General features: G+C 72.0%; 173 protein-coding genes, 3 tRNA genes and 5 riboswitches (1 of these 181 only partly in view). Of the genes, 68 read left to right on the forward strand and 108 right to left on the reverse strand.

Annotated elements, in window-relative coordinates; genetic code table 11:
- Positions 1-596 carry the 3' portion of a TetR/AcrR family transcriptional regulator gene (locus OHL10_RS11230; RefSeq protein WP_265522306.1) on the forward strand. The gene continues 31 nt to the left of window position 1, outside the view, so the window shows 596 of its 627 coding nt (coding positions 32-627); its start codon lies off the left edge, out of view; it ends in the stop codon at positions 594-596.
- 1 nt (position 597) lies between these two features.
- Here the strand turns inward: OHL10_RS11230 and OHL10_RS11235 are convergent, their stop codons facing one another.
- Positions 598-1,458 (reverse strand): hypothetical protein, encoded by an 861-nt coding sequence (locus OHL10_RS11235; protein WP_265522307.1) that lies wholly within the window; start codon positions 1,456-1,458, stop codon positions 598-600.
- 277 nt (positions 1,459-1,735) lie between these two features.
- On the opposite strand from OHL10_RS11235, the gene OHL10_RS11240 reads away from it, so the two are divergent.
- Positions 1,736-3,868, forward strand: a complete 2,133-nt coding sequence (locus tag OHL10_RS11240) for a YhgE/Pip domain-containing protein (RefSeq protein WP_265522308.1) — start codon at positions 1,736-1,738, stop codon at positions 3,866-3,868.
- A 135-nt stretch (positions 3,869-4,003) separates the two neighbouring features.
- Here the strand turns inward: OHL10_RS11240 and OHL10_RS11245 are convergent, their stop codons facing one another.
- Both OHL10_RS11245 and OHL10_RS11250 read right to left on the reverse strand, forming a co-directional pair.
- Positions 4,004-4,858, reverse strand: coding sequence for an ABC transporter permease (locus OHL10_RS11245; RefSeq protein ID WP_265522309.1), 855 nt, complete (start codon positions 4,856-4,858; stop codon positions 4,004-4,006).
- On the reverse strand, positions 4,855-5,892 hold the full coding sequence (locus OHL10_RS11250) for an ATP-binding cassette domain-containing protein (protein ID WP_265522310.1): 1,038 nt from the start codon (positions 5,890-5,892) through the stop codon (positions 4,855-4,857). Before OHL10_RS11250 ends, OHL10_RS11245 begins: the two co-directional genes overlap by 4 nt.
- A 106-nt stretch (positions 5,893-5,998) precedes the next feature.
- Between OHL10_RS11250 and OHL10_RS11255 the strand changes: the two genes are divergently transcribed.
- On the forward strand, positions 5,999-6,874 hold the full coding sequence (locus OHL10_RS11255) for a TetR/AcrR family transcriptional regulator (RefSeq protein WP_265522311.1): 876 nt from the start codon (positions 5,999-6,001) through the stop codon (positions 6,872-6,874).
- Here the strand turns inward: OHL10_RS11255 and OHL10_RS11260 are convergent.
- Together OHL10_RS11260 and OHL10_RS11265 are read right to left on the reverse strand one after the other, a co-directional pair.
- Positions 6,871-8,607: a tetratricopeptide repeat protein gene (locus OHL10_RS11260; RefSeq protein ID WP_265522312.1), complete on the reverse strand. Its 1,737-nt coding sequence runs from the start codon at positions 8,605-8,607 to the stop codon at positions 6,871-6,873. The two genes, OHL10_RS11255 and OHL10_RS11260, sit on opposite strands and share 4 nt — an antisense overlap.
- On the reverse strand, positions 8,604-9,962 hold the full coding sequence (locus tag OHL10_RS11265) for an ATP-binding protein (protein ID WP_265522313.1): 1,359 nt from the start codon (positions 9,960-9,962) through the stop codon (positions 8,604-8,606). The genes OHL10_RS11260 and OHL10_RS11265 overlap by 4 nt, the downstream gene beginning before the upstream one ends.
- A gap of 164 nt (positions 9,963-10,126) precedes the next feature.
- Between OHL10_RS11265 and OHL10_RS11270 the strand changes: the two genes are divergently transcribed.
- From OHL10_RS11270 to OHL10_RS11295, 6 genes are all read left to right on the forward strand, one after another.
- Entirely contained in the window at positions 10,127-10,744 is a 618-nt protein-coding gene (locus tag OHL10_RS11270) for a DNA-3-methyladenine glycosylase I (RefSeq protein ID WP_322645549.1), read from the forward strand.
- A gap of 82 nt (positions 10,745-10,826) precedes the next feature.
- Positions 10,827-11,276, forward strand: a complete 450-nt coding sequence (locus tag OHL10_RS11275) for an SRPBCC family protein (protein ID WP_265522314.1) — start codon at positions 10,827-10,829, stop codon at positions 11,274-11,276.
- Positions 11,277-11,345: 69 nt separating this feature from the next.
- Positions 11,346-12,785 carry an L-serine ammonia-lyase gene (locus OHL10_RS11280; protein ID WP_265522315.1) on the forward strand — a complete coding sequence of 480 codons (1,440 nt, stop codon included), beginning with the start codon at positions 11,346-11,348 and terminating at the stop codon, positions 12,783-12,785.
- Between the two features lie 133 nt (positions 12,786-12,918).
- Positions 12,919-13,518, forward strand: a complete 600-nt coding sequence (locus OHL10_RS11285) for a sulfite oxidase-like oxidoreductase (RefSeq protein ID WP_265522316.1) — start codon at positions 12,919-12,921, stop codon at positions 13,516-13,518.
- A 21-nt stretch (positions 13,519-13,539) separates the two neighbouring features.
- The gene (locus tag OHL10_RS11290; protein WP_265522317.1) at positions 13,540-14,376 is read left to right on the forward strand and encodes a ferredoxin reductase; all 837 of its coding nucleotides are present in this window, start codon (positions 13,540-13,542) and stop codon (positions 14,374-14,376) included.
- A 32-nt stretch (positions 14,377-14,408) separates the two neighbouring features.
- A complete protein-coding gene (locus OHL10_RS11295; RefSeq protein ID WP_265522318.1) occupies positions 14,409-14,684 on the forward strand; it encodes a DUF6510 family protein in 276 nt (91 codons plus the stop codon).
- Positions 14,685-14,723: 39 nt separating this feature from the next.
- Here OHL10_RS11295 and OHL10_RS11300 read toward each other — a convergent pair whose 3' ends face one another.
- Together OHL10_RS11300 and OHL10_RS11305 are read right to left on the reverse strand one after the other, a co-directional pair.
- Complete coding sequence (locus tag OHL10_RS11300; RefSeq protein WP_265522319.1) at positions 14,724-15,161, reverse strand: hypothetical protein; 438 nt, start codon at positions 15,159-15,161, stop codon at positions 14,724-14,726.
- Positions 15,162-15,200: 39 nt separating this feature from the next.
- Positions 15,201-15,743, reverse strand: a complete 543-nt coding sequence (locus OHL10_RS11305) for a pyridoxamine 5'-phosphate oxidase family protein (protein ID WP_265522320.1) — start codon at positions 15,741-15,743, stop codon at positions 15,201-15,203.
- 141 nt (positions 15,744-15,884) lie between these two features.
- Here OHL10_RS11305 and OHL10_RS11310 point away from each other — a divergent pair, with 141 nt between their 5' ends.
- Positions 15,885-16,988 carry an App1 family protein phosphatidate phosphatase gene (locus OHL10_RS11310; protein ID WP_265522321.1) on the forward strand — a complete coding sequence of 368 codons (1,104 nt, stop codon included), beginning with the start codon at positions 15,885-15,887 and terminating at the stop codon, positions 16,986-16,988.
- Here OHL10_RS11310 and OHL10_RS11315 read toward each other — a convergent pair.
- The 4 genes from OHL10_RS11315 to OHL10_RS11330 form a co-directional block, all read right to left on the reverse strand.
- Positions 16,970-18,469: a ThuA domain-containing protein gene (locus OHL10_RS11315; RefSeq protein WP_265522322.1), complete on the reverse strand. Its 1,500-nt coding sequence runs from the start codon at positions 18,467-18,469 to the stop codon at positions 16,970-16,972. The two genes, OHL10_RS11310 and OHL10_RS11315, sit on opposite strands and share 19 nt — an antisense overlap.
- Positions 18,470-18,674: 205 nt before the next feature.
- On the reverse strand, positions 18,675-19,319 hold the full coding sequence (locus OHL10_RS11320; protein ID WP_265522323.1) for a lysophospholipid acyltransferase family protein: 645 nt from the start codon (positions 19,317-19,319) through the stop codon (positions 18,675-18,677).
- 70 nt (positions 19,320-19,389) lie between these two features.
- Positions 19,390-20,745, reverse strand: coding sequence for an 8-oxoguanine deaminase (locus tag OHL10_RS11325; protein WP_265522324.1), 1,356 nt, complete (start codon positions 20,743-20,745; stop codon positions 19,390-19,392).
- A gap of 7 nt (positions 20,746-20,752) precedes the next feature.
- A complete protein-coding gene (locus tag OHL10_RS11330; protein ID WP_265522325.1) occupies positions 20,753-21,319 on the reverse strand; it encodes a TetR/AcrR family transcriptional regulator in 567 nt (188 codons plus the stop codon).
- Positions 21,320-21,431: 112 nt separating this feature from the next.
- Between OHL10_RS11330 and OHL10_RS11335 the strand changes: the two genes are divergently transcribed.
- Positions 21,432-22,274 carry an alpha/beta fold hydrolase gene (locus tag OHL10_RS11335; RefSeq protein ID WP_265522326.1) on the forward strand — a complete coding sequence of 281 codons (843 nt, stop codon included), beginning with the start codon at positions 21,432-21,434 and terminating at the stop codon, positions 22,272-22,274.
- 53 nt (positions 22,275-22,327) lie between these two features.
- Here OHL10_RS11335 and OHL10_RS11340 read toward each other — a convergent pair whose 3' ends face one another.
- Positions 22,328-22,966 (reverse strand): hypothetical protein, encoded by a 639-nt coding sequence (locus OHL10_RS11340; RefSeq protein ID WP_265522327.1) that lies wholly within the window; start codon positions 22,964-22,966, stop codon positions 22,328-22,330.
- Positions 22,967-23,051: 85 nt separating this feature from the next.
- The gene (locus OHL10_RS11345) at positions 23,052-24,221 is read right to left on the reverse strand and encodes an NYN domain-containing protein (protein WP_265522328.1); all 1,170 of its coding nucleotides are present in this window, start codon (positions 24,219-24,221) and stop codon (positions 23,052-23,054) included.
- 199 nt (positions 24,222-24,420) lie between these two features.
- Between OHL10_RS11345 and OHL10_RS11350 the strand changes: the two genes are divergently transcribed.
- From OHL10_RS11350 to OHL10_RS11385, 8 genes are all read left to right on the forward strand, one after another.
- Positions 24,421-25,473, forward strand: coding sequence for a LacI family DNA-binding transcriptional regulator (locus OHL10_RS11350; RefSeq protein WP_265522329.1), 1,053 nt, complete (start codon positions 24,421-24,423; stop codon positions 25,471-25,473).
- A gap of 80 nt (positions 25,474-25,553) precedes the next feature.
- A complete protein-coding gene (locus tag OHL10_RS11355; protein ID WP_265522330.1) occupies positions 25,554-26,849 on the forward strand; it encodes a sugar ABC transporter substrate-binding protein in 1,296 nt (431 codons plus the stop codon).
- A gap of 61 nt (positions 26,850-26,910) precedes the next feature.
- Positions 26,911-27,891 (forward strand): carbohydrate ABC transporter permease, encoded by a 981-nt coding sequence (locus OHL10_RS11360; RefSeq protein ID WP_265522331.1) that lies wholly within the window; start codon positions 26,911-26,913, stop codon positions 27,889-27,891.
- A 138-nt stretch (positions 27,892-28,029) separates the two neighbouring features.
- On the forward strand, positions 28,030-28,863 hold the full coding sequence (locus OHL10_RS11365) for a carbohydrate ABC transporter permease (RefSeq protein WP_265522467.1): 834 nt from the start codon (positions 28,030-28,032) through the stop codon (positions 28,861-28,863).
- Positions 28,864-28,921: 58 nt separating this feature from the next.
- Positions 28,922-29,863, forward strand: coding sequence for a family 43 glycosylhydrolase (locus OHL10_RS11370; protein WP_265522332.1), 942 nt, complete (start codon positions 28,922-28,924; stop codon positions 29,861-29,863).
- Positions 29,864-30,020: 157 nt separating this feature from the next.
- The gene (locus OHL10_RS11375) at positions 30,021-31,307 is read left to right on the forward strand and encodes an MFS transporter (RefSeq protein WP_265522333.1); all 1,287 of its coding nucleotides are present in this window, start codon (positions 30,021-30,023) and stop codon (positions 31,305-31,307) included.
- On the forward strand, positions 31,304-31,885 hold the full coding sequence (locus OHL10_RS11380; RefSeq protein WP_265522334.1) for a sugar O-acetyltransferase: 582 nt from the start codon (positions 31,304-31,306) through the stop codon (positions 31,883-31,885). The genes OHL10_RS11375 and OHL10_RS11380 overlap by 4 nt, the downstream gene beginning before the upstream one ends.
- 3 nt (positions 31,886-31,888) lie before the next feature.
- Positions 31,889-32,482: a TetR/AcrR family transcriptional regulator gene (locus OHL10_RS11385; RefSeq protein ID WP_265522335.1), complete on the forward strand. Its 594-nt coding sequence runs from the start codon at positions 31,889-31,891 to the stop codon at positions 32,480-32,482.
- Here the strand turns inward: OHL10_RS11385 and OHL10_RS11390 are convergent.
- Both OHL10_RS11390 and OHL10_RS11395 read right to left on the reverse strand, forming a co-directional pair.
- Positions 32,460-33,392, reverse strand: a complete 933-nt coding sequence (locus tag OHL10_RS11390) for an SRPBCC domain-containing protein (RefSeq protein ID WP_265522336.1) — start codon at positions 33,390-33,392, stop codon at positions 32,460-32,462. The genes OHL10_RS11385 and OHL10_RS11390 overlap by 23 nt on opposite strands.
- Before the next feature lie 57 nt (positions 33,393-33,449).
- Positions 33,450-33,920, reverse strand: a complete 471-nt coding sequence (locus OHL10_RS11395) for a hypothetical protein (RefSeq protein WP_265522337.1) — start codon at positions 33,918-33,920, stop codon at positions 33,450-33,452.
- Between the two features lie 115 nt (positions 33,921-34,035).
- Between OHL10_RS11395 and OHL10_RS11400 the strand changes: the two genes are divergently transcribed.
- The 4 genes from OHL10_RS11400 to metE all read left to right on the forward strand — a co-directional run bounded on the left by OHL10_RS11400 (position 34,036) and on the right by metE (position 38,948).
- Positions 34,036-34,617 carry a hypothetical protein gene (locus OHL10_RS11400; RefSeq protein ID WP_265522338.1) on the forward strand — a complete coding sequence of 194 codons (582 nt, stop codon included), beginning with the start codon at positions 34,036-34,038 and terminating at the stop codon, positions 34,615-34,617.
- Positions 34,614-35,192: an OmpA family protein gene (locus OHL10_RS11405; RefSeq protein WP_265522339.1), complete on the forward strand. Its 579-nt coding sequence runs from the start codon at positions 34,614-34,616 to the stop codon at positions 35,190-35,192. The genes OHL10_RS11400 and OHL10_RS11405 overlap by 4 nt, the downstream gene beginning before the upstream one ends.
- 68 nt (positions 35,193-35,260) lie before the next feature.
- A riboswitch (SAM riboswitch) is annotated at positions 35,261-35,363 on the forward strand.
- A gap of 94 nt (positions 35,364-35,457) precedes the next feature.
- Entirely contained in the window at positions 35,458-36,540 is a 1,083-nt protein-coding gene (locus OHL10_RS11410; RefSeq protein WP_265522340.1) for a methylenetetrahydrofolate reductase, read from the forward strand.
- A gap of 32 nt (positions 36,541-36,572) precedes the next feature.
- A complete protein-coding gene (gene metE, locus OHL10_RS11415; protein WP_265522341.1) occupies positions 36,573-38,948 on the forward strand; it encodes a 5-methyltetrahydropteroyltriglutamate--homocysteine S-methyltransferase in 2,376 nt (791 codons plus the stop codon).
- Between the two features lie 100 nt (positions 38,949-39,048).
- Here metE and OHL10_RS11420 read toward each other — a convergent pair whose 3' ends face one another.
- The 3 genes from OHL10_RS11420 to OHL10_RS11430 all read right to left on the reverse strand — a co-directional run bounded on the left by OHL10_RS11420 (position 39,049) and on the right by OHL10_RS11430 (position 41,552).
- Positions 39,049-40,308 carry an MFS transporter gene (locus OHL10_RS11420; protein WP_265522342.1) on the reverse strand — a complete coding sequence of 420 codons (1,260 nt, stop codon included), beginning with the start codon at positions 40,306-40,308 and terminating at the stop codon, positions 39,049-39,051.
- Between the two features lie 25 nt (positions 40,309-40,333).
- A complete protein-coding gene (locus tag OHL10_RS11425) occupies positions 40,334-40,960 on the reverse strand; it encodes a hypothetical protein (RefSeq protein WP_265522343.1) in 627 nt (208 codons plus the stop codon).
- 364 nt (positions 40,961-41,324) lie between these two features.
- Complete coding sequence (locus tag OHL10_RS11430; protein ID WP_265522344.1) at positions 41,325-41,552, reverse strand: hypothetical protein; 228 nt, start codon at positions 41,550-41,552, stop codon at positions 41,325-41,327.
- 143 nt (positions 41,553-41,695) lie between these two features.
- On the opposite strand from OHL10_RS11430, the gene OHL10_RS11435 reads away from it, so the two are divergent.
- Together OHL10_RS11435 and OHL10_RS11440 are read left to right on the forward strand one after the other, a co-directional pair.
- Positions 41,696-42,121 carry a VOC family protein gene (locus OHL10_RS11435; protein WP_265522345.1) on the forward strand — a complete coding sequence of 142 codons (426 nt, stop codon included), beginning with the start codon at positions 41,696-41,698 and terminating at the stop codon, positions 42,119-42,121.
- Positions 42,122-42,449: 328 nt separating this feature from the next.
- Positions 42,450-42,956 carry an FBP domain-containing protein gene (locus tag OHL10_RS11440; RefSeq protein WP_265522346.1) on the forward strand — a complete coding sequence of 169 codons (507 nt, stop codon included), beginning with the start codon at positions 42,450-42,452 and terminating at the stop codon, positions 42,954-42,956.
- Here the strand turns inward: OHL10_RS11440 and OHL10_RS11445 are convergent.
- Entirely contained in the window at positions 42,881-45,049 is a 2,169-nt protein-coding gene (locus tag OHL10_RS11445) for an MMPL family transporter (protein ID WP_265522347.1), read from the reverse strand. The two genes, OHL10_RS11440 and OHL10_RS11445, sit on opposite strands and share 76 nt — an antisense overlap.
- 78 nt (positions 45,050-45,127) lie before the next feature.
- On the reverse strand, positions 45,128-48,451 hold the full coding sequence (locus OHL10_RS11450) for a 3-keto-alpha-glucoside-1,2-lyase-like domain-containing protein (RefSeq protein WP_265522348.1): 3,324 nt from the start codon (positions 48,449-48,451) through the stop codon (positions 45,128-45,130).
- Positions 48,452-48,654: 203 nt separating this feature from the next.
- On the opposite strand from OHL10_RS11450, the gene OHL10_RS11455 reads away from it, so the two are divergent.
- The 3 genes from OHL10_RS11455 to OHL10_RS11465 all read left to right on the forward strand — a co-directional run bounded on the left by OHL10_RS11455 (position 48,655) and on the right by OHL10_RS11465 (position 52,011).
- Entirely contained in the window at positions 48,655-49,578 is a 924-nt protein-coding gene (locus tag OHL10_RS11455; RefSeq protein ID WP_265522349.1) for a PhzF family phenazine biosynthesis protein, read from the forward strand.
- Between the two features lie 240 nt (positions 49,579-49,818).
- The gene (locus OHL10_RS11460; RefSeq protein ID WP_265522350.1) at positions 49,819-50,673 is read left to right on the forward strand and encodes a hypothetical protein; all 855 of its coding nucleotides are present in this window, start codon (positions 49,819-49,821) and stop codon (positions 50,671-50,673) included.
- Positions 50,674-50,760: 87 nt separating this feature from the next.
- A complete protein-coding gene (locus tag OHL10_RS11465) occupies positions 50,761-52,011 on the forward strand; it encodes an MFS transporter (protein WP_265522351.1) in 1,251 nt (416 codons plus the stop codon).
- Here OHL10_RS11465 and OHL10_RS11470 read toward each other — a convergent pair.
- From OHL10_RS11470 to OHL10_RS11510, 9 genes are all read right to left on the reverse strand, one after another.
- Positions 52,008-52,721, reverse strand: coding sequence for a DUF2510 domain-containing protein (locus OHL10_RS11470; protein WP_265522352.1), 714 nt, complete (start codon positions 52,719-52,721; stop codon positions 52,008-52,010). The genes OHL10_RS11465 and OHL10_RS11470 overlap by 4 nt on opposite strands.
- Positions 52,722-52,804: 83 nt before the next feature.
- Positions 52,805-55,723, reverse strand: a complete 2,919-nt coding sequence (locus OHL10_RS11475) for an FAD-binding and (Fe-S)-binding domain-containing protein (protein ID WP_265522353.1) — start codon at positions 55,721-55,723, stop codon at positions 52,805-52,807.
- Entirely contained in the window at positions 55,720-56,607 is an 888-nt protein-coding gene (locus tag OHL10_RS11480) for a MurR/RpiR family transcriptional regulator (protein ID WP_265522354.1), read from the reverse strand. Before OHL10_RS11480 ends, OHL10_RS11475 begins: the two co-directional genes overlap by 4 nt.
- Complete coding sequence (locus OHL10_RS11485) at positions 56,597-57,646, reverse strand: N-acetylglucosamine kinase (protein ID WP_265522355.1); 1,050 nt, start codon at positions 57,644-57,646, stop codon at positions 56,597-56,599. The genes OHL10_RS11480 and OHL10_RS11485 overlap by 11 nt, the downstream gene beginning before the upstream one ends.
- Before the next feature lie 66 nt (positions 57,647-57,712).
- Complete coding sequence (locus OHL10_RS11490) at positions 57,713-58,135, reverse strand: (deoxy)nucleoside triphosphate pyrophosphohydrolase (protein WP_265522356.1); 423 nt, start codon at positions 58,133-58,135, stop codon at positions 57,713-57,715.
- A gap of 74 nt (positions 58,136-58,209) precedes the next feature.
- A complete protein-coding gene (locus tag OHL10_RS11495) occupies positions 58,210-58,461 on the reverse strand; it encodes a LuxR C-terminal-related transcriptional regulator (protein ID WP_265522357.1) in 252 nt (83 codons plus the stop codon).
- Positions 58,462-58,619: 158 nt separating this feature from the next.
- Positions 58,620-58,868, reverse strand: a complete 249-nt coding sequence (locus OHL10_RS11500) for a hypothetical protein (protein ID WP_265522358.1) — start codon at positions 58,866-58,868, stop codon at positions 58,620-58,622.
- Between the two features lie 299 nt (positions 58,869-59,167).
- Positions 59,168-59,500 carry an Hpt domain-containing protein gene (locus OHL10_RS11505; protein ID WP_265522359.1) on the reverse strand — a complete coding sequence of 111 codons (333 nt, stop codon included), beginning with the start codon at positions 59,498-59,500 and terminating at the stop codon, positions 59,168-59,170.
- Positions 59,497-59,886: a response regulator gene (locus OHL10_RS11510; RefSeq protein WP_265522360.1), complete on the reverse strand. Its 390-nt coding sequence runs from the start codon at positions 59,884-59,886 to the stop codon at positions 59,497-59,499. The genes OHL10_RS11505 and OHL10_RS11510 overlap by 4 nt, the downstream gene beginning before the upstream one ends.
- 128 nt (positions 59,887-60,014) lie before the next feature.
- On the opposite strand from OHL10_RS11510, the gene OHL10_RS11515 reads away from it, so the two are divergent.
- The 5 genes from OHL10_RS11515 to OHL10_RS11535 all read left to right on the forward strand — a co-directional run bounded on the left by OHL10_RS11515 (position 60,015) and on the right by OHL10_RS11535 (position 65,681).
- On the forward strand, positions 60,015-63,119 hold the full coding sequence (locus tag OHL10_RS11515; protein ID WP_265522361.1) for a response regulator: 3,105 nt from the start codon (positions 60,015-60,017) through the stop codon (positions 63,117-63,119).
- Positions 63,116-63,640, forward strand: coding sequence for a pyruvoyl-dependent arginine decarboxylase (locus OHL10_RS11520; RefSeq protein ID WP_265522362.1), 525 nt, complete (start codon positions 63,116-63,118; stop codon positions 63,638-63,640). Before OHL10_RS11515 ends, OHL10_RS11520 begins: the two co-directional genes overlap by 4 nt.
- A complete protein-coding gene (locus OHL10_RS11525; RefSeq protein WP_265522363.1) occupies positions 63,630-64,211 on the forward strand; it encodes a hypothetical protein in 582 nt (193 codons plus the stop codon). Before OHL10_RS11520 ends, OHL10_RS11525 begins: the two co-directional genes overlap by 11 nt.
- Positions 64,212-64,379: 168 nt before the next feature.
- A riboswitch (SAM riboswitch) is annotated at positions 64,380-64,504 on the forward strand.
- 23 nt (positions 64,505-64,527) lie between these two features.
- Positions 64,528-65,124, forward strand: coding sequence for an NADPH-dependent FMN reductase (locus tag OHL10_RS11530; protein ID WP_265522364.1), 597 nt, complete (start codon positions 64,528-64,530; stop codon positions 65,122-65,124).
- Positions 65,121-65,681 (forward strand): flavin reductase family protein, encoded by a 561-nt coding sequence (locus OHL10_RS11535; RefSeq protein WP_265522365.1) that lies wholly within the window; start codon positions 65,121-65,123, stop codon positions 65,679-65,681. The genes OHL10_RS11530 and OHL10_RS11535 overlap by 4 nt, the downstream gene beginning before the upstream one ends.
- Before the next feature lie 66 nt (positions 65,682-65,747).
- On the opposite strand, the gene OHL10_RS11540 is transcribed toward OHL10_RS11535, so the two are convergent.
- From OHL10_RS11540 to OHL10_RS11655, 24 genes are all read right to left on the reverse strand, one after another.
- Positions 65,748-66,965 (reverse strand): LLM class flavin-dependent oxidoreductase, encoded by a 1,218-nt coding sequence (locus OHL10_RS11540; RefSeq protein WP_265522366.1) that lies wholly within the window; start codon positions 66,963-66,965, stop codon positions 65,748-65,750.
- A gap of 16 nt (positions 66,966-66,981) precedes the next feature.
- Positions 66,982-68,640 carry a dipeptide ABC transporter ATP-binding protein gene (locus OHL10_RS11545; protein ID WP_265522367.1) on the reverse strand — a complete coding sequence of 553 codons (1,659 nt, stop codon included), beginning with the start codon at positions 68,638-68,640 and terminating at the stop codon, positions 66,982-66,984.
- Complete coding sequence (locus OHL10_RS11550; RefSeq protein WP_265522368.1) at positions 68,637-69,599, reverse strand: ABC transporter permease; 963 nt, start codon at positions 69,597-69,599, stop codon at positions 68,637-68,639. Before OHL10_RS11550 ends, OHL10_RS11545 begins: the two co-directional genes overlap by 4 nt.
- A gap of 28 nt (positions 69,600-69,627) precedes the next feature.
- Positions 69,628-70,581: an ABC transporter permease gene (locus OHL10_RS11555; RefSeq protein WP_265522369.1), complete on the reverse strand. Its 954-nt coding sequence runs from the start codon at positions 70,579-70,581 to the stop codon at positions 69,628-69,630.
- A gap of 85 nt (positions 70,582-70,666) precedes the next feature.
- Positions 70,667-72,313 (reverse strand): ABC transporter substrate-binding protein, encoded by a 1,647-nt coding sequence (locus OHL10_RS11560; RefSeq protein ID WP_265522370.1) that lies wholly within the window; start codon positions 72,311-72,313, stop codon positions 70,667-70,669.
- A 59-nt stretch (positions 72,314-72,372) separates the two neighbouring features.
- Positions 72,373-72,486, reverse strand: a riboswitch (SAM riboswitch).
- An 84-nt stretch (positions 72,487-72,570) separates the two neighbouring features.
- Positions 72,571-73,674 carry an LLM class flavin-dependent oxidoreductase gene (locus OHL10_RS11565; protein WP_265522371.1) on the reverse strand — a complete coding sequence of 368 codons (1,104 nt, stop codon included), beginning with the start codon at positions 73,672-73,674 and terminating at the stop codon, positions 72,571-72,573.
- A 67-nt stretch (positions 73,675-73,741) separates the two neighbouring features.
- The gene (locus OHL10_RS11570) at positions 73,742-74,857 is read right to left on the reverse strand and encodes an LLM class flavin-dependent oxidoreductase (protein ID WP_265522372.1); all 1,116 of its coding nucleotides are present in this window, start codon (positions 74,855-74,857) and stop codon (positions 73,742-73,744) included.
- A gap of 85 nt (positions 74,858-74,942) precedes the next feature.
- Positions 74,943-75,536: a GNAT family N-acetyltransferase gene (locus OHL10_RS11575; RefSeq protein ID WP_265522373.1), complete on the reverse strand. Its 594-nt coding sequence runs from the start codon at positions 75,534-75,536 to the stop codon at positions 74,943-74,945.
- On the reverse strand, positions 75,533-75,931 hold the full coding sequence (locus tag OHL10_RS11580; protein WP_265522374.1) for a rhodanese-like domain-containing protein: 399 nt from the start codon (positions 75,929-75,931) through the stop codon (positions 75,533-75,535). The genes OHL10_RS11575 and OHL10_RS11580 overlap by 4 nt, the downstream gene beginning before the upstream one ends.
- A 25-nt stretch (positions 75,932-75,956) precedes the next feature.
- Positions 75,957-77,210 (reverse strand): LLM class flavin-dependent oxidoreductase, encoded by a 1,254-nt coding sequence (locus OHL10_RS11585; RefSeq protein ID WP_265522375.1) that lies wholly within the window; start codon positions 77,208-77,210, stop codon positions 75,957-75,959.
- Between the two features lie 19 nt (positions 77,211-77,229).
- Positions 77,230-78,084 carry a nitroreductase family protein gene (locus OHL10_RS11590; protein WP_265522376.1) on the reverse strand — a complete coding sequence of 285 codons (855 nt, stop codon included), beginning with the start codon at positions 78,082-78,084 and terminating at the stop codon, positions 77,230-77,232.
- Positions 78,081-79,277 carry an FAD-dependent oxidoreductase gene (locus OHL10_RS11595; protein ID WP_265522377.1) on the reverse strand — a complete coding sequence of 399 codons (1,197 nt, stop codon included), beginning with the start codon at positions 79,275-79,277 and terminating at the stop codon, positions 78,081-78,083. The genes OHL10_RS11590 and OHL10_RS11595 overlap by 4 nt, the downstream gene beginning before the upstream one ends.
- Positions 79,278-79,329: 52 nt before the next feature.
- Entirely contained in the window at positions 79,330-80,334 is a 1,005-nt protein-coding gene (locus OHL10_RS11600) for an ABC transporter substrate-binding protein (RefSeq protein WP_265522378.1), read from the reverse strand.
- Between the two features lie 77 nt (positions 80,335-80,411).
- A complete protein-coding gene (locus OHL10_RS11605) occupies positions 80,412-81,227 on the reverse strand; it encodes an amino acid ABC transporter ATP-binding protein (RefSeq protein ID WP_265522379.1) in 816 nt (271 codons plus the stop codon).
- Positions 81,224-82,366 carry an amino acid ABC transporter permease gene (locus OHL10_RS11610; protein WP_265522380.1) on the reverse strand — a complete coding sequence of 381 codons (1,143 nt, stop codon included), beginning with the start codon at positions 82,364-82,366 and terminating at the stop codon, positions 81,224-81,226. The genes OHL10_RS11605 and OHL10_RS11610 overlap by 4 nt, the downstream gene beginning before the upstream one ends.
- Positions 82,367-82,369: 3 nt before the next feature.
- Positions 82,370-83,050, reverse strand: coding sequence for a GNAT family N-acetyltransferase (locus OHL10_RS11615; protein ID WP_265522381.1), 681 nt, complete (start codon positions 83,048-83,050; stop codon positions 82,370-82,372).
- Positions 83,047-83,907, reverse strand: coding sequence for a DUF1684 domain-containing protein (locus OHL10_RS11620; RefSeq protein ID WP_265522382.1), 861 nt, complete (start codon positions 83,905-83,907; stop codon positions 83,047-83,049). The genes OHL10_RS11615 and OHL10_RS11620 overlap by 4 nt, the downstream gene beginning before the upstream one ends.
- 27 nt (positions 83,908-83,934) lie before the next feature.
- Positions 83,935-85,356, reverse strand: coding sequence for an NtaA/DmoA family FMN-dependent monooxygenase (locus OHL10_RS11625; RefSeq protein ID WP_322645550.1), 1,422 nt, complete (start codon positions 85,354-85,356; stop codon positions 83,935-83,937).
- On the reverse strand, positions 85,353-86,540 hold the full coding sequence (locus OHL10_RS11630; RefSeq protein ID WP_265522383.1) for an LLM class flavin-dependent oxidoreductase: 1,188 nt from the start codon (positions 86,538-86,540) through the stop codon (positions 85,353-85,355). Before OHL10_RS11630 ends, OHL10_RS11625 begins: the two co-directional genes overlap by 4 nt.
- 326 nt (positions 86,541-86,866) lie before the next feature.
- A riboswitch (SAM riboswitch) is annotated at positions 86,867-86,963 on the reverse strand.
- Positions 86,964-87,089: 126 nt separating this feature from the next.
- Positions 87,090-87,599 (reverse strand): RrF2 family transcriptional regulator, encoded by a 510-nt coding sequence (locus OHL10_RS11635; protein WP_265522384.1) that lies wholly within the window; start codon positions 87,597-87,599, stop codon positions 87,090-87,092.
- A 68-nt stretch (positions 87,600-87,667) separates the two neighbouring features.
- Positions 87,668-88,048, reverse strand: coding sequence for a glycine cleavage system protein GcvH (gene gcvH / locus OHL10_RS11640; protein WP_265522385.1), 381 nt, complete (start codon positions 88,046-88,048; stop codon positions 87,668-87,670).
- A gap of 48 nt (positions 88,049-88,096) precedes the next feature.
- Positions 88,097-89,308, reverse strand: a complete 1,212-nt coding sequence (gcvT, locus tag OHL10_RS11645; RefSeq protein ID WP_265522386.1) for a glycine cleavage system aminomethyltransferase GcvT — start codon at positions 89,306-89,308, stop codon at positions 88,097-88,099.
- A 68-nt stretch (positions 89,309-89,376) separates the two neighbouring features.
- Positions 89,377-92,322 carry an aminomethyl-transferring glycine dehydrogenase gene (gene gcvP / locus OHL10_RS11650; protein WP_265522387.1) on the reverse strand — a complete coding sequence of 982 codons (2,946 nt, stop codon included), beginning with the start codon at positions 92,320-92,322 and terminating at the stop codon, positions 89,377-89,379.
- Positions 92,323-92,526: 204 nt separating this feature from the next.
- A riboswitch (glycine riboswitch) is annotated at positions 92,527-92,623 on the reverse strand.
- 122 nt (positions 92,624-92,745) lie between these two features.
- The gene (locus OHL10_RS11655; protein WP_265522388.1) at positions 92,746-93,654 is read right to left on the reverse strand and encodes a LysR family transcriptional regulator; all 909 of its coding nucleotides are present in this window, start codon (positions 93,652-93,654) and stop codon (positions 92,746-92,748) included.
- Between the two features lie 200 nt (positions 93,655-93,854).
- Here OHL10_RS11655 and OHL10_RS11660 point away from each other — a divergent pair, with 200 nt between their 5' ends.
- On the forward strand, positions 93,855-94,154 hold the full coding sequence (locus OHL10_RS11660; protein WP_265522389.1) for a CBU_0592 family membrane protein: 300 nt from the start codon (positions 93,855-93,857) through the stop codon (positions 94,152-94,154).
- A gap of 27 nt (positions 94,155-94,181) precedes the next feature.
- Here the strand turns inward: OHL10_RS11660 and OHL10_RS11665 are convergent, their stop codons facing one another.
- Positions 94,182-94,916, reverse strand: coding sequence for a GAF and ANTAR domain-containing protein (locus tag OHL10_RS11665; protein ID WP_265522390.1), 735 nt, complete (start codon positions 94,914-94,916; stop codon positions 94,182-94,184).
- Positions 94,917-95,124: 208 nt separating this feature from the next.
- Here OHL10_RS11665 and OHL10_RS11670 point away from each other — a divergent pair, with 208 nt between their 5' ends.
- On the forward strand, positions 95,125-96,372 hold the full coding sequence (locus tag OHL10_RS11670) for a zinc-dependent alcohol dehydrogenase (protein WP_265522391.1): 1,248 nt from the start codon (positions 95,125-95,127) through the stop codon (positions 96,370-96,372).
- Entirely contained in the window at positions 96,369-96,902 is a 534-nt protein-coding gene (locus OHL10_RS11675) for a hypothetical protein (protein WP_265522392.1), read from the forward strand. The genes OHL10_RS11670 and OHL10_RS11675 overlap by 4 nt, the downstream gene beginning before the upstream one ends.
- A 93-nt stretch (positions 96,903-96,995) precedes the next feature.
- Here the strand turns inward: OHL10_RS11675 and OHL10_RS11680 are convergent, their stop codons facing one another.
- The 6 genes from OHL10_RS11680 to OHL10_RS11705 all read right to left on the reverse strand — a co-directional run bounded on the left by OHL10_RS11680 (position 96,996) and on the right by OHL10_RS11705 (position 103,588).
- Positions 96,996-97,733, reverse strand: a complete 738-nt coding sequence (locus OHL10_RS11680; protein ID WP_265522393.1) for a PAS and ANTAR domain-containing protein — start codon at positions 97,731-97,733, stop codon at positions 96,996-96,998.
- 109 nt (positions 97,734-97,842) lie between these two features.
- Positions 97,843-98,580, reverse strand: coding sequence for an ANTAR domain-containing protein (locus OHL10_RS11685; protein WP_265522394.1), 738 nt, complete (start codon positions 98,578-98,580; stop codon positions 97,843-97,845).
- Positions 98,577-99,632, reverse strand: a complete 1,056-nt coding sequence (locus OHL10_RS11690) for a YihY/virulence factor BrkB family protein (protein ID WP_265522395.1) — start codon at positions 99,630-99,632, stop codon at positions 98,577-98,579. Before OHL10_RS11690 ends, OHL10_RS11685 begins: the two co-directional genes overlap by 4 nt.
- A gap of 68 nt (positions 99,633-99,700) precedes the next feature.
- Complete coding sequence (locus OHL10_RS11695) at positions 99,701-100,432, reverse strand: ANTAR domain-containing protein (protein WP_265522396.1); 732 nt, start codon at positions 100,430-100,432, stop codon at positions 99,701-99,703.
- 98 nt (positions 100,433-100,530) lie between these two features.
- Positions 100,531-101,868: a cytochrome P450 gene (locus OHL10_RS11700; protein ID WP_265522397.1), complete on the reverse strand. Its 1,338-nt coding sequence runs from the start codon at positions 101,866-101,868 to the stop codon at positions 100,531-100,533.
- A gap of 73 nt (positions 101,869-101,941) precedes the next feature.
- Positions 101,942-103,588, reverse strand: coding sequence for an alpha-amylase family protein (locus tag OHL10_RS11705; RefSeq protein ID WP_265522398.1), 1,647 nt, complete (start codon positions 103,586-103,588; stop codon positions 101,942-101,944).
- A gap of 126 nt (positions 103,589-103,714) precedes the next feature.
- Here OHL10_RS11705 and OHL10_RS11710 point away from each other — a divergent pair, with 126 nt between their 5' ends.
- Positions 103,715-104,605 (forward strand): SDR family oxidoreductase, encoded by an 891-nt coding sequence (locus OHL10_RS11710; RefSeq protein ID WP_265522399.1) that lies wholly within the window; start codon positions 103,715-103,717, stop codon positions 104,603-104,605.
- A 102-nt stretch (positions 104,606-104,707) separates the two neighbouring features.
- Positions 104,708-105,379, forward strand: a complete 672-nt coding sequence (locus OHL10_RS11715) for a TetR/AcrR family transcriptional regulator (protein WP_265522400.1) — start codon at positions 104,708-104,710, stop codon at positions 105,377-105,379.
- Here the strand turns inward: OHL10_RS11715 and OHL10_RS11720 are convergent.
- The 4 genes from OHL10_RS11720 to OHL10_RS11735 all read right to left on the reverse strand — a co-directional run bounded on the left by OHL10_RS11720 (position 105,369) and on the right by OHL10_RS11735 (position 110,384).
- Entirely contained in the window at positions 105,369-107,522 is a 2,154-nt protein-coding gene (locus OHL10_RS11720) for an MSCRAMM family protein (RefSeq protein WP_265522401.1), read from the reverse strand. The two genes, OHL10_RS11715 and OHL10_RS11720, sit on opposite strands and share 11 nt — an antisense overlap.
- Positions 107,523-107,642: 120 nt before the next feature.
- Entirely contained in the window at positions 107,643-108,065 is a 423-nt protein-coding gene (locus OHL10_RS11725) for a hypothetical protein (protein ID WP_265522402.1), read from the reverse strand.
- Positions 108,066-108,307: 242 nt separating this feature from the next.
- Positions 108,308-109,171, reverse strand: coding sequence for an endonuclease/exonuclease/phosphatase family protein (locus OHL10_RS11730; RefSeq protein ID WP_265522403.1), 864 nt, complete (start codon positions 109,169-109,171; stop codon positions 108,308-108,310).
- Between the two features lie 4 nt (positions 109,172-109,175).
- Complete coding sequence (locus tag OHL10_RS11735; RefSeq protein ID WP_265522404.1) at positions 109,176-110,384, reverse strand: pyridoxal phosphate-dependent aminotransferase; 1,209 nt, start codon at positions 110,382-110,384, stop codon at positions 109,176-109,178.
- Between the two features lie 73 nt (positions 110,385-110,457).
- Between OHL10_RS11735 and OHL10_RS11740 the strand changes: the two genes are divergently transcribed.
- Positions 110,458-111,009, forward strand: coding sequence for a hypothetical protein (locus tag OHL10_RS11740; protein WP_265522405.1), 552 nt, complete (start codon positions 110,458-110,460; stop codon positions 111,007-111,009).
- A gap of 22 nt (positions 111,010-111,031) precedes the next feature.
- On the opposite strand, the gene OHL10_RS11745 is transcribed toward OHL10_RS11740, so the two are convergent.
- On the reverse strand, positions 111,032-111,565 hold the full coding sequence (locus OHL10_RS11745) for a low molecular weight protein-tyrosine-phosphatase (protein ID WP_265522406.1): 534 nt from the start codon (positions 111,563-111,565) through the stop codon (positions 111,032-111,034).
- 56 nt (positions 111,566-111,621) lie between these two features.
- Positions 111,622-111,882 carry a metal-sensitive transcriptional regulator gene (locus OHL10_RS11750; protein WP_265522407.1) on the reverse strand — a complete coding sequence of 87 codons (261 nt, stop codon included), beginning with the start codon at positions 111,880-111,882 and terminating at the stop codon, positions 111,622-111,624.
- A 358-nt stretch (positions 111,883-112,240) separates the two neighbouring features.
- Between OHL10_RS11750 and OHL10_RS11755 the strand changes: the two genes are divergently transcribed.
- Entirely contained in the window at positions 112,241-113,149 is a 909-nt protein-coding gene (locus OHL10_RS11755) for an SDR family oxidoreductase (RefSeq protein WP_265522408.1), read from the forward strand.
- Between the two features lie 350 nt (positions 113,150-113,499).
- Here OHL10_RS11755 and OHL10_RS11760 read toward each other — a convergent pair whose 3' ends face one another.
- Positions 113,500-114,894, reverse strand: a complete 1,395-nt coding sequence (locus tag OHL10_RS11760; RefSeq protein ID WP_265522409.1) for an MFS transporter — start codon at positions 114,892-114,894, stop codon at positions 113,500-113,502.
- A gap of 78 nt (positions 114,895-114,972) precedes the next feature.
- On the opposite strand from OHL10_RS11760, the gene OHL10_RS11765 reads away from it, so the two are divergent.
- Positions 114,973-115,455, forward strand: a complete 483-nt coding sequence (locus OHL10_RS11765; RefSeq protein ID WP_265522410.1) for a winged helix-turn-helix transcriptional regulator — start codon at positions 114,973-114,975, stop codon at positions 115,453-115,455.
- A 12-nt stretch (positions 115,456-115,467) separates the two neighbouring features.
- On the opposite strand, the gene OHL10_RS11770 is transcribed toward OHL10_RS11765, so the two are convergent.
- From OHL10_RS11770 to OHL10_RS11795, 6 genes are all read right to left on the reverse strand, one after another.
- A complete protein-coding gene (locus OHL10_RS11770; protein ID WP_265522411.1) occupies positions 115,468-116,337 on the reverse strand; it encodes a class I SAM-dependent methyltransferase in 870 nt (289 codons plus the stop codon).
- A gap of 50 nt (positions 116,338-116,387) precedes the next feature.
- Positions 116,388-116,897, reverse strand: coding sequence for a nitroreductase/quinone reductase family protein (locus OHL10_RS11775; protein WP_265522412.1), 510 nt, complete (start codon positions 116,895-116,897; stop codon positions 116,388-116,390).
- Positions 116,898-116,990: 93 nt separating this feature from the next.
- Positions 116,991-117,902 (reverse strand): energy-coupling factor transporter transmembrane component T family protein, encoded by a 912-nt coding sequence (locus tag OHL10_RS11780; RefSeq protein WP_265522413.1) that lies wholly within the window; start codon positions 117,900-117,902, stop codon positions 116,991-116,993.
- Positions 117,899-119,734, reverse strand: a complete 1,836-nt coding sequence (locus OHL10_RS11785) for an ABC transporter ATP-binding protein (protein WP_265522414.1) — start codon at positions 119,732-119,734, stop codon at positions 117,899-117,901. Before OHL10_RS11785 ends, OHL10_RS11780 begins: the two co-directional genes overlap by 4 nt.
- Complete coding sequence (locus tag OHL10_RS11790) at positions 119,731-120,735, reverse strand: DUF8171 family membrane protein (RefSeq protein ID WP_265522415.1); 1,005 nt, start codon at positions 120,733-120,735, stop codon at positions 119,731-119,733. Before OHL10_RS11790 ends, OHL10_RS11785 begins: the two co-directional genes overlap by 4 nt.
- Positions 120,732-122,492, reverse strand: coding sequence for an HAD family hydrolase (locus tag OHL10_RS11795; protein ID WP_265522416.1), 1,761 nt, complete (start codon positions 122,490-122,492; stop codon positions 120,732-120,734). The genes OHL10_RS11790 and OHL10_RS11795 overlap by 4 nt, the downstream gene beginning before the upstream one ends.
- A gap of 156 nt (positions 122,493-122,648) precedes the next feature.
- On the opposite strand from OHL10_RS11795, the gene OHL10_RS11800 reads away from it, so the two are divergent.
- On the forward strand, positions 122,649-123,638 hold the full coding sequence (locus tag OHL10_RS11800; RefSeq protein WP_265522417.1) for a LacI family DNA-binding transcriptional regulator: 990 nt from the start codon (positions 122,649-122,651) through the stop codon (positions 123,636-123,638).
- A 58-nt stretch (positions 123,639-123,696) separates the two neighbouring features.
- Here OHL10_RS11800 and OHL10_RS11805 read toward each other — a convergent pair whose 3' ends face one another.
- A complete protein-coding gene (locus tag OHL10_RS11805) occupies positions 123,697-124,653 on the reverse strand; it encodes a methyltransferase family protein (protein WP_265522418.1) in 957 nt (318 codons plus the stop codon).
- Between the two features lie 158 nt (positions 124,654-124,811).
- Between OHL10_RS11805 and OHL10_RS11810 the strand changes: the two genes are divergently transcribed.
- The 3 genes from OHL10_RS11810 (at position 124,812) to OHL10_RS11820 (ending at position 126,769) form a co-directional block, all read left to right on the forward strand.
- Positions 124,812-125,294, forward strand: a complete 483-nt coding sequence (locus OHL10_RS11810; RefSeq protein ID WP_265522419.1) for a glutathione peroxidase — start codon at positions 124,812-124,814, stop codon at positions 125,292-125,294.
- Positions 125,295-125,377: 83 nt separating this feature from the next.
- Positions 125,378-125,662 carry a hypothetical protein gene (locus OHL10_RS11815; protein ID WP_265522420.1) on the forward strand — a complete coding sequence of 95 codons (285 nt, stop codon included), beginning with the start codon at positions 125,378-125,380 and terminating at the stop codon, positions 125,660-125,662.
- 93 nt (positions 125,663-125,755) lie between these two features.
- Positions 125,756-126,769: an ATP-grasp fold amidoligase family protein gene (locus tag OHL10_RS11820; protein ID WP_265522421.1), complete on the forward strand. Its 1,014-nt coding sequence runs from the start codon at positions 125,756-125,758 to the stop codon at positions 126,767-126,769.
- A gap of 78 nt (positions 126,770-126,847) precedes the next feature.
- Here the strand turns inward: OHL10_RS11820 and idi are convergent, their stop codons facing one another.
- From idi to OHL10_RS11840, 4 genes are all read right to left on the reverse strand, one after another.
- Positions 126,848-127,423: an isopentenyl-diphosphate Delta-isomerase gene (gene idi, locus OHL10_RS11825; protein WP_265522422.1), complete on the reverse strand. Its 576-nt coding sequence runs from the start codon at positions 127,421-127,423 to the stop codon at positions 126,848-126,850.
- A 166-nt stretch (positions 127,424-127,589) separates the two neighbouring features.
- Positions 127,590-128,852 carry a hypothetical protein gene (locus tag OHL10_RS11830; protein WP_265522423.1) on the reverse strand — a complete coding sequence of 421 codons (1,263 nt, stop codon included), beginning with the start codon at positions 128,850-128,852 and terminating at the stop codon, positions 127,590-127,592.
- Positions 128,853-128,910: 58 nt separating this feature from the next.
- Positions 128,911-129,903: a squalene cyclase gene (locus tag OHL10_RS11835; RefSeq protein WP_265522424.1), complete on the reverse strand. Its 993-nt coding sequence runs from the start codon at positions 129,901-129,903 to the stop codon at positions 128,911-128,913.
- A gap of 109 nt (positions 129,904-130,012) precedes the next feature.
- Positions 130,013-131,572 carry a pectate lyase family protein gene (locus OHL10_RS11840; RefSeq protein WP_265522425.1) on the reverse strand — a complete coding sequence of 520 codons (1,560 nt, stop codon included), beginning with the start codon at positions 131,570-131,572 and terminating at the stop codon, positions 130,013-130,015.
- 365 nt (positions 131,573-131,937) lie between these two features.
- On the opposite strand from OHL10_RS11840, the gene OHL10_RS11845 reads away from it, so the two are divergent.
- Both OHL10_RS11845 and OHL10_RS11850 read left to right on the forward strand, forming a co-directional pair.
- The gene (locus tag OHL10_RS11845; protein ID WP_265522426.1) at positions 131,938-132,864 is read left to right on the forward strand and encodes an AraC family transcriptional regulator; all 927 of its coding nucleotides are present in this window, start codon (positions 131,938-131,940) and stop codon (positions 132,862-132,864) included.
- The gene (locus OHL10_RS11850; protein ID WP_265522427.1) at positions 132,861-133,295 is read left to right on the forward strand and encodes a VOC family protein; all 435 of its coding nucleotides are present in this window, start codon (positions 132,861-132,863) and stop codon (positions 133,293-133,295) included. Before OHL10_RS11845 ends, OHL10_RS11850 begins: the two co-directional genes overlap by 4 nt.
- 294 nt (positions 133,296-133,589) lie before the next feature.
- On the opposite strand, the gene OHL10_RS11855 is transcribed toward OHL10_RS11850, so the two are convergent.
- Positions 133,590-133,672 (reverse strand) — tRNA-Leu (locus tag OHL10_RS11855).
- A 272-nt stretch (positions 133,673-133,944) separates the two neighbouring features.
- Between OHL10_RS11855 and OHL10_RS11860 the strand changes: the two genes are divergently transcribed.
- The 7 genes from OHL10_RS11860 to pknB are packed head-to-tail and all read left to right on the forward strand — an operon-like array spanning position 133,945 to position 143,442.
- On the forward strand, positions 133,945-134,652 hold the full coding sequence (locus tag OHL10_RS11860) for an FHA domain-containing protein (protein ID WP_265522428.1): 708 nt from the start codon (positions 133,945-133,947) through the stop codon (positions 134,650-134,652).
- A gap of 10 nt (positions 134,653-134,662) precedes the next feature.
- The gene (locus OHL10_RS11865) at positions 134,663-135,205 is read left to right on the forward strand and encodes an FHA domain-containing protein FhaB/FipA (protein ID WP_265522429.1); all 543 of its coding nucleotides are present in this window, start codon (positions 134,663-134,665) and stop codon (positions 135,203-135,205) included.
- 5 nt (positions 135,206-135,210) lie between these two features.
- Positions 135,211-136,620, forward strand: coding sequence for a PP2C family protein-serine/threonine phosphatase (locus OHL10_RS11870; protein WP_265522430.1), 1,410 nt, complete (start codon positions 135,211-135,213; stop codon positions 136,618-136,620).
- The gene (locus tag OHL10_RS11875) at positions 136,620-138,236 is read left to right on the forward strand and encodes an FtsW/RodA/SpoVE family cell cycle protein (RefSeq protein WP_265522431.1); all 1,617 of its coding nucleotides are present in this window, start codon (positions 136,620-136,622) and stop codon (positions 138,234-138,236) included. The genes OHL10_RS11870 and OHL10_RS11875 overlap by 1 nt, the downstream gene beginning before the upstream one ends.
- A complete protein-coding gene (locus OHL10_RS11880) occupies positions 138,233-139,699 on the forward strand; it encodes a peptidoglycan D,D-transpeptidase FtsI family protein (RefSeq protein ID WP_265522432.1) in 1,467 nt (488 codons plus the stop codon). The genes OHL10_RS11875 and OHL10_RS11880 overlap by 4 nt, the downstream gene beginning before the upstream one ends.
- A complete protein-coding gene (locus tag OHL10_RS11885) occupies positions 139,696-141,351 on the forward strand; it encodes a serine/threonine-protein kinase (protein WP_265522433.1) in 1,656 nt (551 codons plus the stop codon). The genes OHL10_RS11880 and OHL10_RS11885 overlap by 4 nt, the downstream gene beginning before the upstream one ends.
- Complete coding sequence (pknB, locus tag OHL10_RS11890; RefSeq protein WP_265522434.1) at positions 141,352-143,442, forward strand: Stk1 family PASTA domain-containing Ser/Thr kinase; 2,091 nt, start codon at positions 141,352-141,354, stop codon at positions 143,440-143,442.
- Between the two features lie 122 nt (positions 143,443-143,564).
- On the opposite strand, the gene OHL10_RS11895 is transcribed toward pknB, so the two are convergent.
- The 4 genes from OHL10_RS11895 to OHL10_RS11910 are packed head-to-tail and all read right to left on the reverse strand — an operon-like array spanning position 143,565 to position 146,039.
- The gene (locus OHL10_RS11895; RefSeq protein ID WP_265522435.1) at positions 143,565-144,212 is read right to left on the reverse strand and encodes an aminodeoxychorismate/anthranilate synthase component II; all 648 of its coding nucleotides are present in this window, start codon (positions 144,210-144,212) and stop codon (positions 143,565-143,567) included.
- A 2-nt stretch (positions 144,213-144,214) separates the two neighbouring features.
- A complete protein-coding gene (locus OHL10_RS11900) occupies positions 144,215-144,385 on the reverse strand; it encodes a hypothetical protein (protein WP_265522478.1) in 171 nt (56 codons plus the stop codon).
- Positions 144,382-145,251 (reverse strand): class E sortase, encoded by an 870-nt coding sequence (locus OHL10_RS11905; protein WP_265522436.1) that lies wholly within the window; start codon positions 145,249-145,251, stop codon positions 144,382-144,384. The genes OHL10_RS11900 and OHL10_RS11905 overlap by 4 nt, the downstream gene beginning before the upstream one ends.
- Positions 145,248-146,039: a DUF881 domain-containing protein gene (locus tag OHL10_RS11910; RefSeq protein WP_265522437.1), complete on the reverse strand. Its 792-nt coding sequence runs from the start codon at positions 146,037-146,039 to the stop codon at positions 145,248-145,250. Before OHL10_RS11910 ends, OHL10_RS11905 begins: the two co-directional genes overlap by 4 nt.
- Before the next feature lie 212 nt (positions 146,040-146,251).
- On the opposite strand from OHL10_RS11910, the gene OHL10_RS11915 reads away from it, so the two are divergent.
- Positions 146,252-146,509 carry a cell division protein CrgA gene (locus tag OHL10_RS11915; protein WP_265522438.1) on the forward strand — a complete coding sequence of 86 codons (258 nt, stop codon included), beginning with the start codon at positions 146,252-146,254 and terminating at the stop codon, positions 146,507-146,509.
- Positions 146,510-146,559: 50 nt separating this feature from the next.
- Here OHL10_RS11915 and OHL10_RS11920 read toward each other — a convergent pair whose 3' ends face one another.
- Positions 146,560-147,294, reverse strand: a complete 735-nt coding sequence (locus OHL10_RS11920; protein ID WP_322645551.1) for a rhomboid family intramembrane serine protease — start codon at positions 147,292-147,294, stop codon at positions 146,560-146,562.
- Positions 147,295-147,446: 152 nt separating this feature from the next.
- Entirely contained in the window at positions 147,447-147,986 is a 540-nt protein-coding gene (locus tag OHL10_RS11925) for a peptidylprolyl isomerase (RefSeq protein WP_265522439.1), read from the reverse strand.
- A gap of 187 nt (positions 147,987-148,173) precedes the next feature.
- On the opposite strand from OHL10_RS11925, the gene OHL10_RS11930 reads away from it, so the two are divergent.
- Complete coding sequence (locus OHL10_RS11930) at positions 148,174-149,292, forward strand: hypothetical protein (RefSeq protein WP_265522440.1); 1,119 nt, start codon at positions 148,174-148,176, stop codon at positions 149,290-149,292.
- A 98-nt stretch (positions 149,293-149,390) separates the two neighbouring features.
- Here the strand turns inward: OHL10_RS11930 and OHL10_RS11935 are convergent, their stop codons facing one another.
- The 5 genes from OHL10_RS11935 to OHL10_RS11955 all read right to left on the reverse strand — a co-directional run bounded on the left by OHL10_RS11935 (position 149,391) and on the right by OHL10_RS11955 (position 158,125).
- Positions 149,391-152,003 carry a glycosyl hydrolase 53 family protein gene (locus tag OHL10_RS11935; RefSeq protein ID WP_265522441.1) on the reverse strand — a complete coding sequence of 871 codons (2,613 nt, stop codon included), beginning with the start codon at positions 152,001-152,003 and terminating at the stop codon, positions 149,391-149,393.
- A 138-nt stretch (positions 152,004-152,141) separates the two neighbouring features.
- Entirely contained in the window at positions 152,142-153,044 is a 903-nt protein-coding gene (locus tag OHL10_RS11940) for a sugar ABC transporter permease (protein WP_265522442.1), read from the reverse strand.
- 3 nt (positions 153,045-153,047) lie between these two features.
- Complete coding sequence (locus OHL10_RS11945) at positions 153,048-154,664, reverse strand: ABC transporter permease subunit (RefSeq protein WP_265522443.1); 1,617 nt, start codon at positions 154,662-154,664, stop codon at positions 153,048-153,050.
- A gap of 67 nt (positions 154,665-154,731) precedes the next feature.
- Positions 154,732-155,982 (reverse strand): sugar ABC transporter substrate-binding protein, encoded by a 1,251-nt coding sequence (locus OHL10_RS11950; protein WP_265522444.1) that lies wholly within the window; start codon positions 155,980-155,982, stop codon positions 154,732-154,734.
- A gap of 124 nt (positions 155,983-156,106) precedes the next feature.
- Positions 156,107-158,125, reverse strand: coding sequence for a beta-galactosidase (locus tag OHL10_RS11955; RefSeq protein WP_265522445.1), 2,019 nt, complete (start codon positions 158,123-158,125; stop codon positions 156,107-156,109).
- A gap of 229 nt (positions 158,126-158,354) precedes the next feature.
- Here OHL10_RS11955 and OHL10_RS11960 point away from each other — a divergent pair, with 229 nt between their 5' ends.
- Complete coding sequence (locus tag OHL10_RS11960) at positions 158,355-159,401, forward strand: LacI family DNA-binding transcriptional regulator (protein WP_265522446.1); 1,047 nt, start codon at positions 158,355-158,357, stop codon at positions 159,399-159,401.
- Positions 159,402-159,411: 10 nt separating this feature from the next.
- Here OHL10_RS11960 and OHL10_RS11965 read toward each other — a convergent pair whose 3' ends face one another.
- Positions 159,412-160,320, reverse strand: a complete 909-nt coding sequence (locus OHL10_RS11965) for an alpha/beta fold hydrolase (protein ID WP_265522447.1) — start codon at positions 160,318-160,320, stop codon at positions 159,412-159,414.
- Between the two features lie 63 nt (positions 160,321-160,383).
- On the opposite strand from OHL10_RS11965, the gene OHL10_RS11970 reads away from it, so the two are divergent.
- Entirely contained in the window at positions 160,384-160,938 is a 555-nt protein-coding gene (locus OHL10_RS11970; protein ID WP_265522448.1) for a TetR/AcrR family transcriptional regulator, read from the forward strand.
- A 95-nt stretch (positions 160,939-161,033) separates the two neighbouring features.
- On the opposite strand, the gene OHL10_RS11975 is transcribed toward OHL10_RS11970, so the two are convergent.
- The 4 genes from OHL10_RS11975 to OHL10_RS11990 all read right to left on the reverse strand — a co-directional run bounded on the left by OHL10_RS11975 (position 161,034) and on the right by OHL10_RS11990 (position 162,101).
- Positions 161,034-161,106: transfer RNA gene (locus OHL10_RS11975), tRNA-Ala, on the reverse strand.
- Between the two features lie 31 nt (positions 161,107-161,137).
- Positions 161,138-161,257: a DLW-39 family protein gene (locus OHL10_RS11980; protein WP_265522449.1), complete on the reverse strand. Its 120-nt coding sequence runs from the start codon at positions 161,255-161,257 to the stop codon at positions 161,138-161,140.
- A 28-nt stretch (positions 161,258-161,285) separates the two neighbouring features.
- A tRNA-Ile gene (locus OHL10_RS11985) sits at positions 161,286-161,359 on the reverse strand.
- Positions 161,360-161,453: 94 nt separating this feature from the next.
- Positions 161,454-162,101, reverse strand: a complete 648-nt coding sequence (locus OHL10_RS11990; protein WP_265522450.1) for a DUF3566 domain-containing protein — start codon at positions 162,099-162,101, stop codon at positions 161,454-161,456.
- Positions 162,102-162,189: 88 nt separating this feature from the next.
- Between OHL10_RS11990 and OHL10_RS11995 the strand changes: the two genes are divergently transcribed.
- The gene (locus OHL10_RS11995; RefSeq protein WP_265522451.1) at positions 162,190-162,381 is read left to right on the forward strand and encodes a hypothetical protein; all 192 of its coding nucleotides are present in this window, start codon (positions 162,190-162,192) and stop codon (positions 162,379-162,381) included.
- Here the strand turns inward: OHL10_RS11995 and gyrA are convergent.
- Positions 162,374-165,046 (reverse strand): DNA gyrase subunit A, encoded by a 2,673-nt coding sequence (gene gyrA / locus OHL10_RS12000; protein WP_425498999.1) that lies wholly within the window; start codon positions 165,044-165,046, stop codon positions 162,374-162,376. The two genes, OHL10_RS11995 and gyrA, sit on opposite strands and share 8 nt — an antisense overlap.
- A gap of 119 nt (positions 165,047-165,165) precedes the next feature.
- On the reverse strand, positions 165,166-167,253 hold the full coding sequence (gyrB, locus tag OHL10_RS12005; protein ID WP_265522452.1) for a DNA topoisomerase (ATP-hydrolyzing) subunit B: 2,088 nt from the start codon (positions 167,251-167,253) through the stop codon (positions 165,166-165,168).
- Positions 167,254-167,757: 504 nt separating this feature from the next.
- Here gyrB and OHL10_RS12010 point away from each other — a divergent pair.
- Complete coding sequence (locus tag OHL10_RS12010; protein ID WP_265522453.1) at positions 167,758-169,437, forward strand: hypothetical protein; 1,680 nt, start codon at positions 167,758-167,760, stop codon at positions 169,435-169,437.
- Positions 169,438-169,494: 57 nt separating this feature from the next.
- Here the strand turns inward: OHL10_RS12010 and OHL10_RS12015 are convergent, their stop codons facing one another.
- The 7 genes from OHL10_RS12015 to dnaA form a co-directional block, all read right to left on the reverse strand.
- Positions 169,495-170,745, reverse strand: a complete 1,251-nt coding sequence (locus OHL10_RS12015; protein ID WP_265522454.1) for an MFS transporter — start codon at positions 170,743-170,745, stop codon at positions 169,495-169,497.
- A 43-nt stretch (positions 170,746-170,788) separates the two neighbouring features.
- On the reverse strand, positions 170,789-172,321 hold the full coding sequence (locus OHL10_RS12020) for an HD domain-containing phosphohydrolase (RefSeq protein WP_265522455.1): 1,533 nt from the start codon (positions 172,319-172,321) through the stop codon (positions 170,789-170,791).
- 27 nt (positions 172,322-172,348) lie between these two features.
- Positions 172,349-172,867, reverse strand: coding sequence for a DciA family protein (locus OHL10_RS12025; RefSeq protein ID WP_265522471.1), 519 nt, complete (start codon positions 172,865-172,867; stop codon positions 172,349-172,351).
- Positions 172,868-172,928: 61 nt separating this feature from the next.
- On the reverse strand, positions 172,929-174,134 hold the full coding sequence (recF, locus tag OHL10_RS12030) for a DNA replication/repair protein RecF (RefSeq protein WP_265522456.1): 1,206 nt from the start codon (positions 174,132-174,134) through the stop codon (positions 172,929-172,931).
- 24 nt (positions 174,135-174,158) lie between these two features.
- Entirely contained in the window at positions 174,159-175,058 is a 900-nt protein-coding gene (gene gnd / locus OHL10_RS12035; RefSeq protein WP_265522457.1) for a phosphogluconate dehydrogenase (NAD(+)-dependent, decarboxylating), read from the reverse strand.
- 57 nt (positions 175,059-175,115) lie between these two features.
- Positions 175,116-176,246, reverse strand: coding sequence for a DNA polymerase III subunit beta (gene dnaN, locus OHL10_RS12040; protein ID WP_265522458.1), 1,131 nt, complete (start codon positions 176,244-176,246; stop codon positions 175,116-175,118).
- Between the two features lie 713 nt (positions 176,247-176,959).
- Positions 176,960-178,408 carry a chromosomal replication initiator protein DnaA gene (dnaA, locus tag OHL10_RS12045; protein ID WP_322645553.1) on the reverse strand — a complete coding sequence of 483 codons (1,449 nt, stop codon included), beginning with the start codon at positions 178,406-178,408 and terminating at the stop codon, positions 176,960-176,962.
- 552 nt (positions 178,409-178,960) lie between these two features.
- On the opposite strand from dnaA, the gene rpmH reads away from it, so the two are divergent.
- From rpmH to OHL10_RS12085, 8 genes are all read left to right on the forward strand, one after another.
- Positions 178,961-179,098, forward strand: a complete 138-nt coding sequence (rpmH, locus tag OHL10_RS12050) for a 50S ribosomal protein L34 (protein ID WP_034225701.1) — start codon at positions 178,961-178,963, stop codon at positions 179,096-179,098.
- A gap of 6 nt (positions 179,099-179,104) precedes the next feature.
- Positions 179,105-179,470 (forward strand): ribonuclease P protein component, encoded by a 366-nt coding sequence (gene rnpA, locus OHL10_RS12055; RefSeq protein WP_265522459.1) that lies wholly within the window; start codon positions 179,105-179,107, stop codon positions 179,468-179,470.
- A complete protein-coding gene (gene yidD, locus OHL10_RS12060) occupies positions 179,467-179,805 on the forward strand; it encodes a membrane protein insertion efficiency factor YidD (RefSeq protein ID WP_322645554.1) in 339 nt (112 codons plus the stop codon). The genes rnpA and yidD overlap by 4 nt, the downstream gene beginning before the upstream one ends.
- Before the next feature lie 56 nt (positions 179,806-179,861).
- The gene (gene yidC / locus OHL10_RS12065; protein ID WP_265522460.1) at positions 179,862-180,956 is read left to right on the forward strand and encodes a membrane protein insertase YidC; all 1,095 of its coding nucleotides are present in this window, start codon (positions 179,862-179,864) and stop codon (positions 180,954-180,956) included.
- Positions 180,957-181,026: 70 nt separating this feature from the next.
- Entirely contained in the window at positions 181,027-181,551 is a 525-nt protein-coding gene (locus OHL10_RS12070) for a Jag family protein (RefSeq protein WP_425499000.1), read from the forward strand.
- 185 nt (positions 181,552-181,736) lie between these two features.
- Positions 181,737-182,405 carry a 16S rRNA (guanine(527)-N(7))-methyltransferase RsmG gene (gene rsmG / locus OHL10_RS12075; protein ID WP_265522461.1) on the forward strand — a complete coding sequence of 223 codons (669 nt, stop codon included), beginning with the start codon at positions 181,737-181,739 and terminating at the stop codon, positions 182,403-182,405.
- A 157-nt stretch (positions 182,406-182,562) separates the two neighbouring features.
- A complete protein-coding gene (locus OHL10_RS12080; protein ID WP_425499001.1) occupies positions 182,563-183,678 on the forward strand; it encodes a ParA family protein in 1,116 nt (371 codons plus the stop codon).
- Positions 183,675-184,883 carry a ParB/RepB/Spo0J family partition protein gene (locus tag OHL10_RS12085; RefSeq protein WP_265522462.1) on the forward strand — a complete coding sequence of 403 codons (1,209 nt, stop codon included), beginning with the start codon at positions 183,675-183,677 and terminating at the stop codon, positions 184,881-184,883. The genes OHL10_RS12080 and OHL10_RS12085 overlap by 4 nt, the downstream gene beginning before the upstream one ends.
- A gap of 1,398 nt (positions 184,884-186,281) precedes the next feature.
- Here the strand turns inward: OHL10_RS12085 and OHL10_RS12090 are convergent.
- The 4 genes from OHL10_RS12090 to OHL10_RS12105 all read right to left on the reverse strand — a co-directional run.
- Positions 186,282-187,241: a D-alanine--D-alanine ligase family protein gene (locus OHL10_RS12090; protein WP_265522476.1), complete on the reverse strand. Its 960-nt coding sequence runs from the start codon at positions 187,239-187,241 to the stop codon at positions 186,282-186,284.
- 196 nt (positions 187,242-187,437) lie between these two features.
- Entirely contained in the window at positions 187,438-188,673 is a 1,236-nt protein-coding gene (locus OHL10_RS12095) for an aminotransferase-like domain-containing protein (RefSeq protein ID WP_265522477.1), read from the reverse strand.
- A 158-nt stretch (positions 188,674-188,831) separates the two neighbouring features.
- On the reverse strand, positions 188,832-189,200 hold the full coding sequence (gene trxA / locus OHL10_RS12100) for a thioredoxin (protein ID WP_265522463.1): 369 nt from the start codon (positions 189,198-189,200) through the stop codon (positions 188,832-188,834).
- A partial coding sequence (locus OHL10_RS12105; protein ID WP_265522464.1) for an NAD(P)/FAD-dependent oxidoreductase occupies positions 189,197-189,917 on the reverse strand: 721 nt, incomplete at its 5' end. The genes trxA and OHL10_RS12105, both read right to left, overlap by 4 nt.

Consider the following 189,917-nt stretch of genomic DNA (forward strand, 5'->3'; position numbering starts at 1 on the left):
CGTCCACCACGGGAGACGCAGAGCGAGGCACCAAGGCGCGCACGCGCCGCGCGATCCTCGAGGCGGCGGCGACCGTCCTCGCGGCCGACGGCTCCGCCTCGCTCGCCGCCGTCGCCGACGCCGCCGGGGTGGGCCGCACCACCCTGCACCGCTACTTCCCCGAGCGCGTGGACCTGGTGCGCGCCCTCGCGCAGCACACCGTCGCGGAGTCCGACCGTCGCTACCTCGAGGCCCGGCCCGACGACGGCGACCCCGTGGCGGCCCTGCGACGGATCGCCGAGGCCCTGCTCGATCTCGGACCCGTGCTCATGTACCTCTACTCGGAGCCGCTGGTCACCCAGGACGCCGAGTGCCGGTCCGTGCTCGAGAGCGGCGAGGATCCCCTGGATCGCCTGCTCGAACGCGCGCGGCCGGTACTTCGCCCCGACCTGCCCGTCGCCTGGGTGCGTCGCGCGTTCTGGTCGATGCTCTACACCTCGTGGGAGGCCGTGCGCGAGGACGGCATGGCCCGTCACGAGGTCCTGGAGGCGCTCATGACGACCTTCACCGAGGGAGTCCTCGCGCCGGAGACCGCCGCCGAGCGCGACGAGGGCTGAGCTAGACCAGGCGGGCGCTGACGCGGAGGTCGTCCCCGACGTCGAGCCGGACGTCGGCGATCCGCACGCCGTCGGGCAGTTGGGCCGCGAGGTCGATCCGCTGGTTCGCGACCTCGTCGATGCGGTTGCGCACGGCCAGCAGCAGTCCCGCGACGAGCGGGTTGGCGCTCGTGAGCCGGACGTCGCCGACGCTGAGGACGAGCGCGTCGTCGAGCGAGGCCGAGGCCGTCGCCGTGGCGCTCGCCGAGAGAAGCCCCTTGCGCAGGCGCGCGAACGCGCGCACCGACGCCGCCCTCGGGCCGTCGCTCGTGAGGGTGACGTCGAGCGCGGTGAGCCGCAGCCCCGCCTCGGCGAGCCCGTCGGCGAGCTGCTGCCGCAGTGCCGCGACGACCGGCTCCTGCGGTGCGGCGACCTGGAGGAACCCCGTCACGGGCCGCTCCCCCGTCGGCCCGGCGGCCTCGAGACCGAGACGGCCGTCCGTGCCCTCCACCCACCAGAAGCCGAGGTCCTCGAGCAGCACCGTGACGTCGACCGGGACGTCCATGACGACGACGGGGTGCGCCTCGACCCGCAGCCGCCGCAGCCGTGCGGGCTCCCGGTGCCGGACGGCTGGCGGGTCCCACTCCTCGACGTCGTGCAGGTCGTCGTCGCTGCGCACCTCCACCCCGGTGAGGTCGACGTCGAGCGTGTCCACGTCGGCGCTGCCGGTCCCGTCGAGCGTCGCGACGACGCGCGGGCGCTCGATCCCGATCTCCCGGAGGAGGTCGAGGACGCGGTCCGCGACGTCAGGGCCGGTCGTCGGTCGCGGAGCGGCGCCGAAAGGGACGAGCTCCAGGCGGTCGGTGACGATGTCCTCGGTCATGCGGGCGAGCCTAGAGGGTTCGGCATGCGGACCGGGACCTTGTCGAGGATGCCGCCGAGGACGCCGCTCGATCCCGTGATCGAACTGTGACCGACGAGTTACCTGATACTCGCTATCCCTGGATCGGCCCGGGTTGCTAGCGTCGACGGTGATGTACCTAGTACTCCAGGTATCACCAACATCGGTGTGCCCGGAGTCGGCCCACGGGAGCAACGACGCCCCGGGCCCGTGCCATCCTGCCGCCCGCAACGACGCGAGGCGCGAGAGAGGACGACCCATGACGCAGCACGCCTCGCCACGCCCATCCCGCACGCACACCGTCCTGACCACCGTCGCGCTCGTCGCACTCACCCTCGCGGTCGTCGGGCTCGTCGCCTTCCTGCTGGTCTTCCACGGCAGGGTGGCCGACGGCGCCGCTCGCCTCGACGACGGCGCGGGCCGGTTGGACACCGGTGCCGTCGAGCTCGCCGCCGGTGCGGACCGGGCACAGGAAGGGGCGGGCACGCTCGCCGACGGCGCGGACGACCTCTCGTCCGGTGCCGCCGAGCTGGCCGCCGGTGCCGAGCGCGCGTCCGACGGTGCCGCGAGGCTGGCCGAGGGCAGCACGACCGCGCTCGACGGCGCGACCGAGCTCGCTGACGGCGCGGGCACGCTGAACGCCGGGGCGAGCCGCCTCGCACCGGGTGCCGCCGACGCTGCCGCAGGCGCGGGCCGGCTCGCGGCCGGGACGGGCGAGCTGGACGACGGGGCGGCGCGCCTCGCCACCGGGACTCATGACCTCGACGACGGGGCGGCGCGCCTGGCGAGCGGGAGCGCGCGGGCGGCCGACGGAGCGGGCAAGATCGCCGACGGCGCCGGGACGCTGCGTGACGGCGCCCAGTCCTTGCGCGACGGTGTCACCACTGCCGCGGGCGGCGCGGGGCGGGTCGCCGCCGGGGCGGACGGTCTCGCGGCAGGGTCCGCGTCGCTCGCCGGCGGGGCCGAGGCCGCGGCGGCCGGGGCGTCCAGCGTCGCGACCGGGTCCGAGGGCTTGCGGCAGGGAGCCGCGCGGCTCGCCGCGGGCGCCGAGGACGCCGCGACCGGCGCCGGTTCGCTCGCCGCGGGCACCACGCAGCTCCAGGCCGCAGGCGGAGAGCTGTCCGCAGGGACGCGGTCCGTCGCGGGGGGCACCGCGCAGCTCCACGAGGCGTCCGGGCGGCTCGCCGCCGGGGTCGCCCAGGCGCGCGACGGTGCGCAGGGGTTGCACGAGGGCGCCCGCACGCTCGCCGGCGGCACGGCGCAGGTGCGGGCGGGCTCGGCACAGCTCGCCGCCCAGCTCGCAGGCCTCGCCGGGTCCGTCGATGACCCGGAGCTCGCGGGGCAGCTCCAGGCGCTCGCACAGGCCGCGGGCCACGTGTCGGCCGGCGCCGCGTCCGCCGACGACGGCGCGGCGGGCGTCGTGGCCGGCGCCGACCGGCTCGCGGCCGGTCTCGCCGGGGCCGAGGGCGCTGCCGCCGGAGCGGCGGCGATCCGGGACGGCCTGGGAGACCTGGCGGTCGGCGCGGGTGCGGCCGCGGACGGCGCGGCGCGCCTCCGCGCGGGCGTCACGACCCTCGCCGGCGGGGCGACGGAGCTGGCCTCCGGCACGTCGGACCTGGCCGCAGGGGCGCGGGCGCTCAGCGCGGGCGCCGGTGACCTGTCCGCGGGGGCCGGCGCTCTCGCCGCCGGGACGCAGGAGGTCGCGGACGGCGCCACCCGCGTCGCCGACGGCAGCTCCGCCCTGCGCACGGGCGCCGAGAGCCTCGCGGACGGCACCCTGCTGCTCGCCGACGGCGCGGAGCTGGTCGCCGGGGGCAGCGGCACGCTCGCCGACCGGACGGCCGAGCTCGCGGACGGCACCCTCGACCTCGCCGACGGCGCCACCGACCTGGCCGCCGGTGCGACCCGCGCCGCGACCGGTGCGGCCGACCTGTCCGCCGGGACCTCTCGTGCGGCCACCGGGGCGCGCGACCTCGCCGACGGCGGGGTGCGCCTGGCCGCCGGCGCCCGTGACCTCGCCGACGGCACGGTCCGGCTGGCGGACGGGACGGTGTCGCTGCGGGACGGCCTCGACACCCTGAGCGCGGGCACCGCGGATCTCGCCGAGGGCACCGCGACCCTCGCCGACGGCAGCGCGCGGCTGCACGACGGCTCCCGCACCCTCGCGGAGGGAAGCGCCGCGCTGCACGACGGCGCGGGCACGCTCGCCGACGGAGCCTCCACCCTCGCGGGGGGCACCACCGAGCTGTCCGCCGGGACGACGACCCTGCGGACCGACGTCGCGGACAGCCCCGTGGGGCGCCTGTCGGTCGGGGCGTCGGCCGTCGTGGGCGGGAGCGTCCTGGCCGGCGCGGCCGGCATCGGCCTCGGGCTGCGTCGCCGCCTGGCCTGACCCACGGCCGCGGGGCGCACGCCCCGCGGCCCGACGACTCGGGGACGTCCACAGTCGACGGTGTCGCCCCCGCGGGGCGGCGGTCCGGGTGCATCAGGGCACCGGGGCCGCCGCCCTTTTCCTGCACGACCGCGCCTACTGCCGCCGGCGCCGCGCGAACGCCACCGCGGCCGCCACGAGGAAGACCGCGGTGATCCCGGCCGTCCATGCCACGGCGAGCCACGCCGTCGGGCCCAGGTCCGTCACGGGCGACCCGTCGGACCCGGTCCCGACCAGCAGGCCGCGCGTCGTCTCGATGACGGACGTGATGGGCTGGTTCTCCGCGAAGCCACGCATCCAGGACGGCATGGTCTCCGGCGGGACGAACGCGCTCGACACGTACGGCAGGAACAGCATGAAGAACCCGAACCCGCCGGCAGCCGCGGGCGTGTGCGCCAGCACGCCGACGAACGTCGCCACCCACGTGATCGCGAGGACGTAGAGCACGATCATGGCGATCGCGCCGCACCACTCGAGCGCGGTGGCGTCGGCGCGGAAGCCGATGAGGAACGCGACGCCGAAGACGATCACCGTGGACACGAGGTTCTTCACGACGCTCGCCACGACGTGGCCGGTGAGCATCGTCGAGCTCGCGATCGGCAGGGAGCGGAACCGGTCGACGATCCCGCCCGCCATGTCCTGCTGGACCGCGAGCGCCGTGTTCGACGCCCCGTACCCCGCGCAGAGCAGGATCACGCCGGGCGTCGCGTAGGTGATGTAGTCGGTGCCGACCTGCATCGCCCCGCCGAAGACGTAGACGAACAGCAGCATCATCATCACGGGCAGCAGCACGGCGAGGAGCAGCTCGTCGGGGTCGCGGCGCACGAGGCGCAGCGACCGTCCGATCATCGTGCCGGTGTCGGCCACGAGGTGGCGCACGCGGTGCCGGGCGGGGCCGGGTGCGCGGTGGGTGGAGGTGCCCGACGGCGGGGCGAGGGTCTGGGCGGTCATGCTGCGGTCTCCTGTTCGGTCCGGGCGCGATCGGCCCGGTCTGTCCCGTCGGTCGCGGTGGCGCGGGCCGTGCGGGCGGTGTGTCCGGTGAGGGTGAGGAAGACGTCGTCGAGCGTGGGGGCGCGGACCTCCCAGGAGGTGGGCACGACCGCGGTGGCCTCGACGGCTGCCAGGACGGAGCGCACGTGGGGCACGGACCCGTCGGTCGGCACGCGCAGGCGGGTGCCGTCCCGCGTGAGGTCGAGCGCGGCGGCGACCAGCGCGGCGTCGGCCACGGTGGCGAACGTCAGCTCGACGCCCGCGTCCCCGACCTGGCGCTTGAGCTCGGAGGAGGTGCCCTCGGCGACGACGCTGCCGTCGTCGATGAGGGCGATGCGGTCGGCGAGCTGGTCGGCCTCCTCGAGGTACTGCGTGGTGAGGAACAGGCTCGTGCCGCGCGCGACGACGTCGCGGATGACGTCCCACATCGTCTGGCGGCTGCGGGGGTCGAGCCCGGTGGTGGGTTCGTCGAGGAACATCACCTGCGGGTGCGCGAGCAGGCCCGCGGCGAGGTCGAGGCGGCGGCGCATGCCGCCCGAGTACGTCCCGACCCGGCGCCCGGCGGCGTCCGTGAGGTCGAACGCCGTGAGGAGCTCCTCGACGCGGGGGGCCACGGCGCGCCGCGGCAGGTGGGCGAGGCGCGCCATCATCGTGAGGTTCTCGGCGCCGGTCTGCTTGTCGTCCACGGCCGCGTACTGGCCGGTGAGGCTGATGACCTCGCGCACCCGGGCGGCGTCGTGCACGACGTCGAGGCCGGCCACGGTCGCCCGGCCCGCGTCGGGCGCGAGGAGCGTGGAGAGGATCCGCACGGAGGTGGTCTTGCCGGCCCCGTTGGGGCCGAGGAGGGCGAGGACCTCGCCGCGGTGGAGCGTGAGGTCGAGGCCGGTGAGGACGGTGGTGCGCCGTCTCGCCGGGCCGAAGCTCTTGTGCAGGCCCTCGGCGCGGACGGCGACGTCCGCGCCGGCGGAGCGGCTGGTCGACGAGCGGGTGGTCATGGCGTCTCCAGGGTTCGACACTGCGTGGGGCGCAAACTGTTTATGGTCCACGCTATGAGGTTTAGGGTATACACAGTTGGACGGCGAGAGTCAAGGAGTTCGACGCATGACGCAGCACGAGAGCCCGGACGAGCAGGGGACGGCCGTCGACGCCGACATGGCTCGTGTGCTCGACCTGCTGTGGAAGGAGCAGCCACGTCCTCGCCGCGGCCCCAAGCCGGCGCTCAGCCTGCCGAGGATCGTCGACGCCGCCGTCGGTATCGCCGACGCAGAAGGGCTGGCCGCCGTCTCCATGGCGCGGATCGCCGAGGAGCTCGGCTGCTCACCGATGGCCCTCTACCGGTACGTGGACTCGAAGGACGACCTGCTCGTCCTCATGACCGACACGGTCGCCCGCGACCTGCCCGACATGCCGACCGACCAGGGATGGCGCGTCGGGCTCGAGGCGTGGACCCGCGCGCAGATCCGCCTGGCCGTCGAGCGCCCCTGGTACCTGGACCTGCCGCTGACGGCGGCGCCGACCGGCCCGACCCGGCTGCGCTGGCTGGACCGCGGGTTCGCCATGCTGGCGGGCACCGGCCTGGGGTTCGGCGACAAGGTCCAGATCCTGGGCCTCGTCGCCCAGCACGTGCTCGGCGAGGCCCGCGTGCAGGTCGAGGCGCACCGGGCCGCCGTCCGCGCGGCACGCCTGCGCTCGGGCGTCGGCGACGACGTCCCGGAGTCCGAGATCGACCCCGCCCTCGTCGCCCAGCTGAACCCGTACGCCGACTTCGAGGAGCTGCTCGCCCGCCTCGCGGACCCCCAGGACTTCCCCGCGCTCTTCAGCGCGGCCGCCGAAGCGGCGCCCGACCTTTCACCCGGCGGCGCGGGCGAGCCGGTCGGCGACGCACCCGTGGACGACGACGCCGGTGTCGGCATCGAGATCCTGCTCGACGGCGTCGCGGCCTACATCGCCAAGCGCCAGGCGCAGCAGGGGACCTAGGAGCCCTCCTCCGGGACGTCGAGATCCGACAGGTCGGGCACGTCGATGTCCGGGATGTCCAGGTCGAAGGTGGGTGCGTCGAAGGTCGGGACGTCGAAGGTCGGGATATCGATGGGGTCGCGGTCCTCCCACTCCTCCATCCGCTCCTGGTTCTCCCGCAGGACGCAGGAGATCCGGGTGTAGCGCGAGCCGGCGCACGAGGTCGACCCGCCGGACCCCGGCGTCGCGACGTACCGCCCGTCGGCGTCGTGCTCGTTCGGCAGGACGGGAACGTGCGCGACGGCGAGCAGGCCCCCCGCACCGAGCACCATGGTCGTCAGGGCGAGGACCACCAGACCGACGGCGCTGCGCGCACGACGCCCGGCCCCCGCGGTGGCGGACTCGGCGCCCTCCCGCCGCAGGGCGGCGGCGAGCTCGTGCAGCTGCCAGATGCACAGGAGCAGCGGGAGCACCCACGCGACCGCGCCGAGAGCGGCGACGGGCAGCGCGTCCGGACGCGCTGCGCCCAGCACGGACGCCGCGCTGATGAGGGCGAGGAGTGCGACCAGCAGGCCCCGGAACACCGACGCCGTCCGGTACCCCCCGCGCAGCGCGGCGACGCGCGCGAGCCCGACCTCCGAGGTCCCGACGTACCCGGACTCACGGCCGTGCCGCAGCATGGTGCGGCGGAGCATGACCGACCCGGTCCCCGCCACGAGCAGGGCGAGCGCGAGGAGGACGAGGAGCCACCGGACGGCGACGGCGTCGCGCACCACGAGGAGGGCGACCAGCGCGAGGACCGCGGCGGCCCACCCCACGACCAGCCCGGTCGTGCCGAGACGACCGGGCCAGGTGCCGTCGAGCAGGCTGCGGCGCACCAGGGCACGGGGCACGTGCCGCAGCACCGACCACGACCGCAGCGCGGAGACGCCGAGCACCACCGCCAGGACCCCGGCCCAGATCACCAGGAAGCCGAGCATCGTGTCCCGCATGGTCCACGCCACCAGGAACGCGACGGCGGTGAGGACGGCGACCGCCGTGTCCATCGGGGCGAGCAGCCGCTGCCAGACGCGCAGGAACAGCACGTACCCGGCCTCGGCGTGCTCGGGGTTCTGCGAGAGGACCCCGACGAGCGCCCGGGAGTGCTGCCCGTCGTCGGTCGAGAGCTGGGCGTTCGCGTAGAGCAGGCCCTCGTGCTCCGGGGACGTCGCCAGGCCCTGCCGCACGAGCCCGCGGGCGCGGTCGCGCTCCCCGAGCCGGGCGTGGATCGACGCCGCGCCCAGCAGGCGGCTCGGGTTCTCCGGCTCGAGCTCGAGCGCCCGGCCGATCCGGTCCATCGCCAGCGCGCGGTCCGTGCGCCGCACCCGACCGCTCGTGAGCACGTCGGCGTGCTGCACGAGGGTCGCGGCGTCGTCGGGCTGGAGCTCGATCGCGCGTTCGACGGCGGCGCGCGCCTCGGTCAGCCGGCCGCGGTTCTGCAGCGCGACGGACAGCAGCACGTGGCCCTGCCCGTAGTCCGGGGAGCCCGCCACGACCTGCTCGAGGATCCGCTGCGCGTCCGCGGAGCGCTGCAGCCGCAGGTGCAGCCACCCCGACGTCAGGTGGAGGCGGAGGTCGTCCGGGTGCTCGGCCAGCGCGGCCTCGATCCCCTCGAGCGCCTGCTCGGGCCGACCGGCGTCGACCAGCATCTCGGCGCGGGTGACGTACCCGCCGACCGGGTCCTGCACGGGCCGGGGCGTGGAACCGGTCGTCACAGCATCCGGCGCGACCGCAGGTACGCCCCCAGCTCGTCGTAGCGCCCGTCGTTGTTGGCGAACGACACGACGTTGCGCGCGGAGTGGAGCCACGCCGTCGTCGACGGGCGCACCTCGGACAGGGCCGCCCGCACGTCGTCCATGGTGATCGGCCGGATCTCGCCGGAGGCGATCGAGTCCATCATCGCCTTCTCGGCGGCCGAGGCGCACAGGTGCTCCAGGTCGGCGCCGGAGAACCCGTCGGTCTGGTCCACGATCGTCGACAGCGAGATGCCCGCGATCGGTCGACCCTCGAGGTAGTGGCGCAGGATCGACTCGCGCGCCGGCGCGTCCGGCGGGAGCACGAGGACCATGCGGTCGAACCGGCCGGGGCGCAGCAGGGCGCTGTCGACGTCCCACGGGTGGTTCGTCGCGCCGAGCACGAACAGACCGTCGTTGTCGGACCCCATGCCGTCCATCTCCTGCAGGAGCTGGTTGACGACCGTCCGCATGCCCGACGACCCCGTGTACTGGGTCCGCTTGCCCCCGATCGCGTCGACCTCGTCGAGGAAGAGGACCGCAGGCGCCAGCTCCCGCGCGCGCTGGAAGAGGTTGTGCAGGTTCTGCTCGCTCTCCCCGATGTACTTGTCGAGGATGTCCGCGAGCGTCACCGTGAGGAACCGCGCGCCGAGCTCGCCGGCGACCGCGCGCGCCATGAACGTCTTGCCCGTCCCGGGGGGCCCGTAGAGCAGCAGCCCGCCACGCAAGGACTTGCCGAACGCCCGGGCGATCGACTGGTTGCGCATCGGCTCGAGGAACGCCTCGCGGATGCGCTTCTTCACGGACTCCAGGCCGCCGACGTCGTCCAGCGTGATCGTCTCGCGGGAGACCTCGAGCAGCCCGTCGGCCGAGGGAGCGTCGTCGCGGGCGGGGACGAGGAACGGCTCGTCGCGCGGTTCCGCGGGCGCGGCGTCCTCCACGAACGGTCGCGGCACATCGATGCCCATCTCCGCCTCCACCCGCTCCCAGTCGAAGCCCGGAGCGTCCGACGACGGCGCCTCCTCGGCGGGGACCGCGTCGTCCGCGGACGGGGTCGGGTCCTGGTGCGGTGACGAGGGCGGCGCCGGGGACGAGGCGGGGGGCGTCGTCGCCTCCGCGGTCGCGGGGGCCTGCGTCGTCAGCGCGGTCGCGGCCTCGGTGACGAGGGCGAGGGCGGCGCCGTTGGTGGGGTCCAGGCGCAGAGCGGTGCTGGCGTTCTCGAGCGCCTCGGCGGGGCGCTCGTGCAGGAGCAGGAGGCGGGCGTACTGGACGCGCAGGGGCGCGTCGTCGGGGGCTGCCTGCACGGCGACGGCCATGTGCTCCAGGACGTTCGACACGGAAGGGCTCCTCGGCTGGGCTGGACGTCGGGTGGCGTACCGGACAAGTCTGCACCGTCCGGGGCGCGACCCTGGCCGTGCACAGCCCGACCGGACATCGTGTCCGTCCACAGCGCAGCACGCGGGTGGTGCACCCTGTGGGTGATCTCCGCGAGAGTTGACCCGTGACGAACCCAGCAGAGCCCGTAGCCGCCGGCCCGCCTGACGCCAATCCGCCCGGCGCGCGCTGCTTCGGCGACGGGGACCCGCTGTACGCGGACTACCACGACACCGAGTGGGGAGTCCCGGTGCACGGCGAGGCCGCGCTGCTGGAACGCCTCGCGCTCGAGGGCTTCCAGTCGGGTCTGAGCTGGATCACGGTCCTGCGCAAGCGGCCCGCCTTCCGCGAGGTCTTCCGTGAGTTCGATCCCGTGCAGGTCGCGGCGTTCGAGGCGGACGACGTCGCGCGCCTCCTCGCTGACGCCCGCATCATCCGCAACCGGGCCAAGATCGAGGCGACGATCACCAACGCGCAGGCGGTCGTGCGGCTCCACGAGCAGGGCCGCACCCTCGACGAGCTGTTCTGGTCGTTCGCCCCCTCCCCCGACGAGCGCCCGCAGCGCCCGGCCACCTGGACGGACGTGCCTGGGTTCACATCCGCGTCCACCACGATGTCGAAGACGCTCAAGAAGGAAGGCTTCCGCTTCGTGGGCCCCACCACCGCGTACGCCGCGATGCAGGCGTGCGGGCTCGTCGACGACCACCTCACGACGTGCCCCGTCGTCCTCGCGCGGGAGACCTGAGCCGCTCCCGACGCGCGAGCCGTCGCCATCGTTGCGAGGGTGGACGGACCCGAACGACAACCCGGAACGAGGAGGACAGCAGATGACCACCGTCATCAAGACCGTCGACGTCCAGGTGCCCGTCCGCACTGCCTACGACCAGTGGACGCAGTTCGAGGAGTTCCCGCACTTCATGGAGGGCGTCGAGAAGGTCGTCCAGATCGACGACCGGCGCACGCACTGGTCCACGAAGATCGGGGGTGCAGAGCGCGCGTTCGACGCCGAGATCACGGAGCAGCACCCGGACGAGCGCGTGGCGTGGAAGAGCACGTCCGGACCGACGCACGCAGGGGTCGTCACGTTCCACCGCCTGAGCGACGCCGAGACGCGCGTGACCGTGCAGATGGACTGGGAGCCCGACGGGCTCGTGGAGAAGATCGGCAGCGCGCTCGACGTCGACGACCGCCGCGTCCAGGGCGACCTGGACCGCTTCAAGAAGTTCATCGAGTCGCGAGGCACCGAGACCGGTGCGTGGCGTGGCGACGTGAACTAGCGCGTGGACGCGGGGCGCACTCCCCGGCGCCTCGCGTCCCTCCCACCGGGCGGGTGCGATCATGGCGGCATGAGCGCCTACGTCTCCGCCCTCGATCTGTTCTCGATCGGCGTGGGGCCGTCCAGCTCGCACACGGTCGGCCCGATGCGCGCGGCGACCGCGTTCGTCACGGGGCTCGCCGAGCGTGGGGAGCTCTCGCGCGTCGCGGCCCTCCGGGTGGTGCTGTGCGGATCGCTCGGCGCGACGGGCATCGGGCACGGCACGCCCGACGCGGTCGTCGCCGGTCTGGTCGGGCTCGACCCCCGGACGTGCGATCCCGGCCGGCTGCCCGGCGGGTGGGAAAAGCTGGGCGACGGCACCCCGGTGGACCTGCTCGGCGAGCACCGCATCACGCTGACCAGCTCCGACGTGCGCCTCGCCCCGCTCACGCACCTCCCGGGGCACCCCAACGGCATGCGCTTCACCGCTCTCGACGCCGCCGGCACGACGATCTCCGAAGTCGTCTCCTACTCCGTCGGCGGCGGCTTCGTCCTCACCGCCGACGAGCTCGCGGCCGCCGCGGCCGACGAGGCCGCACAGGTCGCCGCCGAGCTCGCGGGCGAGGCGATCGACCCCGCTACCGAGCCGACGGGCGTCCCGTACCCGTTCGCGAACGCGGCCGAACTGCTCGCGACCTGCGAGCGCCACGGCCTGACGATCGCCGAGGCGGCGTGGGCGAACGAGACGGCGCTGCGTCCGGCGGTCGAGGTCGGTGCCGGGCTCGACACGATCTGGCAGGCGATGAGCGCGTGCGTGGATGCCGGGCTCCAGCGCGAGGGGGTGCTGCCCGGACGGCTGAAGGTCCGGCGTCGTGCACGCGCCCAGCGGGAACGGCTGGAGGCCGCGCAGGCGCAGGGGGTGGACACGACCATCGAGTGGCTGCAGGCCTTCGCGATGGCCGTCAACGAGGAGAACGCCGACGGTCGCCGCGTGGTGACGGCGCCAACGAACGGGGCGGCCGGGATCATCCCGGCGGTCGGGCGCCACGTGCTGCGCACGCGCCCGGAGCTTGCCGATGCGGGCCGGGCGGAGACCGCGATGCGCACGTACCTGCTGACGGCGGCGGCGATCGGCGCCCTCTACAAGCGCAACGCGTCGATCTCGGGCGCGGAGGCGGGCTGCCAGGGCGAGGTGGGCTCGGCGTGCTCGATGGCGGCGGCAGGAGTCTGCGCGGTGCTCGGCGGGACGCCCGCGCAGGTGGAGAACGCGGCCGAGATCGCGATGGAGCACAACCTGGGGCTGACGTGCGACCCCGTCGGCGGGCTCGTGCAGGTGCCGTGCATCGAGCGCAACGCCATCGCGGCGTGCACGGCGGTGTCCGCGGCGCGCCTGGCCCTGCAGGGCGACGGGTCGCACGTCGTGTCCCTGGACACCGTCATCGAGACGATGCGCCAGACGGGCGTCGACATGTCGACCAAGTACAAGGAGACCTCGACGGGCGGCCTGGCGGTCAACGTCGTCGAGTGCTGAGGCGGAGCGCCCGCGAAGTAGAACCCCTGTCGCCCAGGTAGTACCGAGGTAACGCACTGGGGTTCTCTCTCGGCGACAGGGGTTCTATGTCGGGTGGTCTGGCGCGGCGGGGGTGGGAGTCCTACCGTGAACCATGGGCTCACTCACCCCAGGCTTCCACGGCCGGCCTCGCCCGCAGGGCGTCGCCCTCCCGCCGGGTCAGTACGTCACCGAGGACTTCCCGGTGCTGTCCGCGGGCCCCACCCCGCGCGTCGACACCGCGACCTGGCAGCTCGACGTCGTCACCGAGACCGGCGCGACGCACTCCTGGTCGTGGGCCGACCTCATGCGGCTCGACCAGGAGGAGCCGACGGTCGACCTGCACTGCGTCACCCGGTGGTCGAAGTTCGGCACCTCGTGGCGCGGGGTGTCCCTCGACACGCTGCTGGCCGACGTCGCGTCGGCGGCGGACTTCGCGCTCGTCGGGGCGTACGGCGGGTACACGACGAACCTCCCGCTGGCCGACCTGCTCGGCGGCAAGGCGTGGATCGTGCACACGTACGACGGCGCGCCGCTCCATCCCGTGCACGGCGGCCCCGCGCGGCTCCTCGTCCCGCACCTGTACCTGTGGAAGTCCGCGAAGTGGGTGCGCTCGATCCGTCTGATGGTGCAGGACTCCCCCGGGTTCTGGGAGCAGCTCGGCTACCACGACTACGGCGACCCGTGGCGCGAGCAGCGCTACCAGGGCGACTGAGGGCGACCGGAAGGTGGCCACATGACGAGCACCTCCGCCCGCCTGGGCGGCCGCGTCGGGGTGCGCCCGGGCTGGCAGGTCGCGACCCTCGTCGACGCGTGGGCGGAGAGCCCGAGCGCCCGCACCCTCGTCCTGGACGTCCCCGGCTGGCCGGGCCACGCACCGGGCCAGCACGTGGACCTGCGCCTGACGGCGCCGGACGGCTACACCGCCGAGCGCAGCTACTCGATCGCGTCCGCCGCGTCGCCCGGCACCGCTTCCTCCGTCGGGCCCGAGACCGTGCCCGACGCCGGACCCACCCGTGTCGAGCTCACCGTCCAGCGCGTGCCGGGCGGGGAGGTCTCGACGTACCTCGCGGACGCGTTCGCCGTCGGCGACACGATCGAGGTCCGCGGCCCGGTGGGCGGCTGGTTCGTCTGGCACCCGACCGGCACGACCGGGCCCCTCGACCCGGCGCCCGTGCTGCTCCTGGCGGGGGGATCCGGCGTCGTGCCCCTGACCGCGATGATCCGGGCCCGCCGCGCCGCGGGCAGCCGGGTGCCGTTCCGGCTCCTGTACTCGGTGCGGCGGCCGGAGGACCGGCTGTACACGCGGGAGCTGGGCGTCCCGCACCCCGGGGACGACGGCGTCGACGTGACCGTCCTGTACACGCGGTCCGCACCGCTCGACGCGCGTCGTGAACCGGGCCGGATGACGCCCGCCGACCTCGCGGCGTGGGGGTGGCCGGCCGAGCTGGGCCCGGCCTGCTTCGTGTGCGGGCCGACGGGCTTCGTCGAGGCGGCGGCGACGATGCTGCTGGCGCTCGGGCACGAGCCCGCACGGATCAAGACCGAGCGGTTCGGCCCGGCCGGGGACTGAGCCGACCACCGGGCCGGAGACTGGAGGGCATCATGCAGGACACGACGGGTGCGCAGACGCACGAGGACGGCAACGCCCTCGCGGGACCGCTGAGCGCGGTGTTCGCCCACGACATGACGACCGCCGTCGGACGCTGCCTGAGCTGTGCCGCCGAGCGCCCGTTGGCGGAGGTGAGCGTGTGGTCGCACGGCCCCGGGCTCGTCGCGCGCTGCCCCGGGTGCGACGCGGTGCTGCTGCGCCTCGTGCGCACACCGCGCGGCTCGTGGCTCGACATGACCGGACTCAGCCGCGTCCTGCTGCCCGTCTGACGCCCGCGCAGGCCCGGCGGATCAGCTCGTCCCGCCGGCTCACTCGTCGGGCACCGCCTCGTGGCCCGGGCGCCCGGCGGTCCGCCGCTCCTGCTTCATCCGCGCCTCGAACAGGTGCCGGACGCCGCCCGCGAGCTCGTCGCGGACGGCCCGCTCGTGCTCGCGGAAGACCGACCAGTACCCGTCGTCGTACTCCTCGACCACCTGGAACGTCCACCGGCCGGCGAGCACGTTGCGGCCGACGAGGTCCGTCTCGAGCCGGTCGGCGAGCTCCGCGTGCCCGGCTGCTCGTAGCTGGTCGACGGCGTCCCCGAGCTCCAGGTCCGCCTTGCCGGTGAGCTGGTGGAACGCGTAGAGGTGCCCGCGAGCGCGCTCGACGGACTCGAGAGCCGCGCTGAGCGCGCCCAGGGCGTCGACGGTCGCGGTCGAGACGTCGTCAGGTGTGCGGTGCGCGGGGTCCGGGAGGTCTCCGTCCATTCCCCGACCGTAGGCGCCGACGCGCCGCCTCGCAGGGGCTCAGTGCTCGAACCGCCAGCGCATGGCGACGTACTGGTCCCCGCGACCGAACCCGAAGACCGTGACCGGCCGCACGCCGAACACCAGCGCCCGGCCGCCCGCCTCGTTCCAGAACGCGCCGTCGCGCACGTCGAAGTGCCAGCCGTACTTGCAGCGCCACCGCTCGGCCAGCCGGCGCAGCGCGACGTCGTCGGTCACCGTCCGCGCGGTGCCCTCCACGACGACGTCGAGCCCCTCGTCCAGGAGGTTCGTCCCGGTGGTGAGCACCACCTGCGGGTTGGCCTCGAGGTTGCGGGCCTTGCGCTCGGCGTCGCCCGTGCAGAAGTAGAGCGTGCCGTCCGCCGCGACCGTCATCAACGGGGTCACGTGCGGTCGACCGTCCGGCCGCACGGTCGACAGCCAGGAGATCTCCGCGGTCTCCAGCACCCGGCGGGCCTGCTCCCAGCCGAGGGGCGCCGCCCCGGGCGAGCTGAACTCCGTGAGCACGGTGTCGACGGGCTCGTCCCCGGCGGCGCCCGCCCTCTCGTCCGTGGTCGTCGTCATGTCGGCCTCTCCCTCGTCGTCCGTCCGTCTCATCCGTCTCGTCGTCCGGCAGACCGGTCCCGGACCATGAACTCATCGCCCGCGTGCGAGCCGTTCCTCGCGTGCGAGAGTGAGAGGACCCTCGACGACCGGACGGAGCCCATGCCCCCCTCTCCCGCTGACGCCCCCGAGAACGCGGCCCCCGAGCGATCGCAGTCCCAGCGCCCGCACCGGGCGGCGAGGATCGAGGACCGGGTGCGCGCCGTCGTCTCCCGCGTGCTGCGCGCTCGCGGGTGGACACCGCGCGTCGACCCGTTCACGGGCTACGGCACGACCCGGCACGTACGGGTGCTCGCCCGGGTGCTGCTGACCAGCCCGGACCACGACCCCGCGCGGGCCCTCGACCGCCGCGGCTGGCGCACCTTCCTGTCGGCACCCGCGCCGGGCGAGACGGTGCGTGTGCAAGTCGGGGAGACGGTGGTGGACGCCGTGAGCGACCGCGGCGGCTACCTCGACACGACGGTCGAGACGGACCTCGAGGCCGGGTGGCACGAGGCGACGCTGCGGCCGTCGACGGGCACCACGGTCGCGGCGCCGATCCTCGTCGTCGGCGAGGGCCGACGGCTCGGGGTCGTCTCGGACATCGACGACACGGTCATGGTCACGACGGTGCCCCGGCTGTTCCTCGCGGCGTGGAACACGTTCGTGCGCCACACGAGCGCACGGGTCGCGGTGCCGGGCATGGCGGTGCTCTACCGCGCGATCGCTGACGCCCACCCAGGCACGCCGTTCGTCTACCTGTCGACGGGCGCGTGGAACACGTCGGCGAACCTGCAGAGGTTCCTCGAGCGCACCGGCCTCCCGCCGGGGCCGCTCCTGCTCACCGACTGGGGCCCGAGCAACAGCGGCTGGTTCCGTAGCGGTCCCGAGCACAAGCGCACCTCCCTGGACCGGCTGTTCCGCGAGCTGCCCGAGGTCGACTGGCTCCTCATCGGCGACGACGGGCAACGGGACCCGGAGATCTACGCCCGGTCGGCTCGCCGGGACACGGACCGCGTGGTCGCGGTCGCGATCCGCGAGCTGACCCCCGCACAGCAGGTGCTCGCGCACGGGACGCCGACGCCCGGCGTGCCCGGCGCGGAGCTCGGAGGTGAACCCCTGCCCGTCCCCGTGGCCGCCGGGCCCGACGGCGTCGCCCTCGCGCGCTCCCTGCGGGACGTGCTGCGCGAGGGCGACACCCGCACCGGTCAGCCGGCGCCCGGGTAGGCCACCGTGGCCGCGCTGACGACCTCCTCACCGTCCCGCTCACCGGTCACGGTCACGGTCACCTCGCCCGCAGGCACCGGCGACGTGCGCGTCGAGAACGACTGGTAGGCGTTCGCGCCCGGCCGGACGTCCGTGAACGTCCGCGCGCCGTACGGCGTCGCGACGGTCACGTCGACCGGCGACGCCTCCTCGTTGACGACGCGCACCGCGAGGTATGAGCGCCCGGCGATCGACCGCACGTGCGCCTCCGCGGAGAACGCGAGGTCGACGGTGCCGCCGTCGTCGACGAGCGCGCCCTGCCAGTCCGTGAGGTCGTCGAGCTTCGCCCCGAGCAGCGCGCGGTCGCCCACCGCTGAGGACAGGTAGTCCACGAGGGCGCGGGCGCCACCGAGGATCTGGACCGCCGTCGCGGGGTCGCCCGCGTCCGCGGCGGCCTGTGCGCTGTCGAGCAGGGACGAGATCGCGCCGGCGATCGCTGCGTCACCCATGGCGGACGTGTCGAGATCGGCCAGCACGCCGTCCACCTCGGAGAACGTCACGCAGTTTCCGCCGCCCTCGACCACGCCGGCGGTCCACTCGATGCCGGCGAGGACGTGCTGACGGAACAGCGGGTCGGCCCACGAGGCGTCCGTGTGGCCCGCGCCCTCGTACCAGGAGCGCCCGCCCTCGAAGTTGTGGCACCACGCGATGGGGTGGTCCTCCCCCATCGCATTGTTCCCCGGGTTGTAGGTCGACTCGTCGAGCGTGAGCAGCACGTGCACGTCGGCGCGGGGGTTGGTCGTGTAGTTGTACCACTCGTCGAAGCGTTCCCAGGCGGTCGGGAGGAACTCGGTCGACGGGTGCGCGGGGCTCTCGACGCGCATCGTGGCCGTCTGCTGCTGCGGGTGGCTCACGAACCGTGCACCGCCGCCGGTCAGCTGGCTGTACCAGGGCACGGTGTGCATCGTGTCGGTCGCCGCGTGGATCCCGACGAAGCCGCCACCGCCACGGATGTAGCCCTGGAAAGCGGCCAGCTCGTCGTCGTCGAGCAGGCGCGGCGTCGCCGGGTTGAGCGAGTTCGTGTTGTCCACCGGCGACACGAAGAGGATCGCGGCGTACTGCGACAGGTCCTCCGCGCTCGTGAACGGGGTGGTGTCCATCGTCAGGTCCGGCTGGCCGGGAGACCCCGGGCCCCACCACCCCGCCGAGCTGTTCGGCGGGTCCCACACGTCGACGGTGAAGCCGTTCTCCGCGCCCATCTCGATGACGGCCAACGTCGTGTCGTCGATGTGGGAGTGCCGGAACCCGAGCGTCTTGCCCACGACGAGGACGCGGTAGTCCTCGGCCGCGGCGGTGACGGTCGTCGGCAGGGCGGTCACGGACGCCGGTACGGCAGGTTCTGCGCTCGCCGCCGGCCCGACGAGGGCGACGGAGGCGGCGACGAACGGGACGGCCGCGACAGCAGCTGTCCGCCGAATGATCTTTCCGCTGAACAAATCCATGTGCATCTCTTCCTGGTCGACTCGTCCTCGAGAACCGGAGCCGGGAGACGTCCCGGCGGCAGGCACCGCCCACGCGCGCACGACCCCGTGCAGGCGCGAAGCAGTCGCCTCCGAGTTTTCGCGACACCCAGGTCAAAGTCAAGGAACTGTCGGCGAAAGCCGCGCCCGGCGCGCCTTTCGCGAGAGGTCTCGCGGACGGGCTACGTCAGACCGCGAGCTCCTGGCCGCTGAGCCGGTGGATCGAGGCCATGACCTCGTCCGTGAGCTCCCGGCGCGCCTGGGCGGGCCTGGCGCCGGAGGTGATCTGGCGTGCGGGGTCGATCGGCGTCCCGAAGTGGACGGTCACCCGGTGGATGCGCGGCAGGCGCGCCCCGACCGGCTGCACCTTGTCGGTGCCGCAGACCGCGACCGGCACCACCGGTGCGTGGCCGGCGAGCGCGAGCCAGGCGACGCCCGTGCGGCCCTTGTGCAGCCGGCCGTCGCGCGAGCGCGTCCCCTCGGGGTAGATGCCGAAGGCCCCGCCCCGCTGCAGCACGTCGAGCGCGTCCTCCAGGGACCGCTGCCCCGCGCGCGGGTCGTCGCGCTCGACCGGGATGTGGCCGAGGGTCGTGAAGAACCACCGCGAGACGCGACCGCGCAGCCCCGTACCGGTGAAGTACTCGGCCTTGGCGAGGAACGTCACGTGCCGCGGGGAGACGATCGGGATGAGCAGCGAGTCGATGAACGACAGGTGGTTGCTCGCCAGGATGACGGGTCCGCGCCGCGGGATGTTGTTCAGCCCGGTCACCCGTGGCCGCAGCAGTGCGAACGCCAGGAGCGACAGGATGAGCTTCAGCACCCGGTAGGTCATCCGTCCATTGTGCACGCTGCGCCCTGCACGTCCGTGCAGCGGGAGGCCCCCGCGACGCTCCGCGGACCCGTCAGCCGGCCACCAGCCGCCGCGCCGCCGCCGAGTGCTCCGCGACGAGGGCACCGAGGTCGAGGCCCGGGACCTGCCCGTCCACCACACGCCACCGGCCGCCGACCATCACCCGGTCTGCGCGGTCCGCACCGCACAGCAGCAGCGCCGCGACGGGGTCGTGCGCCCCGGAGAACCGCAGCTCGTCCAGGCGGAACATCGCCAGGTCCGCCTGCGCGCCGACCGCGATCCGGCCGATGTCGTCGCGCCCGAGCGCCCGCGCCCCACCACGCGTCGCCCAACCGAGCGCACGCCGCACACCGAGACCCGCCCCGTACTTCAGCCGCTGCAGGTAGAGCGCCTGCCGGGCCTCGAGGATCATCGTCGAGGCGTCGTTCGACGCCGATCCGTCCACACCCAGCCCGACGGGCGCGCCCGCGTCCTCGAGCTCCACCGCCCGCGCGATCCCGGACGCGAGCCGCATGTTCGACGTCGGGCAGTGCGCGACGCCGGTCCCCGCCGCCCCGAGGCGGCGCACCTCGTCGTCGTCCAGGTGGATGGCGTGGCCCAGCCACGTGCGGTCGGTCAGCCACCCCACGGACTCGAGGTAGTCGACCGTCCGCATCCCGAAGCGCTCACGGCAGAAGTCCTCCTCGTCGATCGTCTCGGCGAGGTGGGTGTGCAGGCGCACGTCGAGCTCGGCCGCGAGCGCCGCGCTCTCGCGCATCGCGTCGGTCGTCACGGAGAACGGTGAGCACGGGGCGAGCGCGACCTGCACCTGGGCGCCCGCACCGCGCTCGTGGTGCGCATCGACGAGCCGCCGGCTGTCCTCGAGGATCACGTCGAGGCTCTGCACGACGGACTGGGGCGGCAGGCCGCCGTCGTCCTGGCCCAGGGTCATCGACCCACGGGTGAGCATCGCGCGCATCCCCAGGCGCCGCACGACGTCGACCTGGATGTCGATCGCGTCGTCGAGCCCTGCGGGGAAGACGTAGTGGTGGTCGGCGGCGGTCGTGCAGCCCGAGAGCAGGAGCTCGGCGAGCGCGACCGTCGTGGCGAGCTCGTGGTCGCGCGGCGTCAGGCGGGCCCAGACCGGGTAGAGGTTCTGCAGCCAGGGGAAGAGCTCGGCGTCGGCGACCGGCCCCCAGGCGCGCGTGAGGGTCTGGTAGAAGTGGTGGTGCGTGTTGACCAGGCCGGGCGTCACGACGTGCTGGGACGCGTCGAACGTCTCGTCGACCGGGGTCGCGGGGGCGCCGCCAGCGGGGACGAGCTCGGCGATGGCACCGTCGGCGACGACGATCCCGCGGCGCGCGTCGGCGGCGGGGACGTCGTCGGCGGTGAAGAGGTCGAGCGGGTCGCGGATCCAGAGGCGGGTCATGGCCGCCTCAGCCGGCGGCCGGCTCGGCGGCGAGCAGGACCTCTGCGGCACGGCGCGCCTGGCGGGCGGCATCGGCGTCGCGCATGATCGCGGCGGTGGTCTGCGCCCCCTCGGCCAGCAGCACGACCTGCAGCGCGACGGCGTCGGGCAGGCCCGCCTCCCGGACCAGCCGGAGCACGTGGCGCCGGAAGGCGTCCTTGTGCTCGAACACGGCGTCCGCGATGCGGGGGGACGTCGCGCCGAGCTCACCGAACGAGTTGATGAAGGCGCACCCGCGGAAGCCGTCCTCGCGGAACCACGCGTCGAGGAAGTCGAAGACGGCGAGGATCCGGTCCCGCGGGTCCGACGCCGCGGCGGCGGCACGCTCGACCCCGTCCGTCCACTCCCGCGTGCGGCCCGCGAGGACCGCGACGACGAGGTCCTCCTTGGACGGGAAGAGCGCGTAGATGCGCTTGAGCGAGATCCCGGCCTCGGCCCGTACCGCGTCCATGCCGACCGCCTGGATCCCTCGGGCGTAGAAGAGTCGGTCCGCGGCGGTTACCACGGCCTCACGTGCGCCCGCGTCGTCGAGCATCGTTCACCTCTCGTCCATCGCTTCCACTTGCCAAGAGAACCAACGTTCTCTACTGTAGCAACCACGAGAGAGAACGACCGTTCTCTCCGCTCGATCCCGAAGGAGCACGACCATGGGCTACATCACCGTCGGCCAGGAGAACAGCACCGACATCGAGCTGTACTACGAGGACCACGGCTCCGGTCAGCCGGTCGTCCTCATCCACGGGTACCCGCTCGACGGGAACAGCTGGGAGCTCCAGGCACGCGAGCTGCTCGCCGCGGGCTACCGCGTCGTGACCTACGACCGCCGCGGCTTCGGCGCGTCGAGCAAGGTCGGCACGGGCTACGACTACGACACGTTCGCGCAGGACCTCGACACCGTGCTCGAGACCCTCGACCTGCGCGACGTCATCCTGGTGGGCTTCTCCATGGGCACCGGCGAGCTCGCGCGGTACGTGAAGAACCACGGCCACGAGCGCGTCGCGAAGCTCGCGTTCCTCGCGTCGCTCGAGCCGTTCCTCGTCCAGCGCGACGACAACCCCGAGGGCGTGCCGCAGTCGGTGTTCGACGGGATCGCCGACGCCGCCCGCTCGGACCGGTACGCCTGGTTCACACAGTTCTACGCGAACTTCTACAACCTCGACGAGAACCTGGGCTCACGCATCAGCGACGAGGTCGTGCGGGCGAACTGGAACACCGCGGTGGGCTCGGCGCCCGTCGCCGCGTACGCGGTCGTCCCCTCATGGATCGAGGACTTCCGGGACGACGTCGAGGCCGTCCGCGCCGCGGGCAAGCCGACGTTCATCCTCCACGGCACGAAGGACAACATCCTGCCGATCGACGCCACGGGCCGCCGCTTCCACGCCGCCGTCCCCGACGCCGAGTACGTCGAGGTCGAGGGCGCGCCTCACGGTCTGCTGTGGACGCACGCCGACGAGGTCAACGCCGCGCTGCTCGCGTTCGTCGGCCGCTGAGCCCCTCCGTGCCAGGGTGACGAGGGGTGGTCGGCGCGGGCGCTCCGCGGGCGTCAGACGATCTTCGGGAACGTCAGGAGGAGCCCGATGCCTGCGACCAGGAGCGCGGTACCCGCGCCGACCATCCCCCACGACGCCCGCTCCGAGCGGAACCGCCCGGCGAACGCACCGAAGAACAGCACGAGCGCGAAGAGCACGGTGACGAGCGTGTAGTCGTCGCCGCGCTGGTTGTTCACCAGGGCCTGCGCGAAGTAGGCGTCGGCCCGCGCGTCCGCCTCGGCCGCCTCGACCTCCCCTGGCGGGACGTAGGAGTCGAGAGCGAACGGGCTCGGTGCGGCGTCGGGGTTCTGCAGCGGGCGCGACGCGAGCCACTCGTCGAACGCGGGCTCGAAGTGCGGCGTGAACCTGTCCCGCGCGAAGTCCTCGAGCTCGGCGTTCCCGTCGGCGACTCCCTCGAGGTACAGGCTGAACACCTGGAGGTCGATCGCGCGGGCGGCGAGGGCCTTGGTCGACTCGGTCGACGCCTCGATGCGCTGGGTCGACGCGCGCGAGAAGGCGATGGACATCTCGCCGCCCCACTTGCTGGACTCGAACCCGCTCCACGCCGTCAGCACCGCTGTCACGGACAGCAGCACCACCGTGACGGTCTCGCGCAACGACCGTCTGCCCCGCCCCGCGCTCTCGTCGGCCACGGCAGCACGCTAGCCCCCTCGGCAGGATGCCGCGCGGCGAGCCGATCCGACGCCTGCGCAGGGCGGGCGACGACCCGCCGGTCGCTCAGCGGCCGGACGTCGTGACCATGTAGTCGTCAGCCTCCGGGTCCCAGCGCAGCCGCGCCACGCCGTCGGCCTGCGCGGCCTTGCAGAACTGCAGGAACCCGCCGAAACCGAGCGCCTTCTCGCTGAACGCCGGCTGCTGCTGGCGGAGCTGGTTCTTCAGGCCCGAGAGCGCGACCGCGCCGCCCGCGTCCTCGATGACGGTGCGCAGGAGCGAGAACGCCTGCGCGAGGTCGCCCTGCTCGGGCAGCGAGACCTCGGGGTCGCCTGCGGCAGGGCCGTCCGCGAGCTCGACGACGCCCTGCTCCGCGAGGTGCCGCAGCGCCTGGCCGAACCCGCGGAAGCCGTACGCGGCCTCGCTGAACGTGGGGTCCTTGCGCAGGAGCGTGCGCTTGAGCAACGAGGCCGTGACGGCGCCGTTGGTCGACGACTGCAGGTCGGAGAGCGTCTGGGCGACCCGTACCTCGAGCGTGGGCTTCTCGACCTCGCGCTCCTCGGGCGCCTCCTGGGGCTCGGGAGCCGGCTCGGGTACGGGCGCCGGGTCGGCAGGGCGGTCCTTGTCCTGCCCGACGGCGGGCGCGGGCTCGGGCGCCGCAGCCGGCTCCGGCGCGGGGGCAGCAGGGGCGCCGCCGCGGGACCGGCCACGGCGGGGGTTGGCGGCGCGCGCGCGGTGCTCGACCGGCTCGTCGGGGACGTCGACGCCCTCGAGCCGCTCGTAGAAGAGGAACTCGTCGCACGCGGGCGGCAGGAGCCGGGACGTCGAGTTCTCGACGCCGACCCCGATCACGCGCTTGTTGAGCTCGCGCAGCTTGTGGACGAGCGGGGTGAAGTCGCTGTCCCCCGTGCACATGACGAACGTCGAGATGTAGTCGCGCTCGAACGCCATCTCGATCGCGTCGACGACCATCTTGATGTCCGCGGCGTTCTTGCGCGAGGCGCCCATGCGCTGCGGCATCTCGATGAGCTCGACCTGGTGACGGGTCAGTGCGCGGCGGTCCTCGTCGAAGTAGGACCAGTCCGCGTAGGCGCGGCGGACGACGACCCGGCCGCGGACGGCGAGGGCGTCAGCGATGGGACCGAAGTCGAACGCCATCCCCCCGAGGTGCTCCCGCGCACCGAGCGCGAGGTTGTCGTAGTCGAGGAAGACGGCCAGGCGCTCTTCGGGATCCATACCGCCAGCCTAGGTCCCACCACCCCCCGGCGCCCCACCCCCGCCGAACAGGCGGTTTCTCGGCAGGATCGCGCGATCGTGCCGAGAAACCGCCTGTTCGGCACCGGGGGCTCTTGACGGGGCCGGTAGGGAGGTGCACACTCAAGGTGTTCAATCGATTTAGCAGACCTACCGATCTCACGAGGAAGTGGGTGATCACATGGGGCGGGTCCGGATCTCCGACGTCGCCGCCGCCGCCGGCGTCTCGACCAGCACGGTGTCCCTCGTGCTCAACGACCGGGACGTCCGCATCCCGCACGAGACCCGCGAGCGCGTCCGCCGTGCCGCCGCCGAGGTCGGGTACTCCCCCAACACCGTCGCCCGCGGGCTGCGCATGCAGCGCACCCGGACCATCGGGCTCATCTCCGACACCATCGCCACGACGCCGTTCGCCGGCCGCATGCTCGCCGGCGCCCAGGACGCCGCGCGGGAGCACGGCTACCTCGTCTTCCTCGTCGACACCGAGAGCGACCCGCAGGTCGAGCAGGACGCCATCCGCGCGCTCACGGGCCAGCAGGTCGACGCCATGATCTACGCCGCGATGTGGCACCGGGTCGTGGACGTGCCGAAGGGCCTGCCCGCCGGGACCGTCTTCCTGGACTGCCGGCCGGCGACGGGCGACTTCTCCGCCGTCGTGCCCGACGACCGCGAGGGCGGGGTGTCGGCGGTGCGCGAGCTCGTCGCGGCCGGCCACCGCCGCATCGCCTACCTCGACGTCGACGAGCCGGAACCGCCCGTCGCGTCCGCGCTGCGTCACGAGGGCTACCTGGCGGTGCTCGCCGAGGCGGGCATCGAGCCCGACCCCGCGCTGCACGTGCGGGGCGAGACGTCGGCCGCCGGCGGACGGCAGACGACCGAGCGCCTCCTCGACCTGCCCGCGGACCGCAGGCCGACGGCGATCTTCTGCTTCAACGACCGGATGGCCGCGGGCGTCTACGTCGCCGCGCACCGCCGGGGACTGGAGATCCCGCGCGACCTGTCCGTCGTCGGCTACGACGACCAGCAGCTGGTCGCGGGCGAGCTCGACCCGCCCCTGACGACCATCGCGCTCCCCCACTACGAGATGGGTCGCTGGGCGACAGAGGTCGCCCTCGGGGTCCGCGCGCACGAGGCGCCCCGCAGCACCCGGCTCATGCCGTGCCCGATCGTGCGTCGGGACTCCGTGAGCTCGCCGCCGGCAGCAGCTACCAACTCCAGCCGGCGACGAGCCTGACACAACCCTGTGCCCGCCGACGGCGGACACCGAGCGGTGACCCGACGTGGAGGTCGGGTCACCAAGAGAGGAAACCCCAGATGAACCGCAGATCCCTCCTGACGATCGTATCCGCGACCGCGGTCTCGGCCCTCGCACTCACCGCGTGCGGGCAGGCCGGGCAGGGCGGCGCCACCCCCGGCGACGGCGACGGACCCGTCGAGCTGAGCATGTGGACCCACTCGGCGGGCAACCCGGCCGAGCTCGAGGTCTACCAGCAGATCATCGAGGACTTCAACGCGTCCCAGGACGAGTACGTGGTCGTCGAGGAGTCGTTCCCCCAGGGCGCGTACAACGACGCGATCGTCGCGGCCGCCGCGGCGGGCGACCTCCCGTGCCTGCTCGACATGGACGGCCCCATCGTGCCGAACTGGGCCTGGGCCGGGTACATCCAGCCGCTCGGGCTCCCGACGGAGATCACCGACGCCCTGCTGCCCACCGCGGTGGGCACCTACCAGGACGAGATCTACTCGGCCGGGTACTGGGACGCCGCGCTCTCGGTCTTCGCACGCCAGTCGGTGCTCGAGGAGAACGACATCCGCATCCCCACGACGGACGAGCCGTGGACGATCGACGAGTTCGACGCCGCGCTCGCCACGCTCCAGGACGCCGGCTACGACACACCGCTCGACATCGGCGCCGAGGACACCGGCGAGTGGTGGTCCTACGCCTACTCGCCCATGCTCCAGAGCGCGGGCGGCGACCTCGTCGACCGCAGCACGATGCTCACGGCCGACGGCGCCCTCAACGGCCCCGAGGCCGTCGAGTTCTTCACCTGGTTCCAGGACGCTTTCACCGCCGGCTACACGAGCAGCTCGGGGACCATCGGCAACGAGGAGTTCAACAACGACGAGGCAGCGCTCAGCTACACGGGCGTCTGGAACGCGATGGACTCGCTCGACGCCGTCGGTGACGACCTGCTGATCCTTCCCCCGCCGGACTTCGGGCAGGGCGTGACGATCGGCGGCGGGTCGTGGCAGTGGGGCATCTCGGCCTCCTGCGACGCGACGGACGGCGCCCGCGCATACCTGGAGTTCAGCTTCGCCGACGAGTACCTCACCGAGTTCAGCGACAAGCAGGTCGTCATCCCGGCGACAGCGAGCGCGGTCGAGGCGTCCGAGCACTTCTCCGAGGACGGCGCCCTGCGACCGTTCGTCGAGCTCTCCGAGCGCTTCGCCCTCGCCCGGCCGGAGACCCCGGCCTACCCCGTGATCTCCTCGACGTTCGAGAAGGCCGGCAAGGACATCATGAACGGCGCCGACGTGCAGTCGACGCTCGACACGGCGGTCCGCGAGATCGACGCCAACATCGAGTCGAACGACGGGTACGGCTTCTGAGCCGACCGTCCCCGATCGGCGGGGGCGGTGAGAGCCGCCCCCGCCGGAACGGACGTGCACCATGACGACGTCAACCGCACCCTCGACCCCCTCTCTCCCGCCCACCCCACCGATCACCGACGGTGAGCCGCCCGTCGCGCCACCGGGCCGCCGTCGGGCCTCCGCGTCGCAGCGCGGCGAGCGCCGCGCCGGGCTCGCGATGGCCGCCCCCGCGGCGATCCTGCTCCTGCTGTTCCTCGTCGTGCCGGTGCTCCTCGCGTTCGGGCTCTCCGTCACGAACGCCCGGCTCATCTCGCCGAACCCGCCGCGGTTCGTCGGCCTCGACAACTTTGTGCGTGCGTTCGCCGCGGACCCCGTGTTCGTGCGCTCGCTCATCAACACGTTCCTGTTCGCCGTGGTCGTCGTACCCGTGCAGGCGGGACTCGGCCTGTTCCTCGCGGTCCTGGTGAACCAGAAGATCAGGGGCGTCACGGCGTTCCGCGTGATCTTCTTCATCCCGGTGGTCACGTCGATCGTCGTCGTGTCGATCCTCTGGCGGTTCATGTACCGCGAGGACGGGCTCGTGAACTCGTTCATCGACACGATCACGTTCGGCGCCTGGCAGGGAACCGCCTGGCTCGAGAACCCCAGCACGGCGCTGGGGGCGATCATCGTGCTGTCGATCTGGCAGGCCGTGGGCTTCCACATGCTCATCTGGTTGTCGGGCCTGCAGACCATCCCCGAGGAGCTCTACGAGGCGGCGCGGATGGACGGCGCGAGCCCGTGGCAGCTGTTCGCCAACGTCACCTGGCCGGGGCTGCGTTCCACGATGGTCTTCGTCCTCGTGACGATCACCATCGCGGCGCTGGGCCTGTTCGTCCAGATCGACGTGATGACCCAGGGCGGCCCCGTGAACTCGACGACGACGCTGGTCTACCACGCGGTGCGCAAGGGATACCGCGAGCAGGAGACGGGCTACGGGGCGGCGATCTCGCTGATCTTCTTCGTCCTCGTCCTCATCATCGCGCTCGTGCAGCGGTACCTGACCCGAGACAAGGACTGAGCCATGACCACCGTCTCCCCGCACCTGCGGGACACCGGCAAGAAGTCCGGCAAGAAGTCCGGCAAGGACGCCGACAAGGACGGGGGCGCCGGCGCGCACGGCGTCCGCACCCGTCGCAGGATCGCGTCCTACCTCACGATGACGCTCCTGGCCGTCGTCTTCCTCTTCCCGCTCGTCTTCATGTTCGTCTCGAGCCTCAAGCCGGACGCGCAGATCTTGTCGGACTCGAACTCGCTGCGGGCGTTCGTCCCCACCGGGGACATCAGCCTCGACAACTACTTCGGGGTGTTCGACCGGGTGCCCGTCGCCCGGTTCCTCTTCAACTCCGTCCTCGTCACGGTCCTCGTCGTGGGGATCGGGCTGGTCGTCAACAGCATGGCCGGCTTCGCGCTCTCCCGGCTGCAGTGGAAGGGCCGCGCCCTCGTCCTCAGCGTCGTCATCGCGACCCTCATCGTGCCCTTCGAGACGATCGCCGTCCCGATGGTCTACTGGGTCTCGAAGCTGCCGACCCTCGTCATGGAGGGCGGGGTGCTCAAGTACGACTTCGGCTGGCTGAACTCGTACCACGTGCAGATCGTGCCGTTCATCGCGAACGCGTTCTCGATCTTCCTGTTCACCCAGTACTTCTCGACGATCCCGAAGTCGCTCGACGAGGCCGCCCGTATCGACGGCGCCGGCTGGTTCACGATCTACCGCAAGATCGTCGCCCCGCTCGCGGGACCGGCGTTCGCGACGGTCGCGATCCTCACCTTCCTGCCGGCGTGGAACCAGTACCTGTGGCCGCTCATGGTCGTGCAGACCGAGGAGCTCCGACCCGTGATGGTCGGCATGCAGTACTTCTTCCAGCTCAACACGGCCTGGGGCGAGGTCATGGCGTACACGTCGCTCATCACACTGCCGGTCCTGCTCGTCTTCCTGTCCTTCCAGCGCGCGTTCGTCAGCAGCGTCGCCGCCAGCGGGGTCAAGGGCTGACCCGGCTGCGCCGCCGCGCAGCCGGGCACCACCCCGCCACCAGCTCGAAAGGGTCCACATGTTCACGCTTCCCGACTCCTGGGTGTGGGACTTCTGGCTCGCCGACGACGGCGAGCAGCACCACCTCTTCTTCCTCTACGCCTCACGCGCCCTGCACGACCCCGAGGCCCGCCACTACCGAGCGTCGATCGGGCACGCGGTCTCCGACGACCTCGTCACGTGGACGCGGGTCACCGACGCCCTGGTCCGCAGCGACGCACCGGCGTGGGACGACCTCGCGACCTGGACCGGGTCCGTCGTCCGGCACGACGACGGCACCTGGTTCCTCTTCTACACCGGCTCCACCCGCGCGCTCGACAGCAACGTCCAGCGCATCGGCTACGCGACGTCGTCGGACCTCCTCACCTGGCACAAGGCACCGGAGAACCCGGTCCTGGAGGCCGACGGCCACTGGTACGAGACCCTCGCCGACGGGCAGTGGCACGACGAGGCGTTCCGTGACCCGTGGGTGCTCGCCGACCCGGGCGGGGACGGCTGGCACATGCTCCTCACCGCGCGCGGCCGGACCGGACCTGCCCACGACCGGGGCGTCGTCGGGCACGCGTGGTCCCCGGACCTGCGCACCTGGGAGCTGCGACCGCCGCTCAGCGTGCCGGGGCAGGGATTCGGCCAGCTTGAGGTCATGCAGGTCGAGGTGGTCGACGGCGTCCCCGTCCTCCTGTTCTCGTGCGTCGCCTCCGACATGTCCGAGTCCCGACGCGTCGGGACGACGGGCGGGGTGTGGGCGGCGCGCGCCGACTCGCTCCTCGGCCCGTACGACGTCGCGGGCGCATGGCAGCTCACCGACTCACGCTGGTACAGCGGCCGGCTCGCGCAGCAGCGCGACGGCACGTGGGTCCTGCTGGCGTTCCGGCACGACGGCCCGGACGGCCGGTTCGTCGGCGGTGTCGGCGACCCCGTGCCGGTCCACTGGCAGGACGGCCGCCTCCTCCCCTCCTGACCCCCTCCCACCCCCCAGCCCGCCGAACAGGCGGCTTCTCGGCAGGATCGCGCGTGCGTGCCGAGAAACCGCCTGTTCGGCGGGGTGGGGTGGGGTGGGGTGGGGGCCGGGGAGGTCGTTGTGTACGAGCGTACGCTTGGGGTGTACGATCGTACGCATGTCTGTGACCACCGTTGCGCGGCCTTCGACCGTCGACCGGCGCGCGCGGGGGGCGGTCGCCGCCCTGTTCCTCACGAACGGCGCGCTGCTCGCCAACCTCGTGCCGCGCTATCCCGAGGTCAAGGACGCGCTCGACCTCACCAACACCGCCTACGGACTCGCGGTCGCCGCCTTCCCTGCCGGCGCGATCGCGGCAGGGTTGGCGGCCGCGACGCTCGTGCGCCGGTTCGGCTCGGCGCGGGTCGCCGTCGCAGGCACGGTCCTGACGGGCGTCGGGATCCTGCTCGCCGGGCTGGCGCCGGCCCTGCCCCTGCTCGTCGTCGCGCTCTTCGCCGCGGGCGCGATGGACGCGTTCACCGACGTCGCGCAGAACGCCCACGGTCTGCGGGTCCAGCGCCGCTACGGACGCTCGATCATCAACGGCTTCCACGCGCTCTGGTCGATCGGCGCCGTGCTGGGCGGCGCGACGGCCGCCGCCGCGATCGCCCTCGACATCCCCCTCGGCGCGCACCTCGCGGGCACCGCCGTGCTCTTCTCCGTCGTCGCCCTCGTCGCGCTGCGGTCGTGCCTCCCGGGTCTCGACGACGCCCCGGAGGGGGCGGCGCACCTCCCGGCGGGCGCGGGCGCGCCAGCCGCCCCCGACGTGTCCACGGGTTCGACCTCACGGACGTCGCGGTCCGGCGTCCCCGGACGCACCGTCCTCGTCCTCGTCGCCCTCGTGCTCGTCGCGGTCGCCGGGACGCTCGTCGAGGACGCGGGCATCACGTGGAGCGCGGTCTACCTCTCGGGTTCGCTCGGGGCACCGGCGACGCTCGCCGCAGCCGGGTTCGTCGCACTCGTGGGTGCGCAGTTCGTCGGGCGCCTCGTCGGCGACCGTATGGTCGACCGCTTCGGTCAGCGCTCCGTCGCCCGCGGCGGCGGGCTGCTCGTCGCCCTCGGCACGGGCCTCGCGCTCGCCGTCCCGACCGTGCCGGGCACCATCGCCGGCTTCGCGGCCGCCGGGTTCGGCGTCGCCACGCTCGTGCCGGCAGCCATGCAGCAGGCCGACGAGCTGCCCGGCCTCCGCACCGGGACGGGTCTCACGCTCGTCTCGTGGCTCATGCGGCTCGGCTTCCTGCTGTCCCCGCCGGTCGTGGGCCTCGTCGCGGACGCGACCAGCCTGCGGGCAGGCCTGCTCGTCCTGCCCCTGGCCGGCGCGCTCGTCGTGCTGCTGGCCGGCGTCCTGCCCGCACGCCGCACCGCCGCCACCCCACGCCCCCGCACGACCGAGGAGGTCCCCGCATGACCGTCGACCACTTCGCCGGTGACGACCGCACGAACCGCGAGCGCATGCTCGCGGGTGACCTGTACGTCGCCGACGACCCGGAGAACGAGCGCCTCGCGAAGCGCGGGATGCGCCTCGTCGACGAGTACCACCGCGCCGTCGTCGCCGACGACCCCTCGTCGCGCGCGATCCTCACCGACCTGCTCGGCACCCTCGGCGAGGGCGCCTGGATCAAGCCCCCGCTCACCGTCGACTACGGCGAGAACCTGCACGTCGGCGCACGCACGTTCGTCAACTCGAACCTCACAGCGCTCGACGTCGCGACGATCACCGTCGGCGAGGACTGCCAGATCGGCCCGAACGTCCAGCTCCTCACGCCCACCCACCCGGTCGAGCCGGGACCTCGCCGCGACAAGCTCGAGGCGGCGAAGCCCATCACGATCGGCGACAACGTCTGGCTCGGCGGTGGCGTGATCGTGTGCCCGGGCGTGAGCATCGGGGAGAACACGGTCGTGGGTGCGGGCGCCGTGGTCACGCGGGACCTGCCCGCGGACGTCGTCGCCGTCGGCAACCCGGCGCGCGTGATCCGGGAGCTCTGAGCCGTGGAACCCGACGTCACGACCCCCGCCCCACCGCAGCGCGCCCGCCGTCACGACCCGGGGCGACGGGACCGGATCGTCGACGCGTGCCTGGACGTCATCGCCGAGCACGGGGTCGCGGGGACGTCCCACCGCCGCGTGGCCACGGCGGCCGACGTGCCGCTCGGGTCGATGACCTATCACTTCGCCGGGATGGACGAACTCCTGCACGAGGCGTTCGGGCGCTTCGCGCGCGACGCCGCCGCCCAGTTCGAGCGCCGCATGGTCGAGGCCCGCACCCCGGAGGACGCGGTCCAGGCGGTCACCACGCTCATCACGCACGACGTCTTCGCCACCCAGCGCGACCTCGTGCTCTCCCACGAGCTGTACACGCTCGCCGCGCGCGACCCTGCCTACCGCACCCTCACCAACGACTGGATGCGGCGCAGCCGGGACGCTCTCGGGCGACACTTCTCTGCGGCCACGTGCCGCGTGCTCGACGCGTTCATCGAGGGGATGACCATCCACCGCGCGCTCGACACCGAGCCGCACGACGACGTCGACGTGCTCGGCGCCGTCCGCCGGCTCACCGGGGTCACGCCTCCCGGGGTGCCGTGACCGCGCCGGGTGCCTGCCCGGCGTAGTGCTCGCGCAACGTCTCGAGGTACACCTCGAACGGCTTGGCGGGCGGGCCACCCCGGGACGCCACGAAGCGGTCGAGGTAGAACTCCCAGCCCGGGCCGATGTCGCCCGGGTCGTCGTCACGGCCGAGGTGGTGGCGCAGCTCGACGCCGGTCGTGCGCACCCGCTGGCGCGTCACGGTGACGTCGAGGCGCCAGCCGCCCTGGTCGATCGAGAACGACCGCGGCGGGTCGCACGCGAGGACGTTGATCTCCTCGAGCGGCTCGCCCTCCTCCGCGATGAGCCGGACCTGGACGGTCGCGCCCGGGCGGAGGTCGCCGTCGAGCACCCCGAACCACCCCGCGAGGCGCTCGGGGTCGGTGAGGCTCGACCAGACGTCGTCGGCGGGGGCGTGGAACGTGCGCTCGAGCACGAGGTCGCGCCCGACGTCGGTCACCTCCACCCGGCCTGTGGGCGGCGGTGCGGGATCCACCTGGGCGGCCGCACGGGCGGCGAGGTCGAGCAGGACGTCGAGGTCGACGTCGTCGAGCGACCGGAAGCTGATCACGGACTTGCCGACCTTCGCGCCGCCGAGCTCGTGGGCGTGCCGCTCGGCGAGGTACTGCCCGTCCTCGACCGCGTTGACGTAGACGCTCACGGAGTCCTGCTGCGCCGCGAGCCCGACGACGAACCACTCGACCGGGTCGCGCCGCGGCCGGACGTCGACCATGTCGCCGTACCCGATGATGCGCTGCTCGCTCCCACCCCAGAACACGCCCTCCCACGCCACGCGCGAGTGCCCCGCGAAGACGCGGGAGAGCTCGGCGTCGAGGCGTGCGACGTCGGCGCGGAAGCGGTCCGGGAGACTCTCGACGAGCTCGTCCGGGTCCGTCGTGGTGCGCTGCATCGCGGGTCCTCCGTCAGGTCGGGTCACCGGTCCGTCCCCCCACGCTAGCCGCCCGTGTCAGGGGCGAGTCACGTCGTCGATCTGCGGATCGTCGGTCACGCCGCTGCGGACCGGCTTGCCGCCCACCTCGACGCCGACCGCGTCGGTCACGGGGTGACCCGGTGGGACCTCGACGACCTGGCTCACCGCCGCGAGGTCGGCCGTGCATTCCCGAGCCGGGTGCGGCTCCACGGAGAGCTGCAGCGTCGACGCGTCCGCCCAGGCGATCGCGACCGGGACGACCGGACAGCTCGAGCTACCCCACGTCGTGACGATCAGTCGGGCCGGGTCGGTCGAGATGTCGACCACCGCACTGGTGACCCCCTCGGAGAGCGCCGGCAGCGGCGGATGCCAGTCCGTGAAGCGGTCGATGGCGATCGACGCCGAGCCGTCGGAACCCGCAGGTGGCGTCGTGCCGTCGGAGGACGCCGCGCACGCACCTAGCAGCACCAGTACCGACGGCACCGCGAGCAGAGCTGTCGTCCGCAAGCGTCCTCGCACGTCGCAACCCTTCGGAGCCGAACCGTCGTACCCGCCTAGTATGGCGCAGGCCTGCTCGGCGCCGGATCGGTGACCGGGCGCACGCGGAGCGAAGGACGGACACATGCGCAGGACGACGGTCACGGCTCTCGCGGTGGCAGCGCTGCTCACCGGCTGCACGGGAGGCACGTCGTCCGAGCCGGCGACGACGCCTGCGGGCGCCACCAGCGACGCCACCGACATGGCCGAGGAGACAGAGGCGACGCAGACGTCCGACCCGCGCGAGGGCGAGCCGGTCGTCGCGCAGCAGGTCGTGCCCGACGTCGAGCGTCCGGACGACACCGCGACCGTGGGCGTGCAGTCGTTGACCGTCGAGGGCGAGACGATGGTGCTCCGCCTGGTCGTGACGCCGGACTTCGCGAGCGTCGGCGACTCGGAGGCGGTCCCGCTCGGTGAGGTCTTCAACCCCTCGCTCTTCTTCGGCGTCTCGTTGCGGCTCATCGACCGCGAGAACCTCAAGGAGTACTCGGTGATCAGCGAGGGCAACCGGTGGTGGGCGACCGGCCAGCGTGACGTCGAGGCGCTGCGCGGCGAACCGATGTACGCCTACGCGGTGTTCGCCGCGCCCGAGGACGACATCGAGGTCGTGGACGTCGTGCTGCGCGAGGACTACCCCGTGCTCCCCGACGTCCCGATCACCCGATGAGCGCGCGCCCACAGCGTCGGACGGGTCGGGCACCCGGCCTTGCGGTCGGTGTGCTGGTCGGGCTGGGGTTGCTCGTCGTGACGCCGACGGCGGGTGCCGGCGTCCCGGGCGGTTCGCCGGACGACGTGGTGCCGGCCGAGTTCACCGCGCCGTCGCCGGAGCTCGTCGCGGCCAGCATCCACCGCTGGGACCCCGCGGGCCACGTGAGGCCTCTCGAGACGGAGACGTCCGACGGCGCCGAGACCGTCGTGAGCCTGGACAGCGACATCCTCTTCGCGATCGACAGCGCCGAGATGTCCACCTCCGCGACCGTGCGGATCGGTGAGCTCGTGGCGGACGTGCCCGACGGCGCGGAGGTGTCCGTCACGAGCCACACCGACGACGTCGGGACGGACGAGGACAACCGGCTGCTCTCGGAGGAGCGGGCGCAGACCGTCGCGGACGCCGTCACGGAGGCACGCCCGGACCTCGACCTCATGGTGGCCGGGCGCGGCGAGAGCGAGCCCGTCGAGAACAACTCGACCCCGGAGGGTCGGGAGGCCAACCGCCGCGTCGAGATCCGCTACGGAGGCTGACCCCTCCCGTACGTCTCACTCTACGAGCACTTTCTGGACCGGATCCTGGATGGCACCTACGATCGTGTCAACCATCCAGAGCGGTCGAGAGTCCTGGCTCGACGACACCGCAGCAACCCGCCGACGGAAGCCTCCCGAGGACAAAGGTGCTACAGCCAGGTTCGATGGAGTGACGCATGGAAGAGGCAACCCGTCCGACCGTCCCGACGGCGACCGCACCGCGGCGCCACGTCGGCGGTCCGCTGCGTGCCCGTGGAGGGGCACGATGAGCGTCGCGGACGCCATCGGTCAGGCGCACACCGGAGCGGGACCCACGGTCTCGTTCGAGCTCATGCCACCCCGCCGGCCCGACGCCGCCCCGAAGTTCTGGGAGACCGCGCGGCGCCTGGTCGCCACCCACCCGGACTTCGTCTCCGTCACCTACGGTGCGGCGGGCAACGACCGGGAGACGTCGCGACGCGTCATCGGGCGTCTTCTGCAGGGCACACCGGTCCTGCCGATCGCGCACCTGACCTGCGTCGGGGCGTCGCGCGAGGACGTCGAGGAGGTCATCACCGACTTCCTCGACGCCGGCGTGCGCAGCTTCCTCGCCCTGCGCGGCGACCCGCCCAAGGACCAGCCGGACTGGAACCCCCCGTCCGACGGCGTACGGTCCAGCACCGAGCTCGTCGCCCTGCTGCGCGAGGTCGAGGCCTCGCGCTGCGCCGCCAACCCGAGCCTCGCCCTGCGGGGCGCGGCCCGACCGCTGACGATCGCCGTCGCGACGTTCCCCGACGGGAACGTCGCCGCGGGCACCACCCGTGAGCAGGAGGTGCGCCGCCTGTGGCAGAAGCAGCAGGCGGGCGCCGACTTCGCGATCACGCAGCTGTTCTACGAGGCGTCGTCGTACGTCGACTTCGTCGCCGCGGCCCGCGCCGCCGGGGTCACGATCCCGATCCTCGCGGGCCTGATCCCCACGACCGACCCGGCGCGCCTCGTGCGCGTCGAGACGCTCACGGGGGTGCGTGCACCCGCGCACCTGCTCGCGGCGCTCGAGGCCGAGACCGACCCCGAGCGGCAGCACGCCCTCGGCATCGCGTACTCGGTCGACCTCGCCCGCAAGGTGCTCGACGCCGGGGCTCCCGGCCTGCACATCTACACGTTCAACAAGCATCGCGCCGCACTCGACCTGCTCGAGGGAGTCCACCTCGGCGGCGGGGTGAGGGCGGTCACCGACGGCAGCGATGTCGGCGGCGACCCCCTCTCCCCGGACCTGGCCAGCGGGCCGTGGGTCACCGGCACCTCCCTGCCCGACCTTCCAGCCGCCCGGCCGGTCAGCGACGTCGCCCGCAACGGCACCGCTGTCTGACCGACCCGGCTGCACCACCGACAGGACATCTCATGACCACCTCTTCCGTCACCACGCCCGTTTTCCCGACCGGTTCCGTCCTCGGGTACCCGCGCATCGGCCGCCGCCGCGAGCTGAAGAAGGCCGTCGAGGCCTTCTGGGCCGGCACGACCACCGCCGACGAGCTCGAGGCCACGGCCGCCGACCTGCGCATCTCCACCGTGCAGCGGCTGGTCGAGCTCGGCCTCGACGCGTCCGACGGCGCCGTGCCCGGCTCGTTCTCCTACTACGACCAGGTGCTCGACGCCGCGGCCCTCCTCGGTGCCGTGCCGTCCCGGTTCGCGTCCCTCACCGACGCGGACGGTCGCCTCGACCTCGCCGGGTACTTCACGGTCGCCCGTGGCGCGGGCGACGACGCCCCGCTCGAGATGACGAAGTGGTTCGACACGAACTACCACTACCTCGTCCCCGAGATCAGCGGTTCCACGCCGTTCCGGTTCGCCGACGACCGTGTCGTGCGCCAGTTCGTCGAGGCGAAGGAGGCCGGGGTCGTGACCCGGCCGACCGTCGTCGGGCCGGTGACGTTCCTCGCGCTGTCCAAGGCGGCCGACGACGCCGCACCGGGCTTCCACCCCCTGTCCCGCCTGGGTGACGTCGTCGCCGTGTACGCCGAGCTGCTGCGTGCGCTCGCCGCCGCCGGGGCTCCCTGGGTGCAGCTCGACGAGCCGATCCTCGTGTCCGACTCGATCGACGTCCCCGTCGCCGACCTGCACGAGGCGATCGAGGCGACGTACCAGGCGCTGGCGAGCGAGCTCGCCGTCGGCACCGACCGCCCCGCGATCCTCGTGGCCGCACCGTTCGGCGGGCTGCAGGGCGAGGACGGCGACGGCCTCGCGCTGCTCGCCGGCACCGACGTCGAGGCGATCGCGATCGACCTCGTCAAGGGGTCCGTCCCGGCCGGCCCCGTCGCCGGGCTGGAGACCAAGACGCTCGTCGCGGGCGTGATCGACGGGCACAACGTGTGGCGCGCCGACCTCGACGCGAAGCTCACCGTGCTCGAGCAGCTCGGCGCCCTCGGCGCCGGTGCCGTGACCGTCGGCACCTCGACCTCGCTCCTGCACGTGCCGCACGACGTGGACGAGGACGTCTGGGACGGCACGGACGGGCGCGACCCGCGCCTGAAGGCCTGGCTCGCGTTCGCCGACCAGAAGGTCGCCGAGGTCGCGACCCTCGCCGCGGGCCTCACCGACGGCCGCGACGCGGTCCGCGCGCAGCTCGACGAGGCGAGCGCCGCCGTCGCCTCCCGCGCCACGGCGGCAGGCGTCGTCGTCCCGGCGGTGCGCGAGCGCGCCGCCGCCCTCACCGACGCGGACTTCGCCCGCGGCGACTACGCCGAGCGTGCGGCCGCGCAGGCCGCCGAGCTCGATCTCCCCCTCCTGCCGACGACGACCATCGGGTCGTTCCCGCAGACGCCGGAGATCCGCCGGGCGCGGGCGCTCAACGCCAAGGGCCAGCTGTCCGACGCCGACTACACGGCCGCGATGCAGGACGAGATCCGCCGCGTCGTCGCGCTCCAGGAGGAGATCGGCCTCGACGTCCTCGTGCACGGCGAGCCCGAGCGCAACGACATGGTGCAGTACTTCGCGGAGAACCTCGACGGGTTCGCCGTGACCGCGAACGGCTGGGTGCAGTCGTACGGCTCGCGCGGCGTCCGCCCGCCGATCCTGTGGGGCGACGTGCAGCGCCCGGCCCCGATCACGGTCGGCTGGTCGACGTTCACCGCCTCGCTCACCGCCAAGCCGGTCAAGGGCATGCTTACCGGGCCGGTGACGATCCTCGCGTGGTCGTTCGTGCGCGACGACCAGCCGCTCGGCGACACCGCCAACCAGGTGGGCCTCGCGCTGCGCGACGAGATCGCCGACCTCGAGGCGGCCGGGATCGGGATCGTGCAGGTCGACGAGCCCGCCCTGCGCGAGCTCCTGCCGCTGCGGCGCGCCGACCAGGGCGCGTACCTCGACTGGTCGGTGCGCTCGTTCCGCCTCGCGACGTCGGGCGTGCGCGCGGCGACGCAGATCCACACGCACCTGTGCTACTCGGAGTTCGGCGAGGTCATCGGCGCGATCGACGGGCTCGACGCCGACGTGACGTCCGTCGAGGCGGCGCGCTCGCGCATGGAGATCGTGCCCGAGCTCGCCGAGGCCGGCTACCACCGCGGCATCGGGCCGGGCGTCTACGACATCCACTCCCCGCGCGTGCCGTCGGCGGAGGAGGTCACCGAGCTCCTCGAGCTCGCGGTGAAGTCCATCGACGCGAAGGTCGTGTGGGTCAACCCCGACTGCGGCCTCAAGACCCGCCGCTACGAAGAGACCGTGCCCTCGCTCGAGCACCTCATCGCGGCGACCAAGGCCGTGCGCGCGACCCTCGTCTGACAGACGTGACCGGTGACGGTGCGGGTGTCAGCCCGCACCGTCACCGGGTTCGGTCAGCCTGCGGCCAGGATCAGCGCCGACGTCCGGGAGACCGTTCGTCTCAGGTGGGTCCACGCTGTCCGGCGTGGTCTGCTGCCACGGGTGAGGTGTCGACCGTGAGGTCACGCGGCCTGGGTCGCGCTCGGCGCGCACGGACCGTGATCACGGACCCGGCGCACACCGCGAGGAGGGCGACGGCCGCGCCGAAGCACAACAACGTCGTGAGCAGTCCGAGGTGCTGCCAGGCGATCCCGACGAGCCCGTTCGTGACGGCGATCGTCACGCCCGTCACCGTCCCGAGGATCGACATCCCCGTCGCTCGCACACCATCGGGGAGGTGCTGCTGCGCCCAGACGGCGAGGGTCGCCAGCGACCAGCCGACGAAGACCTCGGCCGCGACGTAGGCCGCCGCGCCGACCCAGCTCCCGAGGGCCACGGCCGCGAGGCTCAGACCCAGCGCCGGGACGAGGACCGTGAGGACCACCGCCGGATCGAGGCGCTGCGTGCAGCGGGACAGCGCCGCGCCCCCTGCGGCCCCGACGGACATGACGAAGAGCGCGAGGCCGAGCCAGCGCTTCTCGATCTCGAGGACGTCCGTGAGGAAGGGCTGCCAGGTGAGGATGAGCGTCCCGAGCAGCACGCTCGTCAGGACGCTGAGCACCACGAGACCGCGACCCCCGGGGCCGAGGACCACGCGGGCGCCGAGCAGGAGACTCGCACGGACCGGCACCTCCGACCGGACCGATGACTCGGGCCAGCCCACGACGACCCACAACCCGGCGAGCAGGAGCAGGACGCCGGAGGCCGCGACGAGGACCGAGGTGCCGGTGAGCGGGACCCCGAGGACGACGAGGAGCGCTGCGAGCGCCGCCGCGCTCCACCGCGTGACCTCGCTCCCCCGGACCGCACCCGCGATGAGCCCGCCCTGCCCGGTCGCGTTGAGGGTCGTCGCGACGAGCGCCACGACCGTCCCCGAGTACAGAGCGAGTCCGACTGCCCACACCAGGATCGCCACCGCGAACACCGCCGGGCCAGTGGCGAGCGCGAACGTCATGAGGCCCGCCGCCCAGGCGAGATGCCCACCGACGGCGAGCCTGCGGTGCCCGTACGTGTCCCCGAGCGCCCCGCTCGGAGCCTCGATGCCGATCGAGGTCACCGCCGGGAGCACCAGGAGAAGCCCGATGACTGCAGGACTCAGCCCACGGTCAAGCATGTGCGTGATGAACACGGCACCGAAGACGGAGTCGGCGACTGCGACGGAACCCGTGAGGACCCACATCCGCATGACGAGGCCGTTCCTGCCGGCAGAGGCGTGGCGCACGCGGTTCACGCTCGTGGCCGCCCCGTCAGGTGTGAGGCGAGTCGTGCGGCGAGCGCGATCCTGGCGAGGAAGGGATGCCACGGTTCCGGGTGAGCGCCCGCTCGCCCGCGACGTGGCGAAGGCCGTGCTGCACCCCGGCGTGCACGACGGGGCGCAGGAGCTCGGAGATCTCGTCGAGGCGGTGGGTCGGCAGGATGCGGCGCAGCGCACCCTGCGGGAGCGTGGCGAGGGCGGCCTCGGCCGAGTCGTTGGCCGCGAGATCTGTCACCGTCCCGTCGGTGCGGGCGACCGCACCGACGAGGAAGGACGCGAGGTAGATCTCGTCGACGAGGATCCGGCTCACGGTGTCGAGCAGACGACCAGCGTCCGGCAGTACGACCATCAGGTCCTCGACCTCGGGCGCGAGACGCGCAGGCGTCGTACCGAAGCGTTCGAGCGAGGGACCGCCCCGGAGCCTCGCCCAGCCGTCCTCCGCCGAAGGGTCCGGGACGAACGATGCGGCCTGCTGGTCCCACCAGTCGTAGTACGGCACCTGGTCGAGCGCCGGGAGGCAGGCCTCCGACGGCGACGACGGTCGGCTTCCCGCGAAGCTCACCGATCGCCGGAGCCCCATCACCGAGTTGCCCACCAGGCGGCCCGCGCCGTCCGCCACGCGGTGGGGGCACCGTCGGGGTCGGGATCGACGACGACCCGGAGGTCCAGGTCGGGGTGCGCGCGGCGGAGGCGTCGCGCGGCCTCGGCTCGCGACGGGTGGGTCATCACAGCGGCTGAGAGCACGACATCCGACGGACGCACCTCGGTGTCCTTCCACTCGGAGCGCGACGGCACCCGTCGCTGGGTCCGGGGAACATAGCAGAAATAAGCAGCAGTCCGTACAAACAATCCGGAGAGCGACCCTCGCCTGACGGCCGCCCCCCTCTGAGCGCGACGCAGAACGCCGGTCCGCGAGGTAGAACCCCAGTGCGTGACTGGGGTTCTACCTCGCGGACCGGCGTTCTATCTCGGCGCGGGGGTGGTCAGCGCTCGTGCGCGCTCATCGGGAGGAAGAACCCGAGGGTCACGAGGAGCATGCCGCCGCCGAAGATGTACGGCTGCGCGGAGTCCACGGTGAACGCCCAGCCCATGACGACGACCCCGCCGATGAACAGGATCATGGCGACGAGGAACCGTGCGATGGCTCCCGCGCTCTCGGTGGCCCCGCCCGCGGTCGGGATGTCGTCGTGCGGCGTCGGCTGGCTGCTCATGCGTGTCTCCGAGGGTGCGTGGTCGTGCGGTCGGCGCTGGCGCCGGCCCGGGACTCCGGGCGCGCGCTCCAGGTAGGGCTCCACCGTACCGGCAACGGTCCCGTGCAGCCCTGCGCGCCCACGCCGCCGGTAGCATCCCCCGCATGACGACTCGGATCGGACGCACCGTCCTGCTCTCGCGCGACCTCGCGGCGACGGCGGCGTTCTACGCGGACGGCTTCGGGTTCGCCACGCTGCACGACGAGACGGCCGACGGCGTCCGGCTCCTGCACGTCGGCCCCGAGGGACCGCACGGGCCGGGCCTGTGGCTCCTGCCCGTGGCCGACGGCGTCCCCACCACCCGCCCGGGCAACGCACCCGACCTCGTGCTCTACGTCGACGACCTCGACACGACGCTCCGCCACCTCGCCGCGGCGGGCGTCGAGCCGCACGTCCCCGCCCAGACCGACGACGCCTCCGGAGACCGGTACGCGCACGTGCGCGACCCGGACGGCAACCTCGTCATCGCCGTGCAGCTCGCCGCGCAGCCCGCCGTGCAGCTCGCCGCCGAGGACGCGGCCGGCGGCTGACGGAGCAATGCGCTGGACCTCTCCCCGAGGACCGCGCATCATGGGTCGGGCAGCCGGACGTCCGCGTCCGGGAGAAGCGATCACGGAGGGCGGGGAGACGATGCTGCGCAACGAGCGCGTCGCCGCGGGATGCGGGGTGGCCGCACGGGCCTGCTCGGCCGGCGGGCCCCTCCCCGCGCACGCCTGACCGCTCACCCCCTGCCGACGGCCTCTCGCCGTCGGCTCGTCCTGCCGTCGGCGTGCGCCGGGGACATCTGTTCCCCGCCGCCGCCCGTCCCTGCGCCTCGCGCGCCTCGCGGCGGCTCCGCCGACCCTGGAAGAGCCCACCATGCATCCCCTCACCGAGTCCCAGATCCGCGCGTCCTTCGTCAACGCCTCCCGTCGCGAGGCGGCGCAGGCGACCCTCCCCGACCTGTCCACGATCGACTGGGACCGCCACGACTACCTCGGGTGGCGCGACCGCCGGGCGCCGCTCGCGGCGTACGCCGTCGTCCCGCTCGACGACGTCCCGACCGGCATCCTCCTGCGCTCGTCCGACGCGAAGACGGGCGGCCCTCGTCGCCGTGCCGTGTGCGCGTGGTGCGAGGACATCGTCGTCACGGACGACGTGAGCCTGTACGTCGCGCGCCGGGCGGGCGCGGCAGGTCGCCGCGGCAACACCATCGGGACGCTCGTCTGCACGGACTTCCGCTGCTCGGCGAACGTCCGTCGTGCGCCGACCCGCACCGAGACGGGTGACGACCCGGCGATGCGCGAGCTCTACACCGAGATGCGGGTCGAGGGCTTGCGCGAGCGGTCGGCGCGGTTCGTCACCGAGGTGCTGCGCGACGTCTGACCCCGCCCTCCCGGCCACCAGTTCCACCGGCCGAGGAGTGTCATCGTCGCGGGCAGCAGCAGCCCACGGACCACGGTCACGTCGAGCAGCACCGCGACCGCGAGCCCGATGCCGACCTCCTTCATCGCGACCAGCTCTCCGGCCGCGAACCCGAGGAAGACGATCCCGATCGCCACGGCCGCCGTCGTGACGACGGGTCCGGACGCGGTGATGCCGTGCAGGACGGCGCGGTCGTTGGCGATCCGTGGGTCCTCGCCGGGGTCCCGGCGGCGCCACTCCTCGGTCATGCGCGACAGCAGGAACACCTCGTAGTCCATCGAGAGTCCGAAGACGAGCATGCCCAGCAGGAGCGGGGTGGTGACGTCGAGCGCTCCCCACGGCTCGAAGCCGAGGAGCCCGGCGCCCACCCCGTGCTGGAACACCACGACCAGCACACCGAGCGTCGCGGCGAGCGTCAGCAGGTTCATCAGGAGGGCCTTGACGGGCACCACCACGGAGCCGGTGAGCAGGAGCAGGAGCACGAACGTCGCCAGGACGACGGCGCCCAGCGCGAGCGGGGCGCGCTCGGTCAGGTGGTCCTGGGTGTCGACCAGCTCCGCCGCGGGGCCGCCCACCAGCACGGACAGGTCGGTCTCGACGGCGCGTACGTCGCGCACGAGCTGCTGCGCGTCGCCGTCGGTCGCGTCCCCGGGCGGGGTGAGCTCGACGGCCGTCACCTCGGTCGGCAGGTCGAGGTCCTGCCGCGTGTCCGTGGCCCCCGGCAGCGCGGCGACCTCCTCGAGGTAGTCCAGCACGGCCTGGTCCTGCACCGGGGCGTCGACGAGCACGACGACGGGCTCCACCCCGAGGTCCGCGAACCGCGACGTGACGGCCTCGCTCGCCTGCCGCGCCTCCGCCGTCGGCGGCAGCGACCGCACCTCGGAGTCCCCGAGCGTGAGCGAGCCGAGCGGTGCGGCGAGCGCGACGAGCACCGCGGTCGCGCCGAGCGTGGCGAGCACCGCGTGCCGCTGCGCGACGCGCGCGAGCCGGCCGAGCAGCCCCGGACCCTGGCGCGGCGCCCATCGCCGGATCCAGGTGCGCGCGCCCGGCGCGGGCACGTGCCGGTGCCAGCCGGCGACCAGCGCGGGGACGAGCGTCAGCCCGGCGAGCGTCGCGACCAGCACGACGACGACACCACCGACGGCCATGCCCGACAGCAGCGGGTCACCGAACAGCAGGAGACCGCCGAGGGAGATCCCCACCGCGACGCCGGAGGTCAGCACCGCGCGCCCCGCGCCGTCGAGGGTGCGGCCCATGACCTCCTCGACCGATCCCCCCGGTGCGCGCTCGCGCTCCTCCCGGAACCGAGCGATCACGAGGAGGCTGTAGTCGACGCCCAGGCCGAGCCCGAGGATCGTCACGACGTTCACCGCGAACTCGTTGATCGGCATCGCCGCGACCAGGCCGCTGAGGACGAGCAGCGCCGCCGCGATCGTCGCGAGCGCGGACAGCACCGGCAGCACCCCGACCCGTACCCCGCCGAGCACGACGACCAGCAGCACGAGGAGCACGGCCAGCGCCACGCTCTCGCCCCTCGCGGCGTCCGTCACGGCCTGGGAGACGAACGCCTCCTGCGCGAGGAGCGCACCCCCGACGAGCACCTCGGGGGTGTCGATCGTGTGCAGGGCTGCCGACACCTGCTCGGCCGCCGCGAGCGCCGCGTCGTCGTCGAGCGTCCGGTCGAGCTCGACCACGACGAGCGAGCCCTGGGCGTCGTCGGCGATGAGCCCGCCGCTCGTGTAGGCGTCGCTCACCTCGACGACGCCGGGGATCTCGCGGATCTCGGCCATGACGGCACCGGCGCTCTCGAGCAGCCCGGGTGTGTAGAAGTCGCGGCCGGAGAGGACGGCGACGACGGTCTCGCCCTCCGGGTCGAGGTCGTCGATCCGCTCGGCGGCGAGGGCGGACTCGGTGCCGGCAGGTGCGCCGTCGACGTCCTGGGTCTTGTCGAACACGGCTCCGCCGAGGACGGCGCCGAGCACGACGAGGGCCGCCCAGGCGGCCAGGACGAGGCGGCGCCGTCGGGCGATGGTGCGGCCGAGCCGTTCGAGCATGGTGCTCCTTCTCGTGCGAACGGGTCAGGGCCCGCGTCCGGCAGCATGCTGCCGGACGCGGGCCCCTGGGTCGAACCGTCAGCCGCAGCTCAGGGCGTCGTACGCGACGTCGGACTCGAAGGTCCGCCCGTCACCCGTCGCCGACACCTGCGCGACGCCCGCCTCGACGGAGGTCGCCCTCGTGGTGAACGACTGGTAGGCGGACTTCCCGGGCTGGACGCCGGTGACCGTCTTCTCGCCGAACGGCGTCGAGAGGGTGATGTCCGCCGGGACCGTGTCGTCGTTCGTGGCACGGACGGCGACGTGCGTCCTGCCCGCGAGGCAGCGCACCTGCGCCTCCGTGCTCACGGCCAGCTCGTCCGCGGCCTCCTCGAGCTCCTGGATCCGGATGTTGCGGAACGAGACCGTCTCGCCACCGCCGTGGTTCTGGATCCCGAAGAAGCCGCTCGACAGGTCGCGAGCGGGGTCGGTGCTCGTGAAGTCGTTGACGAGCGTGTCGTTGAGGTAGACGCGGATGCGGTCCCCCTCGACCCGGATGTCGTACGCGTTCCACTGCCCGACCGGCTTGAGGGACGCTTCGACGGCCTCCGGGTCGGCGCCCTGGAACGTGTAGATCGCCCCTGTGGTGCGGTCTGCCGCGTCCGTCGCGTCGATCTGGACCTCGTAGCCCTGGTTGACCGCGACCCACGGGTCGTTGCCGGGGTTCGGGAACCCGACGAAGATCCCGCTGTTGTCGTCCTTCACGAGCTTCCAGTCCAGCTTGAGGTTGTACCGCTCGAACTCCTGCTCGGTGTACCAGAGCAGGCCCATGCCGCCCTCGGTACGGATGGAGCAGTCGTCCTGGCGTCCGAACCCACCGGGCCCGGCCATCCGCCACCCGTCGTTCAGGCTCGCGAGCGTGCCGTCGAAGAGCGCCGTGTAGCCGTCCTCGACGTCACCCGGGGTGCAGATGTCGACGTTCTCGCCGACCGACAGGACGTCGAGGTTGACGTGGCCCTCGCCCACCTCGTCGACCTGGATGGCGATGGAGTTCGCACCGGCGTCGAGCTCGACGTCGCGCGACTCGACGGCCCACGTCTTCCAGTCACCGGTCGTCGGAAGGGTCCACGGGCCGATCTTCTCGCCGTTGACGTAGAGCGACACGTTCTTGGAGCGCAGCTCGGTGTACGGGTGGATCCCGTTGGCGTACCGCAGGTGCAGCGGGTAGGTGCCCGCCTCGTCGACCGTGACCGCGAACTGGCGACCCGAGCCGACGTTCTGGATGCCGGCCGCGAAGCCCGTGCCCGAGTAGTTGCTGTGGTCCTTGGCGATGCCGGAGGCGCCGAGCGGCTGGGCCAGCTCTGCCTCGTACCAGCCGCGGTCCGCCGGGGCGACGTAGCCGGGCAACGAGTTCAGCGTGTACCAGGCCTCGGTGCTCAGCAGCTCGGTGCCCTCCGCCGACGCGAACGGGCGCGGCGAGCGCACGTGCACGACGTGACCGGGCTTGAGGTCGTCGATCTGCAGCGTGACCGTGGTGCGGTCCTCGGACACCTGGGCGTCGGCGACGAACAGGGGCTGCTCGTCGACCTTCGGGCCGCCGTACTGCTGGGTCGGCACGTAGCGCCACTGCGTGACGTCGTAGGCGTCGTCCAGGTTCGCCACGACCTCGTCGGAGACGGGGTCGGTGTACTCGAGCTCGAACCCGCCCTCGACGACCCGCATCTCCTTGATGTCGAACGCGTCCTCGCTGACGGTGGTGAGCTTCTGGAGGCCGAACCGCAGCTTGCCGGACTCGCCCCAGTTGCCGCCCTCGCCGGTACCGCCGACGTACAGCGCACCGTCGGGGCCGGTGAGGATCCGGTTGACCCCGACCTCGAAGCCGGCGGAGTGGCGGAAGACCGCGCCCTGGTACTCGCCGTCGACCTTCTCGAGGAACGTGCGCTGGATGCCGCCGTAGGTCACGTCACCGACGAACATCTGCCCGGCGAACTCCCCGTCCTCGACGAGGATCGGGTTGCCCGGAGAGTTGCCGATCTCGTTCTGCGGGAACCACACCGCGGGCGGGGTGACCGGGTTGGAGTCGAAGGGCCCGGCGGGGTTGGTGAAGTGGTTGAAGAACCGGTCCTGCTCGATGTGCACGAGCTTGTTCGAGGGCAGCCACGCGCCCTGGTTGTCCGTCGCGAACAGGTCGCCCTCCGGGCCGAACCCGATGCCGTTCGGGGTGCGCAGGCCGCCCGCGACGTAGGAGATCTCGCCCGTCTCGCGGTCGATCTTGATGGCCGTGCCGCGGTTGGCCGCGGGCTGCGGGTTCGTCGTCGCACCGCCGTTGTTGATGGCCACGGAGAGGTTCACGTAGAAGTGGTCCTCGTCATGGACGAGGCCGAACGCGAACTCGTGGAAGTTGCCGCCGTCGGGCCACTCCGCGATGGTCGTGTGCGTGTCGTAGAACCCGTCGCCGTCGGGGTCGGTGAGCTGCGTCAGCTGGTGGCGCTCGGAGACGAAGATCGAGTCCTCGATCACCTCGATGCCCATGGGGTTGAGCAGGTCGGTCGCAACCTTCGTCACCTCGACGTCGTCGGGGCCGGTCGCCTCGACGACACCGTCGAGGAGGAAGACCTCACCGGGCTGGGCGTTCGGGACCCAGCCGCCGGAGCTGACCGAGCCGGTGGTCACGACGGCGAGCTGCTCGTCGTCGGTGAACGCCAGGCCCGAGACCTTGGGTTCGAAGCCCTGGGGACGCAGGTCGATCAGCTCGTAGTTGGGGTTGACGGCGTCGAGCCGCAGGCCGTCACCGGCCGTGTCGGTCGCACCCTCGCAGTACTTGTAGCCGGGCGCGGTCACGCGCACCACGTCGGCCTCGGTGCTCAGCGCGCTGGTGGGGACGACCTCGAAGGTCGTGCTGCCCGGCGTCTTCCACGCGAGGGTGAGGCGCTCGTCGAACGAGCCCTCGTAGTACTCGATCCGCAGGTCGTGCGTACCCTCGGTCAGCGTGATGGTGCCCTCGACGGACGTCGAGTCGTTGGGGCCGTCGTTCTCCAGGAGCAGCGTGTCGTTCAGGTAGACGAGGGCGCCGTCGTCGTTCGTCACGCGGAACGTGTACTCGCCGTCCGCGGGTGCGTGCAGGTTCGCGTGCACGTGCGAGATGAAGTTGTCCGAGGCTCCGAAGTGCTCGGGGGAGTTCCAGTCGATGGTCGGCATGACCTTGTCGACGTTCGGAGTCTGCCCCGACCTGAGCGTGCAGACGCTGCCAGGGTTCTGGGCGAGCTGGAACGTCCGGAGCGTGACGCCCGGCTCCTGCGCGGGCAGGTCGTCGTCGGCGGCGGCGGTCGGAACGGCCCAGCCGGCGGCGAGAACTGCGCCGAGGGCAAGGGACGCGACGCCGCGGCGGCGTCTGGAGGGTGGGGCTGTGGTGCGTGCGAGCATCGTCGCTCCTTCGCGGGTGATCGAGCACTGGGTCGACGGCGCGCCCCCTCGCACGCTGTCGGTGACAACGCTGTCCACCGTAACCCTCTTCTAACGCGACGTCTACAACTTCTGCAAAGCAATCGGCAGAAGGGGAGGTTTCGGTGCAACCTGGACGCGGTCGGGACTGTTCGTGCAGGTCACAGGGCCCTAGGCTCTGGCTCATGAGCAGCGCACGCCATGGTGACGTCACGCCGTCCCGACCCTTCGCCCAGGTCGACGTCTTCTCGACCGAGGCATTCCGTGGCAACCCCGTCGCCGTGGTCCTCGACGGCGAGGACCTGGACGACGAGCAGATGGCCCGGTTCGCCCGGTGGACCAACCTCTCCGAGACGACTTTCGCGCTGCCGCCGACCACCGACGCCGCCGACTACCGGCTGCGGATCTTCACCCCGGGCGGCGAGCTGCCGTTCGCCGGGCACCCCACGCTCGGCTCGTGCCACGCCTGGCTCGAGGCCGGCGGGAAGCCCCGCACGAGCGGCACCGTCGTGCAGGAGTGCGGCGCGGGCCTCGTCACCATCCGCCGGTCCGAGCCCGATGACGTGCCCGACGACGCGTCCTCCGCAAGCGGTCGGCTCGCCTTCCGCGCACCCGACCTGGTCACCGACGCACCGGTCGACCCCGACGAGCTCGCCGCGCTGACGGCTGCGCTCGGGCTCACCGACGACGCGGTCGTCGACCACCGATTCCTCGACAACGGGCCCGGGTGGCGCGTCGTGCTGCTCGACTCCGCCGAGCGGGTGGCCGCGCTCGGCCCCGACTTCACCGCCCTGCGCGCGCAGCACCCGGACCTCTCGGTCGGGGTCGTGGGGCCCTACGCCGACGGCCCCGGACCGGACGGGGCCGCGTTCGAGGTGCGCGGGTTCGCGCTCTCGATGGGGATCCCGGAGGACCCGGTGACAGGCAGCCTGAACGCCGTGATCGGCCAGTGGCTGATCGGGTCGGGGCGCGCACCGCAGGCGTACGTCGCGAGCCAGGGCGGTGCGCTCGGCCGCGCCGGGAGGGTGCACGTCGAGCGCGACGACGAGGGCTCCGTCTGGATCGGCGGGGCGAGCGTCACCGCCGTGGCCGGAACCGTCCGGTTCTGACGCTTCGCACCCGGTTCGAACGGGGTGAAACCTCGGGTGAACCGGGAGTGACGCCCGCCACTCGAGCGGCTCCGCACCCCGTCTGACCTGCACGGACATCTCCGGAACGGCCTCGGGCGCGAACTTGGACGAGCGACCAGTTCCATGGTGGTATCGAAGAACACCCCCCGCTACGCCCGCGCCGCACCCTCTGTCGGTGGAAGCGCGACCACGGAACGTCTCGAAAGGACACATCCCCCCATGCGCGTTGCCTCCGCGGCCACCCTCGCAGCCCTCCTCGTCGTCGCCGGACCCGCCGGCGCGGCGCTCGCCGGCGGGTCGGACTCCCCGACGCCGTACACGGTCACTGCAGGGGGGGTGCGGCTGCCGGCCGGCGTGACCTTCGAGTCCAGCGGGCACGTCAACTACAAGGCGACGGACCTCACCGGCGCCGACAAGAAGGGCTTCGGCACGCACTTCGACCCGAACAACGGTCAGCCGGGCGGCATCTACATCGGTGCCGAGTTCTACGACTTTGCCGGAGCCGCCGCGGCGTTCCCCGAGGGCTACTGCATCACCTGGGTCCAGGTGAGCAAGTACAACGAGCACTTCGGCGAGGGCGGGCAGGAGCCGGTCTGCACCGACACCCCCGGAACGACGCCTCCCGTGACGCCCCCCGGCGAGGAGACCGAGGTCCCGGTCGAGGAGCCCGAGCTTCCGGTCGAGGAGCCCGAGGTCCCCGGTGAGGACACCGAGGAGCCGGGCGAGGAGACCGAGGTCCCCGGTGAGGACACGCGTCCGCAGGAGCCCGGTACCGAGCTGCCCGGCACCACCGGGCCCGAGGACGGCGAGGACAGCACGACCGACGAGACCGGGACCGGCGACGAGGACGACGACCGGACCGGCCACCTGACCGACGGCCGGTCCGAGGACGAGACCGGGACCGACCTCGGGACCACCGTGCCGGTCTCGGCGCCCGCCGCCGAGCAGGCCGTGACGGACGAGCTCGCCACCACGGGGACCTCGACGGCCCTGATGGCCGGGATCGCTGCGGCGCTCGTCGGCGGCGGAACGCTGCTGACCGTGCTGCGCCTGCGCAACCGCTCGGCCGCCTGACCCGTCGCCGACAGACCTGATCGACCCGATCGACACGACCGAGCCCCGCGGCACCTGCCGCGGGGCTCGGTCCGTAGGATGACGCGGATGCCCACCGATCTCGCCGTCCGGCGTGCCCGCCGGTCCCTGCTCGGCCTGTTCGGCGTCATCGGGCTGACGTTCACCTCGTGGTTGAGCCGCCTGCCGTCGATCCGCGCGGACCTCGGCCTCGGCTCCGCCGAGCTCGGCGCGCTGCTCGTCGTCGGTGCGGTGGGCGCGCTGTGCTCGGTGCTCGTCGCGGGTGCGCTCGTGGTGCGCTTCGGCAACCGGCGCCTGCTCGTCGCGGCGACGGCGGCCAACGTCGCCGGGTTCGCGCTCGTCGCCGTCGCCACGGCGACCGGCAACCCCGCGCTCTTCGCGGCGGGCGCCTTCCTCAACGGGGTGAGCGGCGCGGCGGCGAACGTCCCGATCAACCTCAACGCGGCCTTCGTCGAGCAGCGCGTCGGCCGCGCGATCCTGCCGCACTTCCACGCCGCGTTCTCGATCGGCGCTGCCCTGGGCACGCTCGTCGGCGCGGGGTTCTCCTGGGCGCAGGTCCCCGTGAGCGTGCACGTCCTGGCGGTCGCGGTGGTCGGCGCCGCGGTGCGGCTCGTGCTCATCCGCCCCGCGACCGCCTTCGCCCCCGAGGTCCTCGCCGCCGCGCACGAGGGCGAGGTCGGGAGCGGGGCCGGGACGCGTGCGTCCGACGGCTCGTCCGCCCCGACGCCCCGACGTGGCGGGATGCGTACCGCGCTGGGGGCGTGGCGCGAGCGCCGCACGGTGCTCCTCGGGCTCGTCCTGCTGGCCGCGTCGCTGTCCGAGGGCTCGGCGAGCACCTGGATGGCGATCGCCGTCGTGGACGGTTTCGCCGAGCGGGAGGCCGTCGGGGCGCTGGCCTACGGCACCTTCATCACGTCGATGACGGTGTTCCGCCTGCTCGGCACCCGCCTCATCGACCGGTTCGGCCGGGTCGCGGTGCTACGCGCCTCCGCCGGTGCGACGCTCGGCGGTCTGCTGCTCTTCGGCCTCGCCCCGGTGCTGCCGGTCGCGTGGCTGGGCATCGTCGCCTGGGGCTGCGGCGCGGCGCTCGGCAACCCCATCGCGGTGGCGGCAGCCTCCGACGACCCGCTGCACGCACCGGGCCGCGTCTCGGTCGTCACGTCGTTCGCGTCGGTGGCACAGCTCAGCGCCCCACCCCTGCTCGGGCTGCTCGCCGACTCCGTCGGTGCGCGCGAGGCCCTGCTGACGATCTGCGTCGCGGCCGTGCTGGGCTTCGCCCTCGCCGGCCAGGTGCGACCTCTGCGGAGCCCGTCCGACTAACCGTGCGGTGGCCCGTGCGGCGGTCCGGGAGGCAGCAGCAGCACCCGACGGTACGTGCTCGACATCCCCAGCAGCACGGCCGCCACCACCGCGAGCAGCACTCCCCCGAGCAGAAGGAAGACGCCGATCACCGTGAGCGGGCTGCTCGACGGTGCGTCCGCGCCGACGACGAGACACACCACGCCCGCGACGGCCGTGCCTGCGCCGAGGGCGAGGATGCTCCACGAGAGGACCCGGTACCGGCGGAAGGAACGCGGGCCGTGGAACGTCGGACGGATGCCGTAGCGGCTGTACGTGTACTGCGACCAGCGCGCACCGGTCCACCACCGCGACGTCTGCGGGGCGATGACGTACCAGCCCGCGAACGGACCCTCCTGCTCGCCAGGTAGCGGACGCACGACCTCGACCACCTCCGGCGGGCTCGACGGCGCGGGGACGCGCCGCACGCGGCCGGTCTGGGCGGCGATCGCCAACCACAGTGCTCCCAGCGCGTACGTCGTGATTGCACCCCACGAGCCGATCGCCGTCTGCACGGCACCCAGCAGCAGGAAGACGAACCCCAGGACCCAGGTGAGCGTCGGTTGCTCCGTCGTGGCCCAGTCCACCGTCGGGACCCCGCGCTTGACCGTGAATCCGGTCCACCGCTGCCCGTCCCACCATCGCAGGTTCCCCGGCTCTCCGGCCTGACGCCAACCCGGTGCTGTCTCCACGTACGCCCTCCGTCGCTCGCGCCGCACTGTCGCGGTGCACGCCCCAGACCCTAGTGCCACCGGTGGTCTCGGCGCGTCGAGGGTCAGCGCGTCGCCGATTCCAGCAGTTCGAGGACGTGCACGTACTCCTCGCCGGTCGCGCGCGACATGCCGATCTCGCAGGTGCGGTTGCTCGAGACGTAGGCGACCGGGCCCGCGGCGCCCCCTGCTGCCGTCTCCCCCACCACCCGCGCGACCTCCGCCGCCTCGGCGGCCGTCGCGGCCGCGGTCAGCTCGGGGTGGAGGAACCCGCGGTCGCCGGCGAACCCGCAGCAGCCCCACGCGTCGGGCACGACGACCCGCGCACCGGTCGCGGCGGCGACGGCCCGCAGGTCGTCGACCGCACCGAGGTGGACGGTCGAGCACGTGGGGTGCACGACGACGGTCCCCGCCTCTCCCGTCGGGCCGCCCGACCCGCCCTCGGACCCGAGCACCCCGCGCTCGGCGAGCGCGGGCAGGACGTCGGTGCGCACGAACGTCACCGCGTCGACCACCCGCAGCCGGTCGAAGCGCGCCCGCTCGGCGCCGTCGAGGTGCGCGCCGATGCCCGTGAGGCCATGCGTGCAGCTCGATGCGTCGCAGACGACGGGCAGCTCCCCGCCGCGCGTGGCGGCCCACAGCGCGGCGGCGGTGCGACGGGCCATGGCCGCGGCGCCGTCGGGCAGCCCCTTGGAGGTCCAGGGTGTGCCGCAGCACAGGCCCCCGATCCCCTCGGGGACGACGAGGCCGACGCCCGCGCGCTCGCACAGCGCGGTGAACGCCGCCGCCGCTCCCCCGGCACCCGCACCGTCGCCGACGTCGATATCCGTGCCGGCCGCCTCGAAGAGCGACCCGGTGCACGAGGGGAACAGGACGGCGTCCGCGGCCAGGCCCGACGTCGCCTCCCCGGCGACGCGCCGCGGACCGGCGCCCGGGAGGTCGGCCCCGGCGAGGGGCACGGTGTCCGCGCCGAGCACGGTGCGGCCCGCACGGGACGCGGCGGCCAGGACGGGCGTCGGGAGCACGTCGGCGACGGCGAGCGCGCCGCGCAGCCCGGTGACGGCTCCCGCCCAGTGGTCGGCCGCCACGACGCCGGCGCGACGCACCACCGGGCCGTGCCGCTGGGCACGGTGCCCCTTCATGACCGAGCCGGTGTCGATCGCGACGGGGCACGCGACGACGCACAGCGAGTCGACCGCGCACGTGTCGACGCCCGCGTGGTCGAACGCCCGCTCCAGCTCACGCCGCTCGGGCGCGGGCGCGACCGCGATCTCCCGAAGCAGGGCGATGCGCTGCCGGGGTGTGGTCGTGACGGTGCGCGACGGGCACGACGGCTCGCAGTAGCCGCACTCGACGCAGCGGTCGACCGTCTCGGTGAGCGCGCCGCCGCCCGCCCCGACCGAGGGCACGAGCTTGAGGTGCCGCAGGTGCGCGGTGGGGTCCTCGTCGAGGAGCACACCGGGGTTGAGCAGGCCGTCCGGGTCGCACAGCTCCTTGACGCGGCGCATCACGGCGTAGAGCTCGTCACCGAACTGACGGCGCACGAACGGTGCCATGATGCGGCCCGTGCCGTGCTCGGCCTTGAGCGTTCCACCGTGCCCGAGCACCAGGTCGACGAGGTCGTCCGTGAAGGCCGTGTACCGCTGCAGCTCGCGCGGGTCGTCGAGGCGCGGGTTGATCATGAAGTGCAGGTTGCCGTCCTTGGCGTGCCCGAACGTCACGGCGTCGGTGTACCCGTGGGTCACGAAGAGGCCGTTGAGGTCGCGGACCGTGGCCGTGAGGTCGGCGACCGGGACGGCCACGTCCTCCAGCAGCGCGGTGCTGCCGGGCGGTCGCGCGCCCGCGACCGCGGTGTACAGCCCCTTGCGCACGCGCCACAGGCGGGCCCGGGCGGCGGCGGCCCGCGTCAGCGCGGCCGGCGCGGCCAGCTCCAGGCGCCCGACGACGTCCCGCGCCCGGTCCTCGAACCCCGCCAGCGCGTCGTCCCCCTCGGCCTGGTACTCCACGAGCAGCGCCGTGAGCCCCGTGGCGGGGCTGTCCGCGAGCGCGCCGGCGAGCGAGCGCATCGACGCGTCGGCCTGCGGGTCGGCCGCGGCCACGCGCAGCGACGCGGTGTCGAGCAGCTCGATCGCCCGTGCGCCGGTGCCGGTGAGCGGTCCGAGGGCGTCGGTGGCGCGCTCGAGCGAGTCGAGGACGAGGAGCGTCGTCGCGGCGGCGGGCAGCGCGGGGACCGTGCGCAGGGTGACGTCGGCGACGAACGCGAGCGTGCCCTCCGAGCCCACGACGAGGTGCTCGAGGATCCGCACGGGGTCGTCGTGGTCGACGAACGCGTTCACCCCGTAGCCCATGGTGTTCTTCATGGCGTACTGGCGAGCGATCTCGGCGCACGCGGCCGGGCTGGCACGCACCCGGTCGCGGAGCTCGGCGAGGCCGCGGTACAGCTCGGGTTCCAGAGCGCGCAGACGCTCGTCGGCGTCGGCCGCGCCCGTGTCGAGGACCGTCCCGCCCGGCAGGACGAGCGTCATGGACTCGAGCGTCCGGTAGGCGGTGTCGACGGTGCCGCAGGACATCCCCGAGGAGTTGTTCGCGACCACTCCCCCGATCGTGCACGCGATCTCGCTCGCCGGGTCGGGGCCGAGGCGGCGCCCGTACCGGGCGAGGCGCGCGTTGACGAGCCGCAGGGTCACGCCCGGCTCGCACCGGACCCGGGCGCCGTCGTCGAGCACCTCGACCCCGGTGAAGGCCGTGCGGGTGTCGACGAGCAGACCGGCGCCCGACGCCTGGCCGGAGAGGCTCGTCCCGCCCGAGCGGAAGGTGACCGGCAGCCCGCGGCGGCGCGCCTCGCCGAGCGCGGCGACGACGTCAGCCACGGAACGGGCACGCACCACGGCGGCGGGGCGCAGCAGGTAGTGCGACGCGTCGTGGGCCGTCGCGACGCGGGTCAGCAGGTCGGTGTGGACGTCGAGCGCGACGGCCTCCCTCACGCCCGGCCCCGCTTGTCGTACCCGAGGCGGTGGGGCTGCACCGCCTCGTACGTCGCGCGCAGGGTCTCGCTCGTGCGCTCGTAGCGGCGCTGGGCGACCCGCACGAAGAGGAAGTCGACGAGCGCGAGCTGCGCGATTCGGCTGGAGAGCGCGCCGGAGCGGAACTGCGTCTCGCGGGCGGTCGTGGTGAGCACGAGGTCGGCGTGCTCGACGAGCGGGGACTCGGGGAAGTTGGTGACGGCCACCGTCCTCGCCCCGGCGCGGTGCGCGATGGCGAGCGCGTGGTTGGTCTCGATCGTCAGGCCGCTGTGCGAGACGCCCACCGCGACCGCGTCCGGGCCGAGCAGCGACGCCGACTGCATCTGCACGTGCGGGTCCGGCGACGCGAAGCACACCAGTCCGATGCGCTGGAGCTTCTGCGCGAGGTCCTGCGCGGTCAGACCGCTCGACCCGACCCCGAAGACGTCCACCCGCGACGCGCCCGCGACCGCCTCGGCGACCGCCTCGAGCGCGTCGAGGTCGAGCATGCGCGCGGTCTCCTCGATGGTCCGTGCCTCGTGGTAGGCGATCTTGGACACGACGTCCTGCACCGTGTCGTCCGGGTCGATCTCGCCGTGCGCGACGTTCGCGCGCTCCTCCTCGACCGCGCGCCGGCTCGTCGCCTGGGCGAGGTCGATCCGGAACTCCGGGTAGCCCGCGTAGCCCACGGCGCGGCAGAACCGCACGACCGTCGCCTGCGACGTGCCGACCTGCGCGGCGAGCTCGGTGATGGTGCGGCCGACGACGACCACCGGGTCGTCGAGCACCGCCTGGGCGACACGCGCCTCGGCCGGGCGCAGCGTGGGCAGCGCCTGTCGGATGCGGACGAGTCCGTCACCTGCCATGGGGTTCCTCCGGTTCGGGGTGGGGTCCGGTGCTCAGCCACGGGGAGTGCCCGACGACGGAGCCCGGGTCGAGCGCGAGGCGTTCGGCCAGGTGCAGCGCGCCGTCCAGCGGGGTGCCGGCGGCGGGGACCAGCTCGGCCTGCGGCTGCAGGACGGCGAACCGGGCGCGCAGCGGGCCGGTGAGCAGCTCCCCCGCGGCGAGGACGCCGCCGGTCGCGGCGGCCAGCCGCGGAAGGTCGGGGTGCAGCGCGGCGGCGAGCGTCGTCGCGAGGTGGACGCCCGCACCGGCGAGCACCTGGCGGGCGGCCGGGTCGTCGTCGTGCGCGGCCGCCACGACCGCGGGGGTGAAGGACGCGAGCACCTGCGCGCGGTCGGGCCGGGTGTAGAGCCGACCGGGCCAGTCCTCGACGGGCCCGAACCGGGCGGTCGCGGCCGCGAGGAGCGCGGGCGACCCGCCGCTCGCGCGACCGTCGTGGGCGGCGACCGCGGCCCGCAGGCCGCTCGTCCCGATCCAGGAGCCCGCGCCGAGGTCGCCGATCAGGTGCCCCCAGCCGTCGACCCGCTGCCACGTGCCTCGCAGGTCCGTCCCGAGGGCGATCGCGCCGGTGCCGACCGCGACCACCGCGCCCGCCCGGCCACCGAGCGCGCCGAGGTGGGCGGTGAGGGCGTCGGCGGCGACCGCGGTGCGGGGGACCGGGACGTGGCGGCGCAGGACGTCGTGGATCTGGTCGGGGTCGCGGACCAGGGTCGCGAGGCCGGTGACGCCGACGGCGGCGGCGGCCACGCCGTCGTGCACGACCGCCGGGGCGTCCCGGCGCAGCGCGGAAAGGAGCTCGTCGACCACGTCGGCCGCGTCGCTACCGTGCGCGTGCACCGCGACGGGCCGTCCGGTCAGGGTGACGTCGTTCTCGCCCGGGAGTCCTTCACCTGAGCGGCGAGCAGGGCCGGCAGGACGCAGGCGACGGGCGACGAGGCGGCTCCCCGAGCCGCCGACGTCGAGCGCGAGGAGCCACGCGTCGGGCTCACGGCTGCTGGGCACGCCCCATTGTGGCACAAACTTTCACAGGATTGAAGAAGTGTGGAGAATCGTGACAGGGCGAGCCTGTCACACCGGCGCCGTCAGGCGGTCCAGGTGGCGCACGATCGGGACGTCCGCGTCGAGCCACGGGACGGTGAACCACTCCCCCGGACCGAGCCAGGCCAGCTCGTCGTGCTCGACCAGCGGGGCGGGCTCACCGCCGGTCACCCGCGCGAACCACAACCGCATGACGTGCCGGTCGGTGATCACCCATCCGCCGGCCTCGGGCCCGACGATCTCCTCGCCGAGCTCCACCTGCACGCCGAGCTCCTCGGCGATCTCACGATGCAGCGCCTCGACCGGCGTCTCACCCGGGTCGACCTTGCCCCCGGGGAACTCCCATCGTCCAGCCAGCTCGGCCGGTCGTGTGCGCCGCGCGGCGAGCAGGCGTTGCGGGGCGGCGAGATCGTCTACCAGAGCCGCCGCTACCACGAGCCTGCGCACCGTCATGGGCGAAGTCTTTCACGCCCACCTCGCTGCGGTGCGATGCACCGCGATGTCGTGCACGTGCGACTCTGCGAGCCTCAGCTGATGCCGGCCCGACGCGCCCACGCCACGGCCTCGGCACGCGTCGAGACACCGAGCTTGCGGTACAGGCTCCGGACCTGGGACTTCACCGTGTTGCGGGTCACGAACAGCTTCGTCGCGATCTGCTCCAGGGTCACGTCCTCGGACAGGTTGGACAGCACGACGCGCTCGCGCCGGGTCAGCGGCTCTGCTGGTCGCGGTGCTGGTGCGGGGTCCGCGACTGGGCGGACCAGCTCGATGATGCTCATGACTTCCTCCGTCTGTTCGCCGGTCACGTCATCCCCTCGTGGCGGGTCCCGGTGTGGTGGTGCTGTCAGGTGAAACTGGCCTGTGCTACCAGAAGAGATGGAGGAGGCGCCGTTTTATGACGCGGTTCTCCGAAGTTTGTTCTGGCGACCCGTCGGACTCAGTCGGCTGGGGGGCCGGCCGGGTCCCGTCGGTAGCTGATGAGGACCAGTGCGACCGCTGTGTGGCGCAGGACGACCGAACTGTCCTCGCTCTGGACGTCCAGGCTCATGTGCTCGACCGTCGGGAGCATCCCGCAGGCGCGGTCCTCCTCGAGCGCGAGCTCCAACGCGTCGCTCAGTGCGGCCATGGCCTGCTCGACCGTGGCGTGCGGCCCCGACGAGAAGTAGGTAGGTGTGGGGTGGTGCATCGGGGCCTCCGTCGTGGTGCGACGCACCGCGGCCGTCCGTGGTCGGGTGATCGCTCGGCGCTCGACGTCCGCGTCCGTGAGGGCGCGGTCCCGGCGCAGCTGCACAGGACGAGAGGCACCGCCACCCCAACGAGGGCTGAGCGGTTCGACTGTCGCATCGGTGGTCATCGTGTCCCCTCCGTCCTGCAGGGGACTGTCCCCCGATGACAAAGGTGGTGCCTTGACCTCAAGCCAAGGCCGTTGATACCGAAGGATCACCTCAAGATCGACTCAAGAATGGTGGGACCACCCACCGGGACTCAGCCCTCCAGCGCGCGACGCAGCTCCTCGATCAGGCGGCGCAGGTGATCCGGGTCGCCCTCGCCGGTCGGACGGGCCGGGCTCCCGTCCCGCAGCGCGGCCTCGAGCTCGCGGGCGATCCGGCCGGCGTCCCGAGCGCCGAACGTCCCGGCCGAGCCCGCGACCTGGTGCGCCAGCTCGACCGCGAGCTCCCGCAACGAGGGGTCCTCCCCCGGTGAGCCGAGCGACGGGACGAGGTCGGCGAGGCGCCCGGTCCGGGCCCGGTTCCGCTCCCGCGCACGGGCTGCGATCTGCTGCAGCACCACGTCGAGCTCGTCGTCCGCGCCGCTCACGACTCCCAACCCAGGAGGTCGGCGACCTCGGTGGCCAGCGTCATGGGGTCGAACGGTTTGGCGATCACCCCGGCGAGACCAAGCCCGTCCCACGCCGACTGGTCGCTGTGGTGGAGCTTCGCCGTGAGGAAGATGACGGGGACGTCCCGCGTGCTGTCGTCGGCACGCATCTGGGCGAGGATGCTCGGGCCGTCGACGATCGGCATCATCACGTCGAGCAGGAGGGCGTCCGTCGGACCGCACCGGACCAGGTCGAGCCCGTCGGCGCCGTCTGCGGCAGCGGCGACGTCGTGGCCGCCGACGAGGGACAGCGCGAGGACAGCCACCTCCCGGATCGAGGGGTCGTCATCGACAACGACGATCCGGCGCACCGACCCCGTACGCATCCCGCCTCCCTCGTCCCTGTGTGCGACGACGCTATCCCGGGAGGGGCCGCGCCGCTCCCGGAACCGCTGGCCGAGACGGTACGGCGCCTCGGAGGGTGCGCGAGAGCCTGTGCTCATAGGCTGCGTGCATGATCGTCACCGACCGGCACGCCCTCGGCTCCGAGCAGGCGTCGCACCGCTTCGTCGCCTGGGCGTGGGCGTTCGGTCTCGTGGTCTTCGCCGTGCTTGCCGTGCTCGCGAGCGACCTGGACCCTGCGGTCCGCGAGACCGTCTCCCGCAGCGGGCTCGCGTTCGCCGGCATCGCCGCCGCGATCAGCTGCGGCGCGCGTGCGGTGCGGTCCACGGGCCGCCGCCGGCGCGCGTGGGGGCTGCTCTCCGCCGGCGGCACGGTCGGGCTCGTCGGCAACCTGTACTCGGCACTCCTGGGCGACCCCACGGCGGGCGACGCGGCCTACATCCTCGCGCTCCTGCTCGGCATCGTCGGCGTCGCGTCGTTCCCGGTCGTCCGGCCCCGCGGCGCCGAGCTCGTCCGGATGCTGCTGGACGGCGTCGTCGTCGGCGGGTCGCTGCTCTACGTCGCCCTGTTCGCGGTCTTCCCCGGTGTCCTGACCGACGGCGGCACGGGCTTCGAGCGCTTCACGGCCCTGGCGCTCCCCGTCGTCGACTCCGTCCTGGCCACGCTCGCCGTCCTGCTCATCACGCGCTCGAGCAGGGCGGAACGGGTACCGCTCGTCCTTGTGGGCGCCGGGTTCGTGCTCTACGCCCTCGCCGACCTCGCGTTCGCCATCCTCAACGCCGAGGGCAGCTTCGCGTTCGGCAGCCCCGTCGACATCGCCTGGGTCGGCGGCTACCTCGCGATCGCTCTGGCGGCACGGCACCCGGCCGCCTCCGGCAGCCCGCTGCGCGAGCAGCGCGACGCCGCTTCACCCGTCGCCGGGACCATCGTCACCTTCGCGCTCTTCCTCGCCGCCGCGCTCGTGCGCGTCAGCCAGGTCCAGGACAACGCGCTGAGCCTCGCCTCCACCATCCTGTGGCTCCTCGTGCTCGCCACCGTCGCCGCGCGCCAGATCCTGCTCGTCGTCGACAACGAGGCGCTGCGCCAAGGCCTCGAACGCCGGGTCCAGGAACGCACCAGCCAGCTCCACGCGCTCGCGCGCGAGCGCGAGCGGACCCTCGAGTCCGTGGCCGACGGCATCTACGGCGTCGACGCCGACGGTCGTATCACCTTCATGAACGACGCCGGCGCCCGCACCCTCGGCTATGCGCCCACCGACCTCGTCGGTGTCGTCGCGCACGAGGTCGTGCACGCGAAGCGGGCGGACGGCACGTCGTACCCGATCGCCGAGTGCTACATCACCGAAGCCGTCCACGAGGGCATCACCGCGACGGCCGAGGAGGACACCTACCTGCGGGCCGACGGCAAGGAGGTGCCGGTCGAGGTCACCGCCAGCCCCCTGCGGGGCGACGGGGTGATCCACGGTGCCGTCGTCGTCTTCCGAGACGTGACCCAGCGTCGGGAGGTCGACCGCCTCAAGGACGAGTTCGTCTCCGTCGTCAGCCACGAGCTGCGCACCCCCCTGACGTCGATCCGCGGCGCCCTCGGCCTCCTGCACGGCGGCGCGCTCGGCACCCTCCCGGACCAGGCCACGCGGATGGTCGACATCGCGCTCGACAGCAGCGAGCGCCTGGGGCGGCTCATCGACGACATCCTCGACATCGAACGGATGGACGCCGGGACGTCCCCGCTCGACGTGACCGACCAGGACGTGGCCGCCCTCGTCGAGTCAGCCCTGACGCAGGTGCGGGTCGTGGCCGAGGAGGCCGACGTCGAGGTGCGGGTGATCCCGACCGACGCCCGGGTTCGGGCGGACGCCGACCGCATCGTCCAGACCCTCATCAACCTGCTCGCCAATGCGGTGAAGTTCTCCGACGCGGGCAGCGTCGTGCACGTCTCGTGCCGCAGCACCGGTGAGCTCGTCGAGGTCCGCGTGGACGACGAGGGGCGCGGGATCCCGCCCGAGATGCTGGAACCCGTGTTCGGCCGCTTCGAGCAGGTCGACGCCTCCGACGCGAGGGAACGGGGCGGCACCGGGCTCGGCCTGGCGATCTCGCGGAGCATCGTCGAACGTCACGGCGGACGCATCTGGGCGCACAGCGACGGCGTCGGCACCGGCTCGTCCTTCTTCTTCACCCTCCCGCGCGCCACCTCGCCGGCCCCCGCCTCGGGAGCCTCGCGTCCGGGCGACGACGAGGAATCCGTGCCCGGCGCGGAGACGACGTCGGGCACCTTCGTGAGCGCACCGACCCGGCCCGTCGCGCAGGCCGGGCCCGTCGCGCACGACCACACCGACGCCGAACCGGTCGACGGCGCCACCGTCCTGGTGTGCGACGACGACCCGTTCGTCGTCGCCGTGCTCGGCGCGGTGCTCGAGGAGCGCGGGTACACCGTCATCGGGGTCACCGACGGCGATGACGCCCTGCGCGCGGTCGGCGAGCTCCACCCCGACGCCGTCGTCCTCGACCTCATCATGCCGGGCAGCAGCGGGGCCGAGGTCCTCGCGGCGCTGCGCGGCCACCCCGCGACCGCGGACGTGCCGGTCATCGTCGTCTCCGGCCTGCGGCCCTCCGACGACGGCGCGAGCGCGGCGCTCGCGAACGGCTGGCTCGTCAAGCCCGTCGAGCCCGCCGACCTCACCGCCGCTGTCCGCTCCGTCATCCACGACCACGAGCACCACGACGTGGTGCTCGTCGTCGAGGACGACCTGAGCCTCGCGCAGGTCATGACCGCCACCCTCGAGAACAGCGGGCTCGAGGTCATCCACGCGGACTCCATCACCTCGGCACGCCGGGTCGTCGCCGACCACACGCCCGGCGTGCTCGTGCTCGATCTCAACCTCCCCGACGGCCGCGGTGACGAGCTCGTCGCCGAGCTCCGCCACGACGGCCGGCTGCAGGCCCTCCCCCTGGTCGTCTACAGCGCCCTCGAGGTGGACGACGACGCCCGGGACGAGCTGCGCCTCGGCGAGACCGTGTTCCTCACCAAGGGACGGGCATCGCCCGACCTCCTCCTCGAGCGCGTCCTCACGCTGCTCGATCAGGCCTCCGGGCACCGCGCAGGTGCCCGGTCGGTCCCGGACCACCCGCGCACGGGTGAGATCCTTACCGGGTCGAAACCTCCGACGACGGTCCGACCGCCCGACGTCGACGAGAACTCCACGGAGAGGACACCATGACGACGGCATCAGCAGGACTCACCATCAGGGTCAGCAGGGGGACGGGTGCCGGTCGCACCACCCTCGCGGCCTTCGACGCAGCGCTCGCGGACGCGGGCGTCGCCAACTTCAACCTCATCCGGCTGAGCTCCGTCGTGCCACCGGGCAGCACGGTCCTCGAGGTCGACAAGGTCGACCAGCTGGTGGGCGAGCACGGCGACGCCCTGTACTGCGTGTACGCCGACGCCTACGCGGTGCTCCCCGGCCACGAGGCGTGGGCGGGGGTCGCGTGGTCGTTGCGGGACGACGACAGCGGCGCCGGGCTGTTCGTGGAGCACGAGGGGCCGTCGCACGAGCAGGTCGACCTGGACCTCTCGCTGAGCCTCCAGGACCTCTCGGTGACCCGCGGTGGCGGTTTCCACGAAGCCGGCCGCGCGCTGTCCCACATCACGTGCGACTCGCTGCCTGTCTGCGCGGTCGTCGTCGCGACGTACCGTCGCGAGGGCTGGGGCGCGCAGGAGGTGTCCTCCGATGGGCGCTGACCGGCCCGGGGCGGGCACCGTGACACGGGGCCGCGCCGAGGTCACCTTCCACGAGCAGGTCACGGGCCACGTGGCCGACGACTTCTGGGAGCTCTACCTCGAGGCGTTCGGCCCGCTGCGGGAGCGCGCGGCCGCACGGCACGTGCTGCACCGCGAGGAGTTCGACGAGGAGATGTCCGACCCCCGCGTGCTCAAGCTCCTCGCGCACGACGAGCAGGGCGAGCCCGTCGGCCTGACGACGCTCGCCACCGACCTCGCCGCCGTGCCGTGGGTCAGCCCTGAGTTCTTCGCCGCCCGCTACCCCGAGCACGCCGCGCGCGGGGCGGTCTGGTACATCGGGTTCACGCTCGCCCACCCGGGCCGCCGCGCGACGCGCACGTTCATGGACATGATCGACGCGCTCGTCGCGCACCTCGCGGAGAACCGGGTCGTGTGCGCCTACGACGTCTCCCGGTTCAACGACGACTCGCTGCGGTTCGCCGACAACCTCCGCCGGCACCTGGAGCGCACGCAGGACGTGACCGTGGAGACCGTGGACCAGCAGTCGTACTACGCGACGACGTTCCACTGACCGCCCGCTGAGGGGCTCCGCGGACGGCTCCTGACTCCTTGGGCAACCGGGCGTCAGGAGCCGTTCTCGTACCCGGGCTCCCCTTCCTGCCCCCCGCAGAGTCCAGCAGGTGAGATTCCTGATCGATTCGCTGAGGAATGCGACGCGCCTTGCTATACCTCGTGCCGAGGTCACGAGCACCAGCGCGAAGCCCCGGCTCGCTGGTCGGCAACCCCACGTCACGTCGGGGTGCCCCGGGAGATGACCTGGCCGCGGCACCGCCCCCTGGGGCGATGCCACTGCAAGCGTGATCGACGAGACTGCGAGGAAACCACGAATGACCGCACCAGCACCATCACCCGACGCCCCGCCGACGAGGTCCGTCGTCGTCCTGTCCGGGAACCCGCGCGCCGGTTCCCGGACCCTTCGAGCGGCCGAGAGCCTGGCCCGCAGGATCGCCGATCACCTCGACGTACCCGACATCACGACCATCGACCTCGCGCCGCTCGCCCACGAGCTGTACGCGGCGAGCCGGCCGACGGCCGACGCAGCGCTCGCCCGGCTCGCCGGGGCGACGGTTGCCGTGGTCGCCACGCCCGTCTACAAGGCCGCGTACACCGGGCTGCTCAAGTCCTTCCTCGACCTGTACGGACCGGACGCACTCGCCGGCGTCGTGGCGGTCCCGCTGGTCGTGTCGGGCAACCCGGCGCACTCCCTGGCCGCCGAGGTCCACCTGCGCCCGCTCCTGGTGGAGCTCGGTGCGTCCGTCCCGACCCGCGCGCTCGCGATCGTCGAGTCCCAGCTCCCGGACCTCGACCGCGTCGTCGACGGCTGGCTCACGAGCGCAGGGCCGGCACTCGTCCGCACCGTCGGATCCGACGTCGCGGACGCAGGAGCACGTCCCGCGCTCGAGGTGGCGGGGGTGGCACGATGACCACCGAGCTGACCCATCTGGAGCACCTGCTCGCCGAGCAGGACGAGCCGCAGCTGACGCCGGACAGGTACAAGTCGGTCTTCCGCCAGCATCCGGCAGGAGTCGCCGTCATCGCGCTCGAGCACGACGGCAGGTTCGTCGGGTTCACCGCGACCTCGGTGATCTCGGTGTCCGCGGCTCCCCCGCTGCTCGCGTTCTCCCTCGCGTCGACGTCGTCCTCGTGGCCGGCCGTGTCGGCTGCCACGACGCTGACCGTGAGCTTCCTCGCCGACCACCAGGACGATGTCTCGGCACGGTTCGCGACCAGCGGGATCGACCGGTTCGCCGACGGCGGATGGTCACGTCTCGCGTCAGGCGAACCCGTGATCGACGGCGCGCTCGCCTGGGTGCGCGGGCGGATCCTTCAACGCACACCCGTCGGCGACAGCTACCTCGTGTCGCTGCGCGCCCTGGAGTCAGACGTCGGCGACCGGACCGCGGAGCCGACGACCGACAGGTCACCGCTCGTCTACCACGACCGGGCGTATCACCGGATCGGGCATCACTCGATCATCTGAGACCGGGGCCGTAGGAGCGGGAGCGGGGGGCTCCCCTCCTACGGCCCCGCACCGGCCGTGAGACGGTCAGAAGGGCACGGCGTGCGTGCGCGCCGTGGCTGTCCCCGGTCGCCGGGCGCGCGACGTGATCCCGCGGGCGTCCAGCAAGGGCCGCACCCCTTCTGCGAACCAGTAGGCCTCCTCGAGGTGCGGGTAGCCGGAGAGCACCAGCTCGTCGAAGCCGGCCTGGTGATACTCCTCGATCAGGTCGGCGACCTCGTCGTGGCTGCCGACGAGCGCGGTCCCTGCGCCACCGCGGACGAGCCCGACACCAGCCCAGAGCCCCGGGTGGATCTCCAGGTCTCGTGCGCGCCCGGTCGCGGCAAGGGAACCGCCGGCGTGCAGGGCGACCATCCTCTGCTGGCCCACCGAACCCGAGGAGCCGAGGAGCCGCTGTGCCTCGACGATCTGCTCGGGGCCGAGGTCGTCGAGGAAGCGTTGCGCGGTCTCCCACGCATCCGCGGACCGGTCCCGCGTGATGACGTGCAGCCGCACACCGAACCGGAGGGAGCGCCCCCTCGCCGCTGCCAGGTCGCGTACCCGTTCGATCTTCTCGCGCGCGGCAGCGGGCGGTTCCCCCCAGGTGAGGTAGACGTCGGCCTGGGCGGCCGCGACCGGCAGAGCGGCATCCGACGATCCGCCGAAGTAGATCTCGGGCTGCGGCTCGGGCGGTGCAGAGACGCGCGCGTCGGCGATCCGGTAGTGGTCGCCCTCGTAGGAGAACGGCGACGCCTCCCAGGTACCCCGGACGACGTCGAGGAACTCCCGTGTGCGGCCGTAGCGCTCGTCGTGGTCGAGCCAGTCGCCGAAACGCCGCATCTCGTTCTCGTCACCTCCTGTGACCACGTTGAGCAGCAGTCGTCCCCCGGACATCCGCTGGAACGTAGCGGCCATCTGCGCGGCGAGCGTGGGGGAGACGAGCCCGGGACGGAGCGCGACCAGGAACTTCAACCGCTGCGTGCTGCGGGCGAGCGCCGCCGTCACCAACCAGGCGTCCTCGCACCACGTTCCGGTCGGGGTGAGCACACCCTCGTACCCGAGCCGGTCGGCGGCGAGCGCCACCTGCTCGAGGTAGTCGAGCGTCGGTGGCCGAAAGGCGCTCGCCCGGCCGGGCTCTTCCTTGGCGTGCGAACCGTCGACGATCCCACGGCCGTCTCCCGACGTCGGGAGGAACCAGTGCACGGCGAGCGGACGACGCGCAGCCTGGCCCGGCGACGGCGCCCGGCCGCCCGGTCGGACGCTCATCCTTCGAGCAGAGAGGTCATCGACTCTCCTCCAGTCCCGCGAGTGCCCGCCGTCCCGGGATGGCGGCGATCAGCTCCCGCGTGTACGTCTCCTGCGGATCGAGCAAGATCGCGTCCGTCCGCCCCTGCTCGACGACGCGCCCCGCCTGCATCACGCCGACGTGGTCCGAGATCTGCCGGACGACCGCGAGGTCGTGCGAGATGAAGAGATAGGTGAGGCCGTGCTCGGCCTGCAGCCGGACGAGGAGCTCCAGGATCTGGGCCTGGACCGAGACGTCGAGGGCGGAGACGGGCTCGTCGAGCACGACGAGCGCGGGGTGGAGCGCGATCGCCCGGGCGATCGCGACCCGCTGGCGCTGTCCGCCGGACAGCTCGCGCGCACCTCTGCGCAGCACCTCGGCAGGCAGCGCCACGTCGTCGACGAGCGAGCGCGCGCGGTCCGCCCGTTCCGACGCGGAGCCGACCTGATAAGCACGCAACGGCTCGGTGATGATCTGCTCGACGGTGAAGCGGGGGTCGAGCGAGGCGTACGGGCTCTGGTAGACCACCTGGAACCCTCTCCGCAGACGTCGCAGCTCACGACCCCGGACGTCGGTGATGTCCGTACCCTCGAAGTCGATCCGCCCCGCCGTGGGACGCTCCAACCGCAGCGCGAGCCGAGCGGTCGTGCTCTTTCCCGACCCGGACTCGCCCACCAGCGCGTACGTCTCACCCCGGCGCACCGTGAAGCTCACGTCGTCGACGGCGACGAGGCTCCGCCGTGCGGCTCCGCGTGGCAGCGGGAACTCCTTGCGCAGCCCGCGCACCGCGAGGACGCTGCCGTCGGGCCGTCCCACCGGCCGCGAGGACTCGGCGACCGAACCTCCGACGACGAGTCTCGCGCTCGAGAGACTCGGCGCGGCAGCGATGAGCTGCCGTGTGTACGGGTGCTGCGGATCACGCAGCACCTGCTCCGCCGGCCCCTCCTCGACGACCACTCCACGTTCGAGGACGACGAGACGATCGGCACGGTCGGCCGCGACGCCGAGATCGTGCGTGATGAGGAGGACGGCGGTGCCGAGCTCACGCACCAGCCCGTCGAGGTGGTCGAGGATCCGTCGCTGCACGGTGACGTCGAGCGCGCTCGTCGGCTCGTCCGCGACGAGGAGGCGCGGCCGTGCCGCGATGGCGATCGCGATGAGCACACGCTGGCGCATACCGCCGGAGAGCTGGGAAGGATACTGCCGCGCGCGCGCCTCGGGGTCGTCGATTCCAGCCTGTCGAAGCAGCTCCACGGCCCGTCGCCGCGCCTCCTTGCGACGGGCGACGCCGTGGATCACGAGGACCTCGGCCACCTGGTCGCCGACCCGTGCGACGGGGTTCAGCGAGACCGTCGGGTCCTGCGGGACGAGTCCGATCTCTCGGCCCCGGACCTGCTCCCACTCCTTGTCGGTCAGGTCGCCCAGGTCACGTCCCGCGAGTCGGATCGTCCCGGCCGTGACGCTCCCCCCGCGCGACAGGAGGTGCAGGGCGGCATGGGCAAGGGTGCTCTTGCCGGATCCGGACTCGCCGACGAGCGCGACGATCTCGCCGCGCGCGACCGTCAGGTCCACGCCCCGCACCGCGCGATAGGTCCCGCCGCCCCGGGTGCGGTAACCGACCTCGAGGCCCTCGATCTCCAGCAGAGGTTCACTCACGACTCGTCTCCTGTCTGCTCCAGCGCACGGGCTATCCGGTTCGCGGACAGCACGACGGCGACGATCACGAGCCCGGGAAGCGTCGTCAGCCACCAGGCGGTCGCGAGGTAGTCCCGCCCGCCGGAGACCAGCGAGCCCCATTCGGGCGCAGGTGGTGGCGTCCCGTACCCGAGGAAGCTCAGCGCCGAGATCGCGAGGACGGCGGTGCCGAACTCGAGCGCGGTCAGCGCGACGACCGGTCCGCTCGAGTTGGGCAGGACGTGGCGGCGGAGCACCGTGTACCAGCGCACGCCCGACGCGTGGGCCGCCTCGACGTACACCGACGTCGACGTGCGGAGCACCTCAGCCCGCATCACGCGGGCAAAGGTCGCGACGCTGGCGACGCCGACGGCGACGGCGACCTTGACGGTCCCGAAGCCCAGCGCAGTGATGATGGCCAGCGACAGGAGCAGGCTCGGGATCGCGAGCAGGACGTCGACGACACGACTGATCACGTCGTCGACCCAGCCGCGCAGGAACCCCGCCAGCAGCCCCAGCAGTGAACCCCCGAGGAGCCCGACGGCGACCGCGACGACCGTCGCCCGCAACGAGACGGAGGCGCCGTGCACGACGCGGGCGTACACGTCGCGTCCCAGGTGGTCGGTGCCGAACAGATGCGCTGCCGAGGGTGGCTGCAACCTGTCGGCCGGGACGCCGATGATCGGGTCGTGCGCCGTGAAGATCTGCGGCACCAGCGCCCAGGCGACGACCAGCAGGACGACGAGCCCCGAGAGGACGAGGCCCGGCCTGCGGGCCAGGTACCGCACGGAGCGCAGCGCACCACGGCCACCTCGAGAGCCCCGTACCTCGCCACCGTGGATGATCGCCCGCGCGTCGGCGCGGTCGGCGATCTCGATCTCCTCCGGCGAACGTACCTGCGGTGCATCGAGCACCTGGTCGACATCGCGTGTGGCTGTCATCGGTCGTCCTTCCGTGGGGTCGCGGCGCTCATGCCGTCACCGCCGTCCGTCGCACGTCGATCCGAGGGTCCAGCAGCGGGTAGACGAGATCGACGACGAGCGTCACGACCACGAAGACCAAGGCTGAGAACACCACGATCGCCTGGACCACGGGGATGTCCTGCGTGTTGACCGACATGACGGTCAGGCGTCCGAGGCCCACACGGGAGAAGACGGTCTCGGTCACGACCGCGCCCGCCAGCAGGCCGCCGACGAGGACCCCGAGCACGGTGAGCGCGGGTATCGCGGCGTTGCGCAACGCGTGCGCGAAGTGCACGCGGGCACGGCTGGCACCCTTGGCCCGTGCCGTCTCGACGTACGGCTCGGTGAGCGTCCCGCGCAGGCTGCGGGCGAGAACCTGCGCGATCCCCGCCGTCGCGGGGATCGCCAGGGTGATGGCAGGCAGCACGAGGCTGATCGCGCCCTCGTTCCCGATGGCAGGGAAGACCGGGATCTGGAACGAGAACCACTGCAGGAGCAGCAGACCTACCCAGAACGTCGGCAGGGCGACGCCGAGCGGTGGGAGCGACGACAGGAGCTGGCGGACCCAGCGGGCACGGGGGAAGGTGCTGGCCAACGCAAGGCCGGTCCCGGCGAGCACGGCGAGCACGAGCGCTGCACCGGTGAGCTTGAGCGTCTCCGGCAAAGCCTGGAGCACGAGTGCCCCGGCCGAGGCGCCGGACGAGTACGAGGTCCCGAAGTCGAGCCTGACGGCGTGCCACAGGGCGTCGGCGTACTGCACGAGCACCGGTCGGTCGAGCCCGTACTGCGCACGGAGGTCGGCGAGGAGGGCGGGGTCGACCGCGTCGGTCTCTCCGCCTCCGCTCGCCATGAGCGCCGCAGGGTCGCTCGGCAGCAGGTACAGGATGAAGAACGAGATCGTGAACGCCGCCCAGAGGACGAAGATGCCTTGTCCGGCTCGGCGCAGGACGTAGCGACCCATGGCCGTTGCTCCTTTCGTCGTCAGGTGCGTGCCTGCTCGTCCGGCCGCCGGTTCGTGCGAGGGCGGCCGGACGAGCACCTGCCGGTCAGTCCTGGTCGACCCAGGCGTCGTAGAAGTCGAGCCTCGACGAGGCCTCGAAGGCCAGTCCGTGGACGGTGTCGGCGGCGGCGATCGTCGTCGACAGCTCGTACACGGGGATCGCGTGGCCCTGCTGGACGAGGAGACGGGACGCCTCCGTCACGAGCTCCTGACGCTCGGCGGCGTCCGTGGACGCGGCGGAACGGTCCAACAGGTCGTCCACCGCTTCGGCGTCGCGCTGATTGACGTTGCGGGCGTTCGCCGAGAAGATCGTCCGCAGGACGTCCGCGTCCGCCCGGGTGAGGTTGTAGTAGTCGAAGTCGAAGTCACCGCTCTCCTTGATCGCCTGCGACTCCGCGACCGTCACGTGCTGGAGCTGGAGATCGATGCCGATCTGGGCGAGCTGCTGCTGCACCAGCTCGAGCGGCTCGGGGACCTGCCAGAAGGTCACGGTCGTGGAGAGCTTCTCGCCGTCCTTCTCCCGCACACCGTCCGCGCCCTCGACCCAGCCGGCGTCGTCGAGGATCTGCCGCGCACCCTCGGGGTCGTACTCCAGCTCGTCCGCGATGTCCTCGTAGAGCGGCGTCGAGTGCGACAGCACTCCGGTCGCGGGCTCGTCCTGCTCGCTGAGGACCGTGTCGGCGATCTGCTGACGGTCGATGCCCTTGGAGATCGCCCGACGGACCGCCTCGTCGCCCGCGAGCGGGCTCGACTCGTTGGGGAAGAGGTTGAAGACGACGCCGGGGTTGGCCCGGTAGGACAACCAGAAGCCGTTGCCGTCGAACTGCGGGAGGTCCACCGTCGAGAGCGCCGCCGTCGCGTCGATCTGACCCGACTGCAGACTCCCGCTGCGCACGCTCGCCTCCGGGATCACCTTGAGCGTGACGGTGTCGAGATAGGCCTCACCGGTGTTGTCGTTCGCGGCAGAGCCCCACGCGTACCCGGGAACCTTCTCGAGCACGATCTCCTGGTCGAGCGTGTAGGACTGCACGGCGAACGGCCCGGACCCGACGAACTCGCCGGCGCACCGCTGCTCGGGGGTGAGCTCCGCCGAGTCCGGCGAGAGCAGACCGAGCGAGAAGGTCGAGGTGGCCTGGAGGAACTGCGCGCTCGGCTCGGCGAAGTCGACGGTCACCGTCCTCTCGTCCACGACCGTCGTGCCGTCGTACCCGACGAGGTACTGCGAGCCGAGCGACGCGGTCGCGCCGAGCGCGACGATCGCGTCGAAGTTCGTCTTCACCGACTCCGCGTCGATCGGGGTCCCGTCGGCGTAGGTCGCGTCGTCGCGCAGGGTGAAGGTGTAGCTCGACGCGTCCTCGTCGACCTCCCAGGACTCCGCGAGCCAGGGCAGGATCTCGCCGGTCTCGGGATCCTGCGCCGTCAAGGAGGCGACCGTCTGACGCGCGGCGGCGATGGCGTCGTTGTTGCCCACCTGCTGCGGGTCGATGCAGTGCGAGTCGACCGTGATCGCGAACGTGAGGTCGCCACCGGCGACCGGCTCCTCCGTGGCCGTGGTGGTCGCTGCGGACTCCGGCTCGGTCGTGCCGGCGCCCCCGCAGCCGGTGAGCAGGAGCCCGGTGACCGCGACGGTCGCTGCCGCGGTCAGGGACCGCCGACCGGTGCTGCCGTGCGAGCGGAGAGATGTGGGGTTCATGGTGCTGCTGTCTCCTCGTGTACCGGCGCAGCCGGCAGGTCGTTCGGCGCGCAGGGTGGCGGCCGTGCTTACCCCGCAGCGGGAGCTGCGGGGTCAGGTCCCTCCCGGAGCACCCCGTCACGTCGAAGGGTTGCTGGTCAGCGAGCCGGGCCTTGGTGCTGACACTCGTCACCTGCGCACAGGCAAGCCTTCTGGACTGTTTGAGTCAAGAAGTGGGACCGGGATCTCGCATGCTGGAACGGGAGTACGGGAGAACCTCAGACCGACGCCGGTGCGAGTCCCCTGGCCCGGCGGTCGTCGGCAGGGCCCCAGAGGTCGGTCTTCACCTCCGCCCGGACGGCCGGGACGACCTCCTCCGCGAACCGACGGAGCATCTCGTCCTGCTGACTCGGCGGGAGGAGGTGATTGACCGACACGGACTGCAGGTCGTGCCCGTAGCTTGCGTGGTAGTCGAGGATCTTCTCGACGACCCGCTCCGGCGACCCCACGAGTGCCGGACCTCGCTCCACAGACTCCTCGAGCGTCCGGAAGCTGGGCGCCTTGCCGACCGTGTCCGGACCGTATCCGCGCCGCGCAGCAGCAGCCACCTGGCCCTCGTAGATCGGCCGGTACTGCTCGATCGCCTGCTCCGTCGAGTCGGCGAGGAACAGCCCGCCCGACCCGGATCCGACGAACGCGTACGCCGGGTCGTGCCCGCGCTCGGTGTACTGCTCGCGGTACCGGTCGATGAGGACCTGGTAGTTCTCCCGCGGCTGCAGCGCGTTGGCGCTGACGATCGGGTCGCCGTACCGCGCCGCGAGATCGACGGCGAACTGCGACGTCGCCGAACCGTGCCAGATCCGGAACGGCCCGTCGAACGGGCGGGGGAGCGTGGTGGCGTTCTCGAGAGCGTGCCGGTGGCGGCCCGTCCAGGTCACGTCCTCCTCGGACAGCAGGAGACGCAAGAGCTCGTAGTTCTCCTGGAGGTACTCGTACTGCTTGTCGATGTCGAGCCCGAGCAGGGGGTACTGCAATACCTCGTTCCCCTTGCCGATGACGATCTCGAGACGCCCCCGGCTCAGCTGGTCGACGGTCGCGAGGTCCTCGGCGACCCGGATCGGGTCGAGCAGGGACAGCACGGTGACCCCGGTGCTCAGCAGGATCCGGGAGGTTCGGACCGCGATCGCCCCGAGGATCACCGTCGGAGCGGAGGAGAGCACCTCCCCGGCGTGACGCTCCCCCACCGCGAACGAATCGAAACCCAGCTCTTCGGCGAGGACCGCCGTCTCGACGACACGGTTCAACCTGTCCGCAGGCGGCACCGCTTCGCCGGTCACCGGGTGGGGAGGGTTGAAGACGATGTCGAGGACCTGAAAACGCACGTGTGACTCTCCTGATGTCGAAGGAGTACCGAAGGTGGCGAGGTGGAAGGGAGGCCCCTCGCCGAGGTCAGGCTGCCGCGTCGGCCTCCGCCTCCGCGTCGCGCCGTGCGACTCCCTCTCGAACCAGCGGGATGACGTACCGCCCGAAGTCGATCGCGTCGTCGAGCAGGTCGTAACCGCGCGCGGAGATGACGCGCACACCCAGGTCGTAGTACGCGAGGAGTGCCTCGGCGACCTGCTCGGGCGTGCCCACCAACGCGTTCGAGTTGCCCGCCCCCCCGGTCGCCTTCGCGGTCGCGGTCCAGAGCGCCGAGTCAAAGCGGTCACCCTGCGCCGCGATCTCGAGCAACCGCTGCGATCCGGCGTTCTCCGGCGCGGCGATCGGGTGCCGCCGGCTCAGGGCTCCACCGGCTGCAGCCTTGCGGGCCTCGATGCGGTCGAGCACGCGGTGCGCCTTCTCCCACGCGAGCTCCTCGGTCGGTGCGATGATCGGCCTGAACGCGGCATGGATGCGGGGCGGCGTCGCGCGCCCGGCACGGTCCGCCTCCCGGTGCACGCGTGCGATCTGCTCGGCGGTCCGCTCGAGCGGTTCACCCCAGACGGCGTAGATGTCGGCCTCGGCCGCACCGACCCGGAACGCGGCGTCGGACGACCCGCCGAACGAGATGGTCGGCGTACGACCGTCGAACGGCTTCGTGTCGAGCACGAAGTCGTCGAAGTCGTAGTACTGCCCGTGGTGGTCGAACGGTTCCGCGCTCGCCCATGCCTGCTTGACGACACGGATGTACTCGTGGGTGCGCGCGTACCGCTCGTCCTTGGGGAGCGTGTCGCCCTCACGCTGCTGCTCGTGGTCGTTGCCACCGGTGATGAAGTGCACCGACAGTCGCCCGCCCGAGAGCTGGTCGAGGGTCGCGAAGGTCTTCGCGGCGTACGTCGGGTACGAGACGTTGGGCCTGTGCGCGAGGAGCAGCTCGATCGACTGCAGGCGCGACGCGGTGTAGGCCGCGAGCGCCGCCGGCTCCGGGCCCGACGACCCGTAGGCGAACAGCACACGCGTCCACCCGTTGTCCTCGTGCGCGCGGACGATCCGCTCGAGGTACGCGGGGTCGAAGAGTGCGGTGGTGCGCTCGGCGCTCTCCGAGGCGTCGTTGGTCGTCGCGATTCCGAGAAACTCGACGGGCATGGTGTCTCCTTCGTGCAGGGCTCTGGTCATGAGCGGGTGGTGGGTGGTGCGGTGACGCACGCGGCGACGCGTCGCTGTGGTCCGGTCAGAGGTCGATGCCGAACGCGAGCAGTCGGACGTCGCCGTCCACGACGCGTGTCTCACGCTCGGGCAGACGCCGGAAGCCCAGCCGGGCGTACAGCCGGTGGGCGCCGGTCATCTGCGGTCCGGAGTTCATGACGACACGCCGGTAGCGGCGCTCACGCGCCAGGGCGAGCACATGGCGGGTGAGAAGCTCGCCGACCCCTCCCCCGCGCGCCGAGGGAGCGACGCCGAGCAACCGGAAGTCGAGCTCTCCGGCACGTGCGAGCGGGCTCAGCGGTGCACCTCCAGCACGCGGCGTGACGACGGTGCCGAGCAGCCGCTGCGTGGGCGCCTCGTGCTGCGAGCCCGGGGCCTGCGCCTCTGCTGCGACCCAGACCTCGTGCTCCGCGGCGCGCGGCGCCACCTCACGAAGGCTCGCGAGATACGCCGCGGAGATCGTGTAGTCGTGGGTGTAGGCGTCCACCAGCAGCGCGCCGACGTCGGCGTGCTCGCTGGGTCGTGCCAGCCGGACGGTCGTCCGCGAAACGTCGCGGGGTGCAGGACCACGCTCGCCCACGTGCCCGACGTGGCTCCGCGTCCCGGGGAGGAGGCTCACCGGTCCTCCGCCGCGTCGTCGGGCGGCGCGACCGGTGCGGCGGCAGGCAGGCCCGAATCCCTCCAGGCGGGGAATCCGCCGTCGACATGCGTCACGTCCGTGTATCCGCGCTCCGCGAGGGCTGCCGCGACCGGCCCGGAACCCCGCTCGGAGCCGCACACGACGACGATCGGGGTGTCGAGCGCGACGGCCGGTGCGACCGCCGGCCCGAACAACGCGTCGAGGTCTGCCCGGTCGACGAGGGTGGCACCGGGGATCTCCCCGTGCGCGGCGCGACCACCGGCGGACCGGACGTCGACGAGGAGCGCACCGCCGGCGACACGTTCGCCGGCGTCTCGGGGAGCCTGCAGCACGGGCTGGGTGCCACCCTGGCCGGGGCGGATGGAATCGGTCATGGTCGTCTCTTCTCGTGGTCGGGTGTCAGAGGGCAGCCGTGGTCAAGGATCGGTCCCGCACGTCGGTGCCCGGGTGCAGCTCTGGTGCTCCCCAGTGCTCCGCGAGGAGCTCGAAGGAGCGGAGGGCGTCCGCGGGGTCGTGCGTCTCGGTGGTGATGAGCAGCTCGTCGGCGCCCGTCACCCGCTGGAGCGTCTCGAGCCGGGAGACGACGGACGCCGGGTCACCGACGATCCGGGTGTCCACGCGGTCCGCGACGAGCTCGCGCTCCTGCTCGGGCCGCTCCTCCCACCGCGCCGAGACACCGGGCTCCGGGTACGCGATCGCCCCGTCGGCGCCACGGCGGATGGACAGGACCCAGTCCGCGAACGGCGACGCGAGCGAGCGGGCGCGGTCGAGGGTGTCGGCCACGAGCACGTCGGCGGAGACGACGACGTAGGGCCGCCGCAGCGCACCGGGACGGAACGCCGCCCGGTAGGCGGCGATCGTGTCCAGCGTCGTGGCAGGGCTGACGTGGAAGTTCGCGGCCAGGGGCAGACCGAGCTCACCGGCGACGCGTGCGCTCTCCCCACCGCTCGACGCCAGCACCCACACCTCGAGGTCGGCGCCCTCCACCGGCGGGCTCGTGTACGCGGTCCCCCGGTCGGCGTAGGTCCCGGCCTGCAGTCCGAGGATCAGCTCCAGCTCCTCCCGGAACGCCGACGGCGTCCGCGCCGCACCGACGATGCGCTTCTGCGCGAGCATCCGCTCGCGCAGCACCGAGTCGTTCCGGTCGCTCGGCGGGGAGGCCGGGACGTAGAGGCCGTCGACGACGCGGGCGCCCGCGGGCGTCCGCGCAGGCGGAGGCGGTGGCGGGGCGTCCCGGTGCCCGGTCTCGCGCGCACCGTCGCCGGGCGCGGGCGGCGCGAACGCACGTCCGATCCCGAGGTCCACCCGGCCGGGGTGCAGAGCCGCGATCGTGCCGAACTGCTCGGCAGCCACGAGCGGGCTCGTCGTGCTGAGCAGCACGGCACCGCTGCCGACCCGGAGACGTTCGGTGCGCGCAGCCACCGCCGCGGCGAGCACGGCCGGCGATGCCGACGCCACGCCCGGGGACAGGTGGTGCTCCGCGAACCAGATGCGCGCGTACCCCAGCTCGTCGAGGCGACGCGCGAGATCTACCGCGTCGCGGATGGCCGCGGCGCCGGTCGACCCGGCGCTCACCGTCGCGAGCTCGAGCACGGACAGGGGGACGCGGGCCGTCGCGCTCTCGCCCGGGGGAAAGGCCTCGCTGATGCTCATGGTGAACCCTTCTGCTGCACTACTTCGACGGGAGCCCGAGCGCCTCGAGCGCCGAGCGGAGATGGGCACGGCCCTTGAGGGAGCCGGGGACGCGCAGACGGTCGATCACTCGCTCACGCCATCCACCCGGCAGACCCTCGGACCGGTAGAACGGCTCGATCAGCTGTTCGTAGGTCGCGACGTGCGCGTCCTGCGAATCGAGGTCGTAGCGCTCGCGGTGCAGGACGGCCTCCTGGGGCAGCCGAGGCTTGACGCGCTCACCGCCCGCAGGGTCCGCGTGCCCGACGACGAGACCGACCACCGCGACGACCCCGGGCGGCAGGCCGAGCTCGGCGGCGATCTGCTGCGGGTGGTTGCGCACCGCCCCGATGTAGACCGTGCCGAGCCCGAGGGACTCGGCGGCGACGAGCGCGTTCTGTGCGGCGAGCGCCGCGTCGATCACGGCGACGAGCGTCGACTCCAGGAACTCGCTGCCTTCCAGGTGCACGTCCGCGGCCGACCCGATCGCCCGTGCCCGGGCGAGGTCGGCGACCCAGACGAGCAGCAGCGGAGCCGTGCGGATGTGCTCCTGGCCGCCGGCGAGCGCCGCGATCCGGTCCCGGCGTCCCGCGTCCTCGACGGCGACCACGCTCCAGAGCTGCAGGTTCGACGAGCTGGGCGCCGACTGCGCCGCCGCGACGAGCGTCGGCACGATGCTCGGCTCGAGCGCGTCAGGCAGATAGCTGCGCACGGTGCGGTGCCGGAGCTGGACGTCCAGGACGTCGTTGTGCGCGGCGACGTCGAGGTTCTGGGCGGAGCCGTACCGTTCGGCGAGACGGCGCCGCGAGCGCTCGCGGCCGACCGATGCGGTCGAGGGAGTCGAGGTGAGGGTCATGGGGTCGCTCTCGGGGTCGTCGGGGTCGGGGACGTGGCCGCGGGTGGTGGTCGTGTTCCGGCGGACCGGGCCAGCGCCGCGCGGGCGAGCTCGAACCGGGCGGGGGCGGGTCGTGCGTCGGGCTCGGTCAGGTCTGCCAGCACCCGCCCCACGGCAGGGGCGAACTTGAAGCCGTGGCCGGAGAACCCTGCCGCCACCACGAGAGGGCCCCGCCGGTCGAGCACGAAGTCGTGGTCGGGGGTGGTCGTGTAGGTACACGTCACGGCGTCGTACCGGTCCGGGTCCACACCCGGGATCCAGGTCCGGGCGTAGTCGCGCAGGAGACCGAGCTGGACGGCGTCCGCGGTGTACGAGCGCCGGTCCGGGTCGATCACGGGCCCGACGCCGTGGAAGCCCACCTTGATGCCTTCGCCAGGTGTGGCCAGTCCGTAGGTGCCGCTCGGCCAGTGCGAGTCCGGCCCCGGGTCGTGCACGAAGCTCGGCCAGGAGTCCTCGGCAGACGCACCGGGAGCGGTCGCGAAGTGCACCGGCTGCTCCTGGGTGACGACGACCGGCAGGTCGTCCTCGATACCCGCCCCTCGCAACAGCCCTGCACTCCAGGCGCCGACCGCGAGGACGACGCGCGCCGCACGCAGGACTCCGACGTCGGTCACGACCCTGACGCCGTCGCCCGAGGGCTCGAGGTGTCGTACCGGCGTCTCGTGACGCAGGTCCGCACCGTAGGCCTTGGCCGCCTGCTGCAGGGCAGCCACGGACCGGTCGGCGTGCAGCCGACCGGCCGTGGCGACCTCGTGCAGGACACGGCCCTCGAACCTCAGTCCGGGCCACCGCTCCGCGGCCGCATCGGGCGACAACCACGCGTGCTCGATGCCACGCGCGGAGAACGCTTCCGCGACGGGGCGCAGGTCACGCACCCCGTGGCTCACGCCGCCCGTGGGATCGAGCAACGATCCGCCTGTCTCGCCCTCCAGCTCACGCCAGAGGCGCAACGCCTCCTCGGCGAGGTCGAGGTACTCGACCTGACCATAGGTGGTCCGGTAGATCCGGGAGGCACCGTGCGACGCGCCGTGCGTGTGCCCCGGCCCGAACCGCTCGAGCAGGACCACGTCGTGGCCCCGGCGAGCGAGCTGCCAGGCGGCCGCCGAACCCATGACGCCCCCACCGACGACGACGTGACTCACCGTCTCGGTCATCGCGTCTCCTCGGTCGGTGGGTGCAGTGCGGGTGTGGGCCGGTGCTGCGACGTCACTCGGTCTTCGGCAGCCCGGGCGGGTTGGTCTCGGAGGTCTCGATCGCCTCGCTCTCCAGGCCCCAGCGCTCGAGAACCTCGAGATACGTGCCGTCGTCGAAGGCGTGGTTGAGCGCGGCCGTCACCGCCGGGGCGAGGCCGTTCCCCTTGAGCGTCGTCGCGGCGATCTGGGCAGTGTCGGGCCACCCTCCGTTGAGCGTGCCCACGACCTTGAAGTCCTGCGGAGAGACCTTGGCCTTGTACGACGCCGTGGCGTTCGGCCCGACCTGCACGTCGATCCGGCCGGACTGCAGGGCGAGGATCGTGTCGCCGTCGTTCTCGAAGTACTCGATCTCGACGGGTTCGAGGCCTGCCTCGGTGTTGAGGCGGTCCCACTCGAGCAGGATCTTCTCCTGGTTCGTGCCGGAACCCACCGCCACCGTCAGGCCCGCGACGTCGGCCGCCTCGGTGATCGAGGTGATCTCCTCGTTGTCCGCACGGGCGAGCCAACCGAGCTCGTCGTTGCGGTAGGTCGAGAAGTCGTACAGCTCCTTGCGCTCCTCGGTCACCGTGACGTTGGAGATCACGGCGTCGACGTCGCCTGACTGCAGGGCGAGCGGCCAGTCGGCCCACGCCCGGACCTCGAGCACGAGCTCCTTGTTCAGTGCGTCGGCGACGAGCTGGGCGATGTCGGTCTCGTTGCCGATAGGGGTCTGCTCGTCGTCGGCGAGGAAGGCGAGCGGAGCGACGTAGGAGCTCACCGAGACGGTCAGGGTGTCGGTGTCGGCGAACTCCGGCGGGAGGAGCGCGACGGCCTCGTCAGACACCGTCGTACGGATGCGCTCCTGGTCGGGGGACGTGTTGACCTCGAGGCCTGCAGCCTCGGCCGCGGCTTGCAGGTCGCTCGCGCCGCCCGGTTCGGAGCCGTCGGCCGACGCGCAGGCCGCGAGGCCGGCGACGAGCGGGACCGTCAGCATCACGGCGGCGAGCCGGATGCGCTGGGGGCGGGTGGTGCGGTTCATGGTGTGCCTCTCGTGGTTCTGCTGGTTCGGTACTGACGGATGGGTGCCGACGGGTCGGGCCGACACGGCGAGAAAGGTCAGAGGACCTTCTGGAGAAAAGTGCGGGTGCGGTCCTCGCGGGGGGCGTCGAGCACCTGGGACGGAGGGCCCTGCTCGACGATCCGGCCGTCGTCCATGAAGACGACGGTGTCGGCAAGCTCTCGAGCGAAGCCGACCTCGTGCGTGACGACGATCATGGTCGTGCCGGTGCGAGCGAGGTCCTTGATGACGTCGAGGACGTCACCGACCAGCTCGGGATCGAGCGCCGAGGTCGGCTCGTCGAAGAGCAGGAGCCGCGGGCGGGTGGCGAGCGCGCGGGCGATCGCCACCCGCTGCTGCTGTCCGCCGGAGAGCTGCCGGGGCCGGGCGTCTGCCTTGTCCGCCAGGCCGACGCGCTCGAGCAGCTCGCGCGCCTGCGCCTCGACCTCGGACCGGCGTCGCTTCTGCGCGGAGACGGGCGCCTCGACGATGTTCTCGAGGACGGTCAGGTGGCCGAAGAGGTTGAAGTTCTGGAAGACGAAGCCGATCGACGTGCGCTGCACGAGGATCTCCTTCTCCTTGAGCTCACGCAGCACCTCGCCCGTCGGCGTGCGTCTGCGTGCGTAGCCGATGAGCTCGCCGTCGAGGGCGACGAAACCGCGGTCGACCTTCTCGAGGTGGTTGATGACGCGCAGCAGCGTCGACTTGCCCGAACCCGACGGGCCGAGGATCACGGTCACCTCGCCGGGGCGCACCTCGAGGTCGATGCCGCGGAGCACCTCGAGCGTGCCGTAGGACTTGTGCACGCCGTGCACGGCGAGGTGCCCCTGCGTCGGTGCGCCCGAAGCCTGCGTGGTGGTCTCGACGACGGTCATCGCGCACCTCCGACGTGGGCGCGGCCCGTCCGCGTGAGGTGCCCACGCTGCGGGAGGGCGCGGACCGCGTAAGCGGGCGGGATGCTCGGTGGCAGAGGCTTGCCGCTGACACGGGACCAGGCGATCTGCACCGACCAGCGCACCTTCTGCACAGGTGTGGGGGGCAAGGTCCGCACGGCGCCCTTCGCGTAGTGGCGCTCGACGTAGAACTGCGCGACGGTGAGGACCGTCGTGATGACGAGGTACCAGATCGCCGCCACCATGAGCAGGGGCACGACGCGCTGGTTGCGGCCGTAGATCACCGTCACGGTGTAGAAGAGCTCGCCGTACGCGAGGACGTAGACGATCGAGGTCCCCTTGACGAGACCGATGATCTCGTTCACCGACGTCGGCACGATCGTCCGCATCGCCTGCGGCAGGACGATCCGGGCGGACTGGCGGGCACGCGGTATCCCAAGCGCTGCCGCTGCCTCGTGCTGCCCCTGGTCGACGCCGAGGATCCCCGCTCGCACGATCTCTGCCGAGTACGCGGCCTGCGACAGCCCCAGGCCCAGGACCGCCGCCCCGAACTTGTCGATCACGTCCAGCGTGCCGAACGACAGGAGCTCAGGGCCGAAGGGGATGCCGAGCGAGAGCGTCGGGTACAGGTACGCGAGGTTGTACCAGAGCAGGAGCTGCAGGATCAGCGGGACCGAACGGAAGACCCACGTGTAACCCCACGACACGGACTGCAGCAGGGGCGAGCGCGAGAGCCGCATCAGCGCGAGGACCGTGCCGAGGCCGAAGCCGACGGCGGCGGCGGCCGCGGTGAGCCGGAGCGTGCCCCACAGGCCGTCGACGATCGAGGGCCACACGAGGTACTGCGCGACGACGTCCCACTCCCAGCGCGGGTTCGTCACCAGCGAGCTGAGGGCCATCGCGAGCAGCACGGCGACGGCTGCCGTCGCGACCCACCGCCCAGGTTGGCGGGCGGGGAGGACTCGAAGGCTCTCGAAGTCTCCGGACGGTGCCTGCCGCGGCGGTTTCGTAGGCGGAAGCGTGGACGAACGTGCGGACGGGTCGCCGGAGGAGTCAGCAGGCTGCGCCGCCGGGGGCGGCGCGATCTGTCGGGACTCGTCCTGCGGGAGGACTGTGCTCATGGTTCACCTTCGGGAGGGCAGGAGGAGGGGTGCGCGTCGGGGCGTGTCGGTACACAGCCACTTCTCGAACGCGAGCGGACCGAGGGTCTCCGGTTCCGCAGCACGGTCGAAGAGTGCGGTGTACCCGGTCGCGAGGTAGAGACCTGCCGCCTCCGGCTGGCGCGGGCCGGTCGTCAGATAGATCCGGCGGTACCCCCGGGCGGCTGCGCGCTGCTCCAGCTCGGCGAGCACCTGACGGGCGAGGCCTCGGCGTCGGTGGGCAGAGTGGGTCCAGATCCGCTTGAGCTCTGCCGTCCGCACTGCCGGAGAACCGTCGGTGCGTCGGGTGCCCGGCCGGGTCAGCCGGTCGGCGTCGCCGAGCTCGGGCTCCGTCCGGCGACGGAACGCTCCGCCCGCGACCACGGCGTCGGTGGAGGGAACCTGCGACGCCGGACGTGCGTGCTCGAGCAGGAGGATGAGGTCACCGTGGGGTGGCGCGAAGTCACGTGCCGGGTAGTGCTCCATCTCCTCCCGCAGCTGCTCAGCGGTCAGCACCCGGCGGTAGCGGTTCCAGTACTCCCGCGACAGCTCGTCGACCAGGGGGCGGACCAGCGGATCCTCCAGGTGCACCGAGCGCACCTCGAGCGTGGGTGTCTCCGGCGTGACGAGCCCGACCTGCTCAGGCCGTGTCGTCGGCGCGGTCACGGCGCCTTCTCCCCTGCTGTCACCGCGAACGGCACATGGTTTCCGGGGACCGGAGCCGGGCACGTCCCGAAGTCGCTGAACGCGAAGGGCAGGTTGACCGCCCTGTTGAGGTCGAGACGCAGCGTGCCCACCGTCCCGGGCACGGCGGGCTCCTCGACCCACACCACACGCCACGGCGCGACCTCGCCGGCCTCGTCGGTGAACAGGAGTCCCACCGGACCTCTCGCGCTCCCGGTGAGGACGACGGTCGCGACGATGCCGTCACGCTCCACCTGGACCTCTCCGACAGCCTGCACCTCGTGGACGAGGCCGGGCCGCGCGGCACCGACCACGATCGTCCGGGGCTCCTCGAACCAGCGCACCGGGGCGTCGAGGACCCAGCTCGGGTCGTAGGGAAAGGTGGGGACACCAGCGGCGTCGTGCCGCGCCGCGGCGTGCGGGTCGCGCAGCCGCAGCGCGTACCGGCCGGTGCGACGGACAAGCTCGACGGCTACGCGGGACGGTACCGTCCCGGCATCTTCACGACCCTCGGGCAGGAAGTGCCCGACTACTGTCGAGCCGCCTTCCTCGACGACGACCGTGTGCACCCCGACGAGGACGTCATCCGACCCTGCGACGGTGAACGGCTCCGACGCCGAGCCCCGCAGTCTCGCCGACGGCCGGTCGAGTGCGGACCTGTCGGTCCACCACTCCCCCGGCAGCCCCGGCAGCGGGCTCGGTGTGCTGGGGAGCCACAGGTAGTCGACGAGCGACCGCCAGCCGTGCGGCTCGCGGAGCCCGGCCTCGCGTCGGGCCCGCCACTGCGCGTGCTCGGCGACGGCGGACTGCGCGGGACTCGTGGTCACGATGCTGGTCATCAGGTGCTCCTCCTTGCTCGTGGCCGGTCAGCCGACCAGCGTCGCGCTGGTGAGGTCGGCCGTCTCCGGGTCGTCGCCACGTCCGGGAGCCGCCAGACCGAGGTGCTCGCGCAGGGTGGTGCCGGCGTACTCCGCGCGGAACGAGCCGCGCTCCTGCAGCAGCGGGACGACGCGGTCGAAGACCTCGTCGAGTCCCCCGGGTGTGAGGTGCGGGACGAGGATGAACCCGTCGGAGGCGTCCTCCTGGACGTGACGGTCGATGTCGTCGGCGACCTGCTGCGCGGTGCCGACGAATCCACCGCGTGCGGTCTTCTCGATGACCAGGCGTCGGATCGACCAGTCGTTGGCCTCCGCCTCGGCTCGCCACGCGGCGGCGACCGCCCGAGGGTCCGCCGCGTGGCGCACACGCCCACGCGTGATCGAGACGTTGTCCACGTCAGGTTCGACATCGGGCAGCGGGCCTTCAGGGTCGTACTCCTCGAGGTCACGCCCCCACAGCTGCTCGAGGAACGCGATCGCGGTCCGACCAGGTACCTGCTGGAGCCGGATCTCCCAGGCCTTCGCCTGCGCATCCTGCAGGTCGTCCCCCAGCACCACGGTCGTGGCAGGGAGGATCTTCAGGGCATCGCGCGCACGACCGTGCGCCGCGAGCCGACCCTTGACGTCGTCGTAGAACGTACGCCCCGCCTCGAACGTCGAGTGGGCGGAGAAGACCACGTCAGCCGTCGCCGCGGCGAAGTCCCGGCCATCGGTCGAGTCCCCCGCCTGGAAGAGCACCGGATGCCCCTGAGGGCCGCGCGGCGTCGTGAAGAGGCCGGAGACCTGGGCGTGCTTCCCCCGGTGGTCCACGGGCCGTACCGCGTCAGGGCGGAGGAAGTCCCCGGTCCGTCGGTCGGCGAGCACCGCGTCGTCGCCCCACGAGTCCCACAGCTTCCGCGCGACCTCGACGACCTCCGCCGCACGCTCGTAGCGTTCCGCGTGCGGGAGGTATCCCCCGCGACGGAAGTTCTCGCCCGTGAACGCGTCAGAGCTGGTCACGAGGTTCCACGCGGCCCTGCCGCCCGAGAGGATGTCCAGGGTCGCGAACTGGCGGGCCAGCTCGTAGGGCTCGTTGAACGTCGTGTTGATCGTGCCTGCCAGCCCGATCCGGTCCGTGACGGCCGCGACCGCGGCGAGCACCGGCAGCGTATCGGGTCGACCGACGACGTCGAGGTCATGGATCCGGCCCTTGTGCTCCCGCAGGCGCAGGCCCTCGGCCAGGAAGAAGAAGTCCAGTCGTGCCTCCTCGGCGCGGCGCGCGAGGTGCTCGAACGAGGAGAAGTCGATCTGGCTCGCCGATCTGGGGTCGCTCCACACGGTCGTGTTGTTCACCCCCGGAAAGTGGACGCCGAGGTGGATCTGCTTGCGTGCCCGGGATCCGGGGTTCACCGTGCTCATGTCGTCGCTCACGCGGTCTCTCGGGCGACCGGTGCGGTCGCGAAGCGGTTGGCAGGACGCTCGAGGCCGAGCGTCTGCCGCAAGGTCGTCCCGGGGTACTCCCGGCGGAAGATCTCGGCCGACTGCAGGAGAGGTACGACCTGGTCGACGATCGCGTCGAGATCTGTGCTCAACGACGAGGGCCGCAGGTGGAAGCCGTCAGCCGACCCACCTTCCGTCCATTCCTCGACGGTCGCCGCGAGGTCCCGTGCGGTCCCGACGTGCGTGAGCGAGTCGGTGTCCCACGTGATCCCGTCGAGGTCCTCCAGCAGGTCGAGCCGTGCCTGCGCGCTCGCGCGGTCGGCTCCGATCACCACGTAGGTGTCGACGAGGACGCGCACCGTGTCAGGGTCGCGGCCCGCGGCCGCCGCGGCATCCCGGATCCGCGCGCGCACCGCAGCTGCCTGACCGGCGTCGACGGCAGAGACCCGCACGACGTCGGCCCTGCGCGCGGCCAGCGCGAGCGCCTCGTCGGACGTGGCGCTGACGACCACCGGTGGCTGGCCCTGAGGAGAGCGGGGCGTGATCGACGGTCCCTTCACCGCGAACCTGATGCCCTCGTGGTCGATGTAGTGGAGCTTCTCCCGGTCGATGAACCGGCCGGTCGAGGCGTCCCTGATCTCCGCGTCGTCCTCCCACGAGTCCCACAGGCGAGTGACGACCTCGACGGCCTCGTCGGCCTCGGCCACGGCGTCGGCCTCGCCCTGCGGACCCTTGCGGCCGAACGCCGCGGCCTCCGGTGCACCGGTCGACCACGACACCTGCCACCCGGCGCGCCCGGCGCTCACGTGGTCGATCGTCGCGATCGCCTTGGAGACGTGGAACGGCTCGGTGTGGGTGGTGTCGATGGTCGGGACCAGACCGATGCCGGCCGAGCGAGGGGCCAGGCGCGACGCCACCAGGGCGGCGTCCAGACGCCCCTGCACAGCGCCGCGACCCCGCGGCTGCAACGCGAAGCCGTCGTCGAAGGTGACGAGGTCGAGCAGTCCACGTTGGGCTGTCGTGACGAGCTCGAGAAGGCGGCCGGCGTCGAACAAGCGCTGCGACTGCGAGCCGACTGCCCGCCACGCCGCCGGGTGCGCGCCGCCGTCGGTCAGGTCGATGCCGAGGTGCACCGACCGCGGGGCCGTGTGGTCGTCGGGGTACGGGAAAACCATGGTGTTGTGTCCGTTCTGAAGGCGTGCACGAGAGCGCACTGCGGAGCTGGCGCGCCTGATCGGCGCGGGAGTTCCCGCCCGGGCGCCGATCGACGGCGGGGCGGGTGATGGCTCGGGGTGTCGCGCGCGGCCGGGAGTCCGGCCGCGGGGGGGGTCAGCGCGTCAGCGACAACAGGATGCGCGCAGCGCGGACCGGGCAGACGGACAGGCGTCGGAGAGCATCGGCGGGCAGGTCACCGCGGCGCTCGTCCCGTACCTCGTCATCGTCCGTCTCCTTCGTGCCCTGCTCGGGCTCCGCGTCGTTGTCTCGATGCGCGGCCCGGCCGGGCGTGCACCTCGAGACCTGGTCCTCACCCGGGGCACCCCGCCGCGCGGGAGGGTTGCCGTCCGACGAGCCGGGGCTTCGCGTCGGAACTCGTGACCGTTGTCAGGACGGGAACATACGAGCGCGCGGCGGGGTCGTCAACGAAACGGCCGACCTTCCCACATTGTGGACTGTTTCACTCAGGAAGCGCCTACGAGAGCACTGCGCGCTCCCGGTAGACGAGGTCAGCGACCTCGCACTCGCGTCTCGCGCCCGTGCGGACGCGTGCTCCACGCCGTTTCGTCAGCGAGCAGGCGACGGACGTCCGGCGGAAGCTCGCCGCCTGCGATGTCCGCGAGCGATACCGTGTCCAGCACCGAACGCATCGCCGCACGCAGCGCCACCCAGACGTCACGGACCGGTGCGGCGGCGCCGGCATAGGAGACGTCCTCCACGTAGCTGCCGGCGACGTTCGCCAGCGGGCCGTCGATCGCCCGGACCACGTCGGCGACGACGATGCTCTCGGGCGGGTGCGCCAAGCAGTACCCGCCGTCAGCCCCGCGCCTGCTGACGACCAGGCCTGCCCGCTTGAGCTGGTTGAGGATACCCAGCACGAAGGCGTCCGGCGCAGCCTGGGCGTGCGAGATCGACTCGGCCTTCACGAACCGGGGCGCAGCCCCAGGAGCGCTGTCCCAGGCCGCGGCAAGCTCCACGCAGGCCCGGACCGCGTAGTCGATCTTCGCCGTGATCCGCACCTGGCCAGTATCCCGGATCGCGCGGGCGGGGACAGACCGCGCGGCAGCCTCCCGCGGGGGCCTGTGCGTCAGCCGGCGAGCGCGGCGTACTCCTCTGCGCTGAGGGTGGGGCCGGTCTCGGTGACGTCGACGGTGAACAGCCAGCCGTCGGTGAAGGGCGCGGAGTTGACGAGCGCCGGGTCGTCGATCGCGGCCTGGTTGACGTCGACCACGGTGCCGGTGACGGGCGAGAACAGCTCGGAGACGGACTTGGTCGACTCGACCTCCCCGATCACCGCGCCGGCCGTGACCTGTGCGCCCGGCTCGGGGAGCTCCAGGTAGACGATGTCGCCGAGCGCCTCGGCGGCGGTGCTGGTGATGCCGACGCGCGCGGGCGTCGAGTCGTCGAGCCACTCGTGCTCGGCGGTGTACCGCAGTCCGGCGGGGAAGGTGGCGTCAGAGCTGGTCATGGTGTTCCTCTCGGGGGCTGCCCGGCCGACGGGCGGGCGGACGGGTGGTCAGGAGTTCTGGGGACGACGGTAGAACGGCAGCGGCACGACCACCACGGGTTCGGGGCGGCCCCGGACGTCGACGGCGAGCTCGGTGCCCTCGGCGGACATCTCGGGAGTCACGTAGGCCATCGCGATCGGGTACCCGAGCGTGGGCGACGGCGCACCCGACGTCACGTGCCCGATCACGCGGGTCTCGCCCCCCGCGGCAGGGAGCACGACGTCGTAGCCCGCCCGGGCGGGTCGCTTGCCCACGCCGCGCAGCCCGACGAGCACCCGGGCCGGGGGCGACTGCCGACGCGCGGCGAGCGCGTCGCGACCGACGAACGGCAGGGGCGTGCCGTCGTCGGCGACCTTGTCGAGCTTGACGACCCGCCCGAGGCCGGCCTCGTAGGGCGTCGTCGTGGTGTCCAGCTCGTGCCCGTAGAGCGGCATGCCCGCCTCGAGACGCAGCGAGTCACGGGCGGAGAGCCCGGCGGGCACGAGCCCGAGCGGCTCCCCCGCCGCCAGGACGGTACGCCACAGCGCGGCCGCCCGGTCGGCAGGGACGAAGAGCTCGAAGCCGTCCTCCCCCGTGTAGCCGGTCCGTGCGACGAGCGCGTCGACTCGTGCGGCTCCCCCGCTCCCGACCGTGAGCGTCACGGGCGCAGCGGCGTAGTACTTCATGTCCCGCACGATCTGTACATCGTCCGGCGCCGCCACCAGTCCGGTGACGATCTCCGCCGCCCGCGGCCCCTGGACCGCGACGAGCGCGGTCTCCGCGCCCTGGTCGGTCACCGTGGAGTCGAAGCCCGCCGCCCGCGCGACGAGCTCACGCGTCACCAGCGGCGCGTTGCTCGCGTTGGCGACGACGAGGAAGCGCTCCGGGGCGAGGCGGTAGACCACCAGGTCGTCGAGCACGGACCCGTCCTCGGCGCAGATCATCGTGTACCGGGCACGGCCGGGCGTCACCGCACTGAGGTTGCCCACCAGCGCGTGGTCCAGGGCTGCCGCGGCCTGCGGGCCGGCGACCTCGACCTCCCCCATGTGGGACAGGTCGAACAGGCCTGCCGCCGCACGGACCGCGCGGTGCTCGGCGAGGTCCGACGTGTACCGCAGCGGCATGAGCCAGCCGCCGAAGCTCGTGAGGTTCGCCCCGAGGGCGACGTGCTCGTCGTGCAGCGGGCTGTGCAGGTCCGGGGTGTGCAGGTCCGGGGTGTGCTGGTCCGTGGCGTCGGTCATGACCTCATCCTCGCGGGTATCGGACCGGCCGGCAGGCCGGTCGTCGGGAACGGGCGTCGCACCCGCGGTCATCGGGGGTCCGAGACGGGCGCGTACGCCTCGATCGGCGGGCACGAGCACACGAGGTTGCGGTCCCCGCGGGCGCCGTCGATCCGGCGCACCGGCGGCCAGTACTTCCCGGCCCGCAGGCTCGCGACCGGGTATGCGGCGAGCTCGCGGCTGTAGGGCTTGTCCCAGGTGTCCGCCGTGAGCGCCGCCGCGGTGTGCGGAGCACCGCGCAGCGGGGACTCCTCGACCGACCAGCGCCCGGACGAGACCGCGTCGATCTCGCCGCGGATCGCGACGAGCGCGTCGACGAACCGGTCCAGCTCGGCGAGGTCCTCGCTCTCGGTGGGCTCCACCATGAGCGTGCCCGCCACGGGGAAGGACAGCGTCGGTGCGTGGAACCCGTAGTCCATGAGCCGCTTCGCGACGTCCTCGGCGGTCACGCCGGTCGCTGCCGTGATCGGCCGCAGGTCGAGGATGCACTCGTGCGCGACCAGGCCGTTCGGCCCGGTGTAGAGCACCGGGAAGTGGTCGGTGAGGCGCGACGCGACGTAGTTCGCGGTGAGCACGGCCGTGCGGGTCGCCTCGGTCAGCCCGTCCGGCCCCATGAGCGCGACGTACGCGTAGGAGATCGGCAGGATCCCGGCGGAGCCGTACCGCGTCGCCGAGACGGGCGTCGCACCGGGCGCGTCGGCCAGCGGGTCGCCCGGCAGGAACGGCACCAGGTGCTCGGCCACGGCGACCGGGCCGACGCCGGGCCCTCCCCCGCCGTGCGGGATGCAGAACGTCTTGTGCAGGTTCAGGTGCGACACGTCGCCGCCGAACTCCCCCGGTCGCGCCAGGCCGACGAGCGCGTTGAGGTTCGCACCGTCGATGTACACCTGTCCACCGACATCGTGTACGAGGTCGCAGACCTCGCGCACGTGCTCCTCGTAGACGCCGTGCGTCGAGGGGTAGGTGATCATGATCGCGGCCACCGTCGAGCCGTGGTCGGCCAGCTTGGCGCGCAGGTCGTCGAGGCGGACCTCACCGTTCTCGGCCGTCGCGACGACCTCGACCCGCAGGCCGGCGAGCGCGGCGGAGGCGGCGTTCGTGCCGTGCGCGGACGCCGGGATGAGGCAGACGTCGCGCGCGGTGTCGCCGCGGGACACGTGGTAGTCGCGGATCGCGAGCAGCCCGGCGAACTCGCCCTGCGACCCGGCGTTCGGCTGCACCGACACACCGGCGTACCCGGTGATCTCCGCGAGCTGCGCCTCGAGCCCTGCGATGAGCTCGGCGTAGCCCCGGGCCTGGTCAGCGGGCACGTACGGGTGGATCGCCGCGAACTCGGGCCACGAGATCGCCTCCATCTCCGCGGTGGCGTTGAGCTTCATCGTGCACGAGCCCAGCGGGATCATCGTGCGGTCCAGCGCCAGGTCCTTGTCCGAGAGCCGGCGCAGGTAGCGCAGCATCGAGGTCTCGGACCGGTGCACGTGGAAGATCGGGTGCGTGAGGTAGTCCGTCGTGCGCAGGACCGCGTCGGGCAGCGCGGACGCCGCCGACCCGGGACCGGCAGGGCTGTCGCCGCCCTCCCCCGCCGCAGCGCCGAAGGCCGCCAGCACGGCGGCCACGGCCGCGGGCGTCGTCGTCTCGTCGCAGGCGATCTGTACATGATCGGCATCAGCCCTGTACAGGTTGATCCCCGCGGCCGCGGCCGTCGCGACGACCTCGGCCGCGCGTCCCGGCACCACGGCCCGGACCGTGTCGAAGAAGACGTCGTGCTCGACCGTCACGCCGGCGGCCCGCAGGCCCTCCGCGACCGCGATCGCGTGGGAGTGCGCACGCTCCGCGATCGCCCGCAGACCCTGCGGGCCGTGGTAGACCGCGTACATCGAGGCGACGATCGCCAGGAGCGCCTGCGCGGTGCAGATGTTGCTCGTGGCCTTCTCACGCCGGATGTGCTGCTCACGCGTCTGCAGGGCCAGCCGGTAGGCTGTGTCCCCGTCGGCGTCGATCGACACCCCGACCAGGCGCCCGGGCAGGGACCGCTCCAGGCCCTTGCGCACCGCCATGTAGGCGGCGTGCGGCCCCCCGTAGAACAGCGGCACACCGAAGCGCTGCGCCGAGCCCACCGAGACGTCCGCCCCCAGCTCGCCCGGCGACGTGAGCAGCGTGAGGGCGAGCAGGTCCGTGGCGACCGTGACGAGCGCGCCCGCCTCCTTGGCCTCCGCGACGACACCGCGCCAGTCCACGACCCGGCCCGACGCCCCCGCCTGCTGGACGACGACCCCCACGAGGTGCGCGTCGTCGTCGGGCACCTCGACCGGGAACGCGCCTGCGGACCGCGCCGCGGCCAGCCCGGCCGCGAGCCCGCCCGAGAGGTCGGCGACGACCACGGGGAGACCGACCGCCGCGGCCCGACCCCGCGTGACCGCCAGGGTCTGGGGGAACAGGTCGGCGTCGAGCACGACGTAGCCCGTCTTCGCGCGCGAGGAACGCCACATGAGCGCCACCGCCTCGGCCACGGCCGTCGCCTCGTCGAGGAGGGAGGCGTTCGCGACCTCGAGGCCCGTGAGGTCCTCGACGAGCGTCTGGAAGTTCAGCAGCGCCTCGAGCCGCCCCTGGGAGATCTCCGGCTGGTACGGCGTGTACGCGGTGTACCAGGCGGGGGACTCGAGCACGTTGCGGCGGATCACCGGGGGAGTGACCGTGCCGTAGTAGCCGAGGCCGATCATCTGCGTCTTGACGACGTTCTTCGACGCCAGCTCCCGCAGGTGGTCCAGCACCTCGGTCTCGGTGCGCGCGGCGGGCAGGTCGAGCGGCCGGTCGCTGCGGATCGACGCCGGCACCGCCGCGTCGACGAGCGCGTCGAGGGAGTCGTAGCCGAGCTGGTCGAGCATCACGGCGACCTCGCGACCACGCGGGCCGAGGTGGCGCGGGGCGAAGGCGTCCGGGGCCTGCACGGCCGGGACGGGGGAGTGCTGGGTCACGAGGATCTCCGGTGCTCACGGGAACGGGGGACGGCGACGAACCCCTCCCCGCACTGTCATCGGACGCACGCGTCGACCTGAGAGTTTTGCCGGTCCGCCGTGCTCCCTCGTGAGGAGCCGGGGCGCGCCGACTTGCACCGTCGGTGGGCCCGGACGGCGTGATCCGTGAGGACCGCGCCGCCAGGGCCGCTTTCCAGAGTTGCCTCGCCGGCGACGGTACGTGGGCCTGAGAGATTCCCGGGGAGGACTTGCTCCTTCGGCGCCGGTGCACGGTGGCACCGGACTCTCCCGTCGTGGCTCGGGCGGCTTGCTACCCGGCGATCATACCCGGGCGCGCCGACCAGGCGGTTTCTCGGCACCCCGAGCCGATCCTGCCGAGGAACCGCCTGTTCGGCGGGTGGGGGTGGGACCGGGGGCGGGGGGTCAGAGCAAGGTGAGGCCGGAGGCCGTGTCGACCATGGCGTCGACGACGGCGCTGACGACGGGACGGGGCTCGTGGCGGGTCGCGCGGTGGCGTGCGACGAGACGTCGGGTGCCGAGGCCGGGCAGGGCGACGACCGTGACGCCGTCGGGGACGTCGCCCCCCTCGAGGGCGAGGGCCGGGATCATCGCGACGCCCTGACCTGCGGCGACGAGGGCCAGCGCGACGTCGAAGTCGTAGTAGGTGTGCCGGGTCGCGAACGTCGTGCCGAGGGTCGCGGCGACCCGGCGCATGGCGCGGGCGGCGGCCGTCTCCGGCTTGGGACCGAGCCAGTCGGCGTCCGCGAGGTCGGCGAGGCGCGCGGGCGTGGGGAACGTCGCCGGGACGACGACGCGCCACGGCTCGTCGAGCAGCGGCACGTCCCGGACGTACCGGGGTGGGGGAGCGTCGGCGTCCTCGTCACGCTCGAGCAGGACGACGTCCAGGTCGCCGGCCCGCAGCTGGCGCACGGCCTCGGCGGGCTCACGCTCCTGGATCTCGAGCTCGACGCCGGGGTAGCGCTCGGCGAGCTCGGCGAGGACCGGGGCCACGACCGCGCGGATCGCGGTCTGGAAGGCCCCGACGACGACGCGACCCGTCAGCTCGTCGCTCATCGCGGCGATCGCCTTGCGCGCCTCGACCAGCTCGGACTCGATGCGCTCGGCCGCCTCGGCGAGCACCCGGCCCGCCGGGGTGAGGGTCACGCCGCGCGGGCCGCGGTCGAGCACCTGCAGACCTTCCTCGGCCTCGAGACGCGCTATTTGCTGAGACACGGCCGACGGGGTCAGATGCAGCACGTCAGCGGCCGCGAGGACGCCTCCAGCCCTGTGGACGGCAAGCAGGAATCCAAGTCTGCGTGGGTCGGTCGTCATGTAGTGATACTAAATGCCGGATCCAGTTTTGTTCGATTGTGCTGAACGCCCAAAGGCCCCACACTGGATCTTGGCGCCAGCCGGAACCTCCTCAAAAGGGGCTGGCGTCCACACTCTGGGAGAGCCCGCAGCGTCGCGGCACCTCTTCTTCCCCAAGCCACCCGCGTCGATCTGTCGACCAACCCTGCCCGGAGTCCGCCATGTCCGTCTCGCTCCTCACCCTCGTCACCGCCCTCGGATGGGTCGGCGCCGCTGCCGGCGTCGTCGCCTACGCCATGGTCAGTCGTGGCCGGTGGGCGCCCACGTCGCTGCCCTTCCAGCTGACGAACCTCACCGCCGCGAGCCTCATGTGCCTGGTCGCCGCGGTGAACGGGGTGTGGCCGTCGGCCGTCGCGAACATCGTGTGGATGGTCATCGGCGTGCAGGCCGTGGCGATGATGGTGCGTCGTGCCCGACGTCGCGTGGTCACCACGGCGCGCGAGCTCGAGCTCGCCGCCTGACCCCACCCGACGGACCGGTCGCGGGCGTCAGTTCTGCGGTGCCGCCCCGGGGACCCTCCGGGTCGTGACGATCTGGCGGGCGACCTCCTGCAGGCGCACGTTCGAGTCCTGCGAGACCCGGCTCAGCACCGCGAACGCCTGGGCGGGGGAGACGCGGTAGCGCTCCATGATGATGCCCTGCGCCTGGCCGATCAGCGTGCGCGTGTGCACGGCCGTCTGCAGCTGGTCCTCGGTGCGCGCCGCGTCCAGCGCCGCCGCCGCGACGGCCGCGAAGGTCGTGGCCAGCGGGATGATGTCGGCGGGGAACGCGTTCGGCTGCTGGGCGTAGAGGTTCAGGGCGCCGTGCTTCGCGTCGGTCGTGTAGAGCTGGATGCAGAGCATGGACCGCACCCCCAGCTCGCCGAGGACCGCGTGCGACCAGCGCGGCCAGCGCTCGTCGAGCGCGAGGTCGGCGGTGTACACCACCTCGGTCTCGCGGATCGCGTCGAGGCACGGCCCTTCGTCGAGCGCGTACTGGAGCTCGTCACCGCGCACCGCGACGTCGTCGGAGTGGGCGGGGGTCTCGATCCGTCCGCCGCGCACGACCATCGAGATGCCTGCGCTGTCACAGCCGTCGACCATCGCGACGGCCAGCTGCGCGATGCGGTCGAGCGTCTCCTGCAACGACGGCTCGTCCGCCAGGAGGCGTGCTGCCGCCGCGATCTCGCCGTCGAGCCCTTGCTCGGCCAGCTCCGCCACCCGGGTCTCCATCTCGGACACCATGCTGACACCTCCGTGCTCCTACGGACCGGGCGCCGCGTCGCGGGCCTCGGTCCCGCTAGCGTACTCGCCCCAGGATGAGAGCTACGACGTCCGGTGCAAGACTGGCAGACGTCCGGTGAAGCAGCCCGCCTGACGACGCGCGCACCCGTGGTGCCGCGCGTCTCCCGCCCTGGGCATACCCCGGGAGGACCACCTGGAAGGTGGCAGCATGCGCGCACTGACATGGCAGGGCACGGAGAAGGTCGCCGTCGCGACCGTTCCCGACCCCACGATCAAGGCTCCGAACGACGCGGTCGTCCGCGTGACGTCCACCGCGATCTGCGGCTCCGACCTGCACCTGTACTCGGTGCTGGGGATGTACATCGACCCGGGCGACGTCCTCGGGCACGAGACGATGGGGGTCGTCGAGGAGGTCGGCTCCGCGACGGGCGACCTCGCGGTCGGCGACCGGGTCGTCGTCCCCTTCACCATCTCCTGCGGGAGCTGCTGGATGTGCGGACGCGGACTGCAGTCCCAGTGCGAGACGACGCAGGTCCGCTCCCAGGACAAGGGAGCCGCCCTGTTCGGCTACACCAGGCTCTACGGGCAGGTGCCCGGCGGCCAGGCGCAGTACCTGCGGGTGCCGCAAGCACAGTACGGCCCGATCGTGGTGCCCGACGACGGTGCGCCCGACGAGCGGTACCTCTACCTCTCCGACGTGCTCCCCACCGCCTGGCAGGCCGTCGAGTACGCCGCCGTGCCACCGGGCGGGACGGTCGTGGTGATCGGTCTGGGGCCGATCGGCCAGATGGCGGCCCGGGTGGCGCTGCACCGCGGCGCGGGGCTCGTGATCGGCGTCGATCTCGTGCCCGAGCGGCTCGCGATGGCCGAGCGGCACGGTGTCGAGACGCTCGACGCCTCGACCGTCGACGACGTCGGCGCGACGATCCGTGAGCTGACCGGCGGGCGCGGCGGCGACAGCGTCATCGACGCCGTCGGGATGGAGGCGCACGGCTCGCCCGTCGCGGAGGCTGCTCACAAGGTCATGGGGCTGCTGCCGGACCGGGTCGCGGGCGCGCTGAACGAGCGGGCCGGCGCCGACCGGCTCGCGGCGCTGGGCACGGCGATCGACGTCGTCCGGCGCGGCGGCACGATCTCGATCTCGGGCGTCTACGGGGGATCGAAGGACCCGCTGCCGATGCTCCAGCTCTTCGACAAGCAGGTCACGCTGCGCATGGGCCAGGCGAACGTCCGGCGCTGGGTCGACGACCTCCTGCCCCTCGTGCAGGACGACTCCGACCCGCTGGGAGTCCTCGACCTGCGCACGCACCGGCTGCCCCTCGAGGACGCGCCCGCCGGCTACGACCTGTTCCAGCGCAAGGCGGACGGCTGCATCAAGGTCGTCCTGGACCCGAGCCTGCCGAGCGCGGCGGGCGGCACCGACCAGAGCACCGAGACGAAGGAGGAGCACGGATGACCGAGCACATCCCGGGGGAGGCCGAGGAGGGTCCGGGGCGAGTCGACCTGAAGCTGCTCGGCACGTACCTCGTCGACCACGTGACGGGCGCGACCGTCGGCCTCAACCGCGTCGAGCGCATGGCGGACGCGTACGAGGGGACGTTCGTGGGAGACGCGCTCGCCCCGTTCGTCGGTCAGTTCGAGCACGAGCGCGAGTGGCTGGTCCAGACCACCGAGGGGCTGGGCGTGCACATCAGCCGCTACAAGGTCGTCGGGGCGTTCGTCGCCGAACGCCTCGGACGCCTCAAGCCGAACGGGCGGATCGTCAGCACCTCGCCGCTGAGCGCGCTGCTGGAGGTCGAGCTGCTACGCAGCGCGATCCTCGGCAAGCTGAGCGGCTGGGAGACCCTCGAGTCGGTCGCGCCGCACCTGGACGTCGACGCGTCGCACCTGCCGTTCCTCCAGGACCAGGCACGCGAGCAGATCGACGTCCTCACCCGGGTCCTCCGGGGGCTGCGCCCGAACTCCCTGCTCCGGCCTCTCGACTGACCGAGGGCACCGCAGGAGGACACCCGGACGACCGATCGCCCCGCGCACGTGTGCACGGGGCGATCTGTGGCCGACGGCCTGCCGGTAGAGGGATCAGGCGCTGCGGCGGCGTACGAGCAGCGCGTTGTGGTGACGGTTGTCCGCCGACGCGTCCAGCGACGCGAGGAACGTCTCGACGTCCTCGCGGGCGTTGGCGCCGAGGGGCGAACCTTCGAGCGAACCGACCAGCTGCTCCGCGACGTCGCGCACACGGATGTTGGCGCGGCTGGCGAAGCCCACGAGGCGGTTGGCGGCCGTCTCGGCGTCCACGCCGTGGGTCGCCATGATGACGCCCTTGGCCTGGTCGATGACCGACCGGCCGTCGAGGGCACTGTCCACGGCACGTGCGGTGTCGCGCTCGACGTGCGCCCGCTGGACCGCGGTCACGTCGATGAGGTATCCGGCGATCTCGGCGAGCTTGCCGTCCGGGCCGCGGCGGCCCTGACCGGTGAGCGCGATCGTGTGGGTGCGGCCCTTCGCGTCGACGACGCGGTGCATGCAGCTGAAGGGCTTGCCGGTGCGCTGCGCGGCGCGGACCTCGCGCAGTGCACGCCCCCGGTCGTCGGGGTGCTTGTGCGCGGCGAGCAGCTCGGCGGACGGGACGACGGAGTGCGGTTCGAGACCGTGGATGCGGTAGACCTCGTCGGACCACCACCACTGACCTGAACGGATGTCGACGCGGTACTGGCCGACGGGGAGAGCGTCGCCGAGGCCCAGCGCAGCCGCGAGCTGCGCCGGTTCGAGCGCGGTGGTCGGACGGTCGGTCACGACGGGTGCGGAGGAGGGGGCCACAAGATGCTCCTAGATCTCTCGATAAAGAGCTGGGCCCCTTCTTGACGCCAGATCTTTCACCGTAGCGCACTTTCACCCGTACGGCGCGGTGGGCGGCCGGATCAACCGCTCACCAGGCGGCCTGCCCGTCGCCGGGTATCGCGTCGGTGCGGAGGTCGACCCGACCCGTCAGGACGTCGTCGGCCACGTCCTCGAGCCGTTGCGAGCACGCGTAGGCGCGCGCCCTCAGCAGGGCGAGGGCGTCGCGGGCCGCCAGTCCCAGCTGCGCCACGACCATGCCCGTGGCCTGGTCGATCCGGGAACGCGCGGACCACAGAGAAGCGGGCAGGGCGCCCTCCTCGATGCCCTGCAGAAGACGCGACGCGGCCGCGTCCGCGACCTGCTGCTGCTCGCTCGTCGTGCCGGCAAGCGTCCCGGCACCCCGCTGGTGCAGGCACAGGACGCCGAGCCTCCCGTGCGGCGACCGCAGCGGCAGGGCGTGCACGGTGCACTCGCCGACCTCGCGCGCCAGCTCGGCGAAGAGGGGAAAGGGGCCGCCGGGCGACCCGCCGACATGCACCTGGGCCACCCGGCCCGAGTGGAACGCCTCGTGCGCCGGTCCCTCGCCCAGCAGCTCCTCCAGGTCGCCCAGCCGCTGCGCGACCGCGTCCGTGACACCCAGGGTGAACCACCCGGTGCGGGAGGGTACGAGGGTGAGCGCACCGCCGTCCGCCCCCAGGACGTCTGCGCAGGCGCGGCCGATCAGCACGGGCAGCGAGCTCGAGGGCGAACCCGTGTCCACGGTCCGGGCGAACGCCTCCAGCGCGTGGGCAGGACGGGGTGTCTCGGATCCGTCCGAGCCGCTCATCGCTGCTGCTCGCGGCCCGCCCGCAGCTCCCTGCCCTTCGCGAGGTCGTCCTCCCGTTGTGCCGCACGCTTGTCGCTCGCCCGGGTGTCCCGTGGCGGGAGCTGGATGGTCTCCTCCGCCTCGATACCGCCTTGGAGCTGGCGGCCACGCTCCAGCTCGGCGTCGAGCTCGGCACCGAAGAGCAGCGCCAGGTTGGTGATCCACATCCACAGCAGGAAGACGATCACGCCCGCGAGCGCGCCGTACGTCGCCCCGTAGCTCCCGAAGTTCGCGACGTAGAACGCGAAGCCCGCCGAGGCGAGGACCCAGACGAGGATGGCGACGACCGCCCCGACGCTGAGCCAGCGGAACGTCGGCTGCCGGACGTTCGGGGTCGCGTGGTAGAGCACGGCGACCAGGAGCACCACGAGCAGCAGCACGACGGGCCACTTGGCGATGTTCCACACGCTCAGTGCCGTGTCGCCGAGACCGATCGTCTCGCCGACGGCGCGCGCGAGCGGGCCGGACATCACGAGCGCGGCCGCGACCAGGGCCGCGACCACCACCAGCAGCAGGGTCACGACCAGCATCGCGGGACGCAGCTTCCAGACCGGCCGGCCCTCCGGGATCTCGTACACGCGGTTCATGGCGCGGCTGAACGCGCCCACGTAACCGGAGGCGGACCACAGCGCGAGCGCGAGACCGGTGACGAGCGCGAGACCGGCGCCGCCCCCCTCGGACGCCTGCTCGACGAGCGGCTCGATGACGGCCAACGTCTCCGCGGGGACGACGCCCTCGGCGATGTCCAGGACCTGGTCGACCGCCTGCCGCCCGTCACCCACGAGCCCGAGGAGCGAGACGACGGCGATGATCGCCGGCGCGGTGGCGAGCACCGCGAAGAAGGTGAGGGCGGCCGCGAGGTCCAGGCACTGGTCGCGGCTGAACTCGCGCACGGTGCGCTTGAGGACGTACCCCCACGACGGCTTGTGCAGGTCGGTCGGGGCGTCGGGCTTGCGCGGGTCGTCGGGGTCGGGTGCGCTCGGGCGCTTGCCGTCGTCGTCCTCGGCGCTCATGGGCTGCCTCCTTCGGTCGTCTCCTTCGACCGTAGGGCGACGCCCGGCACTCACAACCCGGGCGGGGTTCAGCCCGGCCGAGAACCACGACCCGGCAGCGGCACCTCGTCGAACGGCACGTGCCGCAGGCGGCGCACGGGGCCGTCGGCCATCCGTCCCAGGACGCCCTCCGCCAGGTCGCGCACGCGCACGTTGTCGCGGTTGGAGCGCGTGCGCAGCATCGCGAACGCCTCCTCCTCCGAGACGTCGTACACGGCCATGAGGATCCCCTTGGCCTGCTCGATGCGCCCTGCCGTCCGCCGGAACCCGTCGAGCGCGACGTCGACGTCGCGCTGCGTCGCGACGTGGTGCGCGGGGGTCAGGTCGATGACGTAGCCGCTCACGGACTCCACGACCGTGCGCGACGTCGCACCCTCGCCGCCGCTGCGGTCCTCGCTCGTGCGTCCCTCGCCGACCGCGACCACCTCCCGCACCCGGCCGCGCACGTCGACCACGCGGTGGTACAGCGCGAACGGCTCGCCCTGGGCGAAGGTCCGCTCGAGCACGGCACCGGCGGCCTCGCGGTCGTCAGGGTGCTTGTGGGCGAGGACGAGCTCGCTGGTGGGGACGACCTCGCGCGGCTCGAACCCGTGGATGCGGTAGACCTCGTCGGACCACCACCACGTGCCGGTACCGACGTCGACGTGGAACGTCCCGACCCGTTGCTGCTGACCGACGGCGAGCGCGGGAAGGGCCGCGTACGCCCCGAGGTCCGGGGGTGCGGCGGGGGAGGCGAAGGCATGCCCTTGATGCGCGTCCATGTCCTCGTTCCGGTGTAGCGCGCCAAGGACCTGTCTCTAGATCCGCCGGAAAGGTACCTCGATCCCCGGACACCGCACAATCCGGACGGCCGTACCGGTCAGCGCGCCACGTGCCGGCCCGTGCGCACGCCGAAGCGCAGCCTGAAGTGATCGACGGTCTTCGGCAGCGGCGCGTCCGCGAGATACCGCGCCCGCTCGAACGACAGGTCCGCGCCCGTCGCGACGCCCGCCAGGAGACGGCTCGCGACGAGCAGGACGACGTTGCGGCCCGGGCAGGAGACCGGCCCGGCGCTGAACGGGACGAGTCCCCAGTCGGCGTCCGCCCGCCCGTCGAGCCAGGCCTCGGGCGCGAAGTCGTCGGCCACGTCGAGCCGCTCGGCGTCGCGGTGGAAGAACGAGCTGACGACCACGAACCCGGTGCCGGCAGGCAGGGTCCGTCCGCCCCAGGTCGTCTCACGGGTGCTCTCGCGCAGGATCGCGAGGGTCGTCGGCCACAGGCGGACGGACTCGAGGACGCACCCGCGGGAGTAGCCGAGCACGGCACGCGGGTCGCCGTCCGCCGCCTCGAGCTCGCCGCGTACGCGCGCGAGCGCGTCCGGGCGGGACGCCAGGACGGCGAGCGTCCGGTAGACCGCTGCGCCTGCGGCGTCGAACGCGAAGAGCCAGTGGGGGATCTGTCCTGCGGCCTCGATCACGGAGCCCGTGCGGCGTGCGCGGGCAGCAAGCGTCCCGTCCTCCGCGTCGCTGACGTAGTCCTCGATCAGCGCGTCGAGCTCGGTCCGGAGCCACGGCCGCCGCGGGCGCAGGAACGCCCAGTTCGCGTCCCGGCGCAGCGCATCGAGGAGCTCGGTGACGCGCTCGTCGTGACGGGCACGCTCACCGAGGGTCAGGGTCCGCACCGCCCGCCAGAACGCCCCCGCGAACCGCTCCCAGTCGAGCCCTCCGCCGACCCGGGCGTCCTCGAGCAGCTCGGTGACCTCCCGGTCGACGGCGCGGGAGAGGAACGCTCCGTCGCTGTGCACGGGCTCGGCCATGTCGAGCGCGGCCTCGTTGAAGGGTCGGCGCTCGGCGCGCTCCTCCGTCGAGGAGATGAGCACCCCGTCGGGCTGGAAGTGAGCGAGCGCGGCCCGCTTCTCGGCCGACGCCGGGGTGAACGGGTCCGGCGAGCCGGCGAGCAGCGTCTCGACGTGCTCCGGGGCGGTGGCGACCACCATCGACCGGGGGCCGAGCCGGAGCTCGAGGGGGGCGCCGTCGTACCGCCCGCGCAGCGACGCCAGGAGGGAACCGCCCGACCGGTCCACCTGTCGCCGCTCCGCCCACGCCGTGACCCGGGGCCGTCGCACGATCGCCCCCTGGGCGACGAGGGGGAGCAGCACTCCCGTGACGAGCCGAACCGACTCGGTCGGTGTCAGGCGGGCGGGGGTGGAGGTGGGCACGAGGTCTCCCTGGTGAGGTGGCCGGGTGGTCCTTCCCAGGGTGCGCAGACGCGGGAGGGCTCGCACGTCGGCCTCAGGCGAGGCGCTTCTCGCCCTCGCGCAGCACGCGGAACCACCGGTAGCCGTACCCCTCGAGTGCGATCTCGAGGCGGCCCTCGTCGTCCAGGACCTGCTCGTCGGCGTCCAGGACGTCCAGGATCCGCGTGCCGGGCGGGACGTCGTCGAGCACGAGCGGGATGCTGCGCCCGTCGGGGGCGAAGTTGTGCAGCGCGACGATCTGGCCCGTCTCGCCGCGGATCGTGTGGGCGAAGACGCACGGGTGCGGCTGCTCGAGGACGGTCATCTCGCCCCAGCCGATCTCCGCGGCGTTGCGGTACCGGTGCGCGAGCGCGCTCACGAACCGCAGCAAGGAGTCGGGGTCGTACCGCTGGTCGGCGACGTTCACGTGCGCGGGGCCGAACCCGTCGGCGACGACCGGCGCGACCAGGCGCGAGGGGCGCACCGCGGAGAACCCGCCGTTCTTGGTCGCGCTCCACTGCATGGGCGGGCGGACCGCCGAACGGCCCGCGACCTCCGGGTTCTCGGCCATGCCGATCTCCTCGCCGTAGTACAGCACCGGGGCGCCGGGCAGCGAGAACATCAGGCTGTAGACCATGCGGATCCGGCGTGGGTCACCCTCGAGCATCGAGGGGAGCCGACGGACGATTCCGCGACCGTGGATGCGCATCCGCTCCTCGGGTGCGAACGCGGCGAAGATCTCCTCCCTCTCGTCCTGCGTGAGCAGGTCGAGCGTCAGCTCGTCGTGGTTGCGCACGAAGTTCGCCCACTGGTTGCCGCGGTCCAGCGCGGGTCGGGCGGCGAGCGCCTCGGCGAGCGGGCGGGCGTCCTGGCGGGCGAGCGCCAGGTAGAGGCGCTGGTTGCCGAAGAAGTCGAACTGCATCGTCAGCTCGTCGCCGTTCTCCCCGAAGAAGTCGAGTTGCTCCTCGTAGGGCAGGTTGACCTCGCCGAGCATCATGCCGGAGCCGCTGCGACGGACGATGTCGCGCCGCAGGGAGCGCAGATAGGTGTGCTCCCGCGAGCCGCCCGCGTCGATGGTGTGGGGCACCGAGTCGACGCGGAAGCCGTCGACCCCGAGCTCGAGCCAGAACCCGACGACCTTCGAGATCTCCTCGCGCACCCGCAGCGCGCCCGTATCGAGGTCCGGCTGGTGGCCGTAGAACGAGTGCCGGTAGTACTGCCCGGCCCGCTCGTCGAACGTCCAGACCCCCTCCTCGACGTCGGGAAACATGTTCGGCGGCTGGTCCTCGGGCGGCTCGTCGGCCCACACGTAGTAGTCGCGGTACGGGCTCGACCGACTCGCGCGCGCCGCGCGGAACCACGGGTGCTGGTCCGAGGTGTGGTTCACCACCAGGTCGACGATCACGCGCATGCCGCGGTCCTTGGCGGTGCGCACCACCTCGACGAAGTCGCCCAGATGCCCGAACCGCGGGTCCACGCCGTAGAAGTCCGCGACGTCGTACCCGTTGTCCTTCCCCGGCGAGGGGTAGAAGGGCATGAGCCACAGGCACGTCACGCCCAGCTCGGCGAGGTAGTCCAGCCGGTGGGCGAGACCTTCGAGGTCGCCCGTGCCGTCGTCGTTCCAGTCGAGGTAGGTCTCGACGTCGAGGCAGTAGACGACGGCGGTCTTCCACCACAGGTCACCCGTATCCGTGATTCTCATCTTCTCGACCGTATCGACCCCGCGGGCACCTCGCAGGACGGCGTGCACCGAGGCGCTCGCGAGATGCGAGCCCCCCGCACCGTGTCCATGGTGGAAGTGATCGTGAACCCACGACAGGAGGACCGCATGACGGACCAGACCACACCTCAGGACCCGACCACCCAGCAGCCGGAACCGAAGCAGCCCGCGGACGACCTCGACCCGCCCGGTCGCACCGGCGAGATGTCGCAGGAGCCCGACCACGGCGAGTCGACGTACACGGGCTCCGGGCGGCTGGACGGCAAGCGCGCCCTCATCACGGGCGGCGACTCCGGCATCGGCCGCGCGGTCGCGATCGCGTTCGCCCGCGAAGGCGCCGACGTCGCGATCTCCTACCTTCCCGAGGAGGAGGAGGACGCCCGCACGACCGCCCGCTGGGTCGAGGACGCCGGCCGCAAGGTCGCGCTCCTCCCGGGGGACATCCGCGACGAGTCGGTGTGCCGGCAGATCGTCGAGGACACCGTCGCGCAGCTGGGCGGCCTCGACGTGCTCGTCAACAACGCCGCCTACCAGATGTCCCAGGACGACGGCTTGCTCGGCATCACGACCGAGCAGCTCGACCGGGTGCTCAAGACCAACGTCTACGCGCTGTTCTGGATCACGCAGGCGGCCGTGCCGCACCTGCCGCGCGGCGGCGCGATCATCAACACCAGCTCGATCCAGGCGACCGACCCCAGCCCGCAGCTCCTCGACTACGCGACGACGAAGGCCGCGATCCTCAACTTCACGCAGGGTCTCGCCCAGCAGCTCGCTCCTGAGGGCATCCGGGTCAACGCCGTCGCACCAGGTCCGATCTGGACCCCCCTCATCCCGGCGACCCTGCCGGACGAGAAGGTCGAGCAGTTCGGCGCGGAGACCCCGCTGGGCCGTGCCGGGCAGCCCGCGGAGCTCGCACCCGCGTACGTCTTCTTCGCCTCGCAGGAGTCGAGCTACATCACGGGCGACCGGATCGGTGTGACCGGTGGCCGGCTGGTCTGAGCGCGCGGCCCCGAGCGGACCCGGCAGCCCGCCCGGCGGCCCGCCCGACCGGCCGTCGTACGGAGGCGGGCCTCACTTGCCCGCCTCCGTACGATGGTGCTGATGCCATCGAACGAGCCCGTGCGTGTCCCCGTGACCGACCCGTCTCCGTCGCAGGTGCGACTCATGGAGTCCGCCGAGCGACTGGTCGGACGCTTCGGTCTCGAGGGCGCCAGCTCCCGGGCCATCACGCGGGACGCGGGCCACCGCAACCACTCCGCGATCGCCTACTACTTCGGGTCGCGCGAAGGGTTGCTCGACTCGCTGTACCACTGGCGCAGCGCACCGATCAACGCCCACCGTGCCCGGATGATCGACGAGCTCGTCGAGGCCGGCGAGGAGCACGACGCGCGGGCGCTCGTGCGGGCGTTCGTCGTCCCGTACGTCACCGCGATCGAGGCGCTCGCGCCCTCGTCGTGGGCCCGGTTCAACGTCGCGGTCCTCGCCCAGCACCCGCTGGTGTTCATGGACGACGTGACCCGCGACATCAAGCGGTACAACGACATCGACGTGCCGCTCAGCACGACGCTGCGCCTGTTCGCCATGATGCGCGAGGTGGCGTGCGACGGCCGGGAACCCGTGGCCGGGCTGCGGGTCGCGATCGTCGCGCGCTCCATCAACGCGAACCTCGCGGCCTGGGAGACCGGCGTCGAGGCAGGTCACCTCGACCAGGTCCCGCTGTGGGACCTCGCCGACGAGGCGATCCATCTCGGCACCATGGCGCTCAGCGTCTGACGTCGCGGACCTGGTGCCGCCGTGCGGCGCCCAGGGCCAGCGCGAGACCCAGCGAGACCATGAGCGCAGACGCGATCAGCGCGGTGTGGGCGTCCGAGCCCGTCGCGGGCAGTCCGCCGGAAGACCCGGCGACCGACCCGGACGCAGGGGGGCTGCCCGGGTCGGTGCCGGGCGGGGTGCCGGGAACCGGCGTCGTGCCGGGTCCCGGAGTCGTGGGGTCGGGCTCGGGTTCCGGCTCGGGCTCCGGCTCCGGCTCCGGCTCCGGCTCCGGCTCGGGGTCGATCGGCGGCAGGTCGGCGACGAGCGCGAAGTCCTGGTCGAGCCGGGACTCGCCGGCGGCCGTCAGCGTCACCGCCCGCTCCGTGACCTCGGTCGTGTAGCCGTCCGGGACGGTGAGGACGACCGTGTAGTCGCCTGCGCCGAGCGCGTCGAGGAAGTAGGCGCCGTCCGCGTCCGTCGTCAGCTCGACGACGACGTCCGGCCCGGTCACCACGACCGTCGCGCCCGCCACGGGTGCACCCTCGTCGTCGGTGACCGTGCCGCCGATCGCCCCCACGCGCTGCACCGCGAAGTCCACGTCCGTGAGGTCGTCGGACCCCACGGTGACCTCCTGCGCCGTCGGGCCGTCAGGGGTATAGCCGAAGGGCACCTCGATGCTCACGTCGTACTCACCGGGCGCGAGGCCATCGAACGAGTACGTCCCGTCGGAGCGCGTGGGCGTCGTGACGGTCCCACCCGGGCCCGTGAGGGTCACGACCGCTCCCGCCACCGGGGCGCCGCCGGCCGTCACGGCGCCGGAGAGGGATGCGGGAGCCTGGGCGACGAAGTCGTTGTCGGTGCTGGCCGCCTCCTGCCCGACCTCGACCACGATGTTCTCAGGCGCGGACACCTCGGTGAACCCCTCCGGGAGGTCGCTCAGCGTGAAGGTGTACTCCTGCGCGTCGTCGGCGTCGAGGTTCCACGACACGCCGTCGATGAGGTACGCCCCCTGCGAGTTGGTCACGGCGGAGAAGGGGTCGCCCCCGCCGACCGGCGTGAGTGTCACGGTCGCCCCGGGGACGGGCGTGCCGTCCGCGGTGCGGACCGACCCGCTGACGGCGATCGGCTCGATCTCGCGCGCCGCGAAGTCGACGCCGGTCGCGTCGTCGGCGGACAGGTCGACGTCACCCACCGTGCTCGGACCGTACGCGACGAGCCCGAACTGGAAGGCGTCGTCGGCCGGGAGCGACGTGATCTCGACCGTGTACCCGGGAGCGGCGGTGTAGCCGAGGAACGAGTAGGAGCCGTCGGCGGCCGACTGCGTCGTCGCGAGCGCCGTGCCGTCCGGTCCGAAGAGCGTGAGGGTGGCGCCCTCGAGGACGTCCAGCGGGTTGCCGCCGGTGTCCACGAGGTCGACGGTCCCGCTGATGTCGCGGGCGAGGGACGAGAACCACGTCTGGTAAACAGGAAACCCGGTGCGCTGGTAGAAGAAGATCGTCAGGCTCGTGACCGGCACGGTGGGCTCGAACCAGCCGGCGGCGCCGGACGTGTCCAGGCCGGCGGCGTTCCCGATCACCTCACCGGTGACGGGGTCCCAGGTCGCGACGTCGGTCTCGTCGCCCTGGCAGGACGGCCCCGGCGAGACCGCGCAGTAGTTGAACCCGCCCTGCCAGCCGAGCTCGGCCCCCGTCAGCAGCTGCCCGTCGGCACCGCGCGCGACGACGATCGCACGGTCGGCGTCGATGTCACCGAGGACGAACGCCCACCCGCCGGCGGGCGTCGGCCGCTCGAACGTGTACGTCGTGATCGACGGGGACGTCGCGTTGTCCGCGCGGGGGCGCAGGTTGAGGTACTGCTCGCCCTGGCTCGAGCCATAGACGGCGCCGGGCGGGGTCGCGGTGCTCAGCCACGAGGTGGCGCCCGAGATGACGCCGACCCCACCGCGGGAGTCGGACGTCATGGTCGCGGCGGGAAACCCACCGGCCGGGAGCTGCATCGTCGTGCTCCAGCCGCCGGCGGACCCGGACAGCGGTTCCCAGTCCGCCCAGCCGGCCGTCGTGGCCGCCGACGCCGGTGCGGTACCCGCGATCATCGCGACGAGCGCCAGCGCCGCGGCGCAGACGGCTGAGGTGACGGCGGTCCAGGTTGTCGAGGGTCGGTGCACAGTCGAACCGTAAGAGAGAATTCTCAATCCTGCGAGGGCTGGGAGACACCATCGCCACTCGGTCGCGGCGATCCCGCCAAGAAACGCGCCTCATTTCACCCTGCGGCGCCGGTCGTCGTCCTACGCGCTCGCTGCCCGCATCCCCTCGCCGACGACGGTCGCCTCGCCCGCGCCGTCGACCACGATCTCCGTGGACGTCGGGCGGGCCGGGGTATGCAGGACGACGAGAGTTCGCTCGGTCCCCACCGGCTCGCCGGTGGTCGGTTCCGCCCCGCGCTGACGGATCGACCGCACCACTCCTCGGCTCCCCTGACCGGTGTAGACCGGCAACGGCACCGGCTCGCGCCGGTGGTGCCCTCGGGTGCGGGGGCGGTCGACGGTCGCGACGAACACGACGATCGCCGCCAGCGTCATGCCGATGAGCACCCACGCGAGCGCGGGCAGCGCGTAGCCGGCTGCGGCGCCGATCGCCGTACCGGCGGCGACGGCTCCGACGAGCCCGCCGACGAGAGATCCGGCGCTCAGCCCGGAGACCTGGCGCATGCGTCCTCCTCGAGATCTGTCCGGCACCGCGGGGGCACCCGTCCGTTGCTCGTGCGCTGGGGTTCCCGACGGTCCGGCTGCCGGGCTCGAGGGCGCTCGCACGCACCCCCTGGCTCCCAGAGTGGCACGAGTGGCCCTCCCTCGTCGGGCGAGCGGGCGGTTTCACCCCGCCGGGCGTGTCGCGCCGTCGGCGCGCCGTGTCACGTCTTGCGTGTCACGTCTTCCGTGTCACGTTTCGCGTGTCATGCCTGCTCGGTACCGAGCCGAAGAACGACCACGAGCGCGCGATGGTCGGACACCCCGGTGTCGACCGCGACGGCGCCCTCGGCCCGCACCGTGCCGTCACCGAGCACGTGGTCGAGCTGCCGGTCGGGCGTCGTGACGGGGAAGGTCAGCGCGGTGGCGAGCGGCTCCCAGCCCGTGATCCGTGCCGGGTGCGGCGCCCGGACGTTGAGGTCGCCGAGCACGACCAGCGGACGCGGTAGGTCGGCGCACGCGCGGGCCAGCCGCTCGAGCTGGACCTCGCCGCGCCCGGCGATGGGGGACAGGTGCGTGGCGACCACGGTCAGCGGACCGGCGGGGGTGCGCAGGCGGGCCGCGAGCGCCACGCGCGGCTCGTCGGTGAGGATCCGGAAGCGCCACGGTCCGCGACGTCGCAGGTTGATCCGGGGGCCGGGCGGGTCGAGGTCGAGGCGCCGGACCCAGTCGGCCGGGTACCGGCTGACGAGCCCGATGCCGTACGCGGGCAGCCAGCCCGAGCCCCAGGGCGCGGGGGTAGGTCCGCTGCGGTGGCGAGCGCGACCGGCTCGGCCGCTGGGCCGGGTTCGGCGGGCACGGAACCACAGGCCCGGCAGGCCGACGATCGCCGGGGCGAAGTGGTGGTAGCGCGCCCCGGCGGCGGCGGCCGCGAGCGCCGTGAGGTCGGCGCCGTGCGAGCGGGGCTGGTGACGTTCGGCCTCCTGGAGCGCCAGGACGTCGGCGTCGAGGTCGGCGACGGCGGCGGCGAGGCGGTCGAGGTCGACCTTCCCGTCGGTGACCGACCGGCCGTGCAGGAGGTTGAAGCTCGCGAACCGCAGCACGCATGCCGGGTCCGGTGCGGTGCTCACGTGCTCACACGCTCCGGCGCCAGGTCACGAGGCGCTCGACGGCCTGGGCGACGAGCGTGGGGTCGGCCGCGAAGGAGAGGCGGACCCAGTCGTGGCCGTGCACGTCGTCGAAGTCGGTGCCGGGGGTGAGGGCGACGCCCGCCTCGGCGAGGACCCGCTCGCACCAGGTGACGGAGTCGAGCCCGGAGGCGGAGACGTCGGCGTAGACGTAGAACGCGCCGTCGGCGGGGGCGGTCTGCGTCCACCCGAGGTCGTCGAGGCGGTTCAGCACGAGCTCGCGGGAGGCGGCGTAGCGGGCGACGTTCTCCGCGGCCGCGGCGTACCCCTCGGGCGAGAACGCGGCGACGCCCGCGTGCTGGGCGAGCGCGGGCGGGGACAGGGCCACGTTGCCGGCGAGCGCGTCGACGGGCGCGACGAGCTGCTCGGGCAGGAGCAGCCAGCCGAGCCGCCAGCCCGTCATCGCCCAGTACTTCGAGAACGAGTTCACGACGACGGCCCCGGAGTCGAGGTGCTCGGCCGCGGTCGCCGCGGCGCCGGCACTCCCACCGGCACCTGAGCCCGCGCCTGCCCCTGCACCCGAGCCGTAGACGATGCCGTGGTAGATCTCGTCGCTGATGAGGCGAACGTCGTGCTGGGTGCACCAGTCGGCCAGGAGCGCCAGGTCGCCCGGCGGGATCATCGTCCCGGTCGGGTTGGCGGGGCTGGCGACGACCAGCCCGTCGAGCCCCGCCTCGTAGTACGCCTCCATGAGCTGGGAGATCGTGGGCTGGTAGCGGCTCGCAGGGCCGCAGTCGAGCTCGACGACCTCGCAGCCGAGCGCGGTGAGGATGTTGCGGTACGCGGGGTAGCCGGGGCGGGCGAGCGCGACCCGGTCCCCGACGTCGAACGACGCGAGGAACGCCAGGAGGAAGCCCCCGGACGAGCCGGTCGTGACCGCGACGCGCGCCGGGTCGATCTCGAGGTCGTACCAGCGCCGGTAGTGCCCGGCGATGGCCTCACGCAGTGCAGGCGCACCCAGCGCCTCGGTGTACCCGAGGTCCCCCGACTCCAGCAGGTCGATCGCACGACGGCGCACCACCTCGGACGCACCCGTCGCGGGCTCCCCGACGCACAGGTTGATGATCGACTCGCCCGCGGCGCGGCGCGCGTTGGCCGCCGCGAGGACCTCCATGACCGCGAACGGAGGGACGTGGGCACGGCGCGAGACCTTCATCCCCCCATCATGCCCGTCGGGATACATCGTTCGCCCGATCCGCCGGGGCGCCCGCCCTGCTGGGATGGTGCTCATGAGCGAGCACTTCCGTCCGGTCCGGGGGATCGAGGCCCTGTGGCGCGGCGCGTTCGGCGTCGAGCACGGCGGGCACCGGTGGGTCGTCGGCGTCGACTTCCTCGACTGGGACGAGCGGGTCCGGCTCTACCGCGACGGCATCCCCGTCGACGAGCAGCGGACACGGGCGTCGTTCGAGCTCGGCGACGGCGCCCGGCTCGAGGCACGGGTCGGCACGTACGGCATGCGGTACGTCCGGGTCGTCGACGACGAGGGCGCCCGCGACGTCGCGCCCCTGCCCGGCACGGCCGAGGCCTGGCGCGACCGCATGGATCGCGAGCACCCCGACGCCAGCCGGGCGGCCGACACCCTCTCGTGGGTCGTGCTGGCCGTCGCGCTCCTCACGCAGGTCCCCCAGCTCCTGCAGCTCGTCACCGGCCTCCTCGGCCACGAGCCGTGGTTCGTCCTGGACCTGCCGCCCACGGTCAACACCGTCCTGACCGTCCTCGGCCTCGCCGCCGCGCTGGACCGCGGCCTGCGGCGCCGCCACCACCCGATCATCGACGCGTGAGCGGCGGCGCCGACGAGCCGGCTCAGGCCCGCGCCGCGAGCTCCGCGCGCACGTGCTCGACGACGCCGTCCGCCGCGGCCTCGACCTCGGCGAGGCAGACCTCGAAGTCCTCCGGGCCGCCGTACCAGGGGTCGGCGATGTCGAGCACGTGCTCGGGGGAGCCGGGTGCGACGGTCGGCGCCGCGGGGTCGAACGACCTGTACATCCGCACACGACCATTCGGTACACCCTCAGGAGTGCCGTCCGTCAGGCGTCGTAGTGCCCGGGCGTGCTGCGACGTCATGGCGAGGACGAGGTCGTGGGAGACGACGTCGCTCGGACGCACCTGGCGTGCACGGTGCGTCCCGTCGACGACGTGGCCGTGCTCGGCGAGCACCGCCCGCGCCCGGGGGTCGATCGGGTTGCCGTGCTCCTCACCGCTGATCCCGGTGGAGTCGACGACGACCCGGTCGCCCAGCCCGGCGGCCTCGAACCTCTCCCGCAGGACGACCTCCGCCATCGGGGACCGGCAGATGTTGCCCGTGCACACGGTCATGACCCGGAACTGATCGCTCATGGCGCCATTGTGCCCGTCGACGTGACCGGCGTCCGCTCGGCCGCCTGCCCGGGCGCTCAGGCCAGCGACAGGAACAGCTTCTGGAGCTTCTCCACGTCGGCCTCGCCGCTCTCCTCGTCCGCGAGGCACTGCCGCAGACCCGAGGCGATGATGGCGAACCCGGCCCGGTCCAGGGCCTTGGAGACGGCGGACAGCTGCATGACGACGTCGGCGCAGTCGTCGCCCTCGTCCACCATGCGCACGACCGCGGCGAGCTGGCCCTGGGCGCGCTTGAGCCGGTTCGAGACCTTCTTCATCTCGTCCTTGTCGAGCTCCATGTCCGGTCCTCTCCGTCCTGGCGGTCTCGCGCGCGGCGAGCGTCCGAGCGTAGCGCGCGCCTCAGCGCTGCGGGCTGCGTGTGAAGAGCCTCGTGAGGAACGAGCCGCTGGACGGCTCGTCGTCGTGGCCGGCGCACCGCTGCGCACGCGGGACGTTCCCGAGCACGTCCTCGACATGCTCGCCGCACCCGGCCCACGTCACCTTGCCGCACGTCCTGCACGTCACCGCTCTGCACACGGTCGTCTCCTCCGGTCGTCGTTGGTGACACTATACCCCTGGGGGTATCAGGATGCGCAACCCCGACCTCCGTCCCGCGACCGCCGCGCCGACCCGGCGCACCCCGGATACGGTGGAGACATGTCGTCCACCGTGCGATCCGGGCTCGTGGCGGTCACGGGGGCGAGCGGTCGGCTGGGCACCAAGCTCGCGTTCCGGCTCGCCGCCGAGGGTGCGCCGCAGCGCCTCGTCGTGCGCGACCCGGCGGGCGCACCGAGCCTGGGCGACCAGCCGCTCCCCGAGAGCGAGGTCGTCGTGGCGAGCGGCTACACCGACACCCCCGCGCTCGAACGGTGCTTCGACGGCGTCCAGAGCGTGTTCCTCGTCTCCGGGCGGGAGTCCGCCCACCGGGTCGCCGAGCACCGAGGCGCGGTCGACGCGGCCGTCACGGCCGGGGTGGAGCGGATCGTCTACGTGTCGTTCGTGGGAGCGGCCCCCGACGCCGTCTTCACGTTCGCGCGCGACCACTGGCACACCGAGGAGTACATCCGCGCCTCCGGCCTGCGGTACACGTTCCTGCGCGACAACCTCTACCACCTGGCGCTGGCGCAGATGGTCGGCGACGACGGGGTGATCCGCGGCCCCGCCGGCGACGGGCGGGTCGCGTCGGTCGCGCACGACGACATCGCCGACGTCGCGACCGCCGTCCTGCTCGACGAGAGCTCCCGGCAGCACGACGGCGCCACGTACGACCTCACCGGCCCCGAGGCCCTCACCCTCCACGAGGTGGCGGCGACGCTCAGCGACGTCACCGGGCGGCGGATCGTCTACTACCCCGAGACCCTCGAGGAGGCCTACGCCTCGCGGGCCGCCTTCGGGGCGCCGCAGCACGAGGTCGACGGGTGGGTGTCGTCCTACCGCGCGATCGCGGCGGGCGCGCTGTCGTCGGTGAGCACCGTCGTCCGACGCTTCGCGGGCCGCGGCGCCCGCAGCTTCGCCGACTGGCTCGACGACTACCCGTCCGAGTGGGACCACCTCCTGCCCCGCTGATCGACCTGCCGACCGACCCGCTGATCGCCGTCGGAGAACACCGCCGGAAAATGCTTGGCAGACCCCGCCGGGCGGTCGTAGTGTCGCTGTACACGCGAAAGGAGGTGGTCCTGGAAGTGAATATTCTTCGGACTCGTGAGGTGGTTGCGCGCTAGTCGTCGCGCACCGTTCCAACGGACCGGTCGTGCAGAGCCCGTGAACCGGGCGAGGGTCCAGGCACCTGCCTGACACCCTCGGCGGCGAGCGAGTACCTCGTGACCACCGGAGCCCGTGGGTGTCGTGCCCTCGTCCAGCACGACAGGTGGAGGAATCCACCAGCCCACGGGCTCTTTGCTGCCCGGACCGGCCCGTCAGCGTCGACGGCCGGAGAGGATCACCCCGATCGCGACGAGGCCGCCGACGACCGGGACCCACAGCGCGGTACGGAACGCGTCCAGGCCGGCCTCGGGCCCGAGCACTCCACCGAGGGCGAGCACGCTCACGGCGGTGACGGCCGAGATCCCCATCGCCGCCCCGAACTGGAACGACGTGTTGAGCAGCCCGCTCGCGACGCCCTGCTCGCGCTCCGCCACACCGTCGGTCGCGGCGATCGCCAGGGGTCCGTAGACGAGGGCGAACGCGACGCCGGTGAGCACCATCGACGGCACCATCGCGGGGTACGACCAGTCGAGCTCGGCCCGCCAGAAGAGCGCGACGGCCACGACGCCCGCGCCGAGCCCGGCGGCGATCACCCGCGGGACGCCGAAGCGGTCGACGAGGCGTGGTGTGACGAGCGGGGCGATGACGACGTCGATCGCCATGAGCAGCATGACGAGACCGGTCTGCAGCGCGGTCCAGCCACGCAGCTCCTGCAGGTAGAGAGTGAGGAGCACCTGGAAGCCGTAGAACGAGCCCGCGAAGAGCAGCGCCGAGACGTTCGCCCGCACCAGGCCGCCCGACCGGAGCAGGCCGAGCCGCAGGAGGGGGTACGGCGCGCGCCGCTGGATCGCGACGAACAGCCCGAGGAGGGCGGCGCCGCCCGCGAGCGCCCCGACGGTCCATCCGACTCCCTCGGCAGGGTGCTCGAGCCGGACGATCCCGAGGGCGAGCAGTACCATGGCCGCGGTGGCGGTGACGGCCCCGGCGACGTCCAGGCCGCCGTCGTCCGTGCGGGTCTCGTCGTCGCGGATCATCACGGCGGCGAACGCGAGCAGCACGGCGGCGATGAGCACGGGCGCGAAGAAGACCCAGCGCCAGTGGATCGCCGAGAGCAGCCCGCCCACGACGAGGCCGAGGGAGAAGCCCGCGGCCCCGGCCGCCCCGTAGATGATGAGCGCGCGGTTGCGCAGCGCCCCCTGCGGGAACTGGGTCGTGATGAGGGACAGGCCGGCCGGTGTGAGGAACCCGGCGGCGATGCCCGTGGCGAAGCGTGCGGCCAGGAGCATCCAGCTCTCGGTCGCGAGGCCGCCGAGGCCGGAGAACACGAGGAACACGGTGAGCCAGGCGAGGAACATCCGACGGCGGCCGTAGAGGTCCGCGGCCCGACCGCCGAGCAGCATAAAACCGCCGTAGCCGACGACGTAGGCCGTCACGACGCCGCCCAGCTCACCCGTCGCGAGGCCGAGGTCCTCGCGGATTGACGGCAGCGCGACGGTGAGCATCGCGACGTCGCTGCCCTCGAGGAAGATCGCCCCGCACAGCACCAGCAGGATGCCCCACTCGCGAGGTCGTAGCCGGGCGGGTGCGGGGTGCAGCGTCTGCGTCATCGGGGTCTCCGGGGGGCTACCTGCGGGTCGTCGGTTATCTCTTGATACCGACGCCATCCTGCGACAGGATCTGGAGGCATGGAAGACGGCACATCGGAGTCACCCGGTACCCCCGGGGATACCGTGGACGCGCAGGTCACGGGGCAGGTCGCCCAGCACGACACTGCGCTCGCCGACGAGCACGACGACGAGATCTGGCAGTGGGACACCCGCGAGGGGTGCGAGGTCCGGCAGATCCTCGACCGGGTGGCGGACAAGTGGTCGTTGCTCGCCATCGCGCTGCTCGACCGGCGCACCATGCGCTTCACGGAGCTCAAGCGCGAGATCGACGGCATCAGCCAGCGCATGCTGTCGCGGACGTTGCGCCAGCTGGAGCGCGACGGCATGGTGACCCGCACGGTCCACCCCGTCGTCCCGCCGCGGGTCGACTACGCGCTGACGCCGATGGGCGCGACGCTGCACTCCACGATCAAGTCGCTCGTCGTGTGGACGGAGGACCACCAGCTGGAGATCGCCAGGGCGCGTGCGGAGTACGACGCGCGCCAGCCCACCACCCCCTGAGCCGCGGGCGGCTCAGCCGGGCTTGCGCGCCACGACGAGGAACCGCGGGGCCTCGTCGACGAACTCGTGCCCGGCGGCGAAGTGCAGGTGCAGCGCGCGCAGCGGCGCCTCGAAGCGGGCGATCGCGGCGGGGGAGAGGTCCGCGAGGTCGGGCACCTGCCACGCGATGATCTTGAGGTACCAGAGCAGCGCACCGAGGTCGGTGAAGTGGCGCAGGCCGAGGTGCTCGCGCGCCACGTCGACGACGAAGCCGGCGTCGGTGAGCACGTCGACGGCTCCTTCGAGGGTCACGTCGTCCGGCCCCCACGGCAGCTGCGCGCCGAGCGCCGTGTTCACCCGGATGCCGTCGCGGGTGTCGACCTGCTGGGTGCAGAAGATCCCGCCCGACTCCAGGACCCGGTACACCTCGCCGGGGTCGAACTCCTCGTGGCGGTCGAGCACGACGGCGAACCGGCCGTCCAGGAACGGCAGCGGCAGCTCTTCCGGGCCGACGCGCTCCACCTGCCGCACGTCCACGCCCAGGGGCTCGAGCCGACGGCGGGCCACCGGCAGGTTCGGCGCCCACCCCTCGGTCGCTCCCGACCCGGGCGGGAGGGGCGCGAGCGACGCGAAGACCTCCCCGCCGCCGGTCCCCATGTCGAGCACCGGTCCGCGACCGCTGTGCACGAGCTCGCGCGCGAGCGCGAGGTAGTCCCACGGGAGCGGGTCCTCGGTGCAGCGGCCGGCGACGGGCGAGAGGTCGAACCCTTCGACGGGCTCGGCCCGGGCCCACTCGACGTGCGCCTCGAAGGACGCGTCGGGGGCGGGCGGTGGGCGGGTGGGGCGTTGCGACGCGCCGTCGGGCAGTCCGTCCGGCGCGGCAGCGGGTCCTGCGGCAGGCATGCTGCGATTGTCTCCCGCCGCAGGCGGGCAGTCGAACGGCCGCGCCGTGGTCAGTCGGCCGTCTCTCGCCCGGAGCGCCCGCTGGGACGTGGTTCGAGCACGACGACGGCGGTCGGCGTCGGGCGCCGGGCCGCGTACTCCTCGAGCTTGTCGTCGTACCGTCGCCACGTCTCCCACAGCCGCTCGCGCTCGGCGCCCTCGGCGGCGCGGGCCCGGACCGTGCGGGTGGTGCCGCCCTGGAGGTCGACGGTCACCTCGGGGTCCGCCTGCAGGTTGAGCCACCACGCGGGCTCGGGCGCCGCCCACCCGTTCATGGCGAGCGTGACGAGGTTCGGCCCGTCCTCGACGTAGCCGACGATGACCGTGTGCTCGTTGCCCGTGCGACGTCCCACGGTGTGCAGCCGGAGCGTGCCCCAGCGGTCGGGTCGCGGGCGCCACAGCCCTCGCCGGCCTCGCGTGAGGCGGTAGTAGGCGCGGTGCACCACCCACGCGCCGCGGACGAACCAGCGCGGAGGCAGGCGGGGTGCTCGGTCGGTTCCGTCGGTCGCGGTGCTGGGCATCGACGGCCCTCTCTCCTGCTGCGGTGGCGAGCCCCTGTGTCGCTCCCACGCTCCCGCGGGGAGGACCCCGCCGTCAACAGTCCGACGGACCGTTCAGTCGAGGACCGGGAACTGCGTCCCGAGCCAGAACGCCCCGGCCACGAGGAGTGCGGAGACCGCCAGGAACACGACGTCGCCGAGCCGCACCTTCAGGTACGCGAGCCGGATGCGGCGGCCGGCGTCGTTCTCGGCCGCGAAGGTGAAGCCCTTGGTCTCGAGCGCCTCGACGGTGGTCCGGGTGCGCTTGGCCGTGTTGAGCATCATCGGGTAGAACGCCTGCACGACGGTCGTGCCCAGGCGCACGACGACCCGCCACCCGAGGAACCCCTTCGACGGCAGCGGCGCGGACCGCAGCCGGTGCCCGTCGATGATGGTGTGGAACTCCTCCATGAGCATCGGCAGCATGCGGTAGCCGTAGCTCACGGCGAAGCTCAGCAGCGCGGGCGCCCGCAGGGACAGCAGCGCGTCGGACAGCTTCTCGGGGTCGAGCGAGACGAACGCCGCCATGCTCGCCATGGAGATCGTGCCGAGCTTGAGGGTCAGCTCCGCGAGCGCGACGATGCTCTCGGTCCCACCGCCGAAGATCGCTGCCGCGACGAGCAGGTAGAACCCCTCGGCGAGGAGACCGATGACGAACAGGCCGAGCACGAGCGGTCCCACGCGGCTGACGAGGACGGCGACGGCCGCGAGCACGAACAGCGAGGCGAGCACGGTCACGGAGTGCGTGAACCACGGCACGACCGCGAACAGCAGGTACCACCAGATCACGACGCGCGGGTCGCGCTTCGACAGCAGCCCGCCGCGCGTCGCGTAGGCGGTACGCATGAGCTCGAGCTTGACCCACTCGACGGAGATCGTGTCGCGGTCCTTGCGGTCACGCCGGCGGGCGCGACCCTTCGGCGCGGGGTCGGGTGCGGTCACGGGGCGCGCGGCCGGGGCGACCGGGGTGAGCGGTGGTGCGGTCATCGGGCGTCCGTCCTCGTGCGGTGGGCGTCGGGCAGGTGGGCGTCGGGCAGGTGGGCGTCGGGCAGGTTCGGTGCGAGGCGGGCGAGCAGCTCGGCCACGGACAGCGGGGGCGGGAGCATCCCGATCGTCGCGCCGAGCTGGGCGACCTGCGGCGGCACGAGCCGGGCGCGCGTGAGCACGCCCGGGCGGGAGAAGAGGGTCGCGGGGTCGGTGTCCTCGATGATCCGGCCGCCGTCGAGGACGATCACGCGGTCGGCCCACTCGGCGACGAGGTGCATGTCGTGCGTCGCGACGACGACGCACCGGATGTGCTCGGCGAGCGCCGCGAGCATCTCGATGACGTCGTCGCGGCTGCGCACGTCGAGGCTCGACGTGGGTTCGTCGAGCAGGAGGAGCGCCGGCTGCATGGCGAGCCCGATCGCGAGGGTCGCGCGGCGCTGCTGCCCCCCGGACAGCAGCCGGCCGTCGCGGTCGGCGAGCTCGGCGAGCCGCACGCGGTCCAGGACCCGCTCGACCAGCTCGTCCGCGCCCGAGCGCTTGCGGTCGACCGGGAAGTACCCGACGTCGGCCCGCACGGAGTCCTTGACGAACATCTGCTCGGGGCGCTGGTAGAGGTAGCAGACCTGGTCGGAGAGCTGGGACGCGCTCACGGTCTTGGTGTTGGTCCCGCCCACGACGACGTCGCCCGAGCGGGGCACCTTCAGCCCCGTGAGCAGGCGCAGGAGGGTGGACTTCCCCGCGCCGTTGGACCCGACGAGCGCGACCCGCTCGCCCTCCCGCAGCGTGAGGTCGAGGCCGTCGAGGACCGGGTTCCACGCGCCGGAGACGCTGCGGTACCCGTGCACGACGCCGGAGAGCCGGGCCGCGACCGCGGCCTCACCCTGCCCACGTGGCCGGGTGGTCGCGGGCACCTGGCCCGCAGGCGCCTGGCCCGTGGGTGCCGGGCCCGTGGGTGCCTGACGCGCCCGGGCCGGGCGGTGACCGCGCTCGTCGAGCCAGCGCGCGGCGTCGGGCACCGTGAGGGGCACCGGGCCGTCCTGCTCGAGCGCGCGGGCCACCGCGACGACCTGCGGGGCCGGGATGCCGGCGTCGTCGAGGTCGCTCGTGCGTGCCAGGGCGTCGGCGACCGGCAGGTGCCAGCGCGGGGCGCCGTCGGCCATGAGGACGACCGAGCGGGCGTAGCGGGCGACGAACTCCGCGTGGTGCTCGATGACGACGACCGTCGTGCCCTCGCGGTTGAGCTGCGCGAGCCGCTCGTAGATCTCGGTCGCGCGCGCCGGGTCGAGCTCGGCGACCGGCTCGTCAACGACGATGACCCGGGGGCGCAACGCCATGACGCTCGCGAGCGCCGTCAGGTGCTGCTGCCCGCCCGAGAGCTGCCACGTGAAGCGGTCGGCGAGCTCGGTGATGTCGAGAGCGGCGAGCGCGGTGTCGGCGCGCTCGGACCAGTCGTCGAGCCCGAAGTTCACGGGTGCGAACGTCACCTCGTCCCGCACGGTCGGCCGCACGAGCTGGGCCGCGAAGTCCTGGTAGACGTAGCCGATGCGGTGCGAGAGCGCCGCGACCGTCAGGTCCTGCGTGTCCTCGCCGAGGATGCGCACCGAGCCGACGAGGTCCCCGGACCAGAAGTGCGGCACGAGCCCGTTGAACGTCTTGCACAGCGTCGTCTTGCCCGAGCCGTTCCCGCCCACGACCGCGACGAAGTCACCCTGCTCGATCCGCAGGTCGACACCGCGGAGCGTGTCGTCGGCGGCACCGGGGTAGCGGAACCAGAGGTCCTCCACCTCGATCGCCGGGACCTCGCTCGCCGGGGCCGCGGGGACCGGAGTCATCGGTCGGCACCCCGGCGGCGCACGACGGCCCGCGTGACGAGCACGGCCACGACGAGGACGGCGACGACGGCCGCCACCGACACCCACAGGAACCCGGTGCCGTACTCCTCGAGGAACTCGGGCTCGAACGCGCCCCAGGTGCTGACACCATCCTCGCGGCCGTTGAACTCGTCGAGCTGCTCGACGAACGCGAACAGCGCCGCGAGGAGTGTGAGGGCCACGGCGAGGAGGATGAACGGCGCGGCGCGGCGCCCGCCCAGGGTCGGGGGGTTCGCCGGGTCGCGCGGCTCCATGCCCATGAGCGGCTCGATCTTGCCGTAGAGGCGTGGGGCGAGCCACATGGCCGGCAGGGCGCCGAAGAGGATGCCCGTGACGACCAGCGCGACGAGCAGGTCGATCGCCTCGAGCGCGATGAACCCCTGTACCAGGCCGTCGGCCTCGCCGAGCGAGTCCGGGTCGATGCCGACGAGGACCTTCGCGATGTCGACCGTCGCCGAGAGGAACTTGTCGATGAGCACCGCGACGATCGCGGCGACGGCGAGCTGCCTGCGGTTGCGCGGGTCGCGCACCAGGCACCCGGCGACGTAGAGGCCGAGGAAGAGCTGGACGTAGCCCTCGATCTCGCCGATCCCGGAGAAGTCGCCCATGAGCAGGTCGACGAAGACGATCTCGCCGAGCGGGGCGCCGAGCGCGGCATACAGGGGGTGGAAGAGGGACACCATGACGACGGGGACGAACACGAGGTAGGAGACCGAGATCTCGACGGGCCCGATCGTGATCTCGGGCAGCACCTCGGTGACGATGTTCGCGAGTCCGAAGAGGGTCATCGAGAAGACGAAGACCATGAGCTTCTGGGCGCTCGTCAGCTCGTTCGGTGCACGGCGGAGCCGGCCGGGTGACGTCGGTCGGGTGCGCTCAGGACGCGTGCGTCCTGCGTCGGTCGAGGTGCCGGACGGCGAGGCGCCGGGCGTCGGGGTGCTGGTGGTGGACGTGTCGCTCATGAGAGCTGACCTTTCCGGAGGAGGGCTGGGGTCGTGGTGCTGGACTTCCACAGGTCGAGCAGGTCGGACATCTCGGAGATCACGTGGTCGGGTCGCAGGCCGGCGGTGCGGCCTGCCGTCTCGGTGGGGAGCGTGTCGAGGAGGTCGTCGAGGACGGTGTCGTCGGTCGACCCGCCGCGGACGACGACGGTCGTGCCGATGCCGGCCCGGCGGGCGGCGAGGACGTCGCGGTGCGGCTTGTCGCCGACGAACCAGGCACCCGTGGCGTCGACCGCGAGCGCGTCGAGCGCGGCCCGGACCGTGGCGGGGTCGGGCTTGCGCCGCCCGAGCTCGTCGGAGTAGACGTGCACGCCCACGAGGTGCGCGATCCCGAACGTCTCGAGCTCCTCGCGCACGGCCCGGCCGCACACGGTGTTGGAGACGACGGCCACGGGCACACCGTGCTCCCTGGCCAGCTCGAGGACGTCGCGGACACCGGGGCGCAGGCTCGCGCGGGACTTGGCGCGCGCGTGCCCGAGCATCAGGGCGTGGGCCTCGGCGCGCAGCAGGTCCGGGGTGCCGGGGCCGGCGAGCCCGGCGGCCGCGAGCTCGCCGCCGACCAGGTCGACCCAGAAGGTCGCCGGGTCGATCTCCGGCACCACGTCACCGTCGGCGTGCTCGGCCTTCCACGCCCGGTAGCGCCCACGGCCCGCGGCGACCGCCGCGGCGACCGCCGCGTCCTGCGTCTCGTCGAGGCCCAGCAGTGCGGCGAGCTCGCGGGCGAACGCGAGCCGGGCGGCGTCGTCCACCTCGGAGGTGACGATCACGCCGCCGTGGTCGAGCAGGAGCGCCGTGGGCAGCCCGGTGCCCGACGTCGGCCTGACCGCGCGCGTGCCGGTCGCCGGGGTCGGGGGCTGGTCCTGGGGTCGCGCCTCGGGGACGAGCACGCTGCGGCGCAGCGGCTCGACGAGGCCCTCGGGGGTGTCGTAGACCGCGTCGGGGCGGTCCGTCACGGGGTAGGGCGGGGTGTCGGTGTGATGGTGGCGGGTGACGATCACGGCGCCGACTCCGGCGCGACGGCCCGCGACGACGTCGCGGTCCTGCGTGTCGCCGACGTACCAGCTGCGGTCCGGGGTCGTGCCGAGGGCCCGGGCCGCCATCTCGATGATGGCGGGGTGGGGCTTGCGGATGCCGACCTCGTCCGAGTACACCTGCACCGCGAAGTGGCCGGTGAGGCCGTGCGCGTCGAGGAGCGTGCGGTGCGCGCGGCCCGAGTGCGCGTTGGACACGATGCCGACCGGCACGCCGAGGTCGCGCGCCGTCGCGAGGAGGTCCCGGACGCCGGGGCGCACGACGTGCGCGGACAGGGTCGTCGACATCGTCGCCAGCAGGTCGCCCGCGCTGCCGGCGAGCACCTGGCGCTGCGGGCGGGGCAGGGACGACGCGAGGAAGTCGGTCCAGATCGTCCGGTGGTCGAGCTCGACGGGCTCGAGCCGGCGCCCCGCGGAGTTCTTCCAGTCCTTGAGCGCGGCGAGCCCTGCCTCGATCGACACCAGGAGGTCGGCGGGGTCGGCGTCGTGCCCGGCGCGGGCCAGGACCTGCGCCAGGTGGTCGGCGAAGGCCGCTCGCCCACCGGGGTGCTTGGTCGTCTGGAAGACCACGCCCCCGAAGTCGAGCAGGAGCGCCGCGGGCCGGGCGCGCAGGGCGTCCGGGGACGTGGGCGCGGGCAGGGTCGCGGAGAGCGGGTCGGGGAGGGCTGCGGGAGCGAGCGTGGTCACGGTGACGACCGTAGGGACGCCAGGAGGACACGAGACGACCGTCGGGCGACGGCCGGGTGAACGAGACTGGAACGTTCCAGTTCCTGATGGTGCCCGCGCACCCCGCGTCATGTCCCTGACAGCGAGCGCGAGCGCCCCATGAGCCACAATGGCCGCGTGAGCACCCGCCCGACCCTCCTGGACGTCGCCGCCCGCGCGGGCGTCTCCAAGTCCCTCGTCTCGCTCGCGCTGCGCGGCGACGACGGGGTCGGCGACGCCACCCGGGCGCGCATCCTCGCGGTCGCGGACGAGCTCGGCTACCGGTCGAACACGCTCGCGCGCAGCCTCAAGCAGGGCCGCACCGCGCTCCTCGGCGTCCTGCTGACCAGCCTCGCGAACCCCTACCACACCGACGTCGTCGCCGGCGTGGAGGACGCAGCCGAGGCCGCCGGGCTCACCGTCCTGCTGTCCCACGGCTGGCGCGACCCCGCGCGCCTCGCCCGCCGGCTCGACACGATGCTCGACCTGCACGTCGACGGGGTCGTCGTCATCTCCTCCTGGCTCGACGACGCGCTGCTCACCCGCGCCGCCCGCCGCACGCCCGTCGTCCTCGTCGGCCGCAGCAGCACCCCGGTGCCCGGGATCGACTCGCTGAACAACGACGACGCGCTCGGGGCGGAGCTCGCGGTCGCGCACCTCGCCGAGCACGGGCACACCCGCATCGCGCACCTCGCCGGCGGCACCCGGCCCGCGTCCATCGCCCGCCGCGCCGGGTACGACGCCGCGATGGCCCGGCGCGGCCTCGGCGACCTCCGCCGCACCGTCGGGCACGACGCACCGGACTGGCGCACGGCCGTCGACGCCGCCCTCGCCGACGGCTGCACGGCGGTGTTCGCCCGCAACGACGTCGCCGCGGTCGACCTCCTGGACCACGCGCTCGACTCAGGCCTCGACCTGCCCGCCGACCTGTCCGTCGTCGGCTACGACAACACGGCCCTGGCCGAGCGGTCCCGCCCGCGCCTCACGAGCGTCGACCAGCCACGCCTCACGATGGGTCGGCGCGCCGTCGACCTCCTCCTCGAACGCCTCGGCGGCCGCACCGACGACGTGCACGAGGTCCACCGCCCCGCGCTCGTCGAGCGAGGGTCCGTCGCGCACCGCTCCTGAACCGGCTCGGAGGTGCTGTCGGGAGGCGAGCCTCGCCCACCGCCGGACGCGGAAGACCTCAGGGCGCACGGAACGGCGACCAGCGCGGTACCCAGCAGCGCACCTGGTCGCGGTACGTGAGGTACGGGGCGCCGAGGCGCTCTGCGAGGTCAGCCTCCTCGAGCGGGCGGACCAGCCAGTTCCAGACGAGCGAGCCGCACAGCGCGTAGACCACCACGAGCCACGAGCCGAGGATGAGCCCGACCGCCATGCCCTGAGCGACCCCGGCCAGCGCCATGGGGTTTCGCAGGTGCTGGTACGGGCCGACGACGACCAACCGTCGCGTCGAGGCAGACGGCAGCGGGGTGCCCTCACCGTTCCGGGCCATCGCGAGGGCCGACCAGATGCCGAGAGCGCTGAACAGGAGCAGGAGGACGAACCCGGCAGCCCGTACGCCCAGCGGTAGGGAAACGCCGACTGACCAGCGTCGCTCGAGCAGGAGGATGACGGCGGGGACGACGCCGAGGAAGAAGCTCCAGAAGACGATCACCTGACCGACGGTCTGCCGTACGTGGCGGTCGGTCGAGGTTCCGGTCGCGGGCCGGAAGGCGAACGGCCCGACAAGAATCCGCTCCGCGGGTAGCCGGTCGAACAGGACGAGTGCACCCGCCGCGATCCCGGCCGCCGCGGAGGCGATCATGAGCAGAGCGCCCCAGCCCGCGAGCCCGGTGACGGTCGCATAGACGGCCAGACCTGCGGCGACGACCACGGTCCACACGACGACGACCCGGACAGCGGGCCGCCGGCCGACGGCAGCGAGACCGGATGCCACGACGAACAGCGGAAGATCGAACGCCGCGACGACGACCGGATCCAGTCCGCCGAGCGTCGCCTCGCGGATCCACGGGGTGGTGAACACTCCGATCCACCAGGCGAGACCGAGGAGGCACTGGACCGCGAAGTAGGCCCGTCCGAGCCGTGCGTCGAGGACCGGCGCCCGCCGCGGCGCCAGGACGGGCAAGCGAGGTGAGGCCACAGGTGGAGCCTGTCACGCGCGGGTCGGATGCCGACGACGCGGGCTGCGTGTTGCCGACTCCGCTCTCTACCCGCCGATGCCCCGGCGGGCCGTCGCGCGTCCGTGTGGCCTACGCTCGTCAGCGTGCCGCACGTGCGCCACGACCCAGGGAGCAGCCGATGAGCGTGTACGACATCCCCTTCCAGACGATGGACGGATCGACCACCAGCCTGGCGGAGTACCGCGACGACGTGATCCTCGTCGTCAACGTCGCCTCCCGCTGCGGGCTCGCCCCGCAGTACGCGACCCTCGAGGCGATGCAGGAGAAGTTCCGCGACCGCGGGTTCACCGTGCTCGGCTTCCCGAGCAACCAGTTCCTCCAGGAGCTCGGCTCGAACGAGGCCATCCAGGAGTTCTGCTCGATGACGTACGGCGTCACCTTCCCGGTGCTCGACCGTGTCCGGGTCAACGGCCGCAACGAGCACCCGCTGTACACCGAGCTCAAGAAGACCCCGGACCAGACGGGCAAGGCCGGCAAGGTGTCGTGGAACTTCGAGAAGTTCCTCGTCCTGCCCGGCGGCGAGGTGCACCGCTTCCGCCCCAAGACACTGCCCGACGACCCGGCGATCCTCACGCTCGTCGAGGACCACCTGCCGCGCTGATCCCCGCGGCCCGGCCGGCGTCGGCAGGCGGGGCACGCCGGTCTCGCCGACCCGAACCGCACGAACCCACGACGAGCGCCGCCGTGACGAGACCGGAGGCGACCGCCCACGGTGCGTCGAGGGTGAAGACCGCCGCGAGCGCCGCGGCACGCCACGACGAGAAGACGACCCGGCCGGCCCGGTCGTGCAGCGCGTGGCGCCGGCTCGTGCGCGACGGCGTCCCGTCCGGCGTGCCCGGCGGGCACCCCCGCACCGGGTCCATCGGGGACACGCCCGACGCGACGAGCGAGAGGCCGAACACCGACACCAGGGCCGGGAGCACGACGCTGCCCGCAGGAAGGCTGCCGGCCGCGGCGCGCCACCGCTGAGGGTCTCGAGGTCTCTCGCTCGGCGGGCAACTTCTCGCATACCCGGTGCCAGTACCCTCGTAGCACTGCGCAACCTTCGTCAAAGGAGTCGTCGTGCGCCCATTGCTCCGTCGCCTTCCGCCCTTGCGGTGGCGAGACGAACGCATCGCAGTGCTGCGTGTCCAGCGCGACGCCGCCGAGAAACGCCTCCGTGACGCCGCCGAGCGGGACGCGGAAGCCGCAGCCGAGCGTGAACGCGTCGGCACCGCGCACGGGGCTTCCTTCCAATATCTGCTCGAGGCCGAGCGGCGGCTCGCTCGGCTCGCGGAAGGATCCGCAGCGAAACCTCTGCGTATCACGCTCGCGGGAAAGCTCTACTCTCAGTCGATCGCACGAGCTGCCGGTGTGCAGGTGCCGGAGGTGTATCGCGTCTGGCACACGCTCGACGAGATCGATCTCGGTGGCCTGCCGTCGACGTTCGTCCTCAAGTCGGATCGCGGCACCAGCTCTCAGGGTGTCTTCCCGCTTCTCGCAGAGGGGGACTCGTTCCGTCTCGCTGGGCATCACACCCCGCTGACGGCAGAGAGCGTCATCGATCGCCTGCGCGCGCGAGCGCTCGCCGGCAAGGCACCGGAGCCGTACTTCGTGGAGGAGTACCTGCACGGCAGGGGAGGTGACGAGATCCCCCCGGACATCAAGGTGTACGCGTTCTACGGCGAGATCGGGCACATCCTTCTTCGGCAGGTCGGGAAACATGGCGACAACCGCTCGGTCGTCTTCAAGTACGTCGACGAGGACGGAGCGAATCTCGGGCCTCTCGCAACGGACCGTCGGATCGATTCGTCGATACCCCTCCCCGCCAACCTCGACGAGGTGGTCCGTGCGGCACGCGCGATGTCCGTCGCCGCCCGCGTCCCGTTCATCCGCGTCGACCTGTACGAGACCGACCGGGGGATCTTCTTCGGCGAGTACACCACTCGCCCCGGGGGTCGACAGTGGTATGGCGACACCCATGACGCTCGGTTGGGAGAGCTCTGGGAGGCCGCGCAGGCACGTCTCGACGCCGATCGGGCGGGCGGCACGCCAGCGGAGCCAGCGACCTGGACCCATGGAGGAGTGGTGCCCTGATGACGCGCGCCTCGATCCCCGCGGTCCTCGGTCCCGGCGGGTCCCCTTGCGGCCGGAACCCCAGCCGCAACGAGCGCTTCAGTCCGTCAGTGCATCGCCCAGCGCGGAGATCTGCAGCACCATCCACGGGCTGAAAGCCCACGGCGTGGCCTCGACCGCTCGCACGACGGCGGCCGGCTCGGCCCAGGCGTGCTCCATCACCTCATCCGGGTTCGGCGCGACCTCGCCCACCGCACGCGCCATGTAGACCGGGCAGATCTCGTTCTCCACGACGCCTGACGCGTCGACGGCCCGGTAGCGGAAACCCGCGACGGCGACCTCGAGGTCCGTGACCGCGAAGCCGAGCTCGTGCGCAGCGTGCCGCGTGATCGACTCCTCGGTCGACTCCGTCCACCGCGGGTGACCGCAGAACGAGTTCGTCCACACCCCCGGCCAGGTGCGCTTCGCGAGGGCGCGGCGCGTGAGGAGGAGGCGACCGGCGTCGTCGAGCACGTAGCAGGAGAACGCGAGGTGCAGGGGCGTCTCCGTGGTGTGCACGGCGCTGCGCGCGAACGTGCCGAGGCGGGTGCCGTCGTCGGCCACCGTGACGACGTGGTCGGGAGCGACCGGCACGTGGCCGTCGCGGCGGGTCTGCTGCAGGTCTGCGTCGGGCACGCGTCCACTCTCGCACACCCCGCCACGGCGCTCGGCGGCAGCCTGCTCGCAGGCTTGCGACGGATCGCCACCCTGGTCGGCCGGCTCGTCGACGACCGCGAGCTGCTCGGGGTCAACGGTGAAGCGCGCACAGCCGGTGAGCCGCACCGGCTGTGCGCGCGTCAGGTCAGCACCGGACGACGGGCCCGGAGACGTTGCGGATCGTGAGGTTGGTGGTGCACGGGTTCTCGACGACGCGCGCACCCGACGTCAGGGTGAGGTTCTCCAGCACGATGTCTCGGTTGCCCGGGAACTCCGACCGCGCGGCGAGCCGGACGTCGCCACCGGAGATCGTGCCGCCCGACGTCGCGAGGCTGACGTTGTAGCAGTTCTCGAGGAGCACCGGGTTGTTGCCCGTCCCGGAGATCTCGACGCGGTTGATGCGCAGGCCACCGCTCTCGGAGACGCAGAAGATGCCGCGCCCGCCGCTGCTCGCGCGCACCGTGCCCACCTGGATGTTCGTCGGGTAGCTCGACCCGACGCGCCCGGCCCGGTTGGCGAGCCGCAGCGCCGCGTACCCGGTGCCGGCGCCCGCGTTCACCGCGTCGACGGTGCCGACGGTCGCGTTGATCGTCTGGTTGAGCAGCAGCCCGGACCCTCCGACGTTCCGGGCCGTGACGGTCCCGACCGTGAGCCCGTCGACGCCGTACGTCTCGACGCCGTGCGACCCGGAGCCGGAGACGTACGCCGAGTTGATGGTGATGTTCCGCGCGTAGCGGCTCGTGTCGCCGTGGTTGTCGATACGGACGCCGATGCCGCCGCCGCTGAGCCGCATGTCGATGTCACGCAGGCGCAGGTTGTCCACGTTGCGCGCGAAGATGCCGTAGACGGGTGTGCCCGTCAGGGCGAGGCGAGCGACCTCGATGTCCGTCGCGCCGCGCATGTAGACGCCGGCGACGTTGCCCGAGCCGCTGCCCGTCACGTGGATCGTGCCGCACGACTCGAGCGTCGTGTAGCTCGGCAGGGTGATGCGGGAGTTCGCGCTCATCGTGCCCGAGCCGTTGACGACGACGCGCTGCTTGCTCGTCCGGCCGGCGTCGAGCCCACCGATCGCGGTGTTGATGGCGGTGAGCATGTCGCCGCCGCTGTACAGCTGTGTCGTGCCGCGGAAGGCGCGCCAGGTGCTCCCGTCCTGGACGGCCGCGCCGTGCACGGTCGAGCCCGTACAGCTCGTGCCGGTGTTGGCCTGGCTCGCCGGTGCCAGTACGACCCCGGGTGCGACGAGGCCGAGGGACACCAGCGCCGTCAGCGCGGCGGTGCGCAGGCGGGGTCGGGTCCGGGGTCTCGATCTGCCGTGCGAGCGGGCCGCTGCCGGTCCGGTCGCGGGTCGCAGGTGATTCGTCACGTCGTTGTGCACGATGTCGCCCTTCGTCGGGTTTGGGACATTCACATCGTTGCATCGTTTCAAGAGGCCGACAAGACCCTGTCCCGGGCGTCTGCGTCCGGCGTCACCCCGGCCAGGAGTCCTGGTGGTCGTCCCACCAGCGCAGGACGAGCGTCCCGTAGAACGTCAGCCACGGGGACGGCTCGCCGGGCGGGACGTCCACCTCGAACCACACGCGTCCCGGGAGCCGGTGTTCCTGGACCCACGTCCCGTCGGGTGTGCGCGCGGCGCGGACGAGCTCCATGGCGTCGGCCATGCGCGGGTCCGGCGGCGTCCCGTCGAGCAGCGCCGCCTGCCGGAAGTACACGGCCGCGTTGAGCACGGTGTAGTACGCGCGGAACGGGTAGACGTACCGCAGCGCCCACGGCGCCACCGGTTCGCCGGTGGACAGGCGCCGGAACAGTCCGCGACGTAGGAGGTACTCCTCACCGGACCGTCGTGCGGCGCGCGTCTCGTCGCTCCCGCCCGTCGTCATCTCGTCGTACAGCAGGCCCTTGAGCGTGTTGAGCGTCGAGTGGAACGACGACCGCACCGATCCCTCGACCCACTCGCAGTTCCACCCGCCGTCCGCCATCCGCAGCCGCAGGATCTCGGCGCGCAGAGCGTCGACGTCGGCCCCGAGCCAGACCCCGTTGGCGAGCGTCCACGCGTTGATGCAGCAGTCCACCTCGCCGCCCCAGTAGGGGAGGTCGTCGTACTCCCAGCGGCTGTTCGCCGCGAGCAGCTCGGCCGTGCCACGCTCTCGCAGCGGCGCCGGGTCGAGCCCCCACTCGCGCAGCGAGTTCAGCGACCAGGTCGTCGCGGTCCACGGCTGACCGGCGCCGACCTGCGCCTCGGGCCCGGTGAAGTCGAAGTCGCCCGGGAAGAACGCACCGCCCGCCCACTGCCCGTCGGGGTCCTGCAGGGCGAGCAGCCGGGCGCCGAAGCCCTCCGTCGCGACCCGGGCCCGGGTCTCCTGCCACACCTCGGGCGGCGCGTGCAGCAGGTCGCGCTCGACCTGCCACCGCAGCGCCGGGTCGGTGTCCAGGAGCCAGTCGACGAGCTGTCGGTCCCCCATGAGCCGAGCGTACGACCGGCACGGTGTGGTGCGCCTGCTCACCGGCCGACGCTCACCGGCCGACGGCCGCGAGCGGGGCGCTGCCCGCGGCCGTCGACGACTGGTGCCGCTATCCGGCGTAGGTCTCGATCTCGGCGACCCGCGGCGTGCCGGTCGCGCTGGTGATCTCGACGTCGACCTTGCGCAGCGTCGTCGCCGGGAACGTGAGGCTCCCCGCGCCGGTTCCGGTGGCCAGGACCGCGCCGGTGTCGTTGTTCACGACCCGCCACGCGCGGAGGTTGCCGACCGCGCCCGTGGCCTCACGCACCGTCACGCGTGAGACCGTCGTGTCCGTGCCCCACTTGACCGAGATGCGTCCGGTGGTCCCGCTCGGTGACCAGTAGGTGCTCATCGAGTCGTCGACGACGGCGCCGTAGCTGGTCCCGCCACCCTTGCTCGAGCCGTCGGCGCCCGCGCCGATGCTGAGGTTCTGCCCGCTGGGGTCGGGGTCGGGCGTGGGGTCCGGCGTCGGGCCCGGGTCCGGCGTCGGGCCCGGGTCCGGCGTCGGGCCGGGGTTCTGCGGCGAGCACGAACCGTCGGACACCCGCAGGTTCGTGCCGGCCCCCGCCGTCTGGCGCACGATGTTCGGCACGCAGCTCGCCGCGTCCATCGTGTACGAGTACGGGATCGCGACCGTGGTGGTGGAGGTCGGGTTGGGCCCGGCGGGGTTGGTGTCCCCGCTGCGGCTGGACCACGTGACGTTGTCGTAGATGTTGCCGCTGACCTGCCAGTAGCCGGCCTCGCTCGTGTAGAACGTGCCGAGGACGTCCTTGGAGTCCTCGAAGTAGCTGTTCTCCACCTTCGCCCGCGCCCCGGCGCGCGAGTTGATGCCCGACGAGTTCAGGTCGACGTAGTGGTTGTTGTAGATGTGCGCGACGCCGCCGCGCAGCAGCGGGGCGCGGGAGTCGATGTTCTCGTAGAGGTTGTGGTGGAACGTGACGAACCCGTTGGAGCGGTCGTTCTCGCTCGACCCGATGAGGCCGCCGCGTCCGGAGTTGCGCAGGATGCTGTAGGACAGCGTCACGTACTGGGTGTTGTTCTTCATGTCGAACAGGCCGTCGTAGCCGTCCGACTCCCCGCCGGACGCCTCGAGGGTCACGTGGTCGACCCAGACGTTGCGCACGTCGCTCTCCATGCCGATCGCGTCACCGCCGTTGGACGTGGGGGAGCCCGACTTCTTGACGTTCCGGACCGTGACGTTCTGGATGATGATGTTGCTGGCTTCACGGATGTGGATGCCCAGCTGGTCGAACACGGCACCGTTGCCGACCCCGACGAGCGTGACGTTGCTGATCTGCTTGAGCTCGATGACGTCGTCCGCGGTGTTGCAGGACGGGCCCGAGACCTTGCTCGTGTTGCCGTGGTTGATGGTGCCCTCGACCTGGATGGTGATCGGGGTGCTGCTGCTGGCCCGGTTGCACAGGGCCGCGTGGATCGCGGTACCCGTGGTGGCCCGGACGGTCTGGCCGCCCGCCCCACCGGTGGTGCCACCGTTCTGGGACGCGAACCCCGTGGCGCTGCCGGTGGCGGCCTGGGCCCCAGGGATCGCCAGGGCGGTCACGCCCATGGTCGTCGCCAGGGCCATGGCGGCCCCCGCTGCGAAGAGTCGTCGTGCGACTGGTCGTCTCATCGTTGCCTCACTCTCGTCGTTGACGTCGGGCAATGCGTGTCCCGCGCGCGCCTCGGCGATGGCCGAGAGGGCTGCACGGACCGGTCGTCGCGGTGGCCCCGTCGATGCCTCCCTGCCGACGGGGTTCTCGGGCTCACGTCGACTCTGACGCGAAACGCTCACATACGACATTCATCGCGAGTAACCGGTTTCCCGCATCATAGAGACCGGTTTCTCGGAGCACAACCCCCTCGAAACGAGATTGGAGCGCTGGGAGTTCGCCGGATCTCGCCGGGGACGGGACGCCTGGCAGAGCGTCCTGCACGGGTGATCATCGACCGAGAAACCACTGGCCTCCTCGCGACCCGGGTGACACGCTGGAGTGCATGGCGAGCACTGCCGACGTTCCCGAGTGGGGGTTCTGGCGTGCCGATTGCCTGATGCCAGGGGTCGTCGATTCCGTCGTCGGGTACGCCGCCCACGGGGTCGGACGATCGATCCACCGCGGGCTACCGTCGCCGCACCTGACGTTCGTCATCTCCTTCGACGAGCCCGTGGTCACCGGCTGGTCTGTCGAGGAGGCCGCTGGGCGAGCGGCCACCCGGGTCGACGTCGTCGCGGCCGGACTGCACACGGAACCCGCGTACGTCTGGCAACCGCCCGCGCAGTCCGGCATCCAGATCGCGGTGCACCCGACGGCCGCCCGGACGGTCTTCGGCGTGCCGGCCGCGGAGCTGTCCCACCGGACGTTCGACGGCAACGACGTGGGCGGGCCGGAGATCACCGTGCTTCGCAACCGACTCATCGAGAACCCCGACTGGGCCGAGCGCTTCGCGCTGGTCCACCGCTTCCTCCGCGACCGGGTGGACCGCGCCGCAGACCGGCCAGCGGTGCGAACCGAGGTCGTGGAGGCCTGGAGCTGGCTCGTGCGGCACCGGGGCGCCGGTCGGATCTCGTCCCTCGCCGAGCATGTGCTGCTCAGCCCGCGCCAGCTGAACGCCGTCTTTACCGGGGAGCTCGGCGTCGGACCGAAGCGGTTCAACCGCCTGCTCCGGCTCCAGCAGGCGAAGCAGGCGATCGCCCGACGCGTCGCTCGGGGCGAGAGCGTCGGGCTCGCCGACATCGCGGCGCGGTGCGGGTTCGCCGACCAGGCCCATCTGACGCGCGACTTCGCTTCTCTGGTCGGGACCAGCCCGTCGCGTTGGCTGGCCGAGGAGATCAGCACCCTCTCCGCTGACGGCTACCGCGAGCCCGGCGCACCGCCGAAACGTTCAAGCCCTCCCGGTGGTCGGCGAGGCACGGTGGTGCCATGACGACTGCAGACGAAGCTCCGGCCCCGAGCGTCTGGCCGACGCTCCGCGCCCGCGACGCGCACGCCCTGATCGACTTCCTCACCACGGTCTTCGGCTTCACGGCCACGGCGGTGCACGCCGAGGGAGATCTCGTCCAGCACGCCGAGCTGATCTGGCCCGAAGGCGGCGGAGTCATGCTGGGGAGCGACAGGCCCGACACTCCGTGGACACTGCGGCCCGGAACCTCCGGGGTCTACGTGGTGACCGAGAGAATCGACGAGATCCACGACCGTGCGGTCACCGCCGGGGCGCGGATCGTCCAACCGCTGAGCAGCCCCGACTACGGTGGCCTCACGTTCTCCTGTGCCGACCCGGAGGGCAACCTGTGGTCCTTCGGCACCTATCGCGGCGAACCCACCCGACCCACGCCGTCACCGACGGACAGCATCTGACCGGACTGTCGAGGCTGCTCACCCGAACCGAGGCGAGGGCCGCACGCGCCAGCTCGTGCATTCCGTGGCCACGACGCTCGACGGCTACAACGGCGCAGCCATGCTTCGACGGCCCGTTCCAGCGTCACCTGCTCCAGCCCGCCGGCGAGACGCAGCTATCCTCCGAGGGCGCCGTCGTCCATCACCTCGCGCCGCCACCTCGCGCCGCCTAGGAACGCAGAAAGTCCCGGCCAGGATCACCTGACCGGGACTTTCCGAAGATCTTCCGACTCAGAAGTCGAAACCCTCTTCACGTGCGCGAGGGGGGACTTGAACCCCCACGCCCTTTCGGACACTGGCACCTGAAGCCAGCGCGTCTGCCATTCCGCCACTCGCGCGTGCCGCAGAAGACTAGCACGGGCGGACCCCCGCCCTGGAACCGCAGCGGAACGGTGCTGGTCATCGGCCGCCCCGACGAGCCCTGAATCACCACCTGGCACCTGACGTGCACGTGATCTCCTCGTGCTCCACCGGACAACATCCACACAACGGGGGCGTCGCTGCGCTCCAGGTCGATACGATCTAGGTAGTCTGCCCGCACGGCCCCGGTACATCTGCCGGTGCTGCGGAAGAACAAGGTAGCCGAGCAACGTGTGCGGAAGGAGGTGGCATGGGAGTCCTGGACCGCTTCGAGAAGGGTGTCGAACGCGTCGTGAACAACGCGTTCGCGAAGGTGGGTCGCAGCGAGGTCAAGCCTGTCGAGCTGGCGAGCGCGCTGCGGCGCGAGCTGGACGACCGTGCCGCCGTCGTCGGCCGTGACCGGACGGTCGCGCCGAACGAGTTCACGATCGAGCTCTCGCCCGACGACTTCGCGCAGGTCGAGGGGTGGGGGGCGGAGACGCTCGCCGACGAGCTGGCGTCCAACGTCACGGAGTATGCGGCGTCGCAGCACTACGCGTTCGTCGGCCCCGTGAGCGTGAGCTTCGAGCAGCACGACACCCTGGACCCGGGCCGCTTCCAGGTCCGGTCCGCGAGCGTGCGGGGCAGCGTCGCTCCGGCGACGTCGTCGGCTCCCAGCACCCGCCACCCCCTGGTCGACATCGACGGGCAGCGTTACCTGCTGACCGGGCCGGTCACGGTGATCGGGCGCGGCTCCGAGGCCGACATCGTCGTCGACGACCCCGGGGTGTCCCGCCGCCACCTGGAGATCCGCGTGACCCCCGACGGGGTGATCGCGAGCGACATGGGCTCGACGAACGGGCTCTACGTCGAGGGGCACCAGGTCCCCGCGGCCACTCTCCTGGACGGCAACAGCCTGACCATCGGTCGGACCCGCATCATGTTCTGGACCGGCGCGTCCGACAACGAGGAGTGGTGATCTCCCCGGTATGAGCGAACTGACGTTCACCCTGCTGCGGCTGGGCTACCTCGTCCTGCTCTGGGTGTTCGTGTTCTCCGCGATCGGGGTGCTGCGCAGCGACCTCTACGGCACCCGCCGGATGTCGCGGCGCAAGCGGGGCGACCCGCGACCGGGCCGCGGCTCCGCAGCCGGCGCACAGGTAGCCGGCCCCGCCTCGGCCCCGACACCCGCGCAGGCCCCGGCCCGCACGGCGCCCGCGGCACCCGCCGCGTCGTCGAACGAACCCACCCGTCTGGTGGTCGTCGCGGGCGCGCTGCGCGGCACGACGATCCCGCTCTCGACGTCGTCGATCCTCATCGGCCGGGCACCGAGCTGCACGCTCGTCCTCGACGACGACTACTCTTCGTCGCGACACGCACGGATCTTCCCGCAGGCCGGTGCCTGGTACGTGGAGGACCTCGGCTCGACGAACGGTACGTACATCGGCGAGCAGCGACTCTCCGGGGTGAACCAGCTCCAGCCGGGAGTCGGCGTGCGGATCGGTCAGAGCGTCGTGGAACTGCAGAGGTAGCGCCCGTGAACATCGCCCTGCGCTACGCGGCGCGCTCCGACGTCGGCCTCGTGCGATCCAACAACCAGGACTCCGGGTACGCCGGCCCGCACCTGCTCGTCGTCGCGGACGGCATGGGCGGGCACGCCGGCGGGGACGTCGCGTCGGCGATCGCCGTCGCCGCCCTCGCCCCCCTCGACGGCTCCGAGCACGGCCCCGACGAGGCCCTTCACGAGCTCGAGCACTCCATCGACCAGGCCCGCCAGGACCTGGTCGACCGTTCTGAGCACGACCCCGAGCTCGGTGGCATGGGCACCACCGTCACCGCGATCATGCTCGCGGGCGACAAGCTCGCCATGGCGCACCTCGGCGACTCGCGCGCCTACGTCCTGCGGGACGGCGAGCTCGCGCAGGTCACGACCGACCACACCTTCGTCCAGCACCTCGTCGACACCGGGCGCATCTCGCCCGACGAGGCCGAGACCCACCCGCAGCGCAACGTCGTCATGCGCGTCCTGGGCGACTTCGACGTCGACCTCACCCCGGACGTGTCGATCCGCGAGGCGCACCCCGGCGACCGCTGGCTGCTCTGCTCCGACGGCCTGTCCGGGTTCCTCAGCCCCGAGCTCCTCGCCCACACCCTCGTCGAGATCACCGACGTCGACGAGTGCGCCGACCTGCTCGTCCAGCTCGCCCTGCAGGCGGGCAGCACCGACAACGTGACGGTCGTCGTCGCGGACGTCGTCGACGCCGACACGCTGCGAGACGCCGCAGCGGCCGTCGTGGCGAACGGCGTCTCGGTCGTGGGGTCAGCGGCAGACGCCGAGGGCTGGGGCGTGTCCGTGCCGGGCGGCGCCCTCGACCCGACAGGGCAGACGACCGAGACCGGCGCGCCCGCGGAGGGCCCCGCCCTGGGATCGGTCGGCAACGGTCTCGACACCCCCGTCGACGACCTCGGTGACGACCTTGACGACGAGGCCGAGGAGGCCGACGTCCGGCCCGTCGCACCGCCCAAGCGCCGGTGGCTCACCGCGCTGAGCATCCTGCTGCTCGTCGCCGGGGTCGCGGTGGCGTCCTGGGCGGGCTACCGGTGGACGCAGGGCCAGTACTACGTCGGCATCGCCGACGGCCAGGTCGCCGTGTTCCGGGGTATCCCCGCGAGCGCCGGCCCGCTGACGCTCTCCCAGCCCATCGAGCTCACCGGCGCCCGCATCGACGACCTCCCGGGCTACGTCGTCGACCGACTCGAGGACACCATCCCCGCGACGTCGCTCGCCGACGCCCGCGAGCGGGCGGACCGCCTGGTCGACGAGGCCACCCCGGAGGAGCCGGCCCCGCCGACCCAGGACCCCACCGAGGACCCGACGGACGAGCCGACGGACGAGCCCGCCGACGCCAGCCCGCAGACCGGCACCGTGCCGCACGTGGTGGCCTGATGGCGCCGGTCGAGCCCGAGGTGCGCCCGGGACGGACGGCCGAGCTGGGCCTGCTGGTCCTCGCGCTGGCGCTGGGGATCGGTGCGTACGCGATCGTCGGGATCACGGTGACCGACGAGCTGCCGGAGAACTTCGCCCTCCACGCGGGCGGACTGGCGGCGCTCAGCCTGGGCGCGCACGTGCTGCTGCGCTTCAAGGCCCCCTACGCGGACCCGGTGATCCTGCCCATCGCGACGGCGCTCAACGGCATCGGGCTGTCGATGATCTACCGGCTCGATCTCTCGCGGCTCGAGCGGGGCGGCACGGAGGTCCTTGCCACCCGCCAGGCGCAGTGGACGGCGCTCGGCATCGTCGCGGCGTGCGTCGTGGTCTGGCTGCTGCGGGACCACCGCATCCTGCGCCGCTACACGTACACCGCGATGATCGTGGGCCTCGGACTCGTTCTCATGCCGCTGCTGCCCTTCATCGGCGTGACGATCAACGGCGCCCGGATCTGGGTCAACGTCGCGGGCATGTCGCTGCAACCGGCAGAGTTCGCGAAGATCGCGTTCGCGGTGTTCTTCGCGGGGTACCTCGTGACGAACCGGGACACGCTCGCGCTGGCCGGCAAGAAGGTCCTCGGGTTGCAGCTGCCCCGGGTGCGGGACCTGGGCCCGTTGATCATCGTGTGGATCGCGTCGCTCGGGATCCTCGTGTTCGAGCGCGACCTCGGTACGTCGCTGCTGTTCTTCGGCCTGTTCGTCGCGATGCTCTACATCGCGACCGAACGGATCAGCTGGGTGGTCATCGGTCTCGCGATGTTCGCCGGCGGCGCGGCACTCGCCGCCTCGACGTTCGGTCACGTGCAGGCGCGCATCGACGTGTGGCTCGCCCCGCTCGAGCCGGAGATCTATGGGCGCGATCCCGGCGGGTCGGGTCAGCTCGTGGGCGGCCTGTTCGGCCTCGCCAACGGCGGGCTCGTAGGCACCGGCTGGGGCGAGGGCTACCCGCGGCTCGTGCCGTACGCGTTCTCCGACTTCATCTACACGTCGCTCGGCGAGGAGCTGGGTCTGACCGGCCTCCTCGCGATCCTGCTCATGTACCTCCTGCTCGTCGAGCGTGGCCTGCGTACCGCGCTCGCTGTGCGTGACGGCTTCGGCAAGCTCGTCGCCGGTGGCCTGGCGTTCGTCATGGCGTGGCAGGTCTTCGTCGTCATCGGCGGCATCACGCGCATCATCCCGCTCACGGGTCTGACGATGCCGTTCGTCGCGCAGGGCGGTTCGTCGCTCCTGGCGAACTGGCTCATCGTCGGGCTGCTGCTCCGCATCTCGGACAACGCCCGCCGCCCGTCGTCGCTGCCCGTGCGCGGGCAGGTCGCACCCGGTGGTGCCCGCGCCGCCGCCCCGACCCCGGTCGTCGCGGGGACCGCGACCGGTGCCGTGCCCGACGACGCACCCACCACCGTGGGCGGCTCACCGACGCCGGGCTACGGGGAGTCCCTCCCCCTGCGCGCCGCGGACCCGCCCCCGCCCCCGCCGTCGCCGTCCCACGACGCCGCGACGGAGGTCGTCCGCGTGGACGACGTGGACCGCGACCCGCACGGCAGCGACGAGAACGACGGACGGAGGGAACCGTGAACGTCCCCCTGCGCCGCGTCGCGAGCATCGTCCTCGTGATGTTCGTCGCGCTGATGGTCTCGACGTCCTACATCCAGTTCGTCCAGGCGGACCAGCTCAACAACGACCCTCGCAACGTGCGGACCATCTACCGGGAGTACGGCAACTTCCGCGGTCCCATCGTCGTCGCGGGTGACGCGATCGCGTCCTCCACCCCGGTCGACGACCCGTACGGCTACCAGCGCGAGTACTCCGACGGCATGCTCTACGGGCACGTCTCGGGCTTCTTCTCCATCGTCAACGGCATGTCCGAGATCGAGCAGACCGAGAACGACTTCCTCAACGGGCAGGCCGACGCGCTGTGGCTGGACCGGTTCGGCGCGATGATCACGGGCAAGCAGCCGCAGGGGTACTCGGTCGAGCTCACGGTGGACCCGGACGCCCAGCGCGCCGCCTACGAGGCCCTCGGCGACCAGCGCGGCGCCGTCGTGGCGATCGAGCCCGCGACGGGCAAGATCCTCGCGCTCGTCTCCACACCGAGCTACGACCCGAACTCTCTCGCGACGCACGACACGGGCGCGGCGCGCGAGGCCTACCAGGAGCTGCTCAACGCCGACGGCAACCCGCTGTCGAACCGCGCGATCCGCGGCAACACCTACCCGCCCGGCTCGACCTTCAAGATCGTCACGGCGGCCGCCGCCATCGAGAGCGGCGACCTGACACCCGAGAGCGTCATCCCGGCGCCGCAGCAGTACCAGCTGCCGCAGTCGAGCTCGGTCATGAACAACTTCGGCGGGATCCGCTGCTCGCCCGAGGGCGAGCAGTCCCTCGCGGACGCGCTGCGCATCTCGTGCAACACCGCCTTCGCCGAGCTCGGCGTCGAGCTCGGCGACGAGGTCCTGCGTGACCAGGCGGAGGAGTTCGGCTTCGACGAAGGGCTGCAGATCCCGATGCCCGTCACCGCGAGCCACTTCCCGACCGAGGGCACGGAAGAGTCCAGCCCACCCCGCACGGCGCTGGCCGCGATCGGCCAGGGCGACGTCCGGGTCACCCCCCTGCAGGTCGCGATGATCTCCTCCGCCATCGCGAACGGTGGTGTCCAGATGGCGCCCTACACCGTCCAGACGGTGCGCAGCCCCGACCTCGACGTGGTGCAGGAGGCCTCTCCGAGGCGCCTGCGCACGTCCGTCTCGCCCAGTACGGCGTCGGCGCTGCGCGACATGATGGTGGGTGTCGTGGACAACGGCACCGGGACGGCCGCACAGATCTCGGGCGTCAAGGTCGCGGGCAAGACGGGGACCGCGGAGCACCGGTCGGACGCCGCACCACACGCCTGGTTCACCGGGTTCGCCCCGGCGGACGACCCTCAGGTGGCGGTCGCGGTGATCGTGGAGAACGGCGGCGACGCCGGCAACGAGGCGACGGGCGGCGCCGTCGCCGCACCGATCGCCAAGGCCGTCATGGAAGCGGTGTTGAACGGATGAGACCGGTCGAGGGCCTTGCGCTCGGGAACCGCTACCAGCTCGTACGCCGGGTCGCGATCGGCGGGATGGGTGAGGTCTGGGTCGCCACCGACCACGCCCTCGGCCGCGAGGTCGCCGTCAAGGTGCTGCGGGAGGAGTACGCGGGCAACGAGGACTTCCTCAACCGGCTGCGCACGGAGGCGCGCAACAGCGCCGCGCTCTCGCACCCGAACATCGCCCAGATGTACGACTACGGCGAGCAGCAGAGTTCCGGCTACCTCGTGATGGAGCTCGTGGTCGGCGAGCCCATGGCCGACCTCCTCGAGCGTGAGCCCGTTCTGCCGCCCGCCCGGCTCCTGCCCATCCTGTCCCAGACGGCGCGCGCGCTCGAGGCCGCGCACATGGCCGGCGTCGTGCACCGCGACGTGAAGCCGGGCAACATCCTGCTCGACCGCTCCGGCGAGGTGAAGATCACCGACTTCGGCGTCTCCCTCGCGGCCAACCAGGTGCCGATGACGGCAGCGGGGATGGTCATGGGAACCGCCCAGTACCTCTCGCCCGAGCAGGCCATCGGCCAGGCCGCCACCGGCGCCTCCGACATCTACGCCCTGGGCATCGTCGCCTACGAGTCCGTCGCGGGGAACCGCCCGTTCACGGGCTCCACGCCGGTCGACATCGCCGTGGCGCACGTCAACGAGCAGGTGCCGCCGCTGCCGGGCAGCGTCCACCCCGACCTCGCCCGGCTCATCCTCACCATGCTCGCGAAGGACCCCGCCGGGCGGCCACCGAGCGCCGGGCTGCTCGCCGAGACCTTCGACGCGCTCGCGATCCGCATCGCCCGCGACCCCTGGGGTGCCACGTCGATCACCGACGAGTCGCACCCCGAGGGGCAGCCCGCGACCCGGCGCGCGCGCCGTGCGACCCGGCCCGCCGACGGCCCCACCGCCACGCCGGAGCCCGGCACCGCGACCCCGGTGCGGCCCGTGGAGCCCGTCATCACCTCGATGGCGATCCCTGAGACCGTCCGCGCCGATGCCCCCGCGGACGAGGTGCCCGACGACGAGTCCCCGGCACCCCAGCACGAGGCGGCACTCCCGTGGGAGCGACCCGCGCCGTCGAGCAGGAGCGGGACGTCGCGCACCTACCCGCCTCGGCGGGAGATGCACGGGCAGGCCCGGACCCGGCCGCCGTCGATCCGGCCCGCCGGCCGGCGTCCCGAACGCCCGGAACGGCCCGAGCACTCCGGCGAGCAGGGGCCGGGTGCCCCGAGCCGCCGCGAGCATGCTCCGGAACGGCCAGGGCGGGGCGGTTCCTCGGTGCCGGGCGGCACCCGGGCGCCGGCCGGTGCCACGCGGTCAGAGCGGCGGCGTGCCTCCCAGAACGCGTCGCCGACGCCCGCACGGACGTCGACGACGACCGGCCTGCGCATCGGCGGGCTGGCCAAGGGCATGTCCTGGCCACTGCTCGCCCTCCTGGGCCTGCTCCTGATCCTGCTCGTCGCGACGCTGCTCAACCGTCCCGACCGGACGGAGCCCGACGCACTGGGCGAGCAGATCGTGACGACATCGTTGCTCCCTGCTGCCCATGGCACGGGTGACAACGTGGTACCCAATGGGATGATTCTCAGTACTGCGGTCAGCACCGCGGTTCCGACGACGCTGAAGGACGCTTAAGTGGTGGACACTCCTCCCCGGGTTCTCGCCGGGCGCTACGAGGTCGGTGAGCTCATCGGCCGTGGTGGGATGGCCGAGGTGCACATCGGCCACGACACCCGCCTCGGGCGTACCGTCGCGATCAAGATCCTGCGCTCGGACCTCGCCCGCGACCCCTCCTTCCTCGCCCGGTTCCGCCGCGAGGCGCAAGCCGCCGCGGCACTGAACCACCCCGCGATCGTGGCGGTGTACGACACGGGCGAGGACGTCCACACCGAGGCCGCGGGCGCGACGTCGCACGTGCCGTTCATCGTCATGGAGTACGTCGAGGGCCACACGGTCCGCGACATCCTGCGCGACGGGCAGGCCGTCCCCATCGACGAGGCCATCGAGATCACGGCCGGCGTCCTCGCCGCGCTCGAGTACTCGCACCACGCGGGAATCGTGCACCGCGACATCAAGCCCGCCAACGTCATGATCACGCCGACCGGCGCGGTCAAGGTCATGGACTTCGGTATCGCGCGCGCCATCGCCGACTCCGCCGCGACCATGACCCAGACCCACGCGGTGATCGGTACCGCCCAGTACCTCTCGCCCGAGCAGGCTCGCGGCGAGACGGTCGACACCCGCAGCGACCTGTACTCCACGGGCTGCCTGCTCTTCGAGCTCCTCACCGGGCGGCCGCCGTTCATCGGCGACTCCCCGGTGGCGGTGGCCTACCAGCACGTGCGCGAGACGCCCGCGACGCCGAGCGAGCTCGCACCCGACGTGCCCGAGGTCCTCGACCGCATCACGCTCAACGCGCTCGCCAAGGACCGCACCGACCGGTACAGCACCGCGGCGGAGTTCCGCGCCGACCTCGAGGCCGCAGCCCGTGGTGGGCACGTCAACGCCCCCGCGGTGGGCGCGGCCGTCGCCGCCGCGGCGCTCGCGCCGACGATGGTCGAGAACGCGACGCAGGTCATGAGCCCGGCGCAGGCGGCGTCCCCGTGGGGCACGACCGGCGCGGCCGCGATCCCCCCGGCCGGCCCGGAGGAGCCGCTGGCCGAGGAGCCCGAGGAGAAGAAGTCCCGCAAGGGCCTCATGTGGACCCTCATCGCGGTGGGGGTTGTCGCGATCGCGACGATCGTCACGTTGCTCCTGCTGAACGGTCGGGAGGCCCCGCCCGAGACCGTCGTGGTGCCGACCCTCTCCGCGGACGTCACCGAGGAGGAGGCCCGGGAGATCATCGAGGGGGAGGGACTGGAGTTCCAGGCCCTCATCGACGAGGAGTCCGAGCTCGACGACGGCACGTTCGTCAGCCAGAGCCCCGAGGGGGGAGAGGACGTCGCGCTCGGCAGCACGGTCACCGTGTACTTCTCCGCCGGTCCCGACAGCACCGTGGTCCCCGACGTGACCGGAGAGACGCAGGAGCGCGCGCGCCAGCTCCTCGAGGAGGCGGGCCTGGAGTTCGGATCCGTGACCCCGGAGGACAGCGTCGACGTCGACCAGAACAACGTCACCGGCACGGACCCCGCAGCCGACGAGACCGTCGCGCGCGGCACGACCGTCAACCTGTTCATCTCGAACGGCAACGTGACCCTGCCCGATCTGAGGGGCATGTCCCAGGACGCGGCACGCGATGCGCTCTCCGAGCTCAACCTCAACGCGCAGATCTCGCAGGAGGAGAGCGACGAGGAGGTCGGGACCGTGCTCTCGCAGAGCCCGTCCGCCGGGAGCGTCCCGCAGCGGTCCACGGTGACGATCACGGTCGCCGAGGAACGTGCGCCCGAGACGACGACCGTGCCGTCCAACCTCGTCGGGATGACCGAGGACCAGGCCCGCGAGGCGCTCGGCGGAGCCGGCCTCAACGCCGGGACGTCGCAGAGCCAGGAGAGCGAGCAGTACGAGGCCGGCATCGTCATCGGCTCCGACCCTGGCGGAGGCCGAACGGTCCCCGAGGGCAGCGAGGTGAGCCTCATCATCTCGAGCGGGCCTGGCCCGAGCGACAACGGCGACGACAACGGGAACGGGAACGGCAACGGGAACGGTGGGGACGACAACGGCGGCGGAAACGGCGACGGTGAGGGCGGAGACGCCGCCGGCCTCGGCGGCTTCCTCCCGAGCCCCTGACACTCCGCACCCGATCGCACGGCGCCACTGACCGGGCGTCACCGCTGAACGGACGAAGGGCCTCTCCCCGGTGAGGGAGAGGCCCTTCGTCGCGGTACGGGAGGCCTTCGCAGGACGTGCCGCTACTGGCGGACGAGCGGCGCGAGCCCTCGGGACCGCTCCACGGCCTCGGGCGAGCCGCAGACCGCGAGCCAGTTGGCCAGCAGGCGGTGGCCACCCTCGGTGAGGACTGACTCGGGGTGGAACTGCACGCCGTGCAGGGGCAGGTCGCGGTGCTGGACGGCCATGACGACCCCGCTGCTCGTGGCGGCCGTGATCTCGAGGAGGTCGGGCACCGTCTCGCGGATCACCGCGAGCGAGTGGTAGCGCGTCGCCGTGAACGGCGTCGGCAGCCCCTCGAGGACCCCGACGTCCTCGTGCTCGACGAGGCTGGTCTTGCCATGCATGAGCTCGGGCGCGTGCGTGACGGTCGCCCCGTAGACCTCCGCGAGCGCCTGGTGGCCCAAGCACACCCCGAGCATCGGGGTCCGGGAGGCGGCGCACGCCCGGATGACGTCCTCGCTCTGCCCGGCCTCCTGGGGGGTGCCGGGGCCGGGGGAGACGAGCACGCCGTCGAACGGTCCCTGCTCGTCCGCGTAGCGCCCGTCAGGCCCGACGTCCGGCACGGCGTCGTTGCGCACGACGACGGTCTCGGCACCCAGCTGGTCCAGGTACCCCACGATCGTGTAGACGAAGGAGTCGTAGTTGTCGACGACGAGGATGCGGACCATCCCTACCCACCTGTCCCTTCGACGGTCGTCTCGTTGAACGGCATGTACTCGGCCACGACCGGGAACAGCCATTCGAAGCACACGTACACCACGGCGAGCACGAGCAGCAGCAGGAACAGCGCCCGCAACCAGGCCGGCCCGGGCAGCGCCCGCCAGAGTGCCCCGTACATCATCGCCCTCCGAGCATCGTGGTGTCCGCGCCGTCCACCGGCGCGCCGCTCGCGTCGGCCGACGTGGCGAGCTCGGCAGGCAGGTCCGGCGGGATCCCGTCCTCGACCGGGAGCCAGTAGTCGAGCTCGCTGTGGACGATGAACCGCTCCTGGAGCGAGTTCAGCCCGATCGGGTGGCACGTGGTGAGTGTCATCAGGCGGTCGCCGGGCTCGGCGCCGGGCTCACCCGGCACAGGGGCGACGACCTCGACCTGGTGCGGGAGCACGGGGTACATCTCCGTGACGCGGTACACGTACCAGATCTCCTCGACTCGCACGATGAGCGGATCGCCGACCTCGAGCTCCTCGACCCGGTGGAACGGTGCGCCGTAGGTCATCCGGTGCGCGGCGAGCGAGAAGTTCCCGATGTCGCCGGGCATCACGGTCTCGGGGTAGTGCCCGGCCCACGCGCGGTCGAGCACTGAGCGCTTGTCGGTCCCCTCCGCGATCGGGATCTGGCGCTGACCGTCCCACCGCGGCACGAACAGCTGCCCGAAGAGCTCGCCCTCGGCCGGGGCGTCCGAGACGGGCGGGTCGTCACGGCGCAGGTCTGGCTCGCTCGCCGCGGCCTCGGGGATGTCCCAGCCCATGGCGGTGATCGTCGCCGCCTGCTCGCGGCCACCCTGCACGTCGGTCCACCACAGCTGCCACACGACGAAGAGCGCGAGCAGCACCCCGACGGTGATGAGGAGCTCGCCCACGACCCCGACGAGGGTCGAGAAGAACCCGCCTCCACCGCGCCGACGGCGCACGTGCCGGTCCGGCGTGCCGGTGCCGCCGGAGGGGCGGGCCGCCACGGGCGCGAACGGATCGGTGGACGCTGTCGTCACGAGAACACCTCGGTTCCGTCGGGAAGCTCTGCGAACTGGAGCTCGGTGCTGCCCTCGAAGCGCGGGATCTCGAGCGAGGAGGACCGCTGCGCGGACCACCCGAGGTTCACGGCGTCGACGTACTCCTTGTAGATCGCGATCTCGGGAGACCGGTCGAGGGCCGCCTCCATGCTCTCCGGGTCGCCGACGGCCTGCACGACGTAGGGCGGGGAGTACACGCGCCCATGGAGGATGAGGATGTTCCCGGCGCACCGGAACGCGGACGTCGCGGTGACGCGCTGACCCTGGAGCGTCATGGCCTCGGCACCGCCCGCCCACAGCGCGTTGATCACGGCCTGCAGGTCCTGCTGGTGCACCACGAGGTCGTCGGGTCGGACCCCCGGCACGTCGAGGGCCGAGACCGGTGCGTCGTCGAGCGCGACCGTGACGCCCGGCCCTGTGACGGCGAGGTCGCCCGAGACCAGCTGCGTGCGCGTGACGAGGTCCTCGGGGAGCTTCGTGGCGCTCTGGTCCAGTCCCTGGCTGAGCCCGTTCACCTCGGCGGCGAGCGTGTCGACCTCGGCGACGAGCGCACCCACCCGGTCACCCTCACGGTCGACGAGCTGGGCGAGGTTCTGTGGGTGTCGGGTCTCGCGTCCCTGCGCGAGCTGCGCGCTCGAGACGAACATCAGACCGGCGAGCGCGAGCACGAGCCCCACCGTCAGGGAGGCGCGGACCCTGCGCGCACGGGAGGGAGCCGCCGGGCCCTGGGGCTCGCCGGCCTGTGGTCCCGTCACGGAGACCGACATGTCATCACCCCTTCCGCTCACCACCGGGCACCTGCACGACGGGCCGCAGAGGTCGCTGCGCCGGACCGTGCACACGACTATTCTGTGCGCGCACTACGCTAGACGACGAATGGCGTGCTCCCATGACGGGGCGCGGCATTCACCCGAAGCCCACACGGCTCGTGCACCCGAGGGTCGCAGCAGCCGTCATCGAAGGACAGGAGCCCGTTCTCGTGCCCGAGTCGAAGTCCCGCAAGAAGAAGCCCTCCGCCCCCCGGGAGCCGAGGGCGACGCAGCCTGGCCCCGGCGGCAACCCGCGCTGGCTCGTCCCGACCATGCTCGGCCTCATGCTCTTCGGGCTGGCCTGGATCGTGCTCTTCTACCTCAGCGGCGGCAACCAGCTCCCGATCCCCGCGCTCGGCGCCTGGAACCTTGCCGTCGGTTTCGCCTTCATCATCGCCGGGTTCGGACTCACCACCCGCTGGCGGTGACGAGTCACACAGGTGTAGTTCCACACCTGTGAGTAACTCCTGGGGATAACTCAGAACGCGGGGACCGACGCGTACGTGACGACGGTCGCGACGACGAGGCCGAGAGCCACGAGCACGCTCACCCCGCCACCGACGAGCAGGCGGCGTTCCTTGGGGGCGTAGGCGAAGCCGGCGCCCACCAGGGCGCCGACGACCAGGCCCCCGAGGTGCGCCTCCCAGGCGATGTTCGGCACGAAGAGCCCGATCGCGAAGTTGATGCCGATGAGCACGACGATCTGCATCGCGTTGCGGCCCAGGCGGTTGAGGACCACCATCACTGCGCCGAACAGCCCGAACACCGCGCCCGACGCGCCGACGACCGCCGTGTACCAGCCCTGGTCGGTCGGGCCGCCCGCCAGCAGCAGGTAGCCCACCGACCCGCCGACGGCGGACAGCACGTAGAGCACGACGAAGCGCGCGCGGCCGAGGGTCTGCTCGAGGAACGGCCCCGTGATCCACAGGGCGTACATGTTGAACAGGATGTGGATCGGCAGGATCCCGTACGCCAGCACGGTGGAGTGCAGGAACGCCGCCGTGAGGAAGCGGTAGGGCTCCTCGGCCCCGACGACCGGCGCGAACGCCCACTGCTGGGTCCACGCCCCCGCGGTGACGATCTGGAGCAGCCAGCTCACCACGCAGAGCCCGATGATGGTCAGGGTGACCACCGGCCGCCCCCCGCGGACCCGCCCGCCGAGCACCGTCGTCGTGCGCGGTGCAGCCTTGGCGGTCTCCCGCACGCAGTCCACGCACTGGATCCCCACCGCGGCGGGCCGCTGGCACTCGGGGCACGCCGGACGCCCGCAGCGCTGGCACCGGACGTAGGAGACGCGCTCGGGGTGACGGGGGCAGACGGGGACCGGCTGGGCGGACGGCGTCCCGTACGCGGGGGACGTGATGGTCAGTCCTCGATCGTGACCGAGGTGATGGTGATGTCGTCGACGGGGCGGTCGCCCGGGCGCGTGCGGGTCGTCCCGATCGCGTCCACCACGGCGCGCGACTCGTCGTCGGCCACGCGGCCGAAGATCGTGTGCTTGCCGTTGAGCCACGGGGTGGCGGCGGTGGAGATGAAGAACTGCGAGCCGTTGGTGCCCTCGGCCTCGCCCGTCACCGGGTTGCGGCGCACGCCGGCGTTCGCCATGGCGAGCAGGTACTTCTGGTCGAACTGCAGCTCGGGGTGGATCTCGTCGTTGAACGCGTAGCCCGGTCCGCCCGTGCCGGTGCCGAGCGGGCACCCGCCCTGGATCATGAAGTCGGGGATGACGCGGTGGAAGATCAGGCCGTCGTAGAACGGCTCGGTGCGCTCGGCGCCCGTACGCGGGTCCGCCCAGGGCTTCGTGCCGGAGGCGAGGCCCACGAAGTTCGCCACCGTCTTCGGGGCGTGGTTCGGCAGCAGCTCGATACGGATGTCACCAGAGGTGGTGTGGAGGGTTGCGAACATGGCCCCATTCTCACACGTGGGCGCCGACGGGCCACGTCAGGACCGGTCCGTGCGGGCGCTCGTCACAGGCTCACCACGAGGCTCTCACCCCACCGCACCGACGTCAGGTCTCGCGACGAGGTAGAGGTGGTGGCAGAGTGGAACAACAGTCAGATGCCCCATCCGCACGCAGACCTGGGAGTCACCTATGCCCGACCGGATCCGTCGCTCGGCCCACACCGCGGGCGAGAAGCTCGAGAGCATCGACACCGAGAAGATCAAGGACCAGGCGGCCGACGTCGCCGCCGTCCTCAGCGACGCAGGGTCACGGGCGACGACGTCAGCGGTGCACCTGGCCGGCCAGGCCAAGGACTGGGGGACCCCGCGAGTCGAGGCCTTCGTCGAGTGGCTCACGCCCAAGGTGGAGAAGGCCTGGCAGGAGAGCGTCCAGGCAGCCGCCCCGCGCGTCGAGAAGGCCGCCGAGAAGGCGGCCCCCGCCATCGACACCGCGCACGACAAGCTCGTCGACGAGCTCCTGCCGCGCATCGTCGCCAGCTTCAACGCCGCGGCGGCCACCGCTGCGGCCGCCGCGGGCACGGCCGCCGTCGCCACGGCAGCCGCGGCCGACACCGGGGTGAAGAAGACGAGCAAGCGGCTCGACAAGGCAGCGAAGAAGGCCGGCAAGAGCGTCGACAAGGCAGCGAAGAAGGCCGCGAAGCGCTCGGGCAAGGGCGTCGGCAAGGTCGCGAAGAAGGCCTCGAAGGGCGCCGACAAGGCTGCCGCGAAGGCGAACGCACGACTCGCCGCGATCAGCAGCGCGGCCGCCGACGCCTCTGGCTCGAAGGGCAAGGGCAAGAAGGTCTGGTGGATCGTCGGTGGCGTCACCGCCGCCGGGGCCACCTACGTCCTGTGGCGCCGTGCTCAGCCCACCACCGACCCGTGGGCCGAGCCCTGGGAGCAGGAGTCCTCGGGCGACCCCCTCGACGACGCGCGTGCTGCCGTGGGCGACGCCGCCGAGGCCGTGGGCGAGGCCGCCGGCGCTGCCCTCGCGAAGGGCCGTGAGGCCGGTGACAAGGTCGCGGGCAAGGTCTCCGAGGTGCGTGAGGACCTCACCGAGCGTGTGAACGACGCCGTCTCCGAGGCGAAGGAAGCCACGAAGAAGGCCTCGCCCCGCTCGCGCTCAGCGAGCTCGTCGGCCGCGAACACGGCTGCCGACGCCGCGAAGAAGATCGCGGGTGCGACGGAGGAGGCCACCGCCGAGGCCAAGGACGCGGTCCAGGACGCCAAGGCCGAGGCCAAGAAGAAGGCGGACGAGGCGAAGGACTGACCTCACCGACCCGCACACGACGAGGGGCCCTGACCGAACATCTCGGTCGGGGCCCCTCGCCGTGTCACTGCCGTGTCACTGCCGTGTCACTGCCGTCGTCACGCCGCCCGGCGCCTACGGTGCACGATCAGCACACCGCCGACGGTCAGCAGGCCGAGCGCGAGGCCGAGCAGGCCGAGCAGGGCCGCACCCGTCACGGCCAGCTGACCGCCCGGCGCGAGCACCGTGATCTGTGCCTGCGCGATCAGCTCACCGTCCGCGTCCCGGGCCTGGACGTGGTGCGTCCCTGCCTCGAGGTCGGCCGGGACGACCACCGTGGCGGTGGCGACGCCGTCGATCACCGCGGCGGTGGCGAGAGCGCGGTACGCCGAGGCCACACCGAGCTCGACCCGCGAGCCGGGGGCGTTCTCCACCGTCGCCGTGACGCGGTCACCCGGCCGCACGGTCTTCGCCGAGAGGGTCATCGTCGCCGTCGTCTCGTCGTCGGCGGGCTCCTCGGGAGTCGTCGGTGCAGGCTCAGGCTCGGGATCCGGACCGGGTGTCGGCCCGGGGGTCTCGTCCTCGGCGAGGACCAGACCGTCGAGCGCCGCCCGGAGCTGCTCCGTGGCGCCGTCGACCGTCGCCTGGCTCGGGCTCGGGGAGCCGAGGACGAACGCCGCGCGCTCCAGGGCCTCCTCGAGCGCCGCCACGCTGTCGGCGGTGTAGGCGTCGCGGTCGACGGCGTCCGCCTCCTCCACGAGCGCCTCGAGGGCGCTCTGGTCCACCTCGGCGGCGGGTGCGTCGGCGACGAGCGCGAAGTTGTCCATCGTCCCCCACGCACCACCGGAGAGGGCGAGGTTCGCCGAGACGGTCACCACGCCGTCGGCCCCGACGTTGAGCGGTGCGGTCTGCGGCGTCTGCCAGTTCACGAACCCCTCGAGCCCGAAGTCCGCGGAGACCGAGGAGATGCCGGAGCTCGCGGCGATGCGCAGGGTGTCACCGGAACCGGCGTTCCCGCCCTGGACCTTGGCCGACAGCCGGTACTGGCCCGGCGGCACGTCCGTGACGACCTGCTCGATCGAGAAGGTGAAAGGGCTGCCCGAGTAGAAGTGCGTCGAGCGGCTGCCCTCGAAGGGGTCGTTCGTGCTGCTGATCGTGTATCCGGCCCCGGTTCCCGTCCAGGGCTCGACGCCGTCCTCGAAGCCGGGGTTCAGCACGAGGTTCGCGCCCTCGTCGACGTCGCCGACGACCGTCACGGTCACCGTGGCCGAGTGGTCGGCCGAGGTGGTGCCCGTGAAGGTGTACGTGCCCGGCCCGGAGATCCACGCGGCGGACCCCTGCCAGGTCACGTCCTGCTCCTCGGTGGTGCCGTCGGTGTACGACACCTCGACGGTCGAGGGCAGCTCGATCGGATCGCCGTCGACGACGGTCAGCTGCAGCGGCCGCACGGCGTCGAGCTCGCGCGGGCCCACCGAGCCGGTGCGGGCGTACTCGTAGACGCGCAGCGAATCCAGCGGGGTGCCGTCGAAGGCGAAGAGTGCCTGGTTGTCCCAGCCCGAGCCGCCGAAGTCGTCGGCCCACTCGTCACCGAGCGCGCCGGTCGGGTCGTAGAACTCCTGCGAGGCGGGGTTCGCCCAGCCGGAGCCGTCCCGCTCCCACAGCTCCCAGTTCGCCTCGAGCTGGTCCGGCGGGCCGACCGGCAGCCAGGCCGGCTCCCAGTAGAAGGTCCCGAGGCCCTTGCCGTCGGGGACGTTCGCGACGGCCTGCATGACGTCGCGCAGCGCCAGGGCCTGGCCCTGCACGGACGCCGAGTACGGACCGCGGGCGTCCTCGACGGCGTTCGGGTACCCGTCGCCGTCCTCGAGCGTGTACGTCCACGACGTCTCGGCGACCGCCACCTCCTTGTCGTACGTGGTGGCGACGTGCGTGAGCACGTCGGTGAGGTTCTGGGGCGTGCCGTGCCAGAACGCATAGTAGGAGCTGAGGAACACGTCGTAGTCGACGCCGCGCTGGTCGAGCTCGCGGGCCACGGTCGCGTACTGGTTCGCGCGCTCCGGGTTGGTGAAGTGCACGGCGACCTTCACGTCGTCGCCCAGCGTGTCCCGCACGGCCTGCGAGCCGGCCTGGAACAGGTCGGCGGTGTTCGCCCACCCGCGGGTCCCGGCGATCTCGCCGCCGGTCGTCTCGTTGCCGATCTGCACCATACCGATGTCCACACCGGCGTCGTCCATCGTCTGCAGGGTCTCGGCCGTGTAGTCGTACAGCGCGTCGACCCGGTCCTCGCCCTCCAGCCCCCGCCACGAGCGGGGGAGGTACTGCTGGCCCGGGTGCGCCCAGAAGTCCGAGTAGTGGAAGTTGACGAGCACCTGCATGCCCGCCTCGGTGGCGCGGCGGCCGATCTCCGTGGCGCGCGCGGCGTCGACGTTCCCGGCACCGTAGCCCTGCGTCGGGTCGGTGCTGGAGAACGGCTCGTTCCAGACCCGGATGCGGGCCCAGTTCACGCCCGCCTCGGCGAGCACCTCGAAGAGGTCCGCCTCCTCGCCGGCGAAGTTCTTGAACGTCACGCCGCTCTCCTCGAGCGACAGGACGGTGGAGAAGTCCGCACCGTTGATCCAGTCGTCACCCATCCCCTCGACCCGGGGGACGGTGATGCCGGCAGGCACCGGCTCGTCCTCGGCGGCGTGGGCTCCGGTGGCCAGGCCCGTGCCCGTCAGGGCGGTGACGAGGGCCACGGCTGTGACCGCTCTCAGTCGTGCGCGCACTCCCATGTGCTTGTCCTTTCGATCGTCGTCGATCGTGCGATCCGCATCGATCTCCGCGGCGTGCGGGTGCACGCCGCGGTCGTCCGCCCGGGCCTCACGAGGCCCGGGTCACCCCTTGACGGAGCCAGCCGAGAGGCCGCCCACGATGTAGCGCTGGAGCGACAGGAAGAGGGCCAGCACCGGGATCGAGCCGATCACCGCACCGGCCGCGAACAGCCCCCACCGTGAGGTCAGCTGGTTGGAGACCCACTGGTACATCCCGACGGCGAGCGTCCAGTTCTCCTCGCTGGTCAGCACGATCCGCGCGAGGATGAAGTCGCCGAACGACGAGATGAACGCCAGCAGGCCGACCACCGCCAGGATCGGCGTCACCAGGGGCATGATGAGCCGCCAGTAGATCTGCGCGTGGCTCGCTCCGTCGATCCGGGCCGCCTCGTCGATCTCGATCGGGATGGTGTTGAAGAAGCCGTACATGAGGAACGTGTTCGCCCCCAGCGCCCCGCCGAGGTACACGCAGATCAGCGCCAGCTTGGAGTTCACGCCGAGCGCCGGGACGACCTCGCCCAGGGCGATGAGCAGCAGGAACACCGCCACGAAGGCGACCGTCTGCGGGAACATCTGGACGATGAGCAGCGTGGTCAGCGACGCGCGCCGGCCTCGGAAGCGGAAGCGGGAGAACGCGTACGCGGCGGCCGCGCCCATGAGCACGGCGCCGAGTGCCGCGGCGCCACCGATCAGCAGGGTGTTGCCCACCCAGGTCCAGTACATGGTGCCGCCGAGCGCCTGGTAGTTGTCCAGGCTGAAGCTCCGGAACAGCGTCGACGAGCCGGCCAGCGAACCGCGGCTGTCGAGCGACGCCGACAGCGCGTACACCAGCGGGTACGCCGCGTAGAAGAGGACGACCACCGCGACCGGGTACTTCCACCCGACCTCGGCCCACCACCGGGTGCGGCGCGTGCGGTTGCTGCGCGGGCTGGTGCTGCGCACCGCCTGGGTCTGCGAGACAGCCATGGCTCAGATCTCCTCGAGCTTGCGGGTCTGGCGGAATGCGATCGCGGAGACGATCCCGATCACGATGAACACGATGATCGACAGCGCGCTGGCCAGGCCGTAGTCGGCTCGCCCGCCGCTCACGCCCGAGATCTGGTAGATCGCAGAGATGAGGATGTCCGTCGACCCGATCGGCACGCTCGTCCCGGAGAAGGCGGGACCACCGCCCGTGAGCATGTAGATGATCGTGAAGTTGTTGAAGTTGAAGGCGAACGACGCGATCGCCAGCGGAGCCGTCGAGACCATGAGCAGCGGGAGGACGATCGAGCGGAACGTCCGCCAGCGCCCGGCGCCGTCCACCCGCGCGGCCTCCAGCGTGTCGCCCGGCAGCGACTGCAGGGCGCCCGTGGTCACCAGGAACCAGTAGGGGTAGCTGAGCCACAGGTTGACCCAGAGGATGGCGAACTTCGCCAGCCACGGATCACCGAGCCAGTTGATGTCGGCCCCGAGGAAGAACCACTCGTTCACGACGCCGAACTCCGCGTTCAGCATGCCGCGCCACAGCAGCGCCGACATGAAGGCGGGGAAGGCGTAGGGCAGGATGAAGACGGTCCGCAGCACCTTGCGCCCGCGCACCCGTGGGTCGTTGTAGATCATCGCGAACAGCAGCCCGAGCCCGAAGCTCGTCAGAACGGTGAGAATGGCGAACGCGAAGGTCCACAGCGTCACCTTGAGCAGCGGCTCGGCATAGTTGGCGTCCGTGAAGGCGCGGACGAAGTTCTCGAACCCGACGTTGACGTACCAGCCCGCCGCGAGGCGTTCGCCGTCGGGACTGACGAAGTTGCCCCGGTCGTTCGGGGCGTAGACGGTCCCCGTCTCGGTGTCGGTGATGGTCTGCGCGTCCGGGTCCCACTCGAGGGTCGAGGTGTAGATCGCGCCGGTCGTGCCCTCGCGGGTACGGATCGATCCGTCGGTCGCGTCGTCGGAGACCGGGACGCGCAGGCTCACGACCTCCTGCTGCAGCGACTGGTCGCTGAACAGCTGTGCACGCGGCACGATCTCCCAGCCCGGCACCTCGGTCGCGGCACCGGAGTCGTCGACGACCGCGCCAGAGACAGGCGCGAGCGGCTCCTCCGCGGTGCCGACACGCACGACGCCCTCGTCGTTCACGGCGAAGCCGAGCAGGTCACCGTCGCGCACGACGGAGAGCGGGTAGGTCGGCGAGTCCTGCGCGCGCTGCTCGTCCTGGATCAGGGCGGCGTCGACCGCCTGCTGCATGCTGCCCAGGTGCCCGGTGCCGTAGTTGGTGAAGGCGACGTACCCCGTGTAGGCGAGCGTGAACATCTGGAACGTCGCCAGGAACAGCAGTCCCGGGAAGAGGTACTTCAGCGCGATGGTGCGCTTCGCGAAGTAGATCCAGTCCGCCACGCCCAGCAGGACGACGAGGACGCCGAGGATCACCCAGGAGCCCACGTTGTAGGCGGACAGGATGGCCGCGACGCCGACGGCGTTGACGAGCATCATGAGGAGCAGCTTGGCGACGAACCCCCACCCCGGGCCCTTCCAGCTGCGGGCGTGGGACTCCGGGGGCACGGCCGGGGAGCTCGGCGCGGTTTCCGCGCGCTGCTGGCCGACGGACATCTGGGCTCCTTGTGTCGATCATGGGTGGGGGTGGGGCCTGGTGGCCCCACCCCCGGGGACGAGGGCGTCAGCCCCCGATCGTGCTCTCGATGTTCTCCACCATCGTGGTCCAGACGGACTCCGGGTCCTCACCGTTGATGAGGGCGATCTGTGCAGGGTTCCAGAAGTCCCACACCGCACCCATCTCGGGGATGTTCGGCATCGGCACGCCGTTCTGCGCCGAGGCCAGGAAGCCCGCGATGACCGGGTCGTCGGCGACCGACTCGGCGACGGCCGTCAGCGCCGGGATGCGCGGGTCGGCGTCGTACAGGGCCTGCTGCGCCTCGTCCGTGGCCAGGTAGTTCGCGAGGAACTCGTTGGCGAGCAGCGCGTTCGAGGACTGCGACGACAGGTAGAAGCCCTGCACGCCCACGAACGGGGCGGCGGTCTCGCCACCGGCCGCCGGGATCGGGTTCACGGCGACCTCGACGCCCGCGTCCTGGTAGGTCGGGATGGTCCAGGGGCCCTGGACGATGAACGGCGTCTCACCCGTGGCGAAGAGCTCGTTGCCGATGTCGTAGTCGATCGTGTCGGTGAAGTAGCCGGTGCCCTCACGACCGTTCTCCGAGATCCACTCGGCGTAGGCGAGGCCACCCTCGCCGCCCAGACCGACCTCGCTCGTGTAGGAGCCGGCCTCGTCCTGGACGAACACGGGGGCCCCGAACGACGTCTGGAAGGCGTAGGACGTGTACATGTCGCCCTCGGCACCGTTGGTGTAGAGGACGAACGGACGGTCCTCGAAGCCGGCGTCCGTCGCCATCTCGATCAGCTCGTCCCACGTGGCCGGAGCCTCGGAACCGACGAGGTCGACGTTCTGGATGAGGCCGACGGCCTCCTGCGCGTACGGCAGCGCGTAGAGCTGGCCCTCGTAGGTGAGCGCGTCGAGCGTCACCTGCTCGAAGTCGGCAGCGCGGTCGGCCAGGTCGATCGTGTCGACGACGCCCGACTCCACGAACTCGCCGAGCCAGTCGTGCGCACCGACGGTGATGTCGGGGCCCTCGCCGGTCGGGACCTGGGCCAGGAAGTCGGCGCGCAGGTCCTCGAAGTTCTTCTGCACGACCGTGACGGTCGCGCCCGTGTCGGCCTCGAAGCCCTCCGCGGCGTTCGCGATGGCCTCCGCACGCTCGGCGTCGGACCAGACGACCAGCTCCGTGCCCGCTCCGTCACCGGCCGCGCCGGGAGACGTCTCCGCGGTCTCTGCGGGCTCCGGGTCGCCGCCGCAGGCGGCGAGGAGCAGTGCCGACGCCACCACGACGCCGAGTGTCATGTGCTTGCGCATCAATCTTCCTTCCAAGAAGCGGTCGCTCCGCGCGTCGGGTTCGATCGCGACGCTGCGACCTCGTACGTGTACCGGAACGCGGCCGGTCGGCCGCGCAGGGGGACGAGCAGGGGGGACGAGCAGGTCAGAGATCACCTCCCCGGGCGGGTGACGTGCGGAACACCGCGACGTCGCCGGCTCCCAGCCGGAACATCCCGTCGACCGGGGTGTCGGAGAGCATCTCCGTGCCCTGCACGGGGAACTCGGCCGCCTCGGCCCGGTGGTTGACGGCGACCACGAAGTCGCTGTCCTCGCCGTGCCGCGTCACGATCTCGAGGCCCTCGGGGCGGTCCGCCGGCTTCACGCCCGCGTCGGCGTAGACGGCGGCGAGCACGGGCGCGAGCGCCTCGACGTCGAGCCGGCTGCTCACGTACCAGCCGGTCCCGTCGCCGTGCGTGTTCCGGGTGATCGCGGGCGCACCGTCGACGGGGCCGCCGCGGTAGGTCCCGCGCACCTGCGCTCCGTCGAGGACGAGGTCCTCGCTCCACACGTCGGCGGTGAGCTCGTGCCCGTCCAGCTCGACGACGCAGCCCTCGCCGTCACGCATCGGCAGGAACTCCTCGACCGTCAGACCCAGGGCCGTCTTGAGCGGTGCACCGAATCCTCCGGCGTGGACGGCGTCGTGCTCGTCGACGACGGCGGCGAAGCAGGAGACCAGCAGCGTGCCACCGTCTGCCACGTAGCGCGTGAGGTTCTCGCCCGCGGCGGCGGTGAGGAGGTACGAGGCGGGGGCGACCACGAGCCGGTACGCCGACAGGTCGTCCTCGGGGTGGGCGAAGTCGACGGTGACGCCGTCACGCCACAGTCGCTCGTAGTACGCGCGCATCCGCTCGCGGAACCCGAGCTCGTCCGCCGGGCGCCACTCGAGGTCCTGCGCCCACAGCGACTCCCAGTCGTAGAGCACGGCGACGTCGGCCGTGACCCGTGACCCGCGGACGTCGGTGAGCGCGCCGAGGTGCTGGCCCAGCGACGTCACCTCGCGGAAGACCCGGGACGACGTGCCGGCGTGCGGCAGCATCGCGGAGTGGAACTTCTCGGCGCCGGAGCGCGAGGCCCGCCACTGGAAGAAGAGGATCCCGTCGGCGCCGCGGCCGAGGTGGGTGAACGCGTTGCGGTGCATCTCGCCGGGCTGCTTGGCGATGTTGCGGCCCTGCCAGTTCACCGCCGACGTCGAGTGCTCCATGAGGATCCACGGCCGCCCGCGCGCCACGGAGCGCGTGAGGTCCGCGGACAGCGCCAGACCGACGTGGGCGTCGGGGTCCGGCGACCACAGGTAGTGGTCGTCAGAGACGACGTCGACCTCCTGGGCCCACTTCCACAGGTCCGTGTTGTACGACTGGTGCGCCATGAAGTTGGTCGTGATCGGCTGCGCGGCGTGAGCGCGGATCGCGTCGCGCTCGATGCAGTAGCAGGCACGCAGCTGCTCGTCGGTGAACCGGGCCCAGTCGAGCTTCATGGCCGGGTTGATGACCGAGGCCGTGACGGCGGGTGCGACGAGGTGCTCCCACTCGAGGTAGCGCTGTCCCCAGAAGTTGGTGCCCCACGCGGCGTTGACCGCGTCGAGCGAGCCGTAGCGCTCCTGGAGCCACAACCGCCATGCGGCGACGGCGTGCGGCGAGTAGTCGTCGGAGACCGGCGCACCGTACTCGTTGTGGACGTGCCACAGGACGACGGCGGGGTGGTCGGCGTAGCGCCGGGCGAGCTCGCCCGCGACCCTCTCGATCGCGGCCCGGTACTCGGGCGCCGAGTGGGAGACCATCCCGCGCGAGCCGAAGCCGAGGACGGTCCCGTCCTCGGTGACCACGCGCGCGTCGGGGTAGGTGGCGTAGAACCAGGCCGGCGGCGACGCGGTGGGGGTGCCGAGGTCGACGGCGATCTCGTGGGCGTGCAGGAGGTCGAGCAGGTCGTCGAGCCAGGCGAAGTCGAACTCACCCTCGCGCGGCTCGAGGAGCGCCCAGGAGAAGATGCCGACGCTGACGAAGTTGACGCCGGCCTCCCGCATCAGCGCGACGTCCTCGTCCCAGACGTCGCGAGACCACTGCTCGGGGTTGTAGTCACCGCCGTAGGCGATGCCGTCGAGCTGGGGCCAGGTATGGACAGTCATGACGCTCCGTCGAGTCGGGGTGGCGCGGTGCGCGCCGAGGCAACTGACGAACACAGTACCTGTGACCGGTCCCAATCTCGACTGAGTCAGGGTGTGAGACTGCTCTCCGAGGCCATCGTGACCACACCGTGATCGCTGCCGAGGACGTCCGGGCGGGCGGCGTCGGGACCTCGCACCCACCACGGGACGGCGCTCGGGGGGCGGCCCGGGCGGGCTAGGCTCGGACCTTATGGAGAGCGTCACGCCGATCAGGCCACCCGTCACGACGCCGATGCCGGGCAAACGTCGCCCGACGATCCGTGACGTCGCGGCCGTCGCGGGCGTCTCGCGCGGCACCGTGTCCCGGGTCATCAACGGCGGGCACTGGGTGTCTCCCGAGGCGCGCGAGGCGGTCGAGCTCGCCATCCGCAACACCGGCTACCACGCCAACCACCACGCCCGATCGCTCGCCACGGGCCGAGCCAACTCCCTGGCGTTCCTCCTCACCGAGCCGCAGCACCTGCTCTTCGCCGACCCGACCTTCTCGATCCTGCTCCGCGGCGCGGCCGAGGCGCTGGCGCAGCGCAACATGACTCCCGTGCTGCTCGTGGCGGGCAGCGAGGCCGAGCGGCAGAACGTCACCCGCTTCGTCAGCGCCGGCCACGTGGACGGCGTCCTGCTCATCTCGTCCCACGAGAGCGAGCCCCTCATCGACACGCTCATCGCCGCCCGCATCCCGACCGTCGCCTGCGGCATCCCGCTGGGCCACTCGGACGACGTCCCGATCGTCTCGGTCGACGAGATCGGGTCGGCGCGCAAGATGACCCGCCACCTCAAGGAGCGCGGACGCCGCCGCATCGCCATGATCACGGGGCCGTCGGACACCGGCGGCGGGCGCTACCGGTTCGTCGGCTACCGGGAGGAGCTCGGCGCGGACTTCGACCCGCTCCTCGTGGAGGAGGGCGACTACTCCACCGAGTCGGGCGCCGCCGCGATGGCGAACCTGCTGGAACGAGCCCCGGACGTCGACGCCGTGTTCGCGGCCAACGACCGCATGGCCGCGGGCGCCATGTCCACGCTGCGCCGCGCGGGACGCTCCGTGCCGGGCGACGTCGCCGTCGGCGGGTTCGACGACTCCGGCCTCGCCGAGTCCCTCGAACCCCCGCTGACCACCATGCGCCAACCGTTCGGAGAGATCTCCCGGACCATGGTCGACCTGCTCCTCGACCTGGTCGACGGGAAGGAGACCGTCTCGCGGACCCTCGCGACACGCCTGATCGTGCGCGACAGCACCTGACCGGGCCGCCTCACGCGGCTCGGGCGAACCAGTCGATCGAGAGGTCGGCGACCGCGTGGGGAGCATCGTCGGTGATGAAGTGCGCGGCGTCGTCGACGTAGGCGATCTCCACGTGGTCGGCGTACCGCTCCGGCGTGCGGCACAGCCGCTCGACGAGTTCTTCGGTGTAGGGGTGGTCGCCGCGGCCGAACACGACGAGGGTGGGCACCGTGAGCCGCCGGCGGCGGTAGACACCGCGGACCATGCGCAGGGCCTCCGGCAGCACGATGCCGCGAGTCTGCGCACGCACCGCACCGTCGATCTCGGGCCGGCGCATCGGGGCGAGGTGGGCGTCGACGACTGACTGCGGCATCGGGTGGGCGACGTACCGCTCGGAGAAGACCCCGCGCAGCGAGGCGCCAGGTCGGTGCCAGACGAGCGCGGGCAGGTGTCGGAAGCCTGGGGCGAGCTTCGGGCTGAACATCATGAACGCCGGAAAGACGGAAAGCTGCACCGCCGACCGAACCCGCTCCGGGTGCTCGTAGGTCAGCTGCACCGCAGTGAGCACCCCGAGGTCGTGGGAGACGACGTGGGCTCTCTCGATCTGGAGTGCGTCGAACAGGGCGAGCAGGTCGCGGAGCCGGGTCTCGCGTTCGATGCGCGGGTCCTCAGCCTCGGTCCAGCCCGCCCCGCGCAGGTCAGGGCACAGGACGCGGTACCCGGCCGCGGCGATGGCCGGAGCGACGGCGTGCCACTGCCACCAGTGCTGAGGAAAGCCGTGCAGCAGGACGACCGGCTCACCCTCACCGATGACCGCGAGGTGGGTGCGCAGGCCTGGTGTCTCGACGACGAGATGGTCGAAGCCGGCGGCCTCCGGCAGCGGCGGCGACCAGGCCTGCGGGCCGACGGAGCCGGTGGTGCGAGGCTCGGGGGTGGTCATGGCGTCTCCTTCACGAGGCGGAGATACTATGTTCATAGTAGACCTCGGTGAAAGGGGCCGTCCATGCCCGCGGTGACCCGGGAGCGAGGGCTCGAGGCAGCCGTGGAGCTGCTCGGCACGGAGGGGGTGCGCGCACTGACCCATGCGCGGGTCGACGACCGGGCCGGCCTCCCGCCCGGGTCGACCTCGAACTGGTTCCGCACCCGCCGGGCGTTGCTCGGCGGAGCGGTCGACTGGATCGCCGAGCGCGAGCGCGCCGACTTCGAGCCGGCCGCGACGACTGCGATCACGGGAGCCGACGAGCTCATCGAGGGACTCTGTGCGATGGCCGAGCTGCAGACCGGGCGGTTCGCCACGCGCACACGCGCGCGCTACGCCCTCTTCCTCGAGCTCGCCGGCGACCCAGAGCTCGGAGAGCCGCTGCGGCGGCAGCGCCACGAGTTCGAGCGGTGGATGGAACGGATCGTGGTCGCCGTCGGCATCAGCGACCCCGTGCCCGCGACCCGGACGCTGATGGCACTCGCCGACGGGCTGCTCCTGCACCGCCTCACCGTCGACCCTGGGCTCGACATCCGCCCCGCCATCGAGCGAGGTGTGCGCGCCCTCGCGACGTCCTGAGCAACAACGAACGAGAGCCCGGCCGATGGCCGGGCTCTCGGACATGAACGATGACGCGAGACATCTCTCAACGATGTCCCGCGTCATCACATGGGTGGAGCCAGGGGGACTCGAACCCCCAACCCCCTGCTTGCAAAGCAGGTGCGCTACCAATTGCGCCATGGCCCCTCGCGGGCCGGAACCGGGCCGCTGCAGCAGGTCACTCGAACGTGTCGGTGACTTCCGCCCACAGATCACGCTCGGAGTTGTCCTCCGTGTACTTGCGCCAGATCGCGTATCCGACGCCAGCGGTCAGCAGCAGGAGCAGGAGCTTCTTCATACGTTCCCCCTCGGGTGGGTTCCGGCAGTGGGCCTAAGAGGACTTGAACCTCTGACCTCTTCCTTATCAGGGAAGCGCTCTAACCGTCTGAGCTATAGGCCCGTGCGTGTCTCACGCAGCGCTTGAGACTACCCCACGGGAGCGGGCTGGCCCAAACCGGAGGGGCCTGCCCGCACCCGAGGTGACGTGGTTCACGTCAGTCGTCGGTGAGCGTGAGGTGGATGCCCCCCACCAGCGACGCCGTGATGTTGTACAGGAACGCGATGATCGTCGAGAGCGCCGTGATGAGGACGATGTTCACGACCCCGATGAGCGTCGCGAGCGAGATCACGCGGGAGAACTCGACGAACTGGCGGATGTTGACGTCGCTGCCCGGGCCGACGACCTCCTCGACGAGTCCCTCGATCGTCACGAAGACGGCCATGCTGTCCAGGACGTACCAGACGACCGCGGACGCCACGACCGTCATGATGCCGATCGCGACCGCGAGGAGGAACGACATCTTCATGACGGACCAGGGGTCGATCCGCGAGATCGCGAGCCGGACCCGGCGCGGACCGCCCGAGGCGGCGGTCGGGGCGGTCGCCGTGGCAGCCGCTGCCTGCTCGGCGGCGGCCGGCTGCGCTGTCGCGGTGCCGCTCACGCCCGCCCCCGCGTAGTGCATCTGCTGCGGCGCGGTGTCGGGCGCCGCCGCGCGCGGGGCGCGGCGTACCGTCTGGTCGTCGATGTCGTCATTCTGCTGCCCACCCGTCTGCTGCGCGCCCGGGGCAGACTGCGCCGAGGGTTCCTGGACCTTCTTCGCCGCGGAGCGCGCGGCCGCCAGCGCGGTGGCCGCCGCCTTCATGGCGCCCGCCTTCGCGGACGCGACCTTGCTCTCGGCCGACTCACCGTTCGACGCGGACTTCCCCTGACCGTTCGGCTGGACGTCTACGGTGCCGATCGGCGTTCCGACCGCTCTGGTTGACGAGCTGCCCGAGGGCGACGGTGCCGGCGGCGGGGGCGGTACCGGCGGCTGCGCGCTGCTGGCCGTCGGTCGGGTGGCTGTACCGGTCACGGTGTCGGGACGCGGCGCGGTCACCTTCGGCCGGATGGTGGGTGGCACGCTGTTGTCGCTGCTCATCTAGCTTCCTCGGGTGTTCCAGGGGCAGTTCCGGTGTCCTGCGAGTCCTTCGCCTGGTCGGCGCCCGGGTCGACGGTTGCCGCCCCCTGCGCACCGTCAGACGTGGACGCCTCGCCGTCCACGGTATCCCTATCCTCGCCGAGACGGCGCTCGACGTTCCGGGCGACGGCGATGATGCGGTCACCCTTGTCCGGCTTCGCGAAGGTCACCCCCTGCGTGGTCCGACCCGTGAGGTTGACCTCGTCCACCGCCGACCGCACGATCTTGCCGCGCTCCATGATGACCAGGACCTCGTCATCGGCCTCGGTGATGAGCGCGCCGACCAGGTCGCCGCGCGCCTCCACGAGGTTCGCGACCTTGATCCCCAGCCCGCCGCGGCCCTGCACGCGGTACTCGTCGATCCGCGTGCGCTTCGCGAAGCCGCCCTCGGTGACGACGAACAGGTCGGCGCCCGTGCGCACGACGTCCGCCGAGAGCAGCTCGTCCTCGCCGCGGAACTTCATCCCGGTAACGCCGGACGTCGCGCGACCCAGGGGGCGCAGGGCGTCGTCGTCGGCCGTGAACCGCAGCGACTGCCCCTTGCGGGTGACGAGGATGAGGTCGTCGGTGCCGTCCACGAGGCGTGCGGAGACGAGCTCGTCGGACTGCCCGTCCTCGTCCTCGCGGAGATTGATCGCGATCAGTCCGCCCGAGCGCGGGGAGTTGTACTCCGCGAGGCGCGTCTTCTTCACGAGCCCACGACGCGTGGCGAGCACCAGGTACTCCGCGGCGTCGTAGTCGCGCAGGTCGAGGACCTGGGCGATCTTCTCCCCGGGCTGGAAGGCCAGCAGGTTCGCGACGTGCTGCCCCTTCGAGTCACGGCTGCCCTCGGGGAGCTCGTACGCCTTCGCACGGTAGACCCGGCCGAGGTTCGTGAAGAAGAGCAGCCAGTGGTGCGTCGTCGTGACGAAGAAGTGGTCGACGATGTCGTCCTCGCGCAGCTGCGTGCCGCGGATCCCCTTGCCGCCCCGGCGCTGCTGACGGTAGTTGTCCGAGCGGGTCCGCTTGGCGTAGCCGCCGCGGGTGATCGTGACGACGACCTCCTCCTCGGCGATGAGGTCCTCCATCGAGACCTCGCCGTCGAACGGCAGGATCGTCGTGCGTCGCTCGTCGCCGTAGCGCGCGACGACGTCCGCGAGCTCTTCGCTGACGATCGCCCGCTGACGCACCTGCGAGCCGAGGATCTCCTCGTACTCGAGGATCTCGCGCGCGAGCTCGTCGTGCTTCTCGATGATCTCCTGCCGCTGCAGGGCGGCCAGGCGCCGGAGCTGCATGTTGAGGATCGCGGTCGACTGGATCTCGTCGATCTCGAGGAGCTCCATCAGCCCCTCGCGCGCCCGGTCGGCGTCGGGGGAGCGGCGGATGAGCGCGATGACCTCGTCGAGCGCGTCGAGCGCCTTGAGGTAGCCGCGGTAGATGTGGATCTGCTTCTCGGCCTCGCGCAGCAGGTGCTGGGTGCGGCGGATGATGACGTCGAGCTGGTGCGCCGTCCAGTGCCGGATGAACGCGTCGATGCTCAGCGTGCGCGGCACGCCGTCGACGAGCGCGAGCATGTTCGCCCCGAACGTGTCCTGGAGCTGGGTGTGCTTGTACAGGTTGTTGAGCACGACCTTCGCGACGGCGTCGCGCTTGAGCACGATGACGAGCCGCTGACCGGTGCGGCCGGAGGTCTCGTCGCGGATGTCCGCGATGCCCTGGATCTTGCCGTCCTTGATGAGGTCGGCGATCTTCGTCGCGAGGTTGTCCGGGTTCACCTGGTACGGCAGCTCGGTGACGACGAGGCAGATCCGGTTCTGGATCTCCTCGACGTTGACGACCGCACGCATCGTGATCGAGCCGCGGCCCGTGCGGTACGCCTCCTCGATCCCCTTGTGGCCGAGGATGGTCGCGCCCGTGGGGAAGTCGGGGCCTTTGACGCGGGCGAGCAGCGCCTCGAGCAGCTCTTCGCGCGTCGCCTCCGGGTGGTCCAGGTACCACTGCACACCCTCGGCGACCTCGCGCAGGTTGTGCGGCGGGATGTTCGTCGCCATACCGACCGCGATGCCGGCCGAGCCGTTGACCAGCAGGTTCGGGAACCGCGCGGGCAGCACGACAGGCTCCTGCGTACGACCGTCGTAGTTGTCCTGGAAGTCGACGGTCTCCTTGTCGATGTCCCGGACCATCTCCATGGCCATGGGCGCCATGCGGCACTCGGTGTACCGCGGTGCCGCCGCCGGGTCGTTGCCCGGCGAGCCGAAGTTCCCCTGACCGGCCACGAGCGGGTAGCGCATGGACCAGTCCTGCACGAGCCGCACGAGCGCGTCGTAGATCGCGGAGTCCCCGTGCGGGTGGTACTTGCCCATGACGTCGCCCACGACACGGCTGCACTTGGAGAACGCGCGGTCAGGGCGGTAGCCGCCGTCGTACATCGCGTACAGCACCCGGCGGTGCACCGGCTTGAGGCCGTCGCGGACGTCGGGCAGCGCACGCCCGACGATGACGCTCATCGCGTAGTCCAGGTAGGACCTCTGCATCTCCAGCTGCAGGTCGACCTGCTCGACGCGGCCGTGGTGCACCGCGATGCCGTCGCCCGAGGGCGGCCCGACGTCGGGGAGCGTGGGGTCCTGCTCAGGAGTGTGGTCGTCCGTCACCGTCTACCTCGTATCTACCTTCCGGCGCCCGCTGTCCCGCGGCGCGCCTGCATCGCGTCCTCGTCCGTGCCCGACGCCGTTCCGCAGGTCTTGCGCGGCGGTGTCGGGCAAGCCCTCACTCAGATGTCGAGGAACCTCACGTCCTTGGCGTTGCGCTGGATGAAGCTGCGGCGGGACTCGACGTCCTCGCCCATGAGGACCGCGAAGATCTCGTCCGCGGCGGCCGCGTCGTCGAGGTTCACCTGGAGCAACGTGCGGTGCTCGGGGTCCATGGTGGTGTCCCAGAGCTCGGAGTAGTCCATCTCGCCGAGACCCTTGTACCGCTGGATGCCGTTGTCCTTGGGGATCCGCTTGCCCTCGGCCTGCCCGGCGACGAGGAACGCGTCGCGCTCCCGGTCCGAGTAGACGTAGTCGTGCGCGGCGTTCGACCACTTCAGGCGGTACAGCGGCGGCTGCGCGAGGAAGACGTGACCGTGCTCGATGAGCGGCCGCATGTAGCGGAACAGCAGCGTGAGCAGCAACGTGCAGATGTGCTGGCCGTCGACGTCCGCATCGGCCATGAGGACGATCTTGTGATATCGCAGCTTGTCGAGATCGAAGTCCTCCCCGATCCCCGTCCCGAAGGCGGTGATGAGGGCCTGGACCTCCTGGTTGCCCAGCGCCCTGTCGAGGCGCGCGCGCTCGACGTTGAGGATCTTCCCGCGGATCGGCAGGATCGCCTGGTTGTGCGGGTTGCGCCCGCGCACCGCGGAGCCGCCCGCCGAGTCGCCCTCGACGATAAAGACCTCGCAGTCCGCCGGCTTGTTCGACTGGCAGTCGCGCAGCTTGCCCGGCATCCCGCCGGCCTCGAGCAGACCCTTGCGTCGCGTCGCCTCGCGCGCGCGCCGGGCGGCGAGCCGCGCCTGGGACGCCTGGATGGCCTTGCGGATGATGTCCTTGGCCTCGCCGGGGTGCGCGTCGAACCAGTCGGTGAGCTGGCTGCGGACGACCCGCTGCACGAACGACTTCGCCTCGGTGTTACCCAGCTTCGTCTTGGTCTGCCCCTCGAACTGTGGCTCGCCGAGCTTGATGGAGAGCACCGCCGTCAGGCCCTCGCGGATGTCGTCGCCCGTGAGGTTCTCGTCCTTCTCCTTGAGGTGCCCCTTGGCCCGCGCGTACTCGTTGACCAACGAGGTCATCGCCGCCCGGAAGCCTTCCTCGTGCGTCCCGCCCTCGGTCGTGGAGATCGTGTTCGCGTAGGTGTGTACAGACTCGGAGTAGGCACTTGTCCACTGCAGGGCGATCTCGACCGAGATCCGCCGCTCGGTGTCCTCCGACTCGAAGTCGATGACCTCGGGATGGATCAGCTCGACCTTCTTCGCCGAGTTGAGGTGCTTGACGTAGTCGATGAGGCCGCCGTCGTACTTGTACGACACGGTCCGCGGAGCGACCGCCTCCCGTGTCGTCCCGTCGTCGGTCTCGTCGCCCGGGACGTCCGTGCCGGTCACCTCGTCGCCCGTGTCCAGGTGCTCGGGCCGCTCGTCGGTCAGGTTGATCCGCAGACCCTTGTTGAGGAACGCGTACTGCTGGAAGCGGGCCCGCAAGGTCTCGAAGTCGAACTCGGTGGTCTCGAAGATCGAGTCGTCGGCCCAGAACGTCTGCGACGTGCCGGTCTCCTGCGTGGGCTCACCGCGCTCGAGCTCGGTCACCGGCTTGCCGCCGTCGGCGAACGACTGCCGCCAGGAGTACCCGTCCCGGCGGACCTCGGTGAGCACCCGGCTCGAGAGCGCGTTCACCACGGAGATGCCCACGCCGTGTAGACCACCGGAGACCGCGTAGCCGCCGCCTCCGAACTTTCCGCCCGCGTGGAGGATCGTCATGACGACCTCGACGGTCGGCCTGCCCTCGGTCGGGTGCATCGCCACGGGGATGCCGCGCCCGTTGTCGACGACACGTACACCTCCGTCGGCCAGAAGTGTCACGTCGATGGTGTCGGCGTGCCCGGCGAGCGCCTCGTCCACAGAGTTGTCCACAACCTCGTACACAAGGTGGTGGAGGCCACGAGCACCGGTGGAGCCGATGTACATGCCCGGGCGCTTGCGGACCGCCTCCAGGCCCTCGAGGACGGTGATGTTGCTCGCGTCGTAGCCACCGCCCGAGCTCGCCTCCGGTGCGCCGTTCGGGGGTACGTCGGATGAGGGTCGGGTGGTGTCGATGTGGTCTGCCACGGGCGGGCGTGCTCCTCGTCGTCGTGCTCGTGATCCTGCCTGCGGGCGGGGAGAGTCCCCGTCTGAAGGCGTCGCACGGCTCATAGGTCCCGGGCCCGCGCCGACTCGTCCGGCGCGGGTGGGGGACATGCCCCGCAGGCCGCACGGACGGGCGACGACACGACCCGGAATGACCTGCCCAGTCTACCCGTAGCACGCAAAAAACCGTGGATCTTCTGCGGATCCGGCGTGCAGGCGCGCAGCAGATCGTTCATCGGCGCGGCGCTGTCCCGCGAAGTTCTCCACAGGGTTGTCCACATGGTCATCGATCGGTACGGCGCGGGTTGTCCTCGCGTCTGCACAGGTGGCTCTCAGGTGAACTTATGTCGGACCTATACCGACTTGAGCCAAGAGGTGATGTAATACCACACACCACCTGACCCCGCACGCCGAACGACCTGCGACCGCTGCCCCCGGGGGTGCTTCGGGGTGCTCGGCGCCCACCTCGGAAGGACCCACCACCTCGTGAAGAAGTTCCTGGCCGGCACCCTGGCAACGGTGCTCGCCGTCGGAGGCCTCGCCGTCGCGACCGCGACGCCCGCCTCCGCCCACACGCCCAGAATCTCCCCCACCTGTACCGAGCTCTCGGTCGACCTCACCCAGTACGCCCAGCAGGGCAACACCGTCACCGTGACGATCGACGACGAGGTCGTCGAGGAGTCCGAGTTCGGACGCTCGTTCCGCGGCACCTACGCGATCCCCGACCCCGCGGTCGCCTCCGAGTGGGAGGTCGACATCGTCGCGTCCGACGACCGCCGCGGCAAGCGGGGCTGGACCCGGACCGAGTCCGGCACGACGACGCCCTGCGTCGACGAGACCGCGCCGGACACCGGCAAGGAGGTCGGCCTCTACGTGTACAAGAAGCTCGACCCCGCGGAACCGCCGTCGTGGGAGAACTCCGGCCGCCAGACGCTCATCGAGCACCGCCCCGGCAGCGAGTGGTTCACCGAGCTCCCGGGCGACCTGCCGACCTTCGTCTGCGGCCCGGGCTGGGCGGCGCAGCAGGACATCGTCCACCAGGACGGCAGCTTCACGTGGCCCGAGTTCCTCGAGTACCCGCACGTGACGCTCGGCTCGGCGCTCCTGGACTGGCGCCACCACGACCTCGACCAGCTCGTCGCGGTCCCGGACTGCGAGTCCGACGAGGTCCGGCTCGCGCCGGCACCGGAGCCCCGTGCGATCGACGTGTGCGGCACCGAGGACGACCGCATCATCGCGGAGGACACCGAGGACTACACCTACACGACCGAGCAGCAGGACGACGGCACGGTCACGGTCCGCGTCTCCGCCCGGCCCGGCGCGGAGTTCCCCGAGGACGCCGAGACCGAGTGGTCCTTCGAGATGACCGACGAGGCCTGCGCCGACGACGTCGCCCCCGCGATCCCCGAGCCGCCCTTCGTGGTGGACCTCTGCGGGATGGACGAGGACGGCTTCTGGCTGCCGGAGGACTCCGCGGAGTTCACCTACGACGTGACCGACGACACGCTCGTCGCCTACCCGGCCGCCGGCATGACCTTCGGTGAGGACCTGGACGGCTACGTCGTGTCCGAGGACGGGACGTACGCGACCTTCGCCCTCGCCGACGACCTCTTCACGGACGAGCCGTGCGACCTCGTCCCGGGCGACATCGGCGCCGTGTGCGTCGGGGACGTGCCGTTCCTCGGCTACGAGATCTTCCTCCCCGAGGGTGCGTGGACCGACGAGGAGAACCCTCTGACGATCACGTTCGAGCACCCGACCGGCGGCGAGGACTACGTCGTCGAGGGGCTGCCCCTCGCGGGTGACCTCCTGTGGCCGGGCGCCTCCGACGTCGAGCCCTTGCAGTGGCCCGGCTGGGAGCGGCTCGAGGACGGGTCCTACGTCGAGACCGACGAGAACTTCGCCTGGACCCGCGCCGGTGTCACCGTGCACTTCGAGGTGAACCCGGACTACTCGACGTCGATCGAGTACCCGGAGCCGACCGCGGACTGCGCCAACCCGCTGCTGACGGACGACCCGGCCGTGCCGGTCTCGTCCGACGGCGGCGAGACCCCGGGCCTGGCCGCGACCGGCACGACGGTGACCGTCGTCGCCGTTGTCGCCGCGTTCCTGCTGCTCGGCGGGATCGCCCTCGTCGTGATGGTTCGCCGTCGCGCGCGGGTCTGATCAGACAGACGGACTGATCTGACAGTGACCGACTGACCGGGCGGAGGCCCGGTGCCGTCACCCCCGTGACGGCACCGGGCCTTCGTCGTCCCTGCGTCCGCGCCGCCCCCGGGTGAGGTGCAACCCGAGGGTCCAGACGCCGCCGAGCACCGCGAGCCCGCCGGCGGCAGCGAACGACCACGGGACGCCTGCGCCCTGGGCGACGAGCCCGAGCACGATCGGTCCTCCGCCGAGCCCGAGGTCGAGGAAGACGCTGGCCGTGCCGGCGGCCGCGCCCCGGTCCGCGGGATCCGCGGCGGCGAAGATCGCCGCGAAGAAGGCGGGGGTGCAGAAGGCGACGCCGACCGCGAGGACCGCGGTGCCCACGATCATCCCGGCGACGGTCGCCCAGAGGGCGACCAGGACCAGACCTCCGGCCATGAGCACGAGCGCACCCGCACCGAGGAGCAGCGGCGGCACGGCGTCCGGCACCCGCGCGAACACGATGCGGCACACCACGACCACCGACCCGTAGACGCCCAACGCGGCGCTCACCGGCACCAGTCCGATCGCGCCCGCGTGCAGCGGGGCGAAGGCGAGAAAGCCGCCCATCGCGACGACCGACGCGAGGAAGCCGAGGCCTGGCGCGACCGACGGCCGGTGCACGAGCGGCCCGGGGACGGAGCGCTCGGCGGAGCGCGGCCGCGTCTCGCCGACCCGCAGCGCGAGCACCGCCGCGACGACGGAGAGCGCGGCCGCCGCGTACCAGCCCGCTGCCGTCCCCAGGGAACGGACCGTCAGCTCACCGAGCGCGGGCCCGAGCGCGAGGCCGACGTACAGCCCGAGCGAGTTGTAGCTCAGGGCCTCGCCGGTGCGCCCGCGAGGCGCCAGGTCGGCCAGCGCCGCGAACGAGGCCACCACGAAGGCCGCCTCGGCGACGCCACCACCCGCGCGGAGGACGACCACGAGCCCGAGGGCGTCCACGTGCGCCGTCGCGGCGAGCATCACGGCGCCCAGGAGCGCGCCCCCCACGAGCAGCGGACGGCGGCCGTGGCGGTCGGCCGCGCGGCCGGCGAGCGGCCGGAGCACGAGCGCGGCGAGCGCGAAGACGCCGAACGCGAGACCGGCACCTGCGAGGTCGGAGCCGACCGGTCCCGTCACCGTCGTCGGCAGCGTGTAGATCGTCACGCCGACCGCGGTGAAGTAGGCGAGATCCGCGAACGACAGCGCGAGGAACGCCGGGGTGAGGAGGGGCTCGGAGGTCGTGCCCGGCGCCCGGGCGACCAGGGCCGCGGGGACGCGGGTGCGGGTGCGGTCGTCGGTGGTCATGCCTCCAGCGTCGCGACGCACCACCCGCGGGACATGGGTAGGACTACCGGGATTCCTCGACCAGCCCGTGCCGCATGGCATAGAGGGCCGCGGCGGCACGGGTCGAGACCCCGATGCACTGGTAGACGTCCTGCACGTGGTGCTCGGCCGTCCGTCGCGAGATGACGAGGTCCCTCGCGATCTCCCGGTTCGTCAGCCCACGGCCGAGCAGGCGCAGGACCTCGACCTGGCGGGCCGTGAGCCCGCCCGTGCGGACGGGACGGCCCCGGACCCTGTCACCGGAGGCCTCGAGGACCGCACGCACGGCGTCGGCGTCGAGGGCGCCGGCGGCCGCCTGAGCCGTCAGTCGTGCGGCGGCCTGCGCCGTGGTGAGTGCCGGACGGCGCGGCCCGGCCTCCACGAGGAGCTGGTAGGCGTCCGCGGCCGCCAGGACCCTCGCCGGCATCGAGAGCTGGGCGGCCGTCACACCGCGGTGGAACCCGCTGCCGTCGCACCGTTCGTGGTGCGCACCCGCGATCCGCGCGACGTCGCGCAGCTCAGGTACCCGCGAGAGGAGGCGTTCGCCGTGGTACGGGTGCAACCTCACCTGGTCTTCCTCCGACCCGGTCAGCGCCGTGCGCTTGTCCCAGATCCTGCTGGACACCCCGACCCGGCCCAGGTCGTGCAGGTGCCCGGCCAGACGCACCGACCGCGCGTCGTCGTGCAGACCGAGCCGGCGCACGGCCTCCTCCGCGAGGTGCGCCACGGCCGAGGAGTGCCCGTGCAACCACGGGCTCTTGAGGTCCACGAGGTCCCCGAACGTCGCCGCGACCTCGACGACCGCGTCCGGGCCGACGAGGCGGACCGGGTCCGGTTCCGCGTCGAGGGCGGCCTGGTACGCGTCCAGGTCGGCGATCCCGTCGAGCAGTCCCTCACCCGTCCCGACGAACGCCTCCGCGAGCACCGGGTCCAGCGTCGAACCACCTCGTCGGGCGACCTCGTCGAGGGCTCGACCGATGCCGTCCCGCAGGGCGAAGAGGACCCCGGTGGAGGCGACCTGCACGATCCTCGTCCGGCGCGGGACCTGCTCACCGGACCACGGCGGGTACCCCGACCCGTCCCACGCGCACAGCACCGCCTCGAGGCCGGTGACCACCGTGGCGGGGAGATCGAGGCGGCGTGCCGCCGTACCCGCGACCTCGCACGTGGCGACGGGCGCCGCGGCATCCACCGCGCGCCCCGAGGTGATCGTCGTCGCCAGGACCCGCGCCGTCGAGCGTCCCGTCGCCTCCGCGAGGCCCGGGACCCACGTCCGCAGCACGTCGCGCGGGTCGTCGAACCGGGTGACGACCGACAGCCGCACGGCCGCGACGTCGTCGCCCCAGACGCGCGCGTTCTCGTGGGCGTACGCCGTGCACCCGACGTGCTGCAGGAGCGAGACGTACAGGACGTCCGCCACCTCGTCGTCGTGGCAGCCGAGGGCGCGCGCGAACCGCGCCGCGACGACGCAGCGCTTGAGCGCCTCCTCGAGCGGCGCCCCCGTCCCCAGGTCGGTGACGACCGACAGCCCGCCGAGGAGCCCGAGCAGCCGGAACACCTCTTCACCATGGCACAGGTGCCGGGGTCAGCCCCAGGTGTCGCGCGGTCCGCGCCCCCGCACGGACCGTGGGCCCTTGCGGAAGCTCGGTCCGGCCGGGCCCAGCACCGTGACGGTCTCCACGACGCCCTCGCCGACCTCCTGCGCGAGCCGGTCCAGCAGCCGGGGGACCAGCAGCCGCACCTGCGTTGCCCACGCGGTCGAGTCCGCCCGAACGATGAGCACCTTGTCCTCGAACGTCTCCGGGGTGCAGTGGTCGGCGACCTGGTCGCCGACCACGTCCCGCCAGCGGCCGATCACGCCGCCGACGGAGACGTCCGCGACCCAGTCCCGCTGGTGCAGGAGGTTGGCCAGCACGTCGGCGACCCGCTGCGGGTCGCGGACTCCCGGACGTGCGCCCGACGACGGCGGGTCGGCGAGCACACGACGACGCGGCTCCTGCCCGGGGCGCAGTCCTTTGGCGCGGGCCGCGGCCTTCGCCCTGTTCAGGGCCGCTTTGGCGACCTGCGCGGGCGGGGTCAGGTCGACGACCTCCCCGACGGGCAGACCAGACGCCCTGGACGGCTCCTCGGGCGGCTCCGGGGCATCCTCGTCGGGTCTCTCCGGCTCACGCACGACGCACCGTGCCGTCCTCGACGTCGAACCGCGCGCCGTCGAGCTGAACCGGGACGTCCTCCGGTACCGCGGCAGTGATGAGCACCTGGCCGGCGCCCGCGACGAGCTCGGCGAGACGCGTGCGACGCCGCACGTCGAGCTCGGCGAACACGTCGTCGAGGATGAGGACGGGCTCCCCGTCCGGCCCCCAGTCCGACGCCCACAGCAGCGACTCCAGGTCACCCGGCGGGCCGTCCGTGAGCAGCCGGTAGGACGCCAGCCGCAGCGCGAGCGCGAACGACCAGGACTCGCCGTGGCTGGCGTACCCCTTGGCGGGCAGTCCGCCGAGGGTGAGGACGAGGTCGTCCCGGTGGGGGCCCACGAGGTTCACCCCCCGCTCGACCTCCTTGCTGCGCGTCCGCGCCATGGCCTCGAGCATCTGCTGCTCGAGCCCCTCGACCGTGCGGGGACCCTCCGGGGCGGGTGGCTCGCCCTCGTCGGCCAGCGCGGCGTCGACCGACGACCGGTAGCCGATCTCCGCGTCCCCCTGCCCTGCGCTGACCTGCTCGTACGCGGCCGCCACGTACGGGCGCAGGGCTGTGACGAGCTCGGCGCGCAGCGCGAGGATCTCCGCGCCGAGCGTCGCGAGCTTGGCGTCCCAGACGTCGAGCGTGCGCAGGTCGGGGCTGCCGGAACGGGACCGGGCCGCGGCGCCGGCCGACTTCAGGAGCGCCCCGCGCTGGCGCAGCACCCGGTCGTAGTCACCGAGCAGGCCGGCCACCCGCGGGACGAGCAGCACCGCGAGCTGGTCCAGGAAGCGCCGCCGCCCGTCGGGGTCGCCCTTGACGAGGGCGAGGTCCTCCGGGGCGAAGAGCACGGTGCGGGCGATGCCGAGCACGTCCCGGGGACGGGGCGCCGGGGCGCGGTTGATCCGCGCACGGTTCGCCTTGCCGGCGGTGATCTCGAGCTCCACCGTGCTGGCCCGGTCGCCCCGGACGATGCGTGCCCGCACGACGGCGCGGGTGGCGCCGGCACGCACCAGCGCCGCGTCCGTGGGCACCCGGTGGCTGGCGAGCGTCGCGACGTACCCGATCGCCTCGACCAGGTTCGTCTTGCCCTGCCCGTTCGGCCCGACCAGGGCGTTTACGCCGGGCTCGAGCTCCAGGTCGACGTTCTCGTAGGACCGGAAGTCGACGAGAGACAGGTGGGAGACGTGCATGGGTCCTCGAGAGCCGCGGGCGCGTCAGGCGGGTGGTGCGGGCTTCACCGCGTGCCCACCGAACTGCTGGCGCAGCGCCGCGACGGCCTTCATGGCCGGCGAGGCACCCTGGCGCGAGGAGAACCGGGCGAAGAGCGCCGCCGAGATCACCGGCAGCGGGACGGCGGAGTCGATCGCCTCGTCGACCGTCCAGCGTCCCTCTCCCGAGTCGTCCACCCAGTCGCTGATCGCGCCGAGCTCGGGGTCCTCCTCGAGCGCCTTGACGAGCAGGTCCAGCAGCCACGACCGCACGACCGTGCCACGGCTCCACGCCTTGAGCGTCCCCGGGACGTTCGTGACGATGTCCTTGGCCTCGAGCAGCTCGTAACCCTCGGCGTAGGCCTGCATGAGGCCGTACTCGATGCCGTTGTGGACCATCTTGGCGTAGTGCCCGGCGCCGACCTCGCCGGCGTGGACGAACCCCTCCTCGCGCGGCCCCTCCGGGCGCAGCGCGTCGAAGACCGGCATGACGTCCGCGACGGTCTGCGCGTCACCGCCGACCATGAGCCCGTACCCGTACTCGCGGCCCCAGATGCCGCCGGAGACGCCGACGTCGAGGTAGCGCACCCCATGAGCCGACAGCTCCTGCGCGTGCAGGACGTCGTCCGTGTAGTGGGAATTCCCGCCCTCGATGATCGTGTCGCCCTCGTCGAGCAGGCCGCCCAGCTCGGTGACGACCGCGCGGGTGATGGGACCGGCCGGCACCATCACCCACAGGACACGACCAGCCGGAGGCAGCGCGGCGACGAGCTCGGCGAGCGTCGCGACGTCGGACACCTCCCGCTGGGTGTCGTACCCGGTGACCTCGATGCCGGCCGCGCGCAACCGCTCGCGCATGTTGGCGCCCATCTTGCCGAGACCGACCAGACCGATGTGCGTGACCATGGAGTGCCTCCCAGAGCGGTCAGGTACGGGGGAATCCGCGGCACGTCCGCGGAGACGTCAGCTGGCGAACCGGATGGGGACCAGCAGGTAGCGGTAGTGCGAGGAGTCCTCGCCGTCCAGGGACTCCTGCCCCGTGAACTCGACGGGCTTGTTCGGGTGCGTGAAGCTCAGGCGGACGAAGTCGGTACCGAGCGCACCGAGCCCGTCGAGCAGGAACGACGGGTTGAAGGCGACGGAGATCTCCTCGCCCACGAGCACCGCCTCGAGGGCCTCCGACGCCTGCGCGTCGTCACCCTGGCCGGCGTCGAGCACGACCTGGCCGTCGGTGAACGACAACCGGATCGGCGTGTTGCGCTCGGCCACCAGCGCGACACGCTTGGCCGCGTCGATGAGCGGAGCCGTGGGGACGACGGCGTGGATGGGGGTCTCGTCGGGGAAGAGCCGGCGCACGGCCGGGTAGTCGCCGTCGACGAGCTGCGACGTCGTGTGCCGGCCGCCCGCCTCGAAGCCGACGAGGTCGACCCCTGACCCGGTCGAGAGCCCGACGTTGACGAGCCCCGAGGACCCGAGGGACTTCGCGACGTCGTTGAGGGTGCGTGCCCGGACGAGCGCGACGGCCGAGTAGTCGGGGGTCACGGGCGTCCAGGTGAGCTCGCGCAGCGCCAGGCGGTAGCGGTCGGTGGCGAGCATCGTGATGCGCTCGCCCTCGATCTCGACGCGCACACCGGTGAGGAGCGGGAGCGTGTCGTCGCGGCTCGCCGCCACGGTGACCTGCGCGACGGCGTGGGTGAGCTCGTCGCCCGAGACCGTGCCGGAGAGCTCGGGCATCGTGGGCAGTGCGGGATAGTCCTCGACCGGCATCGTCAGGAGGGTGAAGCGGCTGGCGCCGCACGTGACGATGACCTTGTTCCCCTCGACCGCGAAGTCGACCGGCTTGGCCGGCAGGGAGCGCGAGATCTCGGCGAGCAGACGACCCGAGACGAGGACCGTGCCCGGCTCGCTGACCTCGGCGGGGATCTCGGACCGTGCCGAGACCTCGTAGTCGAAGCTCGAGAGACCGATCGTCCCGACCGCGTCCGCCTCGATGCGGACCCCTGCGAGGACCGGCGCCGGTGGGCGGGTCGGCAAGGTGCGAGCCGTCCAGGTCACGGCGTCTGCCAGGACATCACGCTCAACCCGGAACTTCATCCCACACCCTCTCGTCCGTGGACACGATCTTCACATGTCGGGCTCCGCTGCGCATGCGGCGCAGCACGGTGCACGTCCTGTGGATGCACCCTACGCGAGGAGCGGGACGGGAGGAACCTGAGGTGAGCGGCGTGGGCGTCGGTCCTGGCTTCCGTTCCAGCCGCAGCGGGCGAGTTGGCTCCGGTGCCCTGATGAAGGCGTGTGGATTCTTCCCGGTAGAGATGAGTCGTCATCGTCATCGGTGCTGTGCAAACCGTGGATAAGCGGTGTTCTTGCAGGTCAGAGGGTGTTTTTAGGTGTGGACCGCGCAGTGAGGTTGGCTGTGGGAAAGTCGGAGGTCCTGTGGGCGACGAGTTATCCACCACAGGCGGTCCACCGATTCACGGGGCACCGTCCACACCCAGAGGCCAGTCGTCCACAGTTATCCACAGCACTGTGCACAGCTGTGAACATTCGTCCTATGGCTACCTGCGTGTTTGTCCACGGACATCTCCACAACGCTGGGGAAACCTGTGGTCAACTCTGCCGCCCTCGGCGTGCGCCGGGAGGGAGGGCACGCTGATCGGCGTCGTTCCGGGGGACTGGTACCCACAGCACCCTCCGATCTGTACACACCCCTGTGGACAACAGTGTGCGACGCCGAACAGGCGGTTGCTCGGCACGGGAGAGCATTCGTGCCGAGCAACCGCCTGTTCGGCAGGGTCGAGAGGGGATCAGCCGCGACGCTGCTGCTTGATCCGGCTGGTGAGCTCGGTGACCTGGTTGTACGTCGACCGGCGCTCGGCCATCTGCTCGGTGATCTTGCGGTTCGCGTGCATCACCGTGGTGTGGTCGCGGCCGCCGAACTGCTGGCCGATCTTCGGCAGGGACAGGTCGGTGAGCTCCCGGCAGAGGTACATGGCGATCTGCCGGGCCGTGACGAGCACCCGTGACCGGGAGCTCCCGCAGAGGTCCTCGATCGTCAGGCCGAAGTAGGCGGCCGTCTGGGCGATGATCGCGGCCGGGGTGATCTCCGCGGTGTCCTCGTCGGTGATGAGGTCCTTGAGCACGATCTCCGCGAGCGGCAGGTCGACCTGCTGGCGGTTGAGGTTCGCGAAGGCCGTGACCCGGATCAGTGCGCCCTCGAGCTCCCGGATGTTCGTCGAGATCTTCGAGCCGATGTAGGACAGGACGTCGTCCGGCGCGGCGAGCCGTTCGTTGCTCGCCTTCTTGCGGAGGATCGCGATGCGGGTCTCGAGGTCGGGCGGCTGCACGTCCGTGATGAGGCCCCATTCGAACCGCGACCGCAGCCGGTCCTCGAAGCCGTTCAGCTGCTTCGGCGGCAGGTCGGACGTGATGACGACCTGCTTGTTGGCGTTGTGCAGGGCGTTGAACGTGTGGAAGAACTCCTCCATCGTCTGCTCCTTGCCCTGCAGGAACTGGATGTCGTCGATGAGCAGGACGTCGACGTCCCGGTAGCGGCGCTGGAACGCGCCGGCCTTGCCCTCACCGATGGAGTTGATGAAGTCGTTCGTGAACTCCTCCGAGTTCACGTAGCGCACCCGGACGTTGGGGTACAGGTTGTGGGCGTAGTGCCCGATCGCGTGCAGCAGGTGCGTCTTGCCGAGGCCCGAGTCGCCGTAGATGAACAGCGGGTTGTAGGCCTTGGCGGGTGCTTCCGCGACAGCGACCGCGGCTGCGTGCGCGAACCGGTTGGACGAGCCGATGACAAAGGTCTCGAAGATGTACTTCGGGTTGAGCCGGCTGGGCTCGGCCTGCGGGCGCTGCGCCGGGCGCGGGGCGATCGGACGCTCGGGGAACGCGGTGTAGTCGTCCAGGTCGTCCATGTCGTCAGGATCGACCGGCGGGCGTTCGACGGCGGGGCGGGACGCGGGGGAGGACACGGGGTCGGAGCTCAGTTCCGGGTCGACCGTGATGCCGAAGCGGATCTCGCGCCCGAGCGAGGAGGACATGGCCGTGACGAGCTCGTCACGGACCCGGGTCTCGAGGTAGGTCCGGGTCTGCTCGTGCGGGACGGCGATGAATACCGTGTCGTCGAGGATCGCCATGGGCTTCGCGAGCTTGATGAAGGCGATCTGGCGCGGAGTCATGTCCGGGCTCGACTCGAGGACCGCGATGGTCTGAGCCCAGACGTCGGCGATGTTCTCGTCTGGGTGGGCCACGTGGCGTTCCTTCGGCGTCGCGCCCGGGTGACTCGGGCGAGGATCGGCGTGCTCTGGGTGGGGTCCGGCCCCGCTGAGAACGACGGAGCATCTGGTCCATCGAGATGACCTTCGGGATGACCGTCGAGATGGTGCGAGTGTGCCATGCTGACCCGTCATCCACATAGTTGTCCACAGCCTGTGCGTGACTAGCGCCTCGTACGCGACGCAGCAACTCGGGACGTGAAGAGCGGACGATCTTGCCCCGCGGTGAGCCCGAGCACGGGCAGGCCCGCGTGGAGCCGACGAGGGGTACGGAACGGGCATACCACGAGGGAGCTGATCGGGGAAAGCTCGGTTTGACCCCAGGGGTGCCCGCGGCGTAACGTCATACAGCCGTTCCAGGTACTTTGGCGCGCCCGTACGAACCTCTCCCACCGAGGCTCGGCTGTCGGGCGAACGCCGCACCCGGACTGGCACGGGGCAACCATCTTGGTCGCCCCGTCCTGTTGTAGCACTGCATCGTCGAGGACTTCAGACGGTGTACCTCCCCGACGTTTCTTGGAGTACCTCGTGAGCAAGCGGACTTTCCAGCCGAACAACCGGCGCCGTGCGAAGACCCACGGTTTCCGGCTGCGTATGCGCACCCGCGCCGGCCGCGCCATCCTGGCCGCCCGTCGTCGTAAGGGTCGCACCGAGCTCTCTGCCTGAGATCAGGTGCTCCCCGCGGCGCACCGACTGCGCCGTTCCGTAGATTTCGAACGGGCGGTGCGCCGCGGCGTGCGTGCTGGACGATCGACCGTGGTGGTTCACCTCGTGCGCGACGCGCAGGAGGACGAACCGCCGCAGGTCGGTTTTGTCGTATCTAAAGCCGTGGGGAATGCCGTGCAGAGAAACCGCGTCAAGCGTCGGCTACGGGCCGCTGCGTCGACGCACCTCGATGCGATGCCCCCAGGGGCTCACATCGTCGTCCGGGCGCTGCCTGCGTCCGGTGCTGCCGACTACTCCCAGCTCGATCGTGACCTGATGAGCGGGGTGGCACGCGCTGCTGACCGCTGGCAGTCGCGCGAGGCCGCACGATGACGGCTGCGGTCCGTGAGGACACGAGCCGGGAAGACCGCCCCGACGACCAGGACCACCACGGCGGTCCTGTGCGACGATGCGCACGCCTGCTCATGCGGCTGCCCGGCCTGGTGGTCGTCGCGCTGATCCGCGGCTACCAGATGGTCATCTCGCCCATGACGGGTCCCACGTGCAAGTACTACCCGTCGTGCTCCCACTACGCGCTGGAGGCTGTTCGCCGGCACGGAGTGGTGCGGGGCGGGGGACTCGCCGTCTGGCGTCTGCTGCGGTGCAACCCGTGGAGCCGTGGCGGTGTGGACGACGTGCCCGACGTTCGGGAGAAGCACCCGCACTAGTTCCCCGGGGACACCCGGAGGGACACGAGATGGTTGAAGGTTAGGGAGCAGTACGGATGGACTTCTTCGCGTTCCTCGCCCCGATCGAGTGGGCCGTGGCGTGGATCATGTACCTGTGCCATCAGGGCCTGGTGTACCTCGGCTTCTCCGACGGCGCGGGCCCAGGGTGGGTGCTGTCCATCGTCGGGCTGGTGATCATCATCCGTATCCTGCTGATCCCGCTGTTCTTCAAGCAGATCAAGGCGTCTCGCGGGATGCAGATGCTCCAGCCCGAGATGCAGGCGATCCAGAAGAAGTACAAGGGCAAGTCCGACCCGGCGTCGCGTGAGGCGATGAGCCGCGAGACGATGGCGCTGTACCGCAAGCACGGGACGAACCCCTTCGCCTCCTGCATGCCGATCCTCCTGCAGTCCCCGATCTTCTTCGCGCTGTTCCGCGTCCTCAACGGCCTGGTCCCGATCTCGGACGGCCGGAACGACCCGATCGGTCCGATCGACGCCTCCGTCGCCCGGGCCATCGAGAGCTCGACGATCTTCGGAGCCCAACTCTCCGACGTCTTCGTCCGGACCGACAGCCTCCAGACGCGACTCGTCATCGCGGTCCTGATCATCGCGATGTGTGCGACGACCTTCTTCACCCAGCGCCAGCTGACGATGAAGAACATGCCGAAGGCAGCCCTCGAAGGGCCGATGGCCTCGACGCAGAAGATGATGCTGTACTTGTTCCCCCTGATCTTCGCGATCTCCGGTGTGAACTTCCCGGTGGGTGTGCTCGTCTACTGGACGACGACGAACCTCTGGTCCATGGGTCAGCAGTTCTACACGATCAAGCGGATGCCGGCTCCCGGTTCCGAGGCCGAGAGGCTCCTCAACGAGCGCAAGGCTCGCAAGGCCAAGGCCAAGGGCATCGTCGAAGAGGCGCCTCCTGTCATCGAGCAGCCGCGTGGGCAGCGCCAGCAGCCGAAGCGGAAGAACCGTCAGCGCACCGTCGGGCAGGACGGCACCAAGCCGCGCAGTGAGCCCGCGGCGGACGCGAGCGCGAACGGTGCTGCGGACAGCGCGAGCGAGGACTCGATCGAGGACGCTCCGAGCACGGACGACGACAAGCCTGACGCGGCTCCGCCGAAGAAGCCCAAGAAGCCGAAGAAGTAGTAGCCCGACCCACCTCGAGCAGCAGTCCGGGCCAACACCCTGGGACGCTCCGTGAGATTGCCAAGGAGTCATGATGACGTCGACGGATACGCCAGTGCCCGCTGAAGGTCCGATCGAGGAGAACACGACCCTCGAGGAAGAGGGTGAGATCGCGGCCGACTACCTCGAGGAGCTGCTCGACATCGCGGATCTCGATGGCGACATCGAGATCGACGTCGAGCATGACCGCGCTGCCGTCGAGATCGTCACGGAGGACGAGGGATCGCTCAGCCAGCTCGTCGGTGCTGAAGGAGAGGTGCTGGACGCTCTGCAGGAGCTGACGCGCCTCGCTGTGCAGACGCGCACGGGGGAGCGCAGCCGGCTGATGCTCGATGTGGCTGGGCATCGGGCGGAGCGGCGTCGAGAGCTGACCGCCCTGGCCGAGGCGGCGATCGCCCGTGTCCGCGAGTCCGGCTCTCCCGAGAACCTTGCGCCGATGAACGCGTTCGAGCGTAAGGTCGTCCACGATGCTGTGGCGGCGGCAGGCCTCACGAGCGACTCGCAGGGCACCGACCCTGCCCGCTACGTCGTGATCCAGCCAGCAACTGCCAGCTAGAGGTTCGAGACGACACAGCCACTTCACAGCCGCGTCATGTTCCACGTGAAACAGGGCGCGGCTGTGGCGTGTCACGGGTAGGACGAGGTACACCGCGTGGGTGGCCTGTGAGAGCGCGAACCGGTTCGGGCGTTTCACGTGGAACACGACGGCCGTGGTCGATGGAGTCAGAGGGAAGGAAAGAGATGTCTGATGTGACGAGCGACGACTACCCGCAGGAGGCCCTGGCGACGTCCGCTGCTGTCGCCGAGTACTTCGGTCCTCGGCTGGACGCCGTCAGCCGCTTCGCGGAGATGCTGCACGATCAGGGTGAGCTGCGTGGGCTCATCGGACCGCGCGAGGTCCCGCGGATCTGGGAACGCCACATCCTGAACTCCGCAGCGGTGACGCAGTTCCTTCCCACGACGGGAACGATCGCCGACATCGGCTCTGGGGCAGGCCTCCCGGGAATCGTCATCGCGATCATGCGCCCCGAGGCTCAGGTCATCCTCATCGAGCCGATGGAACGCCGGTGCGCATGGCTCGAAGAGGTCGTCGCCGAGCTCGGACTCACGAACGTCGAGATCAAGCGTGGCCGGGCGGAGGAGTTCCACGACGCGTTCGAGTGCGACGCGGTGACCTCCCGTGCGGTCGCCGGACTCGACAAGCTGGTGCGGATGTCGATGCCACTGGTCAAGTCCGGTGGGCAGATGGTGGTACTCAAGGGGAAAAATGTCGCGCAGGAGATCGACCCCGCGCGCAAGGTGCTACGGAAGCTGCGTGGTCGCGAACCGGAGATCCTTGAGGCCTCGACGGTTCCCGGTGTGGAGATCACGACAGTGGTCCGCATCGTGCGGCAGACTGGGGGCCGCTGAGGCTCCACCCTCGGTCCCACCGGGTTCGGACGGATGCCGATGGGGGAGCGCTCTCCGCGCGCTCACGTGATCGTGTGCAGAACACGGAAGCGGCATGGCGCGCGGGCCGGTGTACGTCACGCATGCTGTACTGGTGAGTCGAACGAGGGAGTCAGGTGTGAGCGAGGGTTCCGACGGATCCGATGAGGCAGTCGCCTCCCGGGACTTTCAGCGCGATGGACAGGCCAGCGCCGGCTCGTCGGGGGACGACCAGCGTCGACGCGACCTGATGGCGAGCCTTCCGGACACCGACGACTCCACACCACTCGCCGCACAGCTGGCGATGGATGCCCGTCGACGGATCGAGCTCCACGGACGGCAGTTCCCGCGGCCGGAGCGAACCCGTGTGATCACGGTGGCCAACCAGAAGGGTGGCGTGGGGAAGACGACCACCACGGTCAACCTCGCTGCAGGGCTGGCGCAGGCCGGACTCAACGTCCTCGTTATCGACAACGACCCGCAAGGCAACGCCTCGACCGCGCTGGGTGTCGACCACCGTGCGGGAACGCCGTCGGTCTACGACGTCCTGGTCGACGGCGCATCACTCGCGAGCACCGTGCAGCAGTGCCCTGACATTCCGACGCTGTGGTGCGTGCCGGCGACGATCGACCTTTCCGGTGCGGAGATCGAGCTGGTCTCGCTTGTTTCACGTGAAACGCGCCTGCGCCGAGCGGTCGACGAGTACCTGCAGGAGCGCGTGGAGGCTGGTCAGGACCCCATCGACTACGTCCTGGTCGACTGCCCCCCGAGCCTTGGTCTGCTGACCGTGAACGCCTTTGTGGTGGCGCGTGAGGTACTGATTCCGATCCAGTGCGAGTACTACGCGCTCGAAGGGCTCAGCCAGCTGCTCAAGACGATCGAGCTCATCAAGGCGCACCTCAACCCCCGGCTCCACGTGTCGACCATCCTCCTCACCATGTATGACGGGAGGACGAACCTTGCGCAGCAGGTCGCGAGCGAGGTGCGCACGCACTTCCCGGACCAGACGCTGAAGACGACCGTGCCACGGTCGGTACGCATCTCGGAGGCTCCGAGCCACGGGCAGTCGGTGATGACCTACGACCCGGGTTCCACCGGGGCTCTTGCCTATCTGGAAGCGGCGCGCGAGGTCTCGGAGCGCGGTGCGCGCGGTGGTCGTCCACCTGAGCATCACACAGGCGCAGCGAACGGCGGCACGTCCGAGTCGGGCGTTCGCCCTGATGAGGCGATCATGAACCACGAGGAGGCACGATGAGTGAGAAGCGGCGGGGACTGGGCCGGGGACTCGGTGCGCTGATCCCGACGAGCCCGGAGGGGAAGCGTCCCGTCGACGTGTTCTTCCCGCCGGCACCGGAGGGTGAGGAGTCGGGGAGGTCCACAGGGGAGGGGCAGCCCGAGCACCAGGCGACGACGGTGCTGACCGTCGAGCGTGATGGAGCGTCGGCCGACCCGGCATCCGTCGACACCTTCGACGCGGATTCGCTCCAGGACGCCTCCAACGGTGACGGGTCGAGCGACCGGGTCGATGAAGAACTGCGATCGAGCGACAAGGACACGGCCGTTGGTTCCAACGGTGTTTCACGTGAAACGGAGCGGCCAGCACCGGCCGTGAGCGACGATCATCTCGTGCCGGTTCCTGGCGCGACGTTCGCCGAGCTCCCCGTCGACCTGATCCGCCCGAACTCCAGGCAGCCACGAACGGTCTTCGACGAGAGCGAGCTGGAAGAGCTCATCGGGTCGATCGCCGAGATCGGCGTCCTCCAGCCGGTCGTGGTGCGCCGCGATCCCGACCAGGCCGGCCGCTTCGAGCTCATCATGGGCGAGCGCCGGCTCCGTGCGACGCAGGCCGCCGGCCTCGAGGTGATCCCGGCGATCATCCGTGACACGGACGACTCGGACCTCTTGCGCGATGCTCTGCTGGAGAACCTTCACCGCAGTGCCCTGAACCCTCTGGAAGAGGCCGCGGCGTACCGTCAGCTGTTGGACGACTTCGGCTGCACGCATGAGGAGCTCGCGACTCGGATCTCACGCAGCCGACCGCAGATCTCCAACACCCTGCGCCTCCTTCGCCTGCCTCCCCTGGTGCAGCGACGGGTCGCCGCTGGTGTGCTGAGTGCTGGCCACGCCCGCGCGCTGCTGGGTCTCACCGACGGCGGAGAGATCGAGCGACTGGCACAGAAGATCGTCTCCGAGGGGCTGTCAGTCCGTGCGACGGAGGAGATCGTGGCGCTGGGTGGTTTGACCAGCCGTCCGGACCCGGTGCGCCGACCCCGGGCCGGGCAGCGGAGCGCGGCGATCGACGAGCTCGCGTCCAGACTGTCCGACCGGTTCGAGACCAGGGTCAAGGTCGACCTCGGCAAGAACAAGGGGCGTCTGACCGTGGAGTTCGCCTCCGTGGAGGATCTCAACCGGATCCTCGACGTGATAGCCCCTGAGGATCCAGGTCTTCTGAAGAAGTAGATGGACGACCTGAACCCACTCCGCCGTGCGGGGTGGGTTCAGTGCTGTACACCTGAGCACCTGAGCACATGGCGCGGGGGAGTGGTGGACCCGCACGCTGAGCCAAGCGTCTTCCGGTCGTACGGTTGGTGACGAGGAGAAGAGAGCCCGGTTCCACGTGAAACATGGGCGCTGGTCCTCGCCTCGCACGTCGCGACACAACACAGACCGTGAGGCGCTGTCTCGGCGTCTGGTGCGGGAACCTGCGCGAGGAGAGCAGTACGACGGCGCCCCCGCCATGACGCTAGCGCCGCATGCCGGGCTCTCCGGATTCCATGCGTCCGATAGCCGTCCGGCGGTGCATCTCACCGGACGGTCGCTCAAGGAGAAGACGACCTGGTGACCAGCGAGTGCCCGCGGGGCCACGCACCGGACTGACCTGCGCCGATGATCGCCGGGCCACTAGGGACGGGCATCGTCCTCAGGGCGCGACCCGCTGTCGCCGAGCTCCGTGAGGGACAGATGGTCCTCCGTGGCACGGTGCGCGATCCACCTGCTGTGATCTACAGTCCCGTGGCCGGCGCGGGTGAACAGATCCTGGTGGGGGCGATCTGCCACGGACCTCTCGCTAGTTTCAGACGACGCGACCTGGTCGCGGTCTGCGACTCGGCCTTCTGACCACAGCCCGTAGCTCACAGCTCACGGCCCCAGGGTCCTGGGGTCCGGTCCAAGGCGCCAGATCCTGCCGCCGCGATTCCGGCATTCTCGACCGTGGACCGTGGACCGTGGACCGTGGACCGTGGCCCTGTGCCCGCGAAGCCGGCCAGACGCCGGGGGTGTGGGGGAGGGGTGGCGAGATCTGCCCTCGCGAGCAGCGATATGGAGCTCGAGTTCGGGCAGGTCGTGATCAGGTGTCACGTCGCGACATCTGAGGAGGAGCCTGTGCTGATGTCTGCGCGGACTGAGGGGGCGCGGTCGGAGCAGTGCCGTGGACGCGCAGCCGTAGACGCGCTGCCGTGCGCTGCGAGGGTCAGTCGCCTGGTCCCTGCGACGCCACGGGTGCCTATCGGGCGCCCTGGGCAAGGACGGAGACACGTAGCTGCCCATGTTCCACGTGAAACACGGGAAGAGCGCGGAACCTCTAGGGTCCCCTGCAGAACGCGCGCGACGACTTCGTCCGTTCCACGTGAAACACCGTCCGACCCACCCTGCCTGATGATCCTGCTGACGGGGACAGCAGCGTTCCACGTGAAACGTCGCGACTGAACGAGTACCGAAGAAGCCACCGGCGGGCGTCGAGACGCTCTGCGAGCCCTGCGGTGACCTCCAGGAGGCATCCGTTCCGCACGGCAACTCATCGAGCCGGGCAACAGACCGGCGGAACGGTCACGTCCTCCGACATCGTCGCGGAGCGGCGCCTTACGCGGGCAGGCAGCCTCGGACGAGGGACCTGTAGAGAGCGGGGAGCTCGAGTCCTGCGGCGCGTGCGGCCTGGGGGAAGAGGGACGTCTCTGTCATCCCTGGTGCCACGTTCACCTCGAGGAACTGTGCGACACCGTCCTCGTCGAGGATGAGGTCGGTCCGGGAGAGGTGCCGCAGGCCCAGTGCCTGGTGCGCACGGACAGCGACTTCGGAGACGTGCTCCGCGACGTCCTGCGCGAGCCGTGCGGGCGCGAAGTACTCGGTCCGGCCGGGGTTGTAGCGCGCGTCGTAGTCGTACGGGCCGTCGGTGACGATCTCGACGGCAGGGAAGGCGACGGGCCCCTCCGGGCCGTCGACGACGCTGACGGCGAGGTCGGTGCCCTGCACGGCCTTCTCGAGCAGCGCGACGTCTCCGTACGAGAAGCAGTCGACCATCGCGCGGGCTAGCTGCTCGGGGCGCTCCACGAGCGTCACGCCGAGCGACGAGCCGCCGTGGGTGGGCTTGACCACGAGGGGCAGGCCGAGCTGCTTGACGATGGTCTCGAGGACGGGCTGTGCACCCAGCTCGCGGAAGAGGCTCTGGGGGAGGGTGACGTAGTCGGGGGTCGCGATCCCGGCGGCCAGGGCGACGCTCTTGGCGATGGGCTTGCTCCAGGCGGTACGGCTCGCCCGGGGCCCGGTGCCGACGTACGGGACGTCGAGCAGCTCGAGGATGTCGCGGATGGACCCGTCCTCACCGCTGGCGCCGTGCAGCAGCGGCCAGACGACGTCAGGCTGTGCCTGGCGAAGGAAGGGCAGGAGGTCGGCGTCGACGTCGTGGATCGTGACCTCGACACCGGCCGCGCGCAGCGCCTCGGCGACGCGCCGGCCGGAGCGCAGGGAGACGTCGCGCTCGTGCGAGAGGCCCCCGGCAAGGATGACCACGTGCTCGCCGACGGGGACGAACGAGTCGTCCACCGTGATCGGGCGCCACGAGGGTGTCGTGTCGGTGTCCTGCTGCCCGGAGGTGGCGGTGTTCTCGTCCACTGCGGTCTTCCTTCCGAGGACGTCGCCGCCCTGTTCGTCTGCATCGATGGTGGTCGCCCCTGCATCGCTCGAGCGGACACGAGTCCTGCGTCGGTACGCCGAGGAGTGCGCGTCCGGTCGAGCGGGGTCAGGCGAGGTCGGGGGAGGGGCTGTCGACGTCCGTCAGGTCCGGGTCCAGGTCGGCGCCGGTCCCGAAGATCTCGACGAGCTCGCGCTCGGCGTTCACCACACCGGCGAATCGCCGGACCCCTTCGCGGATACGGTCCGGCGTCGGGAAGCAGTAGGAGAGCCGCACGTGGTCCGCGCCGCTGCCGTCGGCGTAGAACGCCGTCCCGGGCACGTAGGCGACCCGGGAGGTGACGGCACGAGGCAGCATCGAGCGGGCGTCCAGTCCGTCGGGCAGCCGGACCCAGGTGTAGAAGCCGCCGTCAGGGACGGTCCAGGACGCCGAGGGAAGGTGTTCGGCGAGTGCGCCGATCATCGCGTCCCGCCGCTCCCGGTAGAGCTCGCGGAACTGCTTGATCTGGCCCTTCCAGTCGCAGGTCTCGAGATACGCAGCGATGGCCAGCTGCGAGGCGTTCGACGGGCACAGGATCGCGGACTCGCTCGCGAGGACGAGCTTCTCGCGGACGGCGTGGGGAGCCACGACCCAGCCCACCCGGTAGCCGGGGGCGAAGGTCTTGGAGAACGAACCGAGGTAGAGGACCCCGTCCTCGTCCATGGACCGCATCGCCGGCAGCGGTTCACCGGAGAAGCCCAGCAGGCCGTAGGGGTTGTCCTCGATGACGAGGACACCGAAACGCTGGGCGATCTCCAGGACGCGCGGACGGCGCTCGGCGGAGAGAGTGACACCGGCCGGGTTGTGGAAGTTCGGCACGGTATAGAGGAGCTTGACACGTTTGCCCTGGCTTGCGAGGGAGGTGAGGGCTTCCTCCAGCGCCTCGGGGACGAGCCCGTGCTCATCGAGGGGCACGTGCACCACGTCGGCCTGGTAGGAGCGGAACACCCCGAGGGCCCCGACATAGCTCGGAGCCTCGGCGACGACGACGTCGCCCGGGTCGATGAAGATCCGGGTCACGAGGTCGAGCGCCTGCTGGGAGCCGGTGGTCACGACGATGTCGTCGGGGTGGCAGTCGATGCCCTCGAGGCGTACGACGTCGACGATCTTCTCCCGGAGGGTCTCGTCGCCCTGACCGGAGCCGTACTGGAGCACGGTCGTGCCGCGCGTCGCGACGAGACGTTGCATCGTCTCCGCGATGGTGTCGAGCGGCAGGCCCTCGAGGTAGGGCATCCCGCCGGCGAGCGAGACGACCTCAGGCCGGTTGGCGACCGCGAACAGGGCGCGGATCTCCGACGCGCGCATCCCGTGCGCTCGCTCCGCGTACGCCCCGAACCAGGGGTCGAGTCGTGTTCCGCCGCTGGCGGACTGCGCGGGAGGTGTCGTCGGCGTGCTCACCGGCCCAGTCTCGCACGGTGGATCGGGGGATTCCGTGAAGAGACCGGGTCGTGAACGGCGCGAGATCAGGCGAGGAGGGTGTCGATCTCCTCGACGAGGGCTCGCTTGGGGCGTGCACCGATGATCGACTTCACGAGCTCGCCGCCCTTGTAGAGGTTGAGCGTCGGGATCGAGACGATGCCGTAGGCCGCGGTGGTCTGCGGGTTGGCGTCGGTGTCGAGCTTGGTGATCTTGATCCGGCCGGCGTACTCCTCGGCGAGCTCCTCGAGGATCGGGGCGACCTGGCGGCACGGGCCGCACCAGGTGGCCCAGAAGTCGACCAGGACAGGGATGTCGGAGTCGGTGACCTCGGCGGCGAACGTGTCGTCGGTGATGGCGACGGTCGCGCTCGGGTAGCCGTCTGTGGTCGTGGTCTCGGTGTACGGGGTGCTCATCGGATCTCCTCCAGTGCGTGGGGCAGGTTCTCAGGGTCTGGGGTCGCCGGTGTGCCGGCGAGGTCTTCGGCACCGGCGGCGTCGGCCAGCTCGGTGAGGTAGCGCTGGGCGTCGAGGGCTGCGGCGCAGCCGGACCCGGCAGCGGTGATGGCCTGACGGTAGGTGTGGTCGACCGCGTCACCGCAGGCGAACACCCCGGGCAGGTTCGTGGCCGTGGTCCGCCCGACCACCTGGATGTACCCCTCGTCGTCCAGATCGACCTGACCGGCCACGAGCTCGGTGCGCGGGTCGTGCCCGATCGCGACGAACACCCCCGTCGCGTCCAGCACCCGCTCCGCACCGCTCACCGTGTCACGCAACGTCACCGAGGAGACCTTGTCCGCCCCCGAGATCCCCACGACCTGCGCGTTCCACACGAAGTCGATCTTCGGGTCCGCCTGCGCCCGATCGACCATGATCTTCGACGCCCGCAACGCATCCCGACGATGCACCACCGTCACCCGCGAGGCGAACCGCGACAAGAACGTCGCCTCCTCCATCGCCGAGTCCCCACCACCGACCACCACCACGTGCTGATCCCGGAAGAAGAACCCGTCACACGTCGCGCACCACGACACCCCACGACCCGACAACCGCTTCTCATCAGCCAGGCCCAGCTCCCGGTACGCCGACCCCGTCGCCAGCACCACCGACCGCGCCCGCCACGACGCACCATCA

This window comes from Oerskovia flava (assembly GCF_026163685.1).
Classification (GTDB): Bacteria; Actinomycetota; Actinomycetes; order Actinomycetales; family Cellulomonadaceae; genus Oerskovia_A; species Oerskovia_A flava.

Excerpts from the sequence above, each read along its gene's own strand:
- OHL10_RS11235 (WP_265522307.1), bottom strand. The coding sequence starts at position 1,458 with ATGACCGAGGACATCGTCACCGACCGCCTGGAGCTCGTCCCTTTCGGC.
- OHL10_RS11240 (WP_265522308.1), top strand. The coding sequence starts at position 1,736 with ATGACGCAGCACGCCTCGCCACGCCCATCCCGCACGCACACCGTCCTG.
- OHL10_RS11245 (WP_265522309.1), bottom strand. The coding sequence starts at position 4,858 with ATGACCGCCCAGACCCTCGCCCCGCCGTCGGGCACCTCCACCCACCGC.
- OHL10_RS11250 (WP_265522310.1), bottom strand. The coding sequence starts at position 5,892 with ATGACCACCCGCTCGTCGACCAGCCGCTCCGCCGGCGCGGACGTCGCC.
- OHL10_RS11255 (WP_265522311.1), top strand. The coding sequence starts at position 5,999 with ATGACGCAGCACGAGAGCCCGGACGAGCAGGGGACGGCCGTCGACGCC.
- OHL10_RS11275 (WP_265522314.1), top strand. The coding sequence starts at position 10,827 with ATGACCACCGTCATCAAGACCGTCGACGTCCAGGTGCCCGTCCGCACT.
- OHL10_RS11280 (WP_265522315.1), top strand. The coding sequence starts at position 11,346 with ATGAGCGCCTACGTCTCCGCCCTCGATCTGTTCTCGATCGGCGTGGGG.
- OHL10_RS11285 (WP_265522316.1), top strand. The coding sequence starts at position 12,919 with ATGGGCTCACTCACCCCAGGCTTCCACGGCCGGCCTCGCCCGCAGGGC.
- OHL10_RS11290 (WP_265522317.1), top strand. The coding sequence starts at position 13,540 with ATGACGAGCACCTCCGCCCGCCTGGGCGGCCGCGTCGGGGTGCGCCCG.
- OHL10_RS11295 (WP_265522318.1), top strand. The coding sequence starts at position 14,409 with ATGCAGGACACGACGGGTGCGCAGACGCACGAGGACGGCAACGCCCTC.
- OHL10_RS11300 (WP_265522319.1), bottom strand. The coding sequence starts at position 15,161 with ATGGACGGAGACCTCCCGGACCCCGCGCACCGCACACCTGACGACGTC.
- OHL10_RS11305 (WP_265522320.1), bottom strand. The coding sequence starts at position 15,743 with ATGACGACGACCACGGACGAGAGGGCGGGCGCCGCCGGGGACGAGCCC.
- OHL10_RS11310 (WP_265522321.1), top strand. The coding sequence starts at position 15,885 with ATGCCCCCCTCTCCCGCTGACGCCCCCGAGAACGCGGCCCCCGAGCGA.
- OHL10_RS11315 (WP_265522322.1), bottom strand. The coding sequence starts at position 18,469 with ATGGATTTGTTCAGCGGAAAGATCATTCGGCGGACAGCTGCTGTCGCG.
- OHL10_RS11320 (WP_265522323.1), bottom strand. The coding sequence starts at position 19,319 with ATGACCTACCGGGTGCTGAAGCTCATCCTGTCGCTCCTGGCGTTCGCA.
- OHL10_RS11325 (WP_265522324.1), bottom strand. The coding sequence starts at position 20,745 with ATGACCCGCCTCTGGATCCGCGACCCGCTCGACCTCTTCACCGCCGAC.
- OHL10_RS11330 (WP_265522325.1), bottom strand. The coding sequence starts at position 21,319 with ATGCTCGACGACGCGGGCGCACGTGAGGCCGTGGTAACCGCCGCGGAC.
- OHL10_RS11335 (WP_265522326.1), top strand. The coding sequence starts at position 21,432 with ATGGGCTACATCACCGTCGGCCAGGAGAACAGCACCGACATCGAGCTG.
- OHL10_RS11345 (WP_265522328.1), bottom strand. The coding sequence starts at position 24,221 with ATGGATCCCGAAGAGCGCCTGGCCGTCTTCCTCGACTACGACAACCTC.
- OHL10_RS11350 (WP_265522329.1), top strand. The coding sequence starts at position 24,421 with ATGGGGCGGGTCCGGATCTCCGACGTCGCCGCCGCCGCCGGCGTCTCG.
- OHL10_RS11355 (WP_265522330.1), top strand. The coding sequence starts at position 25,554 with ATGAACCGCAGATCCCTCCTGACGATCGTATCCGCGACCGCGGTCTCG.
- OHL10_RS11360 (WP_265522331.1), top strand. The coding sequence starts at position 26,911 with ATGACGACGTCAACCGCACCCTCGACCCCCTCTCTCCCGCCCACCCCA.
- OHL10_RS11365 (WP_265522467.1), top strand. The coding sequence starts at position 28,030 with ATGACGCTCCTGGCCGTCGTCTTCCTCTTCCCGCTCGTCTTCATGTTC.
- OHL10_RS11370 (WP_265522332.1), top strand. The coding sequence starts at position 28,922 with ATGTTCACGCTTCCCGACTCCTGGGTGTGGGACTTCTGGCTCGCCGAC.
- OHL10_RS11375 (WP_265522333.1), top strand. The coding sequence starts at position 30,021 with ATGTCTGTGACCACCGTTGCGCGGCCTTCGACCGTCGACCGGCGCGCG.
- OHL10_RS11380 (WP_265522334.1), top strand. The coding sequence starts at position 31,304 with ATGACCGTCGACCACTTCGCCGGTGACGACCGCACGAACCGCGAGCGC.
- OHL10_RS11390 (WP_265522336.1), bottom strand. The coding sequence starts at position 33,392 with ATGCAGCGCACCACGACGGACCCGGACGAGCTCGTCGAGAGTCTCCCG.
- OHL10_RS11400 (WP_265522338.1), top strand. The coding sequence starts at position 34,036 with ATGCGCAGGACGACGGTCACGGCTCTCGCGGTGGCAGCGCTGCTCACC.
- OHL10_RS11405 (WP_265522339.1), top strand. The coding sequence starts at position 34,614 with ATGAGCGCGCGCCCACAGCGTCGGACGGGTCGGGCACCCGGCCTTGCG.
- OHL10_RS11410 (WP_265522340.1), top strand. The coding sequence starts at position 35,458 with ATGAGCGTCGCGGACGCCATCGGTCAGGCGCACACCGGAGCGGGACCC.
- metE (WP_265522341.1), top strand. The coding sequence starts at position 36,573 with ATGACCACCTCTTCCGTCACCACGCCCGTTTTCCCGACCGGTTCCGTC.
- OHL10_RS11430 (WP_265522344.1), bottom strand. The coding sequence starts at position 41,552 with ATGAGCAGCCAGCCGACGCCGCACGACGACATCCCGACCGCGGGCGGG.
- OHL10_RS11435 (WP_265522345.1), top strand. The coding sequence starts at position 41,696 with ATGACGACTCGGATCGGACGCACCGTCCTGCTCTCGCGCGACCTCGCG.
- OHL10_RS11440 (WP_265522346.1), top strand. The coding sequence starts at position 42,450 with ATGCATCCCCTCACCGAGTCCCAGATCCGCGCGTCCTTCGTCAACGCC.
- OHL10_RS11445 (WP_265522347.1), bottom strand. The coding sequence starts at position 45,049 with ATGCTCGAACGGCTCGGCCGCACCATCGCCCGACGGCGCCGCCTCGTC.
- OHL10_RS11450 (WP_265522348.1), bottom strand. The coding sequence starts at position 48,451 with ATGCTCGCACGCACCACAGCCCCACCCTCCAGACGCCGCCGCGGCGTC.
- OHL10_RS11455 (WP_265522349.1), top strand. The coding sequence starts at position 48,655 with ATGAGCAGCGCACGCCATGGTGACGTCACGCCGTCCCGACCCTTCGCC.
- OHL10_RS11460 (WP_265522350.1), top strand. The coding sequence starts at position 49,819 with ATGCGCGTTGCCTCCGCGGCCACCCTCGCAGCCCTCCTCGTCGTCGCC.
- OHL10_RS11465 (WP_265522351.1), top strand. The coding sequence starts at position 50,761 with ATGCCCACCGATCTCGCCGTCCGGCGTGCCCGCCGGTCCCTGCTCGGC.
- OHL10_RS11480 (WP_265522354.1), bottom strand. The coding sequence starts at position 56,607 with ATGGCAGGTGACGGACTCGTCCGCATCCGACAGGCGCTGCCCACGCTG.
- OHL10_RS11490 (WP_265522356.1), bottom strand. The coding sequence starts at position 58,135 with ATGACGGTGCGCAGGCTCGTGGTAGCGGCGGCTCTGGTAGACGATCTC.
- OHL10_RS11495 (WP_265522357.1), bottom strand. The coding sequence starts at position 58,461 with ATGAGCATCATCGAGCTGGTCCGCCCAGTCGCGGACCCCGCACCAGCA.
- OHL10_RS11500 (WP_265522358.1), bottom strand. The coding sequence starts at position 58,868 with ATGCACCACCCCACACCTACCTACTTCTCGTCGGGGCCGCACGCCACG.
- OHL10_RS11510 (WP_265522360.1), bottom strand. The coding sequence starts at position 59,886 with ATGCGTACGGGGTCGGTGCGCCGGATCGTCGTTGTCGATGACGACCCC.
- OHL10_RS11515 (WP_265522361.1), top strand. The coding sequence starts at position 60,015 with ATGATCGTCACCGACCGGCACGCCCTCGGCTCCGAGCAGGCGTCGCAC.
- OHL10_RS11520 (WP_265522362.1), top strand. The coding sequence starts at position 63,116 with ATGACGACGGCATCAGCAGGACTCACCATCAGGGTCAGCAGGGGGACG.
- OHL10_RS11525 (WP_265522363.1), top strand. The coding sequence starts at position 63,630 with ATGGGCGCTGACCGGCCCGGGGCGGGCACCGTGACACGGGGCCGCGCC.
- OHL10_RS11530 (WP_265522364.1), top strand. The coding sequence starts at position 64,528 with ATGACCGCACCAGCACCATCACCCGACGCCCCGCCGACGAGGTCCGTC.
- OHL10_RS11535 (WP_265522365.1), top strand. The coding sequence starts at position 65,121 with ATGACCACCGAGCTGACCCATCTGGAGCACCTGCTCGCCGAGCAGGAC.
- OHL10_RS11540 (WP_265522366.1), bottom strand. The coding sequence starts at position 66,965 with ATGAGCGTCCGACCGGGCGGCCGGGCGCCGTCGCCGGGCCAGGCTGCG.
- OHL10_RS11550 (WP_265522368.1), bottom strand. The coding sequence starts at position 69,599 with ATGACAGCCACACGCGATGTCGACCAGGTGCTCGATGCACCGCAGGTA.
- OHL10_RS11555 (WP_265522369.1), bottom strand. The coding sequence starts at position 70,581 with ATGGGTCGCTACGTCCTGCGCCGAGCCGGACAAGGCATCTTCGTCCTC.
- OHL10_RS11560 (WP_265522370.1), bottom strand. The coding sequence starts at position 72,313 with ATGAACCCCACATCTCTCCGCTCGCACGGCAGCACCGGTCGGCGGTCC.
- OHL10_RS11570 (WP_265522372.1), bottom strand. The coding sequence starts at position 74,857 with ATGCCCGTCGAGTTTCTCGGAATCGCGACGACCAACGACGCCTCGGAG.
- OHL10_RS11580 (WP_265522374.1), bottom strand. The coding sequence starts at position 75,931 with ATGACCGATTCCATCCGCCCCGGCCAGGGTGGCACCCAGCCCGTGCTG.
- OHL10_RS11585 (WP_265522375.1), bottom strand. The coding sequence starts at position 77,210 with ATGAGCATCAGCGAGGCCTTTCCCCCGGGCGAGAGCGCGACGGCCCGC.
- OHL10_RS11590 (WP_265522376.1), bottom strand. The coding sequence starts at position 78,084 with ATGACCCTCACCTCGACTCCCTCGACCGCATCGGTCGGCCGCGAGCGC.
- OHL10_RS11595 (WP_265522377.1), bottom strand. The coding sequence starts at position 79,277 with ATGACCGAGACGGTGAGTCACGTCGTCGTCGGTGGGGGCGTCATGGGT.
- OHL10_RS11600 (WP_265522378.1), bottom strand. The coding sequence starts at position 80,334 with ATGAACCGCACCACCCGCCCCCAGCGCATCCGGCTCGCCGCCGTGATG.
- OHL10_RS11605 (WP_265522379.1), bottom strand. The coding sequence starts at position 81,227 with ATGACCGTCGTCGAGACCACCACGCAGGCTTCGGGCGCACCGACGCAG.
- OHL10_RS11610 (WP_265522380.1), bottom strand. The coding sequence starts at position 82,366 with ATGAGCACAGTCCTCCCGCAGGACGAGTCCCGACAGATCGCGCCGCCC.
- OHL10_RS11620 (WP_265522382.1), bottom strand. The coding sequence starts at position 83,907 with ATGACCAGCATCGTGACCACGAGTCCCGCGCAGTCCGCCGTCGCCGAG.
- OHL10_RS11630 (WP_265522383.1), bottom strand. The coding sequence starts at position 86,540 with ATGGTTTTCCCGTACCCCGACGACCACACGGCCCCGCGGTCGGTGCAC.
- gcvH (WP_265522385.1), bottom strand. The coding sequence starts at position 88,048 with ATGACCAGCTCTGACGCCACCTTCCCCGCCGGACTGCGGTACACCGCC.
- gcvT (WP_265522386.1), bottom strand. The coding sequence starts at position 89,308 with ATGACCGACGCCACGGACCAGCACACCCCGGACCTGCACACCCCGGAC.
- OHL10_RS11655 (WP_265522388.1), bottom strand. The coding sequence starts at position 93,654 with ATGACGACCGACCCACGCAGACTTGGATTCCTGCTTGCCGTCCACAGG.
- OHL10_RS11660 (WP_265522389.1), top strand. The coding sequence starts at position 93,855 with ATGTCCGTCTCGCTCCTCACCCTCGTCACCGCCCTCGGATGGGTCGGC.
- OHL10_RS11665 (WP_265522390.1), bottom strand. The coding sequence starts at position 94,916 with ATGGTGTCCGAGATGGAGACCCGGGTGGCGGAGCTGGCCGAGCAAGGG.
- OHL10_RS11670 (WP_265522391.1), top strand. The coding sequence starts at position 95,125 with ATGCGCGCACTGACATGGCAGGGCACGGAGAAGGTCGCCGTCGCGACC.
- OHL10_RS11675 (WP_265522392.1), top strand. The coding sequence starts at position 96,369 with ATGACCGAGCACATCCCGGGGGAGGCCGAGGAGGGTCCGGGGCGAGTC.
- OHL10_RS11685 (WP_265522394.1), bottom strand. The coding sequence starts at position 98,580 with ATGAGCGGCTCGGACGGATCCGAGACACCCCGTCCTGCCCACGCGCTG.
- OHL10_RS11690 (WP_265522395.1), bottom strand. The coding sequence starts at position 99,632 with ATGAGCGCCGAGGACGACGACGGCAAGCGCCCGAGCGCACCCGACCCC.
- OHL10_RS11695 (WP_265522396.1), bottom strand. The coding sequence starts at position 100,432 with ATGGACGCGCATCAAGGGCATGCCTTCGCCTCCCCCGCCGCACCCCCG.
- OHL10_RS11705 (WP_265522398.1), bottom strand. The coding sequence starts at position 103,588 with ATGAGAATCACGGATACGGGTGACCTGTGGTGGAAGACCGCCGTCGTC.
- OHL10_RS11710 (WP_265522399.1), top strand. The coding sequence starts at position 103,715 with ATGACGGACCAGACCACACCTCAGGACCCGACCACCCAGCAGCCGGAA.
- OHL10_RS11715 (WP_265522400.1), top strand. The coding sequence starts at position 104,708 with ATGCCATCGAACGAGCCCGTGCGTGTCCCCGTGACCGACCCGTCTCCG.
- OHL10_RS11725 (WP_265522402.1), bottom strand. The coding sequence starts at position 108,065 with ATGCGCCAGGTCTCCGGGCTGAGCGCCGGATCTCTCGTCGGCGGGCTC.
- OHL10_RS11735 (WP_265522404.1), bottom strand. The coding sequence starts at position 110,384 with ATGAAGGTCTCGCGCCGTGCCCACGTCCCTCCGTTCGCGGTCATGGAG.
- OHL10_RS11740 (WP_265522405.1), top strand. The coding sequence starts at position 110,458 with ATGAGCGAGCACTTCCGTCCGGTCCGGGGGATCGAGGCCCTGTGGCGC.
- OHL10_RS11745 (WP_265522406.1), bottom strand. The coding sequence starts at position 111,565 with ATGAGCGATCAGTTCCGGGTCATGACCGTGTGCACGGGCAACATCTGC.
- OHL10_RS11750 (WP_265522407.1), bottom strand. The coding sequence starts at position 111,882 with ATGGAGCTCGACAAGGACGAGATGAAGAAGGTCTCGAACCGGCTCAAG.
- OHL10_RS11755 (WP_265522408.1), top strand. The coding sequence starts at position 112,241 with ATGTCGTCCACCGTGCGATCCGGGCTCGTGGCGGTCACGGGGGCGAGC.
- OHL10_RS11760 (WP_265522409.1), bottom strand. The coding sequence starts at position 114,894 with ATGACGCAGACGCTGCACCCCGCACCCGCCCGGCTACGACCTCGCGAG.
- OHL10_RS11765 (WP_265522410.1), top strand. The coding sequence starts at position 114,973 with ATGGAAGACGGCACATCGGAGTCACCCGGTACCCCCGGGGATACCGTG.
- OHL10_RS11770 (WP_265522411.1), bottom strand. The coding sequence starts at position 116,337 with ATGCCTGCCGCAGGACCCGCTGCCGCGCCGGACGGACTGCCCGACGGC.
- OHL10_RS11775 (WP_265522412.1), bottom strand. The coding sequence starts at position 116,897 with ATGCCCAGCACCGCGACCGACGGAACCGACCGAGCACCCCGCCTGCCT.
- OHL10_RS11780 (WP_265522413.1), bottom strand. The coding sequence starts at position 117,902 with ATGACCGCACCACCGCTCACCCCGGTCGCCCCGGCCGCGCGCCCCGTG.
- OHL10_RS11785 (WP_265522414.1), bottom strand. The coding sequence starts at position 119,734 with ATGACTCCGGTCCCCGCGGCCCCGGCGAGCGAGGTCCCGGCGATCGAG.
- OHL10_RS11790 (WP_265522415.1), bottom strand. The coding sequence starts at position 120,735 with ATGAGCGACACGTCCACCACCAGCACCCCGACGCCCGGCGCCTCGCCG.
- OHL10_RS11810 (WP_265522419.1), top strand. The coding sequence starts at position 124,812 with ATGAGCGTGTACGACATCCCCTTCCAGACGATGGACGGATCGACCACC.
- OHL10_RS11835 (WP_265522424.1), bottom strand. The coding sequence starts at position 129,903 with ATGGGGGACCGACAGCTCGTCGACTGGCTCCTGGACACCGACCCGGCG.
- OHL10_RS11840 (WP_265522425.1), bottom strand. The coding sequence starts at position 131,572 with ATGAGACGACCAGTCGCACGACGACTCTTCGCAGCGGGGGCCGCCATG.
- OHL10_RS11845 (WP_265522426.1), top strand. The coding sequence starts at position 131,938 with ATGGCGAGCACTGCCGACGTTCCCGAGTGGGGGTTCTGGCGTGCCGAT.
- OHL10_RS11850 (WP_265522427.1), top strand. The coding sequence starts at position 132,861 with ATGACGACTGCAGACGAAGCTCCGGCCCCGAGCGTCTGGCCGACGCTC.
- OHL10_RS11860 (WP_265522428.1), top strand. The coding sequence starts at position 133,945 with ATGGGAGTCCTGGACCGCTTCGAGAAGGGTGTCGAACGCGTCGTGAAC.
- OHL10_RS11865 (WP_265522429.1), top strand. The coding sequence starts at position 134,663 with ATGAGCGAACTGACGTTCACCCTGCTGCGGCTGGGCTACCTCGTCCTG.
- OHL10_RS11875 (WP_265522431.1), top strand. The coding sequence starts at position 136,620 with ATGGCGCCGGTCGAGCCCGAGGTGCGCCCGGGACGGACGGCCGAGCTG.
- OHL10_RS11885 (WP_265522433.1), top strand. The coding sequence starts at position 139,696 with ATGAGACCGGTCGAGGGCCTTGCGCTCGGGAACCGCTACCAGCTCGTA.
- OHL10_RS11895 (WP_265522435.1), bottom strand. The coding sequence starts at position 144,212 with ATGGTCCGCATCCTCGTCGTCGACAACTACGACTCCTTCGTCTACACG.
- OHL10_RS11900 (WP_265522478.1), bottom strand. The coding sequence starts at position 144,385 with ATGATGTACGGGGCACTCTGGCGGGCGCTGCCCGGGCCGGCCTGGTTG.
- OHL10_RS11910 (WP_265522437.1), bottom strand. The coding sequence starts at position 146,039 with ATGTCGGTCTCCGTGACGGGACCACAGGCCGGCGAGCCCCAGGGCCCG.
- OHL10_RS11925 (WP_265522439.1), bottom strand. The coding sequence starts at position 147,986 with ATGTTCGCAACCCTCCACACCACCTCTGGTGACATCCGTATCGAGCTG.
- OHL10_RS11930 (WP_265522440.1), top strand. The coding sequence starts at position 148,174 with ATGCCCGACCGGATCCGTCGCTCGGCCCACACCGCGGGCGAGAAGCTC.
- OHL10_RS11940 (WP_265522442.1), bottom strand. The coding sequence starts at position 153,044 with ATGGCTGTCTCGCAGACCCAGGCGGTGCGCAGCACCAGCCCGCGCAGC.
- OHL10_RS11945 (WP_265522443.1), bottom strand. The coding sequence starts at position 154,664 with ATGTCCGTCGGCCAGCAGCGCGCGGAAACCGCGCCGAGCTCCCCGGCC.
- OHL10_RS11950 (WP_265522444.1), bottom strand. The coding sequence starts at position 155,982 with ATGCGCAAGCACATGACACTCGGCGTCGTGGTGGCGTCGGCACTGCTC.
- OHL10_RS11955 (WP_265522445.1), bottom strand. The coding sequence starts at position 158,125 with ATGACTGTCCATACCTGGCCCCAGCTCGACGGCATCGCCTACGGCGGT.
- OHL10_RS11960 (WP_265522446.1), top strand. The coding sequence starts at position 158,355 with ATGGAGAGCGTCACGCCGATCAGGCCACCCGTCACGACGCCGATGCCG.
- OHL10_RS11965 (WP_265522447.1), bottom strand. The coding sequence starts at position 160,320 with ATGACCACCCCCGAGCCTCGCACCACCGGCTCCGTCGGCCCGCAGGCC.
- OHL10_RS11970 (WP_265522448.1), top strand. The coding sequence starts at position 160,384 with ATGCCCGCGGTGACCCGGGAGCGAGGGCTCGAGGCAGCCGTGGAGCTG.
- OHL10_RS11980 (WP_265522449.1), bottom strand. The coding sequence starts at position 161,257 with ATGAAGAAGCTCCTGCTCCTGCTGCTGACCGCTGGCGTCGGATACGCG.
- OHL10_RS11990 (WP_265522450.1), bottom strand. The coding sequence starts at position 162,101 with ATGAAGGCGGCGGCCACCGCGCTGGCGGCCGCGCGCTCCGCGGCGAAG.
- OHL10_RS12015 (WP_265522454.1), bottom strand. The coding sequence starts at position 170,745 with ATGACCACCGACGACCGCACCCGCACCCGCGTCCCCGCGGCCCTGGTC.
- recF (WP_265522456.1), bottom strand. The coding sequence starts at position 174,134 with ATGCACGTCTCCCACCTGTCTCTCGTCGACTTCCGGTCCTACGAGAAC.
- gnd (WP_265522457.1), bottom strand. The coding sequence starts at position 175,058 with ATGGTCACGCACATCGGTCTGGTCGGTCTCGGCAAGATGGGCGCCAAC.
- dnaN (WP_265522458.1), bottom strand. The coding sequence starts at position 176,246 with ATGAAGTTCCGGGTTGAGCGTGATGTCCTGGCAGACGCCGTGACCTGG.
- yidD (WP_322645554.1), top strand. The coding sequence starts at position 179,467 with ATGACGGCTGCGGTCCGTGAGGACACGAGCCGGGAAGACCGCCCCGAC.
- yidC (WP_265522460.1), top strand. The coding sequence starts at position 179,862 with ATGGACTTCTTCGCGTTCCTCGCCCCGATCGAGTGGGCCGTGGCGTGG.
- OHL10_RS12070 (WP_425499000.1), top strand. The coding sequence starts at position 181,027 with ATGATGACGTCGACGGATACGCCAGTGCCCGCTGAAGGTCCGATCGAG.
- rsmG (WP_265522461.1), top strand. The coding sequence starts at position 181,737 with ATGTCTGATGTGACGAGCGACGACTACCCGCAGGAGGCCCTGGCGACG.
- OHL10_RS12085 (WP_265522462.1), top strand. The coding sequence starts at position 183,675 with ATGAGTGAGAAGCGGCGGGGACTGGGCCGGGGACTCGGTGCGCTGATC.
- OHL10_RS12095 (WP_265522477.1), bottom strand. The coding sequence starts at position 188,673 with ATGCGCGCGTCGGAGATCCGCGCCCTGTTCGCGGTCGCCAACCGGCCT.
- trxA (WP_265522463.1), bottom strand. The coding sequence starts at position 189,200 with ATGAGCACCCCGTACACCGAGACCACGACCACAGACGGCTACCCGAGC.